A 230,686-nucleotide genomic window follows, 5' to 3' on the forward strand; every position below is an offset into this window, starting at 1 on the left:
TCCATTTTGGTAAATCGCTTCAATCCCATCAACATCACTTTTTGTTCGTCCCCTTTGGTAAAGGAAGCAATTGCTTCTTTGGCTGCAGAGCTGATTTTTTCAACTGCTTCAAACAAATAAACCTGTGCCATAGAAATCTGATGCTTGGTCGCCTCCTCACCTTTCAAACTTACCAGTTTCTCAGATCTCAAAATCGCAGATTCAGCTGCATAGATTTCAATCATGATATCAGCCAAATTCATCATGATTTCTTGCTCGTCTTCGATCCTATCTTGTAAAGCCATGGCAGCTTTACCCCCAACCATCAGGAATACTTTTTTCAATTTTTTCAATACTTCCTTCTCAGCTGCAAAAAGCTCAGAGGTATCGATTGTTTCAAAAGAAGGTACAGCCGTCAATTCATTGGAAACTGCCATCGCTGGTTCAAAAAGATTGATTTCTCCTTTCATGGCTCTTTTCAAAACCATTCCAACCATCAGCATGCGGTTGATTTCATTGGTTCCTTCATAAATTCTGGAAATCCTAGCATCCCGATAGGCTCTTTCCATTGGTGCCTCTGCAGAATAGCCCATTCCTCCATAGACTTGAACCCCTTCATCTACCACATAATCCAAAACTTCTGAACAATGAACTTTTGCCAGGGCTGCTTCAATGGCAAATTGCTCCAAGGCTTTCAATTTTGCCTCTGCATCAGACATTCCCTCTGCAGCAAGGCTGCTCATTTTATCTTCAATATCCTGACCAGCTCGATAGCAAAGGGATTCTGCAACATAAGATTGGATTGCCATTTCAGCTAGCTTATGTTTGATGGCTCCAAAAGTATTGATCGCCACTCCAAATTGCTTTCGCTCAGTAGAATATTTAATTGCATGAGATGTAACTGTTCTTACTCCTCCCAAAACTCCAGCTCCCAGTTTTACACGGCCAATATTTAAGATGTTAACCGCGATTTTGAATCCATTTCCACGATCAGAAAGCATGTTTTCAACCGGCACTTTACAATCATTGAAAAAGACTTGACGAGTTGAAGATCCTTTGATCCCCATCTTCTTTTCTTCTTCATTCATAGTGATACCACCAAAAGTCTTTTCGACAATAAATGCTGTCAGATTCTTATCATCTTCAATTTTAGCGAAGACGATAAATAGATCTGCAAAGCCTGCATTGGAAATCCACATCTTCTGTCCATTGATCAGATAGTGCTTCCCATCTTCAGTCAAAGACGCTTTGGTTTTACCGCTATTGGCATCCGATCCTGCATCTGGTTCAGTCAAGCAATAGCAAGCTGCCCATTCTCCAGTGGCTAATTTTGGAAGGTATTTTTGTTTTTGTTCCTCAGTACCGTAATAAAGAATTGGCAAGGTTCCAATACCAGTATGTGCACCATAAGTAGTCGAGAACGAGCCTGCAGCACCGATTATATCAGCGATCAACATGGATGTGTTAAAGCTCATTCCCATTCCTCCGTATTCTTCAGGAACTGAAATGCCCAAAAGACCTAATTCTCCTGCTTTTTTGAAAATGGAAGGGACCAAATCAGGATTTTTCATGCTGTCGATTTCTTCGATATTGGGAGTGATCTCCGTATCGATAAAATCCTGACAAGCTTGAGCCATCATTTTCTGTTCTTCGGTAAATTGTTCAGGAATAAAGATCTCTTGAGCATCTGTTTCCCTGATAAGGAATTCTCCTCCTTTTATAGTTTTGGATGTTATTGTTGACATGGTTTTTTGTTAAGACTTTAGACAATAGACTTTTCGGTTTAATTTCGAATGATGAATTCTAAATAATGAAGATTTATTTCAATAATTCGAAAACTCCAGCGACTCCCTGGCCACCCCCTACACAAGCGGTTACCATTCCATACTTTTCATTTCTTCTTCTCATTTCATTGAAAAGCTGAACAGAAAGCTTGGCTCCCGTACAACCAAGCGGGTGGCCCAATGCTACTGCTCCACCATTGACATTGACGATTTCCTCATCCATGTCCAAAGACTTGATAACTGCCAAAGCCTGTGCTGCAAATGCTTCATTCAATTCGATCAGACCGATATCACTTAAATTAAGCCCTGCTTGTTTCAATGCTTTTGGAACTGCTTCTTTTGGACCTATCCCCATGATTCTTGGATCAACTCCGGCTACTGAATAAGCCATCATCCGAGCAACTGGGTCCAAATTGAGTGACTTCATCAAGCGCTCAGACATCACCACCACGAAAGAAGCTCCATCTGAAGTTTGTGAAGAATTTCCAGCAGTAACCTGACCACCATTTTTAAATGCGGGTCTCAATCCTGCCAACACGTCCATCGTAGTCCCTGCTCGAGGTCCTTCATCCGTATCAACTACAAATTTTCGGGTTTTCTTTTTCCCCTTATCATCTACATAGGTTTCTTCAACTTCTACAGGGACTATTTCCTCTTTGAATTTTCCACTGGCAATTGCAGCCAAAGCCCTTTCGTGAGACCTCACTGAAAATGCATCGGATTGCTCTCTGGTGATATCATAATCTTTGGCCAGCTCCTCTGCAGTCAATCCCATACTTAGATAATAGGAAGGATGTTCCGTTGCAATTTTGTAGTTAAGCACGGTCTTGTATCCCATCATCGGAACCAAAGACATAGATTCAGTACCTCCGGCAATAATACAATCCGCCATTCCAGCTTTGATTTTTCCCACTGCTAAAGCGATGGCTTCTAAGCCAGATCCGCAATAGCGGTTGATAATGAAACCTGGGTTATCTATTCCTAAGGCCATGAGGGAAATCATTCTTCCCATTTGCATACCCTGTTCTGCTTCTGGTACGGCATTTCCAACGATCAAATCGTCTACCATACTTGCTTCCAAACCAGGCGTATTTGCAATCAGGTGGGTAATCACATCTGTTGCCAAATCATCAGGTCGATAAAATCGAAATCCTCCTTTTTTGGCTTTTCCAACAGCCGATCTATATCCATTTATTATATATGCGTCCATGTTATTTTGAGATTTGTAATTGAGTTATTGGATTTAAAGTGCTTCCTACTTAGAATCTAGTTTCTCAATGGTTTTCCTTTGAACAAAATGCTGTGAATTCGTTCCAAAGTTTTCTTTTCACCGGTAAGGCTCAAGAAAGCTTCTCTTTCCAAGTCCAATAAGTACTGTTCTGAAACCATTGTCGGTGAGGACAGATCACCACCAGACATCACCCAAGCCAATTTTCTGGCAATTTTTGCATCATGCTCAGAGATATAGGCACCATAACTCATTCCTGTAATTCCCGCATCAAACAATGCCAAGGATTGCTTACCCAAAACCTGAATATTGGTTTGCTGAATCGGTTGGGTATACCCTTCATTTGCCAATTCTAGAACCTTCTCTTTAGCTTCGGAAATCTGTCGCTTCTTGTTCATTGTGATTCCATCCTTTGCTTGGAGATAGCCCAGACCTTTAGCCTCCATCGCAGATGTAGAAACCTTCGCCATAGCGATATTCAAGAAAGACTCCTGAAGACGGTTTAATTCCACATCACCGGCAACCACCGAATTGGCAAATCTTCTAGTCATTTCTTTGGTACCACCACCAGCCGGAATCAAGCCAACTCCAACTTCCACCAATCCCATATAAAGTTCAGCGTGGGCTTGAATATGATCGGCATGAAGAGAAAGCTCACAACCGCCACCCAATGCCATATTGTGCGGTGCAACCACTACTGGAATGGAAGAATACCTTGCTCTCATCATGGTATTTTGGAATTGAGCGATCATCAGATTGATTTCATCAAAATCTTGATCACCGGCAAACATAAATAGCATGGCCAAATTGGCTCCAGCTGAGAAGTTTCCTCCTTCGTTTCCAATGACCAATCCTTTAAAGGATTTCTCTGCCATGGTAATAGCAGTATTAATTCCTTCGACGACTTCCTGACCCATCGTGTTCATTTTGGAATGGAATTCCAATCCGATCACATCATCTCCTAAATCATAAACTGAGGCTCCAGGATTTCCCCAAATTTTCTTGCCCGCCGCTTTCAGGGTATCCAGAATGATAAATTCTTCGATTCCCGGAATTTCTTTATAGGATTTAGAAGGAATATCGTAGTAAAGTCTTTTTCCTCCTTCTACTTTATAGAAAGTATCATTTCCATTGTCGAGCATTTCCTGAACCCAATCAGCTGGCTTCATCCCCATGGAATTCATTTCCATGATTGTTTCCCTCAAGCCTAAAATGTCCCAATTTTCGAATGGACCATATTCCCATCCAAATCCAGCACAAACAGCTTGATCGATTCTATACAATTCATCTGAGATTTCAGGAATTCTGAATGAGCAGTACCTGAAGAGATCATAAAAAGTGGTCTTATAAAACTCACCTGCCTTATCCTCAAAATTGACCAAGAATTTGATTCTTTTTTTCAAGTCCTCAATCTCTTTAGAAGCCTCTAAAGCTTTAAATTTTGGTTTTTCTACATCCTTATATTCGAATGTTTCAAAGTCAATCTCTTTCAGTTCTTTTCTACCATCCTTATGACGGATCATTTTGAAATAACCCTGTCCAGTTTTATCTCCAAACCATTTATTGTTGTAAAGTACCTCTACAATTTTTGGAAGCTTGAAAACATCTCGGGATTCATCATGTGGTAGAGCTTTGTAAAGGTTGTTGGCCACGTTTACCGTAGTATCCAATCCAACCACATCCATGGTTCGGAAAGTCGCTGACTTCGCGCGACCAATCACAGTTCCAGTCAGTTTGTCCACTTCAGAAACGCCCATTCCCATTTTTTCAATGGTATGCATCGCTGAAATAATGGCATAAACCCCAATTCTATTGGCAATGAATGCAGGTGTATCTTTACAGAGAACAGTTTCTTTACCTAGATACAAATCGCCATACTTCATCAAGAAATCGATGATTTCAGGTTTTGTCTTTGGACCAGGAATAATTTCCAAGAGTCTCAAATATCTCGGTGGATTGAAAAAGTGGGTTCCGGCAAAGTTTTCCTGAAAATCTTCACTTCTACCTTCACACATCATGTGCATAGGAATCCCAGAAGTATTGGATGTGATTAAAGTACCCGGTTTTCTATATTTTTCAACCTTTTCATACAATTGCTGCTTGATATCCAATCTCTCAACGATCACCTCTATGATCCAATCATAATCTTTGATTTTAGGAAGATCATCGTCAAAATTTCCGGTTGTTATTCTGGAAGCCAACCCAATCTCATAGATGGGAGAAGGCTTAGATTTTAAAGTACTTTGAAGAGAACTATTTACAATTCTATTTCTCACAAGAGGACTTTCTTTCGTCAGCCCTTTTTTCTGTTCCTCCTCAGAAAGTTCAAAAGGCACAATGTCCAGTAAAAGCACCTGCACACCAATATTGGCAAAATGGCAGGCAATTCTGGATCCCATTACTCCTGAGCCTAGGACGGCTACTTTTTTAATGGTTTTGTTCATTTTTTTGGGTTTTTGGTAGTCTCTGATTTATTCAATCAGGTTTAAAGTTCATAAATGGGTTTATTCACATCATTGCCACTTACCTGGTCAATGACCATTTGCAATTTTTCAAATACTGAGAAAAATGTTTCCAAATCAGATGCAGGAATCACCTCTCTGACTTGCTCATTGAAATCCATAATAGTTCTTACGGAGATTTCTTTTTTCTTTTTACCTTCTTCGGTTAAGAATATCCTAACGGATCTCTTATCCACCAGATCTGGCTTTTTGTAAATAAGTCCCTTCTCCTCCATGGTTTTGAGCATTCGAGTCAAACTACGAGTCTCCAAACCAATCATGGGGGCAATTTTTGTAGCTGGCGTTCCTTCCTTGGAGTTGATGTTGATCAATACAAATCCGATGGCTGTGGTAAAGCCTTCTTCAGCTGCTTGTTGATTGTACATCCTTGATATGGCATGCCAGGCACTTTTAATATGGTAATCGACAGTTTCTTCTCTCTTCATAGGTAATCCCTTCAATTGAGCTCACCTAATTTAAAAAAATTATGTATGCATGCATACTAATTAAAGTTAAAAGTGATGCATGCATCACAAATTTTCCTTGGAAAAAACGAAGAATATGAAATTAACTTCCAAAAAATATTACAATCAGGAATCTAAATAAAATTTTATTTAAATATTTACCATTTTTCGGAATTTAATTCTGAATAATTGGAACATGAAGAAATGATTACTTTTTGATATGAATCAAACTAGTCTTAATTCTCATAAATAGCCTCAATTTCTTGAGCATACTTTTGATGGATTACCTTTCTTTTTAATTTCATGGTAGGTGTCAATTCACCTGAATCAATTCCCCAAGCGCTTGGTAAAAGTTTAAACCGCTTGATTTGCTCCCACTTTCCAAAGTATTTATTCAATTGATCGATTTCAGATTGGAATTTCTCAATAATATCATCCCTTAGAATCATTTCCTCATCGGTAGTGTAAGGGATTCCCTTTCGTCCGCAATATTCCCGGAGAGCTTCAAAATTTGGAACAATTAGCGCAGAAGGATAATTTTTACCTTCACCGATTACCATGACCTGTTCAATCAGTACAGACTCTTTAAATTTATTCTCCATGACTTGAGGTGCAATGTATTTTCCCCCCGATGTCTTGAACATCTCTTTTTTCCGATCGGTAATCCTTAGGTAATCTCCATCTAGCTCACCTATGTCTCCAGTATGAAACCAACCATCTTTCAAAACATCAGCGGTCAAATCTGGCTGTTTATAGTATCCCATCATCACATTCGGACCTTTTACCAAAATTTCTCCATCCTGAGCGATTTTAACTATTACATCATCCATCAATCTTCCTACCCAACCAATTCGTATTCCTTCATGATTTGGTACCGATGCAGTGATTACCGGTGAAGTTTCTGTAAGACCATAACCTTCGCAAACCTTAATTTGTGCAGCCCAAAAGATTCTGGCCAATCTTGGTTGAAGAGCAGAAGCTCCAGAAGTAATCTGAACGATATTTCCACCCAATGCTTCTCTCCATTTTGAGAAAATCAGTTTGTTGGCGAGTTTGAGCTGAAAATCATACCAAGCACCCATTTCTTGATTGGGTTCGTATTTCATCCCAAGGTTCAAAGCCCAAAAGAATAGCTGCTTTTTAATACCTTTTAGCCCATATCCCTTAGCAACTACCTTATCATATATTTTTTCAAGAAGACGCGGTACGCAATTGAACATTTGAGGTTGAATCTCACGGATATTATCTCCGATCATTTCTAGACTCTCAGCATAATAGATTGAAAATCCCTTTTGCATAAAACAAAATGCTCCGGTCCTCTCATAAATATGACAAAGGGGAAGAAAACTCAAGGCTTTAGAAACACCTTCTTCTGGAACAAAATACTTAGATACAGCTTTTACATTGGAAAGAACATTTCTATGGGAAAGCATGACGCCTTTAGGTCTGCCTGTTGTTCCAGATGTGTAAATGATAGTAAAAAGATCTTCTTCTTTGACATTATCCTTTAGAGATTCCAAAACTGAAATATCTCCTGATTCTCCTAGAGTACTTACTGAAGTCCAATGCTCAACTTCATCAAGTTGATTAAAGGAATATATTTTTCTTTCGCCAGCTACCTCAGCAGCTTTTTCATAGATGGTTTGATCTCCTACAAAAATCATCTCAACCTCAGCATGATCAAAAATATAGGCATAATCATCGCTTGAAATCGTTGGATACATCGGGACTGATATAGCTCCAATCTGTTGGACTGCTAAATCAACAAAATTCCATTCTGGTCTATTTTCAGAAATTATCGCAACCTTCTTTCCAGGAGAAATTCCTAAAGAGATCAGACCCAAACTTAAATTGTCTACAATCTCTTTGACCTTTCTAGATGAATAAGTAATCCATTCTCCATTTTCTTTATTAGCGAGTGAAATTTCTTTATCAAAAGTTGCGATCTGATAAGGAATCAAATCAAAGAGTCTTGTTAAGTTCATTTTGGGTTTCGGTGGGCTTCCATCTAATATAACCAAAATCTTCTTGCCTAAACAGTCTTATCCACAGTATCCACTCGCTTATAATCCTATTAGATTAATTTTTAAAAAGTTTCTTATTAAGGTTATTAAGGCTGTGGAAATGTGGGTAAGTAGGTTTTTTATTTTTCTTAACGGATGTACTGTATTTATACATGGCTTATCTACTACTTATCCCCAGCTTATCCACTTCTATTATTTTGAAATTTAAATACTTATGGTTTTTGATACTTTTTTGTGGATTTCTGTCCTTTTTTTATCCGTGGTTAAATCTCCTGTGGAAATCTTGATTTTGTAATGTTGAAAATTCTTGGTTTATCCCCGAAATGTTTTTGTTCTCGTCTGTTAATGAACTCCACTGTGTATAAATGTGAATTGGCCACTAGTTTCGGTTCTTTTATCAACAGGTTTATTCAGGGTTTTCCACAGGTTTATTTGATTCCAATCCAGTGGTTTTTGAAGGGGTAATATCCAATCCTTCATTGGTCCATCCTCCTCTTATGACTATACTTTTGCTATTGGTTTCCGGAGCCAAATAGTAATAAACTTTTTCTGCCTGCCTGTTTTCAAAGAAATTTCCTGGATCCCATCTTCTGTTGGAATTTTTATCTTCAATAACTCTTATTTGATAGGATCCTGCTTCTACTTTATCAAATTGATAGGTATTTCCTTCTTCTATAAATAGTTCTCGATATAGGTTTCCTTTAGAATCTAAAAGCTGTACTATAAAAGGACCTGTTGCATCCGAAATGGTCCCCTGAATTAGATCAGCCAATGTCTCTGGCCTTATCTTTTTATAATTGGCCGTGATAGCTTTTTCGTTGTATTGACCCTGAATATCCTTAAAAGTCGAATCTGCAGCTGTAAGGACAAATGATTCTATTTTGGTGCTGTCTGTTAACGGAATCTTGAATTCAAGGATATTCCTCATTAAAGAATCTTTTAAAAAGAACATGTCCTCTTTAATAGCGATTCTGGTAGTTGAATCAATGGGAATGAATAATGAATCCGTATTGATCTCAATAATTGGTCTGCTAAAAGTAAATGTGGCTCTTAAAGTGTCGATGAAATTCTTTCCAGCATTGGTTGATGTAGTTAGCTCATCTGGTTTTCTGTTATTCTCTGGAAATTTTGCCCATATCAGCGTGTCTACTTTGTTACCAACAGAATCTATCAAATTGATTTTGTAAGAAAGACTGTCCTCCCTTACTTTATCTGAGAATAATTTGATTCGTTTATCTTCTTTGGTATAAAAAATAGATTGACCCAATTCTTCATTCTCCAGTTTGATTTCAATTGGATTTTTATTGAGTATGAAATCATAGCTTCCATTTGAATAAGATGATCTTAATAGCCTTAAAGGAGTTAAATCAGATAATGATAAATTGAAGTTTAAGCCTGAAATGTTTTCATTGATATCTAAAGTATCTAAGATGAAATCATTCTGTTCTGATTTGTATTCAGCTTTTAAACTGTTGTTTTCATCATTCCAAGCGTAAGCTCTATATCTTCCATTTTTGATGTTTGTGATCTTATAATTTCCTGCTGTATCTACTTGTGATATGTAATAAGGTGAAGCAGTAAATAAGTCTGTGGTGTCATTCTCTGGATAGAGACCAACAATTACATTTTTATATTCAGTTCTTCTTTCTGGGAAGTAATAATTGATAGAACCTGTAACTTCTAAACTATCTATGGTTGGACCTGTAGAGAAAACGAGCTTTAGATTTTCTGCTGGATTTCCCTCAGAAAAGTCTTGGACTGATTTCTGGAAGTTGAATACATAGGTTGTGTTTTCTTCCAGATCCTGATTTAATTTAATGTTGAGTGTATTCTTTAAAGCAGTTGTAACAATCTCATCTTTATTCAATCTTGGTGTGATGATGATATTTTTACTTGGATTGTCCAGCTTGATATATTCATCAAAAATCAGATTGATCTCTTCAGGTTTCGTATTGAGACTTTGATCTACTGGATCTGCTTCCAAAAGTTGCGGGGGATCTTCATCCCTTGGACCGCCTTGTGGAGCACTTTGCTTTGCACAATTAGAAAGGGTTAAGAGAAGAGATAGGAAGAATATGGACTGAAAAGATTTCACTTCTTTCTTAAGATGTAAAGGTTACTTGAATAATTGCCACTTTTAGATGCGGCTCTGTTTGACTTGAATCCTGCTATCACGGATTTTGAATAATTCGATATAACGGATGCTTCTGGATTTTGATACTTTTCTGAAAGTAGTGAAACATAGTAACTGTCGAATACCATAGGTTTCTTATCAATTATCTCTAGATCATACTTTTCAGCTAGGAATTCTATAGAAGAATCATTGAAATGGTAGAGGTGTCTTGGTACATCCCAACCTGCCCAATATTTACCATATTTTTCAGCATCCTTACTTTCATGATTTGGTACGGCTATAATGATATAACCATCTGATAATAAGGAGTTTATAATTGATTTTAGTCCTTTTTTTAGCTCATGAATATGTTCTAATACATGGAAAAGAGTAATAACTCCAAACTTCTCTTTTGAATCTAATTTTTCTAGGCTTTTCAGGACTTTTATACCTAGTTTTTCTGATGCTTGTTGTCTTGCTTTTTTATTTGGCTCCAGTCCTTTTACTGACCAGCCTTTGTCTTGGACATACTTAAGGAAGTCTCCTGTTCCGCATCCGATATCCAATATTGATTTCTCTGTATTTAGAGATTCTACCAGTTTATATTTCTTACTAATGGCAAGATTCCTAACCTGTCCATAGATTACAGATGTTAATGATTTCCCTTCATTATTGTGGGAGTAATATTCCGGAAAATCATAATAAGGTTGGACGGCTGTTTCTGTTGGACGTGGATTGGTGAATACCAATTGGCACTTGGTACACTTACATAAAATAAATGATTCCTTACTTACGGCAAAATCTGTTATTTCCGTATGATTAAGAAAAAGCCCACTCTTGCAAAGTGGGCATTTAGTAAGTCTTTCTATCTTTTTATTTTCCAAGGTATACTGTAAGTATAGATAGGTCAGCTGGTGATACACCGCTTATTCTTGATGCTTGACCTAGTGTTTCGGGTCTAATTTTATTCAATTTCTGCTTTCCTTCGGCAGATAGTGCTGGTATAGCTAAATAGTCGAATTTAATTGGAATTCGATAGTTTTCCATGTTTGAAAGCTTTTCAACCATTTGCTGTTCTTTCTCTATATAGCTATCGTATTTGATTTGGATCTCAGCTTGCTCCAATATTTCTTTTGAATACTTATTGAGATAAATTTCTAAATCCTTATCCAAAGTCTTCAAATCATTAATTCCTACTTGAGGTCTTTTCAATAATTTTTCAACACTGATTTTCTCTTTGATTTCTGCAGTATTGATTGCATTCAAAGCTTCATTTACTTCGTCTGGAACAACTTTCTTTTGTTTCAAATCATTGATCAATTTGGCCGTTTCATCTCTTTTGGAATGCATTTTTTCCAATCTCTCCTCACTTGCCAAACCAATTTGATAACCAATATCAGTCAATCTTAAATCAGCGTTATCCTGTCTTAAGAGCAATCTAAACTCAGCCCTTGATGTAAACATTCGATAGGGTTCTTCTGTACCTTTATTGATTAAGTCATCAATCAATACTCCGATATATGCATCAGATCTTTTCAGGATTAATGGATCTTTTTCTTGGGTTTTTAAGGATGCATTGATACCTGCCACTAATCCTTGAGAAGCTGCTTCCTCATATCCTGTGGTGCCATTGATCTGTCCAGCAAAATATAGATTCTCTACTAATTGAGTTTCTAATGTCAATTTCAATTGGGTAGGTGGGAAAAAATCATACTCAATAGCATATCCAGGTCTGAACATCTTTGCATTCTCAAAACCTGCTATTTTTCGCATTGCTTTATATTGAACATCTTCTGGTAGAGATGTTGAGAAACCATTTACATAGATTTCTACTGTATCCCAACCTTCTGGTTCTACAAAGATTTGATGTCTTTCTCGTTCAGCGAATCGATTGATTTTATCTTCAATAGATGGACAATATCTTGGTCCTAAACCTTGAATTCGGCCATTAAACATAGGAGATCTATCAAAACCAGTCTCCAGTGTTTCATGAACTTCTTTATTGGTATAAGTAATCCAACAGCTTCTTTGATCTTTTAAAGGTGTTGTTGAGTCAGAATAGCTGAATTTTTCTGGATTTTCATCACCATATTGGATTTCCATTTTGGAGTAGTCTAAGCTTCTGCCATCTACCCTAGGAGGTGTACCAGTCTTCATTCTACCGGACTCAAAGCCTAGGGATACCAATTGTTCAGTAATTCCTTTAGCGGCTGACTCTCCTGTTCTTCCTCCTCCAAATTGTTTCTCTCCTATATGGATGATTCCGTTTAGGAATGTTCCATTGGTAAGGACTACAGAATTTGCTTCTATTTCGATTCCTATTCCCGTTCTAACTCCAGTAACCCTACCATCCTTTACTGTGATTCCTGTGACCATTTCTTGCCAGAAATCTACATTTGGTGTCGCTTCAAGTGCCAATCTCCATTCTTCGGCGAATCTCATTCTATCGTTCTGAGATCTTGGAGACCACATTGCTGGTCCTTTTGATCGATTGAGCATACGGAACTGTATCATGGATTTATCAGAGATAATCCCAGACATTCCTCCTAGAGCATCAATTTCTCTTACTATTTGACCTTTTGCCACTCCACCCATTGCTGGATTACATGACATTTGGGCAATAGTATTCATGTTCATAGTACATAATAATACACTTGAACCCATCTTTGCTGCAGCATGTGCAGCTTCACAGCCTGCATGTCCTGCGCCTACAACTATGACATCATATTTTGGAAACATGATCTTATGTTTTACTGTTCCACGTGAAACACTTCACTTTTCACGAACCTGTTATTGTAAGGTGTTCCACGTGGAACGTTTAATATTTCTTATATAAGTTGATAGCAAATTCCTCTTTGCTTCTCATTAATTTTGCTTCAGTTTTTTTCTTGTCCTTGTATCCTATCAGGTGATATAATCCATGACTGATTACTCTACTGAGTTCGTCTTCGATTGATACTTCGTGTTTAGAAGCGTTGTCTTTTACTCTTTCTATACTAATGAAAATATCACCCTCAATCTCATCTTCTATTTCTGAATTGTCGAAAGTGATAATATCTGTATAGGTATCGTGATTTAAATATTCTACATTGATTTCATAGAGATATTCATCCGTGCAGAAAATGTAATTCAATTCGTTAATTGAATAATTCTCACCTTCTGCGATTTCTTTTAACCACCTCTTTCGATTAAGTTTTTGTTTCAATTGAAAGGGAGTTTCCTCTGAAAAGAAATGAATAGCCATCTTAATCCATGTAAAAGGATAGAACTGTTCTTTTTCCACCTTCTTCGAATTTGACTTCGTCTGTAAGGTTTTTGATCAAAAAGATTCCTCTACCTCCTGGTTTTTCGATGTTTTCTGGAGCAGTTGGATCTGGTAAAGTTTCTATTTCAAAACCCTTTCCTTCATCTTCTATGATAAATTGAAGTTGATCTTCTTCGGCTTTCAATTCCAAATGAACCAATTTTTGCTTATTTCCTTGATTACCGTGAATGATTGCATTACTGATGCATTCAGTCACAGAAATCATAATATTCCCATAGATATCGTCATTGATCTCGAATTTTTCTCGGGCATTATCAATAAAACTCTCTATGATTTTAATGTTCTCAATTAGAGATGGTATTGAAATTTTTATTGAATTCATTCTTTTTATATGCTATGGGTAATATTTTTTTGTATTTAATCTTCAATTTCCATTACAATTGGGCAATGATCCGAATGGACTACATTTGGCAAAATTACGGCACTTTTCAATTTGTTTTGCAAAGGTTCGGTTGCCATATGGTAATCAATTCGCCAACCCAAATTCTTGGCCCTCGCTCCAGCTCTATAACTCCACCAGGAATAATTGTGTGGTTCTTTATTGAAATGTCTGAAAGTGTCTATAAAACCAGATTCGGTGAACTTGTCCATCCAAGCTCTCTCATCAGGTAAAAAACCAGATGAATTTTTATTTGAAACTGGATTATGAATATCTATGGCCTTGTGACAGATATTGTAGTCTCCACTTAAGATCAAATTTGGATGTTCCCTTCTCAAGTCTTGCATGTAACCATAAATATCATCTAGGAATTCATATTTGAAGTCCTGTCTGATATCTCCTGTAGTTCCAGAAGGAAAATAGGCTGATAGAAATGAAAAGTTATCAAACTCCGCTTGGATCAATCTTCCCTCATCATCATACTTCCCTAAATCCATTCCTATTTTGACAGATTTAGGTTTGATTTTAGTGAAAATGGCAACTCCAGAATATCCTTTTTTGACAGCTGGAAACCAATATAATTCATAGCCCAAGTCTGTAAAAACACTAGGGTCTATTTGAGAAATATCTGCTTTAAGTTCCTGAATACCAATGATATCTGGGTTTTCTTGCTTTAGCCATTCTACAAAACCTTTTTTCATGGCTGCCCTAATTCCATTGACATTATAAGATATAATCTTCATGCTTTATTTAATCTCTATTTGGTATTCCTTCTCAAAATATTCAAGAATTTGAATCTTTAGGAGCTTTTCCTGATCTAAAAGATCAAAATGCGGTAATTCTTTCATTAGTTTCCAATGTGGCCATCCTTCCTGATCCACAAAATCCAATTCATAGTAGCCTGCATAACTCAATACTTTGCAGACTGCAATATGCATCAGATCTTGCTTCTGTTCTTTTGAAAAAACCTTGGTTCCCTGACCCAACTCTTGTACTCCAATAAGAAAGAGTACGCCATTTAAGTCTTTGGGTTTTTTCCCAATGCTTTCTTCCAGTCCAGTTAATAATTTGGACCACTTTTTTTCTAAATCAAGATCTCTTTTAAACACTTTATATTATTGGTTTTCAAGTTCTTCCCAATATTCGACAGCTCTTCTAAGATGTGGAATCACAATGGATCCTCCAATAAGAGTTGCAATGGAAAATACTTCGAATATTTCTTTTTTGGTGAGGCCCACCTCATAGCATTTGCCCAAATGGTATTTGATACAATCATCACATCTCAATACCATGGAGCATGAAAGCCCAATCATTTCTTTGGATTTAATATCCAAAGCACCTTCGGCATAGGCATTGGTGTCCAAATTGAAAAACCTCTTGATTACCTTATTATCCTCCGCCATGATTTTATCATTCATGCGGGCTCTGTAATCATTGAATTCCTCTATCAAATTCATTAAATTAATAGTTAAGGATGAATTAACTGCAAATATACAGCATATAAGTCAGCAGTTTGAATAACAGAGCAAAGCGTCTATGCGTTTACTTTTACTCAAAGTTTTTTTAGATCTAATTTTTCCACGGAACTGTGAGCTTTGTGGTCGTAATTTGATCGATGCAGAAATTTGTCTTTGCACTCATCGCCAAGGAAAATTACCCATTACTAATTACCATTTGAGATCCTAGGACAATGATTTAAAGTCTAAAATTGAGGGTTTGACCAAGGTAGGTCATGTGATGGCTTTTTTAAACTTTTCTAAATCAGGTAAAAGCCAAATGATACTCCATTAAACTCAAATACAGAAATAAACCTGAAATAGGGCTCTATTTGGGTAATATGTATGCTAAATTATTGATAAACAGTAATTTTAACTCTAATTGAGATGCGATAGTTCCTATGCCTTTGCATGAAATGAAGAGACACAGAAGAGGCTACAATCAAAGTGAAGAGTTTGCGAAAGGACTCAGTGAATTATTGCATATTCCAATGGAGCTCAATTTGAAAAGGGTAGTTTTAACAGAGACCCAAACTAAAAAATCAAGATTGGAGCGACTGGAGAATGTTGATCATGTTTTTGAGCTAATTAATCCTGCCAGAATTGTAAGAAAAAATAGTTTACTCGTAGATGATGTGATGACTACCGGTGCTACCTTATGTTCTTGTGCCAATGTCCTTTTGGCTAATCATGCAAAAAATGTAGATTTAGCATGTATCGCTGCAGGCGGAAAAATCTAAGAAAAATGACTGATATAGAATTCCTAAAATACCCCATTGGAAAATTCCAATTTGATCCAAATTCTGATGAACATAGCCTTAAAAAGGCAATAGAGACCATAAAATCCTTGCCTGAACACCTGATGGAGACGGTAAAGCATTTGTCTGAACCACAATTGGATACCCCCTATAGACCCGGAGGATGGACTGTAAGGCAAGTGATTCATCATGTTGGTGATAGTCATATGAATGCTCTGATACGTTTCAAATTGGCTTTGACAGAAGATACTCCAACTATCAAACCTTACGATGAGGCTGCATGGGCCAAACTTTCAGATTATTCTTTTGAAATTGAATTATCTCTCGCTTTGATCCGATTGATTCATGCAAAGTGGGTGGCAATCCTAGAACATATGACTGAAGCAGATTTTCAGAGAACATACTTTCATCCCGAAAGCCAAAAAGAACAGACCTTGCTTGAGGTGGCACACATGTATGCTTGGCATTCCCAGCATCACCTTTCCCATATCCAGCAATTGATGATTCGTGAAAATTGGACGAGTCCTACGCCATGAATGTATCCTTAAAAAATCAACGAATTCTGGTAACTGGTGCCTCTCGAGGAATTGGGAGAGCTATTGCAAAACAATTATCTGATTCTGGTGCTGAAGTGATCATTCATTTCAATTCCAATCAAATAGAAGCTGAAAAATTGCTTCAAGAACTAAAGAACTCAGCTTTTATAGAAAAATGTGATCTGTCTGATTCCTCTCAGGTTTCAGGATTTATTCCTTCTTTGGTTGAGAAATATGGTCCATTGTCAGGAATAGTAAATAATGCGGGGATTGCTATATCGGCTCCTGATACTTTGGCAACTGATGATTGGTTGGCTATTTGGGAAAAAACAATGGCTGTGAATTCAACAGCCGTTGGGATTTTGTGTAAAGAGTTTGTGGATCAGGCAAAGCCGCAAAAAGAAGGAAGAATAGTCAATATCTCTTCAAGAGCAGCATTTAGAGGTGATACCACAGATTATTTGGCTTATGGGGCCTCGAAAGGGGCTTTGGTAAGTTTAACCAGATCCATGGCAAGGCATTATGGAAAGCAAGGAATAAAAGCCTTTTTGATTGCACCAGGCTTTACAAGAACGGATATGGCTGAAGAAATTCTGTCTGAATATGGAGAGGAGTTTGCTTTAAATGATATAGCACTTAATGAATTGACGCGTCCAGAAGATATTGCTCCAATGGTAACTTTGCTTTGTTCAGGATTGGCAGATCATGCTACTGGTACCTCCATAGATATTAATGCGGGCTCTTACGTTCGATAAAACCTCAAGGGCTTTGAATAGTTTATTGAATTGAAAGCAACTAACCAGACTTGATTTCCAATTCATGGCTTCCAATGACCCAATTTTCACTCCCGAATTAGTCAAAATCATCAAAATCTTTGGTCTAGCCTCGATTTTGATGGTTTTGGCTCTTTCTTTTTTCAATTCCAAACGAGCGAACAATACTGGAGAGGATCATACTTTTCGGATGAGCGATTCGGCGAGATTGTATTTTTTGAATTTGAAAGCAATAGAATATAATCGAGAAGTTCGATCAGATGCAGGAATGACGCTTTTTAGACATCAGGATCTCAAAGCATTTGATAATTCCCCCTTCGTCAATATGATTTTGATTCTAAATCCTGTTCAGGATGAGGCCTATTTATATCTTGAACCTATAAATCTGGAATGGCCCATAGAAATTGAAGTTCAAAATGAATCTGTATCTCAGAAATTCATATTGGATGATGGAAACAAATTTCAGCATTGGGAAAATATCCAAAAGCTCATCCCTTTTGTTGAGTCTGGTTCTCAATTTTTCATTTTTGATCAAGGACAAAAAATACCTCTTTGGGAGAAAGAAGTGGAAAAAGAAGGACTGAAACGGATTTTGGAAGATTATTTTAGGATTCTTGAATCCTAATGATAAAAAATGACAGCTCTCGAACTCTTTCAATCTCAAATCGGAAAAACTTTAGATAAAACTCCTTCTCCAGCAGGAAATTGGTTGGCTGGTACTCTTTTGGAAATAGAAGTGGGTAAAATCAAAGTATCCTATACCGTTCAATCTTACATGTGCAACCCCGCCAAAATTCTTCATGGAGGAGTCGCTTCTTTGATGATGGATGACGTGATCGGAATGGCTAATTACGTTGCCGAATCTGAATTCTTGATGACCACAGTTAATCTGCACGTGGACTTCCTTTCCTCTGCTCAAATCGGTGAGACTTTGGAAGTGACTGCAAAGTTGGTGAGAAGTGGCTCCAACCTAAATCACTGGGATGTCGTTATCAAAAAAGAATCTGGAAAGATTGTAGCCAAAGCAAGCTCCAATATGATTAAAACTCACGTGAAAATTTCAGATCTAGGCTTTTAGTTAGTATCTTACTTTTTGATATACCACAATTTAATTTTACACAATGAAAAAAATCCTATTTTTATTTGCTTTTTGTACTATTTCCACTCTTTCCTTTGCACAATGGGGTGTTTCCTTCCACCAAAGTAATCTGCCTTTTTTAGGAGTAAATCATCAAATTGGTGAAAGATGGCTTCCTGAATTTCGTATCGGAACTGATAATTATGTGGAAAACTTGGGATTTGAACTCCTTGGAAATTATTTGATCAAGTCTGAGGAAAGTACTCAAATTTATGCTGGCGCAGGTCTGAGAGTGAATTTATTTGATGGTGTAGTACTAGCTTCAGGAATTAATTATTATCCTTTCAATAAAAAGGATTTCGGTTTTCATATGGAAGCTGCACCAATTATTGGATTTGAGGAAGGTGTTTTATTTCGAGGGTCCTTTGGAATTCGATATAGATTCTTGAAGGAATAGAATTTTGATTTGTCAGACTGAGCGGAGTCGAAGTCCTTTTAACAAATACATTTCGACGTCGCTCAATTTGACAATTCGACAAGTTAAATTCTTTAAAACTGCTCCAACTTTACCATCAAATCCCAAACGGCGATTCCAAGGGATACAGAAATATTCAAAGAGTGTTTGGTCCCCAATTGTGGGATTTCCAATACTTGATCGCAAGCTTTTAATACGCTCTCTTCGACGCCAAAAACTTCATTTCCGAAGATGAGGGCATATTTTTTATCCTTTTCAGGTTTGAATTCATTGAGCATTACAGATTGATCCACTTGCTCCAAAGCACAAAGTTGATATCCATCGGATTTCAATTTATCGATAGCAATTCCAGTATTCAAGCAATATTCCCACTCGACTGATTCGGTGGCTCCCAAAGCCGTTTTTTGGATATCTCGATGAGGGGGAGTACCAGTGATTCCGCAGAGATAGATTTTCTCTACACGAAAAGCATCACCCGTTCGGAAAGCAGAACCCACATTGTTCAAGCTTCTCACATTATCCAAAACGATAACGATCGGCGATTTTTCTGTCTCTTTAAATTCTTCAACGGAGAGTCTTTCGAGCTCTTCCATACTTAATTTCTTCATCTTTTTTGATCTGCCTTGCTTATACTCTATTTTCAAACTTTATTCGTTCCCCCAAATTTAAGAGAATTAAACTGTACTCATGAGTAAAGCCAAAGACGGAAAAGAAACTCCCTTGATGAAGCAATACAATGCCATCAAAGCAAAACATCCTGGAGCATTATTGCTATTTCGGGTGGGTGACTTTTATGAGACATTTGGGGAGGATGCTGTCAAAGCAAGCAAGGTGTTGGATATTGTATTGACAAAAAGAGCCAATGGATCTGCTTCCCATATCGAATTGGCAGGTTTTCCTCATCATTCCTTGGATAATTACTTGCCAAAGCTCGTTCGGGCAGGAAACCGAGTGGCGATTTGTGATCAATTGGAAGATCCAAAATCCGTCAAAGGAATTGTAAAGCGAGGTGTGACCGAATTGGTGACTCCAGGACTTTCTTACAATGATCAAGTATTAGATACTCGAAAAAATAATTACTTGGCATCTATCCATTTTGGGAAAGAGAAACACGGAATTTCCTTTTTGGATGTTTCCACAGGTGAATTCATGTGTGCCGAAGGCAATTCATCTTATTTGGAAAAATTGCTCCAGAGTTTTTCTCCTTCCGAAATCATTTTTTCAAAAGCTTCCAAAAAAATAGCTGCTGATTTATTCAAGACTGATTATATCACATTCCATTGTGAAGATTGGGTTTTCCAATACGATTATACCTACGAGCGACTAAAAACACATTTCGGAACTTCCAATTTGAAAGGCTTTGGGATCGAAGATTTGGAGCTGGGAATCGTAGCTGCTGGAGCTATTCTTTATTATTTGGAAGAAACCGAGCATAAGGAGATTCAGCATATTTCAGCTATTTCTCGAATTGCAGAGGAGAAATATGTTTGGTTGGACAAATTCACCATTCGAAACCTTGAATTGGTTTTCCCCCAGCATGAAGGAGGCGTTCCTTTGATTCAGATTTTGGATCAGACGGTGACTCCGATGGGTTCGAGAATGATGAAAAAATGGATGGTTTTGCCACTAAAGGAAAAAGCCCCTATTGAAGAGCGATTAAATGTAGTTGATTTCTTCTATCAAAACCCTGGAACGATTGATGAGATTGTCGATCAATTGAAGCATATCGGTGATTTGGAGCGATTGATTTCCAAAGTGGTGGTAGGACGTGCCAATCCTCGGGAAATGAATCAGATCAAAAGAGCATTGAAAGCAATTTTGCCGATCAAGGATCTGTTGAAAAATCAGGAGAACCCGACTCTAAAAAGACTTTCTGACCAGATTCACCCTTGTGAATTTATTCTTGAAAAGATTGAAAGAGAATTACAGGAAGATGCTCCGATGCTAGTTCATCAAGGCGGAGTGATCAAAGATGGAGTTGATACGGATTTGGATGAGTATCGCAACTTGGCCAACAAGGGCAAGGACTATTTGGTACAAATTCAGCAGCGTGAAATCCAGAATACGGGAATTACTTCTTTGAAGATCGCTTACAATAAGGTTTTCGGATATTATCTCGAAGTAACACACGCTCATAAGGACAAGGTGCCCGAAGAGTGGATTCGTAAGCAGACTTTGGTGAATGCTGAGCGATATATCACCCAAGAGCTGAAAGAATACGAGGAAAAAATCTTGAATGCAGAGGAGCGAATGATCGCTTTGGAGCAAAAGTATTTTCTGGAATTGGTGACCGAAACAGCTCAGTTCGTTACCCAAATCCAGCAAAATGCCAGAGTTATTGGGACTTTGGATGCATTGCTGTCATTTGCAAAAGTAGCCTTGACAAATAATTATTGCAGACCTAAAGTATCTGATACAGAAACCCTGGAAATCAAAGATGGTCGTCATCCGGTAATCGAAAAGCAACTTCCTCCTGGAGAAGATTACATCCCCAATGATATTTATCTGGATCATGATAGTCAGCAGATCATCATCATCACTGGTCCAAACATGGCCGGTAAGTCCGCTCTTTTGAGACAGACGGCCCTGATTGTTTTGATGGCTCAAATGGGATCTTTTGTCCCTGCTTCTTTTGCAAGAGTGGGAATCATTGATAAAGTATTTACCCGTGTGGGTGCCTCCGATAATTTGTCTCGTGGAGAATCCACTTTTATGGTGGAAATGACAGAGACTGCCAGCATTTTGAATAACCTATCTGATCGAAGCTTGGTCTTGATGGATGAAATTGGTCGTGGTACTTCTACCTATGATGGGATTTCGATTGCATGGTCCATCGTAGAATACTTGCATAATCATGAAAGTTTCAAGGCAAAGACTCTTTTTGCCACCCATTACCATGAGTTGAATCAATTGACGGAAGATTTTCCAAGAATCAAGAACTTCAATGTTTCTGTGAAGGAAGTGGGAAACAAGGTCATATTTATGCGAAAGCTAAAGGAAGGAGGGAGTGAACATAGTTTTGGTATCCATGTGGCTCAAATGGCAGGAATGCCAAATCCAGTAGTATTAAGAGCTGCAGAGATCATGGGACATTTGGAAAAAGACAAAGCAGTAGCTCAAGACCGTGATAATTTGAAGTCTATTCCTAAGAATAATTATCAAATGAGCCTCTTTGAAATCGATCCAAAATTCAAGGATGCGAAGGAGTTATTGGACCAAATTGATATAAATTCTATCTCTCCAATAGAAGCTTTGTTAAAATTGCATGAGATAAAGAAAAAATTAGACTAGGATTGAATTTTTAGTATCTTATGCCTAATTATTAGTTGACAAAGGCTGTATGGATAAGGTATTTTTAGAAGACCTTAAAAGGCAGGAGAAGTATTTAAAGTATTTTAAAAAGTGGTCGGATCAAGAATTCAAGAGCCATCCGAATGAAGAAGAGTTAATTAAAAACCTCAAATCCCTTAGTGAAAATCTAGGGATGAGGGATGGTTTAATGCTTTGTAGTTTTGACTATAGAAATTTGGACCTAGCCTTTTTTGCAGGAAGAATTGAAAAGTATACTGGAGTTCATCCTTCAGTTTTTGAGAAGATGGGCTTTGAGGCGACCATGTTTATCTTTCATCCGGAGGATAGAATGGAAATGTTGAAATTCTGGAATCTTGTTTTGGAGTCATTTCAACTGATCAGTATCAAAGAGCGCCATACATTTGAGTATTCCTATACTACAAGAATTGTTCATCGCAAAACGAAGAAGGAAACTTGGATTGTGGGAAAAGTAAGACCTTATTTGATTGATGGTGATGGGAATTTTGTGATGGATTTACACATCATATTACCATTGATGAATACTCCCAAAATCAAACAATATGATTGGAATTACTCTTTCACCAAAGAAGGGGGTAATCGTGTAATCGTATCCAAAACTTCTCCTAGCAAAAGAGAGGTCAAGCTTACCAAAAAAGAAAAAGTGATTGTTGATTTGATGCTAAGTGGAGCTGTATCCAAAGAGATCAGCCAGCAATTGAATATTTCAGTAAACACCGTAGGGACTCATCGGAAAAATATACTTCGGAAGCTTGGAGCCAGAAATATCGGGGAGATTGCAAATATTTTAGCATCTTATGATTTTTGAAAAATGGCTGATAATCAGTCAGAATGGACTTTTTGGAAAAAATCTTTAAAAAATTTCTCATCCTAACTGTTGTAAAAACCAATCAGGGTCTTACCTTTGCATCCACAATTCGCTCGGATCACGTTCCGAGTTAGTCCAAATAAGCGAGAGTAGCTCAGTTGGTAGAGCACGACCTTGCCAAGGTCGGGGTCGCGAGTTCGAATCTCGTCTCTCGCTCAAACAGCCCTTGATTCAAGGGCTTTGTTGTTTTAGGACAATAATAAAGCCTCTCTATTTTCGAATAGAGCAAGCCGGGATGGTGGAATAGGTAGACACGCAAGACTTAAAATCTTGTGGCCTTTAGGCCGTGCGGGTTCGATTCCCGCTCCTGGTACTTTAAGCCTCGCAGAAATGCGGGGCTTTTTGTATTTATAAGCCTTACTGATTTCAAATTTTTTCAAAAACAATCCCATGTTCCTTGGGTCTGGTTACTGAGACCTATAAATTTGAATGACCATTCAACTTTTGCCCTTTTTCTATTTTATTCAATTTCCAAAAGGCTTAAAAAAATCCCAAGAAATGCAGATCATCCCTTTATTTATCGATAACAATTCTGTTGAAGGAAAAGGTAAATCCTTTGATAACTTCAACCCTGCCACTGGAGAAAAGACTCATCAAGTGACTAGTGCTTCACAAGAGGATTTTGAAAAGGCAATACGCTCAGCTAAAAAAGGGTTTAAAGTATGGTCTGCTATGTCCCCAACCGAAAGAGGAAGGATTTTGCATCGAGCTTCTATGCTATTGAGAGAAAAGAATGAAGAACTGGCAAACCTGGAATGTCAAGATACCGGTAAACCAATCCGCGAGGCAATTGCAGTGGATGTGATCTCAGGAGCGGACTGTCTAGAATATTATGCCGGCCTTGCCCCCGCTCTTCATGGAGAGCATGTCAATCTAGGAGGAGACTTTGCTTATACCAAAAGAGAGCCTTTAGGCATCTGTGCAGGAATTGGAGCATGGAATTACCCAATTCAAATCGCCTGTTGGAAAGCTGCGCCGGCATTGGCTTGTGGAAATGTCATGATTTTCAAACCAGCAGAATTGACACCTTTGACTGCATACAAATTAGCAGAGGTTTTCAAAGCAGCAGGAATGCCTGATGGCGTTTTCAACGTCATTCAAGGGGATGCCGAAGTAGGTAAAATGATGACGGCTCATCCGGCGATAGCCAAAGTCTCTATAACAGGAGAGGTTGGAACTGGCAAAAAAGTTATGGCTGCTTCAGCCAATACATTGAAGCATGTTACTTTGGAACTGGGAGGTAAATCTCCAATTATCATTTTTGAAGATGCGGATTTGGATGAAGCTGTCAATGGAGCATTGCTTGGAAATTTTTATACCCAAGGAGAAATCTGTAGCAATGGAACCAGAGTTTTTGTCCATGAAAAAATACGTGAGGAATTCTTAAATAAATTGGTAGATCGCACCAAAGAGCTAAAAGTTGGAGATCCTACAGATCCTAAAACTCAATTAGGCGCACTGATTAATCAAAATCATTTTGATAAAGTGATGCACTATATCTCTGAGGGAAAGAAAGAAGCTGGATTGGTGCTAGGAGGAAATCAAATAAAAGTGCCAGGATGTGAGGGAGGATTCTTCGTGGAGCCTACCATTTTCCTTTGTGATTCGGATGATTTGAAGATCGTGAAGGAGGAAATTTTTGGACCGGTGATGTCTGTTTTGACTTTCCAATCAGAAGAAGAAGTAGTCGAAAGAGCCAATGATACTCCATTTGGGCTAGCAGCAGGTGTCTATACTCAAAATATCCGCAAAGCGCATCGAGTGGTTGGAAACTTACAGGCGGGAATGTGTTGGATCAATACTTACAATATCAATCCAGTAGAAATACCTTTCGGAGGAAACAAACAATCAGGAATTGGTAGAGAAAATGGTTTGGCAGCAATTGAGCATTATTCTCAACTCAAAACGGTTTATGTCGCCATGAACGATTTGGGAGATCCGTTTTCTTGATCCTTGAATATTCTGAAAGCCTCACTCCGATAATTATTGCAGGTGGGGCTTTTTGTTTTATATCTACTTGCTGACACCAATGCTTTTAGTTACATTTCTTTATGGAATTTTTCGATATCAATTGGGATGAGACCTACGGGACCCTCAAGATTCTGGGAATCTCTTTAGGGATTCTAATTCTATTTTATTTCCTAGCTAATTTTCTTCAGAAAGCTCTTAAAAGAAGATTGCTATCCAAGATGGATGATCCCCTTTTGGCAAATTTCTTATCTGTGATTTTCCGTCTGATCATAATCCTAGCTGGATTTATGGTGGTTTTTCGCTTTGTAGGTTTAACGGGTGTGGTTTCCGGATTGCTTGCTGGGGCAGGGATTTCTGCTTTTGTAATTGGGTTTGCACTTAAGGATATCGGAGAAAACTTCCTGGCCGGGATCCTATTGGCATTCAAAAGACCTTTTAGAGTAGGCGATATAGTCAATATAGATGGAGTGAGTGGAACTGTCCTGACGCTCAATCTTAGAGATACGCAAATCAAAACAGGAGATGGAAAGGATGTTTTTATCCCCAATGCTCAAATCATTAAAAACCCCCTTATTAATTATACCATTGACGGATTTCTTCGCTATGATTTTATCATTGGGCTGGATTATGGGTCCGATTACAAAGGTGCCATGAAAGTGATTTTAGAAGCAATCAGCAAAGTAAAAGGTGTTTTGAATAATCAGAAAAAGCCGAACGTCTGGATTTCAGACCTGGCAGAAAGTACCCTTAACCTTCAGGTAACTTTTTGGGTGGATACCTTCGATCGAGAAATTGGAGACATGGAGGTAAAAACAAATGCAATTGTCCAGGTCTTGGAGGAATTAGAAAAGGCAGGTTATAATTTACCTGCCCGTGTACTTGAAATCAAGAATTATAGAGATGAAGGCTTTAAAGAAGCCTAATTATTATTTTTCCAATATCCCTTTCAAATCCGCTGGAGAATAATTGACGGATTTCAATGTCTTGTGATCGCCTTCTCTGAAAACAAGGAATAAGTCTCCTTCTTTTTCATAGAAACTAGGAGTGCCTTTAGCTTCATAATGAGCAACCGTAGCTTTTGCCTCCTCTTCAGTCTTACAAGCCTTGCTCATATTGGATCGCTGCACTTCATCAAAAAGAGTCTTGAACTTCTCTCCCAGTCCAAATTCCAAAATGGCTCCTGAAAGAACGTATTGCAAATCGCAAAGAGCATCGGCAATCTCCACCAAATCTTTGTTTTCAATCGCTTCTTCTAATTCTTTCAATTCCTCGGAAAGCAATGAAACTCTCAGATTGCATCTGGTTTCAGATGGAATGGTTGGCTCCGGCAATACAGGGTGTTTGAAAGTTTCGTGAAATAAAGCGACGGAAGTAAGTGACTTGGGATCTTGCATGATGTTTTAAATTATTGCTCGAAATAAATGAAAAAGGCCGGAATTTCCGGCCTTTTTTTGATTCAATTTATATTACATAGATGCTGCAGCAAATCTATCTGATACCATATTCCAATCGATGATATCCCAGAAAGCTGAAACGTAATCAGGTCTCCTGTTTTGATAGTTTAAATAATAGGCATGCTCCCACACATCCAGTCCCAAAAGTGGTGTTCCTTTGAATTCAGAAATATCCATCAATGGATTGTCCTGATTTGCGGTGGATCCTACAGCCAGTTTTTTATCTGCACCGACTACCAACCATGCCCATCCTGAACCAAATCTGGTTTTTGCGGCATTGTTGAATTCTTCAGAGAAGGCATCAAAACTTCCAAATGAAGAATTGATCGCTTCAGCAAGATCACCTTGTGGCATTCCGCCTCCTTCTGGAGACATGATTTTCCAGAACAATTCGTGGTTATAATGACCACCCCCGTTGTTTCTCATTTTGGTGGAGTACTTGGAAATATTCGCCAAGACGTCTTCCAATGGCTTATTAGTATCCACACTTTCTTCTTCGATCGCTGCACCTAAATTTTTGGCATAACCTGCCGCGTGTTTGGTGTAGTGTATTTCCATGGTCATCGCATCGATATTCGGTGCCAAAGCAGAATAATCGTAAGCTAATGGAGTTTGGGTGAAAGAAGTTGCCAAAATGGCTTTATCTGCTCCGGAGGCAGAATTGCTGCAAGCGGTCAAAATTCCCGAACCTACTAATCCTACTGCCAAACCGGCTTTTGAGCTATTTGAAAGAAATTTTCTTCTGGATATTGCGCTTTCTAATGGTTTCATAACAAGTTAAATTGATTTCGTTGGCTACAATTTTTGATTAAATTAAAGTATGAAGCTAACCAATATCGGGTAGAATTGAAATTGGTTATCAGACATTAAGTCCGATTTTGTGACAAGTTGGTTATGTTTGCATCCGAACTAAGGCTTGGTTGGGTTTTTGACCAAGCATTTTATCGAAATATGCAGACAACCTTCTATAAATATCAAGGTACTGGAAATGACTTTGTCATGATTGATGACCGAAGTGAGAGTTTTGATGTTCAAGACTTGGCTTTGGTAACAAAACTTTGTGACCGAAAGTTTGGTGTGGGTGCCGATGGCTTGATTTTAATTAGGAATCATCCTGATTATGACTTTGAAATGATTTATTTCAATGCCGATGGATCCCAGAGTATGTGTGGAAATGGTGCAAGATGTGCCGTTGCATTTTCAGGATTTTTGGGAATCATTCAGGACAAAACTAGCTTTTTGGCTGTTGACGGACCACATGAGGCAATTTTGAAAGACGGAATTGTAGAGCTTTTGATGATCAATGTCCCAGGAATCGAAGCAAAAGGGGATGATTGTTTTGTGAATACCGGAACTCAGCATCATGTACGCGTAGTAGAGGATATCCAGAATTACCCGGTATTTTCTGAAGGTAAAAAAATGAGGTACCACGAAATGTATGCTCCAGGAGGCACCAATGTTAATTTTATGGAGCCAATCTCGGAGGATGAGATTTTCGTAAGAACCTATGAAAGAGGTGTCGAAGATGAGACTCTTTCTTGTGGTACCGGTGTTACAGCTGCAGCCATTGTTTTTGCTCAGGATAAGACTGATGCAGAAGTGAAAATCAAGACTTTAGGAGGAAACCTTTCTGTCCGTTTTCATAAAAATCAAGACGGAAGTATGGACAATGTCTGGTTAATCGGGCCGGCAACTCAGGTTTTCAAAGGAGAAATAGAAATATAATCACCAAAAGATCATCGGAGAGATCGAGGATCGAATTATCAATTGTAATAAAAAGGGCTTAATTTTAGAGCCCGATTTTAGAATCACATAGAGCAAACATGTTAGATTTTATAGCAAAAGGATTAGCCAAAGTTTTTGGAACCAAATCCGACAGAGATATCAAAGAATTACTTCCCAAAGTTCAGGAGATCAACCAGATTTTTGCTGAATTCAAAAGCTTGTCTGATGACGAGCTTAGAGCCCAGACTTCTGAGATCAAAGCCGAAATCAATGAGCATTTGAAATCCTTGGATGATCAAATTGCTAGCTTGAGAACAGAAATCGAAGGCTTGCCAGCGGAAGCAATTCATCAAAAAGACCAACTTTTCACCCAGATCGAGCAAATCGAGAAGGATAGAGATACTTCCTTGGAAGAGGTGTTGGAAAGAGTGATGCCAAGAGCTTTTGCCGTAGTCAAAGAAACCGCTCGACGATTTAAGGAAAATGGAAAGTTGGTGGTTACCGCCACCATTCGCGATCAAGAATTGGCTGCAGTAAAGCAGAATGTAGAGATTGATGGAGACAAAGCTATCTGGCACAACAAGTGGCTGGCTGCTGGAAACGAAGTGGTCTGGGATATGGTCCACTACGATGTTCAGTTGATCGGTGGTATGGTTTTGCACAAAGGTAAAATCGCCGAGATGGCTACTGGTGAAGGTAAAACTTTGGTTTCTACCCTTCCATCTTATCTGAATGCATTGGCAGGTAGAGGAGTTCATGTGGTAACAGTGAACGATTACTTGGCAAAGCGGGACTCCGAATGGAATGCCCCTTTATTCGAATTCCACGGACTATCAGTAGACTGTGTTGATAAATATCAGCCGAATTCTCCAGGTAGAAGAAAAGCATACAACTGCGATATCGTCTATGGTACCAACAATGAATTTGGTTTCGATTACCTAAGAGACAACATGGCTCGTGATCAGGGTGATTTGGTGCAAGGAAAGCATCATTTTGCTATGATTGATGAGGTCGACTCCGTATTGATTGATGATGCGAGAACGCCATTGATTATTTCAGGACCTGTTCCTCGTGGGGATGTTCATGAATTTGATCAGATGAAGCCTCGTGTTTCCACATTGGTGGAAGAGCAGCGTAAGTTGATTCAAGGATATTTGGCATCTGCGAAAAAGCTGATTGCTGATGGAAATGAAAAAGAAGGTGGTTTGGCACTTTTCAGAGCATACAGAGGGATGCCGAAGTATAAGCCATTGATTAAGTACCTTTCCGAACCGGGAATCAGAGTGGTTTTGCAAAAAACTGAGAACTACTATCTCCAGGATAATAAAAGAAATATGCCAGAGGCGGATGAACCGCTTTTGTTTACTATCGATGAGAAAAGTAATGTAGTCGACTTGACCGATAGAGGTATCGAGACCATGACTACCAAAAATGAAGATCCTTCTTTCTTCATCATGCCGGATATCGGAGTGGTTATTGCCGAATTGGAAAAAGACGAATCTCTTGACGATAAAGAAAAATTGATCAAGAAAGAGGAAGTCATCAAAGATTATGGCGTAAAAGCTCAGCGAATTCATACTGTAAACCAGCTTTTGAAAGCGTACTGTATGTTTGAGCGTGACACAGAGTACATCATTGTGGATGGAAAAGTGAAAATCGTAGATGAGCAAACTGGTCGTGTGATGGAAGGACGTCGTTATTCTGACGGATTGCACCAAGCGATCGAAGCCAAAGAAAATGTAAAAGTGGAAGACGCTACTCAGACTTATGCGACGATCACTTTGCAGAACTACTTCAGAATGTACCACAAACTGTCTGGTATGACAGGTACAGCGGAGACTGAAGCTGGCGAATTCTGGGAAATCTACAAATTGGATGTGGTGGTAATTCCTACCAATAGACCAATCCAACGAGACGATAGAGAAGATAAAGTTTACAAAACTGTCCGTGAGAAATTCAATGCAGTAGTAGACGAAATCAATGAATTGGTAGCAGCTGGTAGACCTGTCTTGGTGGGTACTACTTCAGTAGAGATTTCTGAGGTATTGAGTAGAATGCTCACTTTGAAAAAGATTCCTCACCAAGTATTGAACGCGAAGCAACACGCCCGTGAAGCGGATGTAGTAGCAGAAGCAGGAAAGGCTGGAACTGTAACTATCGCAACCAACATGGCGGGTCGTGGTACGGATATCAAATTGTCTGCTGAATCTAGAAAAGCAGGTGGTCTGGCGATTATTGGTACAGAAAGACATGAATCTCGTCGTGTAGATAGACAGTTGAGAGGTCGTGCTGGTCGTCAAGGGGATGTGGGTTCTTCCCAGTTCTTTGTTTCCTTGGAAGATTCCTTGATGCGTTTGTTCGGTTCTGATCGTATTGCGAAGTTGATGGATAGAATGGGCTTGGAAGAAGGAGAAGTGATCCAGCATTCCATGATTACCAAATCCATCGAACGTGCTCAGCGTAAAGTAGAGGAAAACAACTTTGGTACTCGTAAGAGACTATTGGAATACGATGATGTAATGAACTCTCAACGTGAGGTGGTTTACAAGCGTCGTAAAAATGCCTTGAAAGGTGAGCGTCTGGAGCTAGACATCTTGAATGTGATGTATGATGTCTGCGAAAGCTTAGTCGAGATGGGTAAATCCACCGAGGATTTCGAGAATCTTCGAATGAACATCTTTACTTCTTTGGGATTGGATTATCAGATTTCAGAAAATGATCTGAAAACCAAACCAGCACAGGTGCTTACCGAAGAGCTTTACAAAGCTGCTTTTGAAAACTATCAAAAGAAAAATAATCAGATTACTACCACTGCTCTTCCAATTTTGAGAAGAGTTCAGGAAGAAAGAGGTGCCACCGTGAAAGATATCATGGTGCCTATTTCTGATGGAATCAAGCAAATGGGTGTTGTGGTGAATCTAGAGAAAATGTTGGAATCCGAAGGTCAGGAATTGATCAGGTCTGTGGAGAAAAACGTAACTCTTGCCATTATCGATCAAAACTGGAAAGAGCATTTGAGAGATATGGATGACTTGAAGCAGTCTGTACAGAATGCTGTTTATGAACAAAAAGATCCATTGTTGATCTATAAGTTTGAAGCATTTGAGATGTTCAAGAGATTCATCGGAAAGTTGAATGAGGATATGGTTTCCTTCTTGTCAAGAGCTGATTTGCCTAAGCAAGACCCAACCCAAGTTCAGCAAGCACAACCTCAAAGAGCACCTGAACCGCAAGTTCAGGCATCTAAAGAAGAAGCCGGAAGTACCTTGAATCCAGGAGCAAATCGTGCGGCTGCTGCAGCTGCGAGTGCAGGAAGACCAGCACCACAAGTTGTTGCTCCTCGTAAGTCAGACAAGTCCTATGGCAGAAACGATAAAGTTTCTGTTCAATATACCAATGGAACTACCAAAACGGACGTTAAGTATAAGAGTGTTGAGCAAGACGTTCAGGACGGAAAGTGTGTAATCATTGAAAATTAATAGTATGAAAAAGGGTCTTTGGATATTGGTTGCTATGGGATTGATGACTGCGTGTAAGACAAGTAGCTCTTCCGTGAAAAGTTCTTCCACATACGATTCTTATTCCGAAGATCTCAGTGGGTCTTTGCCCACCTATCCAAGTTTTGAGGAAAAAATAAAGGCTCAGCAACCCGCTGAGCCTGCTACCTCTCCTCAAGCGATGGATACCAGATTGAATAATTTAGCCCAAGCGCAATACGATAAGAATAAATCAGAGCCTTATTTCAATGGATATAAAGTTTTGATCTATTCTGGTTTGAACCGCGAGGAAGCATTTGAAACTCAGGAAAAGATCAATGAACTTTTCCCTGACTTGAAGGCAGATTTGCAATACCAGCAGCCGAGATATTTGGTGAAAGTTGGTCGATTTGCCTATAAGGTGGAGGCTTTAAAAAGCTTTAACCAAGTAAAAACAGAATTTCCATCAGCACGGATCATCCCGGATAGAATTCAAAGACAAGAATTCTCCGTGCCATCTCAAACCAATGATGCTGAAAGACAAAATTAAATCTTTGGCGAAAGCCTATAAAGAAGAAGTCATTGCCAACAGAAGACATCTTCACTCCCATCCCGAACTTTCTTACCAGGAATTTGAAACAGCCAAATATGTGGCTTCGAAGCTGGAGGAAATCGGGATTTCTGATTTAGAGCAAAAAGCAAATACAGGTTGGACTGCTTTGATTAAAGGAAAAAACCCTGAAAAGAAAGTTGTAGCCCTAAGAGCAGATATGGATGCATTGCCGATCATCGAGGCAAATGATGTTTCCTATAAATCGCAAAATCCAGGTGTGATGCATGCCTGTGGGCATGATGCGCATACGGCTTCACTTTTGGGAGCTGCCAAGATCCTCAATGAAGTCAAAGATCAGTTTGAAGGAACAATTAAATTGATTTTCCAACCTGGAGAGGAAGTTGCTCCAGGAGGAGCTTCCTATATGATCAAAGATGGTGCTTTGGAAAACCCTAAACCAGCTGGTATCATCGGGCAGCACGTAATGCCTTTTATTCCTGCAGGAAAAGTGGGGTTCAGACAAGGAATCTACATGGCTTCGGCAGATGAAATCTATATTACTGTCAAAGGAAAAGGAGGACATGGAGCCATGCCAGAAACCTTGATCGATCCTGTTTTGATTGCTTCTCATATGATTGTTGCTTTGCAGCAGGTGGTAAGCCGTGCCGCAAGTCCAAAAATTCCTTCGGTTCTTTCTTTTGGAAAGGTGGAGGCTTTGGGAGCAACTAATGTGATTCCAAATGAAGTTAAGATTCAGGGGACTTTTAGAACACTCAATGAAGATTGGAGAGCCAAAGCTCATGAAAAAATGCTTTCTATCGCCAAAGGTTTGGTCGAAGGTATGGGAGGAGAAGTTGACTTTGAGATCAGAAAAGGATATCCATTTTTGAAAAATGATCCGGAATTGACTGCTCGAGCCACAGATGCTGCAAAAGCTTATTTGGGTGAAGAAAATGTTGTAGATCTTGATATTTGGATGGCAGCGGAGGATTTCGCTTACTATTCTCAGGAAATTGATGGGTGTTTCTATCGATTAGGAACTAGAAATGAAGCCAAAGGAATCATTTCAGGAGTTCACACACCTACTTTCGATATCGAAGAAGATGCCCTTGAAATTGGAGCTGGTTTGATGGCTTGGTTGGCAGTAGCTGAGTTAGAGAATAGCTAATGGGAGCTTCTATTTTCCTTTCATAAGAATTTACGATCAATTCATTTTCAGATAATTTCTCTCACTTACATTTGGGTAGAATTTTCCATTTATGAAGAAGTTAAAAACTGCCGGGATATTTATCCTTTTGCTATTTGTCCACAGCCAGACTTTCGCTTGGGGACAATTGGGTCATTATCTCATTGGCTTGATGGCTGAGATGCAGATGAAAAAATCCACTATTCGCAAGGTGGACAAAGTCATTTATCCTATGTCCATAGGAAGAAGTGGTACTTGGATGGATGAAATCAAATCCGATAGCACTTATAATTATGCTTACTCTTGGCATTACCTGACTTCCAAGAATGGAGAATATGATCCTGCTCATCAAGAAAATACAGGAGATGCTTATGAGGCCATTCAACGAATCAAGAAAGAATTGATAACAGGTGGTTTGACTCCTGAAGTTGAGGCTGAAAAGTTGAAAATGCTCATACATATAGTGGAAGATATCCATCAACCCTTGCATGTGGGGACTGGTGAAGATAGAGGTGGAAATGACGTAAGATTGGAATTTTTTGGAAACCCTACCAATCTTCATGCATTATGGGACAGCGGGATGATTGATAGACAAGGAATGAGCTATTCGGAAATTGCCGAGGAGCTTTACAGAAGAATCACTCCGGAAATGCAGGAGAACTATCGTGCGAAATCTATGCAGGATTGGCTCGCTGAAGCTGTCAGTGTGAGAGACAGAGTATATGACCTTCCAGAGAATAAGAGAATTTCCTATCAATACATGTATTTCAAGTATCCGATAGCTGAGGAAAGAATGGTTGCGGCCAGCGTAAGACTTGTTCAGATACTAGAAGAGATTTACGGTTAATTCCCTATAAATCCATTGATAAACAGCCCTTCAGATTTTTTTCTAAGGGCTGTTTTTTTATTTTTAAAATTGGTTTTGCCGACACATGAAATATTTTTTTTCAAACTTCTTCTTTTTAATTGTTGGGATTTCTTTTGCTCAAAATGCAGAGCTGAAGAAAGAGCTAGGTCGTATTTATTCCAATCCTGATTCTTCCCGATTTTATCTGAAAGAGGCTGAATCCAAGCTTTTTTCAAAATCGGATTCCGGATTGTATTATTATTTCAAAGCTGAATCATTCAATTTGAAATTAGAAAATCAAGCTGCCAAAGAAGCCTTTATTTATAGCCTTGATTACATCGACCCAAAGCTAAATCCTGAATTAGTGTCTCTGGCATATATCAGATTGACCAGACTTGATAAAGCTTCAGGACAATTTGAAAAAGCGCTCCAATTTTCCCAGGATGGGCTTAAGCATACAGAGAGTTCTTTGGATTCAAATTTCATGGGCTATCATTTGCTGGATATCGCTGTGATTTACCATGATATGGAAAGCTATGAGCAAGGTGTGGATTATGGGAAACGAGCATTGAAGGTTTTGGATTCTTATTCTAAATCAATTCCCGCCTACAAAGCTTTTGCTTTAAACAGCATTGCAATCAATTTTGACGATTGGAATAAGCCAGATAGTGCACTTTTTTACCATTACAAAGTCTTAGAGGATATAGAGAATCTGGACAGCATGCGAGTGATTTTTACCTTCAACAATATAGGGAATACACTTTTGAAGCAGGAAAAATATGCAGAGGCCAGAAAGTGGGTGGAAATTGCTTTGGGGCTCAATCGAAAAGACAGCTATCCTGCCTACGGACTAGCTACTAATTTCACGAACCTCGCAAACATTGCTTTTAATATGGGTGAATTCGCCAATGCCCGACAATTGATGGATAGTGCAGCCTATTATGTTCAGGAAAGTGGTTCAACAGAGAAGAAAAGAGATTATTTATACGAGGAGTATCGCTTTCATAAAAAGAAGGGTGAATTGACAAGTGCCATGGAATTTTTGGAAAAATATTCGGCCTTGAAGGATACCATTTTCCAGGAAGAAAGACTTCGAACCATGAGCGAAATGGAAGCTTTATATGATGTAGAGCAAAAAGAACGTGAATTGGCGGAATCCAGAGCGGAAGTTGCTGAGCATGAACTGACAGTAAAAAGCAGAAATAATTTACTGCTGTTACTTCTCATATTTCTTTTGGTTTTATTGGGTTTGGGATTTTTTATCTATTACAGGCAGAAAAACAAAACCCGCCACTTACAACAAGAAGCAAAACTTCAGGCTATTTATTTGGAGCAGCAAACACAAAAGCGTCTTCAGGATCAACGGGATTCCATCGCTTCGGATCTTCATGATAATATCGGTTCACAATTGACCTTTATCGTTTCTTCTTTGGGTAATCTAAAGTTTGGGAACCTGAGTAAGGAAGTTTTATCTACTAAAATCGACCAGATTTCAGGATTTACTGTGGAAACCGTGAATGAGCTCCGAGATACTATTTGGGCAATGAATAAGGAAAGTATCTCTATTGAAGAATTACATTCCCGAATTCAAAATTTGTTTGCGAAAGCCCGGCAATCCTGTCCAACTATTGAGTTTGAATTTAATCTGGATCCCCATATCGATACAGAATTGAAATTGAATTCCATCGAAGGTGTTAACTTTTATAGGATAGTCCAAGAGGCTGTGAATAATTCCATCAAATATGCCAAGGCTTCAAAAATCGAAGTGGATTTGTTTTTGGAGGATGAAAAGATCAAATTAAAGGTTACCGATGATGGCGTGGGTATTTCTGGAGAAAACCCGTTTGGAAATGGGATGAATACGATGAAAACTCGCGCTCAAAGAATCGGGAAAGAATTTGAGATTAAGAGCTCTGAAGGCCAGGGCACTGAAATATTGGTGAGTTAATTAATCTTTTTATGTCCATCAAAATTGCTATCGCAGAGGACAATTCATTTTTATTAAAAGCAGTTTTGGAAAAACTGTCATTTTATCCAGACCTGGAGGTGAAGTTTTCTGGTTCGAACGGGCAGGAATTTCTTGAAAAGCTTGAAAAAGATCCCAATGTTCAAGTCGTTTTGATGGATATCGAAATGCCTAAAATGACAGGAATTGAAGCAGTTTCCAGAATTTCTCAGCTTTATCCTCAGATCAAAACGATCATGTTGACAGTCTTTGATGACGATGAGAATATTTTCAGATCGATTCAAGCTGGAGCAAATGGCTATTTTTTGAAAGAAGTTGATCCGCCGACTTTGTATCAGGGAATTCTGGATACTTTGGATGGAGGAGCCGCCATGACTCCTTCCATTGCTTTGAAGACTCTCAAATTATTGAGAAACCCACCCACGTTTGACGAACCGAAAGAAGAAATTTCTTTAACCAAAAGAGAGGTAGAAATCTTGGAGCAGATAGCCAAGGGATTGAACTACAATCAGATTGGCGAGAATCTATTTATTTCTCCTAAAACGGTCCGGAAGCATATTGAAAATATTTACCAAAAACTTCAGGTTCATAGCAAATTGGAGGCAGTGCAGAAAGCAGTTAAAAATCGGATTATTGATGGATAATCAATCTTGAATCCGAATTCTCCACTCTTTGGGATAGTAGTTGTTGATTCGATTCCCTAGATTTTTGATCCAACCCAAGGGAAGTGAGTTATATGTTACCATGATCCAACCCGTAGGCATATCTTCAATTACAGGATCATTTTTTCGAAGGAATTCCAATGCTTGATCTTTCTCAATGTTTACTATCTGAAATCCATTTTTTGGAAGAGTAGAAAGTGCCCATTCATGAGAAGGGATCCAGTCATTTTTCTGCTTTTTCCCAATTTCTACTCCAAAATATCGAATGCTCAAGTGCTGAGTAAGCTTTTCAAAATAGGCTTTCCAATCGGATTCAATTCGGAAATATGAATCATTCAATTGGTAGTATTGTCCGGAAAGAGGGAATCCCAACTCCTTATCAATTGCATTGGAATCTTTTGGACTTACTTCTTTCAAAAAGGGGTGTTTGTAATCTTTGATCTTTCCCGGAGGCAAAATATAGGCATCATCTGGTCGCTGCATGACTGTCACAAAAAAGCCTTCCCCATCCACCAAATGCGGATAAAAGCGATAGCCATAGAAGGTGCCGTCCTCAGTTTCTACTTGGGTTTCCCGGATATTCCAATTGGGATCCAATGGAATTCTTACGGGTTTGTAGGAAAACTCTGAAGTCAGAAACTCAATCATTTCTTCATTTTCCTTTTCGTTGAAAGTGCAAGTGCTGTAAATCAGATATCCGCTGGCGGCAACCAAGCTTCCTGCACGATCCATTATCCTTTTTTGTCTGGAAGCACACAGTGTCACATGATCCATAGACCATTCATTTCTCGCCTGCGGATCTTTGCGAAACATTCCTTCTCCTGAGCATGGTGCATCCACCAAAACCAAATCAAAGAATCCTTCCAATGGTTCGAAATGCTCAGGATCATTATTGCTTACCAAGGTATTCCCCAACCCCCATTTGATCACATTTTCTTTTAAAATCTGAGCCCGTGATTGGATCACCTCATTGGCCACCAGAAATCCATCTTTTCCCAAATAACTACTTAAAAGAGTTGACTTTCCTCCCGGTGCTGCTGAAAGATCCAGAAACAATTCTTTGGGAACCTGAAGAGAGCGCAGAATATGATCTATAAACATAGAAGAGGCCTCTTGCACATAATAAGCTCCAGCATGAAAACTTGGGTCCAGCGTGAAAGAAGGCCTTTCTTTCAAAAAGTAACCATTCTCAGTCCAGGAAATCTGTTCAGAAACTTCCGGAGCCTGGCTTGACTTATCAGCGTTGATCCGAATGGATGTTTTGGAGTCCTGATTGATGGCTTTTTCAAAGAGTTCATATTCCACTTCTCCCAATTGGGATTTCATTCTGCTTTGAAAATCTGAAGGAAGAGAAATGGACATGAGATTGAATTTTTGCCAAAGATAAAAAATTGATCCAAAGCAGTCTTTATCTAGGATTAACAAGTAAGATAAGTAGCTAATAATCTTTAAATTCAGAAAAAATCAACTCTATGGAATACGTTCTGAAGGCTATTGTTCTGCTGGTTGCCATCCAGCATTTGTTTTTTCTTTGGTTTGAAATGTTTGCTTGGGAGACTTTTGGAGCGAGACTATTTCGGGGTAATCCAAAAGAGTACTACTCCAAAACCAAAAGTATGGCCGCCAATCAAGGTTTGTATAATGGTTTTTTGGCTGCCGGTTTGATCTGGTCTCTCCTTCACGCTGATCCTTATTTTTCTCAACAAGTAGCACTGTTCTTTCTTTCCTGTGTTTTGATCGCAGGAATTTTTGGAGCCTATTCTGTCAGTAAAAAAATATTCATTGTTCAGGGCATTCCTGCGCTGATCGGAATTCTCTTGATCGTAATTTCTAATCTATAAATCCATAAACCTATTATTTATGAAATTGTATAAACTGCCCAACCAAACACTTTTAGAAATTGAGTCCGAATTTCTACTTGGACCGGAATTGGATTGGGATGATTTATTGGGACGAGAAAATCTGAAATCTCTCCTCACCAAAGAAAGTCAGACTTGGGAAAAAATTTCTAGTGCTAATGCTGAGTCCCTAATCAAAGAAGAATTATTGGCTCCAATGGGCACGCAAGAGATCTGGGCAGCAGGTGTGACTTATTATCGAAGCCGAACTGCCCGGATGGAAGAATCTCAAGATGCGGGCGGAGCAGATTTTTATGACAAAGTCTATGCGGCTGATCGACCGGAATTATTTTTCAAAGCCACTCCTTCTCGCGTTTCTTCCCCTGGAGGAAAAGTGAATATCCGGAAAGACTCTACTTGGGATGTGCCCGAACCGGAGTTGACTTTGTTGATTTCTCCATCAGGAAAAGTCCAGGGATTTACTGTTGGTAATGATATGAGCAGCCGAAGTATCGAAGGTGAAAATCCATTATATCTACCGCAAGCTAAAGTCTATCAGGGCTGTGCATCCATCGGTCCTTGTATTTTGATTCAAGATTCTATTTCTGAAAGCACTGAAATTTCCTTAGAAATCTATAGAAATGGAGAGTTAGCAGCTTCTGGAAAAACCAATTTGACACAATTAAAACGAAAACCACAGGAATTAGCCGGTTGGTTATTTAGAGGAAACACATTCCCAGTGGGTTGCTTTCTGATGACAGGTACGGGGATTGTGCCAGATGATTTTACTTTAGCAAAGGGGGATGAAGTGAAAATTTCCATCGAAGGAATTGGAACACTAGAAAATACAGTAGGTTTGATTTGAATAATATTGTAGCATTTCCTCAATTATTTACGTGTGGATAAATGAATCCTAAATTTTCAAAAATGAGAAGATTTTTATTGCTTTCACTGTTAATTACTATTCTATTTTCTTGTCATGAGAACGAAAACCCGTCACTGGCTGAATTTCCTCAGAAGTGGGTTTTAGCTGGATATTTTTCCGTTTGGATGCCTGAAAATGGAATCGTTCCAATAACGGATTCCCTCTATTATTATGAATTGAGAAAAGATGGGACTTTCACCAAATTCATCGGTGAGTTTGAATTGGATGGTACTTATGAAAAAGGAAAAGATGAGTTATATAACCGTGATAATATTATTTTCCAATATGATCAGGAAACTTATTTAGAAGATAGGGAGCGCGGTGCATTTGGATTGATTCATAACTGTGGAATGGATAGTGAGTATTTTTCATTTGTGGATTCTAATACGATCAGGGGTTCTTGGGGAGCATGTGATGGACCCAACTTGTATTTCGAAAGACAATAGACTTCTTGAGAAATATCTAATTGAAAATTGAAGGCTGATTTCTGAAAAGAGTCAGCCTTTCTTTATTTTGTGGAATGAGTCAATTCTTCCAAAAACCGCTACAACTTCCTCGCTATTCTCAAGGCTATCATTTGATCACCGATTTGGTTGAAGAAGCCATTCCTGAAATTCGTCATATAAAAGTGGGATTTTTACAAGTTTTTATCCAGCACACTTCTGCGGCTTTGACAATCAATGAAAATGCGGACCCAACGGTAAGAAAAGACTTCCAAACCTTTGTAAATGAGTTGATTCCTGAAACTTATCCACGGTTTATCCACACTTATGAAGGTCCAGATGATATGCCTGCGCACATTAAAGCCAGTTTTTTTGATTCTTCGCTTCAAATCCCCATTTCTGGTGGAAAACTCGCGCTTGGAATTTGGCAAGGAGTTTATCTCTGCGAATTCAGGAAATTTGCCTCAGGAAGAAGGCTTTTGTTAACCGCCTGTGGAAGTTCTTAAACCTTAGCTAAAATCCATTCCCACCACTTATAAAATTTTGTTCTGCTGGCCTAGAAACAATTTTATTTTTGTGGAATCAGCTATACTATGAGAATTCTATTACCCACCTGTCTTTTGGCGGTTCTACTGATTAGTGGATCGGCTTTTGGACAAGAGCATACTTCGAATGCTTTTGCCTATAAAGTAAATGACCCCATTGTTTTGGATGGAAATTTGGATGAAGAAATCTGGGGACCAGAAGGTTGGAATGGTGAATTCATGCAGTATTTTCCCTCAGATACTTCACTGGCAATTGCTCAATCCCGTGTTAAGATCGCTTTTGACGATAACAATTTGTACATCGCTGCAGTGATGGAAAATTTGGGACCCAGAGAATATGTGTCCACTTCCTTGCGTAGAGATTATCGTGGTGCTCAAAATGACGGGATCACTTTTGTTTTCGATACATTCAATGATAAAACCAATGCTTTTCAGTTTGGTGTAAATCCTTATGGAGTTCAAAGGGAGGGTTTGATTTCCAATGGTGGAAATAAATCTGAAGATTTGAGTTTAGCTTGGGATAATAAATGGTATGCGGAGGCAAAAATTTTTGAAAATCATTGGCAGGTGGAGGCAATTATTCCATTATCGACAGTACGATTTAAAGATGGAGCCCAAAACTGGAATATTAATTTTTACAGAATAGACAGTGATGCGGGAGAAAGAAGCTCCTGGTCTCCTCTCCCACGTAATTTCAATATGTCTTCTATTGCCTTCAATAGGAAGTTGATTTTTGAGGAGCCTTTGAAAAAGAATTCTGCTAATATTTCCCTGATTCCCTATGTGGCTGGGAAGACCTCTAAAAATTTCCTGGAAAATACCAGTGAACCTTTCAAACCTGCTGTTGGTGGGGATGCCAAGGTTGGAATAGGCCCAGCGATGAATTTGGATTTGACATTTAATCCTGATTTTTCTCAAGTGGAGGTGGATCAGCAGGTGACTAATCTGGATAGATTCGAAATATTTTTTCCAGAAAGAAGACAATTTTTTCTCGAGAATGGAGATTTATTTGACAGCTTTGGTCAGCAAAGATCCAAAGCTTTTTTCTCAAGAAGAATTGGTGTTGATATTGATTCTGCAACTGGGCAAAATGTGCAAAGTAAAATTATCTATGGAGCAAGGCTGAGTGGAAAAATAAATGAAGACTGGCGAATTGGAGCCATGAACATGCAGACTGCAACAGATACCGAAGCAGGAATTTCAGGGAAAAATTTCTCTGTCTTAGCAATTCAAAAAAAGGTTTTTGAACGATCCAATATCGGTTTGATCTATGTGGATAAGGAGTCTTTGGGTTTAGATGAATATAAGTCGCTTTTTAACCCTGATGAATATAACCGACTCATTGGAATGGATTTTAATCTCAATTCTGCCAATGGTAAATGGACAGGTAAGGCCTTTTATCATAGAACTTTCGAGTCACGTGAAACAGTAAAACCTTATTCCTTCAATGCATATATGCTTTTCAGTGATATCCATTGGGGAGGAAGTGTGAGTATTCAGGATATTGGAAAGGATTTCAATCCTGAAGTTGGCTTTTTACCCAGATCTGATTTTAAAAGGTTCAATCCTGATATTTCTTATATGTTTTACCCCAATTCTAGCTTAATTAATCGACATGGGCCTAAGTTGGAGTTTGAAGGATATTGGAATGAAACTATTGGAACAACAGATCGAGATTATAACATCAGTTATACAGTCCGGTTTAATTCTTTTGCTGAGTTGACATTGACACAAAAGAACAGATACCTGTATTTGTTTCAGGATTTTGATCCTACTCGTACTGGAGGTGAGAAATTGCCTGCAGGAACAGATTATTATACTCAAACTCTTGGTTTTGAATTCAGAAGTAATCCGAGGAATGTCTTTAATGTTAGAATGACGGGAGATGGAGGGGAGTATTTTACTGGAAACTATTTTAGCTTAGTCAGTGAACTAGGCTTACGATTGGGCTATATGGCTAACATTTCCATGAATTTCAATTATGCCAGAATTCGTCTTCCAGCTCCACAAAGTGATGCAGACTTGGTTTTGGTTGGGCCCCGAATCGATTTAACTTTTACCAAAAAGCTATTTTGGACAACATTTATCCAGTACAATAATCAGATTGATAACCTGAATATCAATACCCGATTGCAATGGAGATTTGCTCCTGTTTCAGATTTCTTCCTGGTGTATACAGATAATTATTACCCAAGTGATTTCACTCCAAAGCAACGCTCCTTGGTATTTAAGCTGAATTATTGGTTAAATCTTTAATAGAAAAGGAAACGCCGAGGGTTTCATTCCTGATCCATTTCCTTTTGTTTCTTTTTTCTCTCCAATTCTCGCGATTGGGAAGCCAGAAGAAATAGTATGAAACTAGAGACCAAGTAATCAAGTTGAAAATCAAATGAAAGAATGTTTCTGGCTCATTCAGGCATTCCAATTAAGAGGAAGCCCCAGGCGGTCAAATACTCTTGAGAAAAACACAGTACCAAATCCAAATGGTAGGGTTGGAATGTAATTGATTTTATAAAGCAAAAATTCCTTGAGATTTTGCAAGAAGGACATTTTTATGATGTTTAAAAAAATAAATTCAGGTCAATTAGCGGAGATTTTTTAAGTTTTCAAAATTCGGTCTAATCAGCTTTTTCCGTTTCAATTCTAGTTGATAAAGGTATTCTCCCAATTCACTGAAAAAAGGAAGACCTATTTCCTCATATTCATAATTGTCATCATTCAGGATCTCGTCCTCATTTGAATAGACAACTGCAGAAACGAAAAACTCCACCTCGTTTTCAAAATCTACGAAGTAAGTTCCGTCGATCAGGTAGCCATAAGACCAGCCTGTTTTATTGAAAATCCGGTATTGGGAAGGAATTGAGTCTTTTGAAGTTCCAAACTTGAAGAATTTGGAATAGGAGTCGTAGAATTCCGGGAGCTCATATTTCGGAAAATCACTTTCTCTGGGAAGCATGCTCATATACTTCATCACAAATTCCCGCTGTTCTTCCGTGATATTGAATCGCTCTGCCTCAGGAAATGCCATCGGATAAATGATTCTTTGAATAACTCCATGTAAGTCCGTTAGTGGAAATTTATTCTTGTAGGTAAAATCCATGGGATCCTGAATCAGGGAGTCATTTTTGTAATGAGCTTTTCCGATTTGTGGCTTGGTTGGGACATGGAAATCCGTCTCAGTGTGTCTTTCAGGTAACTCAAGCAACATGGAACCATTGACATCGACAAACTTCACTGGATTGAAATATCGGTTTTCCTCCGGGCTGATAGGAAAACTAAGACGCTGACTGATTACAGTGTTATTTAGTCCTTTTTCTTTCAGTTTTTGATTGATATAATCTAATCCAAGAACTTCATAGAGTCGATTATAGGCATCATTATCTGAGACAATCAGGATTTTTTTGATGTAGTGACCGATACTTGGAAGAGAATCTTTTGACGAAAAGTCTACATAAGCAGGAACTTGTGAAGGACGAACTGAATCAATCAAAAGTGTTGTATTCCTATCCAACCCCTCAATTCCTTGTTCATTGAGCCATTCCAAAGCAAGTAATGCCACCGGAAGTTTTACTGTAGAAGCGGGGTAAAAGTACTTTTGATCATCCAGATTGAAAGAATGGTCTTCATATATCGGGAGACCATGTTCATTTTGATCTATACTAGAAAATAGAATCTGCACTTCGTATTTATCCTTTTCAGAAAGTACTTTTTGAAGCGTGGGATAGTCTTCTATTCCATCTACAAAAGGAACTTCTTTCTTTTGGGTACAAGAAAACAGGATCGTAAAAGAGATGAAGGATAGGAATAGAAGATTATGCTTCATTAGATTTCAATTCTTTGAGAGTTTGAACCAGATGCGATATATCATCGGGTTGGTGGAATGCCGATATAATAATTCGGTTGATCAATGGAGAATCGACAGTGGGATATCTAAAGGAGGAAATGATGATTCCTTCCTCTTCCAATTTTGGAATCCAAGAATCCTTTGTCAATTTGAAAACAGGATAGTTTGACAAGCCCTCGATCTCTTGAATTTCTGAAATGGCCTTGTAAAACTCTAGGCAATTTTTAAAAAGTCCAGTTTGTTGACTTTCAAATACGCTCTGACATTCTAAAAATGCAGCTAAATGTGCCGGCGAACCAGGTGAAGCTCCTCCATAGAGAGCCGTTCCTCTTAACTTTTGGATTGTTTCGCGATTTCCCAAGACTATCCCGGCTGGAATTGCCAGCCCTTTTCCGAGCGAACCACATACTACTAAATTGTAGGTGGGGGCATTCCATTGAATGTATGTGCCGAAGATTCTTTTTCCTAAAACCCCAAAGGCATGGCTATCATCCACCAAAAAAGTTACTTCATGGGAATCCGAAATTTCCTTTATCCAAGAGTAATCATGGATTTGTGCTGTAAAGGCATCAACTGCATTCCCCAGAATCAATATTCTTTGTGATTTTAGGCTTTTTGAAGTCCCTAAACACTCGTTTTTCCATTGTGTAAAACTTAATTGAGTATTTGGAAACAGGCCTTCTGGAAGAATTGCAGGATGAGCATCGGGAGCAATCCAAATTTTATCAGCATCTTTTGCCAAAAGTTGGGTTGAGACGATTCCGGCTATAAAACCAGAGCTTAGGGCCGCGGCATCCTCTGCTCCGGAATTTTCTGAGAAATACGATTCAAATTCATCAAAAACAGGAATTCGAATGTTATTAAGTCTACTTTGTCCATGATTGGACCCCCATTTTTGAAGATGATGAGAAATGCTTTTCAAAAACTCTGGATTTTGAGTCATTCCGAGGTAAGATGTGCCGCTGAAATAGAGAAATTCTCTCCCTTCCAATTGGATTGTTCTACCAATTCCTTCTTCTAAAAAATGGATTTTTCCAGCCATAGCTTACTTGGCAAAGATTTGACTTTCGTCCTGAAAAGATTTGAATTCAAGGGCATTTCCACAAGGATCTAAGAAAAACATGGTTGCTTGCTCTCCTACTTCTCCTTTGAAACGAATGTAAGGTTCGATAACAAACTCAATCCCATGATTTTTCAATTTATCCGCGAGTTCATGCCATTCGTCCCAAGGGAGGATTGCTCCAAAATGACGCACAGGGACATTTTTTCCGTCTACTTCATTGGTTTTGGCATTGGCAAGCTCCTCAAGTTTGATATGTGCGGAAAGTTGATGGCCGAAGAAGTTGAAATCGATCCATTTGTCAGTACTTCTTCCTATATCGCATCCCAGAAGGTCTCCATAAAAGGCTCTGGTTTCCTCAATATCCCGAATCGGGAATGCTAAGTGAAAGGGTTTAAATTGGCCCATAATGTGTACTTTCGTTAAGTGATTTTTATTCCTTAAAGATATGTCAAAAAAGAAAAAAGTCTCATTGGTTTTGAGCAGCGGTGGAGCGAGAGGATTGGCACATGTTGGGGTGATTGAGGAGTTGGAAAAGCGGGGGTATGAAATTTCCGAAATTGCGGGTTGTTCTGCAGGAGCCTTGGTAGGCGGTATGTATGCCTGCGGAAAAATGAATGAGTTCAAAAACTGGATCTGCAATCTTGATCGGATCGACGTTTTTTCTTTAATGGATTTTACTTTCTCCAGTCGCGGATTTATCAAAGGGGAAAAAGTTTATGGTGAGCTTAAGAAAGTAGTTGCGGATTGTCAGATTGAGGAGTTTTCCATTCCTTTTTCTTGTAATGCAGTGAATGTCATCACTGGAGAAGAAGTAATTTTTAGAAAAGGGAGCTTATTTAAAGCAATTCGGGCTTCAGGAAGTATTCCTTCTGTGTTCATTCCAGCGTCTCATTCCAAATCCTCTTTGATTGATGGAGGAGTGTTAAACCCAGTCCCGATTTCTTTATTGCAAAATCATTCTGAAGAGAACATGATATTGGTAGTGGATGTGAATGGTTTGGATCATGATTACATTACTCCACCCAAGAAAGATGAGGAAGGAAATGGATTCATCTCAATCCCGAATTGGTTGAAGGAATACCGGAATAAAATGGGACAATTTTTCCCAGATGAAAAGGAAGTAGAAAAGGAAATTTCTTATTCCTCTTTGAATTTGGTGAAGCGCTCATTCGATTTATTGCAGGATAGATTTTGTGAATTGTTGCTTCAACAATACCCCGTAGATATTCAAATTAAAATTTCCAGAAAGCAAGCAGGAACCTTGGAGTTTCACCGATCTGGTGAATTGATTGAAATAGGGAGAATCAAAGCAAAACAGGCATTGGATAATTGGGAAAATGAAAATAGCTGAACTAAACCGTCTATTGGGCAACATCGATATCTATCTCTTGGATCAGATTCTAAAGGGTAGATTTACGAAGGAAATGAAGATCCTGGATGCCGGTTGTGGGGAGGGAAGAAATACCGTTTATTTCATTCGTGAAGGCTATCAGATTTTTGGAATTGATCCCAATGAGACAGCAATTCAATATTGCCGATATCAGGCAAAAAGTTTGGATCCAAATTATGATATCCACAGGTTTCAAGAAGGAAAATTGGAGGATGTTCCCTTTCACAAAGAATCTTTCGATGCAGTAATCTGTTCAGCTGTTCTGCACTTTGCTCAGAGTGTGGATAACTTCTGGCAAATGATTCATGAAATCCACAGAATCTTAAAACCGGGAGGAATTTTTTGGTTCCGGATGTGTACTGGATTTGGAGATACTTTATCCAAATCTAAGCCTATTGGCCAAGGAAGGTATCATTTGCCAGATAATTCGGACCGATTTGTCTTTACGGAAGAGTATGTGGATAAATTACTTTCGAAAGGTTTTAAATATATAGAAAACCCCAAATCCGTTTTGGTTTTAGGCCAAAGAGAGATGGGGGTTTTTGTTTTGGAGAAGGTTTTACCCTATTGAATTATCGCGACAGAAATGTTTTTATCGTTGGCGATTAAATTTTCTGCAACACTTCCTATCAACAGGTCTGAATCATCAGATTTTCCTTTTTTGGAGATGATTATTAAGTCAACTTTTAGCTCTTTTGCTTTCTTGAAAATGGCAACTCCAATTGGTTCTTCTTCTGCTATGATGCTTAGCAATTTTCCCTGGATTTTGACTTTCTTTTTGAGCTTTTCAAATTTGGAATCAGCTTCTTTTTGAAGGCTCTTTTGTATTTTCTTTTCATTTCCAAAGAATGGAAAATAGCGAATCCCAATTTTCAGGACGTGAAGGGGAATAAATTCAGATTTTGTGTTTTTCGCTATCAACTCTGACACTTCGAGTACTCGCTGAGTATAGGAAGAAAAATCTATCGGAGTTAAAATTTTACTGATAAGCGGTTTTGCAGTTTCAGGTACCAGAATCAAATTGCAAGAAAGAAGCCTGACCATTTTGCTGCTGAAGATCCCAGTGCCTTCAAGGCTTTTCTTTTTTCCCAGGAAGAATAGGTCAAATTGGCTGTTGTTGATCCATGTAACCAATTCACTGAAATCTGGCTTGGGTTGGATGTAAATGTGAATTGAAGGTTTGAGAGATCCGAAGACTTCAATGACGGTTGATTCGATTTCTTCGCGTATTAATTCCTCTAGCGTTTTGTTTTTCTTTTGGAGTAATTGTTCCAAATCTTCTGAAAGCTCCTCAATTTCGATCTGATGGATGATGTGGAGTTCCTCAAAATCAAACAATGAATCATATCCTTTGATGAAATGAAGCATCTTTTCATCCATTTCTGTCAAATCCGCTGCGAGGGCTATTTTATTCAAGTTTTTCATCTCGTTGCTTTTCTAAAGGTTATTAATCGTTGGATTTTTTGGACTTTTCCTCTCGTTTGATCAAGGATTTCTCCAGCTTTTTCTCATATCGCTTTTTATCAGGAACTTGTTCCAATTCTTTCATTTGAAGGTATTCAGATCTGAGACCTTTATACAGGGAATAAACCATAAATATCAAAATAAATAGAAACGGAAGTCCAGTAGTGATGGCTGCAGTCTGTAAGGCTCCCAAACCACCTCCTACTAATAAAACTGCTGCAACAGCCCCTTCAGCTGATGCCCAGAATATCCGTTGAGGGACTGGAGAGTCTAATTTTCCTCCAGAAGTAATATTGTCAATCACCAAAGATCCTGAGTCCGATGAGGTAACAAAGAATGATGTCACCAAAAACAAACTGATGATTGATCCGACTATACTAAATGGGAACTGCTGGATAAAGACGAATAGTGCTGTGGTAGAATCCGATACTATTTCATTGGCTAATTCGTGGGTTCCTGATTGCAAATCCAAATAAATGGCTGAACCACCCATAGCTGTCATCCACAGAAAAGTCAATAAGGCAGGTATCAGCAATACTCCAAAAACAAACTCTCGAATCGTTCTTCCTTTGGATACCCGAGCGATAAACATTCCGACAAATGGGGACCAAGAAATCCACCAAGCCCAATAGAATACTGTCCAATCACCTTGCCAACCTGCATCTCGAAATGCTTCTGTCCAAGTTGAAACCTGAATAAAGTCTCCCATGTACGTTCCGACATTTTGGATAAAGCCTCTCATGATATACAAGGTTGGGCCGACGATTAGGATGAAAATCAGAAAGATCGCTGCAATTCGAATATTCCATTCACTCAGGAATTTTACTCCTTTATCAATCCCAGACACTACAGAAACGGTGGCAATGGCAGTAATGGAAGCAATGAGGATCACCTGAGTCGTGGAGGTATTTGGAATATCAAAAAGGAAAGATAAACCACCGCTGAGCTGCTGGACTCCAAGTCCTAAGGAAGTGGCTAATCCAAATAAGGTCGCCAATACTGCAAAAACATCTATGACATCCCCAATCCATCCTTTGATTCTGTCTCCCAAAATGGGGTAAAAAACTGAGCGGATGGTTAAAGGCATTTTTTTATTGTAGGCAAAAAAGGCAAGGGCAAGAGCCACCACGGCATAAATCCCCCATGCATGCAGCCCCCAATGGAGAAAAACCAAATTCATGGCGCCCTGTGCTGCTTCGGGACTGAAATTTTCATGGTTCGGAGAATTTGCATAGTGATTAACAGGTTCGGCTACACCCCAAAAAAGTAAACCGATTCCCATCCCGGCACTGAAAAGCATAGCAAACCAAGCAGAGGTAGAAAATTCCGGTTTGGCATCTTTTCCACCCAATCTGATCGATCCGTACTTACTAAAACCAACATAGATGCAGAATAAAATAAACAAATTGACTACGAGGATGAATAGCCAACCGGTCTGGTCGGTGATGAAATCCTTCATGCTAACAAAGACCTGCTCCATCGGTTCACCCACTAATAAGGTGATGGTGATAAAGACGACAATCAAAATTGTCGCTGGCCAAAAAACAGGAGGATGAATATCTAGGTATTTATTTTTCATAATCTTTTGTATTAGAAGTAATAACCGAGGTTAATATTTAAGCGGGTGTTCCAATTGGGTTTTTGATCGATCGGATTAGTGGCACTGATGGGTTCCAAATAATTGATTCCTCTACCTGACCCGATCGAGTTTCCACCAAAAGAATCAGTAAGCCACGGCTGATTGATTCCTCTGGCAATGTCGAAATAGCAATAGATCTTGCCGGCACTGATTAGTGCTCCTGGAACATGCATGTGAGTTGGTGCAAATTTTTGAGATTGACCATTGATCTGGATTTCTCCCATTTTTTGCATGTAGGTATAGTCGTTATAAAGCTGAATATTTCGAATAGGGCCCCATTGAACGGGAATGTCATAGGCAATTCCGATGGTATACATGGCTGCCTCTGACGCTACGTCGTAGGTACCAAATCCATAAGCTCCCATTTGCACAAAATCCAAAATGCTCCCATTATCGTCTTGAACATCCGTGAAGTTGTAATAAAGTGCCTGGGTCTTAAGATTTAATCGGCCCCAATTGTTTTCAAAGTGAATGGCAGTAGCAAATTGTCTTCCGGTGTGGGATGTTTGCTGATTGTAAACCTCATGGGTTTGAAGGGATAGGCCTATTTCTCCAAATTTGAGTTTTCTGGCTGCCCTTAAATTGACTTGACGCCTTTCGATATTGCTGTTTCCGGGAATAGGAACCACATCGTAGGAGTAACGTGCCGAACTGGCTACCCCATAACTCAACTCGTTGGTCCCTCGAGGTTCAGATAGTAAGAAATAAGCAATATTGAATCTCCAATGTTCTAAATCACTGGTGAAATTGAACCCAATCTGATGATCATCCTCCAAGCCAACATAATAGGGAGTCATAAACCACCAGCTATGGGAGGCATAAGTCAATAGCCCAAAAGGAACTTGGGTAATGCCAAATTGGAGATTTGTACTGGGATTGAATCGATATCCAATCCAGCCGTATTTGATAAAATGGGTATTAAAAGTAGGGTAAAAACGGTATTCGAATGATAGTTGAAGTCCGTCGCTATAGGAGTCTACATTAATTCTCCAGGTATCCCAAGTCCAGTCATTGCGACCTTCGGTTCCCAACGGGAAGGTTTTACCCTCATACTTGGCGTAAATGGTATTCAGTCGAAGAGCTCCTCCGATTTTTAGCCAAGAGGTATCTTTTTTTGTTTCTTGAGCAGCAAAGTTGACATATTCCAAACTTGCCTTTGAGTGTCCAAAATCTTTTTCGAATATGGTTTGTAAGTTTGCTCCTCTTTTGACAGAGTCCTCAGGAATATCCCTCGCTAAAATGGAAGTAGAAACGAGGATGAGGTGAAAAAGTAAGTAGAAACTATAACGGGTCATTGGCTGGGAATTTTCCTACTTCGATTTTGAAGTAAAGCTAAACCTGTCCATTCAAGGTAAAGCATCTAATGAATAAATGAAATTCATCTAAGATATTTTTAGGAGAAATCTCACTCTTCAGATGTGGATTGGATTCTCTTTTTAATTGTAATTCTTGGTCTAATAGAAAAATTAAAACTCCAATAATGGCCCGATTGTTTGTCATAATTGGAGTTTCGAGATCCTGAATTGAATATTGAAAAAGTCTCAAAAGGATCAATTTTATAGTAATTTTGGCCCTGAAAAGAATTTTGAACTTGAAAGTGAATTTTCTAAATACAAAGGGTCAAATTCAAATTTTTATACTGGATAAGATTTAATTGTAAACAATAAAAAAATGACACTCCAATATGCTCTCGAGTTAATCGGTACCTTTGTTTTTGCTATATCGGGAGCATTGGCAGTCCGTGAAAGAGAGCATGATTTATTCGGTGCTGGATTCACGGGTTTTATTACTGCGATTGGTGGAGGAACCTTGAGAGACATATTGTTAGATGCTTATCCATTAGTTTGGATTGCAGATATCAATGTGCTTTATGCTATTTTGGTTGGGATCTTAGCCGCTTTTATTTTTCCCAATTTCCTAAGTAAGCTGAGAAAGACTCTGTTTTTATTTGATACGTTGGGAATTGCATTTTTTACGGTTTTGGGTGTGGAAAAAGCGTTAAGTCTGGGAGTCAGACCTGAAATTGCTGCAATTATGGGAATGTTTTCCGCTGTGATGGGAGGTGTGATCCGAGATACATTGACGAATGAAATCCCGATTCTATTCAGGAAAGAGATTTATGCCTCTGCCTGCCTAGCTGGAGCTATTTTGTATTTGATTCTAAATTATTTCGGATTGGAAAGAGATTGGAATCTGTTGATTTCTGTGGCAGCGATTATTGCTATTCGATTGGTAGCCATGAAATATAAGTTGAGCTTGCCGAGATTGGATTGAGAAGGATGAAATTTGAAGTTTGAAATCTGAATTCTGAATTCTCAAAAGCTAATATCTTATTCATAAGAGATGCTCGGTTTGAGTCGGACAAAGGCAATCTGATCCCTATAATTCAAAAATGTATACAACATGCCTTTGTGCACAAAGGTCTTATTTGCAAAATATTCCCCTGGTATAAAAACCGATAAATCCAGCTTTTCTTCATGTATCACGTCTAAATCTGCATCAAAAACAGACAGGACAAACCTAAAATATCTCTCCTCTTTCTCTGGTTCCAGCTGCACCTCCCTGCTATAGCGATAGAAGAGCCGCTTTTCAGGATCCCTGATGATCGGTCCAAAGACTACTTCCTGAAATTTCCTTTTTTTGGCGGAATTCAGGTCCTGCATGGACCCGACCTTTTTCCGAAAATTTCCTCGCTTGACATTAGAGATCAAATTGCTTTTGTAAGCTCGGTGAAACAAAGAATCTTTCTTTGCATCATAGTACCACAATTCATTTTTGTAGGAGTTGGTTGCAATTATGTTGGGGCCATCCAAAGTCAGGAATTTGTATTCCGGGACCAACATGTTTTTACCTTCCCGATATTCCCATCGGATTAAATACTTCTCTGATTGATCTTTGAAATTCACAGGAATCAATTTCAGGGATTTGGAAACTAAATCTACTGTTGCTAAACCGAGTATACGTCCATTTGAAGGAAAATAACCGTAATAACTAGCGAAAAAAGAGCCATCTTCTGAGATTTCGCCCATGCCACTTATTTCTTGGCTTTCACCCAGATCATCCCCTAAAAGTTTGTGGTTTTGAAGGCTATAGGAATCCAACAATTTGGTGTTGGCCCCCATTCTGAGTATTTCAAAATAATCCCTGATGATCAGATCTCCACTTTTGGTTTTCTTGATTCCAGTTGGGAAATACTTCTTGATTCCATTTGGGCCTGTCACTTCAAACTGAATGTGTTTTTTAAGCTTTTGGGCTTCTATATCATATACATCCACTCGTCCAGTCCCGGGATTTAAATTATAAAGTAAGCCCTCGGAGGATACATAATCCGAAGAAACCAAATCCATATCGAGGTAAGGTAGGGAATCTCCCGAATCAATAAATACCGTGTCTAGCGTGTATTCAAAAGTATGGTTGTCAAATGCTTTGGGAATTTCTTTGACCTTTTCCTTTTTGGGTGAGCAAGAAAAATTTCTGACATAAATAGGAAAAGGAGAAATCGCTTCATTTTATTAAAGTTGGTTTTAATCTAATGAATGCCAGTTCGTCCTCCAAATTGATATAGATATAAAGCACTGTATCTTTTATGAATTTGAAATATGGTTTAGGTTTCTATTGAAATCTAATTTTTCTTCCAGGATTTGGGTGGAGGAGTTATTTGTACTTTTTCCGCCTTGAGAGCATGAATAAACTAAGATGAAGAAAAAAAAATAAATAGATTTTACTCATAAGAAATGGTTGGTTTCAGTCTGACAAAAGCCAGCTCATCTTGTACATTTAAAAAGGTCCAGTAATACCCATCTTTAATAAATGATTTTGAAATGCTAGGGAAAAACCCTGGCTTTGGTATGATTGACTCATTTAGGGCTTTCAGGTTTTGATCAAATACAGTTAAGTAAGAATTTAAACTGGGTTCTCCATTTAAGTCATATCCTTCAAATTGGGTGGTAATCCTTAAAAAAATCTGATTTTCAGAGTCATATTTGAGAGGTCTAAAATTTACCTCCAAGTTCTTTTTTTTTGCAGCTTCTAGAAACTCATCCATAGATTCTACCATTTTTGGAAAATTCCCCTCCTTTTGATTTTTGGTTAGCTGACTTTCAAAGCTTATTTCTTCTGAACTGTTTGAATCAAAATGATAAACCCAAATTTTATTGACGGAACCTGTTGAGAGAATTATCGAATCACCTTTGAATGTGGCTCCTATCATTTCGGGATATTCCCCTTTATTGATCTTTTTTCCAGGCTCACGATAAAAAATGTCAAAGTCATTTGCCCACTTTAGAAAATCCAATTCCTTGAATTCGATTTCTTTGCTTTTGAAGTCAAATCGAATTAATCCTTTTCTTTTTCGATCAGGTAATGTATCCGTATAATATGAATAATAATATTTTCCATCCTCTGTAGTAAGGCCTTGAAGGTTAACTAGATTTTCTGGATTAAATCTGATATCACTTAAGCTATCATTTAGAAAGCTATAATTTGATTTTACTTTTCCATTGATATCAGCATTATAAATATGACTTGTGGTTTGAAAAAACAATTCGTTAATATCCTCTGCCAAACTCATTCGATATAAAAAGTGATTTGGAACTGCCTGGGGACCTTCTTTTTCGATTTTATATTTTTGTACAAGTACTGCTTTATCAAGATCTATTACCTCAATCTCATAGTTAATTGGGTTGAAATTGTACAGATACCTCAAATCTGAAGACAAATCAGACAAACTCAGTTGTCGACCTAAATAAATAAAGTCCTCCCCTGAATCAATGAATATTGTATCAATTGTCAATGAAACATCTATACCATCCATTGGGATAAGAATGCTGCTTTTAGTACTTTCTTTACACCCAATGAAGATTATTGCAATGAATAAAAAGTAAGAAGTACATTTCATTTTAAAGTCGGTTTCAACCTTACAAAAGCAACCTCATCATCCATGTTGAGAAAAGTCCAGATCAAGCCCTCTTTAATGAATACTTTGTATGGTAAAACAAAATCATCCTGTAATAGTACCTCGCCAATCTGTTCAAATTGAGGATTGAATGCAGTAAGTACAATGTCAAAAATTGTTGTGTCTCCTTTCATTCGGTCAAACTCACTCGTAAATCTCCAGTATACTTCATTTTTACGGTCAAAATACAATGGGCCATAGCGTACTTCCTTTTCTGAATCTTTTATTAGTGCTCGATATTCCTCTTCACTCTCCACTCGGCCAGGAAAGCTTTTGGTAATTTCATAAGACGTATACTGACTATTGTAGCTTTTGAAACTTAATGAATCTGTCTCTAAATCATAAAAATATAGTTGGTTGATTCCTCCGTTTGAAAAGATTAAGCTGTCATTTTTAGCGAGTAGATGAAAGGAAGAAAACATCGCACCGGATGGATAACCATTAAAATACAAGTTGATTCTGTATTTTTCCAGTTCCTTTAAAATATCAAGTGGTTTATAATAGAATGATTCATTTTCTAAATCAAACACAGTGAATCCCAAGGGAGCATTTTCCAATTTTTCATCTGAATAGAAGGTGACAATGGATTTTTCATCTTCAGACAGCGTTTGGTTCAGATCTATTCTAGTCCCATCCGGGAGTTTGTCACCGGTAAATTCATGATTACTAAAAGTCAAAGTGGAATGCTTGTTTCCTTCCGTATCAAATCGAAAAAAATCATAACTATTTGATAAAAAATAGCTTCCGTCAGACAATAAATAAACATTAGAAATATAAGGGTGTCTGATGCCATTGGGACCTTCCAAAGACATGGGGATCACCTGATCGAGCTTTAGTTTTTCTAGATCTATTATTTCCAGACCGGGGTTTTCTGAGCCTGTTTTAAAATTGAATAAATACTTTTCATCCTTTGATAGATCTGAGGACATCATTTGCCATTGCACATGGATAAAATCATCCCCGGCATCCACCATAACTGTGTCCAGTTCGTAGCTGATTTCTATGGAGCGGGTATTTTTTTGTTCTGAATTATTGCTACTACATCCAACTACAGCCAGCGCAAAATTGAAAGCAAAAAGTGAGTTCTATTCATAGCTTGGTTTGATTCTAGTAAAGCCCATTTCATCATCAAGATTGATGTAACTATAAAGGGTACCTTCTTTGAAAAAAGAAAGCATCGAGGTGATATTAAAATCAATTTTCTCCTCATGAAGCTGATTCAGTTCTTTGTCAAAAATGGTCAATATGTTTTTGGTTACTACTGAGTCAGCGATCATTCTGTCCATATCAGAACTGACTCTCCAAAACTTTTCATTCATGTCGTCATATATTAACTCATTGAAATTGACCTCTTTATTTTTTTCTTTCATCGCTTTGCTCATTTCCTCATCACTATTGGTTTCTTTGGTATAGAGGCCTTTTTTGGCATTATCTGTTATTGATGATTGAAACTCTTTTTTGAATAAGGAATCCAATTTCGGGTCATAGATAAATGCCTCATTTCGAGTGGAGTTCGTCAGATAGAGTTTGCCATTTACCTCATTTAGCCAAATCCTTTCAATGGTACTCATCATGGGTCTACCGTCTTGATACTGGTTGATATTGAAGTCAACCAGGTTTTCGAGTTCTGGAATCGGAATTTTTTTCAAAGACATCTCATTCAAGTCAACTACAGCTAGTCCTCCAATTTTTCCTTGAAACATCTGAACTGAATAAGTTCCGAAAAAGTAATTGCCATCTTTGGAAGGAATAGCCCCAAAATCTATCCCTTCGTTTTCATCCAACTTGTCACCTGATAATTTATCAGCCTGAAAACTAAATCTTTTAAATTGATCCAAGCCTGGATTTGACTTGACCAAGGATTCATATCCTATAAAGAAAAAGTCACCTAGATCAGTGACAACTAAATCTGAAACATAATTTCCAATTCCTTCTGGGCCTTCTTTTTCCAAAGGGATGGATTCTTGAAAGGCCAAGGCGTCCAAATCTATGATTTCAAGTTCAGGAGATTTGGGATTCAGGTTGTAAAGAACCTTTTTGTCCAAAGAAGGAGTTGCCGTATTCATATATCCTGTGACATAAACAAGATGATCTCCCGGATCGACTTGAACGGTATCTATGGTATAGGAAAGGGCAAATTCTGAGTTTCCCGAAGCTTTTTCATCTTTCTCTCCACAGGAGAAAAAGACAAGGAGCGAAAATAGTGGTGCTAGTTTTTTCATTTTTAAAAGCTGAAGTCAAAAATCGCGAACCCAAGTTCGTCTTCTACATTAACGAAGGACCAAAGCTTTCCGTCTTTGAAGAAAGGGAATTCAGGAGCTGAATCCATTTCTTCGATCTCGGTTTCTCCGATTAGATTTAGCTCATTATCAAAGGCTAGGAGAAATATTTTACTTTTTGAAGGAGCATCTTCCACTAGGCTCGGTACCAGAATACTGCCGATTCTGAAAAAGTAATTTCTGCTATCATCCCAGATCAAATCTCCATACGTGATTTGAGATCTCATTTTCTCTACCTCATTTCGCCATGCCTCTCTATCGGTAAATTCTGAGTGAGAAGGAGGATCTGATTTGTATTTGGGAGCATATTTTAGATCATAACTATGGAGGGCCAATGAGTCAGTTTCTGGATCAATGGTATAGATATCACTTGTGACTGAAGAGGTGATATAGAAGTTCCCACTTTGTTCGGAGAGAAAGTAGTCTTCCGCATAGATTTGCATCATGGTTCCTTCCTTGAAGGCGATTTTGTAAAGTGCGGTTTTGTCCATTGCAGGAATCGGAAGAATTTTCCCCTCATTAGTTTCACTATTGATTAGGGCCAGTTCTACCGATGGTTCTCCATCGTTGAAATCTGAGCCTGGTACTGTATAGTACCATTTTAGATCTTCGCTTACTTTTAGACGATTGTTTTGAAGGGTCTTTCCTTTGATACCTATGATTTCTTCCTCATCCAGATTGACGGATTCATGCTTGATTCCTTGGAAATCAAATATTCCAGCAGTATTGAAGGTCTTTAAAAAGAACTGATCATTTGAAACGAGATCCAAGCTCCAAAGGAAACTCCCCACTCCATTGGGACCCTCTTTTTCATATGGAATCTTTCGCTCTAGAGTTAACTTGTCAAGGTCTATGACTGATAGTTTATTTTCCCCCTCAACAAATAAATACAACTTTTTATGGTCATTGCTGAGGTCAGCGAGTCGCAAATAATTGGACAAGTCTATGATTTCATCTCCTGGATCTACCACTACAGTGTCTACTGTAAATGTCAGATTCTCAAGAATATTATTGCTAGATGCACTTTTTTCTTCATCTTTTCCAGAGCAGGAAAACAAGAGAATAATCAGGGAAAGGGGGATAAGGTTTTTCATAGTATTAGAAATCAAAAGTGAATACTGCAAATCCCAATTCATCGTCAATATTGACATAAGACCAGAGCTGGCCATTTTTGAAGAATGGATCGGAGGGGGCCGAATTTAGATTTGGAAGTTTTAATTCTCCCAGTAAATTTAAGTCTGAATCAAAGGCGGTAAGGAAGATGTCCTTTTTGATTACTTCCCCAGACTCACTTGGGAAAGTGAAAGATGCAAATCTGAAATACATATTTCGACTTGGGTTCCAAATGGGATTCTCAAAATTGACACCTTTGAAATAATTAGTTACCTCAGTACTAAACTCATCAGGGCTATCATATTCCTTTTTTAGGGTGTTTTCCTTTCTTAATGGCGTCAGCTTTAAGTCAAATTCTTTGTAGAAAATCGAGTCTTTTTCCAAATCATAATAATAGATCGAACTTGACGCTTTACTGGAAATGAGGATTTTATTTCCAGATTCTGAGAGATAAAACGATTCAAAAAAATAGCCTCCGGTTCCACTCGTTTCTTTTGCTGATATTTCTGTAATCCAATCAAATTTTGGTAATTCCCAGGTTAGAATTTGATCCGATTTGGGATCTATTCTAGCCAACTTTTTGGGACCTTCCATCCTTTTTCCAGGAAGGGAAAACAGGGCTAATTGATCTTGGGTAAGCAAAAGAGAAAAATTGATAGACTCAAGATTTTGTGCCAATACTTCCTCTTCATTGATTTCCAAATCTTTCAGTTTGTTGCCATTTCGATCAAAAACGGCAAAATTTAGGTAGTTATTAAACCCGAAAGTACCATTCTGGTGGGCTACCAATTTTACGACGGTATTCCCAACCCCATTAGGACCTTCAGGTTCAAAAGGAAGTGATTCTTTAAGCTCTAAGCTTTCAAGGCTAATTACCTGAAGGACATTTTTATGAATATCCCACTTATATAGTGTTTGATGGTCTGGGGAAAGATCATAAGTGCCCAAATCGCGAGAAAGGTCGATAATCTCATTTCCAGAATTTACCAAAACCGTATCCACGGAATACCTCAGGTCTTCCAGAATATTATCCGATTCAGGCTTATCTGATTTCTCCTTTTCCGAACATGAAAACAAAAAGATTATCAGTGATATGATTGCCAGGTTTCTCATATTAAAAATCAAAAGTGAATACTGCAAAGCCCAGCTCATCCTCCACATTGACATAAGACCAGAGCTTGCCGTCTTTGAAAAAACAGTCATCATTTAGTTTTTGATCAATTCCTTCCAATTTTGATTCCCCGATCAGCTCAAACTCCTGATTGTATACATGTATAAAATTCTCATACTTTTTTTTGCTATCTGGATCAGGTTTGGGCAGTCCTATATGCGATAGTCTGAAATAATGTTTGGTGGAATTATCCCAATGAAATTTTCCAAAATTCACCTGATTAGTTATATCCTCCATTATTTGCAAGAACTCCTCCCTACTGGTAGAATTTGGATTGTAAGTCCCTGTTTTGGCTAATGGTACCAGTTTGTGTGAAAAAGCGATATGCTGTAAACTGTCTTGAGTACTATTCAGGATATAGATTTCATTTGTTGAGGGACTGCTAACCAGAACCTGATTATTTACCCATTCCAGTCTTGGACTGATGGAATAAAATATGGATGGTCCATTTGAGGTTAGCATGGTTTGAAAATCACGCGTCCCATTCAATGCATTTAACGGGAGTTGTCTTCCTGATTTTTCTATTAAATTGACCTCTACCAACTGGTAATCTTTTTCCATAGGATTAATTCCAAATAGAAAAGACCCATCCCCAAAAATTCTCGCCTTACTTGTGATTGGAAAATCATCTTTTAGATCAATACCCTCTATTTCGGATGATTTGAGAAAATATTGATTCTGATTTTTACCATCTAAAGTAAAGACTCCAGTTCCTTTGAAATTTGAAAAAACAAGGCTTCCATTGTTCAATTGGTTAAAAGCCTGAATGTATTCACCTACTCCATTTGGTCCTTCTTTTTCAAATTCCTTTTTGCCAATGAGTTTAAGCTTATCCAAGTCTACTTCCTGAAGGATATAAGCCTTTTCACTGAAAATGTACATCCTATCTCGGTTGGCTGACAGGGCGTAATTTCCAATGTAATCTCCTTCTAAAAGCATCAATTCATCTCCTGAATCAACAAGGATTGTGTCCACAGAAAAAGTCAGGTTTTCCAGAATATTACTGGAGGCTTGATTCTCTTTTTCCCCACAAGAAAATAGAGCTGAAATCAAAAATAGGATAGTTAGTTTTTTCATTTGTAAGGGTTTAAAAATCAAAAGTGAATACTGCGAACCCTAGCTCATCATCTACATTGACATAGGACCAGAGCTTGCCGTCTTTGAAGAATGGTGATTCGAATCTGTATTGGACATTTTCTAGTCGAGTCTCACCAATTAGGTTTAGGTTTTTATCATAGGCAAAAAGGAAAACCTCTGACTTTTTTTCCTTTTCCAGATCCTCATGAGGGATCAGTTGATAGCCAAATCTTAAGTATTGCTGTCTTTGCTCATCCCAGAGAAATTCATCAAAGCTGATTTGATATTTGAATTTGGCAGTTTCAGCAAAAAACTCTTTTTTAACTTCAACCTTATTTTTTACTTCTGCAGTTTTTTTGGAGGGAACAAGCTGATGAGGAAATTCTATAAAGTGAAGAGAATCTACTTGATAATCATAGATATAGATGTTGGAATTGGCGCTGCTGGTTATAAATAGTTTATTATTTATTGTTTTCATAAAAACTGCTTCACCTCTTCCCATGAATTCTCCATCTTTTTGGAATGAAACCCTAAACTTTAAGGTTGGGATCATATTGGGAAGTGGAATGTTTTTTCCTGTTTTGGATTCTGGATCTATGATCATCAATCTTACATCAGAGGTAGTTTTATAAGGATTAGTCAATACAAAAAGTGATTTCTCATCTGGAGAGAATTGAGCTTTGTAAGAGATAATTCCACCCTCATCAATATCTAGTCCTTCTATTTCTTTGAAATTGAACTTTAGACTTTTTTCTTTCTCTCCCGCGTTAGAATAGGTCCCTACATTTGCAGAGGAGGCAAAGAAAAATCTCTCATTGCTTAAAGGCTGAACTCTGGGAGGAGTGAACCCTATAGAGTTGGGGCCTTCTTTAGAAAATTGGAAAGTATTTGTCAGTGCAAGAGTTTGTAAATCAACCTCATTGATGGCGGCATTTTTCATGTCATAATAATAGAAACTCTTGGCATCAGGTGAAATCGAAGCGTACCTAGCTCCTTGTCCTAGGTCTATGATTTCATCTCCAAGATCAACCAAAACCGTGTCCACAGAAAAAGTCAGGTTTTCCAGAATATTACTGGAGGCTTGATTCTCTTTTTCCCCACAAGAAAATAGAACTGAAATCAAGAATAGAAGAGTTAGTTTTTTCATTTGTAGGGGTTTAAAAATCAAAAGTGAATACTGCGAAGCCTAGCTCATCCTCCACATTGACATAGGACCAGAGCTTGCCGTCTTTGAAGAAGTAATTTCTAGGTTCATTCTCCAGATCTTTAAGCTTTGTCTCTCCCAGCACATTAAAATCTTGATCATAGGCGAACAAGTAAAATTCATAAGTATTGGGATCACCTTTTTCGGCTCCCTGGAATGTTTTCTTGCCAAATCGCCAAAACATATCTCTACTTTCATCCCAAAGGATGGATTGATAGTTTAGCTGCTCCCCAAGTTTTCTGCGATTTTCTTTTACAGCATCTTCACTGGTTGGATTATTGTCTATATCCACTTGCATGACATTGGGAACGCTTTGATGCTGGATATCCTTGAATTCCATCTGATTTGTTTCTTTATCGAAAAGATAAATACCGCTCATCGGAGCACATGAAATAATCAATTTACCTGGAAGAGAGGTGGTATACTTGGGTGTGCTATAGTAATAGAAGTTGGTATATTCTCCCGATTTGGTTTGGAATGTGCCGCTTAGGTCATCCACAATTTTCATCTTCGGAATAGGATACGACACTGTAGTCTTCGCATTGGGGTCTGTTACATAAAGTCCGTATTCACCTGATTTTTCAAACGAAGGCTGGGTAAAAATTTTATTCACTTGAAAGTCATAAATAGCATTGCCAAAAAGTGCAACGTAATCTCCTGCCAAATCTGGGTCAATTCCTTCGGGAACGATTTTTAGGTCTTTTATCAATTTTCCCTGCATATCAAAAAGAGCCATTGTAGTATAGCTTTGGATAAACAATTGATTTGGGCCTAACTCGAATCCAGTAAGGTATGGACCAATTCCATTAGGTCCTTCTTCCTCAAATTCAGTTTTGCTTTTGAGCTTCAACTGATCAAGGTCCACTCTTACCAGTTTGTGAGGGCTATTTTCGAAAAACATCAATTCACTTTTATCCTCATTCACATCACTGGATCCGATGCCGTAGTTTAGATTAAAGAAATCTTCGCCTGCATCTACTAGGACTGTGTCCACAGAAAATGTCAGGTTTTCGAAAATATTACTTGAGGAATGGTCCTCATTTTCTCCACAAGAAAATAGAGCTGAAAGCAAAAATAGGATAGTTATTTTTTTCATTAGTAAGGGTTTAAAAGTTAAAAGAGAATACTGCGAAGCCTAGTTCATCCTCCACATTGACATAGGACCAGAGTTTGCCGTCTTTGAAGAAAGAACCAAAGGGTGTGTTATATAGGCCATCAAGTTTTGTCTCACCTAATAATTCCAAATCTTTCGAATGTGCCATTAGGAAAACTTCATACTTTTTAGGCCAGCCATTTTCATCAAAGGAAACAGCCCTACTTGCAAATCGATAATAGCGTTGAGATTTTTCATCCCATAAGAAGTTCCAGTAGCTTATTTGGTGATTAAGTTTTTTGAGTTTATCTTCAAACTCCCTGGTACTTCCCACTTTATTTCTGATTTCACCTGTTTTTTTCAAAGGGACAATTTCAAGGGGGAACTCTTTATAACTAAGGCTACCAGATAGAGCTTTATAAAAGTAAATTCCGTTCCCATTAGAATTGGATACGATCACCTGATTATTGGAGGTGTGTAGAAATGGGAATGGACTTTTATTTTCGTGATCACTTTTCACTGTGTAAGCCTTCATTTCCTGAAATAGGCTAAGCTCTTTGATCGTGATTCGTTTTCCAATAGAATCTAATGCCAATAAAAAATAATCACTTGTCTGATAGTCGAGTGGAAGAGAATACAACTGACCCAATTCAGGGTTATATTGAATTCTATTGATAATCGAAAATGGTTCAGCAGAGGTCCCTTTTACAATTTCTTCATGAGTTAATTTCCAGTCCTTAAATTTTATCCCTTGGGAATTGATTATACTTGGAGAAATCATATGTGGGAAAAAAAAATGGTCTTCATTTAGTGATTGAATTGAAAAAAAAGAACCACCGGGACTATTAGGCCCGTCTTTTTCCAAATAAAAAGTATCAATTAAACTGAGTTGGTCTAAGTCAATCTTTTGAATCTTTAGCCCCTTTATTATATAATACCATCTTGAATCTGGTGAAGGAGTTTTAATCATACCCAAACTAAAATCGACCATATCCTCTCCCATGTCGATCATGAAGGTATCAATCTCAAAAGTCAAATTCTCCAAGATATTCCTTTGTTCCGATTCTTCCACTTGATCTTCTGTCGGAGATTGCTTGTGACAGGCAAGAGCTAAAAAAGGGAAAATGAAAAAATAACGTTTGCGCATATTTCAAAAATCAAAAGTGAATACTGCAAAGCCCAGCTCATCCTCCACATTGACATAAGACCAGAGCTTTCCGTCTTTGAAGAATTTTTTGGAAAAAGGATCAGCCAAAACTATTGTTTCACCCAGTTGATTCAAATCTTTGTCGTAGACTGTCAAAATAGTTTTGTAGATCAAGGAATCTCCTTTTTCCCGATCCAGTTTGCGTGAAAACCTTACAAATTGATTGTTCGAACTATCATAAATAAAAGGGCCAAACTTTACATTTTTTTCTCTTTCCTTCATGATCCTTTCCATTTCATCAATCGATTCAGCCCTAGTTTGAACCGGTACTTTTGTAAAGTCCTCGGTTAGGGTGGAATGAAAGGGTTTGATAAGGGTTGTTTTAGTATCTAAATCCAGAATTAGGACTTCATTGGAATAGGCAGTTGAAATTATAAGCCGTCGGTTTGCCAATGCTAAATAAATGGGGTCATATACCCGGTTGCTCAATCTTCCTTGAACAAAAAGTGAATGGGTATAGGATGCGATTTTTTCGATGGATTCAAGTGGAATCTTTTCCACATTTCCATCTTCCAGGGAAACAATTGCTAGTCCTTTAGGCTCAGTTTCATAAGTTTCATAAATCCCGAACAATTCATTACCAACTGTGATTTTTGGGTTGAATGGAGCCAATATTTCAGGTTTTAGTCCTTTCAGAGCATCCTCAGTGAGAGAATACCTTTTCATTGTACTTAGATTAGGATCAAAAATTCTCAACTCATTAAAACTATAAAAAACGAAATTTTCAGATTGATCAAATTGAATTGCATAAGGCCATCCTGTTCCTAAATTTCCTTCCTTTTCTGTGGAGATTTTTGATTGGAGTTTCAGATCATCCAGATCAATAACCTCCAACTTACTTTCCGGAGTAAAATTGAAAAGTTTCTTTTGATCACTTGAAAGAGCAGAATGGCTTAGGCCAGATTGTAAGAAAATCAATTCATCATTTGCATCCACCATTACAGTGTCTATAATAACCAGCAAGTCGCCATTTTCTGTTTTTTGTTCGGAACAGGAAATGGAAACTAACAGTATTAAAAGAATGGGGAAGTATCTCATGATTTAGATGTCAAAAGTGAATACAGCGAAGCCTAGCTCATCTTCCACATTGACATAGGACCAGAGCTTACCTTCTTTGAAAAACATATTTTTAAGATTTGATTCCAGGCCTTCTAGCTTAGTCTCTCCGATTACCTGAAAATCTTTGTCATAAGCAAAAAGGTAATATTCGTAGGTAATGGGGTCCTCTCGAGAATTGCCCCTAAAAGTTTTTTCACCTAATCGAAAATACAGTTGTCGAGTATCATCCCAAAGCATTTCCAGAAAGTTTACATTTTGAAAGATCTCATTTTGAATTTGCCTTATTTGTTCAGGATCAGAAGGGTTTTCTGGAATTTCTACCTTCATTTCATTGGGTACCGTTTGATGTTGAATATCTATGAATTCCAACTCTTCGGTTTGGATGTCCAATCTATAAACTCCGCTGAAAGCAGCGGTGGAAATGATAACTTCCTCGGGAAAAAGTGTAATAAAGCTACCGACAAAATGAAAAGCGATCATCGTACCTTTTTCGGATTCAAAAGTATATGTCCCGCTATAATCATCTACGATTTTCATTTTTGGGACAGGCAAGGAATGAGCTTCTTTTGTTTCTGTATTGATAATGATTAGGATATTGTCTCTAGCATCTTGGAAACTAGGCTGTGAGTAGATTTTTTGTGTACAAAAATCATAAACCGACTTTGAATAAAGAGCACTGAAGTTTTTTGCCAAAATGGAGTCTATTCCTGTAGGAACTATCCGAAGGTTTTTGAGTTTTCTGGCATTTTGGTCAAATAGACCTATTATTGAATTGCTCTTGAGAAAATGCTTGCCTGTAGGACCAACCTCCAATTGGGAGAGATAGCTCCCTAAGCCATCTGGCCCTTCTGCTTCGAATTCTGTTTTTTTCAAAACCTCCAAGTCATCTAAATCAACCTCAACCAATTTGTAGGGATTACTTTCGAAGAAATAAAGCTTAGACAAATCCTCAGATTGCCCATTGGGGAAAATTCCGCTAGATAGGTTCAAAAAATCTTCCCCAGAATCAACTACCACAGTGTCTACTGCATAGGTCAAATTCTCAAGGATATTTTCTGATTGAGCTCTATCGGATTTCTCCTTCCCTGAACAGGAAAACAATAGAATAATCAGTGGAAGAGAAAAGAGAGATTTCATTTCGATTGAAAGTTTAAAGTATAGACTACAAATGCCGGGTTCTCTTCCACTACCCATTGCAAATAGAGTTTGTTGTCTTTAGCAAATCCTCCGGTTGGCATTAAATCCAAGCCCTCTACTATAGTTTCTCCAATAAGAGTAAACTCTTCATCATAAACGAATAGGTAAATATCTGCTGTGTACTGTCTCGTTACTTCATTAAATTCTCGGTTCATTTGGCCCATTCTGAAATAAATCTGGTTGCCTTCATCCCAATAAAATTGTGAGAAACTAATTTGTTTATCGATTTCCCTAGTTATCTCTCTTCTTCTTTCATTGGAATCAACTTCATTTGGAAACTCCCCGGTTTTTGCTTTTGGTACCAACTGATGAGGAAAGGTCATTAGCCGCAAAGAATCACTCTGTAAGTCTAAAATATAGGTATCGGAAGTCGCTCCACTGTCTATAATCAATTTCCCATTGACCAATTTTATCCGTTGATTTTCACCAGAGGAAATTGCTCCATTTCCTTGTCTGAAAACTACCCGGAAGTTCTTGGTCATTTCTAATGCTGGAAGATGGAGGAGTTTTCCGCTCATATCCTCTAAATTCAAAATTGCCAGACCTTCGGCGGTTCCCAAGCCCTCATTTGGAAGTGACAACAATTTGGTATTGTCAGGACTAATAACCGGGTCATTACCTAGCGAGTATGAAAAATCAGGACCTAATCCAGTGTAATCCTCCGGTTGAAGAGAAATTGATTTTGCTTTTTCCCCGTTTTTTTTGAAGATCCCTGCCTGCACTGAGCTTGCGAAGAACAGTTCCGTTTCGCTTAGATTCTGCATGTAATTCAGATACATGGGAATCATGTTGGGGCCGTCTTTTTCGAATTTGTGACGAGTCAATAGTTTGAGTGAATTGAGGTCTATTTCATGGACTTCCAAGTCAGGCTCAAAGTAAGTATAGACTCTATTCTTGTCCTCGCTTATTTCAAAGTTGGAATACGCACCCGGCATAAAAATTTCCTCTCCTACATCCACTACCAGAGTGTCAACAGAAAAGGTGAAATTCTCCAGGATATTTTCTGAAACCTGGTTTTCAGATTTTTGACCACTACAGGATGCAAGTATTATCCAAGGAAAAATTAAAAGGACTTTTTTCATAATTCTTAAAAATCGAAAGCAAATACTGCAAAGCCCAGCTCATCCTCCACATTGACATAGGACCAGAGCTTGCCGTCTTTGAAGAAAACATTGTAGTCGATTCTTCCCTCTAGATCCAGTTTGGTTTCACCTAGAAGCTTGAAATCTTGATCATAGGCCAATAGAAAATATTCATAGCTATATCCCTCATCGGGAGTTTTCGGCGCAAATACTTTGGTCGCAAGTCTTAGAAATATCTCTCTATTGGGGTTCCATTGTAGCTTTCTAAAGTGGATCTGCTCATTCACTTTTGCCATTTCATCCATAAAGCCTTCTTTGGATTTAGGCCTATTGTTTATTTCTCCTGTCAGCCGATTAGGCACTAAATGATGATCGATTTGGATAAACTTTAATTCTTCGGTAAGGGGATCATATTCATAAAAATCCCCCATAGCTGAACATGAAATCAGAATTTTACCTTTATGTTGAGTCAGATATACTTGCTGAGGAGAGACATTGAATGAACCATTTTGTTCGAAGACAATGCTGTATTGCTCGACAATCTCCATTTCAGGAGCTTCAATAAGTTTAGCTGAATTGGAAGCTAGATTTATTGAAACCAATCCCGGCTTTTGTCCTGAAGATTCGACTTCCGTTTCAACAGGCCAAGAATAGATTTTTTCATCTTCCCAATCGTAAATGCTATTCCCATATAAGCTGAAGAAATTTTCAGCCAAAGTTGGATCTAAGCCATCTGGCTTTGTTTTAAGGTCCTTGATTTTGGTGCCATTTCCATCAAAAACTCCGAACGCACCATTATTACCTAATAAAACTAGTTTTTCATCAGGTCCCACTTGGATGGAGCCTACAAAAACTCCTACTCCATCCGGTCCTTCAGATTCAAAATCCTTCTTGCTGATCAATGCCTTATTGTCCAAGTCGACTTTCAAGAGCTTGGGAGGCATATTTTCAAAATAGTACAGGAATTTCTGGTTTGGAGAAAGGTCCAAGGATCGAATTCCCATTCCCAAATTGAAAATGTCTTCCCCTGGATCCATTACCAGTGTATCTACTGTAAATGTCAGATCTTCAAGGATATTGGAAGATGAGGATTCTTTATTTTCTTCATTTCCAGAACATGAGAAAAGTAAAGCAATCAAAAATATAACTGATAGATTTTTCATAAGAAAGGGATTAAAAATCAAAAGTGAATACTGCGAAACCCAACTCATCTTCGACATTAACATAGGACCAGAGCTTTCCGTCTTTGAAGAATGAAAAATTCGGAACTTGATCCAATTCAGGGATTTCGGTTTCTCCAATTAGTTTCAACTGATCATCGAATGCAAAAAGGGAAACCTGGGATCGGGTATATCGGTCTTCTCCTTCCTTTTTGGGCTCATAGATTCTTCCAAAGCGATAAAAATGATTAGTTGACTCATCAAAAATTAGCTTCTCAAAGGAAATTTGAGTCAAAGCTTTTTCCATTTGATTATCAAATTCTTCTTGTGAAGAGACGGTGTTTAGAATGGGTATTTCCTTCTCATTTGGAACGATGGTAAAATCAAATTCCAGAAGTGAAAGAGAGTCTGATGGGTAGTCGTATTTGTAAATTTTATTGGTAGTCTGTCCTGAAATATACATCGCATTACCAAACTCTTGCATGTTGATTGATTCAGCATAAATGGAAACCGCCTCCTCGGATTGAAGGATTATATTGTATTTCCCAATGATTTCTAATGCAGGAATGGGGAGAACTTCACCGGAGGAATTCGCCAAGTCAAGTTTGACCAGACTTCTAGTCCCTTTCATAAAATTGCTTGGAAGTGAAAATGCTGAGTTTTGATTTTTGGATAAGGTGAGCTGATTGTTCAAGTTCATTTTTTGGCTTTCGTCCAATCCTTCTATTTCAATTTCGTCAGGATTGAGCCTTAGGTCCTTAAGTTTTTCTCCATCCTTGGAAAAAATTCCTGAATTTCTAAAACTTGTGAATAAAAACTCCTCTCCTGGAAGAACGTTGGCGCTGGAATGAAAACTGGTTCCGATTCCATTTGGGCCTTCTTTTTCAAAAGGAATCATTTCTACCAGTTTCAATTCATCTAAATTGACCTTGTTGACTATTCCGGCATTTCCATCCAATAAATAATAAAAGGTCTTGCTTTCATCGATGGAGGCCAACCTTGCACCTTGCGCTAGATTGATTATCTCTTCTCCGGGATCAACCACAACTGTGTCTACTGAAAAAGAAAAGTTCTCTAGGATATTGGAAGTGCCAGATTCGGAACTTTCATTTTCTCCACAGGAAAAAAGGCAAAATGAAAAAATGAATATGGGTAGTCTTTTCATAGGGTAGGGTTTCGTTTAATATTTAAAATCAAAAATGACAAAGCCCGGATTTTCCTCTACTACAAAATAGGAATAGAGCTTTCCGTCATGAAAAAATGCTCTATAAGGAGCCCAAGGAAGGTCCACTTTGGTTTCCCCCAATAGGTTTAAATCCTCATCATAGGCAAATAAGAAAACATCAATTTTTTTTCTGTCACCATTTTCATTGAATCCATTTGTCTTAGTGGCAAAACGGAAATATTGTTTTCCAATGTCATCCCAGAAAAAGCGTTGGTAAGTGGGCTGCTGATTGATTTGTTCTCCCACTTCTTCTACTCGCTTGTCAGAATCTACCTCAGAAGGAAATGTGCCTGATTTGTTTATTGGGACTAGTTTATGAGGGAATGTTTTCAGTGTCAGTGAGTCATTTTCCAAGTCGTAGATATAGGTATCGGAAGTAGCTCCAGAGGTGATGAAAAACAAATTATCCAATTTCTTAAGTGTGATAAAGTCGCCATAGGTCACACTTCCACTTCCTTGGGTAAAAGTCGATTGGAAGTTTTTGGTCATTTCAAGAGCTGGAAGATCGATGATCTTCGCGGACTTGTTTTCCAAATCAAAGACAGCAATCTGGGACGAAAAGGTCTTTATTTTATCGGCTTTGGAAATCGCCTTTTTCTGATCTGGACTTATGTGAAGGGTATAATTGATTTGTGACAAATCATCTTCTATTCCATCAAACTCCGAGGGATCAATCTTTATTACTCTGATTTTCTCTGCATCCTGTGAAAAAAGCCCAGCCATAGAAAAATCAGCAATTAAAAACTCTCCAGAAGGCAGCATATCAAACTGCTGGAAATATCTTGGAGCTTGATTAGGACCATCATTTTCAAATTTGATTCTTCGAACAAGAGATGGTTTTGTCAGCTCGATTTCATGAACTTCTTGGCCATTATTTAATGGAAAATATACGATGGGCTGGTTGGGGATTTTTACAAATGTCGAATAGGCTCCAGCATTGAAAATTTCCTCTCCAACATCTACAATTACGGTGTCAGTGGTGATCTGAAGGTTTTCTAGGAAATTTGTCTGAAGTTGTTCTTCATTGGGTTTTGAGCAGGAAAAAAAAACAACCAAACTCAAGAGGAAAAAGTAGTTTCTCATACAATAGATTTTAAACTATAAAGCTAAAATATTTAGGCTAAAAACCTAGTGAAACTATGTTAAAATCGTATGACTCTGGGTATTGAATAAGTTGAAAATTAGCTTGTATTAACTGCTCAGGATTAGTTGAGCCACCAAATGGAAAAATTCAAAATGGACGCAAAAGTGACCCATGCCAGATATGGAACCATTAATCCCGAGGCAATTTTTGAGACTTTTTTAAACTGAATTACACAGGTCAGAATCAATAGCCAAAGAGGGAGAATGATGAACAAACCTATCAATGGAGACTCTGCTCCAAAAAAGGCTGGCGACCAAATAGCATTCAATGCCAATTGGAAAAAGTAGAGGTTGAGTAATTTCCTTTTCTCAGGATGTTCGCTTTTCCAAATCAGATAGCAGGCTATTCCCATCAGGACATATAAAAAGGTCCACATCGGTCCAAAAATCCAATTGGGAGGGTTGAAACTCGGTTTATTCAAAGTGGTGTACCAGCCTTGAACGGCTGGAATAGTGAAATACGCTCCCAATCCTCCTGCTAATTGAGGAAGGGCAAGACTGATGACGAGTTTGAGCCAGTTGGGCATTTGAAAAATCAATTAAACCTTCACTCTTTAAAACTAAGGATGCCCTACTTTGTTTTGAGGAATTTCTAAAAAAATAAAAAGCACAAACGAAAGGCTTGTGCTTAAGGATTAATCGGCTGAAAATGACTGAATTCTTAAATCGATTCAAGAAGCGTTCTAAATGCCAAAGCTTTCTCTCCGTAGCGCTGAAGAGTCTGATTTCTAAGTGCATTGGCAAATCTATTTTCGTATTCAATTAACTTATTTGTGCTTTCTGCAAAGAACTGCACACTGTAATTGGTACTGCTATCATCCGGGCTATTGAGCAGTCTGAAGAACTTATGCTCCACAAATAAACCTGTAGCAAAAATCTCAGGAATATGGGTTTCTTTCATCCAGGCAACGAAGTCTTCGTCTATTTCATTTGCTACGCTAAAGGTGATGTTGTAGAGAATCATAGCTTAGTAAGGGATTATTTTCTTTTTTTGTTAACAAATTCTGAACAGCAAAGTTAGGAATCCCAAGCCGAAAAACTCAATCCCAATCATATTAGCAACAACCCATGCACAAAGTAGTACCAGAAAGAGCTGCTAATTACAGTCAGAGAATCATTATTGCCAAAGTGATCATTGTCGTCTTGTACGCTGTGGGCTTGGTGGGCCTGAGTATTCCCGAATACCAAGATTGGTTTTTGAGTCTCACTCCAGTTCAACTATTAATTAGTTTGGTGCTAATTCTTTTGTTTCACAGAGGTTGGACAGATGCTTTTCCGATCTTTGCTGCGGCTGCGTTTTGGATTGGATTTGGGGCAGAGTTGATAGGAATCCATACGGGATATCTCTTTGGAGACTATGTCTATGGACCGACTTTGGGCCCGATGCTTTGGGAGGTTCCCATAATTATTGGGGTAAATTGGTTTATTCTGGCCTATCTGACTGGATCTGTTTTCAGAACTATCGAGAATGATTATTACGCAGCATTTCTTGGAGCGATAGCGATGACATGCCTGGATTATATCATGGAGCCTGTGGCGGTGGCTTTGGATTTTTGGTATTGGAAATTTCATGTGATCCCGGCTGGTAATTATGTGGGTTGGTTTGGAGTGGCTTTTTTGATCCATTTGATCTTCCGAAAGGCCAATTTTGAGAAATACAATCCACTATCATTACTCATGTTACTGTGTATGATTCTCTTCTTTGCGATCCTCAATTTTACGGTTCTTTAACCGTTTGCCTGTTTTCTTGAAAAAAAATTTCATAGTTTGAAAACAATTTTCTCTGTATTGGATTTAAGAGAAAAGGAAATAAATAGCTTGTTTATAGATGCTTAAAGCGATTGGGTTTATTCTTTTAGGTTTTTTACTGATGGAATTGTCCGGATGGTTCATACACAAGTATTTAATGCATGGACCACTTTGGAAGATTCACAAAACTCATCATCAGCCATCGAAGTCATTCTTTGAGCTAAATGATCTGTTTTCATTGTTTTTTGGCGGGATCGCTATTGTTTTAATTTTTTTGGGAGTAGAGGCTTTGGATTTTAGATTTTGGATGGGAGTAGGAATCAGTACCTATGGGATGCTGTATTTCTTCCTTCACGACGTCTTAGTTCACAGGAGGTTAAAATGGTTTGATAGGCCAAAAAACTCCTGGTTGATGGGGATATTCAAAGCTCATCAAGCCCATCATAAAACCAATCAAAAAGAAGGAGCAGTATCTTTCGGGCTGTTTTTGGTTCCTAAGGAATATTTTAAAAAGGAGGAGCAGTGAGTACTTATTCGATTAAAGACCTAGAATTGTTGTCCGGCATCAAGGCGCATACCTTGCGGATTTGGGAGCAGAGGTATAGCCTTTTGAATCCGAAAAGGACAGAAACAAATATTCGATATTATGATGATTCGGACCTCAAACTGATCCTGAATGTAGCTTTGCTCAATGACAGTGGTCTGAAAATCAGTAAGATTGCCAATATGTCTTTGGAAGAAATCAGAGCTGAAGTCATCAAACTAACCGATAGATCGCTGGCCCATGATGATCAGATTCATGCCTTGACTATCTCAATGGTGGAAATGAATGAGGATCGATTTGACAAGATCTTGACTTCTAATATCCTCAAGATCGGATTTGAGCAAACGATGCTGCATATTATCTATCCATTTCTCAATAAAATTGGCGTGCTCTGGCAAACGGCCGCTATCAACCCTGCTCAGGAGCATTTTATTTCCAATTTGATTAGACAGAAATTGATCGTGGCTATAGATGGCCAAGTGGTGGACGGAGATGGAAAGAAATTTATGCTGTTCTTACCTGAGGGTGAGCTTCATGAGATTTCATTGCTTTTTGCCACCTATGTAATCAAAAGTAAAGGACATAAAGTAATCTACCTTGGACAAAGCACACCCATGGAGGATTTGGTTTCCGTCTATGGCATTATCAAACCTGATTATTTGTTGACGGTATTCACCACTACTCCGGGGATGGAATGTGTGGAGACCTACGTTCGGGATTTGGGAAACAATTTCAAAGAGGCTCAAGTCCTAGTCTCAGGTTTCCAAATCATAGGTCAGGATATCGTGCTACCAGAGAATGTCCAGCAATTGAATTATTTGGGTGAGATCAAGCAGGTTTTGGAGCAAATGGATGAATTTGTTTAGCTATTAGTTTAACAAAAAAAAAAAAAAATTAAACAAAAGGTGTTCTTCAGAGAATGCCTTTTTTTATGCTCAGGAGGCTGTTATGGTGCTTTTTGAGTGTAATTGGTTCTGGATCAAGAATAAATTGTTTAATCAAATAAAAAAAACTTTAAACAATTTCTTTGATTTTTGTTTAATTAAATCTAGATTTGGTTAAACAAAGAATTCAAACACCATGACGACTCTAGAATTCAGTTATTCGCTCAATAAGATGAGCTCCTCTTTAAAGCCATTCGCCTTGAAGCTTACTCGAGACAGAGACGATGCCAATGATTTGTTGCAGGACACAATGGTAAAAGCTTTTACCAATCGTGACAAGTTCACCGATGGGACCAATCTCAAAGCCTGGTTGTACACGATTATGAAAAACACCTTTATCACCAATTATCAGAGAATGGTGAGACGGGCGACTTTCGTGGATACGACTGACAACCTTCATTTCATCAACTCCACTGATTCAAAAATCGAAAATGGTGCCTATGGAAGATTTGCCATGGATGACATCACTGCCGCAATCGAGGGATTGGAGGAAGTATATAAAGTTCCATTTATGATGCATTTCCGTGGATTCAAATATCACGAGATTGCCGAGGAGCTTCAAATTCCAATAGGAACTGTAAAGAATAGAATCCATATTGCTAGAAAGCTCTTGAAGGAGAACTTGCTAGTTTACAGAAATATGAATTAAGAAATGAATCAAAAACATGTGGTGGTAATCGGATCCGGATTTGCCGGACTTTCCTCAGCCACCCATTTAGCAGAGCAAAGTTGTAAAGTCACCTTACTGGAGAAGAACGAAACCCCAGGTGGTCGAGCGAGGAAGTTTGAATATCAGGGGTTTGTTTTTGATATGGGTCCGAGCTGGTATTGGATGCCCGATGTATTTGAAGACTACTTCGCTCATTTTGGAAAAAAAGTCTCTGATTATTACGATCTGATTAGACTAGACCCTTCCTACGCGGTGATTTATGGAGAGAATGATCAATTGGATATTCCTGCAGATCTGGAAGAATTCAAAAAGATGCTGGAAGAAATTGAGACGGGAGCTGGCGGTCAATTGGATAAATTTCTAGAACAAGCCAAGTACAAATACCAAGTCGGGATTCATGATTTGGTCAAAAAACCAAGTCGATCACTGATGGAATTTGCTTCGCCGGGTCTTTTGTTGGATGTGATCAAAATGGATGTCTTTCAGTCCATGTCCAAACATGTCAGGAAGTTTTTCAAATCGGAGAAAATCATCCGTTTAATGGAATTTCCAGTTTTGTTTCTCGGTGAAACAGCTGAGAACATCCCTGCCTTGTATTCCTTGATGAACTATGCAGATATTGCTTTGGGTACCTGGTATCCCAAAAAAGGAATGCATGAAATCATTCGTGGAATGGTCGAATTGGCTGAGGACAAAGGAGTGTCTATTCGATACAATGCTGAAGTGGAGGAGATAGAAATCGAAAATGGAGTGGCGAAAAGAGTTCGATTGCTTTCAGGTGAAAAGATTGAAGCAGATGTGATCGTAGCAGGAGCAGATTACCACCATGTAGATAAGCATTTGGTCAATCCTCAATACAGTAACTATTCCGAAGAATATTGGGATAAGAGAGTCTTGGCTCCGTCTAGTTTACTCTTTTATCTGGGGATTGATAAAAAGCTTCAGAATCTTCGTCACCATAATTTGTTCTTTGATGAAGATTTAGGGCCACATGCTGATGCAATTTATAGGAATCCGGAATGGCCAGAAAAACCACTTTTCTATGCTTCAGTTCCTTCACAAACTGATCCAACAGTGGCTCCTGAAGGAATGGAGAATATGTTTTTGCTGATTCCTTTAGCTCCGGATTTAGAAGATTCGGAAGAAATGCGGGAAAAGTACTTCCATATTATCATGGATAGATTGGAGAAAATTACGGGTCAGGAGATCCGTTCTCATATAGTTTTCAAGAGGTCTTATGCGCATGCTGACTTCAAAAAAGATTACCATGCCTACAAGGGAAATGCCTATGGTTTGGCGAATACTTTGACTCAAACGGCCATTTTAAAGCCCTCTTTGAAAAACAAAAAGGTGAATAATTTGTATTACACTGGACAGCTGACTGTTCCGGGCCCTGGAGTTCCCCCCTCTTTAATTTCAGGGTATGTGGTTGCTAAAGAGGTGATTAAAGATCACAATTTGTCACAAAAAATGTAATTTAAACTATGGATGCTAAGGCCTTATACAACCAAACGAGTTTGGAATGTAGTAGACTGATTACTCAGCGGTATAGCACGAGTTTTACGCTGGGGATCAAAACATTGGACAAAAAATATCACATGCCCATCTATGCGATATATGGATTTGTTCGGTTTGCAGATGAGATTGTTGACACTTTTCATGATCAGGATAAAGAGGGACTTCTAGAGAAATTCACAGCTGATACTTTTGAAGCTATCGAAAAGGGATTTTCATACAACCCGGTTCTTCAGGCTTTCCAGATGATTGTCAATGAATATTCCATTGATTTTGAATTGATCAAGGCATTTCTTCACAGCATGGAGATGGATCTGGATTTTAAAAAATACAATGACAGTCGATACAACGAGTACATTTATGGCTCTGCTGAAGTAGTTGGTTTGATGTGTCTGAAAGTCTTTTGCAAAGGCGATTCAGGGATGTACAATAAGCTCAAAGAACCTGCTAGGAAGTTGGGAGCTGCCTTCCAAAAGGTCAATTTCTTGAGAGATATCAAAAGTGATTATGAAGAAAGAGGACGCGTTTACTTTCCGGGAGTTGACTATCGATTGTTTGATTTGACGATTAAAAAGCAAATCGAGGAAGATATACAAAGAGACTTTGATGATGCGCAAATTGGAATCGAGCAATTGCCCGAAGGCGCAAAATTGGGTGTGCGTGTGGCTTACTTGTATTACCAAAAACTCTTTGATAAGATCAAATCTTTGTCTGCTGATGTGATTACCAAACAGCGAATTCGAATTCCAAATTCACAGAAATTATCACTTTTGGTCGGAACCTTTTTCGAAACAAAACTGGGAATAAGTTAATGGAAAAATATCTCTATTTGATATTGAATATTCTGACTATTTCCTTTCCATTGATCAGGTCTTTTGAACCTAAAATCAACTATTCATCAAAATGGCCAGCCTTGTTTCCTGCCATTTTGTTTACAGGGGCGTTTTTTTTGGTTTGGGATCATTGGTTTACTGTTATTGGAGTCTGGGAATTCAATCCCAGGTATCTTGTAGGGGTTTATTTTTTCCAATTACCACTGGAAGAATGGCTCTTTTTCCTCACTGTACCCTTTGCCTGCGTATTTATTTATGAGGTTTTGATTTATTTCTTTCCAAAGGATTACTTCTTGCCTTTTGCCAAACCCTTTGTGTATGTGATGGTTCCATTTCTACTTGGATTGGCACTGTTACACCTGGATAAATGGTATACCGCTGTGAATTTCATTGTTGGTGCGCTAGTATTAATCATTCACTTTTTGATATTCAATGATCGCTATTTGGGACGCTTTATTTTCGCTTATCTGGTGACACTGATTCCTTTTATGCTTTGCAATGGAATCCTGACAGGAGCTTTCACAGAGGAGCCTGTAGTGATCTACAATAATGCTGAAAATTTGGGAATACGGATATGGACTATACCAGTCGAGGACACGATTTATAGCATGACCTTACTGCTGATGAATCTCAGTATTTTCGAAAGCATTCGAAGTCGAAAACAATTATCTCTTATATAAGTTAATAGATCGAAATGAAGAACTTACAGGTAGATATAGATCAACATTCCGGTTTTTGTTTCGGGGTTGTTTATGCCATTGAGATGGCAGAGGAAATCTTGGATCAGGAAGGATATCTGTATTGCCTGGGTGATATTGTTCATAATGATGAGGAGGTCAAACGTTTGACACAAAAAGGGCTGAAAATTATTGATCACGGAGATCTTTATGGCTTGAAAGATGAAAAAGTTTTGATTCGGGCACATGGAGAACCACCTTCTACCTACCAGTTGGCGATTCAAAACAATCTGACCTTGATAGATGCCTCTTGCCCGGTGGTATTGAAGCTTCAAAACAGAATCAAGAACTCTTTTGACAAGGAAGAGCCAATTTATATTTATGGAAAGCACGGACATGCCGAAGTCATTGGATTATTAGGTCAAACCAACAATGAGGCGGTTGTTTTTCAGGATATCAATGAGTTGGATTTACCCAGTCTTCCTAAGAATTTGACTCTGTATAGTCAGACGACGAAGTCAACGGACAAATTCTACGAAATCAATCAAACTCTTCGTGAAAATGGGATATCAGTCAATACGAATGATACGATTTGTCGTCAGGTTTCCAATAGAGATAAAGAACTCAGGGAGTTTGTCAGTAGATTTGACAAGGTGATTTTTGTAAGTGGAACCAAATCATCCAATGGAAAAGTACTCTTCAATGTCTGCAAAGAAAGAAATTCCAATACCTATTTTGTTTCCAACCCTAATGAATTGGAAGAAGCTTGGTTTAATTTTGGTGATCGAGTAGGAATTTGTGGAGCTACATCTACTCCAATGTGGTTGATGGAGCAGGTCAGAGAAAGAATTCTTACCTTTTAAGAATTCCATCCAATTTATGTCTTCTAAACCTTATCAAATATCGAGAAATGTCGATCCAAAAGGCCTATTGATAGGTTGGGGAATTATCGGTGTTTGGTTCATTTCACTTTTTTTTCTTTTACAGCTTGAAATAAATTGGACAAGTCCTTTGACTTATTTAGCTGTCATGGTTCAGATGCATTTGTATACTGGACTTTTTATCACTGCACATGATGCCATGCATGGAGTCGTCTCTTCCAATAAAACTTTGAATAAGTTGACAGGCTGGATAGCAGCTACCTTGTTTTCATTTAACAATTATGGGAAGCTTTTTCCCAAGCATCACGAGCACCACAGACATGTGGCGACTGATGATGATCCTGATTATCATCCATCTGGTAATTTCTGGATTTGGTACCTTTCCTTTATCCGCCAGTATGTGACGATCTGGCAAATTTTATTGATGGCCATTACTTTCAATATCTTGAAATTGTGGATAAGTACTGAGAATTTGATTCTTTTCTGGATGCTTCCAGCGGTTTTATCCACATTTCAATTGTTTTATTTCGGCACATTTTTGCCACATCGAGGTGAAAACCAAAATATACATCACTCTTCTACCCAATCTAAAAACCATTTATGGGCATTTTTGAGCTGTTATTTCTTTGGATATCACTACGAACATCATGATTCACCTGGGACTCCTTGGTGGAGACTTTGGAAGGTCAAGGAAAACCAAGTTTCTTGATCAAAATCAAAAATTAGTTCATCTCTAAACCTTTTTCTCCAAAATTGATTTTGAAAGAAATCAGTCCATTAAAAATGAAGAAAAGTCTACTCGTATTCATTCTATTTTTAGGCAGTATTTCTGTCTTTGCTCAAGGTGTTTTGAAAGGGAAAATCACCAATCCAGTCAATAATGAGCCAGTTTCCTTTGCCAATGTTTTGATTCTCGAGACTGATTTGGGTGCCATCACAGATGAGGATGGAAATTATGAAATCAGCAATATCCCCGCTGGCTTATATAATGTCCGAGCCAGTTTTGTGGGTTTCAAACCTGTGACCAAATATGAGGTACGAGTTACTTTGGCCAAAGCAGTTCAGCTGGATTTTGAATTGGTGGAAGATGCTGCAGAATTAAATGAAGTGGTGGTGAGCTCTGAATTTTCACGTTCCGAAGAGACTCCGTTATCTGTCAGAAAGCTCAATTCGAATGAGATCGAGCGCTATCCTGGCGGTAATCGTGATATTTCACGAGTGATTCAGGCACTGCCTGGAGTGGCTAGCACGCCAAGTTTTAGAAATGATATTTTGATCCGTGGAGGAGCTCCCAATGAGAACAAGTTCTTTGTGGATGAAATTGAAGTTCCTGTGATCAATCACTTTTCCACACAGGGTTCTTCAGGAGGTCCCGTTGGGATTTTAAATGTGAATCTGATCAAAAACGTGGATTTGATTGCCGGAGGTTTTCCTGCAAATCGTATGAATGCGCTTTCCTCCTTTTTTGAAGTATCACTCAAAGAAGGAAGAAGAGACCAAATGTTTACTCAATTGACTTTAGGAGCATCTGAACTAACACTTTCTAACGAAGGTCCAATAGGAGAAAAAACTACGTATTTGCTTTCTGCCAGAAGATCTTATCTGCAGGGACTATTCAAATTACTTCAGCTGCCTTTTTTGCCGACATTTAATGATTTTCAGCTGAAGACCACCACTAAGCTAAATGATAAGACAGAGTTGACATTTTTGGGAATTGGGGCTGTGGATAAGTTTGTCCTGAATGAAGAATTACCAGATGGTGAAAGTCAGGAAGAGCGTGAAAATAGGCAGTATTTGTTGGGAGTGCTGCCAGTTCAGGAGCAATGGAACTATGCCACAGGTTTTAAATTGAAGCGTTTTCGGGAAAATGGCTATTGGACTTTTGTCTTGAGTCGAAACATGCTGAATAACCGTTCTTACAAGTTTGCCAACAACGATGAAAGTTCCTCTGAGAACTTGCTTTTTGACTATTTATCTCAAGAATCGGAGAATAAATTCAGAGCTGAAAATTCAATTTTTGGATCAGGATATACCTTGAAATATGGTGTGAATTATGAATACGCTCGCTATTTTATTGACAATTTTGATAGATCCTCTTTGGCATCTACAGGACAAACTATCGATGTGAATTCTACTTCTCACTTCAATTCCTATGGAGCTTTTGTCTCCGGTAGTAAATATTTTGACGGAGAAAGATTGTTGTTGACTGGGGGAATTCGAATGGATGGTTCTGATTTTGGAAAAACTTCCCAAAACCCTCTGAACCAGATCGCCCCAAGACTATCCCTTTCCTACCAATTAGGGTCAAATCTTTATGCCACTGCCAATGCCGGAATTTATTATCAAAAGCCTCCTTATACGGTTTTGGGTTATAAAAACAATGAAGGAGAACTGGTCAATCAAGAAAATGATGTTCGCTTCATCAGAAGTTCTCAGTTAATTGGAGGTATTGAATTGCTTCAGCCTGAAAAGAACAGGAGATTTACTGCGGAGGCTTTTTATAAGCACTATAGCAACTACCCATCTTCGGTAAGGAATGGGATTGCTTTGGCAAATTTGGGGGCCGATTTTGGAGTGATCGGAAACGAGCCAGTTGAGTCCAATGCCAAAGGGCGAGCTTATGGTTTGGAGTTGTTGGCTCAGCAGAGATTATTCAATGATTTTTATGGAATAGCCGCTGTAACATTGGTGAGAAGTGAATTTACCAATCCCAATACGGATGGTTATGCGCCGTCTTCTTGGGACAATCGATTTATCATCAGTTTGACAGCAGGGAAGAGATTTGGGAAAAACTGGGAATTGGGAGCTCGATGGAGATTCTTGGGAGGTACGCCGTATACTCCATATGATTTGGAGGAATCAGCCTTGATTTCCAATTGGGATTTGAGAAATACAGGAATCCTAGATTATGATCAGATTAATGCAGTAAGGTTGCCCGCCTTCCATCAACTGGACCTGAGATTGGATAAGAAGTATTATTACAAAAATTGGAATCTTAACTGGTATGTGGATATCCAAAACGCCTACAATTTTGAGGCTCAGCAAGCGCCGATTTTGATACCTGTCCGAGATGATGCAGGATCTATTTTGGTGAATCCAAATGACCCGTCTAGATATCAATTAAAATTGATAGAAAACACTGCCGGGAGTTTGCTCCCTTCGGTTGGGATCATTGTGGAATTCTAATTAAGCTTGTTGAGCAGTTGAATGATTCGGTCGGCTTTGGCTTCGTCATCTTTGGATTGGTAGATATACTCAATCCACTTCTTTTTTCCTTTAATATCTAAGGCATCAAAAAGTTGTAATTTCCCAGGATCATCGCGAAGGCAGTCCAATAATTCATGCGGTGTGTCCTGGGGAAGAGGCTTTTTTTCTACACGGAGGTAAACTTTTTCCCCAACTTCTTTTTTGATCAGGTTTCTGATTTCCTTGGAGATAGGGATAAAAACAGTCCCATCTCCGGTTGGCATGAGGTGTTTTTTGTCAAAAGTGAAGTCGTCAATTTTACCAGAAACTTGGGACATGCCGAAGTATTTTCCAGAAGGTGTATACTCCTTGGGAATTCTTGCAAAGGTCCATCCTCCTTTCCCTTGGAACCTTTCCAGATATATTTCGCCTTCGAAAATTACTTCCATAAAAAAAGCAGGGAGATCAGTCCCTGCTTCATAAATTTTTAGTCATTTATTCTCCAACGGATATTCAAACCGAAGCCGTCACCATTAAATCCAGTATTCTCAAGTATCACTACTGTCGGCCTATAATCGGCGCCAATTGTGATAGGAACGTCGGCAAATGCGTATTCAATCCCAATTTCACCTGCTACTCCAAGTTGAAATGGATCTCCTAAAAATAGAGAAGGTCCAAAACCTGCATACCAGTTGAAGTCAGAACTACCAACTGGTCTGAATAATGGGTGCCAAAGGGCAGCTACCCCAACACCATTATTTCCGAAACTTACGTCGGCATGAACTCGGCTAAATTCTCCAAGGGAGAATATACCATCAATGGCTACATTGTTGCCTAGGTCATTTCCGAACCTAAGACCTACTTCCTGAGCATTGGCGTTTAAGCTTGCTACAAGGCCTAGGAAGAAAACGAGTGAGAAAATTTTTAAAAACTTCATGTGATAATTAATTAAATGGAAAATTAGTCCTTGTCAGGAGCTAAAAACTTATAAACAATTCCCGCCAAAATTGCGCCAATTATTGGTGCAATCCAAAAAAGCCAAAGCTGTTCTAAATGAATTCCTCCTGCAAATATGGCTTGGGATGTACTCCTTGCAGGATTGACCGAAGTGTTGGTAACAGGGATGCTAATTAGGTGAATAAGTGTCAATGCCAGTCCTATTGCCAGTCCTGCAAATCCAGAGGGAGCGTTTTTGTGAGTTGTTCCCAAAATGACAAAAAGGAAAAAGAAGGTCATGACAATTTCGCATATCAAAGCTGCCAACATAGAGTATCCTCCCGGAGAGGCTTCGCCAAAACCATTGGCGGCGAAGCTACCCAGTTCGAAACCTGGCTTTCCTGAGGCAATCAGGTATAAAATACCTGCACCGACTATTCCTCCCAAAACTTGGGAAACTATATAGCCAGGAACCACCTTACTGTCTATTCTACCACCAACCCACATACCCATCGTTACAGCGGGGTTAAGGTGACATCCCGAAATATGGCCAATTGCATAGGCCATTGTTAAAACCGTCAATCCAAATGCAAAAGCAACTCCTACGAAACCAATTCCCAGTTCTGGAAAACCTGCTGCCAATACAGCACTACCGCAACCCCCTAGAACAAGCCAAAGAGTGCCAATAAATTCTGCTAGTAGTTTTTTCATTTTCGAAACATTAATTAAAAATCTAGATAATTTAAAAATTTAATATCTAAAAAATGAAGGAATCAAATTTTTATTTTGGGTTCTTAGCCTGTTGGTTTGTAGTAAGTTAGATGATTCTTGGGTAATTGATTAATCGTTTTATTCAACTTTTTGCCAAATTTCATTTCCGATTTCAGCATTCATGGTCATTTCCAAAATCCAGATTATAAATTCATTTTCGCCTTTTCCACTGGATTCTTGAACATTTTTTAAGGCTTCCTCGCTAGTAGGAAAAATAGATGTCAGGTCGATTTTCCATGTTCCATTTTCCTTTTGAAAACCAAATGAAATAGGGATAGTTTGCCCATTGGTGATCACTTGTACAGATGCTTTATTTTCGCTGATTTTGGGAGTATCAATATCCAAATTTTGAACGCTGCTTTTACCAACCATTCCTTCGTTGATGGAATACTCCAAGAGTTTCTTGGCATCAAAGCTTAAAATATCCTGACGAGATGTTCGCGCTCTAATGGTGAAAACCATCATTTTATCCAAAATCCCTAGATTATTGACCTCTAACGAATCTGCGTGCTTGGTGACTTCAAGCATTTCGCTGTAATAATTCAGGGTATTTGAATCTACCCAATTGACGGCTTCATTTCCCTTGTCAGTAAGAATGGAGTTTTTATAATTTTCGAAAGCCTCCCTGACTTTTGCCTGTTCGGCCTCTTGGGCAATGGAAATAGATATGATGGCAAATGAGAAAAATAAGAATAGTCCGTATTTCATATGAATGTGATTAAGTGGCCGAAGATAAGCCAAGGTTTTCAAACTACTTTTAAGGGAGTCTCCTAAAACCATCCATCAACGGATAATTTGATCTTTCAAGCTCTTGACAAAACTTATGAAAGTTTCAAGGTCTTTTTGTGTGGTAGCAATTCCTACCGAGACTCTCGTCGCACCTCGCATTTTTTTCAAAGAAGCAATCATATCCCAATAATCCCCGGTTTGTCTGCTGGTAAAATATTGGACTAGCTCTTCGTTGGAAATACAATTATTGGTCTCGTCCAGCCCTGGGTTGCAGAAGCATCCTGAACGAATGGAAATGTTGCGTGTATTTGTAATTTTTTCGATCACCTCAAACCCAATTTTTGAATTATCGGGTTTTCTAAATGTCATGATCATATTTCCTCCACAGTTTTCTCTGTTCTTGGGCCCAAAAATTTCTAACTGTTTCACATTGTTACTATGCCTTAATTGATCAAGCTTTTGATACAAGTAGGAAGAAAGTGAGTCGATTCTAGATTTTATCCGTTGTACTCCTATGGATTCCATGTGATGTAGTCCCAAATTGATAGCTGGGATTTCAAGGTAATTGATAGTTCCGTTTTCGAACCTCTCATGATCTCTAGCCAAAAAATGAAAGGGCGTTGCTGCAGAGGCTAAGCTGACCGTACCACCCGCAAACCATTTTTTTTTGAGTTTTTCAAAAGCAGATTTTTTGACCAATAGACAACCGATGCCCGTTGGAAATCCGAAAATCTTATAAAATGATATGGATACAAATTCCGGTTTAAATAGGGATAAGTCGAGAACATTGGTAGGAACAAAGGCTGCGGCATCCAAAAGCACATCCCAACCTTTTTTCTGAGCTTTTTCTATCCATTCCAGATCATGTTTTACCCCAGATACATTGGATTGGGCAGGAAATGCAAATAGTTTGTTGGATTTTTCGGAACCGTTAAGTGATTGCTCCAAAAGCTCTCGAGGAATGGTCAGATCTTCCAGGTTGATCGGGACATAATCGACAGTTCCTCCTTTATTTTTACAATATTCTCTGATTCCATTGACCGAATTATGATTGTCTGCGAGCAATAGGAAATGTCCATTTTGGTCAAAGGGATAACATTCGCCAACGATTTTAAGGGCCATGGATGCATTCTGCGTAAAAATGCAATGATATTCATCCGCTCTAAAGAACCTTAGAATATTATCACGGGTTTGTTGAACCAATTTGGTAGAGTGGAGGGAAGTGGGATTGGTGGAGTGTGGATTTCCAAACGTGTTTTGTTTCAAGGATTCAAAATGCTGGTCTAATTGAGATTGTGCATAAAGTCCTCCTCCCGTATAGTCTAGATAAATATGGTTTTGCTTGTCCAATCTTGAATAATCTGACTTTCTTAAGCTTTCAAAAAAGTCATTATGTAAGAGTGGGCTGGCTGTTTGTTTGGGGATTATATTCTTGAAAATGGTATTAAACATGGTACTCTAATTTTTTGCCTAAAAACTGTCAAAAGGAAACAGGGCCACCTCATATTGGGAGGGTTTATCCTTCAAAATAAAGAATAGGTAAATTAATAAATTCGTTAAACATCACAAGGTTTAATAACTCATTTGTCTCAAAATCAGGGTTTAATTTCCGGCTCTTCGGAACCCCAATCTTACTTGGGAACTTCAATAATTAGGAGCTGCTCCTCATTAGAATTTAATCGGGAAATTAATTTTCCATCCTGATTCCATACCGCACTTTGTCCAGTGCTCAAAAAATTATCGCAATAGCCAACACTATTGACCATCAACACATGGATTCCTAGTTCCAGAGCGATTTTAGGAAAATGTTCATTTGCCTTTTCTATTCCCTTTTGGGGTTTGGCTACTGAAGCCAGATAAATATCCGCATTCAATTCCTTCGCTCTTAGCGCATGACTCTTTTGAAGGGATTCGTAGCAAATTGCAGGAGCTATTTGAATTCCATTTTGACTGAGGATGAATTGAAAGTCTCCTTCTATGAAATAAGGTTTTTCATCGGAATGAAGCAGTTGTTTGGAATAGATTGCCATGGGTTTATCGGCTTGGAAAATCAACATGCTGATCAAAATTCCATTTTCAACCCTAGTTGGGGCTCCCAAAGCGATATTTATTCCTTCATGATCACTGACTTGTTGGAAAGTATTTAATCTGGGATCATTAGCCCCCATTGCCAATTCATGGGCCAATTCCGGCTCGTACCCTGTCAGAGAAAGTTCCGGGAATACTATCAGATCGACTTTTTCTTCAACAGCCTTTCGGATCCAATTTAGGTGGAGATCAATGTTTTGGGGGATATCTCCTTTGTAAGGCTTGATTTGAGCGAGACCAATTTTCATTGAAAGGGATTTATTGAAGGTTTCTATAAATGATTAGTTGAGTTTTTTAGAAAAAAAATGAATGGAACATTGGGTTTTAAATTCATTCTTGAAAAAAATCAAAAAAAATTTCACCAGTTAAAGGTTGCTTCTTTTTCATTTTTTCCTTTCCCATTACCTTTTCAAACTAAAGATAAAATTGTTGAGTCTAAACTATCCATGATTAGAAAAAAAACCTTCGAAATAGGCCTTAAGGACTATTTTGAGTCAAAATTGTATTTTTAATTTTGGTGAAATTTTTAGAGTTGTTGAGGATAAGGAAAGAAGAATTTTTGCAAAGTTTCAATTCAAAATTCAGTTTAATTAAGCTGTGAACGAGAAAAATTTGATTTAAATGGTAATAATTGTTTTTTGATTCCAAAGAAAAATACTTGTAATTGGAAGGTGACTTTTAGAAAACTTGGCCATTAAAAGTAAGATTTGCTTACTCAAAAATGATGTTTTCTGAAGTTTGAATAGATTAAAAGAGGAGGTTTTAATTGCTCTTTTAGAACCTTCCAAATTATAGTATCGAATTGAAGGATTATTCTAAATATCCAGACCAGAAATTGATTAAATCCCTGAAGAGAGGGAAAATGCATGCTTTTGATGAGTTGTATCGGAGGTATGCCGGTAAGGTTTTGGGTTTTGCTAGTTCTTATTTTTGGAATGAAATTGAAGCAGAGGATCTAGTGCAAGAGGTGTTTATTCAGATTTGGGAGAGAAGAAAAGAGCTTAAAACAGACTGCAGTTTTCAGAGTTTTATCTTCACCTGCGTTAAAAATCGGGTGCTAAATAGAATCAGAAAAAGAAAAGCTGCAATTCAATATCAAGATCTTGATTTGGATCTTTTAATAGATGATTCTGTAGAAGAACCTGAATCATTTTTTGGAATCAAAGAAAAAACTGCTGCCCAAATTTTGGGATCTCTCTCTCCTACACAAAAACAGATTTTTTCCATGAGCAAATTGGAAGGGTACTCACATCAGGAGATAGCCAATATGCTAAATATCTCCATCCGAACAGTAGAGCACCATATTTATCTGGCTAAAAAGCAATTGAAGAATGACCTAATTGGCCAATCCTCAAGCTTAGTGCTGATTTCGTTAGTTTTTCTTTCCTAAGAAATTTATTGGGTTAAATCTCTGATAATCATAATGATGTACTGGATTTCTTAATTTTTTCAAAGAATTTTTCTAAATCTCATAAGTAGTTGCAGGCACTTTGGTGTATAAGGTACAAAAAGGCCCCTGTAGCAATTGGAAAAGGAAAAACTCATCAAATTTTTAAATGGTGCTTGCACTCCGCAAGAAGAAGAACAAATCAGAAATTGGCTTGATCAGCAAGATTCTCAGGAAGAATTAAGCAAGATGTTCCAAAATTCATGGGATAGTATTGAGCAGACTTCTCAAGGTCCACAATTAGATAAAATTCTTCATAAAGTTCATCAACAAATCGGCTCCGAAAAAGGAAAAAAGGTAAGAAGCATCAATAGCAATTTCATAGGCATTGCAGCTTCTTTAATCTTATTTGCAGCTTTGGCTTTTATGTTTTTTGATTTTGGGAAATCTACTCCTGAACAGGCCCTTGAAATAGCAACTGTTTACAAAAGAGAAACAAAATCTGGTGAAAAACTCAAATTAAGACTTCCAGATCAGACTTATGTCATTCTCAATTCCAATTCAAGTATCGAGTTTGATTCGGATTATGGAAAGGAAAAGAGATATATCAAAATTCAAGGAGAGGCATATTTTGATGTCGCCTCTAATAAAGAAAAACCATTTATAGTTGATTCAGGCGAATTGCACACCACTGCGCTTGGAACCGAATTCAATGTTTTATCCAGAAATGGAATTGAGGAAATCGCTCTAACGGAGGGAAGGGTAAAAGTTGAAATTGAAGATACAGGAGCAATAGCAGGCTTATTTGAAACTTTGGACCCTGGACAAAAGGCAACTTTCAAGGAAAATGATTCCAAAATCATCAATTCCAATTTTGATCCATCCATTGTGACTGCTTGGAAGGAAGGTCGCATTCAGTTTAAAAGGAAAAGGCTAAAGGATATTTTTTCAGACCTGCAGAATTGGTATGGGGTCGAGTTTCAGGTGCCACTTAGCCTAAATATGAATCGGAAAGTTTCTGGAGAATTCAACAATGAAAGCCTTAAAAATATTTTGGAAGGACTCTCATTCTCTATGGGCTTCAACTATTCAATTCAGGACAATAGTGTCATTATAAGCATGTAAGCAGTTTGATTAAAAAGAGAATAAAAAATATAACCACCTAAAATAACCCAATATGAAACAAAAATTACTGGATGCCTTTAAGACGCTCTCTAAGAGTTTCTTCTATGGGCTCTTAATTCAATGTTTTTTCCTGTCCACATTAATGGCCAGTGAAAGTAATGCACAGATTAAATCTATTGACAAGGCGAAAATTCGGGTTGAAAACAAGCTTTGGACAACGACCGAACTCTTCGATTTTATTGAGTCAAAAACAGGGTATGTGTTTGTTTACCCTGAGGATGCAATTGATGGTAACTCAAGCATTGAGATTAATGAAGAAGCAAAAACTGTTGAGGATGTGTTGAAGATTTTCGCCCAACAGATGGGATTGAAATTTAAACAGGTCAATAACAGTATCTATGTTGGTAAAACAAAGGTGCTGGAGGTTTTAATTGAGAACGTTCAAGCCGACATAGAAGTAAGAGGAGTGGTTAAAGATGAAGCGGATAGCCCGATACCGGGAGTGACTGTTATCGAAAAAGGTACAACCAATGGTACGGTAACTGATCTTGATGGGACTTATAGTTTGGTGGTCGACGAAGGCGCCGAGCTTGTCTATTCATTTGTTGGCTTTCTTACTCAGACAGTTCAGGTAAACAACAGAAGCACCATCGATATATTTCTTCAGGAGGATTTTGGAGATCTGGATGAAGTAGTAGTTGTAGGATATGGTACCCAAAAGAAAAGTAACCTAACGGGCTCTGTGACGGATTTGAAGGCCGATAAATTAGTTCAGACGCCTGTGACCAATGTCAAAGGCCTTTTAATCGGACAGATTCCAGGGTTGATTTCCAATCAAAATCCAGGGTTACCGGGTGAAGACAACGCGTCCTTGAGTATTCGTGGGTTTGGAAATCCGCTGGTGATAGTGGATGGAGTGGAATCTTACCTAGATAGAATTGATCCCAATGACATTGAAACTGTAACTGTTTTAAAGGATGCCTCTGCAGCAATCTATGGTGCAAGAGCAGGGAATGGGGTGATTTTGGTTACTACCAAAAGAGGTAAGGCAGGTTCTATGACAGTGAATTATCATGGGTACGTTGCTACTCAAAAGAGGTTGACTTTTGCGGACCAAGTAGACGCTGCAGGTTTCATTAGAATTGGTAGGGATGCAGTTTTCAATGGACAATATGATCCATTAAACCCAGAGGCCGAAATTGGATATGGTACGCTTTTCACTGAGGAAAATTTATCTCTTTATGAATCTGGTCAATTGCCAAGCTATAATTGGGTAGATGCAGTTTTGAAAAAAACCGGATCTCCGTTAATGAATCACAATTTGAGTTTTAGAGGAGGGAGTGACAATATCCGATATTACTCCTCAATCGGCTATAGCCGCCAATCTGGTATTTTCGAGGGCGACTACGATTATAATAAGCTGACCCTCACCAATAACATCGATATCGATTTGTCCAAAAATTTGGTTTTGACTATCAACGGACAATATATCAAAGAAGAGAAAGACTATTCATTTGTCTCTCCTTCGACTATTTGGAATGATTTGCAGACAGCGCAGCCTATTTTTAACCCTAGCCTTCCAGACCCAGAAAAAGCACCCTATTCAGGATTTAATGAAAGATCACCGGTTGCAAGAATTCAACAGAAATTTGCCGGCTATAGCAAAACTGACATGCATACACTAGCCGGGGCAGCTGAATTAAAATATTCAATTCCTTTTGTAAAAGGATTGGCAATAGGAGGAAAAGTGAATGTAAGAGCTAGAAACCTGCAAAATGCTTCACTTAGAAAACCGTATGATGTTTGGTCCTATGATCCTAATTCCGTGACCAACGATTTTGATGGATATACTTTGAGGGCTTCAATTTTGGGCAATTCTTTCTCCAGATCTTACTACTTCGGAGGTTCAAATGATCCAAATAGTAGAGTTTTGTCTCGTGTATATGCTACCTATAACAAAGAGGTAGACAAGCATTCTTTTGGGGTTTTGGTCTTCGGAGAAAATGAAAACAATATCTACAGGTCATTAACCGTAAATCGTACAGACCTACTATCGACAGAAGTTCCTCAGGTAGGTGGTACAAATGAGTTGACCTCAACAAACGGTACTGGAAGAGACATTCAATATACGCGTGTCAGTTTTGCAGGTAGATTGAATTATGCATATGATCAAAAATATCTGATCGAGGCAACCTTAAGAGCCGATGCAAGTTCAAAATTTGGAAATAATGCCTGGGGTTATTTCCCATCTGTTTCCGTAGGTTGGAATATTGCCAATGAGGATTTTTTGAAGAGTTCAAGTCTATTGGACCAGCTAAAACTGAGAATGTCATACAGTCAAACAGGGGTAGATAGCAACATTGGAAACACTTCCTTTGAATATTTATCAGGTTTTGAAGAAATAACAGGAAGTGTTTATTACCTAGATGGATCACCGCTTCCAATGATTACTACCACAGGTCTGGTCAATCCAAATATCACTTGGGAAGAAACAACTCTTTACAATGTGGGTGTTGATATGACCATGTTTAGTGGTAGACTATATGCGACTCTAGATGCATTTTATAGATATAGAGATGGGTTATTGAGAATCCCGCTTGAGTCATTGCCTTCTACATTTGGGGCTACTCTTCCTCAGGTTAACTTGGATTCCAGAAGCAATAGAGGTTTTGAACTTTCTATAGGGAATCAAGGAACCATTGGTGATTTCAAATATGATATAAGTGCTGGGATTGCCTATGCGAGAGAGCGATATGAAAACTACCAAGAGGATATCAATTTTGACGATCCGATTCAAGTGCAATTTGATCAGTTAAGTGGCCGATGGGTAAATATTACCTATGGTTATAAAACGGACGGTTTATTCAATACTCAGGCTGAAGTCGATGAATACCTTGAAAAATATACAATCGAAGATATCAATGGAGCACCAAAGCCTGGAGATATTCGATATGTGGATTTAACGGGAGATGGAATAATAAATAGAGCTGATAGATATCAAATTGGATATGGTTCCAATCCAGATATTACCTATTCCCTTTCGCCAAGATTGTCTTATAAGAATTTCTCATTTGCCATGCTTTGGCAAGGAGGAACACGTTTCAACGTGAATATTTCAGGATTATTCCGAGGAGCATTCAATAATGAACAGATTCCATTGACACTTCATGATCAATATACTTGGAGACAAGATCCTAACAACCCGGGAGTTGGAGCAAATCCAGATGCGCAACTTCCAGCTTTTGAAAGAAACGGAACTAGACCATGGAATAATATTCAATCAGACTTCTGGATGTATAATGGTACCTATATCAGGCTTAAGACGGCAACATTAACTTATTCTCTACCAACTAGTTTCCTATCGAAAATTGGGTTGAGCAATGCAAATGTCTATATGTCCGGAGACAACCTCTTGTCATTTAATAATATGGGAATTTTCAAAAATGCGGTGGATCCTGAAGAAGCAACAAGTGCCAATGCCTTCAAGTTGCCATTGCTAAGAACTATGTCATTTGGTGTACAAGTAGGATTTTAAAATGTATAAACGAAAAAACATGAATATCATGAAATCAAAAATATTATTAATGATGCTACTGTTGACCGTTTTTGCATCATGTGAAAGTCAATTAACTAAAACCCCAGACTTTATCTCAGAGGAAGTGGTGTTTGAAGATAAAAGCCTTACTGAGGCATACATTGCAAATATTTATAATGATATGCTTTTCATCAATTTGGGAGGCCAAGCCCAGCTGAATATGGGAATGATCCCGGCAGCAGGAGCTGAGCATATTAATTTTGCAAATTGGCAGACGCCGAACGAAACATACAGAAGGTCTTATACGGCGGCTTCAGGTCCTGGGCCTTTGAATTATTGGGGATATAACTCGATTAGGGATATTAATTATTTGTTAGAAAATATTGGAGAGAGCACTTCTTTCGATGAAGAATATATTTTAGAAAAAACGAATGAAGTTAGATTCTTAAGAGCATTCACCTATTTCCAAATGGTTATCAGATTCGGAGGAGTTCCATTGATCACAAGTGTTCAAAATGTGGATGATCCTGAGGATATTTTATACCCTTCTCGCGCAACAGAGCAGGAAATTTATGAATTCATCCAAGCGGAACTAGAGGAAATTCTAGTAACCATGTCGGATGGAAAAACCGGTGCATCTGGTCGTGTGGATAAATATACTGCATTGGCTCTATTATCAAGGTCTTCATTGTATGCCGCCAGTATTGGCAATTTTGGAGAAATAGGATCTGATGGCGTAGTCGGGATTGAGCCGGGTTCTGTGGATGCTTTCTACCAAAAGTCTTATGATACATCCAAGGAATTGATTGAGTCGGGATTATTCTCACTTTATAATAAGCATGAAGATAAAATGGTCAACTTCACTCAATTGTTTTTGGATGAAGGAAATGATGAAGTGATTTTTGCCGAAGTCTTTGAGCCGATTGTAAGAGGTCATTCGTTAGATAATTTGGCAACTCCTGCAGGATTTTTATCCACGTGGAATTCTAATTTTCCTGTGCTATACGATATCGTAGAACAATTTGATTTTGTAGACGGTAGAAAAGGAACTGATATTTCTAGAGATGACTTAACTGCTGATAATTCTTGGGATATTCATGACTTCTTTGGCAATAGAGATCCTAGGTTTAGAGCTTCTGTTTTTTATCCGGAATCTACCTGGCAAGGCGGTTTGGTTTATTTTCATTCAAGTACTTTTTACACCAATGAAGCTGGTGAAAGAGTTCAAGCTACAAGCGGAACATTTGATAGAAATGGAGAAGCATGGCCTGCTGCATGTCATCCAAGAAACGCTAGAAATACTGCTTTGCTTTTGAGAAAAAAATTGGATGAATCTAACCTGGAACCAATTTCTGGTAGATCAGGTCAAGATTTCTATGTGTTTAGATTTGGTGAGACATTATTGAACTTTGCAGAGGCTGCCTTTTATTTAGGAAAAACTGGAGAGGCTCTAGATGCAATCAATCAGTTGAGGGATAGAGCAGGAATGCCCTTGTTGACAGAAATATCTGAAGATGCCATCCGTCAGGAGAGACAAGTGGAATTGGCCTTCGAAAGTCATAGATTTTGGGATTTGATCAGATGGAGAATTGCTCCTCAGTATTTGGACGGAGTTAGAACCAAAGGTTTGGTGTTCAACTATGATCTGGATACCGATAAGTATATCATTACCCTAAAGAATGCTGAAGGTGAAGAAAGAACATTCGGCCCAGAAAGATATTACCTACCTATCTCACTTTCTTTGATTGCTGATAATCCTAACCTCGTTCAAAATCCGGGTTATTAATCTGATTTCTTATAATTTTACTTGAGGCCAGAAATTACTGGCCTCTTGCTTTTATTTAATCTTACTCGTTATCCAATGATAAAAAGAAGCTTCTTATTTGCAATACTGGGGGTCATAACCCTATTTTCTTGCAATAAGCCCTCAGAAAAAATTGAGGTAGAATCAAAACCGAATGTCATCCTGATTTATACAGACGATGTTGGATATGGAGATATTTCGGCCTATGGTGGAAAAATTCCCACTCCAAATATCGATGAATTGGTCTCAGGTGGGCTGAAATTCAATAATGCCTATGCAACTGCAGCCACATGTACTCCATCTAGATATGCGATGCTTACAGGGGAATATGCCTGGAGAGCAAAAGGTCGTGGAGTAGCTCCAGGAGATGCTTCAGCCTTGATTCGTCCCGGTGTGGAAACCTTGCCTTCAGTATTTCAAAGATCCGGTTATAGAACGGCAGCCATTGGAAAATGGCATTTGGGTTTAGGAGGTGATGAAGGCCCTGATTGGAATGGGGAAATCAGCCCAGGGCCTTTGGAAATCGGCTTTGATTATTCCTTTATTATTCCAGCCACCGGAGATCGGGTTCCTACAGTTTTTGTGGAGGATCATCATGTGGTGGGACTGGATCCGAATGATCCCATTGAAGTAAATTATCGAGAGAAAGTCGGAGATAGACCTACCGGAAAAGACAATCCAGAATTGTTAAAAATGATGTGGTCTCATGGACATAACCATTCCATCGTCAATGGAGTAAGTAGAATTGGCTTCATGGGTGGTGGTGAAGCAGCGCTTTGGAGAGATGAAGATTTTGCTCAGACATTTGTGGAAAAAGCCTCAGGCTTTGTAAATGAAAAGTCTGAAAAGCCATTTTTCCTGTATTTCTCTACCCATGATATCCATGTTCCTAGAATCGCCCATGAAAGATTTCAGGGGGCTACTGAATTTGGACCTAGAGGAGATGTGATCGTGCAGTTGGATTGGACTGTAGGAGAAATAATGAAACTCCTAAAAGAACAGGGCTTGGAGGAAAATACGATCGTGATATTCACCAGTGACAATGGACCTGTTTTGGATGATGGATATGTAGATCAGGCCAGAGAATTCTTTAACTATGATGAAGTAGGTGGAGGATTAAGCGGTGGGAAATACAGTGCTTTGGAAGCTGGTACAAGAGTTCCTTTTATCGTGAAGTGGCCAAAATCCATTCAAGGAAGTCAAGAATCCAAGGCCTTATTCAGTCAAGTGGATTTATTAGCTTCGTTTGCAGCTGTCAATCAGGTTTCATTTGACTCTACGCAAGCTTTGGATTCAGAAAACCATTGGGATGCCTTGATTGGGAAAGATTCCAAAGGTAGAATTGGTCTGGTTCAGGAGTCCCTACAGACAAATTTATCCTATGTTAGAAATGATGGCTATAAGTTTATCCCTGGAAATGATGGACCGGATATGGTTCCTTGGGGACCACTAATTCCAACCGGTTTCAAGGCTGAAGATCAATTGTTTGATTTGAACTCTGACCCAAGTGAAAAAACCAATTTGGCAGTTGAAAAGCCTGAGATTGTCAAAGAAATGAAGGATGAATTGACCAAAATCATGATCAAATAGATTCATTCACCAGATAGCCCGGTATTCATACTAGGCTATCTGGTCTTTGATTTTTTGAAATGGACTTACCTGAACCGACCCTTTTGTAGGGCTTAGGTTCGCCCACACCCAATTGTAATGTTTGATTAGATTTTCGGCATCCAAATTCGGCCGATCTCCAGTGGTATGCCCATCTTCCACGACTGTGATCTCAAATTCTTTGACGAGCGCAGATTGAATGGTTGATTCTACACAGAAATCTGTAGCGCAACCAGTAATGTTCAATTTCGATACTTCCAATTCGGCTAATTTTTTCTCCAAATCAGTCCTATAAAAAGCATCATTTGCGGTTTTGGAAATGATTAAATCAGATTCCTCTTTTTCAAGTTCATCCAACATCTCCCATTCCCAGGTGTCTTTTACAAATTCACCGATACCTTGATGTTGAATGAAAATAACAGGAAAATGACTGGCTCTGAATAACCTTGCCAAATCATTGATACGCTGGATCACGCCATCGGAATCAAATCGAGGAGTATCAGGAGTAAATGACCCCTTTTGCATATCGATGATCAGAAGAGCCTCTTTTTTACTCATTTAAGGTGGAATTTTTCTGGAATTTAAGTGTATTTCTAATTAAGCCATCGAATGGATTCCAATCATATTTCCTTCGGTATCAGTTGCCAAAACCATGAATCCAAACTCACCTAAGGATGTTTTGGGCTGGAAAATTTCTCCGCCGGCTTTTTTCACCCGGGAGGCCTCAATGCTGCAGTCTTCACTCATAAAATAAACGATGGTACTACTCCCCCCTGCTTTGAAGCCTTCCATTTGAACAATAGCTCCCGAGGCTGTGTTTTTTGACTCCATATCGCTTGGGAAAAACAACATTTTCATATCATCATCAACAGATTCAGGCATGGGCATTTCTACTAATTTTAGATCAAAAACCGTTTCATAAAATTTTTGAGCCCTTTCGAGATCATCTACATAGATTTCAAACCAAACAACTGGATTTCCTTTTTTCATTGCATTCTTGATTTATAAGTGTGTTTCTAAAAAATTAGACCTACTATAAACCTAAGAAAATTTATAATATTTTGATAGCTAAGAGATTGAAATAAATGGTTTGTGGCGGAGACTGTTTTAAACTCCCCAAAGTTCTAATTTTGAAGTAACCATTTCATTAAATCTTTAGGGTCAACGATTGACCAGCTATGCGGGTGTCTTTGTCCGTTGGAGCGATAGCCTTTAGTAACAGTAGGAATATATTCAACATGTTTATAGCCCTCTTCTGTTAATCTTTCCGCAAGTTTTTTGATATAGAATGCATTCATTTCATCATAATTCACCCTTCTATTTTCTTTCCACCAAAGGGTATCAGGCTCTGTATACAATCTGATTTTGGTGTTTTTCAAATTTTTCAAATTTCCATAATAACCGCTTTGGGAAGTGAAGAGGGATAGCTTTTCATATCCTGAAATATCCGTATGAGGATTACCGATTTTATCTCCAAGCAACTCAAGTAACCATGAACTTTCTTCGACCGATGGTTCAGAAAAATTTCTCTGGACATTTTTTTCTGAAACCTCATAAAGAACAGCTAAATCCACAGGCGAATCCACCAAAAAAACACCCTTGGGAGCAATTTCAAAATTCTTGTGAGCTATCAAATAATCTCCGATTAACATCGCCAGAGTTCCACCACTCGAAAATCCACCGATGATTATATTATCTTTTGGAAGGTTGTTTTCCTCAAAAATCCCTTGAATGTGAGAGGCCATTAACTCTTTTACATTTTCTTCCAGCCAAAGTTTTCCATTGATATTGGAATAGACAATTGCAACATTATTTTCATTGGCTGCAGAAAAGACTTCGAATTCTCTTTCAATATCCGCAGCCAATTGTGGGTATCCACCGAAAAGAATCAATACTGCATTTATAATTTTTGTTGGCTTTTCAAGAATGTAATGGTCATGTTCAATCCGTTGAAAACCATGAGTAAGATTATCATTGGAGTTTTGAGCGAAACTAGTGCTTTTGCAAATGAAAACCAGAAGCGAAATAGTAATCGTAATTGAAAGCTGTTTCATGATTAAAAAGTTGGTGAAAAAAGCCTTGAGACCAAACCCTTAAAAAATCAAAGAATACATTTCTTCTAACTTACTGACTTGGAGAATCTGAATTTTATACTTTTTGAGGTCAAGTCCCTTAACAGCATATTTGGAAACCATAATTTTTTGAAAACCTAATTTTTCGGCTTCTGCAATTCGGTTCTCTATTCTTGAAACCGCCCGGATCTCACCTCCCAGACCAACTTCACCGGCAAAACAAATTTGCTCTGAAACTGGACTGTCTTCATAGCTGGAAATCAAACTGGCACAGACTGCCAAATCCAAAGCAGGATCATCAACTCTCAATCCTCCAGCCACATTCAAAAAGACATCCTGATTTCCTACTCTCATTCCTCCCCGTTTCTCCAAAACAGCCAAAAGCATGTTTAATCGTTTGGCATCATGTCCTGTGCTACTTCTCTGAGGAGTCCCATAGGTGGCAGGACTTACCAAAGACTGGATTTCGATCAACAGAGGTCGATTTCCTTCCATCATAGCCCCGATTGCAACTCCATTGAGGACCTCTTCTCGCTGAGTCAGCAGTATTTCTGATGGATTCGCAACTGATCGAAGTCCCTCCGCCCGCATTTCATAGATCCCGAGTTCGTGGGTTGAGCCAAATCGGTTTTTGGAAGTCCGAAGGATTCTATAAGTCAGATGACGATCTCCTTCAAACTGTAAAACAGTATCCACCATGTGCTCCAAAACTTTCGGCCCGGCAATCGAACCATCTTTGGTAATATGTCCAATCAGAAATACAGGTATCCCGGTTTCCTTGGCAAACTTCATCAGCTCGGCGGTACATTCCCTGACTTGGGAAACTGATCCGGCAGCTGATTCTACGTATTGACTATTCAAAGTCTGAATAGAATCTATAATCAGAAAGTCGGGCTTTAATGCGTCTACCTGCTGAAAAATCTGCTGAGTATTGGTTTCAGAAAGAACGAAGCAGCCCGGATTTTTAGCTTCCATCCGATCCGCCCGCATTTTGATTTGAGCTTCACTTTCCTCTCCAGAAACATATAGAATGGTCTTTTCTGTTAATGTCAAGGCGATTTGAAGCATCAAAGTAGACTTTCCGATTCCTGGTTCCCCACCGATCAATACCAAAGATCCGGGAACGATGCCTCCTCCCAAAACCCGGTCTAATTCCGGGTCCCCAGTAATCCAGCGTGCTTGTTCTTCGTATTTGACTTCTCCTATTTTCTGAGGTTTGCTGGCCTTTTTTGTGGCATTTCCTGCCGGTTTCCAACTCCCTTTTCCACTTTCCTCCTTTTGGATTACTTCTTCCACATAGGTGTTCCATTCCCCACAAGCAGGACACTTACCCAACCACTTGGGACTCTGGGCACCACAGTTTTGACAGAAATAGGAGGTTTTTACTTTAGCCATTTTCGAATTGGGAATAACGAAATACGATTTAGGATTTAAATAAATTCTTGGTTCTTAATTCCAAAATCTTGAGTCTCTTTAGTGCGCTTCCAACCAATCATTTCCTATTCCTACCTCCACTTCCACTGGCACAGCCATTTTGATAGCGTTGGACATTAAGCCAGGTACATTTTTCTTGAGAATATCGACCTCGTCTTTATGTGCATCAAAAACCAATTCATCATGTACTTGAAGAATCATTTTAGATTTGAGCTTTTCCTTTTTCATCCAGTCATGCACGTGAATCATGGCAACTTTGATCAGATCGGCTGCAGAACCTTGAATAGGCGCATTGATAGCGTTTCGTTCTGCAAATCCACGCATGGTCATATTGCGACTGTTGATATCTCTCAAGTATCTTCTTCTGCCCAAAATAGTTTCTACATATTCGTCTTTTCTGGCCTTTTCAATTGCTCCGTCCATGTATTCCTTCACGGCTGGAAATTCTTTGAAATATGCATCTATGATTTCCTTTGCTTCCGTTCTGGAAATAGAAAGTCTTTGGGAAAGGCCAAAGGCTGAAATCCCATAAATGATCCCAAAATTGGCAGTTTTGGCTTTTCTTCTCATATCAGAAGTGACTTCATCAAGAGGTACTTGGAAAATCTTCGCCGCAGTCGTGGCGTGAATATCACGTCCATTTTTGAACGCTTCGATCATGGATTCATCCCCTGAGAATGCTGCCATGATTCGGAGTTCAATCTGGGAATAATCCGCTGCCAAAAGCACGTGATTTTCATCCCTTGGGACAAAAGCTTTTCTAATTTCACGCCCCCTTTCTGTTCTGATCGGAATATTTTGAAGATTTGGATTGATGGAAGAAAGTCGACCTGTGGCAGCCACAAATTGGTTGTAGGTTGTATGGATTCTTCCTGTTTTGGAATTGATCATAGTCGGCAGGGCATCCACATAAGTTGATTTCAACTTGACCATTTGTCTATAATCCAAAATAGCTCGAGCAATCTCGTGCTCATTGGCTAATTTGCTCAAAATCTCTTCTCCTGTAGCGTATTGACCCGTTTTGGTCTTTTTGGCTTTCGGATCTAGTTTTAGTTTTTCGAACAATACATCTCCAAGCTGTTTGGGAGAAGCCAGATTGAATTTGACTCCTGCTATTTCATAGACCCGCTTTTCAATTTCAAGACTCTCGGATTCCAAAGCTTTGGAGAGCTCGGCCAAACTCGCCGTATCGATTTTCACTCCTTCAAACTCCATTTCAGTCAATACAGGAATCAACGGATTTTCGACCTCATTGAAGAGTTTCTCCAGTTCGTTTTCTTTTAGAATTGGATCGAATTTCTCCTTCAGTTGTAAAGTAATATCGGCATCTTCAGAGGCATAGGCTGTTACTTCATCCTCATCGACATCGCGCATATTGCCTTGATTTTTGCCTTTCTTTCCTATCAATTCTGTGATGGAAACAGGCTTGTAATTGAGGTAATGCTCTGCCAGCCAGTCCATACCATGCTTTCCCTCGGGCTCGATAAGATAATGAGCCAACATGGTATCGTATAGTCCACCTTTGACATTGATATCATAATTTTTCAACACCAGAAGATCGTATTTGATGTTTTGGCCGATTTTCAAAATCGATTCATCTTCAAAAAATGGTCGCAGTAACCCCAATATTTCCTGGGTTTCCTGCGAATCCGCCGGGCAAGGAATGTAATAGGCCTCACCGGTCAGATAGGCAAAAGACAATCCCACCAATTCAGCTTCCATTGCATTGACAGAGGTAGTTTCAGTATCAAAGCAAACAGCCTTTTGGATCATCAAATATTCCATCAATTCTTTGATGGCTTCCGAACCTTTGACTTTATGATAATTGTGGAGATTGCTGTCAATGGTTTGCGGAATAATTGGGGCTGAAGTATTTACTGTTTCTTCTTCAAATTCAATTTCAGGAGCTGAAGTAGCACTTGGAGCTTCTCCAAAAAGACCCAATTGCTCGTTCTTTTGTATGACAGCTTTTTTTCCTTCTGTTTTGAAAATTCTGTTGGAAAGGGTTCTGAATTCCAGCTCCGTAAATATTGCTTTGAGCTTCTCTTCATCAAACCCATCATAGCGGAGTTCATCATCCACAAAGTCGATTGGGACATCAATTTTGATTGTGGCCAATTCTTTTGAAAGCAATCCTTGTTCTGCAAAGTTTTCCACATTTTCCTTTTGCTTTCCTTTGAGTTGGTCTGTGTTTTTGACCAGTTCCTCAATTGTTCCGAACTGTTTCAATAGCTTGGTTGCTGTTTTTGCTCCAATTCCTGGGATTCCAGGGATGTTATCCACAGCATCCCCCATCAGTCCCAAAATATCACGGACCTGATCTACATGCTCAATATCCCACTTGGCACAAACTTCTTTGGGCCCCATGATGTCTACGCCATTTCCCATAAAAGCGGGCTTGTAAAGGAAAATATGATCATCCACAATCTGACCATAATCCTTATCTGGTGTCATCATGTAGACAGTATAGGATTCCTTTTCGGCTTTTTTGGCAATTGTACCGATAATGTCATCAGCTTCAAATCCCTGCATTTCCAATAGAGGGATATTAAAAGCTTTGACTATTTCTTTTACCCAGGGAATGGAAACTGTAATATCCTCGGGCTGCTCTTGACGATTGGCTTTGTAGGCCTCAAACTGCTCATGTCTGAAAGTTGGTCCAGGTAAGTCGAATGCTACTGCAATATGACTTGGCTTTTCCTTGGTCAAAACCTCCATAAGGGTATTGGTAAACCCGAGCATGACGCCTGTGTTCAGTCCTTTGGAGTTTATTCTGGGGTTTTTACTAAATGCAAAATGAGCCCGGTAAATCAGGGCCATGGCGTCTAGAAGAAATAATTTATGAGGTTGACTTTGAGACATGTTCTTTTTTTTCGGATGAAAAAAGGCCTGTTATTTAGCCAACCAAGGTACAAAAATACCCTTGGAAAGAGGATATTGCCCTGTCTGAATGTTTAGGTTATCCTTAGATAAATTGACAATTAGTTTCAATAAATAATTGGAGCATGATATTGCAATAATCATTATTAGACTGAAAACGTATTTTTTATGGTATTTTATTGATCAAAAGGAAAAAGTTGAGCATTTTAAAGGAACATTCACATAACCATTAACTTCTATGAAAAAACTTTTAATGATTTTCGCCCTGATGATGTCTGTTCAGATGTTACAAGCAGAGCCTTTGAACAAAGATTCAAAGAACAATGATAAGAAAGAGGCAAAGCTGACGGAAGAAGAGCAAGCCCAAGTAGATGAGATGAAAGCAAGATTGGATGAAATCAAAGCAATGGATTTCGCCAATATGACAAAAGATGAAAGAAAGGAAATTCGAGAAGAGTTGAAAGAAATGAAAGCAGTTGCTCGTGAAGGCGGAAAAGGTATTTACCTATCTGTTGGTGCGATTATTATCATTCTTTTGATATTGATCTTGATCCTTTAATAAATTAAGGAGGGGCTTCGGCCCCTTAATTTTTTACTTTTCTAAATTTCCTGATTGCATCGGTTGGTAAATGATAGGTTGGCTGGGACAAGACCTAAGTCACAATCCATGTTGTATTTATCAAATAGATTTTTGTTAAAGGTGGAAATCTCCATTCCGAAGTTGAATTAGAAAAGCTATCAGTTTTCATCGATTTCATTTTTTTCCAAGTAAGATTTTACTTGAAGGGCTCTTAGAAAAACAATTGTCAATGGAATCAACCAGAAAATTTCATTGAAAATCAAATGGAAGGCCGTCCTTTTGTTCCAAGTAAGGTCGGGTAAAAAGCCCAATGCAAACCAACTCGCAAGAATGATTTTTCCCCCTATTCCAGCAATAATCAAATACACCCAACTCACAGGATAAAATGCTGAAATAAAAATTAAAAATCCGAAAATCAATCCTATAGAGCCATACCAATTGGTTGGAAGCCCATCTATATTTCCTGTACCCATTGCAAACCATTCCATCAAAGCCGGACCAAACCACTTAAAAAAAGCCGACCAAGCAATAGTATACATGCCTGCAAGTAAAAGCATGCCTCTAAAATGCATGTGGAAAATGGGAAAGGGTGATTTTTGATCCATGGGTGGTTTGATTTTAAACTGCTAATTAAACACCTTAGTCAGGTGTTTGTTAATACATAATACAAAACTAAACTATGGAAAGAAAAAACCGCCTACGTTCAGCCTCCTTTATCGCACTTGGAGTTGCATCTTGTTTGGCTTTGGGCTTCACATTTGGAAAAATCGCGGGAGAAATTACTCCTCAATCCATTGATGGTGCCTCCGATTTGATTGGACTGACTTTTTCTCCAGCTGAAAAAGACAGCATGATCAATACCCTGAAAAATCAACTCAATAATATTGAGAATTCCAGAGAGGTTGAACTAGATAATTCTATCGCCCCTTCTTTAGTTTTTAACCCTCTTCCAAAAGGTTTTAATCCTAACACAGAGCAAGAACCTTTGAATTGGGGATTTGATGAGGTTGTTCAGCTGCCTTCTTCAGATGTGGATATAGCTTATACCCCTATCCATCAACTGGCAGTATTGATAAAGAGTAAAAGACTCAGCAGTGAACGATTGACAAAGATTTATTTGGACCGGATCAAGGCTCATTCTGATACGCTCCAGTGTTTGATCACATTGATGGAAGGTTCAGCATTGGAAAAAGCCCGAGAAATGGATGCAGAATTGGCTGCTGGAAAATACCGAGGACCCTTGCATGGAATTCCTTATGGCATCAAGGATTTGCTAGCTGTAAAAGGGACAAAAACTACTTGGGGAGCAGAACCATATAAAAATCAACAAATCAATGAAACAGCAGAAATTGTAAACAAATTAAATGATGCCGGTGCTGTTTTGGTTGGAAAATTCACTTTGGGAGCTTTGGCAATGGGAGATGTGTGGTATGGTGGTGTGACTAAGAATCCTTGGAATCTAAAACAAGGTTCTAGTGGCTCTTCTGCAGGATCCGCTTCTGCGGTGAGTGCCGGATTGGTGCCTTTTGCCATCGGAACAGAGACTTTGGGGTCTATTGTCTCTCCTTCTACTCGAAATGGAGTGACGGGACTTAGACCTACATACGGTCGTGTAAGTAAGCATGGAGCCATGGCTTTGAGTTGGTCCATGGATAAAATTGGTCCAATTTCCAGATCTGCCTTGGATAATGGAATCGTCCTATCTGTGATCAATGGTAAAGATGAAAAAGATGCAAGTTCCATTGCAGCGGCATTTAATTATGACGCTAACCTGGATCCCAAAAAATTGAAAGTAGGCTATTTCAAACCATTTTTTGAGACAGAACGAACTTCTGAAAATGATAAAAGAGTTTTGGATGAATTACGAAACCTTGGAATAGAATTGCATCCTTTGGAGTTGAAGACATCTGTTCAGCCTGGTCCAATTGTGATGATGTTGATGGTAGAAGGAGCAGCAGCTTTTGATGATCTAACTCGCTTGGGCTGGGATGATCAGCTGGTAGCACAGCACAAAAATGCATGGCCAAATTTGTTTAGAGCTGCTCGATTTATTCCTGCTGTAGAATATGTAAACCTTAGTCGGCAAAGGACTCTTTTGATTCAAGAGATGCACGAGTTGATGAAAGAGTATGATGTAGTAGTAACTCCTTCTTTTGGTGGGCCGCAGCTTCAGATTACTAATTTGACTGGACACCCAGCTTTGTGTATGCCAAATGGATTTAATGATAATGGAAGCCCTACCTCAATAACTTTATTGGGTAATCTATTTGAAGAAGACAAACTGGTTTTGTTGGGTAATTATCTTCAAAAAAATACAGATTGGCAGGCAAAAAGGCCTCCTCTTTTCAATCGATAAATTGGAATAAAAATGGCCTCAGAAATTAATCTGAGGCCTTTTTTTATCTTACAGCACCTTGAATTTTCATATTATTTGGCTTGAGAAACCAGATCTTTTGTGTGCTTTCAATTTCATAATGGTCAATTCTATCTTCTCTGTTGTTCATGTAGATTCCTCCATTTATAAATGAAGTATAAAACATACTTTCGCTTGACCCTTTGAAGGTGATCCAGATCGGTTTGTCATCCACAATTCTCACCATAATTTCTTTGATAGTTGTCTTAGCACCAGGTTTTGCACGATGAATCAAAATATCTTTTTGTAATTCTGTGGTGTAAGAATCAATCATTGAGGGCTTGTTGATGTCAGCTTCAAAGAAAGCTCCAAATTCATCCTTCCATTGATCAGCTGTGAATGTTTTCTCAGAGAATTCTTGGACTCCATTGACTCTGGAGGTTAATGTAACTGTTTTGCCATCCAATTTTGGGATTTCCTTTTCTACAAATCCTTTCAGATCATAGTAAGGAAGTACATCCATTTTTCCAGATGATTCTCCAGAAATGTTCGTACAGGAACTTAGGACTCCAATGAGAAGAAATAAAACTGCTACTAATTTTATCTTCATTCTTTGATCAAGATATCACCTGTCATTTCAGCAGGCTTTTCAATTCCCATTAGTTTCAAAATCGTCGGTGCCAAATCTCCTAATTTTCCATCATTTACTTGAATCTGATCTTTATTATCGACCATAATGAATGGAACCAAATTCGTTGTATGAGCCGTGTTTGGAGTACCATCTTCATTGATCATCATGTCACTGTTTCCGTGATCAGCTATTACAATGATGGTATACTCATTATCCAAAGCAGTAGTGATTACGCTGTTGGCACATTCGTCCACAGCTTCACAAGCTTTTACAGCGGCATCAAAATCTCCCGTATGACCTACCATGTCGGCATTTGCAAAGTTTAGACAAATGAAATCTGCACTTTTCTTCTTCAATTCTGAATTGATTTTAGAAGCGATTTCATAAGCACTCATCTCTGGCTTCAGATCATAAGTTGCCACTTTTGGAGAAGGGCACAAGATTCTACTTTCACCTTCGAATTCTTTTTCACGTCCACCGGAGAAGAAAAAGGTAACGTGTGGATATTTCTCGGTTTCGGCAATTCTAATTTGTTTTTTGCCTGCACTTTCCAAGACCTGACCAAGGGTATTGTTCAAGTTGTCTTTTTCAAAAAGCACTTTGACATTCTGGAAAGTCTCATCATAGTTAGTGAAAGTGATGTAGTCCAAATCCAGTTTTTTCATATGGTAATCCTCAAAATCACGCTGAGTCAATACCTGAGTGATTTCTCTTCCCCGATCTGTTCTAAAGTTGAAACAGATTACTAAGTCACCTTCCTCGATTTTAGCCAAAGGCTGATTATCCGCGCCCACATGGATGATTGGGCGGATAAATTCGTCAGTAACATTGTTATCGTAGGATTTCTTGATTGAAGCTAGAATATCTTTCGACTTTTCTCCTTCTCCTTTGACCATGGCATCATAAGCCAACTTCACTCTTTCCCATCTATTATCACGGTCCATGGCATAATATCTACCTACAACAGAGGCGATTTGGCCTGTGGAGTTTTCAAGATAGGATTGAAGATCCTCCAAATATTTAATACCGCCTTTAGGGTCAGTATCACGACCATCGGTGAATGCATGAATAAAGGCTTGATCCAATCCATTGAATTTGGCTGCATCACAAAGACCTTTCAAATGATTAATGTGAGCATGAACCCCACCATCAGAAACCAACCCGATAAAGTGAGCCTTTTTTCCGTTGGCTTTCACTTTTGCAAAAGCTTCCTTTAAAACCGGATGCTCATTCAGTTCTCCGTTGGCAACTGCTTGATTGATTTTCACTAAATCCTGATAAACAATTCGTCCGGCACCAATATTCATGTGCCCCACTTCAGAATTTCCCATTTGACCGGCCGGTAGACCTACCGCCAAACCAGATGCCTCCAGTTTTGCATGAGGGTACTTGGTATATAGGCTATCTACAAATGGAGTCTTGGCTTTGTCGATGGCAGAAACTGCAGGGTTGGTTGCAATCCCCCAACCATCGAGAATCATTAAAAGTACTTTCTTTTCCATGTGGCAAATATATTATTTTTCTATCCATTCTAACCCCAAAATTCATATGGGTAGTTCATTTGGTTGAGCAAGAATAATTCCTAAAAATGAATTTCCGATCATTGATTTTGGCTTAGTATTTGCCAAATGAGGGTTAATGCTTCTAAACCAACTCATATTATCCTTTCTACTTTGGATTGCAGTACCTGTGGAAATTCCTACAATGGAAAAGTCCATCGATCCTGTTGTCTTGGCCATTGATAGTGGTTCTAGCTCTGAGTTGGCTCGATATTTTGATTCTAGTATTTCTCTGAATATCAGTGGACAACAAGGGGATTATTCCAGAAGTCAGGCTGAGTTGGTGCTGAAAGATTTTTTCAAAAAGAATCCTCCTATGGGCTTTTCTTTGGTTTTCAAAAGTGAAAATAATCCAAGTACAAGTTCCTATATTGGGGAATACGCAAGTGGTGGCGGAAGTTATAAAGTCTTTATTAAAGCCAATCAACAGGGCTCCCAAATGAAGGTTTACAGCTTGGAATTCGTAAAAGCGTAATCAATTTTCGGAAATAAGGCACCCATCCAAGTCAATATGCCTATTTTTGCGGCATGAAGCCCTCCTATTTAACAGATCAAGCTATCCAAAATTTTATTCAGTCAGCATTTGCCGAAGATATTGGTCCTGGGGACTATTCTTCCCTAGCTGCGATTCCAGAAGATAAGACTGGAAAAGCGAGACTTTTGATCAAGGGAGATGGTATTTTGGCTGGTGTGGAGATGGCGGAAAAGATTTTCAAAGCTTATGATCCAAGATTGGAAGTGGAACTCTTGAAGAAAGATGGTGACGAAGTAAAATTCGGTGACATTGGATTGATAGTTAAAGGACCTTCCGCTTCCATACTTTCTGCAGAGCGTTTGGTTTTGAATTGCATGCAGCGAATGAGCGGGATCGCAACCTTGACTCATCGCCTGACTCAAAAAATCCTGCATACTAAAGCTAGATTGATGGATACCCGAAAGACAACTCCAAATTTCCGAATTATGGAAAAATGGGCTGTACATATCGGTGGAGGTGTTAATCACCGCTTTGCTTTGTATGATATGGTAATGCTCAAAGACAACCATGTGGATTTTGCAGGTGGAATTCGTCAAGCGATCGAGAGGACTCATGAATATCTTAAATCTCATCATCTTGAATTGAAAATCGAAGTGGAGACAAGAAATCTTGCTGAGGTAAGAGAAGTCTTGGAAGTGGGAGGTGTTGATTATATCATGCTGGATAATATGGATTATCAAACCATGCGTGAAGCAGTAGCAATGATTGATGGAAGAATCCAAACGGAAGCATCTGGAGGGATTACTGAGGAAACCTTATCAGACGTAGCTGAGTGTGGCGTAGATTTTATTTCCATGGGAGCCTTGACACACTCTGTTAACAGCGTGGATATCAGTTTGAAAGCTTTTTAATAGGGGCTTCTGGAGATAAAAAGTGTGACTTTTGGCTTGATTTCTGTCTAAATAAGGCAAAGAAACTAAACCAAACATGAAAAATTTACTTTATCTATCAGCCCTTCTTTTTGTATTTTCCTGTAGTTCCAAATCTTTTCCCGATGCTAAATGGGAAGGAAAGCAATGGACTTTAGTAGAAATTTCTGGTATCCCTGTTCAAACTTCCGGATCTGAGAAAGATGCCCATTTGGTTTTTGACTCCAGAGATAAAGAAGTAACAGGAAGCGGTGGCTGTAACAGGATTTTTGGTCCCTATGAGATCGACAAAAAGAATGTCCTTCGATTCGGAGAAATGGGTGCTACCAGAATGGCTTGTCAAGATTCTCCTTTTGAAAATAAATTTTTGGAGACCTTGAAGTCAGTTCGATATTATGAATATTCTGAAGGGGAGCTTTTGTTGAAAAATGGAGACAAAAAAGTGATTCTCAAGTTTCAATAAATCATATTAGAAAGGCTTTAGATCTTCTAAAGCTTTTCATTTTTCCTCAATCTTGTCAGTATAATTTATAAATGTCCAAATTGAAGCATTGGAAACCAAACCTTGCAAAATTCGATTATCGGTTATCTAGCTATTATAAAAACAAGAGAAATTAAGGTAGTGAGTAAATCGGATATAACTAATATTTAAAGCCACTTCTTAAACCTGAAGAAAATCAACATCCCCACAACGGATATACCCATTCCTCCTAACACATAAAAATATCCAAATTTCCAGTGGAGTTCGGGCATATTGTCAAAGTTCATCCCATAGACTCCAGCCACAAAGCTCAAAGGAATGAAGATGGTTGAAATGATGGTAAGGACCTTCATTACATTGTTCATTCGATTGGATATGATATTCATGTAAAGATCCAAGACTCCTGAGGCCATATCTCTGAAAATTTCCATTGTTTCCACAACCTGAATGGTATTTTCATATAAATCACGAATAAAGGGCTTCACTTCATCCGAGATTTGGTGTTCGGCATATTTAGTAAAAGAACCGACCACCTCACGAAGTGGATAAATTGACCTTCTTAAGTCCATTATTTCTCTTCTTTGAGCATAAAGGGAATTTAGAACATCATTTCCCGGGTTAATCATTGCTTGAGACTCGAGATCTTCTATCCGCTCTCCGACATTTTCCAAAACAATAAAATAATTGTCAATGACCGCATCGAGCAATGCATACAGCAAATAATCAGCGCCCCGCTGGCGGATCGGTCTTTTGGGGTCTGATAACCTTACTCTAACAAACTGAAAAACGTCCCCTTTTTTCTCCTGGAAAGTAAACAGAATATTCTTTTTCAGGATAAAACTTATTTGTTCCTCATCTATGGGAGATTCTGGACTAGGACATTGGATCATCTTCAGAGTGGCAAACAAGTAGTCCTCAAAAACCTCCAATTTTGGTCTTTGGTCTGTGCTGACTATGTCCTCCAAGGTCAATTTATGAATACCGAAAAATTTCCCAAGCTCCTCTAATAAATTGGCATCGTGCAATCCTACGATATCCACCCAAATCACATTCCTTAGTAACATTGGATGGTCTTTGAGATTTGAAAATTCTACAATTTCCTCGTGTAGGTTTTGATTATCATAGGAAATCAAGGTGATGGTGACCTTCTCCTGTTTTTTGTCTCCTGTATAAATTAAAGAGCCTGGAGGAAGTCCTATTTTATGTGCTGGTTTCTTTTTTTTCTTGATCCCAAAGAGTTTTTGGAATTGCTTGATGCTTGAATTCTTTTTTGCACACATAGGAAAAACTAATCGTTTGAATGAAGAAATTCGATATTTCTCCGCAATCCGGCAAATTTTGTTCGCTTAACAGGGGATTTTTTGAAAACTTTCCTGAAAGTCTCCTCAGTCATTTCAATCCAATCAGCCTTTGAAAAACCTTTTAATTCCGGATGAGGTAGAAATCGGGTTTCAATGTGGGGTTTTGAAAAGCGGTTCCAAGGACAAACGTCCTGACAAATATCACAGCCAAAAGCCCAATTTTCCATTTTGCCTTGGAATTCACTGGGGATGGCATCTTTCAGCTCAATAGTCAGGTAGGAAATACAACGGGATCCATCCACTACTCCCGCCTGGGCAATCGCATCGGTCGGACAGGCATCCACACAGGCTGTGCATGTACCACAATAGTCTTTGGAAAGTGGAGTATCTGGTTGAGCTTCTAGGTCAATAATCAGTTCCGCCAAAAAGAAAAAACTCCCCATCTTTCGATTGAGTAGCAAACTGTTTTTCCCAAGCCATCCTAATCCGGATTTTTGGGCCCATTGCCGCTCCATGACTGGAGCCGAATCTACAAAAGCTCGTCCGTCTACCTCTCCGATCTCTTCTTGGATGATTTCTAGAAAGGTTTTGAGCTTGTCTTTGATGACAAAATGATAATCCTCCCCATAGGCATATTTTGCCAATTTGATGGAGTCGGGATCTTCCGGAAGTTTGTTTTCCGGGTAATAGTTATAAATCAGAGAAACCACTGTTTTTGCCCCAGGAACTAGCTTAGTTGGGTCGAGCCGTTTGTCAAAATGTTTGGCCAAGTAGCCCATTTCCCCCTGATAGTTCTGGTTCAACCAGTTTTCCAAGCGAGGAGCTTCCTCCTCCAAAAAACCAGCCTTTGCAATGCCGCAAGCCTGAAAGCCCAATCGCTCAGCGATGGATTTAAGGATGTGGGCATTTTTTTCGGGGGAGATCATGAGGTAAAGATAAGCTCTTGCATTTTCTTAAAGGAATCTAAAAAAAGCCAAATGGTTTAGTGAAACGCATGAAAAAGCTTAATTTAACTAAAGGGTTAAACCCTAATTATTTGTTTCTGAAGAAATTTTATCTGGACTATGATTCAATTTTCAGCCTTTATTTATCTCCTTTTTTATGGTTTGGTAATCTCTCTTCCGGGAAAGCTTGAATACATCATAACAAATTTCTTAAAGTCCATTTCAATTAAAAAAGCCGCCCGATTATTATCGAGCAGCTTTTAAATTAAAAGTCAGGAGGGTATTTCCTACATTTTGACAAGTCGCTTGGTCATGACAAAGATGCCAACCTTGACTTGTACATAGAAAATTCCTGGTGCCAGTCCATCTAAGTTGATCCTCTGCTCAAAGGTCTTTTCATGAACAGCTGTTTCAGTCAAAATTAATTTGCCCGACGCATCAAATAGTAAAATGCTAACAGTTGCACTTCCTTCAAGCTGGACCACTACCGTCGTCTCAGATTTTGCTGGATTAGGATAGATGAAAAAGTCGTTTGGTAAGAGTTCTCTATAAAGAGTGATGGATTTACTAATAGTTTGACCTGCCCTATCCGTACTAGAGATAGCAATCTCCATCTGTGCAGGAGGTGTACCAGATCCCATCCAGATAAGTTGGTCCCCTTGGATTGTCAAGTTTGGATTGGAATCTATGTTATAAGTATGGATATCATCCACTGGATCAATCGTAGAGAGAGAGGCGAGAGTTTCACCTGTCTTCGGTTGATTAGGTATGGATGAATTGCTTACTTCAATAGCAATTGGAGCAGTTTTTTGAGATACCTGAACTGGTATTTTGATTATTTCTTCCAAAGAGAATCCTTCGGTTCCGTCAAGATTCACTTCAAATTCATAAATACCTGATTTGATAGGATCAAAACCTGATGCTGAAATGGTGAACTTCAGTCTTTTCTGGGCAAACCAATTGGCTGCTTGTTCATTGATTTTTCTTTCAATCTCTTGAATTGAAGAATTCCAAGGAACGACCACCAACTCAGGTTCATTTTCCAATCTGTAGGTAACACTGCAGCTTCCCAAGAATGATCCTGGGCTGTTTGCGAGTAGAGCATCCACAGCATTTGCATTCACGCAGATGGTTTTTCGCTTATTCCAATCTCCTCCAATGACATGACAAACCTGAACTTTATCTTCACCCCCTTTGTCACAGGATGCTTCTACAGAGACTACCTTGACCAAGTCCTCAGCGATACAGCCAGAATCACTTGTTACAACCACTTTGTAAATAGCCACAAAGTCACCTGAAGAAATCACCTCCAACATTGGATTTGTTTCACCATCCATTAATTCAAAGGCACCAGATTCATTCAAATCAACATACCATTTGAAAGAAAGACCAGTATAAGTACCAGGTATGCTTCCGGCTGTAAGAGTTGTTTGGCTTGGGAGTCCCAAAGAAGCGGGTGCATTTGAGAAAACCACCACATTCTCATTAGTATTTTTTGGGATAGAAGATTGAATCTCAGTATCCAAAGGATTGAGAGGCTCCAAAATGGTAACAATTACATGCATAGGATCGCTGGTGTTACCTTCCAAGTCAGTTGCTTTGACTTCAATTGTCACTTCACCTAGGTCAGAACAATTGAATTCCGTCTGAGATATTTCAAAAACCAAGTCTTCAAAGGAGGAACAATTGTCTTCTGTTCCATTGTTAACATCGTCAATGGTTATGTTGGCATTACCCGTATCATCGAGGCGTACTTCTATTGGTTTAAGTGACAACATAGGAGGAGTTACATCCTTGATGATTACTTTTTGATATTGAGTAGAAACGTTTCCGTTTCCATCATCGAAGGACCATGTGACAGTAAATTCACCTTGCTTACTAAAGATCATTGAATCGGCATATCCCTCTATTCGACCCTCACAGTTATCAGTAGCAGTTGGTTTGGTTGTGATTTCTACAGAACATTCCCCGGTCAAATCAGGTAGCGTTTCCAAATCTGGAACCGGAGCCGTTGTATCCTTGATAATTACTTTTTGATCTTGGTAAGTTTTGTTGCCGTTCCCATCATCAAATACCCAGGTGATCCAGTGTTCTCCCTGTTCCGTATAATAAAGGTAATCAGTTGTTTCACCTGTGATGCTTCCTACACAAGTATCTGTTGCTGTTGGCGTATCGGCTATTTGTACTTCACATTCACCAACTAAATCCGGAAGACTTTGGCTATCTGGTACAGGTGGAGTGGTATCATCAATTATTACTTTTTGCTCCTGTGTTGTTTTATTTCCCCTTCCATCCGTATACTTCCAAGTCAAGGTATAAATTCCCTGTTCGGTAAATTCAGTTTGTCCAGATGCTAAAACACCATCAATTTGATTACCGCAATCAAAAGCTCGTGGAGGGTTTCCTGAAAGAATCAGGCTGCATTGTGCCTTCAGATCTGGAAGTGTTTCTAAAGCTGGAATGGGTCCTGTATTATCAACTATTGAAATTATCAACTTCAATTCGGTATTGGGTTCTCCTCTTCCATAATATCTATTTCGAACACTAAAAGTTCTATGGACATCAGAAGATCCACTGGAGTTGGGAATCAACTCGTCTTTATATCCCACAGAACTTATACAACCATCAACCCCATCGAAAGAACCTACCAACTCTTCAAAATCGGAAATGCTAATGGATTTCGGAACATAACCCGTGTAATAAGCTAAGCCTGTTACATAGCCTAGATCACTTGTGCCACAACCTTCAATAGTCCAAAATGCTTGACCATCTATTAATTCAATTTCAGTATTATTGTAAGTAATGTTTTCAATCGGAGGACAGCATTCTGTGGTGATAGTATTTGTACTATCATCACAATCAATCCCCAAAATTTCTCCTTCGGAAATAAATCCTGGTGGTTTTGTACAGCCAAAGATTGGGTCACTTTCCAAAATGTATCCATCTTCATCATTGTCTTCCCAATAATATTGTCCCTGGGATGGATCGAATTCGGCTGAAACATCGCAATTGTAAACAAAAATCAAAGTCCCTGTCCATGGAACAACGACCAATTTAAATTCACCGTAGATACGGCTAATTACGCCTGTTTGAGTTGCTCCATCAAGGATATATTGTATAGAGACTTGGTCTATGTCATTTGGGTCATTGGTTACCAAAACCTTTCTGGAAGTACCATCCGAAGAAATAACTGAAACTTCATGGGATACTCCCTCTACACCATTAAGTGTTAAATCCACAGAAGTAACGCTAGTATTCGTAAGCGCAATTTGTGCTAATTGAGCTATGGCTTCCTGTAAATCGGCTAGTGATTCTAAAGCAGATTGTGCCTGTACTTTATTCCCTCCCAGAAGGAAAAATGATAGTATGAAAAATAAGTAAACTTTTCTCATAGAGATGGGCTTTGGTTGAAGCCTAAATTTGAGAAAAGAGAAGGTATAACAATTAGTTTGGGACCGGACAAAAAGTGGACAAACCTATGCCCACTTTGTTATAAAGGCCTGTGAAGTGCTGGAATGAGAGGTTTTTTAAAAATTTGAAATAAATTCTTCGAGGTTAATGTCTGAAGAAAGCTCCAATCTTTGACGGAGCCTTTGGCGGGTTTTATGGGCACTGTCAACTGAGACTCCAAGGATATCTGCCATTTCTTTTGCCGAAAATTGTAATCGGATAAGTGCTGCAATTCGCATCTCTGCAGGAGTGATTGAATGGTATTTTTCTTTGATAGAAGTAAAGAACCCTGGATATACTTTTTCAAACAACAATTTGAATTCGCTCCAGTCTTTATCTGTGAGGATTCGGGATGAATTGAGTTTTGCCAGGTATTCAGAGTGTAACTCTGCCTCATTTTTAGAATCCAATTCATTTTCTAACTCTTCCAAAAGTTTGGCCTTTTCTAACAATTGATTGGTGAAGCTTTTCAGTTGATTTTTGACAGTTTTGATCTCCGTTTCTTTGGCTTTATTTTCCAAAATAGCGATCTTATTTTTGTATTGAAGCCTCTTTTTTTGCCAATTGAAATAGGTGAATCCTATAGCTGAAAAAACTAAAATGGCGGCAATTATTGCATTCCTACGTTGCTCAGCTTCTTTTTTTTCAATCTGCAGTATCCCTAAATTATAAGTCTTCTCTGCATGGTCGATTCGCATCTGCACAACAGACAAATCAGCTAATGATGCCAAATGAACAAGGGAATCATGAAGGGATAAGTACTTTCGGAAGTAATAGGAGGAACTATCCACAATTCCTAGTTTTTCAAATGCTTCTAATTTGGTGAAATAGCAATCTTCCAAAAAATATTCGATTTGAAGCCTTCTGTAATCGAAACTTAAAAGCATAGATTGGGAGATATTCAGATAGTTCAATGCATTTTCGAAGTCATTTTCTAACAAACTGATTTTTGCTTGCCAAATCATGGATTTTGCTGCAATCTCAGGGGTACTTTCGAGACCATTGTCAAAAACTGAATGAAAAGTATTTTTTGCTTCCTCCAAGTTATTTTGATGAAATTCCATTTCACCAATATTTTGAAGGTTAATTGTTTTCCAAATCTTTTGATCAATTAAATCGGAGAATTGATCACTGAGAGTATAATAATATTTGGCGGAGTCAAATTGATTTAACCTTTCAAAACTTTGACCTATTGTATTGTAAATAATCTGATCTTTTGGCTCCTGAACATTAGGACCAATTAGCCCTTTTTTAGAATAGGAAATAGCATCAAGATAGTTTCTTGACTCATAAAGAAGTCCCCCAAGCATCAAGAAATCAAAAGGCTCAAGGCTTTGGGGTTGAGCCTTTTCTATAATTTGAACCCCTCTTAGTGAAAATGGTGACGCTAAATCATATCTCTGAAAGTGGACCATTACCCAGCCGAATTTTCTATAAGTGTTACCTATTAAAAGTTCGTCTTGAGATTCATAAGCCTCCAAAACCATTTCGTTCAGAATGTTTACAATCTGATCAAATTTTTGATAAGGAAATTTTGACATTAAAGCCTGAATTTCAAAAAAGAGAAAGTTGATTTTCGCTTTATGTTTTTTCGCGTCAATTAATTTTTTTACTTCAAAAATTAATTCATCGAATTGAGCGGAGTCCAATACTTGAACATGAGCATAATAATCTTTGAACCCCAATGAATCAAATGATTCTGATTTTTCAAACTCATTTGCCCATATCCCAAAATCTATCTCGGAATTAGAGCTTTTGGTTTGAGCCTCAAGTTTAAAGGGCTGAAAAATTCCCAATAGAAAAAATAATAGAACACCGACAATCATGGAATCCCTGGCTATATTTTCCCCCATTTTTTTAGTGGAATAAAGATGTTTTTAATTGGAAAATTTGAACAGTTGATTCCTGAAAAATATATTTTTCTTAGAACAGTTGGAGAAAAATTATTTGTTAAATGAGGAATTTTTTAGGTCTTGATACCACTGCTCTTCAAATGTCTCTTCAATTGAAACCGGAGCTTTCAAAACTGTATAAACCATCCAAATCATCAGTACCGGGCAGGAAATGGAAATCATCCAAATCAGAGGCATGGCTACCTCAAATTGAATCAAAGTGACAAAAACAATCAAAATACCAGTCACTATCCCTACAACTTGGAGATAATTCTTCATCTTTTTGGAGATTTTCCTTACTTAGTTAAACTCCAAAAGCCTTCTGATTGTTATCCAAGTCGTAAATAGAATAAAATTGGATTTCAATTGATTCCAGCCTATTTTAAAATAACAATGACCAAATTCTTGTGTCTTTAATCTTGATTCAAAAATCTCATTATGAAGGGTTTCCGCTTTACTCAATTTGTTCCACCTCAAGATCCTGAGAAAAATACCTTTGAGAACCTTCTCAATATCTTTCTTCAGCTGGTCACAATGACCGGAGGAGATGCTGCTGAGGCTTTGAGCTGGCTGAGTAATCTGGATAAGCGCTACAATTTGACTAACCCCAACTATGGAATCGGAGATTTCATAGAAGATCTTAAGTCAAAAGGCTATCTGACGGAGGAAAATCAAAAAGGAGAATTTAAAATCACTGGAAAAGCAGAGCAGTCTATTCGGAAATCCGCTCTGGAGGAAATTTTTGGAAAACTAAAAAGAGGGAAATCAGGCCAACATAAAACCACACATTCTGGGCAAGGAGAAGAGCGTGGAACTGATCGTCGATCCTATCAATTTGGTGACAATTTGGATCAAATTGCCTTGACAGACTCTTTGAGAAATGCCCAGGTGAACCATGGTTTTGGAGGAGATTATTTGCTGACAGAGGACGATTTGGAGATTGTGGAAAATGAATACAAATCCCAGACTTCCACCGTTTTGATGATTGATATTTCCCATTCCATGATATTGTATGGAGAGGATAGAATCACTCCAGCTAAGAAGGTAGCGATGGCTTTGGCTGAACTCATAAAGACTCGTTATCCGAAAGACACCTTGGATATCATTGTTTTTGGTAATGATGCCTGGCAAATTGAAATCAAAGATTTACCCTATCTCCAAGTTGGGCCTTATCACACGAATACTGTTGCCGGATTGGAACTGGCGATGGATTTGTTGAGAAGAAGGAAAAATCCCAATAAGCAGATCTTTATGATTACAGATGGCAAGCCTACTTGCCTAAAAGTTGGAATCAAATATTATAAGAATGCATTCGGGATCGATAGCAAGATCTTAAATCGGACATTAAAGCTGGCGGCTCAGTGCCGTAAGTTGAAAATTCCGGTAACCACCTTTATGATTGCTTCAGACCCTTACTTGAAGGAATTTGTCAAAGAATTCACCAAAGTAAACAATGGAAACGCTTATTACAGTAGCCTAAAAGGATTAGGCGACCTTATTTTTGAAGATTTTAGAAGAAACAGAACCAAACGCTTTTAATCAGCATGGACTACCAAAAACTAACTGGAAAAGAACTCAGCCAAATCAAAACGCTCGGCCAATTAAAGGCTTCAGGATATCAACCCAAATCAATCAAAGAAGAACTTCGCGATAATTTGATCCTAAAGATCAAGCGAAAAGAAAATGTCTTTGAAGGAATTTGGGGCTATGAAGACACAGTAATTCCGGATATCGAAAGAGCCATATTATCTCGCCATAATATCAATTTGCTAGGATTAAGAGGTCAGGCAAAAACCAGGATTGCAAGGATGATGACTCATCTTTTGGATGAGTATGTTCCGGTTGTATTTGGGTCGGAATTGAATGATGATCCACTCGCACCTTTATCTTCATTTGCCAAAAGTCTGATTGAAGAGAGAGGTGATGACACTCCTATTATCTGGTGGCATCGCGAAGATCGCTATACTGAGAAGTTGGCGACTCCTGATGTGTCGGTTGCTGATTTGATTGGAGATGTGGACCCGATTAAGGCCGCTACATTGAAACTGAGTTACAATGATGAGCGGGTAATTCATTATGGTCTCGTTCCCCGATCCAATAGATCTATTTTTGTGATCAATGAATTGCCGGATTTACAGGCAAGAATCCAGGTGGCCCTTTTCAATATTTTGCAGGAAGGAGATATTCAGATTCGTGGATTCAAATTGAGACTTCCTCTAGATATCCAGTTCGTGTTTACAGCCAATCCTGAAGATTATACTAACCGAGGAAGTATCGTAACTCCCCTAAAAGACCGTATCGAAAGCCAGATCATTACCCATTATCCAAAGTCTATTGAGATAGGTAAAAGGATTACAGCTCAGGAAGCCAATTTGAAAGGAAAACCTGTGGATAAGATTTTTATCCCCGAATTGATGAAAGATTTGATTGAGCAAATTGCTATCGAAGCAAGGCATTCCGAATATGTGGATGAAAAGAGTGGTGTTTCGGCAAGATTGACAATTTCTGCTTATGAAAATCTAGTTTCAGCTGCTGAAAGAAGACTTTATTCGAATGGTGAAGAAAATACAATTGTTCGGATTGCTGATCTGATTGGCGTGATTCCAGCTATCACCGGAAAAGTAGAATTGGTTTACGAAGGTGAACAAGAAGGCGCAGGTCTCGTTGCATACAATTTAATTGGAAAAGCAATTAGATCTCAATTTGTAAACTACTTTCCTTCACCTGAAGAAAAGAAAAAAGCGAAGGAAGGAAATCCCTATGTAATTCCTTTATCTTGGTTTGGGGAGGGAAATGTTTTAGATCTGGTAGCTTCTCTTTCAGATAAAGAATACAAGACTCTTTTACATTCCGTTCCTGGATTGGAAGAGGTTGTCACTCAGCTGGTAGGTATGATTCCCGAGAATGAAAAAGAGTTTTTTATGGAGTTTGCGCTTCACGGGTTGGCCGAATATTCTCAATTGAGTAAAAGAATGCTGGATACGGGATTGCAATTTAAAGACCTATTCAGCTCCATGTTTGATATGGGGCAGGGAGATGATGAAGAGTTTGATGATGATGATTATTAAAATCATCTGTTTTTTTGATTAATAAGGCCATTCCTTAAGGATTGGCCTTTGTTTTTTCTGATAAAATTTTGGAATAGATAAAATCCCACTTGATGGCTTGCAATCAAACTTTTCACTCCTACCTTTGTCATTAGATCATAAGGGGTGCCCTAAAATCACGGGCTGAGATCATACCCATATTACCTGATCCGGGTAGTGCCGGCGAAGGGAGATGAACAAACAGAGTAAAATAGATAGTGAAGCTTTTGGTACCGTTTGCCACTATGTTTTTTGCTTTGGAACCGGGTAAACAATCACGGAAGACTTCCCCTAAGTTTTCCAATGTTTAACTCAAAACCCGAAAGGGATTTTACACATGAAAAATTTTGTATTGGCTTTAGCTGCATTGTTGCTAAGCCTATCTGCTTGGGCTCAATCCAGTCTTGTCGGTAAAGTAATTGATTCCCAGACTGGTGAACCATTGGAAGGAGCATCTATTTGGGCTGAAAATGTCGGTAGAGGGGCAATTTCGGACCGGGATGGTGATTTTACCTTGAGTAAATTGCCTAATGGTTTCGTCGATTTGAGAATTTCATTTCTTGGATTTGAAACTCATAGACAACCTGTTTCCATACCTTTTTCAGGTTCTTTGGAAATCAAATTGAATAGTAAGGATTTCCTTAGTGAGGAATTTATTGTTTCTGCCACTAGGGCTTCAGAAAGTACTCCTACCACTTTCAAAACCATTGGAAAAGAGGATATCGCGGAGCGGAATTTGGGACAGGATATTCCGATATTATTGAATTTTACACCATCAGTCGTAACTCATTCAGACGCTGGAGCCGGTGTAGGTTATACCGGGATGAGAATTAGAGGTACGGATCAAACTCGTATCAATGCTACTGTCAATGGTATTCCATTAAATGACGCAGAATCTCACGGGATTTTCTTCGTGAATATGCCAGATTTTGCCAGCTCCGTAGATAACGTTCAAATTCAAAGAGGCGTTGGAACTTCCACAAATGGTGCGGCTACTTTTGGAGCTAGTTTGAATTTCCAGACCGATACCCACAAGGAAGAGGCTTATGCACAAGTCGATAATAGTTTTGGATCATTCAATACTTGGAAACACACTGTAAAAGCAGGAACAGGATTGTTGAATAATCGATTTGCTTTTGATGCTAGATTGTCCAAAATCAATTCAGATGGCTACGTGGACAGAGCCTATTCCGACTTGAAATCTTATTTTCTTTCAGGAGGTTATTTTGGTGAAAATCACGTGATCAAAGTGAATGTTTTCTCTGGGAAAGAACAGACCTATCAGTCCTGGTGGGGTTTGCCGGAATCCAAATTGGAAGATGATAGAACCTGGAACTATTATACCTATGATAATGAAACCGATAATTACCAACAGGATCATTACCAAATGATTTATACCGGAAAAATCGGTTCCAATTGGAAAACCAATTTGGCACTGCATTATACTTATGGACGTGGTTATTATGAACAATACCGTGAAGATGATGATTTCGCCAGTTATGGATTACCTCCTGTGACTATCAATGGAGAAACGATAGAAAGTACAGACATTATTCGTAGAAGATGGTTGGATAATGATTTTTACGGTTTTGTTGGGTCTGTGAATTATGTCTCTGACAATGGGGCTTGGGATGTAGTCTTAGGTGGAGGAGCCAATCGATATGATGGTGACCACTTTGGAGAAATTATCTGGGCAAGAATAGCTGGAGGAACTCAAATCCGTGATCGCTATTACGACAACAATGCCGTAAAAGATGATAGAAATATCTATGCAAAAGCGACTTACGAATTGAAAGATGGCTTGAATCTTTTTGGGGACTTGCAGGTGAGAGGGATTAATTACAGTTTCTATGGCGTAAATGATGACCAAAGAGTAGTAGATGGTCAGCAGAATTATACCTTCTTCAATCCCAAGTTTGGACTGTCTTATGAAAAAGGAAGTCGAACCTATTATGCAAGTTATGCGGTAGCCAATCGTGAGCCAACCAGATCTGACTTTACGGATAACCCGATTACTGAAGTGCCGAGACCGGAAAGGTTGAATAACATTGAAGCCGGTGTACGAGCGCGATCCGGGAATTTTAGCTACAATGCTAATTTCTATTACATGGATTACAAGGACCAGTTGATCCTAACCGGCCAAATCAATGATGTAGGTGCTTATATCCGCGAAAATGTCGCTTCTTCTTATCGAGCTGGAATCGAATTGGATGGTGCATATCAGCTATCTCCTTCTTGGACTTTCGGTGGAAATATTGCCTTCAGCCAGAATAAAATTGCTGAGTTCACTGAGTATATAGATGACTACAGCACAGATGAATTTAAGCAAGAGGCGATTACTTATAAAGACTCGGATATAGCTTTTTCACCAAATGTGGTAGGATCTGCCATGATTGAGTTTAAGCCAATTAAAAGTCTTTCTGTCAATTGGATGAGTAAATATGTTGGACAGCAGTTTTTGGACAATACTTCCAATGATGGAAGAGCGCTGGATGCTTTCTTCACCAATGATCTTCGAATCAGCTATACCGCTCAACCGAGGTATTTCAAAAATCTAGAGATCAATTTGTTGGTCAATAATATTTTCAATGAAATGTACGAGCCTAATGGGTACACATTCAGCTATTTCGTTCCTGGAAATGCTGGCAAAGACTTGATTACCGAAAACTATTATTATCCTCAGGCAGGAACCAATTTCCTGTTGGGAGTAAGTATGAGGTTTTAAAACAATAAACTCTGTTATAGACAAAAGCCCTGAATTATTTTCAGGGCTTTTTCCATTTATGATAATTCTTTGAATACTTTATCAGCTGCTTAGAAGTTTATAAAGTCCTTCATTTACATAATAGTTTCCTGTTCCTAGATGCTCTTTTCTTAGGATACCATCAGCTGCCAGTTGATTGAGGTAATTTGCAGCAGTTATTCGGGATACTCCTAGATCTTTAACAAGGAATTCAATTTTTGTATAGGGATGTGTAAATAGATTGTTTAGTAGTTCCTGAGAATAGAATTTATATTTGTCTCTGAGCCTGTTTTTCATTTCAGTCATTAGAATTTTTAGCTCTTCGATAAGTTCAATGGTTTCTCGGGCCGTATTTTCCACACCTTTGATCATAAAACTTATCCACCCTTCCCAATCTCCTATCTCCCGAACATCTTGAAGAAGTCTGTAATATTCCTGTTTGTTTCGGATTACATGACTACTTAAATATAGAATTGGTAGTTTTTGCAGTCCCTGTGTGATCAAGTAGAGGATATTTAGGATTCGGCCAGTTCTCCCATTTCCATCATAAAAAGGGTGAATGCTTTCAAACTGAAAATGGATGATTGCCATTTTGACAAGTGGATCATAATCACTCATTTTAGGATCATTGATAAATTGCTCCAAATTGTCCATCAAGCCTATTATTTCATTTGGGTCTTGTGGTGGAGTGTAAATTGTTTCTCCTTTTTGCGCATTTTTCAATGCTGTGCCGGGAAGTTTTCGGAACCCGGCATTATTCCCCTCAAGAGTTTCTTGAATCTTTAAAATCGTCTGATTTGTTAGCAATTCTTGTTCTTGAATAAGTTCATAGCCCTTTTTCATGGCGATGACATAGTTTTGAACTTCCTTGATATCTGGGGAAATGTTTACTTCAAATTCAAGATTGGCTTTGTACAGCGCGTCATGTGTAGTAATTATGTTTTCTACGGAGGAGCTGTCTTTGGCTTCTTGGATTCCTAGGGTATTCAATAAAATAATCTGATTCGGAATAGATTGTACGATTACCTTTAGCTCTGCCAATGCTGCATGAGCTGATGGCAATTGTTTTAGGATGTACTTGGTTTCTACATCACTTGAATACGGCAATGGTGATAATTTCCAGGACAATGCTTTGTAATGAAAATTGATTATTCTTTACAAACATAAAAGACTATGTAAAGAAATCAAGGTTTTCTTTACATAGTATAATCAATGTGCATAAAATTGACTATTTTCTTTGCCATCTATTCTGAAACATTTGCCAAGTCAGAATTCGAAACTTGAGTGTCCATGATTCTCTTGACATCAGAGTGAATCATCCAAAGTCCAATAGGCCAAAAAAAGATTAAACTAGCCATTCCTATACTTTCTCCAAATGAAGCTTTTCTTTTGGATTGTACAGTTTTTAAAACCCTCATCGCAAAGAGGAATACATAAACAACCGCAAAAAATAAATAGAATACCGGGATGGCCAGGGGTCCATTGAATGTAACTTCCTTACCATCGAAAAGGATGGTCACTAATGAAAAAAGAGCGATCCAATAGAACCAATTGAAGACAAAAAAGCCTGTTTTGATTTCTAATTTTTTTGGAAGATAATCTGTTAAAACATATCCAATACTTAAAGGATATATTCCATACATCACTATTCCTAAGACTTTTATTAGTGAGTTAAAAAAAAGATCATCGGTAAGATTAAAAGTCTAAAGGATAAATGATGAAAAAAGGTAGATGAAAATAGCTGCTGTTGGGGCCTTAAGGAGTTTTTCCATTTAGATTTTATTTGAAAATGAATTTTGGACTGAAAATAAATAAAACTCACAGATGTGGAATAGTTAATTATAAAAAAGCCCTGAATTTAAATTTTCAGGGCTTTTTCGTATAGTATAAAACTAAATTGTTTAAAATCTATTCTTCTTCTTTTTCTTCGAAAACGAAAGTTTCATCATGTAGATAATGTGGATAAATCTTCAAATGTTGCTTTTTAACCTCCTGAACTAGCCTTTCTCTAAACTCCTCTACATTGACTCCTGATCCCGCAGCCATGAATACCGGCTTGATTCCGGTTTTCTTTTCATAGGCTTCTGAAAGCGCATCAAAATCTTTGAAGTCAGCCTCTTCCAATTCCATTTCAGTCATTTCCATGATCTTCTCCTCTGAAGGCATTGTTTCCACCAAGTCAATCTTGTTGAAAACTAACAAAACGGGCTTATCTCCAGCTTTAATTTCTCTCAGTGTTTGGTCTACAACAGCAAAGTGATCTTCAAAACTTGGATGGGAGATATCTACTACATGAACCAACAAATCAGCTTCACGAATTTCATCCAATGTGGATTTAAAAGACTCTATTAAGTGAGTAGGTAGCTTTCTGATAAAACCAACGGTGTCTGAAAGAAGGAATGGAATGTTTTCCAAAACCACTTTTCGAACTGTCGAATCTACGGTTGCAAACAATTTGTTCTCCGCAAGAATATCCGTTTTGGTGATCAAGTTCATCAAAGTACTCTTGCCTACGTTGGTATAACCAACCAACGCAACTCTGACAATTCCCTTTCTGCCTTTCCGCTGGGTTTCACCCTGTTTTTCGATTTCTCTCAGCTTTTGCTTTAGTAGAGTGATCTTATTTCGGATGTCTCGCTTATCCGTTTCGATTTCCTTTTCACCGGCACCACCCCTTGTGGAGGTTCCCCCTCGCTGTCTTTCCAAGTGAGTCCACATTCTAGTCAATCGAGGCAATAAATATTGGAAGCGAGCCAATTCTACCTGGGTTTTGGCTTGTGCTGTTTGTGCTCGATTGAGGAATATATCCAAAATGAGCAAGGATCGATCGTAAACCTTGACTTTCAGCTCATTTTCCAGATTTTTCATTTGAGATGGAGATAGATCATCATCGAAAATGACCATGTCCACTCCAAAGTGCTCTACATAAGACTGGATTTCCTCCAGCTTCCCTTTCCCTACAAAAGTCCTGATATCAGGCTTCTCCATTTTCTGGGTGAATCGGTAGACTGCTTTGACACCTAGTGTTTCTGTCAAAAAAGCCAATTCATCCAAATGCTCCTCTACAACAATATCGGTGTCAGTTTGGCGAATTACCGAAACTAAAACAGCGGTTTCTTGTACTGGTGCTGTATCGTATAATTTTTGAAGTTTTCTTGAAAATTTACCCATTGCTACGTCCTTTCAGAATTTTAAGCCTTCTCTCTGTTAAATAGTTTCCTTTTAAGGGCTTTACTAATAAAATTGAGGCTTGAAAGGACAAAGTTCGACATATTTCCTCAATTTAGATTAGGATTGTCTTTGGGCTAGTAGTTATTTTGTCGGATTGACAAATTTTAGCTCTTATGGCCCTGATTTCGGAAACAGATATTTCCGGCGTATTAGAAATTCACCCAAAAGTCTTTGATGATTCCAGAGGCTATTTCTTTGAGTCTTATCGTGAAGATTGGTTTAATTCAAAAGGGATCTCCCATGGTTGGATCCAAGATAATCAATCCTTTTCTCAAAAAGGGACTGTCAGAGGGCTTCACTTCCAAAGAGTTCCCTTTGCGCAGGCAAAATTAGTCCGTGTGATTCAGGGAATTGTGAAAGATGTTGTGGTGGATTTAAGGAAAGATTCTTCCACTTTTGGGAAATCATTTTCCGTGATTCTAGATTCCAAAAAGCATAATTTGCTGTATATCCCAGTCGGGTTCGCTCATGGATTTTCGGTTTTGGAGGATGCTGTTTTTGCTTACAAATGTTCGAATTATTACAACCGTGAAAGTGAAGGAGGCATTCTCTGGAATGATCCGGCATTAAATATTGACTGGGAAGTTGAAAATCCCATTCTTTCAGAGAAAGACCAGCTTTGGCCGACTTTGGAGGAATTTAAAAATCAAAGTGGAGGAGGATTGTAAATGGGCCTATTTGATCTTTTTAAGAAAAAACCCGAAATCATAGAAGATTTGGACCTGAGTTGGTTGGAAGTGGACATGCATTCACACCTGATACCAGGTATCGACGATGGTTCCAAGTCAATGGAAGAATCTCTGGAATTGATTCAAAGGCTAAGTTCCTATGGGTTGAAGAAAATCATCACCACTCCTCATATCATGTCTGAGTATTATCGAAATACTCCGGAGATCATCCGCATGGGTTTGGAAGACTTGAGAAAAGCGGTTCAAAGAGAAGGAATTCCTGTGGAGATTGACGCAGCGGCTGAGTATTACATGGATGAGATCTTTTTGGATAAAGTCAAAAATGGTGGGGAGCTTCTGACATTTGGGGACAATTATATATTGGTTGAGACTGGTTTTATTAACCGTCCACAGATGCTGTTGGAGACTTTTTTCCAACTAGAAATGGCAGGTTTTAAACCCGTATTTGCACATCCAGAGCGATATCAATATCTCTTGGCGGATAAAAAATTGCAGGAAGACCTGATCGAGAGAAATACCATTTTTCAGATAAACCTTCTGTCTTTAACTGGGTTTTACTCCAAACAAGTGAAGGATTTTGCTGAGGTTTTACTTGAAAAAGGGAACGTGCAGTTCTTTGGAACGGATTGCCATAATCCTCGATACCTAGATATGCTTGAGACTTTACCCAAATCCAGAAATTATAATCGTATCAGAGAAAAAATCTGGAAAAACTCTTCCCTCTAAGGATCTATGAAAATCTTGATAACCGGCATCACTGGCTTATTTGGCAGTTATTTGGCGAAGGAATTTTCTTCTTTGGGAGAAATCCATGGTCTGAAAAGAGCAGGTTCATCAACTCGGCTTTTAGATCAAGCTGATTTTCCGATTCAATGGCATGATGGAGATTTGAGTGATTTCGATTCTTTAGAAACTGCCTTACAAGGAATGGATTTGGTGATCCATGCTGCCGGAATGGTTTCTTTTTCTCCCAATGATTCCAATGAATTGTATCAAGTGAATGTCAAAGGGACTGCAAACCTGATAGATGCTATGCTAGCTGCAGGTATCAAAAAGCTTATTCATATTTCCTCTGTAGCAGCTATAGGGAGAAGTTCCGAAGCAAAAAACATTGATGAAAAATTCAAATGGGTAGAATCGTCCCTCAATACTGAATATGCGGTATCAAAATATTGTGGAGAGCTGGAAGCTTGGCGCGGCGAGCAAGAAGGAATTGAGTTGATCGTTGTCAATCCATCTATTCTCTTGGGAAAAATAGAAGATGAAAGAAGCAGCACCACAATTTATGATTATGTGCTTGAGGAGCATAAATATTTTCCCGTCGGCAATGTAAACTTTCTGGATGTCCGAGATGCAGTGGAACTGACCCGAAAGCTCTATGAAAAAGGAGTATGGGGAGATCGCTTTATTCTGAATGCCGGCAGTATTCCCTATTTCGACTTTTTTCAGCAAATGGCAAAGGTTTTTGGGAAAAAGGCACCTTCAAAAAAAGCAACCGGCTTCCTTTTAAATTTGGCAGTTTGGTTTGCCGGTATAAGTCGCTTTTTGGGTTTGAGCAAAAATCCTTTGAATAAAAAAACTGCTATTATTTCCTCCCAAAAGATCTCATACGATAATACGAAAGTGACTGAGCTCTTGAACTTTCAATATCGTCCCCTTCAAGAAACCTTTCTTTGGGCTAAGTAAACTTATTTTAAACCGAAATCGTTATCCATTTTCGCTGGAATTACCCGTTGATTATTTATTGAAAAAATTAACAAATCAGCGTTTTGAGAGACCATAATATTTGGTATCTTAAGTAAACCTTAACCTATTCGAATGACCGGAGATCACGATCACGACTGGGAAGAAGACAAAAAGCTCGTTGAGCGTTTTGAAAATTCCCTTAAATCCAATCTGGATTTATTCTTCGATGAAGAGGAACTGGAAGACATCATCCGATTCTACTTTGATCAGCAAAAGTTTCTGAAAGCTTTAAGAGCGTCCGAATTTGCCTTGGAAAAATTCCCTTTTTCAGTGGAAATTAAGTTGCTGATGGCTCAGTGTCTTATTTTCAATGACGAACTGGATGAAGGATTGACGATTCTTGAAAACCTGAATAATATTTCTCCAAATAATGAGGAGATTATTCTGGCTTTGGCCAATGCTTATATTTTGGCAGGAAGTCCTCAGGAAGGGATTGAATTGTTGGAGAGATTTCTTCCATTAGCGGAAGATCAGGCTGAGGTATTTTATTCTTTGGGAAATCTTTTCAGAGCCAAAGGAGACAATGACAAAGCCAGCCACTATTTCAAAGAGGCAGTGAAAATCAGAATCAATCACGAAGATGCCCTTTTTCAGTTGGCGATGATCACTGAAGAAGAGGGGTCTTTTGATGAAATTCTGCATTTCTACCAGGAGTTTATTGACCAGGATCCTTATAGTGCCGGAGCATGGTATAATTTGGGAGTTGTCTACAATCGCCTCGGGAGATATGAAGATGCTATAAAAGCCTATGATTATGCTATTATCATAGACGAGTCATTTGCTTCTGCTTATTTCAATTTGGGGAATGCCCTGATGAATACCAAGCAATATGATTTGGCTTTGGAAGCCTATCAAAATACAATCAATTGCGAAGGCGCCAACGCAGAAAACTGCTGCTATATGGGAGCGGCCTATGAAAAATTGGGCAAAATTGATGATGCTTTCAAATATTTCAAAAAGTCCGCAAAACTGGATGAAGAGTATGACGATGCCTGGTTTGGACTGGGTATGTGTATGCTCAAAAAGGAAAAATATTTTGAGGCGATACATTATTTCAAAAAAGCGATTAATCTGAGCAAAGAAAATCCGAATTATTGGGTTGGATTGGCAGATGCTGAATTTAATTTGGGAAATCTGCAGTCGAGTTCTGAAGCCTATGAAGAGGCTATCAACCTAGAACCAGGCATCATGGAGACCTATGTGAATCTATCTGTGATTTATTTTGATCAGAACAGATTTGAGGAGGCTGTGGATGTAATCGGTGAAGGAATTGAGGAGCTTCCGGAGGAGGCCGAGCTCTATTATCGCATGGTTGTTTACCAGATCAAGCTGGGCAAATACAAAGAAGCGTTTTCTTATTTGGAAAATGCTTTAACTTTGGATTTCGATAGGCATACAGTTTTGTATGATTTGATGCCGGAGCTCAAGCAGCAAAAGGCTATTTACAAACTGATTGCTCAGTATCGGGACGATAAATTATTGCCCTAAATTTTAAAATCAATCGAATGAATTATGTGCTAAAGAATATCCCAGTGCGTACTGAGAAGCCACGTACCTCGGGATTTACTATGGCGATGGACAAAGGTCTCAGCCTCAGAGGAGTAGAGGATTTTGTAGAAAGCTGCGCGGATTACGTAGATATTGTTAAACTTGGCTGGGCAACGTCCTATGTGACCAAAAATCTCAAGGAAAAAATTGCCATCTATAAAGACGCAGGAATCCCTGTTTACTTTGGGGGAACTTTGTTTGAAGCTTTTATCGTAAGAGGTCAGTTTGATGACTACCGAAAAGTTCTTGATAAGTTCAAATTGGAGTTTGCAGAGGTTTCTGATGGCTCTATTTCACTTAATCATGATAAAAAATGTGAATTTATTTCCACTCTTTCTGAGCAGGTGACTGTTCTTTCGGAAGTGGGTTCCAAAGATGCAGCGAAAATCATCCCTCCTTATAAATGGATCGAGCAAATGCAGACTGAATTGGCTGCAGGTGCTTGGAAAGTAATCGGTGAAGCCCGTGAAGGTGGAAATGTAGGTCTTTTCAGAGATTCAGGTGAGGTAAGACAAGGATTGGTAGAAGAGATTTTGACTCAAGTTCCTGAAGAAAGAATCATTTGGGAAGCTCCAATCAAATCACAGCAGGTTTGGTTTATTAAATTGCTAGGAGCCAATGTGAACTTGGGAAATATTTCTCCATCGGAAGTAATTCCTTTGGAAACCATCCGTTTGGGCTTGAGGGGAGATACTTTTGATCACTTCTTGGGAGAAATTAAATTATAAGAAATACCACACACTTTTAGGCTGATCGATTGATTCTCGGTCAGCCTTTATTTTTGTCTTATGGATAGGATTAAGAACTATTTGCTCACTTATCTGAAGGGAATGGCAATGGGAGCTGCCGATATTGTTCCTGGGGTTTCCGGTGGTTCCATCGCGCTGATCACAGGAATTTATCAGCGCCTACTGGATAGTATCAACTCTATCAATGGGGAGAACCTTTCCCTTCTTCTAAAGCTTGAATTCAAAAAGTTTTTTAAAGCTGTCAATGGCTCTTTCCTTCTAAGTCTTCTTTTGGGGATTATGACTTCGGTTTTTACCCTATCGAAGCTGATAACCTATTTGATGGATGAGCATCCGATTCCACTTTGGTCCTTTTTCTGTGGGCTGATTTTGGTCAGTGCCTTTATTATTCTTAAAGAAATCAAAAGATGGCATTTGGGAGTTGTAGTTGCGCTGATTTTGGGAATAATTATCGCTTGGTGGGTAACTAGTTTACCCCCAACCAGTTCTCCAGATGCTATTTGGTTCACTTTTGTGGCTGGTGCGATTGCCATTTGCGCCATGATCCTGCCCGGTATCAGTGGGAGTTTTCTCTTATTGATTTTAGGAAAATATGAGATGATTCTGGAAGCAGTTTCTGAAAAAGACATTGTGACTTTGGGAGTCTTTGCTTCGGGATGTATCGTCGGAATCTTGTCATTCAGCAGATTGATTTCTTTCTTGTTGAAGAAGTTTTATGCCACAACTATTGGTTTGCTTTCAGGCTTTATGCTTGGATCCATCAATAAACTTTGGCCTTGGAAAATTGTCACTCAGTATAGAACCTCCTCTTCTGGAGAGCAGAAGCCATTTTTGACTGAAAATCTTTGGCCATCCGATTATCTCCAAAAAGTTGGTGAAGAACCGAACTTAGGATTAGCGATTGCTGGGTTTTTAGGAGGTATTTTGCTAGTGGTTGGAATAGATTTGTTGGCGGATTATTTTAAGAAGAAATGAGAAAGTTCGGATTGATCGGTTTTCCTTTGGGGCATTCTTTTTCCAAGAAGTATTTCACTGAGAAGTTTGAAAAAGAAGGAATCTCTGGCTGTCAATACGATTTGTATGAAATCCCTTCAGCCGATAAATTGAAATCCATTTTGGATGAAAATCCTGATTTGGAAGGAATCAATGTGACGATCCCCTACAAACAGGATGTAATCCCTATGATGTCCGAATTGGACCCAGCTTGTGAAACCATTGGTGCTGTTAATTGCATCAAAGTCCAAGATGGCAAGTTGAAGGGCTATAATACTGATTATATAGGCTTTAAAGAGTCTCTGACGGCTTGGCTGGGAAATTCCAAAGTGAAAGCTTTGGTTTTGGGTACTGGTGGTGCTTCCAAAGCTGTGGTTCAGGCATTGAGAGATTTGAAAATTGATTTTTTGTACGTTTCCAGAACTCCAGGAAACCATCAAATCTCCTATCAACAAATTCAAGAAGATTCTGCCATACTAGAAAATTATAAATTGATCATCAACTGTACTCCTTTGGGGACTTATCCGAAGGTGGAAGGAATTCCCGATCTTCCAGTTGATCAATTTACTGCTGAGCATTGGGTTTATGATTTGGTGTATAATCCACCTACAACTGCTTTGATGCAAGCTTGTTTGGATCGTGGTGGAAAAGCCAAGAATGGACTGGAAATGTTAATCTTACAAGCTGAAGCTGCGTGGAAAATTTGGAACGAATAAAAAATTTCATGCCCCTCATAAAATGAAATAACATGAAAAAGGCAATCCTTATCATTCAGTGTCCCGATCAAAAGGGTATAGTTGCTGCTGTTTCTCAATTTTTATTTAAGTATGATGGAAACATCCTAGAAGTCGATCAACATGTGGATGAGGAGATGGGGATGTTCTTTATGCGGGCAGCCTGGGAGGTTGAAAGTTTGTCTTTGCCAAAAGATGAAATTGCTTCCAGATTTGAGGAGGAAGTTGGGGCTTCGTTTGGAATGGAATTTAAGCTTCATTTCAATTTTCCTAGGCCGAGAATGGCTTTGTTCGTCAGCAAATTATCCCATTGTCTATTTGATATTTTGGCGAGGCATCATGCCGGCCAATTGGATATGGAGATTCCATTGGTGATTTCAAATCATCCTGACTTAAAACAAGTCGTTGAGTCATTTGGGATACCATATATTCATTTGCCAGTTAGCAAAGAAAACAAGGCCGAAGTGGAAGCTCGGCAACAGGAGCTTTTGGAAGAAAATAAAATCGATTTTATAGTTCTTGCCCGCTATATGCAGATTCTTTCGGGTAAATTGATTGAGCAGTTTCCGAATCGTATCATCAATATTCATCACTCTTTTCTACCGGCATTTGTTGGCGCAAAACCCTATCATGCAGCCTATGAAAGAGGTGTGAAAATCATAGGTGCTACAGCTCACTATGTGACGGAAGAATTGGATGCGGGACCAATTATTGAGCAGGATGTGGCGAGAGTAAGGCATCACAATACCATCCCGGAATTGGTTCAAATAGGTCAGGATGTAGAAAAGGTCGTGCTTTCAAAGGCAATCAAATACCATTTGGATCGAAAGGTCCTCGTCGTAAATAACAAGACAGTAATTTTTTATTGAATGATCCTTCTCGGAATATCCTGAGGAAGACGTGTTAAGAGCTCGTAGTTCACTTGTTGGGTCGATTCTGAGAATGATGCTACGGTAATTTCTTTATTCTTTTGGCTTCCGATCATCACCACCTCATCTCCAACCTGAATATTTTTAACCTTGGTGATATCCACAGCAATGGCATTCATGGTGACTGTGCCTACGACTTGACAATATTGACCTCCAATTAGTACCTGACCAGAATTGGAAAGTAACCTGCTATAGCCATGTCCATATCCGACGGGAACGATAGCCAGGTTCATGTTATGTAAAGCCATAAAGCTGTTCCCATAACCTACAAACTCGCCCATTTTCACTTTCTTGAGACTCATCACTTGGCTTTTCCAAGTGATCAGACGTTTGAGAGGGTTTTTATTGGTTTTGGGTAAGTCTTTGAGCTTTGCAAAGTAAGTTTCTTTAGTAGGCCAAAACCCATAGCCAGCGATCCCGATTCGAACCATATCCATGATAGTTTCAGGGAAAATCAAGGTTGCTGCTGAACAAGCTGTATGATACTTTCGAAAGAAAAGATTGTGTTCAGAAAGATAGTTTTTGAAATCGTAATAGACAGAAATCTGATTTTTTACTCTGACGAAATTGCTGACGCTTTCTGCTCCTGCATAATGCGTGCAAAGTCCTTCTAAAATGACATGGTTTTTCCCATTTTGAAGAGTTTCCACCAATTTTTCTCTTTGCTCCCAATCAAATCCTGTCCGATGAAATCCCGTTTCCACTTCCACATGGATTTTAGCAGAAACTCCAATCCTTTCTGAGATTTCTATCGCTTTTTCCAATCTCCCAAAATCGAAAACATAAAAGCTGATACCTGCATTAATCAGATCTTCTAGTTCTTCCTCGTAAAGCATCCCCAGAATCATAATTTCAGATTGTTTGGTTGAATTTTTCTTTACCATCCAAGCTTCATCCGAACTAAACGTACTAAAATGTCGAATGCCAGCTTTTTCTGCTATCTCAACCATTTGGGCAATTCCATGTCCATAGGCATTTCCTTTGACTACGGCCGAAATGGTGGGTTTGGGCCCAATTTCTTTTCGAATATATCGTATGTTTTGACGGTAAGCGTTGGAGCTGATCTCAAGGAAAGAGGTTGCAATCATATTTTTGGGACACTTTGAGACGCAAAAAATAATTGGACCAAATTCCAATTCCCAATTTTCCCTACATTTAATTCCAAAAGCTTTTTAAATGGAAATGAAAGAAGAGAAAAGATGTGGATGGTGTCTGGGCTTTGACGAATATATCCAGTACCACGATGAAGAATGGGGAGTGCCAGTTCATGACGACAGAGTGCATTTCGAATTTTTGATTTTAGAGTCTGCCCAAGCGGGTTTAAGTTGGTCGACAATCCTAAGAAAGAGAGATGGTTATCGAAAGGCTTTTGCCGATTTTGACTATGAAAAAGTGGCCCGATTTTCTGAAGAAAAAGCGGAAGAGTTGCTGCAGGATCCAGGGATTGTAAGGAACAAATTGAAGATTAATGCAGCCATCAATAATGCCAAGCGTTTTATGGAAGTGCAAAAAGAGTTCGGCTCCTTTTCAAACTATATCTGGTCTTTTGTTGGTGGAAAGCCTATCCAAAATGAATGGGAAAATTACAAAACTGCTCCTGCTACCACTCCGGAGTCAGATAAATTGGCAAAGGACTTAAAGAAAAGAGGATTTAAATTTTTGGGCTCTACTACGGTTTATGCTCATATGCAGGCAACCGGTCTAGTGAATGATCACCAGATCGATTGTCCTCAATATGAAATTGTGAAAGCTTTAGGCGAAAGCAAAGAATACTAGCCACACCAAGAATAGAAGTGGAAGTAAGATCGGAAGTGAGAATCGGATGATGTATCCAAAGAAAGATGGCATCTTGATTCCACTTTGCTCTGCAATGGATTTAACCATGAAGTTTGGACCATTTCCGATGTAGGTCATAGCACCAAAGAATACGGATGCCACAGCAATAGCCATCAATTCAAAGGCTGAATCATGGAAGCCGTCAGCTGCAAACTGTCTAACTTCTTCAATATTATTGATAGAAGCACCTTTAGAAGCCATCGCTGCAGCTAAGAAGTTTAGATAAGTTGGTGCATTGTCCAAGAACCCTGATAAAGTACCAGTTCCCCAATACAAGGTATTATGTGTGATCATAGCAGCCCCTTCTGGAGATTTGGCAAAATTTCCAACTAGTTCCAACGCTGGCATCATCGTACCGAAAATACCGATGAAAATAAAAGCAACCTCGCGGATTGGCTCAAAGTTGAATTCATTTCCTTTAATAGCTCTTTGATCTGCAAACTTGTAAGAGAAGAAGGCCACAGAAAGCATTATTACCTCTCGCAGGAAAGAGAACTTCTGTCCATCATAATGGATGGCTGGAACCCATTCTATCACATTTGGATCCAAGAATACGGAGCAAATTACAATGAATAACCAACCAAAATTCTTGATGCCAATCATGGAGAATTTATTGGTATAAGTCACCGGTTCCAACTCAGCATCATCGGCAGCTTTTCCGAATTTTTTGTCAATAAAGTAGAATACAATTGCCAAAACTCCCAAAGCAAAAATCCATGCTGGCCAGTTGTGTTCTAATGTCCAGAAGAATGGTATCCCCTTCAAAAAACCAAGGAATAGCGGAGGATCGCCAATAGGCGTCAAAGAGCCGCCGACATTACTCACCATAAAGATGAAGAAAATGATATGGTAAGCTTGAATGTTTCCTTTGTTCAATCGGATGAATGGGCGGATCAATAGCATGGAAGCCCCTGTTGTACCGATCAAGTTGGAGATCAAAGCACCAATTAATAACAAAGTCACATTTGCCATTGGGGTGGCTTTCTTGTCAATTTCAATCAAAATACCACCTGAGGCGATGTAAAGTGATGCGAGAAGGGCTATAAATTGGACATACTCTGCCAGGGCATGGACTGGAGCATGTACGTTTCCTAAGACAAATAAATAATATAGGACCACCATAATGGCCAAACCAACCGCGATTTTAGGGTAATTGTGATGCCAGAAATGTTCATAGAATAATGGCCCTGTTGCGATCATCAATAGTAGTGCAACGAATGGAATAACCAACCATGCCGGAGGAGTATGATGCTCTTCCTCTCCATGATCCGCATCAGCATGCATCTCTGGAGAGTCATGGCTTTCCTCTTGATCATGATCAGCCTGGGCAATTAGGGTACTCGAATTTGCGGTTTCCATAGCCATACTTTCGGTAGCTTGGATTCCGGTAAAAAATAAAATTCCGAAAAGTATTGAAATGCCAAATATATAGTTCTTCATATTCTGTTATTGGGTATGCCGGGTAATCTTTTCGGTTGAATTATACAAATTTTTGTTGGTAGTTGGCTCGACAATTGTGTTTTGCTAAACTACAGATTTTGTTCGAAATGGCACAACTAGAAAAAGCTGCCCGGATGAATTAATCAAAAATTAATATCTACCGGGCAAAGCTTTAGAATGGTTTTACACGAGTTGATCCAAAGCTATTTTAAAGGAGCTTTCAGCTATGTTTGTCTTGGACGGATTTTCTGAATGGGTCTTTTTCAGGGCTTTCTCAATGGTCTTGCTCACATCTTTGAAAATCGCTTGATCAGTGACTTCCGCCTTGGAGCTCATGAGGTAGGCGAAAACTCTTGCCATTCCGCAGTTCGCAACAAAGTCAGGAATTACAGAAACTTGCTGATCAGTCCAGGTGCCGATAGGTCCAAAGAAAATCTCAGGATCTGCAAAAGGCACATTCGCACCGCAAGAAATCACTTCAAGTCCTGCTTTGATCATTCTTTCTGATTGCTCACGGGTGATAAGCCTAGAAGCCGCAGCAGGGATGAAAATTTCACTTTCCAAATCCCAGATTTTTTGATTGATTTCATCAAAAGGAATCAAATCTGGGGAAACTAATTTATTGCCATTCCTGGTGACAAACAATTCCCTGACTTCATCTAGGGTGAAGCCATTTTGATTGATTAGTCCACCATCTCGGTCTATGATTCCGACAATTTTGACACCTTCCACTGCTAAGAAACAGGCTGCAGCAGCTCCAACATTTCCCCAACCTTGGATGACAGCTCTTTTTCCTTTTAGCTCACCGCCCCAGATTTTGTAATAATGTCTTACTGCCTCAGCTACACCAAAGCCAGTGATCATGTCGGCTACAGTGTATTTTTTAGGACCATTCGGGGTATAGTGAGGATCTTCCAAAACTTTGGCAACTCCTTGTCTTAACTGGCCGAGTTTTTTGATTTTTTCAGGTTCAGTGGCATGGAAATGTCCATTCACGATTCCTTCTTGGGGATGCCAGATTCCAAATGATTCTGTTATCGGAATTACCTCATGGATTTCATCCACATTGAGATCTCCTCCCGTACCATAGTAATTTTTTAATAGAGGGGTGACTGCCTTGTACCACCTTCTTAGAACCTCATCTTTTCTAGGATCATTAGGGTCGAAATTGATCCCGGATTTTGCTCCTCCGATCGCTGGTCCAGAAACAGTGAATTTGACTTCCATGGTCTTAGCCAAAGATTCTACCTCTCTCTTGTCCAGTCCCTTACGCATTCTGGTTCCGCCTCCTGCTGCTCCCCCTCTGAGTGAGTTGATGACCACCCATCCTTCTGCCTCAGACTCTGAATCTGACCATTCAAATGTGATTTCAGGTTTTCGGTTTTCAAACTTTTTTAGTAATTCCTGCATGTAGATTTTGGGTTTATATGCAGGCAAAAATAGAAAAATATCCAGCCTCTCCTAGTTTGAAGCTTGAACGTATTTATTCGTAAATCACACCCCCACTGGAATTTCTGCTGGCTCCTGTAACAGATGCTAGACAATTGTCTTGCTCTAAGATTCTCAACAAACCCAAAAACGCAAAAATCAAAGCCTCCTTAAATTCGATCAGCTTTTTATTTGCGGGAGAAAAATTCCATTTGCCTTGAAGATGGTAGTCCAATCTTTCTATAAAGTATGAGTTATAAGCTCCCCCGCCAGTGATAAGGACGGAAGGCTTTTCTATTTCAGTTTTTTCTTGAATAGTCTTGGCTATTTGAAATGCATAATGCTCAACTAATGTCGATAGCTTATCTTTTTCTGAAGCTTCATAACTCTCAATCAATGGGATGAAATCATTTTCCATGTCCTCTCTTCCCAATGATTTGGCTCCTGACTTTCGATAAAATGGCAATTCGTTCAGTAGATCAAATAGTTGGCTTTGAATTAGACCTTCTGAAGCCCAAATTCCCTGATCATCATAGGGAGCACCTAATTTTTGGGCAATCGGATTTAGAAGAATATTAAATGGACTGATATCGAAAGCAATCCTTTTGCCTTGATACGCCATGCTGATATTGGAAATCCCTCCAAGATTGATGCAGAAATCTTTATCAGAAAAGAGTTCTTGGTCGCCAATTGGGACCAAAGGTGCTCCTTGCCCTCCTAGTTGTACATCTTTCATTCGAAAATCATTGATGACTTTCAATCCACATGCAGCTTGCAATGCCCATCCATTCCCGATTTGAAGACTAAGTCCCTTTTGAGGCTGATGAAATACGGTATGACCATGGGAACAGACAGCTAGGGGTGAATACTGATGTCTATTGCAAAATTCTTTTACCTGCTCACCCATCCATTTTCCAAATTCCACATCCAGGAGACTTAAGTCTAAAGCTGGAAGCAAATGTGAATTCATCAGGTTTTTGACCAAATCCTCCGGAAAAGGAATAGTCTCAGCCTGAATAATCTGAAATGACCAAGCGTCTTCTTTTTGGAATTCGCAAAATGCAATGTCCAATCCATCGCCTGAAGTGCCAGACATCAAACCTATCACCTGGTATTTTTGTGGACTCATGGGTTAATATTTGTTAAGTAAGGGAGGATATAAAGATAATTTTAGAATTGGGAAAAAGCCCTGTTTTTTTAAATAGCTAATTTGCAAACAGAATTCGAGTCATGCCCAATCTTATCATTGACATAGGAAATACCCGCATCAAATCCGCCCTTTTTACAGAGGGAGAAGTGGTTTGGGAAGAATCTTTTTCCAGTTTGGAAAAGGCAAAACCTATATGGGGAATGCATGATTTTTCGAATTGTCTAATATCATCTGTAAGATGGAATGAAGATGAATTGCGAAGAGAATTAGATTTTGACTTTCATTTTTTGACAAAATCCACACCTTTGCCGATCCAAAATGGCTATGCCACTCCCGAAACGTTGGGTTTGGATCGTCTTGCAGCTGCAATTGGCGGCTGGCAACTCTCCAAAGGAGAAGCAACTTTGGTTGTAGATTTGGGAAGTTGTATGACTTTCGAAATAGTCAATGATCGAAATACCTATCTAGGCGGTGCGATAAGCCCGGGCTTAGAGATGAGAGCCAAGGCCATGAACCAATTTACGGCTAGGCTTCCTTTGATTGAAGTTGGAAAAAAACCAGAATCACATTTAGGAGATTCTACCAAATCTTGCATGCAGTCAGGAATATGGTACGGAATAGCCTTTGAAATAATGGGTCAAATTCAGGCTTACAGGGCCGAATTTCCTGAAATTAAGGTCTTTGTTTGCGGAGGAGATGCACAATCTTTTGAATCATTGGCAAAAGACCACATATTTGTAGTCCCAAATTTGGTCCTTCATGGACTGAATTGTATTCTAAACCACAATGTTGAGTAAGATCAAATTGCACTTGTTGGGTGTCTGTTGCACCCTTTTGTTATTTTCTGAAGCACAGGCCCAGTCCAGTGCCTCTACCTATTCCGCTTTGGGAATCGGTGAATTTAATTATTCTGGATTGACACAAAACCAAGGAATGGGAGGTCTTGGAATCAGTTTTGGGACTGGTTGGAACCCTAATGTGGTCAATCCCGCATTACAAACCAGAAATACCATTTTTAATTTTCAAGCGGCATTGAATTATAAGAAAATCAATGCAAGCAATGGATCTGAATCATCTGATGTAGATGGTGGAGGTCTTTCCTATGTCGCAATGTCTCTTCCTTTCAAGCCTGGCAAATTCGCAATGGGTCTAGGCTTGAACCAAATCACTTCGGTAAATTATAGTTTGCAGGTGTCAAGTACCATTTCAGGCACTTCTTTCGAATCTTTTAATAGCATCGAAGGAGATGGTGGTATCAGTGAAGCATATTTAAGTGCAGGCTATTTATTAGCTAAGAATTTGAGCATCGGTATCCACGGTTCTTATTTATTTGGGTCCACTATTCGAACTAATCAATTGTCACTTTATGATCAAGATGGGGTGTCTGTCGGAAACTCTTCTGAATATTATGAAAGATTAACAGTTTCAGATGTTGGGGTAAAGTTAGGAGCTCACTACTACTTCAAAGTAGGAGATAAAAGCAATCTTCACCTAGGTGCCATTTATCAGGGGCTTGGGGACGTTAGTGGAAAAGCTTTTGCCAAACTGGCCGCATTTGGTGAAGCTAGCGATCCCGATTCAGAGGGAGACCTTGTTTTCAATGATGAAAAGGGAAGTATCTATATTCCAAGTCGTTATGGATTTGGGGTGAGTTATGAAAAGGTCAATAAATATGTTATTGGTCTTGAAGGGCAATACCAGGATTTCAAAGATTTCAGGAATTTCCTAGGCAATGAATTGGAGTTGAGAGAGACTGTGAAATTAGGTTTAGGAATGCAAATTGTACCCGATTATCAAGAAGTTGACAACCTTTTAAAAAGAGCAACTTACCGGGTTGGATTGGAGTTTCAGCAGACTCCTTACTACCTAAATCAGACAAATATCAATGACTATGGCATTAACTTTGGAGCTTCAATTCCAGTTAATCAATTGTCTTTATTAAATTTCGCAGTGAAAGTGGGACAAAGAGGAACGACCTCTGCAGGATTGATTCGGGAGAACTATGTGAACTTCACCCTTGGCTTCTCTTTGAACGACAACTCCTGGTTCTATAAAAGAGTATTTGATTAAAAAATTAACCTGTTTGGGAAACCAAACAGAAATAGAAGAGCGTAATTAACCGAATTAAACAAGTCAAACCATGAAAATTAAATCAACCCTTCTGGGGCTTTCTGCCTTGCTTTTCGCCGGAATGGTGCAAGCACAGGATGGATGGAATTTTCCAACTGATCCAGCTGAGGAAGCCAAAGCCAAAGAATTGAATGCTGCTTACACAGATTATATGAAGTCTGAGCAGTTTGTAGAAGCTACCAAACCATTGCACTGGCTACTAGTAAATGTACCTGAGCTAAATGAGTCCATCTATATTAATGGTGTGACCGTATACAAAGGTGCTGCAGATGCAACCACCGATGAAGCTCAAAAAAGAGTTTATGAAGACTCCGTAATTTGGGTTTATAATAAACGTGATGAGATTTATGACAATGCACCTAAGTGGATTGAAAATAAAGCTTACTACGGATATGGGTTCTATAAAGGAGCAAAAGAAAAATTAGCAGATGTAGTAGCAGATTTCGAAAGAGCTATTGAATTGAATGGTGAACTTTCTTTAACTGCTCTTTATCCTGCATATTTTGATGCGGTTAGAAGACATGATGCTTACAACGATGCTTATACCGATGAGCAAATCTTGGATATTTATGCAAGTATCCAAGAAGACTTGGATAAAGCAGCAGCGGCTGGTAAAGATGTAACTTCTCCAAGAAGTCAGATGGAGCAGTTGTTAGTGGCAATGGAATTGATCGATTGTGACTTTATCGAAAATACTATGGGGCCTAAATTGGCTGCTGATCCAACCAATGAAAAATTAGCTCAGCAAATCTTCCAATACTCTGTTCAGTACAAGTGTTTGTCATCTAATGCATTCTTGTCTGCTTTGGAATTGATTGATTCGAACAACCCTACCTATGCGACTTCTCAGGTAAGAGCGATGAGATATATCCAGGAGAAAGACTATGAAAAAGCTCAACCTGTTTTGGAGAAGGCTTTGACATTGGCTGAAAATGATGTGCAAAAAGCTGAAATCCAAATGGACTTAGCCAAAGTACACGCTAACTTGGGAAGAAAATCTGCTGCAAGAAATGCTGCGAAAGAAGCTGCGGCTTTGGATCCAGAAAGAACTAAAGATGCTTATTCTATGATCGGTGGATTGTACATGAACTCTTTCAATGATTGTAAAGGTGGTGTGTCTCGCGTGAAAGACCGTGCGATCTACATGGCTGCTTACAACGCTTACCAAAGAGCAGGTGATTCACAAGGAATGGCACAAGCAAGAGCTCAGTTCCCTTCTAAAGAAGAGGTATTTACTGAAGGTCTTCAGGTAGGTGGATCTATCAGCACAGGTTGCTGGATTGGTGAAACTGTGTCAATTTCCACTAGAGATTAATTTAACTTCATTTATATAGGAAAAGGCGGCCTTTGGCTGCCTTTTTTCGTTGGGTTCACTCAAAGGAAAAATATAGTTTATCTTTGTGCCATGAAGAATTTCTACCTTCTAGTTTTAAGTATTTTCATTTTTGCAGCCTGCGATCCGGAAATAGATTCTTCCGCTTTAGAGGTGTACGATGGTCCTGTAAGGATGGGAACCAACATTCATTTGATCCGATCTGATTCAGCAGTGGTCAGATCTGAAATCCGGGCCCCGAAGCAAATGCAATTTTTAAATGGAAATATGGAGTTTCCTGAAGGGATTTTAATTGAACATTTTGATGTGGATGGCACGAAAAGCACAATTTTGAAGGCAGATAGAGGATATTTTGATAAGGAAAAAAATCTTTATCGTGGGGAAGGTAATGTCCAAGTAGATAATCTTTTAGAAGATCAGCATCTTCAAAGTGAGGAATTATATTGGGATCCTAAAAAGCAAAAAATCTATACAGATAAATTCGTGACCATCAGAGATAAGGAAACTCTGTTCAATGGGACCGGTATGGAAGCTGATCAAAATTTTAAAAATTATACATTAAAAAAACTGAGGGATAGCCGGACTATTCTACCGGGAGAAGACCTATGAAATTAGCAGATGTTTTGATATTGTCTCTTTCTTTGGCTTTGATTATCATTGGAATCCATCAGAGCATGACTGTAGGAATTGAATATTCTTACTCTATATTTATGTTTGCGGTGGCTCTTTTGTTTTGGTTTCAATACAGAAGGATGAAAAACCCACCGCCTACAGATATCCCCGAAAAAATGAAAAAGAAAAAGCGGAAGCATTAATTATGGATACAAGCTACTTGATCTATGTGATTATCACTTTGCTGTTTTCGGCTTTTTTCTCAGGAATAGAAATCGCCTTTATCTCTTCCAACAAATTACAGATTGAGCTCCAGAATAAACAAGGAGCATTTAGTGGTAAAATACTAAGTAATTTCATTCAGCATCCAGGCCAATTTATTGGAACTACCTTAATGGGAAATACCATTGCGTTAGTTCTTTATGGAATTTTCATGGCCTATTTGCTGGAAGATCCATTGAGAATGCTGTTGGGTCCAAATTTGGCAAATGAAGGCTTTATTTTGGTTTTGCAGACGCTGATTTCCACCATTATTGTTTTGATCACTGCAGAGTTTTTGCCGAAAAGTCTGTTTATGCTCAATCCGAATAATATGCTGAATATTTTCGCATTACCGATGTTGGTAATTTATTACCTGATGTACCCGGTAGTTTGGGCGGTAGTTGGGCTTTCTCGATTTTTTATAACCAAAGTCCTCCGATTAGAATATAGTGAGGATAAACCTGTGTTTACAGTTACTGATCTTAATAGCTTTATTCAAACCCATATGAATCAGGCGAAGATTGAAGGAAAAGCAGAAATAGATACCAAGATTTTTGACAATGCTGTAGAATTCAAAACTGTACGGGTGCGTGAATGTATGGTTCCTCGGACAGATATTGTTGCTGTGGAGGTGGAAGATACTATAGAAGAGCTCAAGGAGATTTTTGCGGAAAGTGGTCATTCTAAAATCATCGTTTACCGCGAGACGATCGACGATGTCATTGGGTATTGCCACCAACTGGAGCTTTTCAAAAAGCCAAAAACTATTGAAGAAATCCTGACTCCCATCATTATTGCACCGGAATCAGCTCTGGCAAATGAATTATTAATCGAATTTATTCAGGAAAGGAAAAGCTTGGCTTTGGTCGTAGATGAATTCGGGGGAACAAGTGGAATTGTCTCCATGGAGGACATCATAGAAGAAATTTTTGGAGAAATCGAAGACGAGTATGACAGCGATGATTTGATTGAGCAAAAGATCGGTGATCAGGAATATTTACTCAGTGCACGTCATGAAATTGATTATTTGAATGATAAATATGAATGGGATTTGCCAGTTGGAGATTTTGAAACCCTTTCTGGACTTATTCTTTCCTATACTGAGAATCTTCCCAAAAAAGGCGAGTCAGTGGCTATAGGGCCATATACGTTCACAGTTGTGTCCAAACAAGACCATAGAATTGACTCCGTTCGGCTCAAAATTGGCACCCCGGGTATTTTTTAGGTAATGGTTTGATTCAGAATATATTTTGAATTTCGTTACTAATGCTATTATTTTGCGACACTTCTAAAAAAGCGTAGTAACAATAATGGCGTTAATTAAACAAATTAGACAGCGGACAGGTCTCGCTATCGGTGTAATTGCCGGCGGGTTGATTTTATTCCTATTGGGGGGTGATCTATTGAGTCCAAATTCCACCTTGCTAAACTCTAGCCAAAACATCGTTGGTGAGATAGCAGGAGAGGACATCACATACGAGGAGTATGTGGCCAAAGTAGAAGAATTCAGAATCGCATATCAGCAAAGGACTGGTCGTGCTCCATCTGAGGTGGAAATGTTCACTGTAAGAGAGCAGGCTTGGCAAGCAATGATTGTTGAGAGAGTATTCAAAGAAGAGTATGAAAAGTTAGGCCTAACTATTTCTCCAGCTGAATTGGTAGATATGGTTCAAGGAAAAAATATCGTACCTGAATTACGTCAACAACTGGTAAATCCTCAAACTGGACAGTTCGATAAGTCACAGTTGATCACTTTCCTTCAGTCTTTGGAAACTGCAGATCCCGCTCAGCAAGCATTCTGGGCTCAGCAAGAGCAAATCTTTGCAGACTCTAGATTGAGAATAAAGTATGACAACATGTTGGCTACTTCTGAGTATGTAACTACTGCAGAAGCCAAAATGGAATACAATGCAGCAAACTCTATTGCTGATGCATCTATCCTATTTGTTCCTTACTATGCTGTGGAAGATGATGCAGTAACTATTTCTGATTCTGAGCTTCAGTCTTATTTGAATAGCCATCAGGATATGTTCAAAACTGGCAATACTGCCAATGTTGAATATGTAAGTTTCAGCATCCTTCCAAGTGGCGAAGATTCTGCAGAGGTGATTTCCAATATCCGTCAATTGACGGACGAATTGAGAACTTCTGAGAATGATTCAGTTTTTGTAAACAGAAATTCTGACCTAAGACCTGCATTCTATACATTCCGTCCAGGTGATCAGCTTCCTGCTGATTTGACCAATAACGTAGATGCAATCGAAGCAGGAGAGACTTATGGTCCATTCGTGACTGCTAACGGTACTTACGTTTCTTTTAAAGTGACTGACCAATATTCTGGAACTCCAAGAATGAGGGCTTCTCATATTTTGTTCGGTACTGAAGGAATGGATGATGCAGCTAAAGCTCAAGTGAAAACTCAGGCTGAAGAAGTATTAGCCGACCTTAAAAATGGTGGCGACTTTGCTTTGGCTGCTAGACAATATGGTCAGGATGGAACATCTCAAACTGGCGGTGATCTAGGATGGTTTGCAAAAGCTGATTTTGTAGACGCATTTGCAGAAGCTACTTATGCTAGAAATACTACAGGTCTTCTTCCTAATTTGGTTGAAACAGAATATGGATATCATATCATTGAGGTAACTGAGCTTCCTCAAACTGAATACACCAAGTTGGCAGTACTTCAACTTGAATTGGTTGCTTCTGATGCTACAAGAAATGAGGCGTTCAGAAATGCTGACTCTTTTGCTGCTGAATCTGGCAACAGAAATGAATTCTCTGAAAATGCAGTAGATAAAGGATACAGAGTTCTTCAGGCTAATAACATTGATGCAAGTGCTAGAAACTTGAACAACCTACAAAATGCTAGAGAAGTAATCCGTTGGGCTTTTGCTGAAGCTTCTACCGGTGAGGTTTCTCCAGTATTTGAATTGGACAATGCATACATCGTAGCTTCTTTGGTAAGTAGAAAAGAAGAGGGTGATGCAAAGCTTGAGGATGTTCGTGCTCAAGTAGAAGGACAAGTTAGAAATGAGAAGAAAGCAGAAGTAATCAAGCAGGCCTTGGCTGGAAAGTCTTCTTTGGAAGATATGAAAGCTGTTTACCCTGAAGCTGCTTCTTTGAATGAAATTCCTGATTTGAAACTGAGCTCTTCAGTAATTCCAGGAATCGGTTTTGCACCAAAAGCCGTTGGAGCTATTTTCGGAATTTCTCAAGGTGAAACTACTCAGCCACTTACCGAGGATATCGGAGTGATTGTTGCGAAATTGAATACTTTAACTCCAGCTGCTGAAATCGGAGACTACTCCGGGTATCAAGCGCAACTGGCGCAGAATGCTGCACAGAGGTCCTCTTACCAAGTAATGATGGCCTTGCAAGATTTGGCAGATGTGAAAGATTTTAGATACAAATTCTTCTAAGTATCAAAAATTGGAACCCATGCCGCACAGCATGGGTTCTTTTTTTGTAATCCATTTTAATAAATTAGTAGGATGCAAAAGCAATTTAATATCCAAGCCTTCAAGGAGAAGTTGGAAGCCAATGGTGAGTTTCCACAATTGTATATGTTCAAATTCATCGTTCCTAATGGGAAAGAGGATGAAGTAAAGGCTATATTTCCCAATCATGAAGTGGTGTTAAAGCCAAGTTCGGGAGGAAAGTATATCAGCACAACTATCCAGGTGATGGTTGATACCGCTGATGATGTAATTGCATACTACGAGCAAGCTTCCTCAATCGAGGGATTGTTGTCACTTTAATACTAGGAATATGTGGAAAGAGGAAAACAATAGGCTCAAAAAGACATTTAAATTCCAGGATTTCCAAGAGGCTTTTGCCTTCATGACTCGGGTGGCTTTTTTAGCGGAAGCTCAGCAGCATCACCCTAACTGGTCCAATGTCTACAATACTGTAGAAATTGAATTGACTACACATGATGCTGGAAATACTGTGACCGATAAAGATCGCCAGTTGGCAAAAGCAATAGACGCAATAATTGCATGAGTGAAAGTGTTATCAATTTGTTTTTGGTTCCAACACCGATCGGGAACCTGAAAGACATTACACTTCGAGCTTTGGAAGTCCTGAAATCTGTGGATGTGATCCTAGCAGAGGATACTCGTACCACGGGTATGCTTTTGAAGCATCTTGAGATTTCTAATAATCTTCAATCTTATCATATTTTCAACGAACACAAAGCTGTAGAAAAGCTTGTGGAACGGATGAAGAAGGGGGAAGTTTTTGCCTTGGTTAGTGACGCAGGTACTCCAGGGATATCTGATCCGGGATTTTTGTTAGTTCGGGAGGTCTTGGCTGCTGACTTGGAAGTTCAATGCTTGCCTGGTCCCACCGCTTTCGTTCCTGCCTTGGTTAATTCTGGTCTTCCCAATGATCGCTTTGTATTCGAAGGTTTTCTTCCCCACAAGAAGGGTCGAAAAACCAGAATTGACGCTTTGATAGAAGAATCCAGAACAATGATCTTTTACGAATCCCCTCACAGGCTTATCAAGACCTTAGAGCAGCTTACTGAAGCCTTTGGCTCAGAAAGACAAGCTTGCGTCTCTAGAGAGCTTACAAAGCTTCATGAGGAGAATGTTCGTGGAAGCCTTGAAGAATTGATTGAATATTATGAAACCAATCCTTTGAAAGGTGAAATCGTCCTGACCGTAGAAGGAGTTTCGGTGAAAAAAGAAACTAGAGAAGAAAAGCAAGCTCGTTATCTGAAGTCCGGGAAAAGCGGTAAATGAATTTTTGAAAGAGAATAAGAGCTGATTTTTTACTTATAACTAATACCTATTAATTAAATAAAAACCGCCAGTCACCAAATGCTTACCCAAGAAAAGCTACAGCAAATCCTAGAAAAGACGAAAGTAATTGCCAAAAAAGCGGGAGCTTTTATACGACAGGAAAGACAGCACTTCGATATGGATGCTGTGGAGCATAAAGGCTTCAATGACTTGGTGTCTTATGTTGACAAAGAGGCGGAAAAGTTGATTGTAGATGGCTTAAGTGAAGTGCTACCTGAAGCAGGCTTTATTACCGAGGAGGGAACTAGTACGACTCAATCGGATGATTTGAATTGGATTATCGATCCATTGGATGGGACAACCAACTTTATCCATGGGATTCCGGTATTTTCTGTAAGTATTGCTTTGATCCAAAAGGATGAATTGATCTTGGGTGTTGTTTACGAAGTGAATTTGGATGAGTGCTTTTATGCGACCAAAGGTGGAGGAGCATTTTGTAATGAAAAGCCTATCCATGTAAGTAAAGCGCCTGATTTATCAGCTTCCTTGATCGCAACGGGATTTCCTTACTACAATTTTGATCTGATAGATCGCTATTTGGCTACATTGAAATCTTTGATGCAAACGACCCATGGGTTGAGAAGATTCGGATCTGCGGCAGTGGACTTGGTGTACGTGGCCTGTGGAAGAGCTGAAGGTTTTTTTGAGTACAATTTGAACTCCTATGATGTGGCTGGAGGAGCCATCATTGTTCAGGAAGCCGGAGGAAAAGTGACTGATTTTTCCGGAGGAAAAGATTTTGTTTTTGGCAGACAAATATTGGCCACCAATGGTAATATCCACAACGAAATATTGGATGAGCTGAGCAAGGATTGGTCATCCTAAGAAAAAATACCAAAGCAGAATACTTCCAATAGAAATTACCATCCCCAGTCCTGAAAGAAGGGCAGCAAGTCTTGGAGCCAAATGATAATTGATGGCTACGATTGATCCTGTAATCATTGGAGCCATGGCTGATTCCAAAACAGTCACTTTAAAGGTGAGTTCTTCTGGGTTGAGAAAATTCCTATAAATCAAGAAGACCAGAGCTGGAGCCAAGATTAGTCGATATCCCAATCCATACCAAAAAAATTTCGAAGTCAGATCTGCTTTTTCCACTTTGAAACGGAGCCCAATGGCGAGAAGGGCTATGGGTGCCATGGTTTTTCCAATGATTTGAAGAACGGGAATCAAAAATTCGGGGGTTTTCCATCCAATCAAACTCATGATCAACGTTGCAATCAGGAATCCAAAAGGAGGGAATTTGAGAATTTTCCAGGGGATTTCTGAAAGATTCCCACGTTCATGACTGTAGATTGAGCCAATTACAATTGCTATTGAAGATACCAATAGAAACGATCCTCCTTGATCCATCAGGAGAGCGACGGGAAGACCTGCCTTGCCATAAAGTGCTTCCACTACCGGAAATCCTAAAAAGGAGGTGTTTGCTAAACCTGCAACGATGGAAAGGCAACCTATCACTTGTGGGCTCCAATTGAAAATTCTTCCAAGGCTCCCGAAGATTAGCCAAGAAAGAAAGAAAGTAAACCAAGCGGCTGAAATAGGAATTAAAAGATCCCAACCGGGATTGATTTGAGGAATATAGAGTAAGGCCAATGCAGGCAATACAATGTTGAAAAGATAGGTGTTTACCCAACGGATAGCTTTCTCGACCGGAAAATCAGGGCGTCGCTGAAAATAAAGGCCTGCTGCTAAAAATAGAAATGAGACTATGGCTCCAATCATCTCGGAAAGATATGAAACTCAGCTTTTTTTAACATAAAATTAATTTGGCATAATTGTAGTGATCTGAAAATCAGTATACTTTTGAATCAAAAGAGCCCTTAACCTATGACTAAACTTATACCGATTTTTATCAATGGGAGTAAATGGATTCAATTATCGCAGCTTTCCAAGGATCAGGAAAGAAAATTGAAATCTTGGCTTCCTGTCAATTGTCTGAAGAAAGTTCTTTACAACGGCATTGAGTTGAAGGATTGCATTGACTTTGAAACATACGAGTATTGGTTTCAAAGTAATCAGGTGACTTACCAAAGGCAAGGAGCACTGGACATCTAGTCTAGCCCAAAACTTTTTCGCTTCTCCTCAAAGTATTTTTCCAGGTCTGGATAGTAGCTACTGGTGGCTTCAGGGATTCCATCTAAAACCAATTCCATATTACCTTCCATCTCATCCTGATTGACTTGCATGCCTTCGATCAGATAGATCAGATCTTCCAAATTCAGAGGTTCTTCTACTTTTGAAGGGTACAGCATGTATTCATTTCCATAAAAATCCACTGCTTCCAAATGAATTTTGAAATCCATTTGATGGGCATAAATGCTGATTTGCTCTCCCCAAGTTGACTCAGGAAAGTTCAATTTTACGAGCAAAACCGAGGTTATCTCCTCAGAAAAGTATGAATCAGGCTGAAATTTGAAATCGACCATAGGCCGAATTTACGAAGGAGTAGGAAGCTTTTCATAGAAAGAAAAGGAACTTCCTATTTTTCAATCCTATTCTACATTGGATAATAAGGACTTTCAGGCTATTTTTGGACCTGATTTGAACCAGGCATGCGCCTGATTTCTCCCATTATCGGCTTTCAAAATCAAAATTATGAAAAGAGATTCGGTTGTATTTGACCTCATCGCCCAAGAAGAAGACAGACAGAAGCGCGGCATCGAGCTAATTGCTTCGGAAAATTTCACCAGCAAGCAGGTCATGGAGGCCGCTGGAAGTGTTTTGACCAACAAATACGCGGAAGGATTGCCTAAGAAGCGGTACTACGGTGGATGCGAAGTGGTCGATGAGATCGAGCAAATTGCAATCGATCGTGCTAAGAAGCTTTTTGGTGCTACTTGGGCTAACGTACAGCCGCACTCTGGTGCTCAGGCGAATGCGGCAGTGATGTTGGCTTGTTTGAAAGCAGGAGATCCAATTTTGGGTTTTGACCTTTCTCATGGAGGTCACTTGACTCACGGATCGCCTGTAAACTTCTCCGGAAAACTTTATGAGCCTCATTTCTATGGTGTAGAAGAAGAGACTGGAGTGATCGATTACGGTAAGGTAGAAGCGAAAGCTTTGGAAGTGAAGCCAAAGATGATCATCTGCGGAGCTTCTGCTTACTCTAGAGATTGGGATTATGAAAGATTGAGAGAAATCGCAGATCAGGTTGAAGCTATTTTGTTGGCTGATATTTCTCATCCATCTGGTTTGATCGCTAGAGGATTGTTGAACGATCCATTGGAGCATTGTCATATCGTAACAACAACTACTCACAAAACTTTGAGAGGTCCAAGAGGTGGTTTGATTGTGATGAGAGAAGATTTTGACAATCCTTGGGGGTTGACTACTCCAAAAGGAGAAATCAGAAAGATGTCTTCTTTGTTGGATATGGGAGTATTCCCTGGTACTCAAGGAGGTCCTTTGGAGCACATCATCGCTGCGAAAGCTGTTGCTTTTGAAGAAGCTTTGTCTGACGAATACATGGCATATATCCTTCAGGTGAAAAAGAATGCATCCGTAATGGCGGAAGAATTCGTAAGTCTAGGATATCAATTGATTTCCGGTGGAACTGACAACCATTTGATGCTGATTGATCTTCGTAACAAGGAATTGACTGGAAAGATTGCTGAAGAAACTTTGGGAAAAGTAGATATTACTATCAATAAAAATATGGTGCCTTTTGACACCAAATCACCTTTTGTCACTTCTGGAATGCGAGTGGGTACAGCGGCTGTCACCACTAGAGGATTGAAAGAAGAAGACATGAAAAAGATAGTTCATTTGATTGACAGAGCTTTGCAAAACCATGCTGATGAAGCAGTTTTAGAAAGCATTCGTAAAGAAGTCAACGATTGGATGGTTCAGTTTCCATTATACTAAAAGCGTAAATTACCACAGTGGCATTAGACCAATATCAAGAGGAGGAAGAGGAAGGAATGTCCTTTTTGGACCATCTGGAAGCTCTTCGCTGGCATTTGCTTCGCTCAGTAGCAGCAATTCTTATACTTTCCATCATTGCCTTTCTTTCTAAAAGCATTGTCTTTGGAATGGTGATCTTGGGTCCATCGAAAGTGGACTTTATCACCTATAGGCTTTTGTGTGATTTAGGGGATTACTTGGGCATTACAGCCTTATGTATCGATGAATTGCCTTTTACTATTCAGAGTAGGCAGATGACTGGCCAGTTTTCCATGCACATGACTTCTAGTTTTGTGGTGGGATTTGTGGTTGCTTTCCCTTATGTGTTCTGGGAGTTTTGGAGATTTATCAGTCCAGGACTTTATGATCAAGAGAAAAGCGCTGCAAGAGGAGCTGTATTCTTTGTGAGTTTGTTGTTCTTCATGGGAGCATCATTTGGATATTTTATCCTATCTCCCCTTTCGATCAACTTCCTGTCCAACTATCAGTTGGATCCGACTATTCTCAATGAATTTGATATTGGTTCTTATGTGACTACTTTGATCATGCTGGTATTGGCTTCTGCGATCATGTTCCAGTTGCCTGTGGTGATTTATTTCCTTTCCATGTCTGGATTGGTTACATCATCCATGTTGAGAGCTTATAGAAGACATGCGATTGTGGTTATTTTGGTGGTAGCAGCGATTATTACTCCTCCAGATGTAGTCAGCCAGCTATTGATAGGTATGCCTATTTTAGTCTTGTATGAGGCTGGAATTACCATTGCAAAGCGATTGGAAAAAAAGCGTGCTATTAAAGAGGCTGAAGAGCAAAAGAAAGATGCTGAATTTGAGAGACAAGAAAGAGAATCCGAGCAAAATTTGACTAAAGAACAGTCTAAGCCATCCGAAGAAGAAAAAAAGGATGAGGACGATAAAAACGAGCGATTCGAGGATTGATCAATAAATAAAGGAAATCATGGCTAAGAAAATTGCGATAGGCGGAGATCATGCCGGCTTTGAATACAAAGGGAAATTGATCCAAAAACTGGAAAGCCAAGGCTACGAAGTGAAGGATTTTGGACCTTTTTCAACCGCTTCAGTGGATTATCCTGATTATGTTCACCCATTGAGTACGGCTGTAGAGAATGGCGAATATGATCTAGGAATCGTGATTTGTGGTTCTGGAAATGGTGTGGCTATTACAGCCAATAAGCATCAGGGAATCCGAGCTGCCTTGGTTTGGAATACAGAGCTGGCAGCTTTGGCAAGACAGCATAACAATGCTAATGTGGTAGCCCTTCCTGCTCGTTTTATAGCTTATGAATTAGCTGAAGAGATTACAGAAGTATTCTTGACTACTGAATTCGAAGGTGGCCGTCATGCCAATAGAGTTAATAAAATAGCTTGTAGTTAATTAAGTGATTTTAAAATATCAAAGCCCATCTTATGAAAATAGGATGGGCTTTTTTGTTAAATCAGGATTTTATTTCCTTGATTTGAAGCCTACTGGAATTTTTAAATCTCCTTCGTCATATAAGTTCAGATATAAATTGACAGTGTCTTTGGATCCTCAATAGACTCTATAGATGTCTAGCAGGCCTGAGTCACCCATTAGTCCATTTGGCGTTTTGAAATGGCAGCAACTTCCTAATCTATAATATTCTACCTCTTCACCATTTGGACCTAAGAGTGCATTTAAAAATCTCTGCTGATTTTTAGCACCATTGTCTATTACACCTCCTACTTTAATTGGATTGGCTTCTGAATATCCATAAGATTTATCAACACTCGACTCAGTTAGAAGGAAAGTGTTTTCATTAAGATACTCCACAGGGATCTGTCGAGTATCGCCGAGCGACTTTTTACCAAAAGAAGTGCTAACATTTTTAGACTTGTTTGAGGCACAGGCAAATAGAAAAGTCAAGCAAATAATTAGAAGAAAGGGCTTTTTCATTTTAGTTGAATTTGGTTAACTAAAATTTACCATTTTACAAACTATGTAAAAAGTTAAAAAATATTGAATAAGTCCAGTCTCTGTTAATTTTAATTAATCCCTCTCAACCTTAAACTCAGCCAAAACGGGAAAGTGATCTGAAAGTGTTTCTGGTGTTCCATGATTGAATATCTCAACTTTGATACATTTTTGTGCCAATTTAGGGCTCGCGAGAATGTAATCTATTCGGACCCGGTTTTGGATAATCGTTTCTGGCGTATTATCATATCTTCCTATTAAAACTGGAGATGGGAAAGTAAAGCTTTTTTCGAAGTCAACTTTATTTAGGCATACATCTACAGCAGGAATAGATAAGAACTCTGAAATCGGTGCATAATCAAATTGTCCTAATCTCAAATCATCGTATTTATCCCCTTCCTTTCTTTGGCTTTTTTCTCTGAGTTCATCCTTTTTCTCAAGCCAATAAGCATCCATTGGGGAATGAGAATTGAAATCTCCCAAGACGATGAAAAAATCACTTTGAAGCTCCTGAATTCGGGATTTGATTTGTTGAGCTTCTCTCAATCTAAAATTAGCATCTGAAGGCGAAAGATGGACTACAAAAAAATCAATCCCAGAAGTTTTGACATGCAATAGCCCATGCCAGAAGTTATCCACATTCTTTTCGATGAGTTCAATTGGCTCTTTGGATGTTAATGCTGTAGGATATCCACGTTCTTTTAGGATTTTCACATAAGGATGTCCCCATTGTTCGGCATCTTTTCTGAGCTTTTCTTCATCATATCCACAAAGTTCCTCCAAAGCTAAAACATCAGGATTTTGCTCTTTTACCCACTGAATCAAGTTTTTCTGTCTCAGAGTATCCTTTCCCCAATCAAATCCATTCCAGATATTGTAGGTCATAACTTTGAGCGTTTCTTCATTTTTTTGAGCAAAAATAAATTGACTCAATCCAATTGTAAACAATGTTAAAAATAGAAATTTGATTTTCATCGAGTAAAGATTTTTTGGTTTGACGGCCTAAAAATGGAAATTCATTTTTGAATCTCTAAGATGTTAATAAAAAAATAACCCCGACTTTTAAGCCGGGGTTGAGATTAGAGAAGCGGTTTAAATTGCCGCAAGAATCTGACATCATTTTCTGTAAAGAGTCTTAGATCCTTGATTTGATATTTCAGCATCGCAATTCTTTCGATACCCATACCGAAAGCAAAACCTGTATATTTTTTGGAGTCAATTCCGCAGTTTTCCAACACATTCGGGTCTACCATCCCTGATCCGCCAATTTCTACCCAACCTGTTCCTTTGCAGACATTACATCCTTTACCACCACAAATCAAACAGGTGATATCAATCTCAGCACTCGGCTCAGTAAATGGGAAATAGGAAGGTCTAAAGCGAACTTTGGTTCCTTTTCCAAACATCTCTTTGGCGAAGTGATAAAGAGTATTCTTCAAATCAGCAAAGCCTACATTTTCATCCACATACAATCCTTCCACTTGGTGGAATATACAATGGGCTCTCGCTGAAATTGCCTCATTTCTATAAACTCGTCCTGGTGAAAGAGTCCGGATCGGAGGTTTTTGATTTTCCATTACTCGAACCTGCACCGATGAAGTATGCGTTCTCAATGCGATATCCGGATTCTTTTCAATGAAGAACGTATCCTGCATTTCCCTAGCCGGATGGTTTTCCGGGAAATTCAATGCGGTAAAGTTATGCCAGTCATCTTCGATTTCCGGTCCTTCTGAAAGGTTGAAACCAATTCTTTCAAAAATTTCGATGATTCTCTGACGAGTAGCTGTCAAAGGGTGAATTCCTCCAATTTCTTGATTGGAAGGAGGTAAAGTCAAATCTATATCAGCCGATTTAGCTTTTTTGCTAGCGGAATTTACCTTTTCAATCAATTCCTGGAATTTAGCTTCAGCGAGCTGCTTGACGCTATTTACCAATTGACCATAGGCCTTTTTTTCCTCATTAGGGATTTTACCCATTTCTGCAAAAAGCCCCCCAACCACACTTTTCTTGGAGATATACTCCATTCTATAGGCTTCGAGTTCGTCTGGATTGTTGGCATCCGCTGCCGCAATTGCTGCCTTAATGGCTTCGATTTTTTCCTGATACATGTGATTCAGATTAATCAAGCCACAAAGCTAAGATTTTTGAGGGTTTTCGGGGAAAATCAGGATTGATTATTTGAAAGGTAGAGCTCATTTCATATTCGGGTAAATCCAATCTTAATGAATAGATCGTATTTCAATTCAAATCAACAAACAAATGAAACCATGAACAATTTCTTAAAAGTAGCCCTTCTAGCCTTTGTTTTTTTATCCGCAAACATGGCTTATGCACAATTGGTAAAGACCGTCGAGGTAGGCGGAGCACCGATGTATCCTTCCAAAAATATTGTTGAAAATGCTGTGAACTCAGCAGACCATACTACGTTGGTGGAAGCGGTAAAAGCGGCGGGTTTAGTAGAAACATTGCAGGGAAAGGGCCCATTCACAGTGTTTGCTCCAGAGAATTCAGCTTTTGAAAAATTACCTGATGGAACGGTTGAAACACTTTTGAAGCCGGAAAATAAATCCCAATTAACAGCTGTGTTGACTTATCATGTTGTTGCTGGCAAAATGGGGTCAAAGGATATTGCTGAAGCAATTAAAGCTGGTGGTGGAAAAGCAACATTGAAAACAGTACAGGGAGGAGAATTGACAGCATGGATGAAAGGAAAGAAACTTTATATCACTGACGAGAATGGTAATTCTGCTCAAGTCACTATCGCTGATGTATGGCAATCCAATGGAGTAATCCATTCTATTGATACTGTCGTTTTGCCAAAAATGTAAGTGCCTAATCTATCTCATTGCTTTAAAAAGCTCCTGGATTTCTAGGAGCTTTTTTTATTTTATGAGGAAAAATAAGGCAAATGGCCTATTTTTAGAATATTGATTATTAACAACCGAAATTAAATGCATACCAAGCCCAGAATAATTCTTTCGCTTTTTCTTTTCTGTTTTTCCATTTCTCTTTTTGCTCAAAGCCAAAAGGAGTTTTTTGTTTCCCAAAATGGAAGTGACTCAAACTTTGGGACTTCAGAAATGCCATTTCTGACTATTGATAAAGCAAAAGCAACTATTAAATCGCTGAAGGAAGAGGGGGCAAAAGATGCTTTCTCCATCATTTTAAAAGAAGGGACTTTTTACCTGGAAAAACCTTTGGTCTTTGGTCCTGAAGAATCAGGAACAATTGATTCCCCTTACTTAATAAAAGCTGAAAAATCTGGGAAAGTCAGGATTTCTGGAGGTAAAGAAATTGTAGTCAATTGGAAAAAGTATAGAGGTTCAATTTGGGTAGCCAAAGTGCCCAAAGGAATGGAATTCTCAACATTAAGTATTGAAGGAAATCCTCAAATCCGAGCTAGATATCCTAATTTTCAAGAGGGTGTTTTTCCCTATGGAGGATATGCTGAAGATGCACTTTCTCCAGAAAGAATTGAATCCTGGAAAAATCCTGAAGGTGGATTTATTCATGCTTTACACCGAGGAAGATGGGGTGGAATGCACTATAAAATCACTGGTAAAAATTCCGATGGAACCCTGAAGTATGAAGGGGGCTTGCAAAATAATCGCGAAAGTGAAATGCATGCGAGCATGCGCTTTGTTGAGAACATTTTTGAGGAATTGGACAGTCCAGGAGAATGGTATTTGGATGAGAAAAAGTCCCAACTCTTTTTTTATCCAAAGGAAGGAATGGATATTTCTTCCATTTCGAAAGTAGAAGTTTCCGTTTTGGAGAACTTGATTACTCTAAAAGGCTCGGTTGAAAATCCAGTTCGGCATATTCAAATTGACGGGATAGTTTTTTCTGGAACAGTTCCAACTTTTATGAAGACAGAGGAGCGATTGATGAGAAGTGATTGGACGATTTACCGTCAAGGAGCGATTCTTATGGATGGAACAGAAGACTGTTCTGTATCCAATTCAGAGTTTAGGCATTTGGGAGGTAATGGCATTTTTGTCAGTAACTATAATAGAAAGGCCAAAATCTCAGGGAATTTGATAGAATACATAGGAGGAAGTGCGATTAGTTTTGTTGGAAATCCCAATGCTGTAAGATCTCCAAGTTTTAATTATCATGAATTTGTGGAGGCATCAGAAATGGATACCATTCCTGGTCCAAAGTCGCTTGATTATACTTCAGAATCTCTGGTTTTTGACAATTTGATTCATGATATCGGATTGATTGAGAAGCAGGTAGCTGGAGTTCAAATCCAAATGGCCATGGACTTGCGAATTGCTCATAATTCCATCTATAATGTACCTCGAGCTGGAATCAATATTGGTGATGGAGCCTGGGGAGGACATATCATTGAGTACAATGATGTCTTCAATTCCGTGATGGAAACCGGTGATCATGGTGCTTTCAACTCTTGGGGAAGAGACCGCTTTTGGCATCCCAACCGTGGAATTATGGATTCCTTAGCTGCGGTTCACCCTGATTGGATACGCTTAGATGCCATCAAAACTACTATCATTAGAAATAATCGCTTCCAGTGTGATCACGGCTGGGATATTGATTTGGATGATGGTTCCAGCAATTATGAAATCTACAACAATCTTTGCCTGAGTGGTGGGTTGAAATTACGTGAAGGTTTTTATAGAACAGTTTACAATAATGTGTTGATCAATAATGGCTTTCATCCCCATGTTTGGTTCAAAGACAGCCATGATGTCTTTACCAGAAATATTTCAATGAGCCCACATAAAGCGATTCGTGTAAATTTTTGGGGAGATAAAGTGGATCAGAATTTTTTCACTTCAGAATCTGATTTGGAAAAGTCTCGGACTTTTGGAATTGAGGCCAGTGGATTGAGCGGTGATCCACAGTTTTTGGATGCCGGAAATGGAGATTTTCGAGTAAAACCTAGCTCTCCTGCTATGCAATTAGGTTTTGAGAATTTCGATATGGATGAATTTGGTGTGGAAAGCTCAAAACTAAAAAAATTGGCATCTGAGCCATCTATTCCCCTTCTTTTATTGGATAATCAAGATCAAAATGATCAAGTTTTCAATTGGAGAGGCTATCAAATTAAGAATGTTGCGACTCTTGGAGAGCAATCTGCAGCGGGTTTGAATGAAATGACCGGTGTTTTGATTTTAAATATTCCCGAAGGAAGTTTCAATCAAGGTATTCAGGTAGGTGATGTGATTTTGGAATGCTGGGGAGAAAAGGTAAAAAATGTAATTGATCTTCAGAAGATAGAAAAGGCAAATATCTGGAAAGGAAGAGTTGAACTGAAAGTGTGGAGAAATCAAGGTTTGGTGGAGGTTGCATTTTGAAAAATGTGTTCAAAAAATCTTCATTAAATTTAATTAGCCGACCTCCTTATTTAAGAAATATCCCTAAAACTTAAATAAGGAGACCTCTTATTAAAGAAAATGGAGAAAAACTTAAATAAGATGTATCTTTATGAAAGAAATCTTGAAAACATGAAGAAGTTTATTTCAGGGAAATACATCAATCAAGGAACTTATAAAAGTTTTCAACCTGAAAAGATAGATCGTGAATGGAAAGTTGATAACATGGAACTGCTTCAACTTTTAAGTCAGGCTGACAGGCAATTGGGCAGATTGGATATGTATTCGGAATATATCCCAAACATTGATCTGTTTATAAGTATGCATGTACTGAAAGAAGCTACCCAATCTAGTAAAATTGAAGGAACCAAAACCAATATTGAAGAAGCACTATTGGACAAAGAGGATGTTTCCGAAGAAAAAAGAGACGATTGGGAGGAGGTTCAAAATTATATTAAGGCCTTGAATCAGGCTATTTTGAAACTAAATGAACTTCCTTTTTCATCAAGATTGATCAAACAAACCCATGAAATTTTGCTTTCTGGTGTCAGAGGAAAACATAAACTGCCTGGAGAGTTTCGAACCAGTCAAAATTGGATAGGAGGAGCTGGGATATCTGATGCTATTTTTGTTCCTCCAATCCATTCTAGTATTGGAGAATTTATGGGGGATCTAGAAAATTTCGTTCATAACGATGCGTATTTTTTTCCAGAACTCCTTAAGATAGCCTTGGTCCATTATCAATTTGAAACCATTCACCCATTTCTTGATGGTAATGGAAGAGTGGGAAGATTAATGATTACACTTTATTTGGTTGAGAAAGGGATATTAAAAAAACCGATTCTTTATCTCTCTGATTTTTTTGAAAAAAACAGAACACTCTATTATGATAATTTGATGAGAGTCAGGGATAAGAATGATATTATACAGTGGTTTAAGTTTTTTTTGGTAGGCGTAGTTGAAACAGCGAAAAGTAGTATTCAGACCTTTGATAGGATTCTTAAGCTTCAAAGGCAAGTTGAGGCTAAAATTCAGACTTTAGGAAGTAGGTCTTCCAATGCTAATATATTGATACAGTATTTGTATCAACACCCAATTCTTGATTCTCAAAAAGCCAAAGAGCTTACTGGATTGTCTTTCCCTTCAGTCTATAAGTTGTTGGAAGAATTAGAAGCGCAAGAAATCCTCAAAGAAATGACTGGAAGTAAGCGAGGGAAAATTTATTTGTTCAAAGATTATATTAATCTTTTTAATTCAAGAGAGTAAAAGTTCAAGATTGAATTTCAAAATTCTTTAAGGCAAACGCCCTAATTATTCCTTGTTAGGAAGTAGATTCCCATTTACCTTTAGGACTTGAGATTACTCTCAATCCATTTCAATTATTTAAAAATGTCCATTATGAACCGTAAATCGATTGGCCTTGTGGTTTTGGCCTTGATGATTTCCTTCGGAATTCAAGCACAAAATACCATTCACCCAACCTCCTCCGAATACGAATACCCAACTGATCCTAAGGTTCAGGAAAAGCTGGAACAATGGAGAGATCAAAAATTTGGAATCCTAATTCACTGGGGAATTTATGCTGTTCCCGGGATTGTCGAGTCCTGGAGTATAGTCAATGAAGATTGGATCAATAGAAAAGATACCACTCAGAGCTATGAAGATTACAAAAAGTGGTATTGGGGATTGAAAGATGATTTTAACCCTACTGGATTTAATCCTGAGCAATGGGCTGATGCAGCAGAAAAAGCTGGGATGAAATACGTGGTTTTCACCACCAAACATCACGATGGCTTTAATATGTTCGACACTCAGTTTACTGATTATAAAATCACGGAAGGGCCTTTCAAAAACAATCCAAAAGCAGATGTAGCCAAGTATGTTTTTCAGGCATTCCGGGACAAGGATATGATGATCGGGGCTTATTACTCCAAGCCGGATTGGCATTCCCAGTATTTCTGGTGGGATTACAGAGCCACTCCTGACCGAAATGTCAACTATGATATTAGAAAGCATCCATGGAGATGGAATCAGTTTGTGAATTTCACCCATAACCAATTGAATGAAATCACCAGTAATTATGGATCTATTGATATTCTTTGGTTAGATGGTGGATGGGTGCGTCCACTGGAAACTGTAAATGAGGAAGTCTTAAGCTGGGGAGCTCCAATTCCTGAATTTTCTCAAGAAATCAATATGCCGAAAGTGGCAGAAATGGCAAGGAAAAATCAAGAGGGAATCCTGATTGTGGATAGAACGGTTCATGGACCTTTTGAAAATTATAGAACTCCAGAACAAGGCATTCCTTCAACCATGTCTCCAGATCCTTGGGAGAGCTGCATCACACTCGGTGGTGCTTGGGGATATGTTCCGAATGATAAATTCAAACCTTCTCGCAAAGTAATTCATTTGTTGGTGGAGATCGTGGCAAAAGGCGGAAATCTATTGTTGGGAGTGGGTCCAACAGCAGATGGTATTTTCCTTCCTGAGCAAGTTTCCAGATTGGAAGAAATCGGGAAATGGCTTGAGGTAAATGGCCAAGGGATTTATGGAACCAGAGCCATTGAAACTTTCCAAGATGGTGATGTCTATTTCACTCAAGGAAAAGAAAAAGAGCTTTATGCGATTTTACCGATTCAAGAAGGAGAAAAGCTAGGAGAAAGCATCACATGGACTTTAAACCCACCTAAGAAAGGTGCCAAAATCCACATGCTGGGTCAAAAAGGAAACCTTAAGTGGAAAACAGAAGGTGGAAAAACTGTAGTTTATATTCCTAGAAGTCTACAAAGCAAGCTAGCTGATTCGCCAGCTGTTGTGTTGACTTATTCAGGAGAGTAAAAAGAGAAACCCCGGATAAATTCTATTATCCGGGGTTTCTCTTTTTCAAATCTCAAATCTTCTCTATTACCAAGTTCTTCCTCCTCTTGGAGGTCCTCTAAATGGCCCTTGAGGACGATCTCCTTCATCTTGTTCTTTAAAGTTACCGATGATATAGGTGAATGTCAGCAAACCATATCTAGTCAAAACATTGGTATACACGTCGGTTACTGCAACGTCGGAAACGGTTCTTGAGATACTATTATTTTGATTGAGTAAGTCAAATATCACCAGCTTCAATTCTGCCTTGTTGTTTTTGGCAAAGCGATATCCAGCCTCGATATTCCACAACCATACAGACTGGTCAAAGCCTTCTGAAAGACCGCTGTAAAGCGTGTTATTCACATTATTTCCAACGAATAACTTTCCATCATTTGGTGAATAATACAATCTCAAATTGGATTCTTGGATGTAGTAATTTTGATCCAGATTGGCTTGAAGACTGGAATTAACAATTGTATACGTTCCAGTTGAGCTCAATGTAAAATCAAAGTTTTTACTGATGTTGGAAGTAAATGTAACTCCTTGTCCCAAGCTGATATTATCGTTTTTATTCAACTCGCCATTAATCAAGCCAGGAGTACGTCCATAGCCTAATCTTGTATTGAAATTCACATTGGTTTTGATGCCTTTAAAAGGAGTGCCATAATTCATGAAAAGCCTTGAATTAAAGTTCCCATCCAAGTTTACAGGCATGGAAATTTGACCACCTGGTCGAAGTAAAATTTCTCCGTTAATCAGAGTATCACTCGCAGCCACGTAGGTGCTGCTTCCGATATAATTGCTCGTTGTGGAAAAGTTTGCAAACATGAAGAAAGTCTTATTTTTCTCCATGTTGAACTTACCAATATTAGCGAAAATGTTATGTTCAAAACTTTGTGCTAAAGTAGGGTTGCCCACACTTAGATTCAATGGATTTTGATTGTTGACAACATTTTGAAGTTGGCTGACAGATGGTTCATCCGTATCGGTTCTATAGCGAACTCTAAAGTTCAATCCTGACTCTCGATTTCTATAGCTTACATGAGCACTTGGCAAAATGTTGTTAAAGCTTCTGTTGAAAACTCCTTCCGATGGGAAGAAAGCTTCATTGTCCAATTTGGCATTTTGATAGTCCAAATTGAAGTTCAAATTCCAACCATTGCTATTGTATGCATAGCCAGTTCTTAACCTTTGAGTGATGAATTTGTTGATAAATACATTACTCAAAGCTGTATCCAACACTGGTAAGTTTTCAGAATCTAAAACTCGTGTTTTTTGATCAGAATCAGTCTTGTTATTACCGATTTGATAGCCTAATGTCCCTTGCGATTTTTCTCCAAATTTCTCTGTAAATGTTAAGTTGACTCTGTAGTTAAATCCGTTGTAAAGCAAGTTTGTTTCTTGTGTTGTAGTATCAAGTAAGCTTTTACTGTAATCATTACTTGCTGCCAATAATTCCGAGTTTTGATCTCTATTATTCCAGTTGGTATAGATATCTGTGGATAAAGTACGTCCAGGCTTATCGAATTTGTATCGGTAGGTCAGGTTGTTTGAGATATTATAGGAGTTGGTCTTTGCGTCAGTAATAGACCTCAAAGCTGAAAGCGAATCTCCAGCACTGTTCATCGTCAATGCATCTCTGTCACTGTAGGTGTTGTTGGTTTGGAAAGAGATGTTTGGTGTGATTATCAAAGAGTTCTTTTCATTCAAATCTGCTTCTATTCTCGCGTTGGCTCTGTGGTTGTAGTTATCCACAGTATTAATCAGATTTTCCTGATACAATTGGGAAAGACTTTCGTTAATGACAGTCTCTCTATTTGTGATTTGGCGAAGGGTATTCTGTGTATTGTTAAAGAAATAACTTCCTGTAAAATTGACTTTCGATCCCCACTTATCACTATAGTTCAACCCTAATGCATTTGTGGTAATTGTACCTATATCATTTCCTCCGTAAAAGCTGCCTCCGCCGCCTCCCCAGCCGCCTCGGCCTCGTCCCCGACCGCCTCCAGAAGCATTAGCATTTACTCCAGCAAGGTCCTGACTTGAGAAATTTTGTTGGTTGATATTATTAAATAATCCTAAAATTGAGAATCTTCTGTCCCCAGAGAAAAGGTTGACGCTTCCTCCTGCCGAGTATCGATCATCCGTACCATAACCTCCATATACACGTCCGAATTTTCCACTTTTATGATCTTCCCGAAGTATGATGTTGATAGTTTTGGTATAAGTACCATCATCAAATCCCGTAAGACGAGTTTGATCCGATTTTTGATCCAAAACTTCCACTCTGTCAATGGCATCAGCAGGTAGGTTTCTTAAAGCAATATTGGGGTCAGAACCAAAGAATTCACGACCATCCACCAAGATTTTTTGAACGGCCTCACCTTGTGCCTGAACTTCTCCATTAGCTATAGTGACGCCTGGAAGCTTACGGACGAGATCTTCAGCCATTCCATTTTCTTTGGTTTTGAATGCAGAAGCGTTAAATGAGGTGGTATCACCTCTCATTTCCCCAACAGGAGTTTGTCCTTCGATCAATACCTCACCCAATACTTGAGTGTCTTCCACCAAAACTATTTCACCCAAGTCCAAAGGCTCACGCATACTGTGCACTCTAGATATAGTCTTGTATCCAATAAATGTGATTTCTACTTTTACTTGTGGGATATTAGGTCTGACAATTTCGAATTTCCCTTGTGCATTGGTCACAGTACCTCTCAAAAGAGAATCTGTTACAGTCTTTATTTGCACATTGGCGCCTATCATTGGTTTATTGATCGATCCATCGATCACAGTCCCTATAATTTTTCGTTCGGGAGGGTTCTGACCTTCAGGTCGTTGGGCATAGACTGACCCAATCAGTAAAAGGCTAAAAATCAGGGTCAATAAAGAGTAGTTCTTTTTCATAATTTGCAAAGTTCACTACTTTGACTGAATGAAAAAGGCAAAGGTTTAGTCTCCTATTTCCAAAAAATAAGAATGGATGAATGTTAGGATAAATGGCTTGAAATCCGTTTAAAAATCACATTAAATTTTATCCATGATATCTGGATAGGAGATTCCAAAGTGGGAATTATCATAAATGGCCACACCGTCTCGGATGATAAGTATTTGTGGGGATTCATGGGGAACATGGAAAACGTCTTCCACCAAATTGGAAATTTGTCGATAGGCAACTAAATCCAAATAGTAAGGCACTATCTTTTCTTCGTCCTCAGATTTCCAATTTCTAAGCAATCTATCGAGAGACATACTACTTACAGAGCAGCGGGTACTATGTTTGAAAATCAAAATCGGTCTTTCTTGACTCAAGGTTTTGATCTCTTCTATTTGCTCAGCCGATGTCAATTTTTTCCAATTCATAAGATATTCTCTTTTTTGGGACAATACTTGCAGGGGAAATAAAGTTCCTTTATTGTCATTCAATTTATATATGAAACTTCAATTCCGCTATAGTCTCCAAAAATATTCATTTTGTGTCCTAATACTTATTTTTTCGTTGGCTTCTTGTAAGAGTCTCAACATATCCAATCCGGGACCTTTGGCAGAATTGCCTCCGTCAAATTCCAATGTGAATGTGCCTTTGGAAATCCCAAAATCAACTTTGGATCGAATTTTCAATTCACAAATCCCGGTGAATTTGATTGATGAGGAAAATATGGAATTTGGAAGTGGAATTGAAGGAAGTCTTTTGCTGAAGAGAAAGGGAACCATAACCTATACTTCATTGGATAGCCAAGTTATAGAGATGAAAATGCCTCTTGAAGTCAAAGGTGAAGTGGGGTTGAAAAGAGGAGGCCTTGGAAACCTTTTTAAAGGAAAAGTACCAATTGATGAGACTTTTGCGCCAGTGGTTAGACTCAATCCACAAATCAATCCTGATTGGACTTTGAGTGTGGATAACTTTGAACTAGTGGAGCTTGGAGGAAATCTGACCCTTGATGTATTGGGAATGGAAGTGGATTTGAGTCAGATGATGGAGCGTCAAATTAAAAACTGGGCTGAAGAAAATCTCAATGGAGATCGCAAACTGGTAAATTTGAAACCCATGATTGATTTGGCTTGGCAACAAGCAGGGAAGGCATTTACTGTGGATTGGGATGGAAATTCGAAGGTCTTTTCAATTCAACCGGAAGCTGTGAAGCTGAAAGAGTTTTTTGGGAAAAATGATTCATATAATGTCTGGTTGGGAATGGATGGTAAAATCAATACGCATCCCGTTGGTGCAGCTCCAAGTCGAGCTTATCCTTTGCCAAATTTGACTCCAAACTCTCAATCAGAGAATGAATTGGAAATCGAACTCCCTTTTGAAATCAGCTATGAAGGGCTTGATCAATTGTTGGGAGAAAACCTGAATGGCAGAAGTTTCAGGGCAGATAAAAATACGATCATGACTTTGGATCAGCTAAAGTCACAACCATTTGGAGAGCTTCTGGCAATCACCTGTGATTTTGTTGCTGAAAGAGAAAACGGAGAGGATCTGGAAGGAAGCTTTTTTGTGGTTGGAAAGCCAGCTTATGATTCTGAGACGCATAGTTTGTATTTCGATGATATCAATTTCAAGGTCCTCAGCGATGATTCCAAAGCTAAACTGGGAGTGGCCATGAAAAAGAGAAAAATCATCCGCCAGATAGAAAAAAGAGCCGTTTTTCCGGTTGGAGGTTTATTAGAAGATAGCCTCGGAGGTATTCAGGAAAGATTGGGACTAAGTACTCCGATTGCCGATCTGAAAGTGGATGATTTAGAAATAGAACCGGCAGGATTTTATCCTACTAAAAATGGGCTTTCGGTGTATATGAAAGCGAAAGGGGAAATTGCTGTAGATTGGAAATAATAAAAGCCGGATTTGAATTCCGGCTTTTTCTTGTTATTTCATCTTTTTCAAGATACCCTTTGCTTCTTCAAGTATATCCTTCTCGTGAAAGGATTTTGAGATTTTGTCAATTTTGGGTTTGAGCTTTTTCTCCAGTTTCAAGGAGGAAGCAGACCTTAGGGCGAATTTTACCACTGAAGGGTCCATATCATCCAATGATTTGTTTAAAATAGCCTCAGCGATTTCCGGTTTTTTCATTCTCGCACCATATGCAGCCGCAATTCTCACTGGGGCAGAACCTTTGTCTGCTGCTTTTTCCAATATTTCAGTAGATCCGTCTTCATCGATATAGCCTGCTAAATAGGCAGCTTTGATCGCCAGATTTTCATCTGATCCATTGACTAGATCTCCCAAAAGAGGAAGCGCGTCTTTTCCGAATTTCTGAGCTCCAGCCGGATAATCCAATTCATCCAATCTCAGAAATTCCAATAATTCCTGCGGGTCAAACTGCCCAGCGGGTTTGCTTGTTCTTTTTGCCATGATTTCTAAGTGTTTGGTTAGATATTGGTACTTAAACTACTGTTTCTCATTGTAGAGGATTCTGAGCTAGTCAAGTTCGGTGGAGGATTGGTGATGTTAAATGTTCCATTTCCAGTCATCAAACGATCATTGTTATTCACATGATTCAAACCTAACACATGCCCAAATTCATGTCCTAAAGTCCATCTACTAGCAGATCTAACTACTACACAACCCGGTTTGCCAGACGGATGCGCGGCACAACCGTTATACCCAGGCACAGTACTTCGGACATAATAAACCACCAGATCTTTAGACCCTACAAAATCCCTATTGTTGAACAAAGAATTTTGCTCTGAGGTGGTTTGTCCCATCATACAACTTCCGACATCGACGTCATTGAGGCTTGGAAGACTTAAGTTTTGAGTTGAAGCACAGTCTACCCGAATCCCTGCAATTGCAAAGACTTCCTGCATTGCTGCAAATTGCTCATCGAGAGTAAAGGAGGTTGGAGCTGTTAAGATTTTCACGTGTACTCTGACTTTTTCTTTCAAGACTCTAATTCCAGCTGTTGGGGACCAGTAGATACTTCCTCCTTGGAAATGGCTGATTCTTCCTGCTCCTCCAAAAACTACCAATTCATCTGAAATAGGGTATTTTAAGAAACTTTTCTCCCAGCCTAAAGAGGCCCAATGTGCTCGGATTGCTCCATGAACTTCATGAGCTCCTGTACTTGGTGTCCAGTAAATGCTTCCGCCCTGGAAATGATTAAATCTCCCTACTCCATCTGGAGTGGTGGTTTCATTGGTCAGTGGATATTTTAGAAAACTTCTTTCCCATCCCAGACTGGCATATTTGGATCGGATTGCTCCATGCACTTCCCAAGCGCCAGTACTTGGAGACCAATAGATACTTCCTCCCTGAAAATGATTGAATCGCCCGATATTATCAGGAGTTTTGGTCTCATCGGTTTTTGGATAACCCAAAAAACTTCTTTCCCAACCCAATGACTTCCACCTGGCTTTTATTAATCCATGAACTTCATGCGCCCCTTCGGAAGGGTGATAGTAAATGGAACCGTTGACATAATGCTGAAACTGACCAACACCATCAGGGCAAGTAATGATGGATGTTGTGTTGGTTCCTAGCCAGCCACTTGCCCCTCCAAGTTGCCAATATTTGACAGTAATTGGATGAAGTGGTGTGAAATTGAGATCCTTAATTAGCTTTTCATGCAGGGTAGCATCCAAGACTAATTGTGGATCAATTCGAAATTTTGACATAGGCCTAAAAATTTTAATTTGATTGAAAAATTATCTACAAAAAGGTAAAGAAAATCTAGAAAAAAATCAAATAAATATTTGGTTTTCAGTGGATTACGATTTTATTAGTTCTCCATAAGTTTGGATGCCTTTAGACTGAGCTATTTTTAAAAGTTTGAGGAAAAGCTGGGCTGTCAAAAAAGCATCACCGGACGCTGTATGCCTGTCTTCAGTTTGAATTCCATATCTCTCACAAAGTTGATCCAAGCTATAATCTTTACTGTTTACATGATTCCAATTTGCTTGAGGCCCCTTTTCCAATCGTAAGGCAAAATTCGCAGTATCGATAATTGAATTAGGGAAAGAAGGAATCCCCGTAATTTTTTCCAGCATAGATTTATCAAAATGTATATGCTGGCCAACGAGGATGGAGTTTCCCATATATGGCAGTAGAGTTCTGGAAAAATCTTCTTGGCTAATGGTTCCGAGTCTTTGGGTAATCCCATGGATTTCTGCTGATTTACCTATTTCTCGATCGGATTCAGGATATAGTTCAAGGCTTGAATTGATTTTAATTTTTCCTTCTTCGATTTTTACGGCGCCAAAAGAGAGGATATGATCTTTTGAAGGATCGAGGCCGGTGGTTTCTGTATCCAGAACTACAAAGCTTAATTGTTGGATAGATCGTATGCCAGGGGTTTTAGCTTTCGATTGTTCCAAAAATTGTTGAACATAAGCTCTGGAATCTTCTTTTTTCTTGGAAAATGGCCACCAACTCATGATCTGAGCAAGTCTAGTTGAAATCGGATTCTGACGATTTCTTGCAATTCTGAAATAGGCGCAAAAGTACTTTTAAGCAATTGGCGCTGGAGTTTACCCATATTTTCAGGACGGATGTATCGTCCGTTATTTTGATTTTGAAGTCCTTCTAAAGCTCTCATTCTCATCAAAATTTCATAAGCCTTTCCTGCTTGAGTGAATAGTTGGGCATTTTGAGGTTCCATTTCACCTAGCTTTTCAAACCTTTTGAAGGTATTGTTGATGCCTACCACTCCATAGCTTAAAATGAGTAGTCTAGCCAAGTCAGTCAAAGGCATCATAGCTCTCGCCTTGATATCAAATTGATCTCGATGTTCTTGGCTTTTTTCCACAATAAAATCCTTGAAGAATCCCAGTGGAGGTGGAGATAAAAAGGCATTTTGGCCTAAATAGGATAGAAATCCCTTCTTCTTTTGAATGTTTTCATACACATGATGGGAAAGTTCTTCGGAAAGTCCGGTAAACCCAGCCACAGGCCTGAAATCATAGAAAATGGATGCTCTCAATAGTGCTTCGGGTGTGGGAGTGAGAATCCAGTCGGAGAAATATTTTTTCCATTGGCTCAATGGTTGATTCCATTTTGGATTGGAAGCCATAATTTCGCCGGGACATGGAGAAAACCCACAAGCCAATAGGATTTCTGCCACTTCTGCTCCTAATTGTAAGAAATAATCTGCTGCGATTTTCTCGAGTTCTTTAGGCACATCTTCATATAGAATTGCATTATCTAAATCAGTCCGAAGTAATTGCTCTTCTCTACCCTCGGATCCCAAACATAGAAATACGAAGCGAATAGATTTCATCTGAGGAAACTCTTCAGATAGCTTGTTTTGAGCAATTTTTACGGCTTGTTGTATAATCACATCGTTGATTTCTGTCAGGACAGACGCCACAAAGTCCATTGAAACCTCATTTTCCAAGTAATATTTCAGCATTGTTTCTGCCCTATCCCGAATGGATTTCATTTCTGAAACCACCTTGGTATTGAGCAAAGCATGAATCAATACCGCTGGACTGTTTCCCATAGAAAGCAAGACATCGTGGTCTGAAAGAATCCCACAAATAGGACTATTTGGACTTCCGTCTTCCGTCAATATCAAATGATGGAGTCTGTTTTTGATCATGGAAAGATAAAGGTCAGAGAAGCCGGCATCTTTCTTTTTGGTAATGACCGGACTGCTCATGACATGATCTACTTTCGTATCCAAAGGCAGGGCCTTGGCCAAAACTTTATTTCGGAGATCCTTGTCCGTGATGATTCCCAAAGGGATTTGGTTCTCCCCGCAAACGACGATCGAGCTTACGGATTCGGAAGCCATTTTTTGTGCTGCGGCCTGAACAGTGGCAGAGGGGTCAATGTGGATAACTCTTTCTGAAAATTGGATCTGACTAGGATCTGAGAAAATCAAAAGTGAGTGGTCTTGATTATCTTTTTTTAGAACTCCTCGTGCCTTTTGGCCTGTGGATAAGTCCTGTCTTACTACCACTTGACCAGATGCGAATCCTGCTGCAAAGTAAAGGGCGACTTTCGAGTTTTTTTCTAAAATCTCTTCAAATACAGATACTGGAATACTATAGACTAATGAATCAACTTCGACTTTTGCCTCATAGATATAGGGTCTTTTTCCTAGGAGTGCTAAAACACCAAACACATCCCCTTCATCGCAATAATCCTTGATTTCATTTTGATCATAGAGTCCGATCTGACCTTCTTTTAAGATGTAAAAGTGTGGTCTAGCGGCTTCATTTTTCTTAAAAAGAATCTCTTCTTTTGCCAAAAACTGGACTTCCACTTGGCTGGCTACTAATTCAAGATCAGAGGGGTTCAAAAAAGAAAAAGGAGGAAACCTTTTCAAAAACTCCTGAACTCGCTTGACAATTACATTGGCCATGTGTTGAAAATACTGATTTCAATTTAGAAAATTGCTGACAGAATGTCCTAGACTAAAATTGGTTCTAAATTTGATTTGTAAAATCCTTTAAATCAGATAAATGATGTCAGGAAGAGCCGTTTTTAGAAGTGTTAAAAATCTCCTTTGGGCCTTAATTGTAGCCTTTATGGTTGGGGTCCATAATTTTTACAAGCAAGAAATGGATTCCCCGGATTCTATTGTTTCCTCTATTGAAATAGATGCGGAAGAGGAAGATGATACTCCCAAACTCTAAGGCTTTAAAAAACAATAGACACCAGAAACTCTAGTGTCTATTGTCTTGCATCTGATGTCTAATTTATTTCCTTCCCTCAATAATCTGCTTCACTACTTCTGGATCAAGGAGAGTACTTGTATCTCCCATGTTGTCCAAGCTGTTTTCAGCAACTTTTCTAAGGATACGTCTCATGATTTTACCTGATCTAGTTTTTGGCAAACCAGGTACCAATTGAATTTTATCTGGTTTCGCAATTGGACCAATGATTTTAGAAACCGAATCCTTGATTTCTTGAATCAAGTTTTCTTCGGTTCTATTAGTCAAATCACAAATCACATAAGCATAAATGCCTTGTCCTTTGACCTCATGTGGATAACCTACTACTGCAGATTCAATCACTTTAGGATGCTCATTGATCGCGTTTTCAACTTCTGCAGTTCCCATTCTATGGCCAGAAACGTTGATAACATCATCTACACGTCCTAGGATTCTGTAGTATCCATCATGATCTCTTTTGACTCCATCTCCTGTAAAGTACATATTTGGATATGTAGAGAAATACGTTTGCTTGCATCGGTCATGATCACCGTATGTTGTTCGGATCATCGATGGCCATGGGAATTTGATACAAAGGTTTCCTTCCACTCCATTTCCTGTTAGTTCATTTCCATCTGCATCGACAATACAAAGTTGGATACCAGGAAGAGGTAGAGTTGCATATGCTGGTTTGGTTGGAGTAATTCCCGCCAATGGTGAAACCATGATTCCACCAGTTTCAGTCTGCCACCAAGTATCCACGATTGGACATTTGTCTTTTCCGATATGGGTATGATACCAATGCCAAGCCTCTTCGTTTATTGGCTCGCCTACAGATCCCAAGACTTTCAATGAACTCAAATCATAACCTTGAATAGGTTCAGTACCGTAGGCCTGCAAAGCTCTAATAGCTGTTGGGGCTGTGTAGAATTGGTTGACTTTATGCTTTTCCACTACGGCCCAGAAGCGACCTGCATCAGGATAGGTTGGAACGCCTTCAAACATCAGGGTTGTAGCTCCACACAAAAGAGGACCATAAACAATATATGAGTGACCAGTGATCCAGCCGATATCGGCAGTACACCAGTATACATCTCCCGGAGAATATTGGAAGACATTTTCGAAGGAATACTTGGTATAGACCATGTATCCACCAGTCGTATGGACTACCCCTTTTGGTTTACCAGTGGAACCTGAGGTATATAGGATAAATAGCATATCCTCTGAATCCATTTCTTCTGCGACGTTTGTGTCTGCTTGATCAGCTACTGCATCATGCCACCAGAAGTCACGCCCTTCTTTCATGGTGATTTCCTGATGAGTTCTTTGATAGACAATCACTGTGTCTACAGGAGATTTTTCCAAAGCTTCATCTACCAAGCCTTTGACTGCGATTTTTTTGCTTCCACGGAAGTTTCCATCTGATGTAAGTACAGCTTTTGCTCCACAATCCTTGATTCTATCTGCCAATGCTGAGGCAGAAAATCCTGCAAAAACTACTGAGTGAATAGCTCCAATACGTGCACAAGCAAGCATAGCAACTGCCGCTTCAGGCACCATCGGCATATAGATGATAACACGGTCACCTTTTTCGATTCCTTTAGCCTTAAGAGCATTGGCAAAGCGGCAAACCTCGTGGAAAAGTTCCTTGTAGGTAAGTGTTCTGCTGGCTTCATTTGGATCATTAGGTTCCCAGATAATAGCGGGACGATCCGCCATGGTGAACATGTTTCTTTCGAAGATATTCTCAGTGATATTCAGCTTTCCATTGACAAACCACTTGACATCCGGATCTTTAAAATTCCATTTTAAGGTCTTAGACCATCTTTTTCTCCAGTAAAAGGAATCTGCGATTCTAGCCCAAAACTCTTCAGGCTGAGTCACACTTTTTTGATATTCGTACAAATAACCGCTTAGGGTATGTAATCTATCACTCATGATGAAACTTAGGTTTATTGTAAGAGGAGTAAACTCCCGTATATTCTTTTAATGATCGCTGGCTTGTCCAGCACCTCTAGGAATTCGGATATCTTGTACCATTTCCTGAACTTCTTGTGGAGGTGCAGGGGTAAAGCTGGAAACTAAGATACAAACAAGAAAGTTGAGGATCATGCCTATGGAGCCTATCCCTTCCGGAGAAACTCCAAACCACCAATTCTCGGCGGTATTCAGTTCTGGACTGATAAATTTGAAGTAAATAATATACGCCAAAGTGAACACCAAACCTGTCAACATTCCAGCAATGGCTCCTTCTTTATTGATGCGGTCGGAGAATATTCCCATGATGATGACAGGGAAAAAAGAAGCTGCTGCCAAGCCAAATGCAAAGGCTACCACCTGTGCTACAAATCCCGGAGGATTGACACCAAAATACCCTGCCAAAATCACTGCTCCTGCAGCTGCAATCCGAGCAATTCGAAGTTCTTTTTTCTCGGAAATTTCTGGTTTAAAAGTCTTGAATAAATCTCTCGAAACTGAAGTTGAAATGACAAGCAAAAGTCCTGCTGCTGTGGATAATGCCGCAGCCATCGCTCCTGCGGCCACCAATCCCACAACCCAGTTTGGTAATTCTGCAATTTCCGGTGAGGCCAAGACCATAATGTCCCGGTCAATGCTCAATTCATTCTTCTCTTGATCAGGTAGGTACTGGACGATTCCATCTCCATTTTTATCATCTACTTTGATCAGATCAGTCTTTTGCCAAGTACTGATCCAAGCTGGCAAATCGCTCACTTTTTTCTCTGAGGTAGAATTGATTGCATTGTAAATTCCGAATGCAGCAATGGCTGGTGCTGTTGTGTATAGAATAGCAATGAAAACTAAAGCATATCCTGCTGATAGCCTCGCATCTTTTACTTTTGGAACGGTGAAGAACCTAACAATCACATGAGGAAGTCCGGCTGTTCCCACCATCAATGCTAAAGTGATCATAAACATGTCCATCATTCCTTTCCTTCCTGAGGTATATTCAGCAAATCCCAAATCCGCCAATACGCCGTCTAGTTTATCTAAAAGGTAAGTTCCATCTGAAACTTCGCCCCCTAATCCGAGTTGAGGGATTGGGTTTCCTGTCAATTGCATGGAAATGAATATGGCTGGAACCATGTAGGCAAAGATCAAAACGCAATATTGGGCGACTTGAGTATAGGTGATCCCTTTCATTCCTCCCAAAACAGCGTAGAAGAAAACGATACACATTCCAATAACCACTCCCCATTCGATAGGGACTTCGAGATAGCGGGAAAAGACAATTCCTACTCCTCTCATTTGTCCTGCGACATAGGTAAATGAGATGAATAGCGCGCAAATGACAGCAACAATCTTTGCAGTTTTTGAATAATATCTGTCCCCCACAAAATCAGGGACAGTGAATTTCCCAAATTTCCGGAGATAGGGAGCTAATAGTAAAGCCAATAGGACATAGCCTCCAGTCCAGCCCATCAGGTAAACTGATCCATCATATCCAGCAAAGGCAATGATTCCGGCCATGGATATAAAGGAGGCTGCAGACATCCAGTCAGCGGCTGTCGCCATTCCATTGGCGAGAGGGGATACGCCTCCTCCGGCAACATAAAATTCTTTGGTTGAGCCTGCTCGACTCCAGATGGCGATGCCTATGTATATGGCAAATGATATTCCGACTAATAAATAGGTCCAGGTAAGGATTTCCATGTGTTTTTGGGATTAATCTTCGTGAACATCAAATTCCTTGTCTAGCTTGTTCATTCGATACACATAGACAAAAATCAATAAGACAAAAACATAAATGGATCCTTGCTGGGCAAACCAGAATCCCAGTTTAAATCCTCCCAGCCGGATTTGATTGAGTTCTTCAACCCAAAGGACTCCAAAGCCAAATGAGACTAAAAACCAGATGAAAAGTAGGATAAATAAGGTTTGGAGATTTTTCCTCCAGTATCCTTTTGTATTTATTTTGGGTTCGGAAGGCATAGATTGTTTTGCTTATGCTGTGGTTGAGCATATAAAGTAGCAGGTCAAAGTATGCAAAAGCAACCCTTTTGGAGAAAATTTAAAAATTTTAATTAAGTCTTAAGATCTTAATGAATTTTTAGAGCAAAAACTCTGAAATAATTGCCAATCCAGCAGCCAAGAAACTTACCATAAGCTTGCTGATTTGGAGCTTGTGGTGTGGACTACTTTCGAAGAAAATGGTCGTAGAAATATGAAGAAAACCACCTGCTACCAAGCCATACAAAATTCCGATTCCTTCTTTTCCTATTAGATCATTTTGGAAAAGGAAAGAGCTTGAAAACATACCCAACGGAGAAGAAAGAGCGAATAATGTCAAAAGGAAAAGCGTCCATTTTTTACTCATCACTGAGGATAAGACTGCTGCTAAAGCAAAAGCAGCTGGGCCTTTATGCATGATAATTCCCAAAAGAACCGACTTTCCGCTGTGTACGTGGCCAACTGATGAAGATACATCCTCAATCAAAGTGCCATGCGAAAGGAGAGTCCCTTCCAAAAAGGAGTGTATGAATAGCCCCAACATTACAGTCAAAACACCACTTTTTCCATGACCATGGTGGTGCAAGTGAATATGTCCGTGCTCGATTCCGCTGGAAAGAAATTCCAAGATTTGTTGGAAAAGGAAACCAATCAGAATGTAAAGCCCCATTTTGGAGGCATCGGTTGCACTTGAAAAAAGCTCAGGAATAATGTGGATGATGGTAATCGAGAAAAGATAAGAACCCGCAAATACCAAGACCAGTTTAAAGTATTTATCCTTGAAGTTTGGGGCAAAAAACACCAAAGAGCCCGCAATCATGGCTGTCAGAAAAAGAAGAATGAAGTTTAGTCCCATGCAATTTTAGGCTTTTCCGTTTGGTTTTGGGGAAAAGCTTGATTGATAACCTCCGCAAAGGTAATAAAATTCAATAATGTTGCATTTATTTCAAGATTCTTGAAAAATCTACTCCGTGATAAAAGAAAGGTAAGGTTTTAGGCTTTCACTTGTATAGCTACCGTAAGTGCCATCTGATTTGCTGAAAATTAAAAATACTTCCAGTTCAGTATGGGAATCGGCCAATTTGATGGCTTCGTCAGTTCCCATAACCATCATAGCTGTGGCAAAGGCATCTGCAGTCATGCAGTTTTTAGCCAAAACTGTTGCACTCAATAAATTATGTCTTACAGGGTAGCCGGTTTTAGGATCGATGGTATGGGAGATTTTCACTGAGTCTTTGACATAGAAGTTTCTATAGTTTCCTGAGGTCGCCATACCCTTGTTATTCAAAGCAATGATACTAAAAAGCTCCGACGCATTGGATTCTTCTTCTGGTCTGTTTACACCAACTTTCCAAAGTTCCCCCTTATCATTGGTGCCTCTAGCTACTAGCTCTCCTCCGATTTCTACCAGAAAGTTAGAAATTCCTTTGCTGGTCAAAAACTTACCCACTACATCCACTCCCTGACCTTTAGCAATTGCTGAAAAGTCAAGATAGATTTCGTGATTATTTTTGATGACTTTCTGATTGTCAAATTCAATTTTATCAAAACCGACACTTCTCACCATGGTTTGGATGTCCACAGAATCTTTTAATTCAGGACCTGTTGGTCCAAATCCCCAGATATTTACCAAAGGACCTACAGTCGGATCAAATGCTCCGTTTGTTTGGGTGTAGATAGCTTTGGAAGCATTTAGAATTTCTGGAAAATAAGGCAAATTGAACTCCAGCGTATCTTTTTGGTTGAATTGGCTAAGTTCAGAATCTGGGATATAAGTAGATAAACTTTGGTTGAAAACCACCAAAAGAGAATCAATCGAGGTTTGAAAATCTCTGTTTTCCTGATCCAAATAAGTGATGTTGTATGTGGTCCCCATCGTCTTACCGGCAAGTGTGATTTTTCCTGCTTCAGATGGCTCATCCAAAGTTACTTCTGGGGTTTGTTCTCGGTTTCTCCAGGTATAAACCAGAGCTACCATTAAAAGCAGAACCAAGGAATAGACGATATTTTTACGGGTATTAGATCGCATGGATTTTCAAATTTGCTGCAAAGTTAAGGCTTATTTTTGCTTACAAAACCCGTTAGATGAGGCAAAAAGTAAAAGTTCCACTATCTTAAATTTCTATATTTGTAGGCTAAGAAGAATCCATGAGAGAAGACTATTTGCAGGGAGATGAAGACCATTTGAGCCCGAAAGACCGGGAGTTCGAAAGAGCACTTCGTCCATTGAGTTTTGAAGATTTTACAGGTCAGGCAAAAATCGTCGAGAATTTGCGTGTATTTGTATTGGCCGCCAAAAGGAGAAATGAACCTTTGGATCATGTCCTGCTGCATGGCCCTCCGGGATTGGGCAAAACTACCTTGAGTCATATCATCGCCAATGAGCTTCAGGCAGGAATCAAGATTACCTCTGGGCCTGTTCTGGATAAGCCCTCAGATTTAGCAGGTTTGTTGACTAATTTGGAGGAAGGTGATGTACTTTTTATTGATGAGATCCACCGATTGAACCCTATTGTGGAGGAGTATTTGTATTCTGCGATGGAGGATTTCAGAATCGATATCATGTTGGATTCCGGGCCAAATGCCCGCTCAGTTCAGATTTCTTTGAGTCCATTTACTTTGATTGGAGCGACTACCCGATCAGGATTACTGACATCTCCTTTGAGAGCAAGATTTGGGATCAATTCCAGATTGGAATATTACGATGCTAAGCTTTTGACAGATATCGTTTCTCGCTCTTCAGGGATTTTGGAAACTCCAATTGAAGAAGTTGCTGCTTATGAAATCGCCAGAAGGAGCCGTGGAACTCCTCGTATCGCAAATATGCTTTTGAGAAGAACCAGAGATTTTGCAGAAGTCAAAGGAGACGGAACTATCACTTTGGATATCGCCAAAATAGCTTTGAATGCACTTGATGTGGATGAAAATGGGCTGGATGATATGGATAACCGAATCCTGACGACCATCATTGAGAAATTCAAAGGTGGGCCAGTTGGTTTGGGAACAATAGCCACTGCATGTGGTGAAGAAGCTGAAACTATCGAGGAAGTTTATGAACCCTTTTTGATTCAAGAAGGCTATATGAAAAGAACTGCCAGAGGTCGAGTTGCCACGGAGTTGGCATATAAACATTTGAATATCAAGCCTAACTCTGGAACTGGCACTTTGTTTGATACTTAATTTGTCTTAACTTTTAGTTAGAATTCTGAAAACAGGTATAGTATGAGTGTTTCAAGTTTAAAATCCGAGATAATAGAAAGGGTTTCTTCTTTGAATGATAAAAAATTGTTGGAAGAAATTAAGTAGTATATTGATTTTGAAATTGAGACAAAATCAATATATAAGCTTTCTCAAGAAGAAAAAGGCTTCAATTCAAAAAGGTCTTGAGAATATTAAAAACGGGAATGTTTTTACCAATGATCATGCTGAAAAGATGCTTAATCAATGGTTAGAAAAATAGAATGGACCTATTCATCAATTCAAGATAGGTTTCAAATTTTTATTTTTTGGAAGAATCATAATAAGTCGATTCCTATAGTAAGAAGCTTGATAGACTATTTTTAAAATCCGCTGAACTCCTTTCAAAATATCCAGAAATTGGGATAAAAACTGATTTTGCAGGAGTAAGAGTGGTTAAAGTATTTAAAATTTTTTATTCATTTACAGATAAAAAAATCCAGATAATAAAAGTTTGGGATCTTGTCTAGGATCCCAAACTATTCAATGTCAAATAATTATCAAATTAATTCAGCCGCATCTTTATCCATAAACCAGATCAGTTTTCCACTGGCTGGATTAACCATGCTTGCAGGATAAGAATTGAATTCTCCCTCTCTTTTGATGACTTCTCGAACTTTGTCCTTTTTGCTCGCTCCTGTCACCAAAAATGCTACTTCCTCGGCTTGATTAATAATACGTCCGGTGATTGTCACTCTTTTTTGTCCTGAATCAGGATGAGTCGCAACTTTGCAGTTTCTGGAAGAGTCCCATAGATAAATGGAATTTGGGAAAATAGATGCGGTATGTCCGTCATCACCCATTCCCAATATCACCAAATCGAATTGAGGGATTCCTTTTTCGAGTGGAAGGGTGTTTTCTAGGACTTCTCCATATCGAACAGCCTCCTCCTCAGGATCGTTTTCTCCTAAAACTCTGAAAACATTCTCCTCAGGGATGGAAATCTTAGAAAGCAGATGATCCACAGTCATTTTGAAGTTACTCTCTGGATCTGTAGGAGCAACGCATCTTTCATCTCCCCAATAGAAATAGATTTTACTCCAATCGATTTCCGATCCGAAATTTTCCGCCAAATAGTCGAAAACTATTTTCGGGGTGCTTCCACCAGACAATGCCACGTGAAGTTTCTCCTTGGTTTTAGCCAATTGGGCAAAGTATTCCGAAAAAGTTTTAGCTACTTCCTGCTTGTTTTCCAAGACTTGGATTTCCATGATAAGGTGTTTTTATTTTTTAATCGATTAACACAAAACGCAGAATCCGGACTCATCTGTCAAAAGATCTCCTGGATTTCTCCATCCAAAGCTATCTTCGATCAAATCATCTGAATTTCTAGGCCCCCAAGTTCCTACAGCATAGCCATAGGTGTTGACAGCCGGATGATTTTCCCAACAGTTCAGAATAGGATCTACAAATCTCCAAGCAGCTTCCACTTCATCTGCACGGGCATAAAGCGTGGTATCGCCTTGCATTGCATCCAAAAGCAATCTTTCGTAGGCATCCATTACTTGAGCAGAATCCAAATCAGAATAGTAGAAATCCATATTTGCCTGCTCCACATGGAAGCCCAGACCTGGCACTTTCACACCGAATTTCAGCAAGATCCCTTCGTCCGGTTGGATTCTGATGATCAATTTATTGTCTTTTCTATAGACATCCTGACTCTTGAAAACCTCGTGATGTGGAGTTTTAAAGTGAATGACGATTTCAGTCACTTTGGTAGGCATCGCTTTTCCAGTTCTCACATAGAAAGGCACATCCTTCCATCTCCAGTTGTCTACAAAGAACTTGATTGCAGCAAAAGTCTCAGTTGTAGATTCTGGATTTACACCTGATTCTTCTCGGTAGCCTTTTACTTTTTTCCCATTGATGGTTGAGCTTACATATTGGCCTCGAAGCGTATTTTTGATGATGGTCTCTTCATCCTTCATGATTCTAATTGACTTCAAAGCTTTCACTTTTTCATCGCGAATCTCTTCAGGGTCAGCGCTAATTGGCGGCTCCATTACGATCAAGGATACTATCTGAAGGAGGTGACTTTGGAACATGTCACGGAAAGCACCTGATTTATCATAATAACCACCACGTTGCTCCACTCCTACGGTTTCAGCATTCGTGATTTCGATATGATGGATGTATCGGCGATTCCAAAGTGGTTCAAAAATCGAGTTGGAGAATCGGGTTACTAATAGGTTTTGGACTGTTTCCTTACCTAGGTAGTGATCAATTCTATAAACTTGCTCTTCGTGAAAATAAGTGTGAAGACCTTGATTCAATTCCTTTGCAGACTTCAAATCATACCCGAACGGTTTCTCCACGATAATTCTTTTCCACCCTCCATTTTCCTGAGTCAATCCCTGATCATGAAGATTTTTGGCGATGGTTTCATATAAGCTAGGCGGTGTAGAAAGGTAAAAAATTAGATTACCCCCAGTTCCGTGACCCTTATCTAGCTCATTAATTCTTTTAGCAAGTTTTTCGTAGCTAGTATCGTAAGCAGTTCCTAAATCTTCATAGAAAAGCTTATCGGCAAATTTCTGAATGAATTCAGGATCTTCTTTAGCTATTTTATCTTTTAAAAATTCACTTTCTAAAACGACTTTAGATCTGAATTCTTCGCTGTCCATATTGCTACGGCTTACCCCTAAAACCACAAAATTTTCAGGTAAATGGTTTCCTTTATAGAGGTTGTAGATTGCAGGAATCAGTTTTCTGGCCGTCAAATCACCCGAAGCTCCAAAAATGATTAGCATTTGGTTTTGGGTCTTTTTCATGAAGTCAGTAGAGTTAATAGGGAGTAGTCCAGAAAATCATTTTTGGACTGGTTATGAATACTTTTTTGGAAAAAAGCGCGCATGCTCCGCAGGATGAGTTAATTTTGAATTTGAAGCCGTAAAAATAGGGCTTATTTATTTTAAACTCGCGCAACAAAAAAAGAATGCTACAGGAAATTGTAGCTAGAATAAGATCATGGAGCAAAAAGATTTCGATTTTGGATTGGTTGGTCTGGGAGTCATGGGCCGAAATTTCATTTTAAACGTCGCTGACAATAAGTTTAAGGCATTCGGATATGATTTAGACCCTGAAAAAGTTTCAGCATTGATTGAAGAAGGAGGAAATCCTGATCAAGTAAATGCGACCTCAGATTTGAGCACTTTTGTAGGAGCTTTGTCTACTCCAAGAAAAATTATGCTTTTGGTGCCTGCAGGTAAAATCGTAGACCAAGTGATCGAAAGTTTGTTACCGCATTTGGACCAAGGAGATATTATCATCGACGGTGGAAACTCATTCTACACGGATACGGATCGCAGAGAAGCCTATTTGAAAGACAAAGGCTTGCACTTTTTTGGATCAGGTGTTTCCGGTGGTGCAAAAGGAGCTAGAAGAGGTCCGAGTATCATGCCAGGCGGAGACAAAGAAGCATATGAGCATGTAAGACCAATTTTTGAAGCTGTTGCTGCAAAATATAAAGGGGAGCCTTGTGTAGCTTATTTGGGGCCTAAGTCTGCCGGTAACTATGTGAAGATGGTTCACAATGGAATCGAATATGCCATGATGCAATTGACATCTGAGATTTATGATTTGTTGAAAAAATCAGCTGATTTAAGCAATGATGAATTGCATGAAGTTTTTTCTACTTGGAATCAGGGGCGTCTTCAGTCGTTTTTGGTGGAAATCACCTCTGAGATTTTCCTTCAAAAAGATGATTTGACAGATGCACGCTTAGTCGATATGATTTTGGACAAGGCAAAGCAAAAAGGAACTGGGAAATGGACATCTCAAAACGCAATGGATTTAGGTATTCCTGTACCGACCATCGATATGGCGGTCAGTATGCGTGAGATCTCCGCCTTGAAAGATGAGCGAGTAAAGGCTGACGAATTGTACGATAGACCTGCTGTTCAGCATATTGAAAAGGCAGAATTGATTGAATTGGCTGAAAAGGCATTGTATTTCTCTTTTATCCTTTCTTATGCTCAAGGCTTGAATCAATTGGCAGAGGCATCTAAAGAATATGGCTATGAATTGAATATGTCTCAAATCGCTAAAATTTGGAGAGCTGGTTGTATTATAAGAGCTGGTCTGTTGGCAGATATCGCTGATGCCTTTGAAGCAAATCCAGGTTTGACAAATCTTTTATTGGCACCATCATTTGTAAACCAAGTACAGAAAACTCTTCCAGCTGTACGTGAAACAGTGGCTTTTGCAGCGAAAAGTGGTGTTCCTGTTCCGGGATTATTCTCAGCTTTGAGTTATTTCGATGCCTTTACTTCAAGTAAGTTGCCATTGAATCTGATCCAGGCACAAAGAGATCATTTTGGTTCACACACTTACGAAAGAATTGACAGAGAAGGTATTTTCCACACTGAGTGGGGAGCTTGAGAAGTTTGCAGGGATCAGTCTCAGTAAGCAGAAAAAAAGGAAGTCAAAAATTTGGCTTCCTTTTTTTATCCGACTTTCAGTTTGAGTTCTCCTTGTCTTTTGACAACCTTGAGATCAAAGTACTGATTGATAAATGCTTTGCAGTGATTTTCGGACCATTCAGCCCTAGATTCGGTATCGAATAAAATGGTCATTCTAAGCATGGTCTTTACGTATTGCTCATGCTGACCCAAATCCTGAATATATCTAATGAAGTTTTTTTCCCACTCTTCTTTGAATTTATCAAAGTGAGATCTTCCATCAAATAATAATTCCAATTGATTGTCTCCATGTTTGTAGCGATACACACCACAAAGTTGGCGATAGATCATTCGGATTCTTTCAACCGGGTATTCATTGGTGTCCAAGATCTTAGCGTAAGTTTCATCCATCAATTGCAATGGGTTGTACAAAAAAGTATAAGATCGCTTCAGCTCATAAACCATTTGTTCCAAAAGCTCTTCTTCCATAACAAACTGAGCTTGTCTTAGAATGTAGTTTTTGTCTAATGGAAAGAGTTTTTCGATCATCTTGGATTTTTCTAATCCACAAAAATAGGGAATTCTTTTATAAGAGAATGGATCTTTAGGGATTTTAAGAATTGAATTGAAATATTCAAAATTGGAAGATTATTGTACCCTTTTCGTATTTCTCAATTCAAAATTCAGATTTCACCAATCCGCCGGCCTCTTTGCTTGATAGGCTGCCATTTGATCCAATAATTCCACCGGATCATCCGAAACAATCAGCAACTCCTCTTGCTCCGGGTAAAGAAATCCTTCCTCCATAGCATGATTCAGAAAGTCAATCAATTTGTCATAATAGCCATTGACATTATAAAGTGCCAAAGGCTTTTGGATATAGTGAAGTTGATTGAGAGTCATGATTTCAAAAAGCTCCTCCAAAGTACCGATCCCTCCAGGCATAGCGATAAATCCATCTCCTCTTTCAGCCATCAGCCATTTTCTGTCTCTCATGGTCTCTACCACAATCAATTCAGTGCAACCCGTATGAGCCACTTCTCGGTCTACCAGCTTTTGAGGAATGATACCCAACACCTCTTTTCCTGCTGATAATAATTCATCCGCAATGATGCCCATTAGCCCAACTCTTCCTGCGCCATAGACCAAAGAATGATCCCGTTTGATCATTTCTTGAGCCAATGCTCTCACTCCTGATTCATACACCGATGAATTTCCCGTTCTAGAGCCACAATAGACAGTGATTTTTTTCATGAGGATTGTTTTTTTTTCCTTTACTCGAAATTAGTGGTTTGATGCTATTCCCCAAAATTTGAAAATTACCAAGGCTTTAAATTTTAACTATTTTTGAATCATGAAAATTTGCTTTGCTACCAACAACAAGAAGAAAATAGAAGAGGTGAAGGCTGCTTTGGGTACAGAGTTCCAAATCGTTTCTCTTGAGGAAATCGGTTGCCATGAAGAACTGCCTGAGACTGGTGATACTTTGGAATTCAATGCATTTCAAAAGGCCCGACATGTCAAAGATCATTATGGTGTGGATTGTTTTGCCGATGATACCGGGCTTGAAGTCGAGGCTTTGGATGGAGCACCTGGAGTTTATTCTGGTAGATATGCTGGGGAGCCAAGATCGGATGAAAGAAATATTGACAAATTACTCGAAAGCTTGACAGGCAAGGAAAATCGTCAAGCGAGATTTCGTACAGTGATAGCTCTCATTTTGGAAGGAAAGGAATACCAGTTTGATGGAATAGCTAAAGGTGAGATTTTAAGTCAAAGAGTTGGTGAAAAAGGGTTTGGTTATGATCCTGTTTTCAGACCAGAAGGCTATGAATTGACTTTTGCCGAAATCAGTTTAGAGGACAAAAACAAAATTTCCCATCGTGGAAAGGCCGTTAAGGCACTGGTAGAATTTCTTCGCCAAAGAAAATTCTGAAAAACGCCAAAAAAAGATTTTAACTTTGTGCCCATGCAAAAACCTTTCATCGTCGGTATTACAGGCGGGTCCGCCTCTGGGAAAACTTTATTTTTGGAGCGACTTCTGAGCACCTTTGAGCCTGGTGAGGTTTGCTTGATCTCTCAGGACAACTATTATAAGCCTAGACATATGCAGCCTGTCGATGCTCAAGGTGTCCATAATTTTGACACTCCGCATAGCATTGATTTTGAAGCCTATGCGGCAGATATTCGAAAAATTCAAGCAGGGGAAACTGTTGAGCGAGAGGAATATACATTTAATAATGCCTCCAAAAAGCCAAAAATGCTAACTTTCAACTCTGCTCCAGTGGTGGTTGTGGAGGGTATTTTTGTTTTATACTATCCAGAGTTGGCGGATCTATTGGATTTGAAAATTTTTATTGACGCGAAAGACCATATCAAGCTTAAAAGAAGAATCATTAGAGACAAAGTAGAAAGAGGGTATGATCTGGATGATGTTCTTTATCGATATGAGATGCATGTGATGCCAACCTATGAAAAGTACATTGAGCCATTCAAAAGTGATGCGGACCTGATCGTTCCAAACAATCATGATTTTGATAAGGCACTTGATGTTGTACGATCTTATTTGCGCTCAAAATCAGGTAAATAGGAAAAAATACATCTAAAACAGCTTGAGTTTCAAATATTGGCTATATTTGCGGCGCATGAGTTCCAAGAAATCAAATAGCAAATTAATCCAACAGCGCATTGCGGTGATGCTGGCGTTATTGCTATGCTTCTTTATTTCTTCGGTAGAATACTCATCATTTGAAGAGACTGTTCAAACTGAGCAACACAGCGATTCTGATCAAAATCAGACATTCCTAAATGTAGCTGTAGATGCAGTAGTGCCATTTGCAGTGCATGTTTCTCATTCAGTTTTCTACTTAATTTATGAAATCATCAGTTTCGAGCCTACTTCATTTGTAGCCGAAATGATTTCTTTTCCCCAGCCCAATCAACTGGGGGAAATACTTTTTGAGCGGATTATATCCACCAAAGGACCCTAATATCACTTTTTTTCCTGCCTATTAATATAGCAAGCTGCGCTGCAGTTATGCCTTCACGTGTATTCTCAATAATAATTTAATATCTAATTCCTATGCAAAACAAAGGAGTCATTGTGTTTTTGACGGTGGTAATCACGGCCTTGTGTCTGTATTACTTGTCATTCACATTTGTATCTAATGGCATTCAGCAAAAAGCGACAACTTATGCGACGGATGCTTCTGGCAATGTTGATTTTGGCCAGAGAAGAGCTTATCTAGATTCCATCTGGAGAGAGCCAGTTTACAATTTCCTAGGTGCTGATTTTACCTATCAGGAAATCAAAGAAACCGAATTGGGCCTTGGTCTTGACCTTCAAGGTGGTATGCATGTGACGTTGGAAGTTTCCCCAGTGGAAATCGTCAAAGGACTTGCTGGTAACCCAAAAGATGCCGGTTTCAATAAAGCTGTTGATGAAGCTAAAGAAGCTTCCAAAACCTCAACTGATAAGTTTGTAAATCTATTCTATTCTGCTTGGCAGGCGAATAACTCTGGTAAAAACCTAAGTAGCATCTTCGCTACCGCGGCTAACAGAGGTAGAATCTCTTTGGAATCCTCTGATTCTGAAATTTTAGATATTATCGATACAGAAGTTGAAAATGCGATAGATCGTTCTTTCAACATTTTGAGAACTCGTATTGACCGATTTGGTACTTCTCAGCCAAATATTCAGAGAATTCAAGGTTCTGGTAGAATTCAGATCGAGTTGCCAGGTGTGGATAACCAAGAGCGTGTAAGAAACTTGCTTCAAGGTGTTGCAAAACTTCAATTCTGGGAGGTTGCTGAAGTAAATGAATTGGGTGGTGGTCTTGAGGCAATCAACTCAGCTTGGGTTTCTTCAAATAAGAATACTTCTGCTTCTACTGAAGAAACAGAAGCTACAGAAGAACTTTCTACTGAAGATTCTTTAAGAAATGCTTTGGAAGAGCAATTGGCGGAAATTGATCCGTTGAATCCAAGCAATGACGTTTCTCCTATTTTCAGCCTTTTGTATCCAAACTACGGATTGGCTTATGAGGTGAGAGACACAATGATCATCAACAGAATCCTTAAGAATCCTGATTACAGTGCACTTTTGCCTCGTGATATCAAATTGCTTTGGGGGGTAAAACCATTCACTCCTGAAGGTACTTCTGATGAAGTGTTGGAATTGTATGCTATCAAAGCTCCAAGAGGAACGAATGAAGCACCTTTGGAAGGTGATGTAGTAACAGATGCTCGACAAACTTTGGATCAGACTTCAAGACCTGCAGTATCTATGCAAATGAATGCTGAAGGTGCTAGAAAATGGAGAACTTTGACCGCAGCGAACATCGGACGTAGAATCGCTGTCGTATTGGATGACTACGTTTATACTGCTCCAGTTGTAAATGGTGAAATTCCTTCAGGTCAGTCTGAGATTGCTGGTAACTTCACACTTCAGGAAGCTCAAGATTTGGCTAATATCTTGAAGTCTGGTTCTCTTCCAGCCCCAACTCAAATCGTAGAAGAAAGCATCATTGGTCCAACTTTGGGTAAAGAAGCACAAAGCCAGGGTATCATTTCTATGGTGGCTGGTTTGGTAATCGTAGTTGTATTTATGGTTGCTTATTATGCTAAAGGCGGATTGGTTGCTATCTCTGCATTGGTATTCAACATCTTCTTCATCTTGGGTATTTTGGCCCAGTTGGGAGCTGCATTGACCTTGCCTGGTATCGCTGGTATTGTACTGACGATTGGTATGTCGATTGATGCGAACGTATTGATCTTTGAGCGTATTAAAGAAGAACTTCGAAATGGTGCCGGCCTAATGGCTGCAATCAACGCAGGTTACAACAAGGCATTCTCAGCAATTCTTGACTCCAACGTAACTACCTTCTTGACTGGTGCGATTCTTTATGCATTAGGTCAAGGTCCTGTAAAGGGATTTGCGATCGTATTGATGATCGGTATTGCATCCTCTTTCTTCTCCGCAGTATTCATCACGAGAGTGATTGTTTCTTGGATGAGCAAGAAAGGTGACAATAGCTCAATCAGTTTTGCTACTCCATTTGCGAAAAATGCACTTACTGGAATCAACTTTGATTTCTTGAGCAAGCGTAAAGTTGCTTATTTGATTTCTACAGGTATCATCGTAGTTGGTTTGGCTATCGCAGCTATCAATGGATTGAAATTCGGTGTTGACTTCACTGGTGGTAGATCTTACATCGTAGCATTCGAGCAACCTGTTGTTCCTTCTGACTTGAAAGTAGGTTTGGATTCTGAATTTGACGGATCTGTGGAGGTGAAAACTTACGGTGCAAACAATGTATTGAAAGTGACTACCTCTTACCTAATCAATGAAGATGACGATGCTTCCAATAAAGAAGTAGAAGAGAAAGTAAAAGAAGGTATCACCAACGTGACAGGAATGACTTTCACGGAGGATGCTGAAAATTTGGGTGCAAATCAATTTGCGATCACTGGTTCTTCTAAAGTAGGAGCGACTGTTGCAGATGATATCAAAGCTTCTTCTGCTGAGGCAATGATCGCTGCATTGATCGCTATCTTCCTTTACATCTTGGTAAGATTCCGTAAGTGGCAGTTCTCTCTTGCTTCTATCATTGCATTGATTCACGATACTTTGTTCGTAATTGCTGCATTTGCAATTGCTAGTGCATTTGGAGCTACTTTCGAAATCGATCAGGTATTTATCGCGGCGGTATTGACGGTGATTGGTTACTCAATCAACGATACTGTGATTGTATTTGACCGTATTCGTGAAAACATTGAAAATAGAGGTACAGGTAAATTGGTGAAGGTATTCAACGATGCGATCAACCAAACTTTGGGACGTACCTTGATTACTTCATTTACTACCTTGATCGTAATCATCGTATTGCTCTTGTTTGGTGGTGAAGTATTGAGAGGTTTCTCTTTCGCCCTATTTATCGGTGTGGTTGTAGGTACTTATTCATCAGTGTACATTGCTACTCCTATTGTAGTGGATTTGATGAAGAAAGAGCTTGACAACGAGAAAGAAAAGCAAAAAGCTTAAGACAAACTTGATAATAAAAAAGAAGGCCAATCCATTACGGGTTGGCCTTCTTTTTTGGTATTTATCTTAGAAAAACTCTTAAATCAGGGAGTTTTAATTTTATAAACTTTCCCATCAAACTTGGTCATCAAATATAGCTGACCTGTTTTGTCTTGACCGAATTTCAGATCAACCCTTTTACAATCGCAAAGCTCTTTGGTAGTCATTTCTTTGCCATTATAGATGACTTTCCACGATTCTACTTTTGGCTGATCTCCTTTCAAATCACTGATATACAATTTCCCGCCCGGTACATCTCCAAATAGGAAGTTGCCCTTTAATTCTCCTGAAGGGATAAAGTATCCTGCAATAATTGCGTTAAGCTCATCATGATCCAGTTGGATCAAAGGATAAGTGGCTCCTAAATCAGCATCATTACCTGGCAATGGGAAAAGATCACTCATATTGCCATATGGGTTAATCAAAAATGTACCTTCACGCTGCGGCCAGCCATAGAATTTTCCTGGCTCAATTTTATTCAATTCTTCGATGTTGTGATGGCCGATTTCCGATGCTAAAAGCTGTCCATCAGGACTCCAAAAGACTCTGTTTGGGTTTCTGAAACCATAGGCAAAAACTTCACCTGCTTTGTTCGGATCACTTGCAAAAGGATTCGATGTTGGAATACCATACTTGCCATTTTTACTGTTTGTTCCACTTGGATCTATTCTTAAAATGCTGCTCCAAGGAAGTCTTCCTTGATGATCTGGAATAAATGCATAACCATTTTCCGCACTTCCGCCATCTCCGATTCCCACATACAAAAGCCCATAATCTTCATCTCCTTCCTTAGAATGTGGATTGAAAGCCAATTCTTGTACTCCATGAATTTGGGTCGGAACGTCTATTCTGAAAAATTCTCTTCCTTCTCCGATATAGGGAGTTCCTTTTGGATTATCTGTTTTCCATTCTGTCAACACCCATTGCATCTTGACAGGGATACTGTCTGCATAAGCAAAATCTGCAGGAGCCGTTCCTCCAGGTACAGTATGAGAAGTATAAAGTATTCCGTTATTCACGAAATCAGGGTGAAAGGCCCAACTTCCAAAGCCTGTGGCAAGTCCGGGCTTAGATACCATTTCTGGTCTAAGTTTTTTGAGATTGAGGTATTCAACTGGCTTTCCATTGATGATTTCATACATCACTCCATGTTGATCTTGAAGAAAAGTTCTTCTTGAAACTGGTTCGGATTCTAGTTTGGTGATTTTCGCAAGAGGGGTGATAGAGTCGGTAGGGGGTACTTGAAAGAAAAACTCCAATTCCATCCGAATTCCAGAATCGGCTACAGAATCCGGGATGGGATTTTCAATTTTATCAGCACTTTGCTCTACGACTATTTTCTCATAGGTATGTAGGTAGCTGAGAATTTGATCCAAATGTTCATCTCCTAAATTTGGGAAGGCGGGCATATAGGTTTTGTATGCAGCAAATGTGGATTTTGCTCTTTCATCGCCAGATTCTATGACCTGTGTCGGGTTTTTGATGAACGTTTTGACCCATTCGGAAGTCATTTCATGAGTGACTCCACTTAGATTAGGTCCGATAGCATTTTGGGTAAAATTGTGGCAGGCTGCGCAATTTTGCTCAAAAAGAGACTTGCCTGCTGTGATTTGTTCCTGGTCTGTGGAAATGTCCCAGCCTGGATTTTTTTCTCCGGAACAGGCCGCAAAAAGGGCTAAGGCAGGAAGAAAAAATTTGACAGAATTTTTCATACTAGCTAATTAATCGATTTTCTGAATCGATCAAAATCAAATGCTATTGGAATTCAATGAAAATGCGGAATTGATTTCGGTTGAAAATACAAACCAACTATGACCTCAATCTTGCCATAGGCTCATCTCGTAACTTCTCAACTGTTGTGGTTCCAATTCCAGGTGCAGCTTCTAATTCTGAATAACTATTGATTCGTTTAGAGGCCTTATTTTCTCTATAATTGACTATGGCTTCTGCTCTAGTTTGACCAATTCCTTTAATGCGCTGAATTGCTCTTACATCTGAGGTATTCAGGTTTACCATATAATTCAATCTTCCAGTACCAAATCCAGGGATCGAAGATTTTGCATGAGAAATTGATGGCGGGATGTCCCAATTTGTTGGTTGTGAGGTGGCTGGAGTCCAATTGTTATTTTTGTATTCTAATTCTGTCAGTGAAAAATTTAGGCTTTGTGCTACATATTGATCTGGATCCGAATAAATGCTGTTATCCAAGTTTTTCGAATATTCTACCTCAACTTCATATTTGACCACTTTTCCTTCATCTAGAATATGTTGTTTAGCAAACCTTTCGAATTTACTGTTCATTTCAGAATTGGTTTGTTTTGCTATTGGTGTCAAATTCCAAGAGACATTTCCCGGACCATGCAATTTGTGATTTAGTAAATGTCCTTCAACTATGTAGTTAGGATAGTTTTGTTTCAGAAGAGCTCCTAGGCCTGTAGTATAGGTAGGCTGGCTACCGGCAAGTCCTCCAGGATCCAAACTCAAAGGAGAAACAACTACATGCTTACCCATTTCCATTCCTGCCCCAGTGACTTTTTGATTTGTTACAAGAACAGTTCTAGGGATCGGAGGACCTCCAATATTATTTAGTATAGCTACAATTTTTTCAAATTCTCTCATGATAATTTGACCTTTTTCCACTCCTTGACCTTCTCGGTTTTGATCGATGGTGCTGGCTGAAGTTTGTAGTTCCGCTACTTTGTCATCTGGAATTGTTTTCCCATTCCATGATTTTGAAGCAATAATTTGTTGGATTGTTTTTGGATCTGCACTAGCAATAATAAGCCTAGCTTGTGGGTCAGGGCTTTCGAAATAAGCCTCGTGTTTTTCTCCATTTGGAAGGGTGAATTCTTTCTTCATTCCAAGCCAACCCATTACAGTGTCAACTGCATTCCTTCCTGCCTGAAGAATCGCTCCCCCTACGGATAAAGCTCGGTCGATAAGCCAATCAATCGCCTCATTTACTTTATCACGAAGACCACCAATCATTTCGGCTATTCGAGTTCCTAAGCCTCGTAGCCCAACTTGATTTGCTAAAAAGCCAATAGCAACAGGTACAGCTCTAGCCAGTGCTCCTTCCAAGAAGTTGGCTGCCTCGGCTATCGTTCCCCTCGCAATGTTTGCTACCCCCGCCACAAAGGAATTGACGATTTCAAGCATCTCACGAAGCTTCTCGATAAAGGACTGAACTGCTCGGTAGAAGGCAATGAAACTGTTGACTACGGCCATGATACCTGTCGGGTCGAGCATAGAAAGTAAACGAACTGTAATCTGCTCTATAATTCGGGTCATGATCCAACTTTGAACTTGTTCCAGAACCATATTCCAGAGATTGCTCATTTGCTCTTGGATGTATTCCCAAATCGCAATCGGTCCACGTTCCCAAACGTCTTTGATAAAGGTCCAGATACCTGTTAAAGTATCTATAGCTCCACGGATTTGCTCCACTCGTTCCGGTCCTATTTTCAAAGCAAGTCTCTCCCAGACATTGTCCATGGAGATTCCTAAAACATCTAAGACAAATCCCAAAATGGACTGGAAGCTTAAATCTGCAGGTGGATTGATTCCCGCTGAAGCCAGTTCCCCAAATAGCCAATCTCTCAATCCTCCTAACAAATGGGTGACGATATTATCAAAGAACTGAACGAACCCTTGTTTAACTGCTCTAAGAAGATTTTTCAAGAATCCGATTGGGTCGCGCTTGATATCCTCAAATGCTGATCGGGCATTGGCAATGATTTGCTGAACAGTCTCTATTGGGAAATTCATCACCACCAAGAGGACTTCTACAATGATCTTGACGATAGTGACTATAAAGGCAAAAAGTCTCTGTATCGGATCTGCTAGAGTTTGGACAATCCTTACAAAAGCATCTATTGGATGGAAAACATCCTCAATGGTGAAGCTGTTCCAAAGGTCTAGGAAGAGTCCAGTGATATAAGCCCAAGAGAAATTCAGAGTTGCAACTGCCGCATCGATCCTACTTACCGTTTGTTCAATCGCTCCGGTTTCTTTCATTTGCTGGAATTGCTCCTCACCACCAGGCATCAAACCCATAAACCCACGGATAATATTTTCAGTGTTACGAGGTACTTCTTCTTCAGTAAATGGATCTTTTCCTAATAAAACCGTGACTAAATGATAGCCTTGTTGCTCCCTTGCATAGGCTGAAATCTGTGCCAAAAGAGCGTTTTTGATAAACTCTAAAACCTTGGTAGCTACATTTTCAGCGAATGTGAAAACTCGTTGGGTAAATGGAGCAAATATGGCAACAGTTCTGGTAAATGCTGCTGGAGGATCCCGTAAGTCATCTAGAGAAAATGCATTCCAAGCTTGATCAAACAATGATTTTACTTCCTCGAAACTGAAATTAAGAGCAGCTAATTCGGCATCAATCCAATCAGCCGTTTCTTGGATTGTTCCCTCTGCTTGCATTCTTTCCAGCTCCTGTTCTTTGCCAATTAGAAGAAGGAATGCTTCTATTTTTTCTGCTGTGGTAGAGTTGACTTCCTCGCCTGTCAGAGGATCATGACCGAGCAATTGGACCAGTAATGGATAGCCTGGGAAAGAATCTGCCAAAGCCTTGAGGGCTGTCATCAACGCTTCCTTAATCAACTCAAAGACCTTGTCTTTGACTCGCGCTGCAAAAGTTTCTATGTCTCGATAAAGCTGGCCAAAAGTTCTGTCCAGAACCTCCATATTCGCATCCCAGCCAGATAATAGACTGACTTCATCCCAAGCCTGTTCAAGAACTCTTTCAATCCTTCCGGTACTTAGATCCAAGGAATCCATTTGATCCTGAACCCAAGTGAGAGCATCCTGAATAATTCCCAATTCTTGGAGTTTGTTGAAAAGGAGAGTTCCAAAAATTGGAATCAATCCCATCAACCCACCGATGAGATTTACTGCATTTCGCTCTACACTTCTTCCAGCTAATGGATCATATCCAACGACTACACAGAGTAAGCTGTAACCTGGGATATAAGATGCAAATTCTGATAGACCCTCTCGAACCGCCCAAGGTAGTCTTTGGACTCCTTCTGCTCCGTCTGAAATGTTTTCAGAAGGAGACCTTCGAACTGCACTGTCTTGTTGGACGACATGCGTCAACTCATGTGCTAACAAATGCTTTCCTTTGGAGGATTCAGGACTATATTTCCCTTCATTGAAATAGACATCAGATCCATGGGTAAAAGCTTGGGCTCCCAATACATTACTCATGGATGTGGCTTGTGGTCCTGTATGGATTTTCACCCCGGAGAAATCTGCTCCGATTTTCTTACCCATCTCGGATTGGACTGCAGGAGACATGGGGCTTCCTCCTCCCGTACCACCTTGAATTTGTGTGGAAACAGAGGCAGGGACCTCGCCATTTCCTCCCATCATTTGAAGAGATTCTTCTTCTTCTACACCTTTGAGTTGAACAGTTTCCTCCTCCTCTTCTTTCAATTGAAGTTCCTCTTCCTCTTCCAGACTCAGGGAAATCATGGAGATACCAGCTGAAAGCGGCATCATTTGTACCGATTCCTCTTCTTCAGATTTAGGTTGGACGGCTTCTTCTTCCTCCTCTAATTGGACTCCACCGGCACTCCCAGTCATTATCGGAGTTTGTGGAGTGCTTGGCATCATCATTACCTGGTCAGCAATTGAATCCGCCTCTTTTTCATATTTATCGCCTGTTTTCCCGACTTTGAGGGAAGGTTGGATTACAGCAGCTCCAGCCCCGAACAGGCGGGATTTGGGTGGGTCTATTTTTTTTGCTGCTGCTCCCATGGATATTATTTTTTAAGAGGAGTCATTGCTTCTCCTGGCTCTTCAGTTTTCATCCCTTGGCGTTCTTTTTCCACAGGACTCATTTTTTCCTTTTCATTTTCTACTGCCTTTTCTTTGTCAACCATGATGACAACTGGTTCTTTTTCAGGTTCCTGCTCAGGTTTTTTTCGGACTTTTCGTTTCATTTCTCCCTCCTTAAATTGTTCTTCCTACTTTTTGAAATTCCTTTCTCACACCTTCTGTGATATCTTCCATCCGGATGATTTTATCATCGTGTTCCAGAGCCATCAAAAGGCTATGTTGAATCACATTGATAATGCTGCCGCCACTCAGATCATAAGAGGATGCCAATGACATCAGATTTACTTTCGGTTCAAGCTGAGCTCTTTCAGGGAATCCATTTTTCCAAAGTTGAAGTCGTTCTTCGGCTTGGGGCATGGGGAAAAATATGCTTGATTGGAAGCGGCGCATAAATGCTTCATCAAGGTTCCCTTTTAAATTGGTAGCCAAAATGACTAAGCCGTCATACTCTTCTATCCTTTGCAAAAGATAGGAGACCTCTTGGTTGGCATATTTGTCATGAGCATCATTGACAGAGGTCCGTTTTCCGAAAATGGCATCTGCCTCATCGAAAAATAGAATCCAGTTTTGTTTTTCTGCCCTGTCAAATATTTTCCCAAGGTTTTTTTCTGTTTCACCAATGTACTTTGAAACCAATCTTGAAAGATCTATTCGATACACGTCCAAGCCCATTTTTTTGCCTAAAAGGGCTGCAGTTAAAGTTTTTCCAGTACCTGGGGGACCAAAAAACAAAGCTTTGTATCCGGGACTTAGCACTTTGCCCATTCCCCATTCATTCAGCAAAAAGTCCTTATGCTTGAGCCAAATTTCTAATTCTTTCAACTCAATTCTAGTGTCTTCGGGCAATACCAAGTCTTCCCAATCCAAAGCCGTATGAAGTCGCTGTGCCGGAAAATCATTGTTGAAGCTTGGCTTCTGAATCCGCCCCGTGGTGATGAGATCCAAAATTTCTCTAGATATGGCTAAAGTGCCGGATAAGTATGATTCATCCGTTTCCACATCGCTCAATTTGAGTATTCCTTCTTTAAATAAGGTACCCGTTCCATCAAGAAGATTTTGGTATTGAAAGCGTTTTTTGAGATCATTTCCTGCCAAAATGAAAAGGATAGTCTCTCCAGTTGGAATAAATCCATTGTGAGATTTTGCTTTTTTGCCACCAAATTCCGTGTAGATCTGCTGAGTCAATTGATTCCTACTCATAAACATGTCCAGTAATTGTGGACGAATATGAGGGACAGCAGCCAGGATTAGCAGAAAACGATCCTCTGGTCCCAGGTGATGTTTTTTGATCAGGTCACAGTAAGGGGATTCTATGTTGTCCAGATCCGGTGGAGGGATTTGAAGAAGATCTTGGTTGGCAGTATCAGGTTTTGCATTGATGGCTGACCGAGCCTTCAAGATCTGCTGAAGCCAGTCCATTTCCAATTGGACGGAGTGGGCGTTATCGTGAGCTTTACTTACCATTCTGTAAAAAGTGTTTCTTCCATCCAAGGATGTTTGATGATACTTATCCCCCAAGGGAGCTGGTTCAAAAGAATGTCAATAGATGTTCTTGGAATGATCAGTTGATAGCCTTTATCAACTTTCCGTAGACTTCCTTCACGTCGGAAAAATCCTTTGGAAATGGATTTTCCAGAGGAGGTTTTCAATGCTTTCCATCTCTGAGCCAGTGTGTCCAAAAGGTTTTTCATTTCTTCTTTTTCCAAATCATTGGGTTCAAATTTTACCTCAATCACTTTTGAGCAAGGAATTCCGCATAATATTTTGTTTAGAAGTAAATCACTTTCTTCATATTCATTCCTTTCATCCACCAAATATTGCAAAAGCAAAGCAGCCCTTTCTTGAGCTTTTTCAGATACAAATTCCCTCTCTTTAGTCAGTTCCAGTCCTTCGAAAAAGTAGGGAAGGAAAGGTGCGGTCAATACCAAACCTGCATTTGAAATCGGGAAAGTTTCATCTTCTTCCAATTGATCTTTGGATCGAAAAAGATCTTTTTTCCTTGATCTCAAAGGTTCCTCAATGGAACTGGTCTTTTTTAAAAGCCTTTTGGCTTGTTCAAAAAATAGATCTGATTCAGAATTTTCCGAAAGCTTAGCTTTCTCTTTCCTGGAAGTTTCTGATTTCCTATAAATGGGAGTTTGAGGCCATTCTAGCCAGACTTTTTCTATAGCTTTTTGATCAATTTTTATGGATTTGAACTCATCCAAAAATGTTAAGATCAGGTCATTTAATTCACTAGAATTCGGTGTGCTTGGATTAGATAAAATCAGAGAATCCAGCTTTTTTGAAAAAGAGTTGAGATGGTTTTTTTCAAGGATAATAGCTTCTAAAACAGCCTTGATAAAGATTGAATCCAATTCTTTTGATGATGAAAAACTGGGAACCAAAGTGGTTTTGAAGCTTTTGAAAAGGGATTCTATGAGCTCAACTTTTTGCGGTTTAAACCAACTCAGAAAATGGATTAAGTCTTGAGTTGATATATGCCTAGAAAGTCTAAAAACAGCATTTATACTTAGTTTATTCTTTTCTATCCATGATTTGAAAGCCTGATTTTTTTCTTGAATTAACTTTCTGAAAATCGATTTTATAGTGCTTTGAGAAGATTGATTTGACCACCATGGCTTTCTCCCAAATTCCAAGAGATAAATGAGAAGCTCAACTTCTTTATTCTGATCAAAACTGTCTTTTGGAATATATTGAGGCCCTTCTTTTTTGATTTTCGGGTTTGATAATTCAGGGTACTTACGAAGGATCAGGGTTTTTAACTCCTCCCGGAGTCGAATTCTCAATAAATCAGGATCAAGGTTTGCCTTGACTCTCCCGAGATCAATTTCAAGTTTATCAATGCGAATTGTTCGATTAGGAATATCCACTTCTTCCAAAACTTCTTCAATGATTGGTTGCAGTTGAGATTGAAATTTTTCTCCCCATTGAGCCAAATCAGTTCTAGCCTGAATTGCATTGCTGTAATTCAGGTCTAAAATCTGCCTATGGATCAAGTGCCGACTCATTTTTTGGTGGAGATTATTTCAACCAAATGGGCCTTGGTAGAATTACTTCTGTATTGAAGGTCATTTTCATCTGCAATTACCTTGAGGGTATCGTTTTTCAACAGACTCAATTCTTCATTTGCCAATGAAATTTCCTGCTTATCATCCTGTAACAATACGATCAATTCATTCTTGTCAAGTGATGCCGTTGAGTCTGTAATCAATCCTCTTGAAGAGGCAACCTTGAACATATCTGCCTCATCAAGAGTGGCTACCGAAGTTGAAACACCTGTAACTGCTGGTTGGGAAACCCTAACGGATGTCATAACATGAATGATTTGAGTTTCATCGCATATATCTCTCGTGTTTGATACAAAACCTATCGCGGCAAATTGGAGAGTTACCCCTGGATTTGGGAATTGCAGAGTAAATTTTCCATCGAGATCAGTTGCAGTTCCTATTTGGGTACCTTCAATAGTGACCTGAACTCCTACAATTGGTTTGCCGGTTGCATCTAGGACTTGGCCTATGACTCCTGTAGAGGTACAAGTTGGTTCAGGCTGGGCGCCGCAATTGGATGCTTGATAATCTAGGATTGCTTGGCCCATTGCATTGAATGACATACCATCCACATAGAGGTTAAGACATCTTACCAATTGTTCTCTTGTTACCTCATTATCCAGGAAGTCATTTTCAATTTCATCTTGGGTAAATCCTCTGGTTTCTCGAAGGCTTGAAAGCAAAGAATTGATGGCAAATTCAAAACTATTTCCTGAATCCAATCCTCTTGCGGCATTTGCTTCGAACACATTTTTATCTCCCCAACAAGTCAATGTGTCTTCAGTATAGCAAACTGTAGGATTTGCTTCTTTTACCCAAATAGTGACTCTGCCGACATCCGTCAATTCACTTGCTTTATCGATCAATTTGTAATTGAAAGAGTCATTGCCGGAGAATCCTTCAGGCGGTTCATAAAGGAAAGTTGAGCTGGTACCTATTTGAGATACTTTTCCTCCCTTTTCGGTAGTATTTGAAATTAGGTCTACCGCATAATCTCTTTCTATTGGCAGGCGATCATTGATGACAACCGGGATTTCAACAGCCGTATTTTCCATTGTCACAGCATAATCTGGTCGGGCAAAAGGTGGCAAAAGACTCCAATCATCACCTTCACAGGCATCGATGCATTGGCAATCACAAGCAGCTCCTGGAAGACTAAAGTCCCCAATTACCCTTTCTGAACTTGCCATGTATAGAAGGATAAATGTGCCTCCTTTGTAAACTCCGGCTTCGTGATTAATGCCTGGGTTTTGTTGAATGTATTCCGAAAACCGCTTCGAATTATGAAGTTTGTCTTTTCTATGTAGGAAACTCAGGAAAAGACGCTGGATCTTGGTAAAATAAAATAGATCCAAAACCCTGTAAATTAAGGGTGAAACTCTCGCAATCAATCCACTATATACATCTTGAAGAGGAGTTTCATTATCATTTTCCAGATCAATGTTGTCCAACACTTTCATTTGGATAAGGATAAAATCCAATAGAGTTTGGAGAATCTTTTTATAGGATTCCTGGAATTGATCCCAATCAAGGTCTTCTAGGCATTCTGCTAAGGAATCGACCAAAGATTCGAATAAACCAAAGGCATCCATTACCTGTTTTTCTTGATCTTCATCGTATATTGGATCGTCTTCACCGTACTTTTCATTCATTTCGCGGAGATAATCTATAATCAAGCGGATATCCCGAATCAGTCCAAGCAAAAGCAATCGGTGATGCATATATTCTTCCTGAAGATCATTCCACCCACAATTGCTATCTGTCAAAGTTCCACCTGCATCTAAATGCAATGCATCTAAATGAATAGGAAGGTTGAATTGATTAATTAGGTTTTGGATTGCTGTTTTTGCATCCTCGATATGATGTCCCAGATGTCCCTCAATTCTCAAAAATGGATAGGAATCCCAGTTGAAATTCAATGGGGATTCTAAAAAATCTGGATTCGCAACTGGAGTATCCGGTTGATTGTCATAGGCTAAAACTTCTGGCCGATCGCTGCTCCTGAGTTGTAAGGTTCCTATTGCTTTCCAATTCTTTTCCAATGAAAACCAGCTCCCGAAGCTTCCCTTACTTTTGATATCATAATAATAGGGGATGGATCTGCTTCCCAAAGCATCATATTTCTCAATGCTTGGAGTAATTTTTACAGGGAAATTTTCAGGATCGGGATCACGGATTATTCCCAATTCCAAATTCTCTATCATCAATACCAATCGGCGATATTGCTGATTCAATTTTTCCTGAAGTAGCTTTTGCCCATTGAAAATTGGAGGCTGAACCAAGCCGTGTCGGTATTTGTAGAATTCCTCTGCGGTTTGGCTAGCCGGAATAGCTCTCCCAAGCATCAAGTGGAAAGGGAATAAAGAGGGATCTGTCGGACAGGAATACCATAATGATAGTCCCGTTTCCAAAAACTCATCCCAAGCCAAATTCAATTCTTTGAAGAAATCATAGAGGTATTGAACACCTCGCACTGTTGCTGGAGCATCAGTCAGACATTGGTTGATTTGGTCAATTTTGTCTGTGACACTTGCCAATTCAAAAGGATTTGAAAATCCAAAACTCTTCGCCAAAAGTGGCTCAAATACTATAAATCCCTGTTCCAGATTTTTCCAAAATTCCGAAGTAGCCGTTTCCAAAATAATGTTTTGATAGTTGCTGACAAAGGGTCCTATTTGTTGGGATTCAGGTGCAGATGGATCAAATAGTGGTTTTTTAAAGTAGAATTTCTTCAAGTCAGGATCTGCTGAAAATTCTCCAGAAACATTGGAGGATCTCGTCAAAATAATATCCAAATCAGCCTTGGAGACAACCAGTCTTCGTATGGTTAATAGTCGATCTTGTCCTTTGTCATCACAGGCATTTCCCAAACAGGATTTGAGGTCTTTGTCAAAGATTTCAAGGTAGAGGAGGACAAATTTATTATTGAGGAAGGTGGCAGGATTATTTAGTTTTTTGACATCTGTCTCATCTTCTGGCTCCTCAGATAGTAGCTCCCAAAGTGTTACATCTTGCTCTGGGAAACCAAATGGCTTATAACTTACTCCTTCTGGCAGAGTATAAGGTCGGTAGTGAGTGGCATCAAACCTTTTTCCGTTTTGAATTAAGAAACCCTCGGAGGTAATCCCTAAACCTTTTGAAATGCTGAGTCCATTTGGAAAGGGTTGGATTTGAAGCCCGCATACGATTCCCATTCCAATCAATTTGGAACGGGTGAGCCTATTTTGCTGATCAAGGTATGCGCTGAGCTGGTTAAGCTGATCGCTAGTCAGGACCTGACTACCTTCAAAAATTGGATAAGTGGAAATGATCTGGCTCATAATAATATTGTTTAAAATTCTCCCAGTGATGAAAAATTGAGGATAATGGCATCGGCAAGGCTGTCACTTTCGGCACAGTCATGAAGACTTCCTGAAGGATAGACATTGCGTACTTTTTCCAGTTCCTCTATCAATTGGGATAGTGCAGTGGAAAGATTTTTGGGATGTATTGTGGGCTTCAAAGACTCAAGCTGCCATATTTTCCAGGCTCGCTCCAGTCCATCCAAATGCTCTGGGCTGATCCAGCATATCGTCAAAAAGACATGGGATGGAGCCTCAGTTTTAAATTTATTTTCTAAGAATCTTCGGAAATCCAGATTGGTAAATCGCCCTGGCCAAAATGGTAAAATCACATGGGCTATGCAGGTATAAGCATCGTCCAAAGTACAATGGCATTCCTCTTGGAAATGTGGATCCAAAAGCCTGTCTTCGATGGTTTCAGTAACCATCACTCCTCCTTCATCCAGGAATTTAAACTTGCCTTTTAGCTTAGGGCGGAGTAAAATATGTTCAAATAAATGTGTTCCTTCATGGCTGAAAAACTGGTTGGAGATGAATGCTTGAAGTGCCAAAATTGCCAACTGCTCTTCACCTCCAGCAACCAAGAATGTATCTCCATCATTTGAAAGAACATCAAAAGTCTTCATGACCATTAATTGCCCATCCATTAGATCGATCCGTGGCTCTTCTTTGGTAATGAGTTCTGTTTTGCCATCTGCCAATGCAATGTCGAAAAGGCCATAATTCACCAAATAATCGCCTTCTTCCAAAGCGAGGCTGATGGTGATTTCTTCCAATGAGGAAAATAAATCCAAATGATCACCATCAATCACCAGTTTGTGGGAGGCAAGATCAAGGCTTTCAATTTCAAAACTTCTTGAAAAGACAACTTGGTCTTCGGGATTAGGGATGAGATCTGCTTTTAGTCGAATTTTGGATCCAAATGATTCTGAAGTATCCAAAACCATGGAGGCAGGAGGAAATCCTTCTTGAATCAGCCATAAATCTCCCCAAGTGCCATCGAGAAGTTGGGCTGCCAGATCAACATTGAAATCAGACTCAACTGTCTGGGCCAAAACTCCGCCCCGAACTGGGTCGATAATGGATATTTTGTATGGAACTTCATCATCTGGAGGAAGTTGGTAGCCTGAGGTTTTGGCAGCCGCCGCTACAATCCTCCAAATATGGTCTTGGATATGCGCTTTTGCGAGGTTTTCCAGTTCGGTTTTATCTACCGCATCAGAAACTTCTTGCTCTATTTTTCCACTCAAAATGGCATCTCCAGTTCCAAATGGGGCATCAAAGATTTCAAATTCCAACTCATATTTTGGTGGAGCAGGAGCCATGGATGTTGTGATGGTATATTCATACCAATGCTGTAGTCCAAGACTCAAATTTTTCCGATTAGCTCGAGAATTTTCTAAAAACTCATCCTTGAATAGAGTAATCAATCCCTCAATGGCCAATGCCGCTTCCGATTCTAAAGCAAAATCTTTTTTGATGCTTTCGCCGATGATTTCCTCCTCGAAAACCAACTCAGCCAAAAAGCTTCCTGGCTCTCCAGATATACTCCAATGAGAATCTTCAGATGCAATCAGCAGGATTTTTTCTAAAGCCAATGCGGCCTCTTCTTTGGATTCAAACTCTTCGAAGATTTCAAAGTCTGGTTGATCAGTAAGGTCATTTACCGAAATGGTCCAGATTCCAGAGTTTTCTGTGAAAATAAAGTGAGGTCTAAAAATCAACCAATCGGCTTTTTTGGCTTTGATCCCATAAAGTCCGCCGATTCTATTTTCCAGTCCTGAATGATTTTCACGATGGTAAAAGCCATCTTTCAAACCATAATTATAGCCTAAGCCTCTTCCGGCGCTGGTCTGTGGATACTTGTTCAAAAACTCCAGTTTATCCTCAATTAATTGCTCTTTTCCCGCGATACCCTTGAGTCTGATAGAAAGGAGAGAATAGTCTGTCAGAGATTCCGCAAACCTTCCTAACAGGTGATTCAAAAATTGATTTCTGCGATCCAAATAGGCTTCATGGGACTCAGTCATGTCCGAGAGCAATGTCTTTAGCCCAGCAAGGTCTTTCCATAAATCTTCACAATCTGGAACGATAGTTTCTAGAGACTGTTGAAAATAAGTGTTGGATATCAGTGGGTTACCAAATGGGTCTTTGTCAACAGAAATGGAAAAAAGGTCTTTGACATGAGCCAATTGAGCAAGATAATTTGCCAAGAACTGCTCAAAGACAATCAAATAGGCTTTCAGTTGCTTGACCTGGAAGGCTTGAGGTCTTCCTTGGCTTTTTGGAAGCATTCCTTCTTCTCCGATGCCATAGACCAGAGGGAAATCATTTTGGATCGAATAATAATCTGCCGAATCGGTGAATTCACCCATGATCACTTCAAAATCCAGATTTGGATAGTGGATTTTTTGAGGCCTTTTATCATCCTCAATCTCTTTCAACAGGTCTTCCACCAATTCTCGGTCTGCTTTAAAAGGAAGTCCCTCCTTGTAGTACATGAGTTTGCTTAGCTCTGTATTCAATCGAGGAACATAGTTCTCTTCCATTGCCAGATTTAGACACCATCGAACGCTTTTCGAAGGAATTTTACCTTCAGGATCATCTTGAGGCATGTTGGCGATTTGGATGCTTTTTACAGCTTTAACCCCATCGATATCCATGATGATATGGATCAAGTCGGAGACATGAATGCTGGATTTGCGATCCGCCAACTTCAATTCTTCTTCGTCAATGAATCCATGTTTTAAAAGGGGGCCTTCGAAAATTTCTTCTGTAGGATTGCATTGTTCTTCCTCCCAATTTCCAAAATAAATACTATCATCATCTCGGATCAGAGGACTTGAAAAATTGGGGCTGAGGCTTATTTCAGCAAGTTTTCGGTTTTTTGGAGCAGTTTTGATCTCCAAAATCTCGTAGGTTCCAGCATTGTTGCCAGATCCTAGGATACTTACCTGAGTACCTGCTTTTGGATAATTATCTTCCTCCAATTCCAACCAAAGTTTGGCCGGGTTCTGCTGGATTTTAGTGATTGGCAAAGAGTCAGCTTTACAACCGTGAAGTCTTTCTTCCAGGGTGTAGAAATTGACCTGAGGAGATAGAAAGTCCGCAATAGCTGAAAATATCAAAGCCTCTGTCAGCTCAACATCTGCCTCCTGCTCCAATTCTATATCTGAGCAGACCAAAATCTCCTCTACTCGAAGCGCATGAAATTCCACAAAATCCTCACACAAGTTGCGGTTTGCCATCAAAGTAGCTTTGACCTGTTGCAGGATTTCTTTGATTTTCTCGATTTTGAGAAGATAGAAACTCATGACTCCGTCTTCATCTTGGAATACAAAGTCATTGACTAGATTGGTTACTGCTGCCAAATCCTCGATTTCTTCCAATCCAGAAGGAGTCAATTCTGTGCCTTCAAGCTCTATATAATTGGTAGGACTGAGTGAAAAATCCATTTCAAAACCACTTGGGAGATTTTGGAATTGAATCGAAATACTTTGAATCGCTTTTCGAATTTCAGTTCGGTTTTCCCAATCTATTTTTGCATCCCAACGAGGAAATTCCACTTGAATATCTATGACAACACCACTCAGGCTGATGTGCTCATCGATGCTGATTTCCATACTGAGCTTGTTTTCATTGAGATCCCCGAGACCTTCTGTGGTATCAAACTCAAGTAGCACATCGTAGATAATTCCCATTTGAAGGGCTTTCTCTGTTGCTGGAAATGGCTTATAGGCTAGTTTTTTCTCTTTTCGATCTGGGTAAACCGGGATTTCGTTGGATTCTCTCAATTCTATCCAGGCATTTTTTACTCCTGCAAAGGGAGCAGGTTCATCTTCCTCTCCGACTACTTCCACATCCATGAGAAGTTTGCGATAATCATTCAATGTGAGCGGTCTGGAGGGTAGAATTTCTGAAGCTTTGAAAAATTGTTCTGCTAATGAACCATCTGGATCAGCCAATAAATCTTGAATCGGTTTATTGGTTCGGAAGCTTAGATCTGTAATGGCATAGCAAAGCACCTCCAAAATCGTCACCCCTGGGTCATGGGTATTGTAATCTGTCCAAAACTGACCAGAAAGCTTTTGGATATAGGCCAAAGCTTCCGTTCTCAGAAGTTCGAAGTCTGACGCCGGACTGGTAGGAGCTGCTTGCGATATGGTGATTGGTTTGGTCATAAATTAAGTTGGAAAAGCTTCGTCCATATCTGAATCTTCACTGCTTACAATGTTTGCAGTTGCTGCTATTTCATTATCCTCACATTCACAGTCATCTGTCTCCAAAATCTCTATGATATGATCTCCATAGGTATCGATATTTCCTGTGGAACCTAAAAGTGATACCCCTGTACTTCCTTGTGCTTCTTCTACCTTTTCTTTGGAAATAATTGATCCGTCGATGGGGTTTTTGACGATGTGATAGAGTTCAAAACAGGTCAAATAGTCTACATAGGATAGTTTTTCTATAAAATGTAGAATGACCGAACCGTGGATATTTCCTGTGAAATTGAAACTTTCAACACCTTCAAAAGCCCATGGAGAAAGAAATGCCTTTAACTCATCTTCCAGCTTTTTGGCAAATAGACTTCGGTCCACTCCTGCTAGGAATTTGACTTTGGTTTTTACCTGAAGCTCTTCATAGACAGGGTTAACTACATGTAGAAAAACCCCTGCCGAATTGATTTTGGAAAGTGACTCTTGGACATTTGAAATCAGGGAAACACTCGCTTTGGGGCGAAGTGGATCTAAGGCATTTTTATTTTGAACATTGGCCACTAAAACCACCGTCGCATGACGAGGAGCCAAGGCTCGGTATTCTTCCAAATTTCCTGTATACTCGGTGTGGTTTTGGACCTTAACCTGATAGATTTCCGGAAATTCTTCCAAGACCAAATGCTCATAATCCCATAAAGTGATTGCCCGTTGCTTGTGTCGCAATCTTTCGGTGACTCTTTGATAAAAATCCTCAGAAGCTTCGGGAGTTTTTCCTCCAAATGATGCAAAAGGTTGAGCAATCTTGCTGACTTGAGGTTGAGATAATTTGAGCTTGGCTATGGTTTCTGCTGGGAGGGAAACTGTCAATCTATTGGGGTCATTTCCCTTGTCTTCGAATGTTACCTTAATCGCTTGAGCCAAAATCTGGGTGAAATCAGGAATTGCATCAGAGTTTTCACTCACACTTGCCCGAATCCAAGTCAATCCATCATCCAGAATTGTGTGTGAGGTGTTGGCAGCTCGAGGCATGGTGAAGCCGACTAAACCTGTTTGGATCAATCCATTGGTTTCATCCAAGACCAAGTCAAGCTTTTCAAAATTGATCCACTCATTATCTGCTAAATAGTCCCATTTTACTTCAGGAACAGCTTTTTCTGGATTTCCACTTCCATCCAATACATGAACTAGCATTTGGATCGACTGAGCAATTTGATGGTTTTTCAATCCAATATGTAAAAAGCCTTCTCCTTGATAATCTGGAACTAGAAGAGAAGGAGATTGCTCTTGAATTGCCTCTCCAAATACTCCTATGTTGAAAAATGAATCCCAGTCATGATTTCCTGGAACAAAAGTGTCCTCGGCAGTATAGTCTAGTTTTACACTGCTAAGCTCTGGGGTATAGGGTTCATTTGGAATAGGAATATCATCTTCTGTTGCTTCAGTAGTTTGTGAGACAACAGCCTTAGCGAATATTTTTGGATATTCCTTATGCCCAAATCCATGGGTAAGGCTGAGTTTTAAAAATCCTCTTTTTGTTGCTGGAGTCCATTGCAAAACTTCTTCCAATTCGGGTTCCGCTTCCAATCCAGTAAAATGAGAACTGCTTAATTCATATTCCTGAGAACTGCTTAATGCTCCATTTTCTTTGAATAATCTAAAGGTACTTTTTACATCACCAAACGATCTGTCATCCAGAAAATAGCTTTTCACTTGGAAGGATGAATTTTCAAAATCGTCGTATTCTGCATAATAATCCTCAAACCCATCTTCATCCCCAGGGAGTCCATGCCAGTTGAAATGAAGGTTCATGCTTTGGAGCTTTTTTGAAAAAGCTTCATGACTTCCAATGTAAAAACTGGATCCTGAAAGTGGTCGAGGACCAAATGGTTTGATGTTTTTCCCTACTGGAAGAGTACTGAGGTCATTTTGGAGAATTAGGTTTTCTACTCCACGGACATCTACATTTATTTTTACCTCTTGAACTTTTGCTCCTTGAAGGAGCGGATAAGCATAGCTTTGAAGTGTATTGGCAAGTTCAATTTTTAGTACAGGTTGGGAAGTTTTAAACTTTTGAAGTAGAGTTTCCTCATCGTATCCCACTACTGCATCCTGGTCAGAGATCAAGTGACATTTCAAAATCAACTCAATGGTATCACCCAAATCTTTGATTTCATGCTTTTGACTTCGGAAGGAATATTTCAGATCCTCAATTTTATCCTCACCAACGCCTCGGATTGCTCTCACTTGAATCAGAGAGGTGAATTTTTGTCCAGAAAGAGTGGATCTTCGAGCTAAAATATTTTTGGCAGTTACTTCCCCGATGTCATAGCCATTGAAAGGCTTATGCTTTCCAAATTCCGGATTGTCGAAAACAGGTCCCGCTTGTGGTTCAATGGCCGCGATATCTTGCCATTTTTTGGCATTGTTCAAGAATTTCAAGGCATCTTCTTCAATTTCTTCTTCGCTTTGAAGGTCAAATCCAGGTGTGGCTTCAATCCATTCTTTTTCTCCACTTAAGAAAAACCTGAAAGTTGAATTGAGATGTAGTTCTTTTAATTTTTCTAGCAGACCTTCCTCTTTGGGAAGTACGAGGGTCAAAGTGATTTTTCTTAGCCCTTCCTCTAGAGCCAATGTGGGAGAGGAGACAGCAAATCCTAAAACGGCAAGGCTCATGTCAGAATCAGGGAAAAGTGTTTTTGGCCTTCCAAAAGGATTCCATTGACCTTCTGTGGTGGTGATTTCAGCTCCTAATCCATCAGCTGAATTTGCTACTGGCGAGGAATAGATTCTTCCATTTTCATCCTTGAAAAAGGATTTGATGGAGCTGATTTCTGATTTGTTTAAGGATTCATCTTTGAGGTTTTTGAACAAAACCTCTACCCCAGTGTCATCTTTGCCTGCCTTGAATTCAGAGTTTTTGGGTAAAAGGTAAGCCGCAGTAGCTTTTGCCAATTGGATAATCAAATAAGCCTGATCTGCTTCAGCAGGCTTCTCTTTCAAATGAAGAACATCTCGATAGAAAAAGTCCAGATGCTTTTTAGTCAGTCCATTGATGTCATTTTGAGCCAATTTGAAGTTTTGCAAAAAGGCCAAAAACAAAGCAAAATGAGGGTCAGTTCTTTGTTCTTGTTTGATGGAGTTTTCAAAAAATCCCTTCCAATCACCATCCCAACCCGCTTGAGTTTTGAATTTTAATTCTGTAGCCAGATTGACAGCAAAAGACTTTAATTCATCAATTTTTCGGGCATCGACAGCCACATACTCAGGAAGCAGAGATTTGAGTAGCCGATTGACCCGATTGGTTCCGCTGGTGGGTACTTGGACGCTATGACAATTGTCAAAACTCATAGATTGGTGTCAGTTGCTTCGATGATGAAATATGGGTAAACCAAATTTTTTCGATTGTTGGTGGCGATGATCGTATACTTGACGAGTACTTCTACTCTGCCTTCCTGATAGTCTGGTCGTAGGTCTATATCATCCGCTTTGATTCTAGGTTCATGGAAAAGAATCGCCTTTTTGATTCGATTGATAATGATGGTAGCTGTGGTGACATTGAGCGTTTCGAATAGAAGGTCTTCCATATTTGCTCCGTATTTAGGTCTTAGCACACGTTCTCCCAATGTGGTGTTCAGTAATATGATCAGGCTCTGACGAATGTCTTCCTCATCCTCCGCCAATTTGGCCTGCTTAGAACCAGAGCTAAATTCTACTGGAAATGCCCAGCCTCTACCTAAAAATGAATTTTTCTCACTCATATCATCCTATCATTACTGTTGGTTCTCCTACTGCTACTGATGCCCCACAACCGCAAACATCCCCCGCTCTCAAAGCAGGTTTTCCTCCAATCAAAACTGTGGCACTTCCCATTGCAAATGGACTTGCCGTCGGTTGATGTGCATTTGGTGGCAAAGAGCAAACATGATTATCTCCCAAAACTGCAGCTGGCATTCCTCCAATCAATACTGTTGATTCTCCCGGTCCCATGACCGTTCCTCCATGATTTGTGGTATCCAATACTCTCGCTGCTGCTGGCATATTTTTAATTGATTTGAACTATTGAACCACTGATTACTGTGGAACCGGATGATGAAATCTCTGCACCGGCGCTTCCCTCTCCTTTGAGTTGAGCATTGGCAGTGAGATTCACATTCGTTCCTTCTATTGTGACATCTCCAGAAGCTTTGATGATGACATCCTTGACTGATTCCATTTGGATTCCATCAGAGCTCATGGTGACTTTATTTCCATTTTCATCTTCCAAAAGAATACCGCCTTCATCATCACTTATTATGACTTTGTTTCCATTGGGTGTTTCAAAAGTGATGGACTTCATATCATCGTCAAAAACCAGTTTCAATTGGCTTTTGGTGACGATTCCTTTTTGGAAATTATCCTCATTTTGTTCGAAAGGAGCTGGTTTTGCTGAGCTATACAGCTGTCCCAAAATCACTGGATCTCTAGGGTCTTCATTGACAAAGCCTACTATCACCTCATCTCCAATTTCTGGCACAAAAAAGATTCCTCTGGCATCATCTCCTTCACCAGCATCCGGAGTGGATACTCTGGCCCAAATCCCCTCAGAATTTGGGTCAATCACAGGGATTAATACCCTAACCCTGAACTCCCCGTCAGGATCAGTCAATTCTGTGACTTTCCCGATATGAAGGCCTTTGATGGCTGGTATAATTCCACTAGCCGGGACCTCTAAAATATCATCATATAGACGGGAAATGAACCTTGAATCCAGACCCAAACCTAAATGTGTAAACCATTTTTGGTTGGGTGAAATCTCATGATAGACTGAAGAAACAAAGGCTTTCCCATTGAATCGGCTTCCAAAACCATCCAGATTCACCATGTCACCAGCTTTAATGGTATTGTGGCCCTTTATTTTGACTTGGCCTTGGATTTTAGAAAGTCGACTGCGTAATAATTTGGAGTCAGCCCATGCCTGAAGTTCCTGATCATCCAAATTGCCAGAATGTTGTAGTCTGAAGTCACTCAGTCCGATCACGTCAGACAAGTCAGCTCCGCTTAGGTCACTTTGTAAGTCAATTCCCGGATCAGCTCCTTCTATTTCTTTGATCTCTTGATTTGCTTGGTCCCAGGAGAAGCTCTTACTAGCCGCATATTGGGTTCTTGCATCCATCTCCGCCTGGAATTCAACGACATTCATGGCGTACTGGAGGTCGATTATCGGATCAGCGCTTACTTCCGGTTTGATGATTTTGATAGTTTCATCTTCGATCAATGCAATTTTTCCATTGATCTCGGCTCGAGTAAGAATGAAATCCCAATCTGTCACATAGTACTGCACCATTTCAGGATGGGAACCGGTTGTGCTTTCCACATCAGCACTCAGACCAGAATAGGATCCAATGATTTCCTCAATGATTTCATTGTCAGCAGAGTCAAAAAAGTACTTGTTTTTCCTGCCGACAGTCATTTTTACTGCCTCACTTTTCAATTCCAAAATCAATTTGGAAGAGCTATCAGTCACTTCAAGTCCATGTCGGATAATGATGCCTTTGAATATAGTTTCCTCAATCCCATGATACCCCGCCTTAATTTCAAGTGGTTTCCCTGGGACAAAAAGATCTCCAGCGCTCAATTTAAAATCAGATTCAGCTACACTTCCATCAAACAATACCAGTCTTGCTGATGGGATTTTATTGACTGCCTTCTGGACAATTATAGTCGCTATACCCACCTCTGGAGGAAGTGCGTTGCCATCCGAAAGGATAGTATAAGAGACGATGTCTTCTTTATTTTCAGTATTTACAGGCACTAATGGCATTGATTAAGCTTTGGCTAATGGTGGAAAGAAGAGTTCTTGACCTACTTCCAGTTTTCTAAAATTTTTAAGCTTGTTCGCTTTGGCTACTTCTAAGTAGAATTCTTGAGTTCCATAAACTCTGAGACACATAATTGGAAGGGTATCTCCAGATTTGACAGTCCGGATGTGTGTGAGATCCGGGGAGGTTCTACCTGCTTCTGCAGCTTGCTCTTCTCGAGGTATGCTCTGGATAAAACTAGCTGAGACTGTTGCTCGGATTGGGAGGCCTGAAGAATTGAAAAGCTTATAATTGATGGTTGCTTTTTCCAGTACACCTCTGAATTGAAAAGCTCCCCAATTGATCTGTAAGAAGTTCGGGCTATGGGATGCAGATTGGACTTTTTGCGTCAGTTCCAGAAACTTCTGGATAGCTCGATCCACATGTCGATCTTCCTGAATAATATCCACCGCATTGATTTTCTCGCCACTGATTTTATCCAAATTAGGTTTACTGTCACCTAGGTAAGAAAGATCAACATCTCCTGGCACGTCTTTTCCTGGAGGTGAAGTTAAAGTAGCATCGAACAGAAACTCAAAAGAAACAGATTCAGATTGGTTGGATTTAAACTGGTTTTGAGCTCCATCAGCTAGACCTTCTTCAGGAATCCACTTGTTCGTCACTTCCTGAGAATAGGTAGTTGGGTTGTACATCACCACATAAGTCCCGGTCGATTGATCGTATGAATCATCCGAGAATGCTGTGATTTTGAGCTTTTCCAAACCACCCAGAGGAGAGAAAATGTCTACAAGAGCCATGTTTTATCGTTCGTTTTTTTCCTTAACCAGTCGGGTCAATTCCTTGATTCCTTCAAGTACAGCCTCAGTTTTTGGACTGGATTTGCTTCTACCAGATGGACGTTCTTCGGCAGTATCCACTGTTGTTCTGATGATCAATTCTTTGATTTCGATAGGCATAGTCTAAAAAGGCAAAAGGTCTGTCGGAGAGATTCTCCTGAAGTATTGATAGGCAAATTCGATGGACTCAATCATCAGGGTGTTTTCCATGGCGTTGAGGCCTTCGATATTCCATTTGACTGGCCAGGCATTGATAAAATTCCAGGCTTGAATCGGAATATGTTCTTCATTGAGGAGAATGACTGTGATATCATTTGCCTCAAATTGAAATGCTTCCACTGAATCCTTAAACCATTTGGCTGCCTGAGAATCAATAAGCATCCCTCTTTTCAAAGTCAAATTGGGATAGGCTACTGATCCCGGCATTCGATGTTTGAATCTATTTTCACCTCCCTCAGCATATTCTTCAATTCCAATTTCCACGCTCAGTCCACCAACCTCCTGAAATCCTATATCTGGGATACTAGGGTATTTCAACAGAAGCCCTTCAAAGCGGACCAAAAAATGAAAGCCGGTAGGGGGGTAAAAAAATGCCATGAGAATTAAGGAGTTTCGATAGCCAATCCTTCGTGACAGATTTCGATCGTTTCGACGGCGACCTCATTTCCTGTAGAGTTTAAGGTTGGACCCTCAACTTTGCATGGGAATGCGTCTTTCACCTTCCAAACCATTACTGGTTCATGTTCTTCATTCAAAAGAGAGATTGTCAAATCCCGTCTTTCAATGTTGTTTTTCTTGACGGTATTGAGCCATTGGAAAAACTCATTGTCTGCTCGGAAAACCCCTCTTTTCAGTGTGATATTACTGTATTGAGGAATGCCTGGCATTTTGGAAACGTGATATTCCAATGAGCTACCTTCCCGGTAATCGATAGTTTGTAATTCGATGGAAAGTCCGGAGACTTCTGTAAATCCTATTCTGGTGCCGCCCCATTCTACCTGAAAATGAAAGACGGAAACTGGATATGCTACTGCCATGATATTTGGTATTTAGATTTCTGAAAAAGATTATGATTCTTGGAGTTTATGAGAGAATTTGAGAATGATAAATTCAGCTGGACGAACAGCTGCCATTCCTATTTCTACGTTCATTCTGCCTTCTAAAATGTCTTGGGCGGTCATGGTGACTCCCAATCCAACTTTTACAAAAAAGGCTTGCTCTGGCTTGGCACCAGCCAATGCGCCATCTCTCCAAAGTTTTGAGAGGAAGTTCTCAATCATTGTTTTTACCCTAAGCCAGGTGTTGGCATCATTGGGTTCAAACACGACAAATTCTGTTGCTTTTTTGACGGACTCTTCGACGAAAATGAAAAGTCTTCTCACCGGCACATATCTCCATTCATTGTCATTTCCGGCTAGGGTTCTCGCTCCCCAAATCAGGGTTCCTTTTCCTGTAAAGGACCGGATTGCATTGATAGATTTTCCTGAAGAAGCGTCAATGTTTAAGCTCGCTTGTTGCTCATGGGTTACTTTGACTGCTGGACCAATGATTGATCGGATATCTACATTTGCAGGAGCTTTCCAAACGCCACGCTGGCTGTCTACCCTTGCATAAACTCCTGCTACCGCTCCTGATGGAGACGCTTTGGCGTATTGTTTTGCGAGTTCAGCAGTGAGAGATCTGAAAAGACTTGGATCAGCTGTTTCTAGAGCATCCAGATTGGAGCCGTCTGCTGCATTTACTATAGCTGGAGCTGGTGTTCCAGTTCCGATATAATTGTCAGATTGATTGATAGTTACAGAGCTGGAAGCATACCCTAAAGGAATTGCTGTTTTTAGGTCTGGATAGTAGGCTGCTCCATATTTTAGGTTTCCATTTCCAATTCCACTATTTCTAAAATTGCTAGCGTCAGCAAAGGGATCAGTGGTATTTTCTTTGACATCCATGACCGTAAATCGGTCCTGAAGCTTTGCGCATTGAGCAAGTGCTTGGGTATACACTGAGTTCCCTTGAGCTAAAGAGAGTGTGTCTGGAAATAATAGCATGGTGGGTTCATCCACTTTTTCCACAGCAGCCAATCCCCATAATAAGGAGTTTAGCGTGGTGCTGTCACCAACATTTGGTGGAGCAGTGAAATCATTGACTGAAACGATATAACAAGGCCCTCCCCCGTTATCAAAAAACAACCTTAAAGCATAGTACATTTTATATGCACTTTGAGTTGGTGGAGTTACTGAGATTGTTCTAGATGCTAGTGTAGCAGGCTGACCGTCTGATCCAGTATATGTATCGGCAATGGCTACAGTAATCGATTCAGGATTAGCAATCCCGAAAATTGATTCATATTCCAACATGGAAGTTATCCGAGTTGGAACTCCGCGAACGTCTTCGCCATTTTTGGTGGCAAGGTCAGTATGACCTATAAATGCCGGGATGGCAGTCTCTACCGCTGCTATGGATGCTGGGAGAGTGGAGATTTCTTCTATATAAACTCCAGGAGTTGAGTAATTGGCCATTATTAAAAGTTTTTTGGTTGTCGAAACTGATTAGGATTCCTGAAGCTTGTGAGAGAATTTCAGGATGATAAATTCCGCCGGTCTTACTGCCGCCAGTCCGATTTCTACATTCATTCTTCCTTCCAAAATGTCAAGGGCTGTCATGGTTTGACCCAATCCCACTTTGACAAAAAATGCCTGTTCCGGTTTTGCCCCAGCGAGGGCTCCATCCCTCCAAAGGTTGGAAAGGAAGTTTTCAATCATAGTTTTTACCCTCAGCCAAGTATTGGCATCATTGGGTTCGAAGACTACAAACTCAGTCGCTTTTTTGACTGATTCTTCGACAAAGATGTAAAGCCTTCTAACAGGTACATATCTCCATTCATTGTCATTGCCAGCTAATGTCCTTGCTCCCCAAACTAGATTGCCCTTTCCAGAGAAAAAGCGAACCACATTGATGGATTTTCCTGAAGTAGCATCGATGTTCAGTCCTCCTTGTTCTTCTTTGCTAACCGGTATGGAAGGTCGAAGTATGGATCTGACATCCACATTGGCAGGGGCTTTCCAAACTCCCCTTTGAGAGTCAACTCTTGCATAAATGCCTGCCACTGAAGCAGAAGGATAGAGTTCCAAAAGTTTGGCTTGTAATAAAGCAAGGATGTCATAGTATAGGGTTTTGTCTGGTGCTACCCAAGAAAATGTCCCCGAACCGGATATTACGGCGCCACCATCACCATTGTCATTGTAAGTCAACGGAATTGTGGCTCCTCCATCAGCTGGAGCGGTAGCGGTCAAAGTAATGGTGTCTCCATTTCTAATGGCAGAATATAGTGGATCTGCAGCGGTAGTAATGGCAACTAATAGTGCTTCGGCAGTTGTAGCTGGACCTCCTGCCAATGCAAATTCAGCTCCTTCAGTAAAAGTATTCGCCCCAATTGTAAATGAATCTCCAGCGACATTCGCATTGGTGGTTATCCTTATAGTCCCAAAGGCAAAATCTTGTCCTGAATTGATTTGAGAAAGTGGGATTCCCTGAAGAGGACCTGCTCCAACTCCACCTCGGTCATCTTGGATAATAAGAGTACTTTCATCAAAATTCCTGAAAAGAATGGATTTCATTCCTGGATAATAAGATGCCCCATATTTCAAGTTGGAGCTACCTACTTCGGCTCTGAATTCATCTCCATCCTCTGCTACAGTATTCCCGTCGTAATGAAGTGCGTCAAAAATGGCAAAGCGATCCTGAAGTTTTGCACATTGGGCAAGCATCTGATCGTGGAGACTTTTTCTGTTGGTGTCAGATAAATGAACAGCCTCCGGTACTACCAACAAAGTGGGCTCATCCTCTTCCTCCAAAACGCCCAGTCCTGCCAATAAATCTGCAACGTCTATATCATCTCCAGTAGGAGTTGCTACAAAATCACCAACTGAAACAATCCAACATGGACCTCCGCCATTTGCGAAATAGAGGTAAACCTGATAAGTCATCAAGTACTGTGAAAATTCTGTAGGGTCAGTAATTGTAATGACTGGGCCATCAATAATAGTAACAGTATATAGTTCATGAAAAGATTCTCCAAAAATCTGGAGGTATTCCAAGTATGATGTGACTCTAGTAGGAATATTAACTCCAAATGTGGCTCCATTTCGGATTCTACTGCGAGTATAGCCGACAAAAGCCGGGATGGCAGTAGCTACCGGTACGATGGATGCTGGAAGGGTGGATATCTCCTGAATGTACACCCCAGGGGTTTTATATTCTGCCATGGTTTATTGGATTAGATGTATACATAGATTTCTGAAATTTCTTCACCTAGATCTACCTTTTGAATATTGCTGGATGAAGGATTGGGCATGTTGGAAATGAGAACTTTGTTTCCCGGCTTCCGGCTGAGTTCCAATTTTATCTTTGGTACTTCAAAAAATGGAATAGGGTCTTGTGATTTGAATAAGATTGTATCCGAATCGTTTATTTTAATGTCTGTATTGGGAGCAGCACCTATTTGATCAAAAGCATAAAGAGCATAGGGTGGAGTTACAGGGGCGCTCTTGTCCGAAATTGCAAGCTGAGCAGATGATACGTCTACCTTGTTAGACTGATTGACGATATAATAAAGCCATTTGGTGGATTTTCTTTTGAAGTCTAAAGCATAGAATTCTTTGGCGCCATATAGGTGGTTTGGTGCCGAAGCATAGCTGATTTTGACAACTCCCAAAGCCTGAGGCCCAAATACTTTTTCAGTTAAAAAGTACTCTTTCTTCCAAAGGTCAGTCGTATCACCTTCATCCCTTAATAGGAAATTGTAATTACCCTCTGATTTTCCGGAGAGGTTTATTTCGAAAGAAAAATCACCCTGATCATCGGGAGTTAACTCCATATCTACAGGCAAGGGGTTTCCATTTGTATCCAATCCAGATGGAATAGAATTCCCTACCGGATCCAAAACCCTTAAAATCACATTGCTTGGAGTTGGATTTAAAGTGACCCTTTGGTTTGTATGTTTTGCTATAATCCCGTCCCAAATTGATAATGATATATTTTCAGGACTTGCTGGGTCAGTGGATGAAGAAGAAGGATCATTGCTAAACGATACAATTTCTTGATTTTTTAATTTTCTGGACCCTTCTGACAAATCTGTTATTCCAAAGAAATTAGGACCGCTTTGGAGATGGATGAAAAAATAGAAATCAATGGGAGTAGTCAAGGGTACCAAAGGAGTGGTGAGATCATCTTCAGCCTTATATAGAACAATCAGACCAGTTGGCGTTTCCTTCGAAATCATTCTTCCTTTGGATAAAAGCCATTGGGTTTCTTCAGTTGGGGCTAAATGAACCCCTTTTGCAAATCCATCTTGGAAATAATCATGCAAAATGTTCAATTCAAATAATCGGGAATAAATGATATTCATGACTTATGGAGTGAATTGAGAAAAATTTGTTCGATTGGATCTCCACTTTCCTGAATGGCATTTTCCTGGATCTGGATTGTTTTGATTTTGTAGAGAACACTCGGTAGGTATTTAGCTCCGACCACCGACCAGAAGTTGTAAAGCTGCTCGAATGAGTAACTGTAAAGCTCTACCACGATCTTTTTTAAGTTAGGATCAAATCCAGCCATTGCTGGACTATTTTCGGGAGTAAAGACATTTTTGCTTTGAAAAAATGCAATGGCATAGCTCAATTGCTTAAGCCCCTCGACATAATCATCTGTATCACTCAGCTGAGTTTTGTTTTGGAAATTGGCAGTGATCAATACATAGAGATTCAAGAGAATTTCCGGATTCCTTTTCTCCACTTTTCCAACCGAATTGATGAATTTGCTTTGCTGCTCTTTGGCAGTTCTTTCCTCTTCTATATTGATTAGAGAAAGCCCAAGCGATTGATCAGGAATGGCAATTCCAGTCTCATTGGTTACCCCGGAAATGTAAATACGGTCTTGAGATGGATCACCTACTTTTAATTTGATAAACCCGTTGATCTCTTGGGTCAAAAATTCTAAAACTGAATGAAGCATATATTCTAAAAGTCAAAATCAAAAAGCTTAATAGTTGGACTTAAGTTAGATAGATAAATAGTTGATTGTTAGGAAAAAAAATCAAATAATAACTCCAAAAATCAATCTTGATAATTGATAAATTATTGATAATAAGAGTATTAAATTGAAATCTGACAATAAAAATAACCTCTCAAAACCTTAGGGTTTAGACCTCTCAAAATTTTGGGTTTTTTCGGAAAAATAGAATTATACCATGATTCATAAGATTCATGAAAATTGCCTAGAAATAATCCAATTGTCCAATCTGATTAGTTCAAAACCAAACGGATCCCATGAAAAAGATTTTTCCCAGGCATAAATATTTTCTAAATCAGAATCGGATTGTTTCCTGGATTTACTACCAGAACCATATAGTTTGTAAATGGCCTGAAATGCTAATATGATTCTTTGACTTGCAACATTTTTCCACCTGGAGAGAAGTTTCCGGTAATTTTCAATTTTATATTCTAACCAATCTTGATCTCCTTGTTCGATTAAAATAATGATTTCAAAAAGTTTGGATGCCAGGTAATATTGAGTTGATTTTTTTAATTCAGACTGACTTGCATGAAGGAGTTTTAATGAATGGGAATATTCCTTTTGTTTCAACTTGATCAATGCTAACCAATATTGCCACTTCCAGTTTAAATCAGGGAAAAAGGGTAGAAAATGGTTCTTAATAATGCGTTGGGCTTGGTCCCAATGGGCTTGGTAAAAATGAGCAAGGAAATAAAACTGGAAAAACTCCGCAGGTGCCTCTAAATTATGTTTTGAACCACTATTGTGTTCCTGACAAATCAGACAAACCTCCTTATAGTTTTTTTGAAGAATAAGAAGTTCCATTTTTGCAAAGAGAAATTGCCAGTAAACAGTGGAGTCTTCTTCTTGAAATATTTTCTGCGGTTCGACCCCATTTATTATTGAAAGTCCTTCCTCCAAATTATCGTCAATGATTGAGCTCCTGATAGAATTTACTAGTCTCCAGTGTTCATTATTTGAATTGATTTGATGAACTAGCTTTGACAAAAGCTCATTTTTTGACTCTGATTTTCCTACCGTGGTTTCATTTTGAAATTGGCTGACCAAGTTTTGTAAATGACTTTTGATGGCAATCTCAATTTTGGGGAAATCTTTTATGGAAAGAACCTCAGGGATATCGTTGTCCTGGGCAATTGAAAAAATAGTTAAGACTAGGTCATGGAATTGATAGTCAACAGCCGATTTTAAACATTTTTCCAAAAGTTTTGCACCCTCATTTTTCAATCCTCTTGATAAGATTAATTGGCTTTGAAGAATCAATTCAAGACATTGGGTCCTATGACTGCATTTGTCAGAAACTTTGCTGGGCTTCACCAGAACCATGATTTCCTCGATTTCATCCTTGAGCCTTTTTTTCAATTGAGGGAAAGCCTTTTTTTCTCCGATTCCATAGATTTTTTGAGAATAAAATGAATCTGAGCTTTGTGGCTTTTCAAGGATCAGCTGAAATAGCTTTAATTTTTTTGAGTTGCGGCTATTCCGGCTAGAAGCTATCTTAAATAATTGTTCTTTTTCAGTAGGGGAAAATTGATTTAAAATCGATTGAACAGTATCCATAAAAATTCAGGTAAAAAATTGAAACAATTCCTGAATTTACTATTTAAGATGCTGTTTTACAAATGATTGGGGCTTACCTGATTTGGTACTTCCCTGGAGAAATCTTTTGATATTCTCTTTCCAATTCTGGATAGTCTATAAGGAGTTTGGCAAACTCCCCTTCCTGATCCAAAATGATTTCGGGACTTTGTCCTTTGATCATTTGGAAAAGTTTAGCTCGTTGAGGTAGACTTCTCTCTTTTTCTAGGAATAGTTTACTGAGATGAAAGTTTAGAAAAGGCCCTTCAAAAATTCCATATCTGTATGGACTCAAATCATCTCCGAGAACCATTATTCCTTTTCCTGTGTATTCGGTAGAATTGGTTTCCTTGACGAAATAAGTTGATTCTTTTTGGATTTCCTGATTCATATACCACCAGCTCAATACAGGCACCCCAATGACTAGTAAATAAAATGCTGGACTGATAATTTTCCGATTTTTAATGTTGAGGAAAAACTGGGTAATCAAGTAACTCAAACCTGGCAAAAGAATCACCCATTGGAAAGAAGCCTGACGCTTTGAAAAGAGCACTCCTATGCAAGAAATGATGACCCAAACCACCATGAGCTGCCTTTGTTTTTGCTGGTTGATGGTGGCTCCTCGCAGTACCGAACTGATGAAAAAGCCGATGATAGCCAGTAGAACTGGAAATGCAGCCAAGACCCCCCATGAAACCAAAGATTGATAATAATATTTCTCAGAGAAGAAAATCAAAGGCCATATTTCAAAGGCTTCATCCAGTCCATTATTCCAATAGTAAAACACTGAAATCAAAAGAATTGGAAGGAAATATCCTGTTAATGAAAGGAGTAGCTGCCTAAATGTAAATCCACTAATAGCGATGCCTCCAAAAATCAAAAATGGTAGAAATAGAATGTAAATCGGATGAAATCCTGTCGCGATTCCGCCATAAATTCCGATCAATAAGGTGGATTCGCTACTATCTTTTTGAAGGAGAGTTTGTGAAAATAGCTGTGACAAAGCCAACATCAAAAAGGTACTCCCCAACAATGCAGGGGAAATACTCAGCATGTCGAAGTTTAGGTGAAACAATGCGAGCATGATGATCCCTGGCAAATAGGTGTTTTCATCAAAAACCCGATATTTAATGAGAGTTCTATTCCAATAAATTACTTGAAAAAACACCAATGCCCTACCTAATAGCTCTAATGCTAATGGGCTCCTTCCAAAAAGGAAGTCCATTATAAAAAAGAAACCTCCGGAAAGCGGTCCGGTATCATCAAGAATATGTTGATATAGAAAGTATCCATCGCCCAAACGCTCACCTAATAGCATCCAATTGAGTTGGGTGGAGGTCAGAGGGAAATCCGAAAACACTAAATAGACGACAGTCCAAATAATCAGAAATAGAAATAATCCGATTATTCTAAATGGGTCGTTTACTTTGAAAAATTGAAACAAGATATAGGGTATTTTTGAAGCTAAGGCCCGAAATTAAAGCTTGCCCAAGTATTTCGCTAAATTTGTACCACAAATACTTTATATGGAAAGTAAAAGACAACAAAAACACGCAAAATTAATCCAAAAGGAACTGGGAGAGATCTTCCAAAAGGAAGCCAGACAATTGATTGGAAAAGCAATGGTCACAGTGACCCGAGTAATGGTCAGCCCAGACTTAAGTGTCGCTAAGACTTATTTAAGTTTCTTGCTTGCAGATCCTGCTGCTACTTTGGAGTTGATCAATGATCATAAAAAGGAAGTAAGACTTTATTTGAGCAAAAGAATCGGGAAATCGGTAAGAATTATTCCTGAGTTGGCGTTCTTTCCTGATGAATCAGCCTCTTATGCCCAGCATATGGACAAGGTCATTTCTGGATTAAATATTCCTGCCGCTCCAGAAGAGGAAGACGAAGAAGAAGATTAAATTCGAAACTTGAATCTAAGTTACTTCATAGCGGCTCGGTATTTCCGAAGTAAGAAAAAGCGGAATTTCATTACTGTTTTATCCACCATTTCTATGGTGGGTGTTGCAGTGGGAACCATGGCATTGGTCATAGTCATGTCTGTTTTTAATGGTTTGGAAGACCTTATTCGGGAGATTTTCTCAAGTTTTGATGCTGAGTTGAAAGTAGAGGCGACTTTGGGAAAAAGCTTTGAAGTATCTGAAGATTGGCTAGGTGGTATTCGAGATATCGAAGGGGTTGCAATCTTGACTGAAGTTATCGAGGATAATGCACTTTTAGATTATAACGGAAACCAGCTGGTCGGAACCATTAAAGGTGTTTCAGACAATTTCTTAGATCAAAACCGCTTTTCTCAAGGCTATTTCTGGGGAGATACTACTTTGGGAACGGATAAAAGACCAGCCGCCATATTGGGTCGAGGAGTTGGGTTTTTTCTTTCGGTCAATCTGAAAGACATTAATATCCCACTGAAGGTGTTTTATCCAAAAGCACCAAGAAGTGCAGCCTCTTTAGATCCAAGTCAATTGTATTCCTCAGATTTCTTAGACCCAGTAGCTTTCTTTTCTGTGGAGAGACAATTCGATGATGAATACATCATCGCTCCCCTACATTTTACCAGGGATTTGTTGAATTATGGAGACCGAAGAACCTCTTTGGAAATAAAAGTAGCCGATGGGTATTCAATATCTGATGTACAGGATCGATTAAAGGAACATTTAGGAGAGGAATTCTCAGTGAAAAATACTGATCAACAACATGCAGGGCTTTTGAGAACTGTTAAGCTTGAAAAGCTTTTTGTCTTTTTAACTCTAACATTTATCCTTGCGATCGCTTCTTTTAATATCTTCTTTTCCCTGAGCATGTTGGCTATCGAAAAGAAAAAAGATATAGCTGTACTTAAGGCCATGGGAGCGCCCGACCGATTAATTCAAAAAATTTTCCTGAAACAAGGAGCTTTGATTGCTTTTTCAGGAGCTTTGGTCGGATTGGTTTTGGGATATTTAATTTGTTTGGCCCAACAATATTTTGGTTTGGTTTCATTGGGAATTTCGTCTGCGGTGGTAGATTCCTATCCTGTCAAGGTGGTTTGGTCAGACTTTATCTGGATCAGCATCTCAGTAATTGCTATTACCATGTTGGCCTCCTGGAGACCTGCCCATATTGCTTCCAAAGTCAATACAATTACTGAGCTTTAGTTTCCTTCACAGATTTTCTTCTGAATTTCTTCTATCCCAGCCATTCCAAGTTCTATGGCTTTATTGAGATCATCGCATGCCTCTTGACTCTTGTCTAATCGATGAAGAGTGATTCCACGATGGTAATATGCAGACGGATTAGAGGGGTCTGTGGCAATTAATTGGATAAAATCAGCAAGAGCTTCCTCCGGCCTGTTGAGATAATAGCGAGATTGACCTCTACCCAAAAGAGCTTCAGGATCTTGCTCATTTATAAAAAGAACCTCTTCAAAATCAGCTTCCGCAGCCTCCCAATTTTTAAGTTTCGCGTAGGCCTTGGCTCGATAAAACCAGCCTTCTGAATCTTCCGGTAAGATCTGAATGGCTTCAGTATAGTCTTCAATAGCTCCTTCCCAGTCATTTTGAGAGAATTTATAGAACCCGCGAATTTTCCAGCCTTGTGGATCTTCTGGATCTTTTGCGATAGCTAAGGTAAGCTCCTCTAGTTGATCGACATTTTCTCCCTTTTCCAGAATATTGATACGCTGTCTAGCCAGAAAGTGATCTGGGTTGATTTCAACAGCTTGATGAAGTGACTTAAGCGCAACTTCTTTCTGGTTTTGCTTCATTTCGACATGGCCTTTTTCAGCCCAGAAATCGGATTCATTAGGTTTATAATAAATTGCGGAGTCTAAAAGTGTTTTTGCGGCAGAATAATCCTTCATCCCTATTTTGGCAAGGGCCAGATGATAGAGGATTTGAGATGGGTTGGGACTTTGAGCAGTGAAAATTCCAGAAACACCTTTATCTGTTGAGCTTTTACGATAAATGATTTGGGTTGTCTCACCTTTTGGGATTTGTCTGTAGGATAAGAAATCATTTTCGGCATCTTGGAATCTTTTAAATCTGAGATAAAGCCTGCCTCTAGCCAGATAGGCTTCAGCCAATTCGGGGTCTAAACTCAAGGCTTTTTGAAAATTTTCCAATGCTAGATTTAAACTTGCGCCGTCAAATTGTTCGTAAATCTGTCCCAAATAATAATACCCCAGAGGATCCCGATCATATACCCTGAGCCAATCATCCATCATCAGATACGCACTTTCATAATCTCCTTGATTATAGGTGGCAACTGCTTTTTCGAAGTCGGAACGGTCTTGGGCAAAAGAATAGCCTGCTATCAAAAAGATAATACCAAGAAAAATTACTTTCATGAATTGGATGCGTTTTTCCCGAATTTCAAACTGCCTAACCCTCGATCCAAAAGTGCGTACAGACTGCCCAATAAGCCCAAAGAACCTGTCAAATAAGTGTAAGCCTCGGAAAAGAAATTTTTGTCGAAAATACCGATTAAGGCAAAGCATATCAATACAAAACTGACCAAAGAAATTTGAATTGAGGAAGAATTGCCATTCTTTTTCTCATAGCGTTTGAAGGCTTCTTTTTCCTCCTCTGTACTATGTTCAAGAACGTATTTTCTGAAAACAGGACTAAACAATCTCCATTCCTTCCAAATCGAATCTGATTTGCTGTATTTCTCGGAGGTGCTTTCAGAATTTTTTTGAATCAATATTCCTTTTTGAGCTAATCCTATCATCACTTCTTTTCGGTTGATATTGAAGAACCCTTCTTTGGCATAGGAATAAGCTACCATTTTTTCTTCAAAAGACATTTCGGTCCACATATTTGTATAAAAAGCCTTTTTATGTCTTAAGCTTTTTAACAAGATTTCCGCCTTTTCTTCGCTGGAGTCCTTTAGGATTGGTTCATTTTTGATTGCCAAAGATTTGAAGGAAAAATCAGAAAAAGTTTCTGAGAATCGAACCTTGTCCAAAGGGTCTTTAATTTTTGAAAAAATATCTTTCCACTGTTTGCCTGAGCAAATCCAGATTTTTTTCCCCAAATCATGTAGTCGTTCTAATAGAGGGATACTTTCTAAAGGGTCTGCCAGACAATGGTAGTTTTTGAGGATATAGACATCTTTGGATTCATCCAATTTGAATTGCCAGTCAAGTGATTCCACCAAAAAATCTAGGGTTTCTAAGTTTTCATCAACTTGTGAAAATACCTTTTCTACGATTTCTTCCAGATGGGAGGAATCAATGCTGCAGATGTATAAAAGCTGTTCGGTACTTTCAAAGTCGTCTTCATACTTCTCCTCAAAAGAAAAGAATATTATCTTCTGCAAATAATACATTAATGAACTTAGAAGTCCCAGAATAAGAATCAGGTAGAGTAGATTCCAGTCAAAGCTCAAGTTACCTGAACTACCCGCCCAAGCCGCTTTAAAAGTTTTCTGATCGGGGGCAATGAATTCTCTAATTTTTGAGTCAAAAGGATCTGTTAAAGCCACCATAAGTGATCTTCTGGCCTCTTCATATTCCTTGAATCGGGTGGCCGAATTATCCAATTGATGATTACTTTTCCAAATTTGACTTTCGAATAGCTGGGTTTTGGATTGAATCAAATAGCCCGGAATGAAGCCAATAACCAAAAACCAAGCGATCAAAAAAGTTGGGAGAACTCGAGAGGGAGAAATCAATTTATTTGCAAAATCTTTCCCCCTGACTTTCAAATTCCAAAAAAGGATAATTAAAGCCGAGGCCAACTGTAAAACGAGGGCGATTAGCGAACTTACGAGTTCATATTTTACTAAAATCAAGCCTAATAATACCGAGAATAATAGTGTAGGAATAGCATAGTTCGGAATTAAAGGTTGATTCAGTTCAGTTTCTTTTTTGGACAATTTGGATGTAGCCAGATTGATAAATGAGATCAATGAAGAAGAAAAAATTAGCATTGCGACTAATTGAATATGATTGAGTCTTGCACAATAATAAATTGCTATTAAAAGTCCTGCAAAGAAGAAATAAGCAAGCGATAGGTATTGAAGTTTGTGCAAATTGTTTTTGGTGGGTTTTAGCCAGTCAAAAAAGAAAATTTTGAAACCAAAGTCGGTGGTAAGATCCTTTGAGAACTTTTGAAGAATTAAATTGAAAATCAGGGAAAGAAAGTATATAGCAAGGAGGATAATGGCTTCCAAAGAAGTCAAGGAGGAAAACACATGAGAGACATTGTGATTGACCAAAAAGAAAAGCCAAATAGGTTGATCAAACCTTTGATCAGAAATTTTGGATAATATACCAGTATATTGATTTCCAATTAGATACAATGGGACTTCAATTGTTTTGTCTTGATCATCGTCTCTATTTTTTTCCATCAAAGTTTTGATTTCAAACCAAGAGTCTGAATTGACACCCTCTTTTAAATTGGAAATTGGAGAAACTATTTTGTCACTTTTGTGAAGGATTGTGCCGTCTTCTTTGATTAAGAGGTAGCGGTATTTGTCTGTTAAGGTAGGAGTTGATTTCAATTTGAAGGTAATCGCAGAAATTTCCTTTTCAGGATTGAGTTTCGATATGACAGATTCTAATTCGCCATCACCTCTACTATAATGAGAGTTGAAAAAATGATTGACTGATTCTGGGTTAGTTTTGAAATAAGTAAAGTAGGCTCTGGTTCTTAAATCTACTGGAGACTTTGAGCTAAAATTAAAATCACGAGTTTCGTTATTAAAAATTATTCTCTTGGCTAATCCTTTTGATTCAAAAAGGATCAATTCATTAAAAGGATAAGTGTCGATCAAGCCTTTTTCCCACTTTGAAAGTGCTGAGTCATAATTTGAAATTGTGATGCCTAGGTCTTGTTTAATCCGATTTTGATGTGCACTGGAAATCAGAACCGGGTCAGGTTGATTTTTAAAAAATGAAATAGCAAAGCCCAAAATCATTGAAAGTCCCATCAAAGAAATGCCCAATTGGAGAACTTTGGTTTGAGTCAGATTATCTCCTTTACTCAAATTGAGAATCCCTAGGATCGGAACAGATGCAATCAATAAAATGAGGAAGAAAATCAAGGTGCTTAATAGCTTAAAATTAAGCCTAAGACCAACTTTTAAAAAATGATTCTGGTTAAATGTTCCCACTGCGAACAATTGGAGATTTTCCAATGGGATGGGTGCAACGTAGAATCGGTTTTGATTTCCTGAATATTCCACTTCTTCAAAATATACTCCTGAGTGAATTTTTCCGACACTATCTTGACGGATAATGTGCGGTTTAAATATTTCCTGTCCAAAATCTGTATTTGGATAAATGACTTTCCCCATTTGGTCAGTCAAAAAGAATTTTTCGAAGACTTTATTGTTCTCTTGTTTCCTAAGAAGGAGGTCAATATCAAAGGAAATAGTGACTACTAAGGTTTCTGGAAAACTTGTGGGATTAACCCCAAATCTTTCATAGAAAGCCAAAGTGTTTATTTGTCGGATGATAGATTTAGGAATTCCAAGTGTCAAATTGCTGACGGTGATCCTGTTTCCTTCTAAACTTATTTTTTCGATTGTGGGATTGTCCAATGTCCCAAATTGAATTGACTTAATATCAGGTTGAAATCCAGACAAAAGGTCTCTAATTCCAGCTGAATTAATTCGAACATCAGGGTCTTCATCCAGAGCCAAAGCCTCCCTAAGAATGTAGCCCTCTACTCTGCTGTAATAATCTGGAAGAGCTAGTAGGATGTCATTTCGAATAGCTTCTACACTTCTCAAATGCTGTTCTTCAAGCTCAGAAATGTTTTTGTTGGATTGGACAAATAGAAATACCCCTATGATGCCTATGATAGGCAGCAAAAAAAGCCAGACTTTCAGGGTCTTTAATCTCATCGAAAAAAATGTCAGGTAAACATTTTAATTTACTCAGTAAATTACTGAAAATCAATTCATAAGAATTTATTCAATTCCATATAAGTGCCGGAGTTTAAAAAAACAGCCTATTTTTGTGTCTTAAGGCACGTTTATTGAATTTCTGCTGCCTAACCCAATAAGTAACATAATTCCCCAATCATGAAAAAAATTGCCCTAGGCTTATTGTTCGGTATCTTCCTAATCAGTACTGCTAACATTCAGGCTCAGGAGTCCGCGGAATCCAAAAGTTCTCTCAATTCTGGAACTATAGATTCTCAATTTGACTACATCTACAGCGTTTCAAACAATTTCCAAGAATACAAAGTCGTAAAAAGGAGTAATCTGGATAAGCTCCAGTCCAATATTTTGGATTCGATGAAAACAATGAGATCTGAAGTACTTCAGCTGAAAACCCAAATCGGAAGTAAAAATGACTCAATTTCTTCATTAAATCAGGTTTTGGGTCAGACTGAGACCGCGAAGCAAGAAGCGATTGCCGCCAAAGATAATTTTACCATTTTTGGAATTGGTATCCATAAGGCAGTATACTCTTCCTTCATGTGGTTGTTGGTGGGAGCTTTGGCTGTGGCTTTAGGGTTTTTCTCTTTTCAGTATTTCAGAAGTTTCAAAAAAATCAGAAAGGCTCAAAAAGATTTGGAAGAAGTGCAAGAGGAATTTGATCAGCACAGAAAGAATACCTTAGATCGTGAGCGAAAACTGAAAAGAGAGCTCATCGATGCCCAAATGGGCAAAGCGTAGAAATTTGCCCTGAATTTCCTCAGGAAGCTGAGATGGGATTATTTTATCACCAATCCCAACAAAAAATATTTGTGGCAATATGGATATGGGATCTCCCAATTTTCCATGTTGGCATTTATTTTTTAAATATTCAGTGAAATGGTTTGGTATCCAATCCCTATTTTAGAAAAAACAGCCTTATGAAAAAGGTAGACATTGCAGTTATTGGTCTCGGAGCTGTCGGTTCGGCTGCTTTATTTTTTTTATCAAAATCTGGGAAAAAAGTTCTTGGTTTGGATCGGTTTGATCCACCTCATTTTATGGGTTCTTCTCATGGAGAAACGAGAATCACCAGATTGGCTGTTGGGGAAGGGAAAGAGTATGTGAGCTATGCCAAAAGGTCTCAAGAAATATGGAAAGGGTTGGAATCTGAAACTCAAAATCGGCTATTCAACCCATGTGGTGGCATTTTGATGGATTCTGGGATCACTCCTTGGGGTAAGCATGGGGGAGATGGTTTTTTTGAAAAAACAGTTGGGATCGCAAAATCCTGTAGTATTCCACATTCAACTTGGAAATCAGGTGAATTGAAAGAAAAGTATCCACAGTTTCAGCTAGAAGATTCAGGTAAAGCTTATTTCGAGCCTTCGGCAGGACTCGTCTACCCTGATAGAATTATTCGAATTCAACTAGAATTGGCTCAGCAAAATGGTGCTGAAATCAAAGTATATGCTCCAGTTAAATCTATTTACGCCAAACAGGATTCTATTATTCTTGAATTGAAAGAATCCCAAATTGAAGCAAAACGTGTTTTGATTTCGGCAGGGGGGTGGATCAAGGACTTTTTAGCGAAAGAAGAAAGGCCTGATTATAAGATTTGTCGGCAAGTTCTACATTGGATCGAAATAGAAGATGGATATTCACATTATAATGAATCACCGGTATTCATGTGGGGGTTTGGGAGAAAGCCTGAGGATTTCATTTATGGGTTTCCTACTCAAGATGGGAAGTCCGTGAAAATGGCTTCAGAATCATTTTTAGAAACTACTCACCCAAATAACATGGACAGATCAATATCAAAAAAGGAACAAGAGATATTCTGGAATGAAAAAGTTGAAGGAAGGATTTGCGGACTTAAAAATCAATTTCTGAAATCTGAAGTCTGTTTATACACGGTTCGGAATGATTCAAAGTTTGTGGTAAAGCAGCTTCCAACTGTGCCTGGTGCAATGATGGTTTCAGCCTGTTCGGGCCATGGGTTTAAGCATTCGGCGGCATTGGGAGAGGAGTTGGCAGGTAGGATTCTTTTTTCTTGTTGACACTTATTGGGTATTTCCTCTTTTTTCTCCTCAAAAGACCTATTTTTGCAGATTGAAGTGCAAGCAACATGGCGAAAAAAAGAGGATCTGGTCTAGAAGAACATGAAAAGCGAAAACTCAACAAACAGAGTTTTCAAAAGTTAAGTGGGGTTTTCAGGTTTCTTCTACCATACAGATGGACCTTTATTCTAGGTCTTGTATTTCTGTTATTATCTT

General features: G+C 39.1%; 199 protein-coding genes, 2 tRNA genes and 1 riboswitch (2 of these 202 cut by a window edge). Of the genes, 91 read left to right on the plus strand and 110 right to left on the minus strand.

Annotation, left to right across the window (positions count from 1 at the left end; all coding sequences use genetic code 11):
• From O0V13_RS02180 to O0V13_RS02240, 13 genes are all read right to left on the minus strand, one after another.
• A protein-coding gene (locus O0V13_RS02180) for an acyl-CoA dehydrogenase family protein (protein WP_268033353.1) crosses the window boundary here: on the minus strand, positions 1-1,724 show its 5' portion. 73 nt of this gene lie to the left of the window's left edge; 1,724 of the gene's 1,797 nt are visible here — the first part of the coding sequence; it begins with the start codon at positions 1,722-1,724; the stop codon falls past the left edge of the window.
• 73 nt (positions 1,725-1,797) lie between these two features.
• Positions 1,798-2,973, minus strand: coding sequence for a thiolase family protein (locus O0V13_RS02185; protein WP_268033354.1), 1,176 nt, complete (start codon positions 2,971-2,973; stop codon positions 1,798-1,800).
• 56 nt (positions 2,974-3,029) lie between these two features.
• Entirely contained in the window at positions 3,030-5,435 is a 2,406-nt protein-coding gene (locus O0V13_RS02190) for a 3-hydroxyacyl-CoA dehydrogenase/enoyl-CoA hydratase family protein (protein ID WP_268033355.1), read from the minus strand.
• 41 nt (positions 5,436-5,476) lie between these two features.
• On the minus strand, positions 5,477-5,938 hold the full coding sequence (locus O0V13_RS02195) for a MarR family winged helix-turn-helix transcriptional regulator (RefSeq protein ID WP_268033356.1): 462 nt from the start codon (positions 5,936-5,938) through the stop codon (positions 5,477-5,479).
• Positions 5,939-6,192: 254 nt separating this feature from the next.
• Positions 6,193-7,941 carry an AMP-dependent synthetase/ligase gene (locus O0V13_RS02200; RefSeq protein ID WP_268033357.1) on the minus strand — a complete coding sequence of 583 codons (1,749 nt, stop codon included), beginning with the start codon at positions 7,939-7,941 and terminating at the stop codon, positions 6,193-6,195.
• Positions 7,942-8,386: 445 nt separating this feature from the next.
• Positions 8,387-10,075, minus strand: a complete 1,689-nt coding sequence (locus O0V13_RS02205; protein ID WP_268033358.1) for an Ig-like domain-containing domain — start codon at positions 10,073-10,075, stop codon at positions 8,387-8,389.
• Complete coding sequence (locus tag O0V13_RS02210) at positions 10,072-10,977, minus strand: methyltransferase domain-containing protein (protein ID WP_268033359.1); 906 nt, start codon at positions 10,975-10,977, stop codon at positions 10,072-10,074. Before O0V13_RS02210 ends, O0V13_RS02205 begins: the two co-directional genes overlap by 4 nt.
• Complete coding sequence (mnmG, locus tag O0V13_RS02215; protein WP_268033360.1) at positions 10,967-12,832, minus strand: tRNA uridine-5-carboxymethylaminomethyl(34) synthesis enzyme MnmG; 1,866 nt, start codon at positions 12,830-12,832, stop codon at positions 10,967-10,969. The genes O0V13_RS02210 and mnmG overlap by 11 nt, the downstream gene beginning before the upstream one ends.
• A gap of 79 nt (positions 12,833-12,911) precedes the next feature.
• Positions 12,912-13,337 carry an rRNA maturation RNase YbeY gene (gene ybeY / locus O0V13_RS02220; protein WP_268033586.1) on the minus strand — a complete coding sequence of 142 codons (426 nt, stop codon included), beginning with the start codon at positions 13,335-13,337 and terminating at the stop codon, positions 12,912-12,914.
• 1 nt (position 13,338) lies between these two features.
• A complete protein-coding gene (locus O0V13_RS02225) occupies positions 13,339-13,740 on the minus strand; it encodes an ATP-binding protein (protein WP_268033361.1) in 402 nt (133 codons plus the stop codon).
• Between the two features lie 35 nt (positions 13,741-13,775).
• Complete coding sequence (locus O0V13_RS02230) at positions 13,776-14,540, minus strand: exodeoxyribonuclease III (RefSeq protein WP_268033362.1); 765 nt, start codon at positions 14,538-14,540, stop codon at positions 13,776-13,778.
• 3 nt (positions 14,541-14,543) lie between these two features.
• On the minus strand, positions 14,544-14,906 hold the full coding sequence (locus O0V13_RS02235) for a hypothetical protein (protein WP_073571475.1): 363 nt from the start codon (positions 14,904-14,906) through the stop codon (positions 14,544-14,546).
• 6 nt (positions 14,907-14,912) lie between these two features.
• Positions 14,913-15,254 carry a carboxymuconolactone decarboxylase family protein gene (locus O0V13_RS02240; RefSeq protein ID WP_073571476.1) on the minus strand — a complete coding sequence of 114 codons (342 nt, stop codon included), beginning with the start codon at positions 15,252-15,254 and terminating at the stop codon, positions 14,913-14,915.
• 455 nt (positions 15,255-15,709) lie between these two features.
• Here O0V13_RS02240 and O0V13_RS21650 point away from each other — a divergent pair, with 455 nt between their 5' ends.
• The 6 genes from O0V13_RS21650 to O0V13_RS02270 all read left to right on the plus strand — a co-directional run bounded on the left by O0V13_RS21650 (position 15,710) and on the right by O0V13_RS02270 (position 18,895).
• A complete protein-coding gene (locus O0V13_RS21650; protein WP_326492699.1) occupies positions 15,710-16,033 on the plus strand; it encodes a ComF family protein in 324 nt (107 codons plus the stop codon).
• A gap of 5 nt (positions 16,034-16,038) precedes the next feature.
• Complete coding sequence (locus O0V13_RS02250) at positions 16,039-16,587, plus strand: YfiT family bacillithiol transferase (RefSeq protein ID WP_268033363.1); 549 nt, start codon at positions 16,039-16,041, stop codon at positions 16,585-16,587.
• Complete coding sequence (locus tag O0V13_RS02255; protein ID WP_268033364.1) at positions 16,584-17,342, plus strand: SDR family NAD(P)-dependent oxidoreductase; 759 nt, start codon at positions 16,584-16,586, stop codon at positions 17,340-17,342. Before O0V13_RS02250 ends, O0V13_RS02255 begins: the two co-directional genes overlap by 4 nt.
• A 64-nt stretch (positions 17,343-17,406) precedes the next feature.
• Entirely contained in the window at positions 17,407-17,985 is a 579-nt protein-coding gene (locus O0V13_RS02260; protein WP_268033365.1) for a hypothetical protein, read from the plus strand.
• Positions 17,986-17,994: 9 nt separating this feature from the next.
• Positions 17,995-18,438, plus strand: a complete 444-nt coding sequence (locus tag O0V13_RS02265; RefSeq protein WP_268033366.1) for a PaaI family thioesterase — start codon at positions 17,995-17,997, stop codon at positions 18,436-18,438.
• A gap of 43 nt (positions 18,439-18,481) precedes the next feature.
• Positions 18,482-18,895, plus strand: coding sequence for a hypothetical protein (locus tag O0V13_RS02270; protein WP_268033367.1), 414 nt, complete (start codon positions 18,482-18,484; stop codon positions 18,893-18,895).
• Between the two features lie 92 nt (positions 18,896-18,987).
• Here O0V13_RS02270 and O0V13_RS02275 read toward each other — a convergent pair whose 3' ends face one another.
• Positions 18,988-19,521: an RNA methyltransferase gene (locus O0V13_RS02275; RefSeq protein ID WP_268033368.1), complete on the minus strand. Its 534-nt coding sequence runs from the start codon at positions 19,519-19,521 to the stop codon at positions 18,988-18,990.
• Between the two features lie 79 nt (positions 19,522-19,600).
• Between O0V13_RS02275 and mutS the strand changes: the two genes are divergently transcribed.
• The 6 genes from mutS (at position 19,601) to O0V13_RS02305 (ending at position 26,005) form a co-directional block, all read left to right on the plus strand.
• Entirely contained in the window at positions 19,601-22,204 is a 2,604-nt protein-coding gene (mutS, locus tag O0V13_RS02280; protein ID WP_268033369.1) for a DNA mismatch repair protein MutS, read from the plus strand.
• Between the two features lie 49 nt (positions 22,205-22,253).
• A complete protein-coding gene (locus tag O0V13_RS02285) occupies positions 22,254-23,051 on the plus strand; it encodes a helix-turn-helix transcriptional regulator (RefSeq protein WP_268033370.1) in 798 nt (265 codons plus the stop codon).
• 143 nt (positions 23,052-23,194) lie between these two features.
• A tRNA-Gly gene (locus tag O0V13_RS02290) sits at positions 23,195-23,267 on the plus strand.
• 73 nt (positions 23,268-23,340) lie between these two features.
• A tRNA-Leu gene (locus tag O0V13_RS02295) sits at positions 23,341-23,424 on the plus strand.
• A 185-nt stretch (positions 23,425-23,609) separates the two neighbouring features.
• Positions 23,610-25,061 (plus strand): betaine-aldehyde dehydrogenase, encoded by a 1,452-nt coding sequence (betB, locus tag O0V13_RS02300; protein WP_268033371.1) that lies wholly within the window; start codon positions 23,610-23,612, stop codon positions 25,059-25,061.
• Between the two features lie 101 nt (positions 25,062-25,162).
• Entirely contained in the window at positions 25,163-26,005 is an 843-nt protein-coding gene (locus tag O0V13_RS02305) for a mechanosensitive ion channel family protein (protein ID WP_268033372.1), read from the plus strand.
• Between the two features lie 3 nt (positions 26,006-26,008).
• On the opposite strand, the gene O0V13_RS02310 is transcribed toward O0V13_RS02305, so the two are convergent.
• Positions 26,009-26,476, minus strand: coding sequence for a nucleoside triphosphate pyrophosphohydrolase family protein (locus O0V13_RS02310; RefSeq protein WP_073571485.1), 468 nt, complete (start codon positions 26,474-26,476; stop codon positions 26,009-26,011).
• Between the two features lie 72 nt (positions 26,477-26,548).
• Entirely contained in the window at positions 26,549-27,307 is a 759-nt protein-coding gene (locus O0V13_RS02315; RefSeq protein WP_268033373.1) for a superoxide dismutase, read from the minus strand.
• A gap of 180 nt (positions 27,308-27,487) precedes the next feature.
• On the opposite strand from O0V13_RS02315, the gene dapF reads away from it, so the two are divergent.
• The 7 genes from dapF to O0V13_RS02350 all read left to right on the plus strand — a co-directional run bounded on the left by dapF (position 27,488) and on the right by O0V13_RS02350 (position 36,933).
• Positions 27,488-28,261: a diaminopimelate epimerase gene (dapF, locus tag O0V13_RS02320; RefSeq protein ID WP_268033374.1), complete on the plus strand. Its 774-nt coding sequence runs from the start codon at positions 27,488-27,490 to the stop codon at positions 28,259-28,261.
• 98 nt (positions 28,262-28,359) lie between these two features.
• Complete coding sequence (secA, locus tag O0V13_RS02325) at positions 28,360-31,740, plus strand: preprotein translocase subunit SecA (protein WP_268033375.1); 3,381 nt, start codon at positions 28,360-28,362, stop codon at positions 31,738-31,740.
• 4 nt (positions 31,741-31,744) lie between these two features.
• Complete coding sequence (locus O0V13_RS02330) at positions 31,745-32,287, plus strand: hypothetical protein (RefSeq protein WP_268033376.1); 543 nt, start codon at positions 31,745-31,747, stop codon at positions 32,285-32,287.
• Complete coding sequence (locus tag O0V13_RS02335) at positions 32,268-33,458, plus strand: M20 metallopeptidase family protein (protein WP_268033587.1); 1,191 nt, start codon at positions 32,268-32,270, stop codon at positions 33,456-33,458. The genes O0V13_RS02330 and O0V13_RS02335 overlap by 20 nt, the downstream gene beginning before the upstream one ends.
• A gap of 91 nt (positions 33,459-33,549) precedes the next feature.
• Positions 33,550-34,323: a S1/P1 nuclease gene (locus O0V13_RS02340; protein WP_268033377.1), complete on the plus strand. Its 774-nt coding sequence runs from the start codon at positions 33,550-33,552 to the stop codon at positions 34,321-34,323.
• 85 nt (positions 34,324-34,408) lie between these two features.
• Entirely contained in the window at positions 34,409-36,271 is a 1,863-nt protein-coding gene (locus O0V13_RS02345; protein ID WP_268033378.1) for a tetratricopeptide repeat-containing sensor histidine kinase, read from the plus strand.
• An 11-nt stretch (positions 36,272-36,282) separates the two neighbouring features.
• Positions 36,283-36,933 carry a response regulator transcription factor gene (locus O0V13_RS02350; RefSeq protein WP_268033379.1) on the plus strand — a complete coding sequence of 217 codons (651 nt, stop codon included), beginning with the start codon at positions 36,283-36,285 and terminating at the stop codon, positions 36,931-36,933.
• On the opposite strand, the gene O0V13_RS02355 is transcribed toward O0V13_RS02350, so the two are convergent.
• On the minus strand, positions 36,934-38,313 hold the full coding sequence (locus O0V13_RS02355; RefSeq protein WP_268033380.1) for a methyltransferase RsmF C-terminal domain-like protein: 1,380 nt from the start codon (positions 38,311-38,313) through the stop codon (positions 36,934-36,936).
• Positions 38,314-38,423: 110 nt separating this feature from the next.
• On the opposite strand from O0V13_RS02355, the gene O0V13_RS02360 reads away from it, so the two are divergent.
• The 5 genes from O0V13_RS02360 to O0V13_RS02380 all read left to right on the plus strand — a co-directional run bounded on the left by O0V13_RS02360 (position 38,424) and on the right by O0V13_RS02380 (position 42,958).
• Positions 38,424-38,792 (plus strand): DUF1304 domain-containing protein, encoded by a 369-nt coding sequence (locus tag O0V13_RS02360; protein ID WP_268033381.1) that lies wholly within the window; start codon positions 38,424-38,426, stop codon positions 38,790-38,792.
• Positions 38,793-38,811: 19 nt separating this feature from the next.
• Positions 38,812-39,654: a fumarylacetoacetate hydrolase family protein gene (locus O0V13_RS02365; RefSeq protein ID WP_268033382.1), complete on the plus strand. Its 843-nt coding sequence runs from the start codon at positions 38,812-38,814 to the stop codon at positions 39,652-39,654.
• A 62-nt stretch (positions 39,655-39,716) separates the two neighbouring features.
• Positions 39,717-40,160: a hypothetical protein gene (locus O0V13_RS02370; RefSeq protein ID WP_268033383.1), complete on the plus strand. Its 444-nt coding sequence runs from the start codon at positions 39,717-39,719 to the stop codon at positions 40,158-40,160.
• 74 nt (positions 40,161-40,234) lie between these two features.
• Complete coding sequence (locus O0V13_RS02375) at positions 40,235-40,663, plus strand: secondary thiamine-phosphate synthase enzyme YjbQ (RefSeq protein ID WP_268033384.1); 429 nt, start codon at positions 40,235-40,237, stop codon at positions 40,661-40,663.
• Between the two features lie 87 nt (positions 40,664-40,750).
• Positions 40,751-42,958: a DUF5916 domain-containing protein gene (locus O0V13_RS02380; RefSeq protein ID WP_268033385.1), complete on the plus strand. Its 2,208-nt coding sequence runs from the start codon at positions 40,751-40,753 to the stop codon at positions 42,956-42,958.
• 328 nt (positions 42,959-43,286) lie between these two features.
• Here O0V13_RS02380 and O0V13_RS02385 read toward each other — a convergent pair whose 3' ends face one another.
• From O0V13_RS02385 to O0V13_RS02395, 3 genes are read right to left on the minus strand one after another with little or no spacing between them, the layout of a single operon-like run.
• Positions 43,287-44,525 (minus strand): serine hydrolase, encoded by a 1,239-nt coding sequence (locus tag O0V13_RS02385; RefSeq protein WP_268033386.1) that lies wholly within the window; start codon positions 44,523-44,525, stop codon positions 43,287-43,289.
• Positions 44,515-45,588 (minus strand): aminotransferase class I/II-fold pyridoxal phosphate-dependent enzyme, encoded by a 1,074-nt coding sequence (locus O0V13_RS02390; protein WP_268033387.1) that lies wholly within the window; start codon positions 45,586-45,588, stop codon positions 44,515-44,517. The genes O0V13_RS02385 and O0V13_RS02390 overlap by 11 nt, the downstream gene beginning before the upstream one ends.
• A 3-nt stretch (positions 45,589-45,591) precedes the next feature.
• Positions 45,592-46,014 carry a VOC family protein gene (locus O0V13_RS02395; protein ID WP_268033388.1) on the minus strand — a complete coding sequence of 141 codons (423 nt, stop codon included), beginning with the start codon at positions 46,012-46,014 and terminating at the stop codon, positions 45,592-45,594.
• A 40-nt stretch (positions 46,015-46,054) separates the two neighbouring features.
• Between O0V13_RS02395 and O0V13_RS02400 the strand changes: the two genes are divergently transcribed.
• Together O0V13_RS02400 and O0V13_RS02405 are read left to right on the plus strand one after the other, a co-directional pair.
• The gene (locus O0V13_RS02400; protein ID WP_268033389.1) at positions 46,055-46,960 is read left to right on the plus strand and encodes a patatin-like phospholipase family protein; all 906 of its coding nucleotides are present in this window, start codon (positions 46,055-46,057) and stop codon (positions 46,958-46,960) included.
• The gene (locus tag O0V13_RS02405) at positions 46,947-47,570 is read left to right on the plus strand and encodes a class I SAM-dependent methyltransferase (protein WP_268033390.1); all 624 of its coding nucleotides are present in this window, start codon (positions 46,947-46,949) and stop codon (positions 47,568-47,570) included. The genes O0V13_RS02400 and O0V13_RS02405 overlap by 14 nt, the downstream gene beginning before the upstream one ends.
• On the opposite strand, the gene O0V13_RS02410 is transcribed toward O0V13_RS02405, so the two are convergent.
• The 3 genes from O0V13_RS02410 to O0V13_RS02420 are packed head-to-tail and all read right to left on the minus strand — an operon-like array spanning position 47,564 to position 51,397.
• The gene (locus O0V13_RS02410) at positions 47,564-48,424 is read right to left on the minus strand and encodes a universal stress protein (RefSeq protein ID WP_268033391.1); all 861 of its coding nucleotides are present in this window, start codon (positions 48,422-48,424) and stop codon (positions 47,564-47,566) included. The genes O0V13_RS02405 and O0V13_RS02410 overlap by 7 nt on opposite strands.
• A gap of 22 nt (positions 48,425-48,446) precedes the next feature.
• On the minus strand, positions 48,447-50,042 hold the full coding sequence (locus tag O0V13_RS02415) for a BCCT family transporter (protein ID WP_268033392.1): 1,596 nt from the start codon (positions 50,040-50,042) through the stop codon (positions 48,447-48,449).
• An 11-nt stretch (positions 50,043-50,053) separates the two neighbouring features.
• A complete protein-coding gene (locus tag O0V13_RS02420) occupies positions 50,054-51,397 on the minus strand; it encodes a porin (protein ID WP_268033393.1) in 1,344 nt (447 codons plus the stop codon).
• Positions 51,398-51,773: 376 nt separating this feature from the next.
• Here O0V13_RS02420 and O0V13_RS02425 point away from each other — a divergent pair, with 376 nt between their 5' ends.
• The gene (locus tag O0V13_RS02425) at positions 51,774-52,376 is read left to right on the plus strand and encodes a trimeric intracellular cation channel family protein (protein ID WP_268033394.1); all 603 of its coding nucleotides are present in this window, start codon (positions 51,774-51,776) and stop codon (positions 52,374-52,376) included.
• Positions 52,377-52,432: 56 nt separating this feature from the next.
• On the opposite strand, the gene O0V13_RS02430 is transcribed toward O0V13_RS02425, so the two are convergent.
• The 18 genes from O0V13_RS02430 to O0V13_RS02515 all read right to left on the minus strand — a co-directional run bounded on the left by O0V13_RS02430 (position 52,433) and on the right by O0V13_RS02515 (position 72,030).
• Complete coding sequence (locus O0V13_RS02430; protein ID WP_326492702.1) at positions 52,433-53,602, minus strand: DUF4221 family protein; 1,170 nt, start codon at positions 53,600-53,602, stop codon at positions 52,433-52,435.
• Positions 53,603-53,823: 221 nt separating this feature from the next.
• Positions 53,824-54,915, minus strand: a complete 1,092-nt coding sequence (locus O0V13_RS02435) for a DUF4221 family protein (RefSeq protein WP_268033395.1) — start codon at positions 54,913-54,915, stop codon at positions 53,824-53,826.
• Positions 54,916-54,995: 80 nt separating this feature from the next.
• Entirely contained in the window at positions 54,996-56,114 is a 1,119-nt protein-coding gene (locus O0V13_RS02440) for a DUF4221 family protein (protein ID WP_326492703.1), read from the minus strand.
• 27 nt (positions 56,115-56,141) lie between these two features.
• Positions 56,142-57,278, minus strand: coding sequence for a DUF4221 family protein (locus tag O0V13_RS02445; RefSeq protein WP_268033396.1), 1,137 nt, complete (start codon positions 57,276-57,278; stop codon positions 56,142-56,144).
• A 2-nt stretch (positions 57,279-57,280) separates the two neighbouring features.
• Complete coding sequence (locus tag O0V13_RS02450) at positions 57,281-58,429, minus strand: DUF4221 family protein (protein ID WP_268033397.1); 1,149 nt, start codon at positions 58,427-58,429, stop codon at positions 57,281-57,283.
• Positions 58,430-58,433: 4 nt separating this feature from the next.
• Positions 58,434-59,561 (minus strand): DUF4221 family protein, encoded by a 1,128-nt coding sequence (locus O0V13_RS02455; protein ID WP_268033399.1) that lies wholly within the window; start codon positions 59,559-59,561, stop codon positions 58,434-58,436.
• Between the two features lies 1 nt (position 59,562).
• A complete protein-coding gene (locus O0V13_RS02460; RefSeq protein WP_268033400.1) occupies positions 59,563-60,696 on the minus strand; it encodes a DUF4221 family protein in 1,134 nt (377 codons plus the stop codon).
• 10 nt (positions 60,697-60,706) lie between these two features.
• Positions 60,707-61,843 carry a DUF4221 family protein gene (locus tag O0V13_RS02465; protein WP_268033401.1) on the minus strand — a complete coding sequence of 379 codons (1,137 nt, stop codon included), beginning with the start codon at positions 61,841-61,843 and terminating at the stop codon, positions 60,707-60,709.
• 10 nt (positions 61,844-61,853) lie between these two features.
• Positions 61,854-62,996, minus strand: coding sequence for a DUF4221 family protein (locus O0V13_RS02470; protein ID WP_268033402.1), 1,143 nt, complete (start codon positions 62,994-62,996; stop codon positions 61,854-61,856).
• Positions 62,997-63,006: 10 nt separating this feature from the next.
• Complete coding sequence (locus O0V13_RS02475) at positions 63,007-64,140, minus strand: DUF4221 family protein (protein ID WP_268033403.1); 1,134 nt, start codon at positions 64,138-64,140, stop codon at positions 63,007-63,009.
• A gap of 3 nt (positions 64,141-64,143) precedes the next feature.
• On the minus strand, positions 64,144-65,238 hold the full coding sequence (locus O0V13_RS02480) for a DUF4221 family protein (protein ID WP_268033404.1): 1,095 nt from the start codon (positions 65,236-65,238) through the stop codon (positions 64,144-64,146).
• 3 nt (positions 65,239-65,241) lie between these two features.
• Positions 65,242-66,396, minus strand: coding sequence for a DUF4221 family protein (locus O0V13_RS02485; protein ID WP_268033405.1), 1,155 nt, complete (start codon positions 66,394-66,396; stop codon positions 65,242-65,244).
• Positions 66,393-67,538 carry a DUF4221 family protein gene (locus tag O0V13_RS02490; protein WP_268033406.1) on the minus strand — a complete coding sequence of 382 codons (1,146 nt, stop codon included), beginning with the start codon at positions 67,536-67,538 and terminating at the stop codon, positions 66,393-66,395. The genes O0V13_RS02485 and O0V13_RS02490 overlap by 4 nt, the downstream gene beginning before the upstream one ends.
• Positions 67,539-67,543: 5 nt before the next feature.
• On the minus strand, positions 67,544-68,701 hold the full coding sequence (locus O0V13_RS02495) for a DUF4221 family protein (RefSeq protein ID WP_268033407.1): 1,158 nt from the start codon (positions 68,699-68,701) through the stop codon (positions 67,544-67,546).
• Positions 68,702-68,711: 10 nt separating this feature from the next.
• Positions 68,712-69,863, minus strand: coding sequence for a DUF4221 family protein (locus O0V13_RS02500; RefSeq protein WP_268033408.1), 1,152 nt, complete (start codon positions 69,861-69,863; stop codon positions 68,712-68,714).
• A 15-nt stretch (positions 69,864-69,878) separates the two neighbouring features.
• Positions 69,879-71,006, minus strand: a complete 1,128-nt coding sequence (locus tag O0V13_RS02505; RefSeq protein ID WP_268033409.1) for a DUF4221 family protein — start codon at positions 71,004-71,006, stop codon at positions 69,879-69,881.
• Between the two features lie 122 nt (positions 71,007-71,128).
• Positions 71,129-71,593, minus strand: coding sequence for a TspO/MBR family protein (locus tag O0V13_RS02510; RefSeq protein ID WP_268033410.1), 465 nt, complete (start codon positions 71,591-71,593; stop codon positions 71,129-71,131).
• Positions 71,594-71,727: 134 nt separating this feature from the next.
• The gene (locus tag O0V13_RS02515; RefSeq protein WP_268033411.1) at positions 71,728-72,030 is read right to left on the minus strand and encodes a DUF4286 family protein; all 303 of its coding nucleotides are present in this window, start codon (positions 72,028-72,030) and stop codon (positions 71,728-71,730) included.
• 104 nt (positions 72,031-72,134) lie between these two features.
• Between O0V13_RS02515 and O0V13_RS02520 the strand changes: the two genes are divergently transcribed.
• The 10 genes from O0V13_RS02520 (at position 72,135) to O0V13_RS02565 (ending at position 82,065) form a co-directional block, all read left to right on the plus strand.
• Positions 72,135-72,797 carry a carotenoid biosynthesis protein gene (locus O0V13_RS02520; RefSeq protein WP_268033412.1) on the plus strand — a complete coding sequence of 221 codons (663 nt, stop codon included), beginning with the start codon at positions 72,135-72,137 and terminating at the stop codon, positions 72,795-72,797.
• Between the two features lie 97 nt (positions 72,798-72,894).
• Positions 72,895-73,341, plus strand: coding sequence for a sterol desaturase family protein (locus tag O0V13_RS02525; RefSeq protein ID WP_268033413.1), 447 nt, complete (start codon positions 72,895-72,897; stop codon positions 73,339-73,341).
• Positions 73,338-74,225, plus strand: a complete 888-nt coding sequence (locus O0V13_RS02530; RefSeq protein ID WP_268033414.1) for a MerR family transcriptional regulator — start codon at positions 73,338-73,340, stop codon at positions 74,223-74,225. Before O0V13_RS02525 ends, O0V13_RS02530 begins: the two co-directional genes overlap by 4 nt.
• 214 nt (positions 74,226-74,439) lie before the next feature.
• Complete coding sequence (locus tag O0V13_RS02535) at positions 74,440-74,952, plus strand: RNA polymerase sigma factor (RefSeq protein WP_268033415.1); 513 nt, start codon at positions 74,440-74,442, stop codon at positions 74,950-74,952.
• 3 nt (positions 74,953-74,955) lie between these two features.
• Positions 74,956-76,449: a phytoene desaturase family protein gene (locus O0V13_RS02540; protein ID WP_268033416.1), complete on the plus strand. Its 1,494-nt coding sequence runs from the start codon at positions 74,956-74,958 to the stop codon at positions 76,447-76,449.
• Between the two features lie 8 nt (positions 76,450-76,457).
• A complete protein-coding gene (locus O0V13_RS02545; protein ID WP_268033417.1) occupies positions 76,458-77,300 on the plus strand; it encodes a phytoene/squalene synthase family protein in 843 nt (280 codons plus the stop codon).
• Positions 77,300-78,001, plus strand: coding sequence for a lycopene cyclase domain-containing protein (locus O0V13_RS02550; protein ID WP_268033418.1), 702 nt, complete (start codon positions 77,300-77,302; stop codon positions 77,999-78,001). Before O0V13_RS02545 ends, O0V13_RS02550 begins: the two co-directional genes overlap by 1 nt.
• Before the next feature lie 14 nt (positions 78,002-78,015).
• Entirely contained in the window at positions 78,016-78,861 is an 846-nt protein-coding gene (locus tag O0V13_RS02555; RefSeq protein WP_268033419.1) for a 4-hydroxy-3-methylbut-2-enyl diphosphate reductase, read from the plus strand.
• A gap of 16 nt (positions 78,862-78,877) precedes the next feature.
• A complete protein-coding gene (locus tag O0V13_RS02560; RefSeq protein ID WP_268033420.1) occupies positions 78,878-79,588 on the plus strand; it encodes a fatty acid desaturase in 711 nt (236 codons plus the stop codon).
• 74 nt (positions 79,589-79,662) lie between these two features.
• Positions 79,663-82,065, plus strand: coding sequence for a TonB-dependent receptor (locus tag O0V13_RS02565; protein WP_268033421.1), 2,403 nt, complete (start codon positions 79,663-79,665; stop codon positions 82,063-82,065).
• On the opposite strand, the gene O0V13_RS02570 is transcribed toward O0V13_RS02565, so the two are convergent.
• The 6 genes from O0V13_RS02570 to O0V13_RS02595 form a co-directional block, all read right to left on the minus strand.
• Positions 82,062-82,514 (minus strand): DUF1905 domain-containing protein, encoded by a 453-nt coding sequence (locus tag O0V13_RS02570; RefSeq protein WP_268033422.1) that lies wholly within the window; start codon positions 82,512-82,514, stop codon positions 82,062-82,064. The genes O0V13_RS02565 and O0V13_RS02570 overlap by 4 nt on opposite strands.
• Positions 82,515-82,552: 38 nt before the next feature.
• Positions 82,553-83,002 carry an outer membrane insertion C- signal gene (locus O0V13_RS02575; RefSeq protein ID WP_268033423.1) on the minus strand — a complete coding sequence of 150 codons (450 nt, stop codon included), beginning with the start codon at positions 83,000-83,002 and terminating at the stop codon, positions 82,553-82,555.
• 23 nt (positions 83,003-83,025) lie between these two features.
• The gene (gene aqpZ, locus O0V13_RS02580) at positions 83,026-83,712 is read right to left on the minus strand and encodes an aquaporin Z (protein ID WP_268033424.1); all 687 of its coding nucleotides are present in this window, start codon (positions 83,710-83,712) and stop codon (positions 83,026-83,028) included.
• 138 nt (positions 83,713-83,850) lie between these two features.
• Positions 83,851-84,480, minus strand: a complete 630-nt coding sequence (locus tag O0V13_RS02585; RefSeq protein WP_268033425.1) for a hypothetical protein — start codon at positions 84,478-84,480, stop codon at positions 83,851-83,853.
• A gap of 75 nt (positions 84,481-84,555) precedes the next feature.
• Positions 84,556-85,953 carry an aminotransferase class V-fold PLP-dependent enzyme gene (locus tag O0V13_RS02590; RefSeq protein ID WP_268033426.1) on the minus strand — a complete coding sequence of 466 codons (1,398 nt, stop codon included), beginning with the start codon at positions 85,951-85,953 and terminating at the stop codon, positions 84,556-84,558.
• Between the two features lie 179 nt (positions 85,954-86,132).
• A complete protein-coding gene (locus O0V13_RS02595; protein ID WP_268033427.1) occupies positions 86,133-86,837 on the minus strand; it encodes a carbon-nitrogen hydrolase family protein in 705 nt (234 codons plus the stop codon).
• 554 nt (positions 86,838-87,391) lie between these two features.
• Between O0V13_RS02595 and O0V13_RS02600 the strand changes: the two genes are divergently transcribed.
• From O0V13_RS02600 to O0V13_RS02620, 5 genes are all read left to right on the plus strand, one after another.
• On the plus strand, positions 87,392-87,979 hold the full coding sequence (locus O0V13_RS02600) for an RNA polymerase sigma factor (RefSeq protein ID WP_268033428.1): 588 nt from the start codon (positions 87,392-87,394) through the stop codon (positions 87,977-87,979).
• A 135-nt stretch (positions 87,980-88,114) separates the two neighbouring features.
• Entirely contained in the window at positions 88,115-89,101 is a 987-nt protein-coding gene (locus O0V13_RS02605) for a FecR family protein (RefSeq protein WP_268033429.1), read from the plus strand.
• Positions 89,102-89,153: 52 nt separating this feature from the next.
• Positions 89,154-92,636: a TonB-dependent receptor gene (locus tag O0V13_RS02610; protein ID WP_268033430.1), complete on the plus strand. Its 3,483-nt coding sequence runs from the start codon at positions 89,154-89,156 to the stop codon at positions 92,634-92,636.
• 28 nt (positions 92,637-92,664) lie between these two features.
• Positions 92,665-94,422 (plus strand): RagB/SusD family nutrient uptake outer membrane protein, encoded by a 1,758-nt coding sequence (locus O0V13_RS02615; RefSeq protein WP_268033431.1) that lies wholly within the window; start codon positions 92,665-92,667, stop codon positions 94,420-94,422.
• Positions 94,423-94,497: 75 nt separating this feature from the next.
• Positions 94,498-96,030 (plus strand): sulfatase family protein, encoded by a 1,533-nt coding sequence (locus O0V13_RS02620; protein ID WP_268033432.1) that lies wholly within the window; start codon positions 94,498-94,500, stop codon positions 96,028-96,030.
• A gap of 30 nt (positions 96,031-96,060) precedes the next feature.
• Here O0V13_RS02620 and O0V13_RS02625 read toward each other — a convergent pair whose 3' ends face one another.
• From O0V13_RS02625 to polA, 5 genes are all read right to left on the minus strand, one after another.
• Positions 96,061-96,606: a cysteine hydrolase family protein gene (locus tag O0V13_RS02625; RefSeq protein ID WP_268033433.1), complete on the minus strand. Its 546-nt coding sequence runs from the start codon at positions 96,604-96,606 to the stop codon at positions 96,061-96,063.
• Positions 96,607-96,645: 39 nt separating this feature from the next.
• Positions 96,646-97,038, minus strand: a complete 393-nt coding sequence (locus O0V13_RS02630; protein WP_268033434.1) for a VOC family protein — start codon at positions 97,036-97,038, stop codon at positions 96,646-96,648.
• Between the two features lie 134 nt (positions 97,039-97,172).
• Positions 97,173-98,102 (minus strand): hypothetical protein, encoded by a 930-nt coding sequence (locus tag O0V13_RS02635; protein ID WP_268033435.1) that lies wholly within the window; start codon positions 98,100-98,102, stop codon positions 97,173-97,175.
• Between the two features lie 39 nt (positions 98,103-98,141).
• Complete coding sequence (gene radA, locus O0V13_RS02640; RefSeq protein ID WP_268033436.1) at positions 98,142-99,515, minus strand: DNA repair protein RadA; 1,374 nt, start codon at positions 99,513-99,515, stop codon at positions 98,142-98,144.
• A gap of 78 nt (positions 99,516-99,593) precedes the next feature.
• Positions 99,594-102,416 (minus strand): DNA polymerase I, encoded by a 2,823-nt coding sequence (gene polA, locus O0V13_RS02645; protein ID WP_268033437.1) that lies wholly within the window; start codon positions 102,414-102,416, stop codon positions 99,594-99,596.
• Between the two features lie 256 nt (positions 102,417-102,672).
• On the opposite strand from polA, the gene O0V13_RS02650 reads away from it, so the two are divergent.
• Positions 102,673-102,993: a hypothetical protein gene (locus O0V13_RS02650; protein WP_268033438.1), complete on the plus strand. Its 321-nt coding sequence runs from the start codon at positions 102,673-102,675 to the stop codon at positions 102,991-102,993.
• 179 nt (positions 102,994-103,172) lie between these two features.
• On the opposite strand, the gene O0V13_RS02655 is transcribed toward O0V13_RS02650, so the two are convergent.
• Entirely contained in the window at positions 103,173-103,619 is a 447-nt protein-coding gene (locus O0V13_RS02655; RefSeq protein ID WP_268033439.1) for a hypothetical protein, read from the minus strand.
• A 74-nt stretch (positions 103,620-103,693) separates the two neighbouring features.
• Here O0V13_RS02655 and O0V13_RS02660 point away from each other — a divergent pair, with 74 nt between their 5' ends.
• Positions 103,694-105,370, plus strand: a complete 1,677-nt coding sequence (locus O0V13_RS02660; RefSeq protein WP_268033440.1) for an amidase — start codon at positions 103,694-103,696, stop codon at positions 105,368-105,370.
• Between the two features lie 43 nt (positions 105,371-105,413).
• Here the strand turns inward: O0V13_RS02660 and O0V13_RS02665 are convergent, their stop codons facing one another.
• Both O0V13_RS02665 and gpmI read right to left on the minus strand, forming a co-directional pair.
• Positions 105,414-105,977, minus strand: a complete 564-nt coding sequence (locus tag O0V13_RS02665; RefSeq protein WP_268033441.1) for a hypothetical protein — start codon at positions 105,975-105,977, stop codon at positions 105,414-105,416.
• Positions 105,974-107,500 (minus strand): 2,3-bisphosphoglycerate-independent phosphoglycerate mutase, encoded by a 1,527-nt coding sequence (gene gpmI, locus O0V13_RS02670; protein ID WP_268033442.1) that lies wholly within the window; start codon positions 107,498-107,500, stop codon positions 105,974-105,976. Before gpmI ends, O0V13_RS02665 begins: the two co-directional genes overlap by 4 nt.
• Positions 107,501-107,702: 202 nt before the next feature.
• Here gpmI and O0V13_RS02675 point away from each other — a divergent pair, with 202 nt between their 5' ends.
• From O0V13_RS02675 to O0V13_RS02685, 3 genes are all read left to right on the plus strand, one after another.
• Entirely contained in the window at positions 107,703-108,032 is a 330-nt protein-coding gene (locus O0V13_RS02675) for a DUF4783 domain-containing protein (protein ID WP_268033443.1), read from the plus strand.
• Between the two features lie 53 nt (positions 108,033-108,085).
• Positions 108,086-108,943 (plus strand): carboxylating nicotinate-nucleotide diphosphorylase, encoded by an 858-nt coding sequence (gene nadC, locus O0V13_RS02680; protein WP_268033444.1) that lies wholly within the window; start codon positions 108,086-108,088, stop codon positions 108,941-108,943.
• 76 nt (positions 108,944-109,019) lie between these two features.
• Positions 109,020-109,424: an META domain-containing protein gene (locus tag O0V13_RS02685; RefSeq protein ID WP_268033445.1), complete on the plus strand. Its 405-nt coding sequence runs from the start codon at positions 109,020-109,022 to the stop codon at positions 109,422-109,424.
• A 185-nt stretch (positions 109,425-109,609) separates the two neighbouring features.
• Here the strand turns inward: O0V13_RS02685 and corA are convergent, their stop codons facing one another.
• The 5 genes from corA to O0V13_RS02710 all read right to left on the minus strand — a co-directional run bounded on the left by corA (position 109,610) and on the right by O0V13_RS02710 (position 117,308).
• Complete coding sequence (corA, locus tag O0V13_RS02690) at positions 109,610-110,722, minus strand: magnesium/cobalt transporter CorA (RefSeq protein WP_268033446.1); 1,113 nt, start codon at positions 110,720-110,722, stop codon at positions 109,610-109,612.
• An 8-nt stretch (positions 110,723-110,730) separates the two neighbouring features.
• Positions 110,731-111,669, minus strand: coding sequence for a tRNA epoxyqueuosine(34) reductase QueG (queG, locus tag O0V13_RS02695; protein WP_268033447.1), 939 nt, complete (start codon positions 111,667-111,669; stop codon positions 110,731-110,733).
• Between the two features lie 305 nt (positions 111,670-111,974).
• A complete protein-coding gene (locus O0V13_RS02700) occupies positions 111,975-115,079 on the minus strand; it encodes a T9SS type A sorting domain-containing protein (protein ID WP_268033448.1) in 3,105 nt (1,034 codons plus the stop codon).
• A 135-nt stretch (positions 115,080-115,214) separates the two neighbouring features.
• Positions 115,215-116,990, minus strand: coding sequence for a tetratricopeptide repeat protein (locus tag O0V13_RS02705; RefSeq protein WP_268033449.1), 1,776 nt, complete (start codon positions 116,988-116,990; stop codon positions 115,215-115,217).
• A 90-nt stretch (positions 116,991-117,080) separates the two neighbouring features.
• Positions 117,081-117,308, minus strand: coding sequence for a hypothetical protein (locus O0V13_RS02710; RefSeq protein WP_268033450.1), 228 nt, complete (start codon positions 117,306-117,308; stop codon positions 117,081-117,083).
• A 159-nt stretch (positions 117,309-117,467) separates the two neighbouring features.
• Between O0V13_RS02710 and O0V13_RS02715 the strand changes: the two genes are divergently transcribed.
• The 3 genes from O0V13_RS02715 (at position 117,468) to O0V13_RS02725 (ending at position 122,840) form a co-directional block, all read left to right on the plus strand.
• Positions 117,468-118,568 carry a vWA domain-containing protein gene (locus O0V13_RS02715; protein ID WP_268033451.1) on the plus strand — a complete coding sequence of 367 codons (1,101 nt, stop codon included), beginning with the start codon at positions 117,468-117,470 and terminating at the stop codon, positions 118,566-118,568.
• Between the two features lie 5 nt (positions 118,569-118,573).
• A complete protein-coding gene (locus O0V13_RS02720) occupies positions 118,574-120,097 on the plus strand; it encodes a magnesium chelatase (RefSeq protein ID WP_268033452.1) in 1,524 nt (507 codons plus the stop codon).
• Between the two features lie 130 nt (positions 120,098-120,227).
• A riboswitch (TPP riboswitch) is annotated at positions 120,228-120,324 on the plus strand.
• A gap of 128 nt (positions 120,325-120,452) precedes the next feature.
• Positions 120,453-122,840 (plus strand): TonB-dependent receptor, encoded by a 2,388-nt coding sequence (locus O0V13_RS02725; protein WP_268033453.1) that lies wholly within the window; start codon positions 120,453-120,455, stop codon positions 122,838-122,840.
• Between the two features lie 81 nt (positions 122,841-122,921).
• Here O0V13_RS02725 and O0V13_RS02730 read toward each other — a convergent pair whose 3' ends face one another.
• The 3 genes from O0V13_RS02730 to hflX form a co-directional block, all read right to left on the minus strand.
• Positions 122,922-123,986: a Fic family protein gene (locus O0V13_RS02730; protein WP_268033454.1), complete on the minus strand. Its 1,065-nt coding sequence runs from the start codon at positions 123,984-123,986 to the stop codon at positions 122,922-122,924.
• 116 nt (positions 123,987-124,102) lie between these two features.
• Positions 124,103-124,501 (minus strand): hypothetical protein, encoded by a 399-nt coding sequence (locus O0V13_RS02735; RefSeq protein WP_268033455.1) that lies wholly within the window; start codon positions 124,499-124,501, stop codon positions 124,103-124,105.
• Positions 124,502-124,766: 265 nt separating this feature from the next.
• The gene (gene hflX / locus O0V13_RS02740; RefSeq protein WP_268033456.1) at positions 124,767-126,029 is read right to left on the minus strand and encodes a GTPase HflX; all 1,263 of its coding nucleotides are present in this window, start codon (positions 126,027-126,029) and stop codon (positions 124,767-124,769) included.
• 173 nt (positions 126,030-126,202) lie between these two features.
• On the opposite strand from hflX, the gene rfbC reads away from it, so the two are divergent.
• The 8 genes from rfbC (at position 126,203) to purU (ending at position 133,417) form a co-directional block, all read left to right on the plus strand.
• Entirely contained in the window at positions 126,203-126,757 is a 555-nt protein-coding gene (gene rfbC / locus O0V13_RS02745; RefSeq protein WP_268033457.1) for a dTDP-4-dehydrorhamnose 3,5-epimerase, read from the plus strand.
• Complete coding sequence (locus O0V13_RS02750; protein WP_268033458.1) at positions 126,758-127,504, plus strand: tyrosine-protein phosphatase; 747 nt, start codon at positions 126,758-126,760, stop codon at positions 127,502-127,504.
• Between the two features lie 6 nt (positions 127,505-127,510).
• Positions 127,511-128,464 carry an NAD-dependent epimerase/dehydratase family protein gene (locus O0V13_RS02755; RefSeq protein WP_268033459.1) on the plus strand — a complete coding sequence of 318 codons (954 nt, stop codon included), beginning with the start codon at positions 127,511-127,513 and terminating at the stop codon, positions 128,462-128,464.
• A gap of 132 nt (positions 128,465-128,596) precedes the next feature.
• Complete coding sequence (locus O0V13_RS02760) at positions 128,597-130,012, plus strand: tetratricopeptide repeat protein (protein WP_268033460.1); 1,416 nt, start codon at positions 128,597-128,599, stop codon at positions 130,010-130,012.
• A 17-nt stretch (positions 130,013-130,029) separates the two neighbouring features.
• Positions 130,030-130,800, plus strand: a complete 771-nt coding sequence (locus tag O0V13_RS02765) for a phosphosulfolactate synthase (protein WP_268033461.1) — start codon at positions 130,030-130,032, stop codon at positions 130,798-130,800.
• Positions 130,801-130,860: 60 nt separating this feature from the next.
• A complete protein-coding gene (locus tag O0V13_RS02770; protein WP_268033462.1) occupies positions 130,861-131,796 on the plus strand; it encodes a DUF368 domain-containing protein in 936 nt (311 codons plus the stop codon).
• The gene (locus tag O0V13_RS02775) at positions 131,793-132,530 is read left to right on the plus strand and encodes a shikimate dehydrogenase family protein (RefSeq protein ID WP_268033463.1); all 738 of its coding nucleotides are present in this window, start codon (positions 131,793-131,795) and stop codon (positions 132,528-132,530) included. Before O0V13_RS02770 ends, O0V13_RS02775 begins: the two co-directional genes overlap by 4 nt.
• Before the next feature lie 32 nt (positions 132,531-132,562).
• Positions 132,563-133,417, plus strand: a complete 855-nt coding sequence (purU, locus tag O0V13_RS02780; RefSeq protein WP_268033464.1) for a formyltetrahydrofolate deformylase — start codon at positions 132,563-132,565, stop codon at positions 133,415-133,417.
• Here purU and alr read toward each other — a convergent pair.
• On the minus strand, positions 133,411-134,565 hold the full coding sequence (alr, locus tag O0V13_RS02785) for an alanine racemase (protein WP_268033465.1): 1,155 nt from the start codon (positions 134,563-134,565) through the stop codon (positions 133,411-133,413). The two genes, purU and alr, sit on opposite strands and share 7 nt — an antisense overlap.
• An 88-nt stretch (positions 134,566-134,653) precedes the next feature.
• On the opposite strand from alr, the gene O0V13_RS02790 reads away from it, so the two are divergent.
• Positions 134,654-135,253, plus strand: coding sequence for a DNA-3-methyladenine glycosylase I (locus O0V13_RS02790; protein WP_442780906.1), 600 nt, complete (start codon positions 134,654-134,656; stop codon positions 135,251-135,253).
• Here the strand turns inward: O0V13_RS02790 and O0V13_RS02795 are convergent.
• From O0V13_RS02795 to O0V13_RS02805, 3 genes are all read right to left on the minus strand, one after another.
• Positions 135,230-136,672 carry a sodium:proton antiporter gene (locus O0V13_RS02795; protein WP_442780907.1) on the minus strand — a complete coding sequence of 481 codons (1,443 nt, stop codon included), beginning with the start codon at positions 136,670-136,672 and terminating at the stop codon, positions 135,230-135,232. The genes O0V13_RS02790 and O0V13_RS02795 overlap by 24 nt on opposite strands.
• A gap of 264 nt (positions 136,673-136,936) precedes the next feature.
• Positions 136,937-138,163, minus strand: coding sequence for a Glu/Leu/Phe/Val dehydrogenase dimerization domain-containing protein (locus tag O0V13_RS02800; protein WP_268033467.1), 1,227 nt, complete (start codon positions 138,161-138,163; stop codon positions 136,937-136,939).
• Between the two features lie 73 nt (positions 138,164-138,236).
• Positions 138,237-139,310 carry an anhydro-N-acetylmuramic acid kinase gene (locus tag O0V13_RS02805; RefSeq protein ID WP_268033468.1) on the minus strand — a complete coding sequence of 358 codons (1,074 nt, stop codon included), beginning with the start codon at positions 139,308-139,310 and terminating at the stop codon, positions 138,237-138,239.
• Positions 139,311-139,411: 101 nt separating this feature from the next.
• On the opposite strand from O0V13_RS02805, the gene O0V13_RS02810 reads away from it, so the two are divergent.
• The 11 genes from O0V13_RS02810 (at position 139,412) to O0V13_RS02860 (ending at position 149,297) form a co-directional block, all read left to right on the plus strand.
• Positions 139,412-140,128, plus strand: coding sequence for a type III pantothenate kinase (locus O0V13_RS02810; protein WP_268033469.1), 717 nt, complete (start codon positions 139,412-139,414; stop codon positions 140,126-140,128).
• Entirely contained in the window at positions 140,118-141,401 is a 1,284-nt protein-coding gene (locus O0V13_RS02815) for a hypothetical protein (protein ID WP_268033470.1), read from the plus strand. The genes O0V13_RS02810 and O0V13_RS02815 overlap by 11 nt, the downstream gene beginning before the upstream one ends.
• 70 nt (positions 141,402-141,471) lie before the next feature.
• Positions 141,472-142,776 (plus strand): hypothetical protein, encoded by a 1,305-nt coding sequence (locus tag O0V13_RS02820; protein ID WP_268033471.1) that lies wholly within the window; start codon positions 141,472-141,474, stop codon positions 142,774-142,776.
• A 90-nt stretch (positions 142,777-142,866) separates the two neighbouring features.
• Positions 142,867-143,403: an LPS export ABC transporter periplasmic protein LptC gene (gene lptC, locus O0V13_RS02825; protein ID WP_268033472.1), complete on the plus strand. Its 537-nt coding sequence runs from the start codon at positions 142,867-142,869 to the stop codon at positions 143,401-143,403.
• Positions 143,400-143,609: a hypothetical protein gene (locus tag O0V13_RS02830; protein WP_268033473.1), complete on the plus strand. Its 210-nt coding sequence runs from the start codon at positions 143,400-143,402 to the stop codon at positions 143,607-143,609. Before lptC ends, O0V13_RS02830 begins: the two co-directional genes overlap by 4 nt.
• A gap of 2 nt (positions 143,610-143,611) precedes the next feature.
• The gene (locus O0V13_RS02835; RefSeq protein WP_268033474.1) at positions 143,612-144,892 is read left to right on the plus strand and encodes a hemolysin family protein; all 1,281 of its coding nucleotides are present in this window, start codon (positions 143,612-143,614) and stop codon (positions 144,890-144,892) included.
• Positions 144,893-144,977: 85 nt separating this feature from the next.
• Positions 144,978-147,086 carry a peptidylprolyl isomerase gene (locus tag O0V13_RS02840; RefSeq protein WP_268033475.1) on the plus strand — a complete coding sequence of 703 codons (2,109 nt, stop codon included), beginning with the start codon at positions 144,978-144,980 and terminating at the stop codon, positions 147,084-147,086.
• A 72-nt stretch (positions 147,087-147,158) separates the two neighbouring features.
• Positions 147,159-147,425, plus strand: a complete 267-nt coding sequence (locus tag O0V13_RS02845) for a DUF493 family protein (RefSeq protein WP_268033476.1) — start codon at positions 147,159-147,161, stop codon at positions 147,423-147,425.
• Positions 147,426-147,435: 10 nt separating this feature from the next.
• Positions 147,436-147,669 carry a 4a-hydroxytetrahydrobiopterin dehydratase gene (locus tag O0V13_RS02850; protein ID WP_268033477.1) on the plus strand — a complete coding sequence of 78 codons (234 nt, stop codon included), beginning with the start codon at positions 147,436-147,438 and terminating at the stop codon, positions 147,667-147,669.
• Positions 147,666-148,412 (plus strand): 16S rRNA (cytidine(1402)-2'-O)-methyltransferase, encoded by a 747-nt coding sequence (rsmI, locus tag O0V13_RS02855; protein ID WP_268033478.1) that lies wholly within the window; start codon positions 147,666-147,668, stop codon positions 148,410-148,412. The genes O0V13_RS02850 and rsmI overlap by 4 nt, the downstream gene beginning before the upstream one ends.
• A 78-nt stretch (positions 148,413-148,490) precedes the next feature.
• Positions 148,491-149,297: an inositol monophosphatase family protein gene (locus tag O0V13_RS02860; protein WP_268033479.1), complete on the plus strand. Its 807-nt coding sequence runs from the start codon at positions 148,491-148,493 to the stop codon at positions 149,295-149,297.
• Here O0V13_RS02860 and O0V13_RS02865 read toward each other — a convergent pair.
• Positions 149,289-150,197, minus strand: coding sequence for an AEC family transporter (locus O0V13_RS02865; protein ID WP_268033480.1), 909 nt, complete (start codon positions 150,195-150,197; stop codon positions 149,289-149,291). The two genes, O0V13_RS02860 and O0V13_RS02865, sit on opposite strands and share 9 nt — an antisense overlap.
• Positions 150,198-150,302: 105 nt before the next feature.
• On the opposite strand from O0V13_RS02865, the gene O0V13_RS02870 reads away from it, so the two are divergent.
• On the plus strand, positions 150,303-150,530 hold the full coding sequence (locus O0V13_RS02870) for a hypothetical protein (RefSeq protein WP_073571588.1): 228 nt from the start codon (positions 150,303-150,305) through the stop codon (positions 150,528-150,530).
• Here the strand turns inward: O0V13_RS02870 and O0V13_RS02875 are convergent.
• Positions 150,527-150,901: a UDP-glucuronosyltransferase gene (locus tag O0V13_RS02875; protein ID WP_268033481.1), complete on the minus strand. Its 375-nt coding sequence runs from the start codon at positions 150,899-150,901 to the stop codon at positions 150,527-150,529. The genes O0V13_RS02870 and O0V13_RS02875 overlap by 4 nt on opposite strands.
• A 169-nt stretch (positions 150,902-151,070) precedes the next feature.
• On the opposite strand from O0V13_RS02875, the gene glyA reads away from it, so the two are divergent.
• The 3 genes from glyA to rpiB are packed head-to-tail and all read left to right on the plus strand — an operon-like array spanning position 151,071 to position 153,773.
• A complete protein-coding gene (gene glyA, locus O0V13_RS02880) occupies positions 151,071-152,339 on the plus strand; it encodes a serine hydroxymethyltransferase (protein ID WP_268033482.1) in 1,269 nt (422 codons plus the stop codon).
• 17 nt (positions 152,340-152,356) lie between these two features.
• A complete protein-coding gene (tatC, locus tag O0V13_RS02885) occupies positions 152,357-153,316 on the plus strand; it encodes a twin-arginine translocase subunit TatC (RefSeq protein WP_268033483.1) in 960 nt (319 codons plus the stop codon).
• Positions 153,317-153,335: 19 nt separating this feature from the next.
• Positions 153,336-153,773 (plus strand): ribose 5-phosphate isomerase B, encoded by a 438-nt coding sequence (gene rpiB / locus O0V13_RS02890; RefSeq protein ID WP_268033484.1) that lies wholly within the window; start codon positions 153,336-153,338, stop codon positions 153,771-153,773.
• 156 nt (positions 153,774-153,929) lie between these two features.
• On the opposite strand, the gene O0V13_RS02895 is transcribed toward rpiB, so the two are convergent.
• From O0V13_RS02895 to O0V13_RS02905, 3 genes are all read right to left on the minus strand, one after another.
• Positions 153,930-154,313, minus strand: a complete 384-nt coding sequence (locus O0V13_RS02895) for a hypothetical protein (RefSeq protein WP_268033485.1) — start codon at positions 154,311-154,313, stop codon at positions 153,930-153,932.
• A gap of 93 nt (positions 154,314-154,406) precedes the next feature.
• Positions 154,407-155,306, minus strand: a complete 900-nt coding sequence (locus O0V13_RS02900; protein ID WP_268033486.1) for an endonuclease/exonuclease/phosphatase family protein — start codon at positions 155,304-155,306, stop codon at positions 154,407-154,409.
• 104 nt (positions 155,307-155,410) lie between these two features.
• A complete protein-coding gene (locus O0V13_RS02905; RefSeq protein ID WP_268033487.1) occupies positions 155,411-156,439 on the minus strand; it encodes a phenylalanine--tRNA ligase subunit alpha in 1,029 nt (342 codons plus the stop codon).
• A gap of 159 nt (positions 156,440-156,598) precedes the next feature.
• Between O0V13_RS02905 and O0V13_RS02910 the strand changes: the two genes are divergently transcribed.
• From O0V13_RS02910 to O0V13_RS02925, 4 genes are all read left to right on the plus strand, one after another.
• Complete coding sequence (locus O0V13_RS02910; RefSeq protein WP_268033488.1) at positions 156,599-157,159, plus strand: fasciclin domain-containing protein; 561 nt, start codon at positions 156,599-156,601, stop codon at positions 157,157-157,159.
• 123 nt (positions 157,160-157,282) lie between these two features.
• On the plus strand, positions 157,283-159,652 hold the full coding sequence (locus O0V13_RS02915; protein WP_268033489.1) for a right-handed parallel beta-helix repeat-containing protein: 2,370 nt from the start codon (positions 157,283-157,285) through the stop codon (positions 159,650-159,652).
• A 150-nt stretch (positions 159,653-159,802) separates the two neighbouring features.
• Positions 159,803-160,936 (plus strand): Fic family protein, encoded by a 1,134-nt coding sequence (locus tag O0V13_RS02920; RefSeq protein ID WP_268033490.1) that lies wholly within the window; start codon positions 159,803-159,805, stop codon positions 160,934-160,936.
• Between the two features lie 132 nt (positions 160,937-161,068).
• Positions 161,069-162,508, plus strand: a complete 1,440-nt coding sequence (locus O0V13_RS02925; RefSeq protein WP_268033491.1) for an alpha-L-fucosidase — start codon at positions 161,069-161,071, stop codon at positions 162,506-162,508.
• Positions 162,509-162,574: 66 nt separating this feature from the next.
• On the opposite strand, the gene O0V13_RS02930 is transcribed toward O0V13_RS02925, so the two are convergent.
• Both O0V13_RS02930 and ytxJ read right to left on the minus strand, forming a co-directional pair.
• Complete coding sequence (locus O0V13_RS02930; protein ID WP_268033492.1) at positions 162,575-165,436, minus strand: outer membrane beta-barrel protein; 2,862 nt, start codon at positions 165,434-165,436, stop codon at positions 162,575-162,577.
• 120 nt (positions 165,437-165,556) lie between these two features.
• Complete coding sequence (gene ytxJ / locus O0V13_RS02935) at positions 165,557-165,892, minus strand: bacillithiol system redox-active protein YtxJ (RefSeq protein WP_268033493.1); 336 nt, start codon at positions 165,890-165,892, stop codon at positions 165,557-165,559.
• A 178-nt stretch (positions 165,893-166,070) separates the two neighbouring features.
• On the opposite strand from ytxJ, the gene O0V13_RS02940 reads away from it, so the two are divergent.
• Positions 166,071-167,363 (plus strand): DUF4403 family protein, encoded by a 1,293-nt coding sequence (locus O0V13_RS02940; protein WP_268033494.1) that lies wholly within the window; start codon positions 166,071-166,073, stop codon positions 167,361-167,363.
• A 33-nt stretch (positions 167,364-167,396) separates the two neighbouring features.
• Here O0V13_RS02940 and O0V13_RS02945 read toward each other — a convergent pair whose 3' ends face one another.
• The 4 genes from O0V13_RS02945 to O0V13_RS02960 all read right to left on the minus strand — a co-directional run bounded on the left by O0V13_RS02945 (position 167,397) and on the right by O0V13_RS02960 (position 171,834).
• On the minus strand, positions 167,397-167,882 hold the full coding sequence (locus tag O0V13_RS02945; protein WP_268033495.1) for a HEAT repeat domain-containing protein: 486 nt from the start codon (positions 167,880-167,882) through the stop codon (positions 167,397-167,399).
• Positions 167,883-167,899: 17 nt separating this feature from the next.
• Positions 167,900-169,144, minus strand: coding sequence for an LGFP repeat-containing protein (locus O0V13_RS02950; protein ID WP_268033496.1), 1,245 nt, complete (start codon positions 169,142-169,144; stop codon positions 167,900-167,902).
• Between the two features lie 93 nt (positions 169,145-169,237).
• Positions 169,238-169,903 (minus strand): 3'-5' exonuclease, encoded by a 666-nt coding sequence (locus tag O0V13_RS02955; RefSeq protein WP_268033497.1) that lies wholly within the window; start codon positions 169,901-169,903, stop codon positions 169,238-169,240.
• Positions 169,900-171,834, minus strand: coding sequence for a DUF294 nucleotidyltransferase-like domain-containing protein (locus tag O0V13_RS02960; protein ID WP_268033498.1), 1,935 nt, complete (start codon positions 171,832-171,834; stop codon positions 169,900-169,902). Before O0V13_RS02960 ends, O0V13_RS02955 begins: the two co-directional genes overlap by 4 nt.
• A gap of 103 nt (positions 171,835-171,937) precedes the next feature.
• On the opposite strand from O0V13_RS02960, the gene O0V13_RS02965 reads away from it, so the two are divergent.
• The gene (locus O0V13_RS02965; protein WP_268033499.1) at positions 171,938-172,108 is read left to right on the plus strand and encodes a hypothetical protein; all 171 of its coding nucleotides are present in this window, start codon (positions 171,938-171,940) and stop codon (positions 172,106-172,108) included.
• Positions 172,109-172,171: 63 nt separating this feature from the next.
• On the opposite strand, the gene acs is transcribed toward O0V13_RS02965, so the two are convergent.
• From acs to O0V13_RS02990, 5 genes are all read right to left on the minus strand, one after another.
• Positions 172,172-174,064 carry an acetate--CoA ligase gene (gene acs, locus O0V13_RS02970; RefSeq protein ID WP_268033500.1) on the minus strand — a complete coding sequence of 631 codons (1,893 nt, stop codon included), beginning with the start codon at positions 174,062-174,064 and terminating at the stop codon, positions 172,172-172,174.
• A 48-nt stretch (positions 174,065-174,112) separates the two neighbouring features.
• Positions 174,113-175,798 carry a sodium:solute symporter family protein gene (locus tag O0V13_RS02975; protein WP_268033501.1) on the minus strand — a complete coding sequence of 562 codons (1,686 nt, stop codon included), beginning with the start codon at positions 175,796-175,798 and terminating at the stop codon, positions 174,113-174,115.
• Positions 175,799-175,810: 12 nt separating this feature from the next.
• On the minus strand, positions 175,811-176,077 hold the full coding sequence (locus O0V13_RS02980; RefSeq protein ID WP_073571605.1) for a DUF4212 domain-containing protein: 267 nt from the start codon (positions 176,075-176,077) through the stop codon (positions 175,811-175,813).
• Positions 176,078-176,195: 118 nt separating this feature from the next.
• A complete protein-coding gene (locus O0V13_RS02985; RefSeq protein ID WP_268033502.1) occupies positions 176,196-176,951 on the minus strand; it encodes a ZIP family metal transporter in 756 nt (251 codons plus the stop codon).
• A 108-nt stretch (positions 176,952-177,059) separates the two neighbouring features.
• Positions 177,060-178,124, minus strand: a complete 1,065-nt coding sequence (locus O0V13_RS02990) for an FAD:protein FMN transferase (RefSeq protein WP_268033503.1) — start codon at positions 178,122-178,124, stop codon at positions 177,060-177,062.
• Positions 178,125-178,243: 119 nt separating this feature from the next.
• On the opposite strand from O0V13_RS02990, the gene ruvB reads away from it, so the two are divergent.
• Positions 178,244-179,275 carry a Holliday junction branch migration DNA helicase RuvB gene (gene ruvB, locus O0V13_RS02995; protein ID WP_268033504.1) on the plus strand — a complete coding sequence of 344 codons (1,032 nt, stop codon included), beginning with the start codon at positions 178,244-178,246 and terminating at the stop codon, positions 179,273-179,275.
• 557 nt (positions 179,276-179,832) lie between these two features.
• Here ruvB and pgl read toward each other — a convergent pair.
• Positions 179,833-180,543 (minus strand): 6-phosphogluconolactonase, encoded by a 711-nt coding sequence (gene pgl, locus O0V13_RS03000; protein ID WP_268033505.1) that lies wholly within the window; start codon positions 180,541-180,543, stop codon positions 179,833-179,835.
• Between the two features lie 27 nt (positions 180,544-180,570).
• Positions 180,571-182,103, minus strand: coding sequence for a glucose-6-phosphate dehydrogenase (zwf, locus tag O0V13_RS03005; protein ID WP_268033506.1), 1,533 nt, complete (start codon positions 182,101-182,103; stop codon positions 180,571-180,573).
• Between the two features lie 196 nt (positions 182,104-182,299).
• Here zwf and gndA point away from each other — a divergent pair, with 196 nt between their 5' ends.
• Positions 182,300-183,712, plus strand: coding sequence for an NADP-dependent phosphogluconate dehydrogenase (gene gndA / locus O0V13_RS03010; RefSeq protein ID WP_268033507.1), 1,413 nt, complete (start codon positions 182,300-182,302; stop codon positions 183,710-183,712).
• A 65-nt stretch (positions 183,713-183,777) separates the two neighbouring features.
• Here gndA and O0V13_RS03015 read toward each other — a convergent pair whose 3' ends face one another.
• Complete coding sequence (locus O0V13_RS03015; RefSeq protein ID WP_268033508.1) at positions 183,778-184,281, minus strand: hypothetical protein; 504 nt, start codon at positions 184,279-184,281, stop codon at positions 183,778-183,780.
• Positions 184,282-184,422: 141 nt separating this feature from the next.
• The gene (locus O0V13_RS03020) at positions 184,423-184,986 is read right to left on the minus strand and encodes a TIGR00730 family Rossman fold protein (RefSeq protein WP_268033509.1); all 564 of its coding nucleotides are present in this window, start codon (positions 184,984-184,986) and stop codon (positions 184,423-184,425) included.
• Between the two features lie 100 nt (positions 184,987-185,086).
• Between O0V13_RS03020 and O0V13_RS03025 the strand changes: the two genes are divergently transcribed.
• The 4 genes from O0V13_RS03025 (at position 185,087) to secDF (ending at position 189,775) form a co-directional block, all read left to right on the plus strand.
• Complete coding sequence (locus O0V13_RS03025) at positions 185,087-185,668, plus strand: non-canonical purine NTP diphosphatase (RefSeq protein WP_268033510.1); 582 nt, start codon at positions 185,087-185,089, stop codon at positions 185,666-185,668.
• A 33-nt stretch (positions 185,669-185,701) separates the two neighbouring features.
• Positions 185,702-186,322 (plus strand): uridine kinase, encoded by a 621-nt coding sequence (gene udk, locus O0V13_RS03030; RefSeq protein WP_073571616.1) that lies wholly within the window; start codon positions 185,702-185,704, stop codon positions 186,320-186,322.
• Between the two features lie 55 nt (positions 186,323-186,377).
• Positions 186,378-186,722, plus strand: a complete 345-nt coding sequence (locus O0V13_RS03035) for a hypothetical protein (RefSeq protein ID WP_268033511.1) — start codon at positions 186,378-186,380, stop codon at positions 186,720-186,722.
• A gap of 92 nt (positions 186,723-186,814) precedes the next feature.
• Positions 186,815-189,775 carry a protein translocase subunit SecDF gene (gene secDF, locus O0V13_RS03040; RefSeq protein WP_268033512.1) on the plus strand — a complete coding sequence of 987 codons (2,961 nt, stop codon included), beginning with the start codon at positions 186,815-186,817 and terminating at the stop codon, positions 189,773-189,775.
• A gap of 83 nt (positions 189,776-189,858) precedes the next feature.
• On the opposite strand, the gene O0V13_RS03045 is transcribed toward secDF, so the two are convergent.
• From O0V13_RS03045 to O0V13_RS03145, 21 genes are all read right to left on the minus strand, one after another.
• Complete coding sequence (locus tag O0V13_RS03045; protein ID WP_268033513.1) at positions 189,859-191,526, minus strand: PQQ-dependent sugar dehydrogenase; 1,668 nt, start codon at positions 191,524-191,526, stop codon at positions 189,859-189,861.
• Between the two features lie 97 nt (positions 191,527-191,623).
• On the minus strand, positions 191,624-195,586 hold the full coding sequence (locus O0V13_RS03050) for an eCIS core domain-containing protein (protein WP_268033514.1): 3,963 nt from the start codon (positions 195,584-195,586) through the stop codon (positions 191,624-191,626).
• 5 nt (positions 195,587-195,591) lie between these two features.
• On the minus strand, positions 195,592-195,771 hold the full coding sequence (locus O0V13_RS03055; protein ID WP_073571622.1) for a hypothetical protein: 180 nt from the start codon (positions 195,769-195,771) through the stop codon (positions 195,592-195,594).
• A gap of 10 nt (positions 195,772-195,781) precedes the next feature.
• Positions 195,782-197,131 (minus strand): ATP-binding protein, encoded by a 1,350-nt coding sequence (locus tag O0V13_RS03060; protein ID WP_268033515.1) that lies wholly within the window; start codon positions 197,129-197,131, stop codon positions 195,782-195,784.
• Positions 197,125-198,678 carry a contractile injection system tape measure protein gene (locus O0V13_RS03065; protein ID WP_268033516.1) on the minus strand — a complete coding sequence of 518 codons (1,554 nt, stop codon included), beginning with the start codon at positions 198,676-198,678 and terminating at the stop codon, positions 197,125-197,127. The genes O0V13_RS03060 and O0V13_RS03065 overlap by 7 nt, the downstream gene beginning before the upstream one ends.
• Positions 198,675-202,037 carry a carboxypeptidase-like regulatory domain-containing protein gene (locus O0V13_RS03070; RefSeq protein ID WP_268033517.1) on the minus strand — a complete coding sequence of 1,121 codons (3,363 nt, stop codon included), beginning with the start codon at positions 202,035-202,037 and terminating at the stop codon, positions 198,675-198,677. The genes O0V13_RS03065 and O0V13_RS03070 overlap by 4 nt, the downstream gene beginning before the upstream one ends.
• 11 nt (positions 202,038-202,048) lie before the next feature.
• A complete protein-coding gene (locus O0V13_RS03075) occupies positions 202,049-206,239 on the minus strand; it encodes a hypothetical protein (protein WP_268033518.1) in 4,191 nt (1,396 codons plus the stop codon).
• A gap of 3 nt (positions 206,240-206,242) precedes the next feature.
• Positions 206,243-209,623 (minus strand): baseplate J/gp47 family protein, encoded by a 3,381-nt coding sequence (locus tag O0V13_RS03080; protein ID WP_268033519.1) that lies wholly within the window; start codon positions 209,621-209,623, stop codon positions 206,243-206,245.
• Positions 209,620-210,033, minus strand: a complete 414-nt coding sequence (locus O0V13_RS03085; RefSeq protein ID WP_268033520.1) for a GPW/gp25 family protein — start codon at positions 210,031-210,033, stop codon at positions 209,620-209,622. The genes O0V13_RS03080 and O0V13_RS03085 overlap by 4 nt, the downstream gene beginning before the upstream one ends.
• Position 210,034: 1 nt before the next feature.
• Complete coding sequence (locus O0V13_RS03090; protein WP_268033521.1) at positions 210,035-210,313, minus strand: PAAR domain-containing protein; 279 nt, start codon at positions 210,311-210,313, stop codon at positions 210,035-210,037.
• Positions 210,314-210,317: 4 nt separating this feature from the next.
• Positions 210,318-212,075, minus strand: coding sequence for a type VI secretion system tip protein VgrG (gene vgrG / locus O0V13_RS03095; protein ID WP_268033522.1), 1,758 nt, complete (start codon positions 212,073-212,075; stop codon positions 210,318-210,320).
• Positions 212,076-212,078: 3 nt separating this feature from the next.
• Positions 212,079-212,870, minus strand: coding sequence for a CIS tube protein (locus O0V13_RS03100; protein ID WP_268033523.1), 792 nt, complete (start codon positions 212,868-212,870; stop codon positions 212,079-212,081).
• 3 nt (positions 212,871-212,873) lie between these two features.
• Positions 212,874-213,029 (minus strand): DUF5908 family protein, encoded by a 156-nt coding sequence (locus O0V13_RS03105; protein ID WP_268033524.1) that lies wholly within the window; start codon positions 213,027-213,029, stop codon positions 212,874-212,876.
• A 3-nt stretch (positions 213,030-213,032) separates the two neighbouring features.
• Complete coding sequence (locus O0V13_RS03110; protein WP_026956151.1) at positions 213,033-213,506, minus strand: phage tail protein; 474 nt, start codon at positions 213,504-213,506, stop codon at positions 213,033-213,035.
• A gap of 5 nt (positions 213,507-213,511) precedes the next feature.
• Complete coding sequence (locus O0V13_RS03115; RefSeq protein ID WP_026956152.1) at positions 213,512-213,946, minus strand: phage tail protein; 435 nt, start codon at positions 213,944-213,946, stop codon at positions 213,512-213,514.
• 30 nt (positions 213,947-213,976) lie between these two features.
• Complete coding sequence (locus tag O0V13_RS03120; RefSeq protein WP_268033525.1) at positions 213,977-215,425, minus strand: phage tail sheath family protein; 1,449 nt, start codon at positions 215,423-215,425, stop codon at positions 213,977-213,979.
• A gap of 30 nt (positions 215,426-215,455) precedes the next feature.
• Positions 215,456-217,171 carry a phage tail sheath family protein gene (locus O0V13_RS03125; protein WP_268033526.1) on the minus strand — a complete coding sequence of 572 codons (1,716 nt, stop codon included), beginning with the start codon at positions 217,169-217,171 and terminating at the stop codon, positions 215,456-215,458.
• A gap of 11 nt (positions 217,172-217,182) precedes the next feature.
• Entirely contained in the window at positions 217,183-218,313 is a 1,131-nt protein-coding gene (locus tag O0V13_RS03130; RefSeq protein WP_268033527.1) for a hypothetical protein, read from the minus strand.
• The gene (locus O0V13_RS03135) at positions 218,310-218,918 is read right to left on the minus strand and encodes a DUF4255 domain-containing protein (protein WP_268033528.1); all 609 of its coding nucleotides are present in this window, start codon (positions 218,916-218,918) and stop codon (positions 218,310-218,312) included. The genes O0V13_RS03130 and O0V13_RS03135 overlap by 4 nt, the downstream gene beginning before the upstream one ends.
• Positions 218,919-219,167: 249 nt before the next feature.
• Positions 219,168-220,535, minus strand: coding sequence for a hypothetical protein (locus tag O0V13_RS03140; protein ID WP_268033529.1), 1,368 nt, complete (start codon positions 220,533-220,535; stop codon positions 219,168-219,170).
• A gap of 73 nt (positions 220,536-220,608) precedes the next feature.
• Positions 220,609-221,997, minus strand: a complete 1,389-nt coding sequence (locus tag O0V13_RS03145; protein ID WP_268033530.1) for a hypothetical protein — start codon at positions 221,995-221,997, stop codon at positions 220,609-220,611.
• An 82-nt stretch (positions 221,998-222,079) separates the two neighbouring features.
• On the opposite strand from O0V13_RS03145, the gene rbfA reads away from it, so the two are divergent.
• Complete coding sequence (gene rbfA / locus O0V13_RS03150; protein ID WP_268033531.1) at positions 222,080-222,460, plus strand: 30S ribosome-binding factor RbfA; 381 nt, start codon at positions 222,080-222,082, stop codon at positions 222,458-222,460.
• Between the two features lie 9 nt (positions 222,461-222,469).
• On the plus strand, positions 222,470-223,696 hold the full coding sequence (locus tag O0V13_RS03155) for an FtsX-like permease family protein (RefSeq protein ID WP_268033532.1): 1,227 nt from the start codon (positions 222,470-222,472) through the stop codon (positions 223,694-223,696).
• Here the strand turns inward: O0V13_RS03155 and O0V13_RS03160 are convergent.
• Both O0V13_RS03160 and O0V13_RS03165 read right to left on the minus strand, forming a co-directional pair.
• Positions 223,693-224,886, minus strand: coding sequence for a tetratricopeptide repeat protein (locus O0V13_RS03160; protein ID WP_268033533.1), 1,194 nt, complete (start codon positions 224,884-224,886; stop codon positions 223,693-223,695). The genes O0V13_RS03155 and O0V13_RS03160 overlap by 4 nt on opposite strands.
• Complete coding sequence (locus O0V13_RS03165) at positions 224,883-228,392, minus strand: hypothetical protein (RefSeq protein ID WP_268033534.1); 3,510 nt, start codon at positions 228,390-228,392, stop codon at positions 224,883-224,885. Before O0V13_RS03165 ends, O0V13_RS03160 begins: the two co-directional genes overlap by 4 nt.
• Before the next feature lie 180 nt (positions 228,393-228,572).
• On the opposite strand from O0V13_RS03165, the gene O0V13_RS03170 reads away from it, so the two are divergent.
• The 3 genes from O0V13_RS03170 to O0V13_RS03180 form a co-directional block, all read left to right on the plus strand.
• A complete protein-coding gene (locus tag O0V13_RS03170) occupies positions 228,573-229,172 on the plus strand; it encodes a hypothetical protein (RefSeq protein ID WP_268033535.1) in 600 nt (199 codons plus the stop codon).
• Positions 229,173-229,351: 179 nt separating this feature from the next.
• Complete coding sequence (solA, locus tag O0V13_RS03175) at positions 229,352-230,470, plus strand: N-methyl-L-tryptophan oxidase (protein WP_268033536.1); 1,119 nt, start codon at positions 229,352-229,354, stop codon at positions 230,468-230,470.
• A 68-nt stretch (positions 230,471-230,538) separates the two neighbouring features.
• Positions 230,539-230,686 carry the 5' end (the start) of an ABC transporter ATP-binding protein gene (locus tag O0V13_RS03180; RefSeq protein WP_268033537.1) on the plus strand. Its footprint extends 1,643 nt past the window's final position, so the window shows 148 of its 1,791 coding nt (coding positions 1-148); the start codon lies at positions 230,539-230,541; the stop codon falls past the right edge of the window.

This window comes from Algoriphagus sp. PAP.12 (genome assembly GCF_026652115.1).
Lineage (GTDB): Bacteria > Bacteroidota > Bacteroidia > Cytophagales > Cyclobacteriaceae > Algoriphagus.

Excerpts from the sequence above, each read along its gene's own strand:
- O0V13_RS02185 (WP_268033354.1), bottom strand. The coding sequence starts at position 2,973 with ATGGACGCATATATAATAAATGGATATAGATCGGCTGTTGGAAAAGCC.
- O0V13_RS02190 (WP_268033355.1), bottom strand. The coding sequence starts at position 5,435 with ATGAACAAAACCATTAAAAAAGTAGCCGTCCTAGGCTCAGGAGTAATG.
- O0V13_RS02195 (WP_268033356.1), bottom strand. The coding sequence starts at position 5,938 with ATGAAGAGAGAAGAAACTGTCGATTACCATATTAAAAGTGCCTGGCAT.
- O0V13_RS02200 (WP_268033357.1), bottom strand. The coding sequence starts at position 7,941 with ATGAACTTAACAAGACTCTTTGATTTGATTCCTTATCAGATCGCAACT.
- mnmG (WP_268033360.1), bottom strand. The coding sequence starts at position 12,832 with ATGTTTCCAAAATATGATGTCATAGTTGTAGGCGCAGGACATGCAGGC.
- ybeY (WP_268033586.1), bottom strand. The coding sequence starts at position 13,337 with ATGGCTATTCATTTCTTTTCAGAGGAAACTCCCTTTCAATTGAAACAA.
- O0V13_RS02225 (WP_268033361.1), bottom strand. The coding sequence starts at position 13,740 with ATGAATTCAATAAAAATTTCAATACCATCTCTAATTGAGAACATTAAA.
- O0V13_RS02230 (WP_268033362.1), bottom strand. The coding sequence starts at position 14,540 with ATGAAGATTATATCTTATAATGTCAATGGAATTAGGGCAGCCATGAAA.
- O0V13_RS02240 (WP_073571476.1), bottom strand. The coding sequence starts at position 15,254 with ATGAATTTGATAGAGGAATTCAATGATTACAGAGCCCGCATGAATGAT.
- O0V13_RS21650 (WP_326492699.1), top strand. The coding sequence starts at position 15,710 with ATGAAGAGACACAGAAGAGGCTACAATCAAAGTGAAGAGTTTGCGAAA.
- O0V13_RS02250 (WP_268033363.1), top strand. The coding sequence starts at position 16,039 with ATGACTGATATAGAATTCCTAAAATACCCCATTGGAAAATTCCAATTT.
- O0V13_RS02255 (WP_268033364.1), top strand. The coding sequence starts at position 16,584 with ATGAATGTATCCTTAAAAAATCAACGAATTCTGGTAACTGGTGCCTCT.
- O0V13_RS02260 (WP_268033365.1), top strand. The coding sequence starts at position 17,407 with ATGGCTTCCAATGACCCAATTTTCACTCCCGAATTAGTCAAAATCATC.
- O0V13_RS02265 (WP_268033366.1), top strand. The coding sequence starts at position 17,995 with ATGACAGCTCTCGAACTCTTTCAATCTCAAATCGGAAAAACTTTAGAT.
- O0V13_RS02270 (WP_268033367.1), top strand. The coding sequence starts at position 18,482 with ATGAAAAAAATCCTATTTTTATTTGCTTTTTGTACTATTTCCACTCTT.
- O0V13_RS02275 (WP_268033368.1), bottom strand. The coding sequence starts at position 19,521 with ATGAAGAAATTAAGTATGGAAGAGCTCGAAAGACTCTCCGTTGAAGAA.
- mutS (WP_268033369.1), top strand. The coding sequence starts at position 19,601 with ATGAGTAAAGCCAAAGACGGAAAAGAAACTCCCTTGATGAAGCAATAC.
- O0V13_RS02285 (WP_268033370.1), top strand. The coding sequence starts at position 22,254 with ATGGATAAGGTATTTTTAGAAGACCTTAAAAGGCAGGAGAAGTATTTA.
- betB (WP_268033371.1), top strand. The coding sequence starts at position 23,610 with ATGCAGATCATCCCTTTATTTATCGATAACAATTCTGTTGAAGGAAAA.
- O0V13_RS02305 (WP_268033372.1), top strand. The coding sequence starts at position 25,163 with ATGGAATTTTTCGATATCAATTGGGATGAGACCTACGGGACCCTCAAG.
- O0V13_RS02310 (WP_073571485.1), bottom strand. The coding sequence starts at position 26,476 with ATGCAAGATCCCAAGTCACTTACTTCCGTCGCTTTATTTCACGAAACT.
- O0V13_RS02315 (WP_268033373.1), bottom strand. The coding sequence starts at position 27,307 with ATGAAACCATTAGAAAGCGCAATATCCAGAAGAAAATTTCTTTCAAAT.
- dapF (WP_268033374.1), top strand. The coding sequence starts at position 27,488 with ATGCAGACAACCTTCTATAAATATCAAGGTACTGGAAATGACTTTGTC.
- secA (WP_268033375.1), top strand. The coding sequence starts at position 28,360 with ATGTTAGATTTTATAGCAAAAGGATTAGCCAAAGTTTTTGGAACCAAA.
- O0V13_RS02330 (WP_268033376.1), top strand. The coding sequence starts at position 31,745 with ATGAAAAAGGGTCTTTGGATATTGGTTGCTATGGGATTGATGACTGCG.
- O0V13_RS02335 (WP_268033587.1), top strand. The coding sequence starts at position 32,268 with ATGCTGAAAGACAAAATTAAATCTTTGGCGAAAGCCTATAAAGAAGAA.
- O0V13_RS02340 (WP_268033377.1), top strand. The coding sequence starts at position 33,550 with ATGAAGAAGTTAAAAACTGCCGGGATATTTATCCTTTTGCTATTTGTC.
- O0V13_RS02345 (WP_268033378.1), top strand. The coding sequence starts at position 34,409 with ATGAAATATTTTTTTTCAAACTTCTTCTTTTTAATTGTTGGGATTTCT.
- O0V13_RS02350 (WP_268033379.1), top strand. The coding sequence starts at position 36,283 with ATGTCCATCAAAATTGCTATCGCAGAGGACAATTCATTTTTATTAAAA.
- O0V13_RS02355 (WP_268033380.1), bottom strand. The coding sequence starts at position 38,313 with ATGTCCATTTCTCTTCCTTCAGATTTTCAAAGCAGAATGAAATCCCAA.
- O0V13_RS02360 (WP_268033381.1), top strand. The coding sequence starts at position 38,424 with ATGGAATACGTTCTGAAGGCTATTGTTCTGCTGGTTGCCATCCAGCAT.
- O0V13_RS02365 (WP_268033382.1), top strand. The coding sequence starts at position 38,812 with ATGAAATTGTATAAACTGCCCAACCAAACACTTTTAGAAATTGAGTCC.
- O0V13_RS02370 (WP_268033383.1), top strand. The coding sequence starts at position 39,717 with ATGAGAAGATTTTTATTGCTTTCACTGTTAATTACTATTCTATTTTCT.
- O0V13_RS02375 (WP_268033384.1), top strand. The coding sequence starts at position 40,235 with ATGAGTCAATTCTTCCAAAAACCGCTACAACTTCCTCGCTATTCTCAA.
- O0V13_RS02380 (WP_268033385.1), top strand. The coding sequence starts at position 40,751 with ATGAGAATTCTATTACCCACCTGTCTTTTGGCGGTTCTACTGATTAGT.
- O0V13_RS02385 (WP_268033386.1), bottom strand. The coding sequence starts at position 44,525 with ATGAAGCATAATCTTCTATTCCTATCCTTCATCTCTTTTACGATCCTG.
- O0V13_RS02390 (WP_268033387.1), bottom strand. The coding sequence starts at position 45,588 with ATGGCTGGAAAAATCCATTTTTTAGAAGAAGGAATTGGTAGAACAATC.
- O0V13_RS02395 (WP_268033388.1), bottom strand. The coding sequence starts at position 46,014 with ATGGGCCAATTTAAACCCTTTCACTTAGCATTCCCGATTCGGGATATT.
- O0V13_RS02400 (WP_268033389.1), top strand. The coding sequence starts at position 46,055 with ATGTCAAAAAAGAAAAAAGTCTCATTGGTTTTGAGCAGCGGTGGAGCG.
- O0V13_RS02405 (WP_268033390.1), top strand. The coding sequence starts at position 46,947 with ATGAAAATAGCTGAACTAAACCGTCTATTGGGCAACATCGATATCTAT.
- O0V13_RS02410 (WP_268033391.1), bottom strand. The coding sequence starts at position 48,424 with ATGAAAAACTTGAATAAAATAGCCCTCGCAGCGGATTTGACAGAAATG.
- O0V13_RS02415 (WP_268033392.1), bottom strand. The coding sequence starts at position 50,042 with ATGAAAAATAAATACCTAGATATTCATCCTCCTGTTTTTTGGCCAGCG.
- O0V13_RS02420 (WP_268033393.1), bottom strand. The coding sequence starts at position 51,397 with ATGACCCGTTATAGTTTCTACTTACTTTTTCACCTCATCCTCGTTTCT.
- O0V13_RS02425 (WP_268033394.1), top strand. The coding sequence starts at position 51,774 with ATGACACTCCAATATGCTCTCGAGTTAATCGGTACCTTTGTTTTTGCT.
- O0V13_RS02435 (WP_268033395.1), bottom strand. The coding sequence starts at position 54,915 with ATGGATGGTATAGATGTTTCATTGACAATTGATACAATATTCATTGAT.
- O0V13_RS02445 (WP_268033396.1), bottom strand. The coding sequence starts at position 57,278 with ATGAAAAAACTAGCACCACTATTTTCGCTCCTTGTCTTTTTCTCCTGT.
- O0V13_RS02450 (WP_268033397.1), bottom strand. The coding sequence starts at position 58,429 with ATGAAAAACCTTATCCCCCTTTCCCTGATTATTCTCTTGTTTTCCTGC.
- O0V13_RS02455 (WP_268033399.1), bottom strand. The coding sequence starts at position 59,561 with ATGAGAAACCTGGCAATCATATCACTGATAATCTTTTTGTTTTCATGT.
- O0V13_RS02460 (WP_268033400.1), bottom strand. The coding sequence starts at position 60,696 with ATGAAAAAACTAACTATCCTATTTTTGATTTCAGCTCTATTTTCTTGT.
- O0V13_RS02465 (WP_268033401.1), bottom strand. The coding sequence starts at position 61,843 with ATGAAAAAACTAACTCTTCTATTCTTGATTTCAGTTCTATTTTCTTGT.
- O0V13_RS02470 (WP_268033402.1), bottom strand. The coding sequence starts at position 62,996 with ATGAAAAAAATAACTATCCTATTTTTGCTTTCAGCTCTATTTTCTTGT.
- O0V13_RS02475 (WP_268033403.1), bottom strand. The coding sequence starts at position 64,140 with ATGCGCAAACGTTATTTTTTCATTTTCCCTTTTTTAGCTCTTGCCTGT.
- O0V13_RS02480 (WP_268033404.1), bottom strand. The coding sequence starts at position 65,238 with ATGAGATACTTCCCCATTCTTTTAATACTGTTAGTTTCCATTTCCTGT.
- O0V13_RS02485 (WP_268033405.1), bottom strand. The coding sequence starts at position 66,396 with ATGAAATCTCTCTTTTCTCTTCCACTGATTATTCTATTGTTTTCCTGT.
- O0V13_RS02490 (WP_268033406.1), bottom strand. The coding sequence starts at position 67,538 with ATGAAAAAAGTCCTTTTAATTTTTCCTTGGATAATACTTGCATCCTGT.
- O0V13_RS02495 (WP_268033407.1), bottom strand. The coding sequence starts at position 68,701 with ATGAAAAATCTATCAGTTATATTTTTGATTGCTTTACTTTTCTCATGT.
- O0V13_RS02500 (WP_268033408.1), bottom strand. The coding sequence starts at position 69,863 with ATGAAAAGACTACCCATATTCATTTTTTCATTTTGCCTTTTTTCCTGT.
- O0V13_RS02505 (WP_268033409.1), bottom strand. The coding sequence starts at position 71,006 with ATGAGAAACTACTTTTTCCTCTTGAGTTTGGTTGTTTTTTTTTCCTGC.
- O0V13_RS02510 (WP_268033410.1), bottom strand. The coding sequence starts at position 71,593 with ATGCCCAACTGGCTCAAACTCGTCATCAGTCTTGCCCTTCCTCAATTA.
- O0V13_RS02515 (WP_268033411.1), bottom strand. The coding sequence starts at position 72,030 with ATGATTCTCTACAACATCACCTTTAGCGTAGCAAATGAAATAGACGAA.
- O0V13_RS02520 (WP_268033412.1), top strand. The coding sequence starts at position 72,135 with ATGCACAAAGTAGTACCAGAAAGAGCTGCTAATTACAGTCAGAGAATC.
- O0V13_RS02525 (WP_268033413.1), top strand. The coding sequence starts at position 72,895 with ATGCTTAAAGCGATTGGGTTTATTCTTTTAGGTTTTTTACTGATGGAA.
- O0V13_RS02535 (WP_268033415.1), top strand. The coding sequence starts at position 74,440 with ATGACGACTCTAGAATTCAGTTATTCGCTCAATAAGATGAGCTCCTCT.
- O0V13_RS02540 (WP_268033416.1), top strand. The coding sequence starts at position 74,956 with ATGAATCAAAAACATGTGGTGGTAATCGGATCCGGATTTGCCGGACTT.
- O0V13_RS02545 (WP_268033417.1), top strand. The coding sequence starts at position 76,458 with ATGGATGCTAAGGCCTTATACAACCAAACGAGTTTGGAATGTAGTAGA.
- O0V13_RS02550 (WP_268033418.1), top strand. The coding sequence starts at position 77,300 with ATGGAAAAATATCTCTATTTGATATTGAATATTCTGACTATTTCCTTT.
- O0V13_RS02555 (WP_268033419.1), top strand. The coding sequence starts at position 78,016 with ATGAAGAACTTACAGGTAGATATAGATCAACATTCCGGTTTTTGTTTC.
- O0V13_RS02560 (WP_268033420.1), top strand. The coding sequence starts at position 78,878 with ATGTCTTCTAAACCTTATCAAATATCGAGAAATGTCGATCCAAAAGGC.
- O0V13_RS02565 (WP_268033421.1), top strand. The coding sequence starts at position 79,663 with ATGAAGAAAAGTCTACTCGTATTCATTCTATTTTTAGGCAGTATTTCT.
- O0V13_RS02570 (WP_268033422.1), bottom strand. The coding sequence starts at position 82,514 with ATGGAAGTAATTTTCGAAGGCGAAATATATCTGGAAAGGTTCCAAGGG.
- O0V13_RS02575 (WP_268033423.1), bottom strand. The coding sequence starts at position 83,002 with ATGAAGTTTTTAAAAATTTTCTCACTCGTTTTCTTCCTAGGCCTTGTA.
- aqpZ (WP_268033424.1), bottom strand. The coding sequence starts at position 83,712 with ATGAAAAAACTACTAGCAGAATTTATTGGCACTCTTTGGCTTGTTCTA.
- O0V13_RS02585 (WP_268033425.1), bottom strand. The coding sequence starts at position 84,480 with ATGAAATACGGACTATTCTTATTTTTCTCATTTGCCATCATATCTATT.
- O0V13_RS02590 (WP_268033426.1), bottom strand. The coding sequence starts at position 85,953 with ATGTTTAATACCATTTTCAAGAATATAATCCCCAAACAAACAGCCAGC.
- O0V13_RS02595 (WP_268033427.1), bottom strand. The coding sequence starts at position 86,837 with ATGAAAATTGGTCTCGCTCAAATCAAGCCTTACAAAGGAGATATCCCC.
- O0V13_RS02610 (WP_268033430.1), top strand. The coding sequence starts at position 89,154 with ATGAAACAAAAATTACTGGATGCCTTTAAGACGCTCTCTAAGAGTTTC.
- O0V13_RS02615 (WP_268033431.1), top strand. The coding sequence starts at position 92,665 with ATGAAATCAAAAATATTATTAATGATGCTACTGTTGACCGTTTTTGCA.
- O0V13_RS02620 (WP_268033432.1), top strand. The coding sequence starts at position 94,498 with ATGATAAAAAGAAGCTTCTTATTTGCAATACTGGGGGTCATAACCCTA.
- O0V13_RS02625 (WP_268033433.1), bottom strand. The coding sequence starts at position 96,606 with ATGAGTAAAAAAGAGGCTCTTCTGATCATCGATATGCAAAAGGGGTCA.
- O0V13_RS02630 (WP_268033434.1), bottom strand. The coding sequence starts at position 97,038 with ATGAAAAAAGGAAATCCAGTTGTTTGGTTTGAAATCTATGTAGATGAT.
- O0V13_RS02635 (WP_268033435.1), bottom strand. The coding sequence starts at position 98,102 with ATGAAACAGCTTTCAATTACGATTACTATTTCGCTTCTGGTTTTCATT.
- radA (WP_268033436.1), bottom strand. The coding sequence starts at position 99,515 with ATGGCTAAAGTAAAAACCTCCTATTTCTGTCAAAACTGTGGTGCCCAG.
- polA (WP_268033437.1), bottom strand. The coding sequence starts at position 102,416 with ATGTCTCAAAGTCAACCTCATAAATTATTTCTTCTAGACGCCATGGCC.
- O0V13_RS02650 (WP_268033438.1), top strand. The coding sequence starts at position 102,673 with ATGAAAAAACTTTTAATGATTTTCGCCCTGATGATGTCTGTTCAGATG.
- O0V13_RS02655 (WP_268033439.1), bottom strand. The coding sequence starts at position 103,619 with ATGGATCAAAAATCACCCTTTCCCATTTTCCACATGCATTTTAGAGGC.
- O0V13_RS02660 (WP_268033440.1), top strand. The coding sequence starts at position 103,694 with ATGGAAAGAAAAAACCGCCTACGTTCAGCCTCCTTTATCGCACTTGGA.
- O0V13_RS02665 (WP_268033441.1), bottom strand. The coding sequence starts at position 105,977 with ATGAAGATAAAATTAGTAGCAGTTTTATTTCTTCTCATTGGAGTCCTA.
- gpmI (WP_268033442.1), bottom strand. The coding sequence starts at position 107,500 with ATGGAAAAGAAAGTACTTTTAATGATTCTCGATGGTTGGGGGATTGCA.
- O0V13_RS02675 (WP_268033443.1), top strand. The coding sequence starts at position 107,703 with ATGGAAAAGTCCATCGATCCTGTTGTCTTGGCCATTGATAGTGGTTCT.
- nadC (WP_268033444.1), top strand. The coding sequence starts at position 108,086 with ATGAAGCCCTCCTATTTAACAGATCAAGCTATCCAAAATTTTATTCAG.
- O0V13_RS02685 (WP_268033445.1), top strand. The coding sequence starts at position 109,020 with ATGAAAAATTTACTTTATCTATCAGCCCTTCTTTTTGTATTTTCCTGT.
- corA (WP_268033446.1), bottom strand. The coding sequence starts at position 110,722 with ATGTGTGCAAAAAAGAATTCAAGCATCAAGCAATTCCAAAAACTCTTT.
- queG (WP_268033447.1), bottom strand. The coding sequence starts at position 111,669 with ATGATCTCCCCCGAAAAAAATGCCCACATCCTTAAATCCATCGCTGAG.
- O0V13_RS02700 (WP_268033448.1), bottom strand. The coding sequence starts at position 115,079 with ATGAGAAAAGTTTACTTATTTTTCATACTATCATTTTTCCTTCTGGGA.
- O0V13_RS02705 (WP_268033449.1), bottom strand. The coding sequence starts at position 116,990 with ATGGGGGAAAATATAGCCAGGGATTCCATGATTGTCGGTGTTCTATTA.
- O0V13_RS02710 (WP_268033450.1), bottom strand. The coding sequence starts at position 117,308 with ATGAAGAATTATCTCCAAGTTGTAGGGATAGTGACTGGTATTTTGATT.
- O0V13_RS02715 (WP_268033451.1), top strand. The coding sequence starts at position 117,468 with ATGAAGGGTTTCCGCTTTACTCAATTTGTTCCACCTCAAGATCCTGAG.
- O0V13_RS02720 (WP_268033452.1), top strand. The coding sequence starts at position 118,574 with ATGGACTACCAAAAACTAACTGGAAAAGAACTCAGCCAAATCAAAACG.
- O0V13_RS02725 (WP_268033453.1), top strand. The coding sequence starts at position 120,453 with ATGAAAAATTTTGTATTGGCTTTAGCTGCATTGTTGCTAAGCCTATCT.
- O0V13_RS02735 (WP_268033455.1), bottom strand. The coding sequence starts at position 124,501 with ATGTATGGAATATATCCTTTAAGTATTGGATATGTTTTAACAGATTAT.
- hflX (WP_268033456.1), bottom strand. The coding sequence starts at position 126,029 with ATGGGTAAATTTTCAAGAAAACTTCAAAAATTATACGATACAGCACCA.
- rfbC (WP_268033457.1), top strand. The coding sequence starts at position 126,203 with ATGGCCCTGATTTCGGAAACAGATATTTCCGGCGTATTAGAAATTCAC.
- O0V13_RS02750 (WP_268033458.1), top strand. The coding sequence starts at position 126,758 with ATGGGCCTATTTGATCTTTTTAAGAAAAAACCCGAAATCATAGAAGAT.
- O0V13_RS02755 (WP_268033459.1), top strand. The coding sequence starts at position 127,511 with ATGAAAATCTTGATAACCGGCATCACTGGCTTATTTGGCAGTTATTTG.
- O0V13_RS02760 (WP_268033460.1), top strand. The coding sequence starts at position 128,597 with ATGACCGGAGATCACGATCACGACTGGGAAGAAGACAAAAAGCTCGTT.
- O0V13_RS02765 (WP_268033461.1), top strand. The coding sequence starts at position 130,030 with ATGAATTATGTGCTAAAGAATATCCCAGTGCGTACTGAGAAGCCACGT.
- O0V13_RS02770 (WP_268033462.1), top strand. The coding sequence starts at position 130,861 with ATGGATAGGATTAAGAACTATTTGCTCACTTATCTGAAGGGAATGGCA.
- O0V13_RS02775 (WP_268033463.1), top strand. The coding sequence starts at position 131,793 with ATGAGAAAGTTCGGATTGATCGGTTTTCCTTTGGGGCATTCTTTTTCC.
- purU (WP_268033464.1), top strand. The coding sequence starts at position 132,563 with ATGAAAAAGGCAATCCTTATCATTCAGTGTCCCGATCAAAAGGGTATA.
- alr (WP_268033465.1), bottom strand. The coding sequence starts at position 134,565 with ATGATTGCAACCTCTTTCCTTGAGATCAGCTCCAACGCTTACCGTCAA.
- O0V13_RS02790 (WP_442780906.1), top strand. The coding sequence starts at position 134,654 with ATGGAAATGAAAGAAGAGAAAAGATGTGGATGGTGTCTGGGCTTTGAC.
- O0V13_RS02795 (WP_442780907.1), bottom strand. The coding sequence starts at position 136,672 with ATGGAAACCGCAAATTCGAGTACCCTAATTGCCCAGGCTGATCATGAT.
- O0V13_RS02800 (WP_268033467.1), bottom strand. The coding sequence starts at position 138,163 with ATGCAGGAATTACTAAAAAAGTTTGAAAACCGAAAACCTGAAATCACA.
- O0V13_RS02805 (WP_268033468.1), bottom strand. The coding sequence starts at position 139,310 with ATGAGTCCACAAAAATACCAGGTGATAGGTTTGATGTCTGGCACTTCA.
- O0V13_RS02810 (WP_268033469.1), top strand. The coding sequence starts at position 139,412 with ATGCCCAATCTTATCATTGACATAGGAAATACCCGCATCAAATCCGCC.
- O0V13_RS02815 (WP_268033470.1), top strand. The coding sequence starts at position 140,118 with ATGTTGAGTAAGATCAAATTGCACTTGTTGGGTGTCTGTTGCACCCTT.
- O0V13_RS02820 (WP_268033471.1), top strand. The coding sequence starts at position 141,472 with ATGAAAATTAAATCAACCCTTCTGGGGCTTTCTGCCTTGCTTTTCGCC.
- lptC (WP_268033472.1), top strand. The coding sequence starts at position 142,867 with ATGAAGAATTTCTACCTTCTAGTTTTAAGTATTTTCATTTTTGCAGCC.
- O0V13_RS02830 (WP_268033473.1), top strand. The coding sequence starts at position 143,400 with ATGAAATTAGCAGATGTTTTGATATTGTCTCTTTCTTTGGCTTTGATT.
- O0V13_RS02835 (WP_268033474.1), top strand. The coding sequence starts at position 143,612 with ATGGATACAAGCTACTTGATCTATGTGATTATCACTTTGCTGTTTTCG.
- O0V13_RS02840 (WP_268033475.1), top strand. The coding sequence starts at position 144,978 with ATGGCGTTAATTAAACAAATTAGACAGCGGACAGGTCTCGCTATCGGT.
- O0V13_RS02845 (WP_268033476.1), top strand. The coding sequence starts at position 147,159 with ATGCAAAAGCAATTTAATATCCAAGCCTTCAAGGAGAAGTTGGAAGCC.
- O0V13_RS02850 (WP_268033477.1), top strand. The coding sequence starts at position 147,436 with ATGTGGAAAGAGGAAAACAATAGGCTCAAAAAGACATTTAAATTCCAG.
- rsmI (WP_268033478.1), top strand. The coding sequence starts at position 147,666 with ATGAGTGAAAGTGTTATCAATTTGTTTTTGGTTCCAACACCGATCGGG.
- O0V13_RS02860 (WP_268033479.1), top strand. The coding sequence starts at position 148,491 with ATGCTTACCCAAGAAAAGCTACAGCAAATCCTAGAAAAGACGAAAGTA.
- O0V13_RS02865 (WP_268033480.1), bottom strand. The coding sequence starts at position 150,197 with ATGATTGGAGCCATAGTCTCATTTCTATTTTTAGCAGCAGGCCTTTAT.
- O0V13_RS02870 (WP_073571588.1), top strand. The coding sequence starts at position 150,303 with ATGACTAAACTTATACCGATTTTTATCAATGGGAGTAAATGGATTCAA.
- O0V13_RS02875 (WP_268033481.1), bottom strand. The coding sequence starts at position 150,901 with ATGGTCGATTTCAAATTTCAGCCTGATTCATACTTTTCTGAGGAGATA.
- glyA (WP_268033482.1), top strand. The coding sequence starts at position 151,071 with ATGAAAAGAGATTCGGTTGTATTTGACCTCATCGCCCAAGAAGAAGAC.
- rpiB (WP_268033484.1), top strand. The coding sequence starts at position 153,336 with ATGGCTAAGAAAATTGCGATAGGCGGAGATCATGCCGGCTTTGAATAC.
- O0V13_RS02895 (WP_268033485.1), bottom strand. The coding sequence starts at position 154,313 with ATGAAAAAGCCCTTTCTTCTAATTATTTGCTTGACTTTTCTATTTGCC.
- O0V13_RS02900 (WP_268033486.1), bottom strand. The coding sequence starts at position 155,306 with ATGAAAATCAAATTTCTATTTTTAACATTGTTTACAATTGGATTGAGT.
- O0V13_RS02905 (WP_268033487.1), bottom strand. The coding sequence starts at position 156,439 with ATGTATCAGGAAAAAATCGAAGCCATTAAGGCAGCAATTGCGGCAGCG.
- O0V13_RS02910 (WP_268033488.1), top strand. The coding sequence starts at position 156,599 with ATGAACAATTTCTTAAAAGTAGCCCTTCTAGCCTTTGTTTTTTTATCC.
- O0V13_RS02915 (WP_268033489.1), top strand. The coding sequence starts at position 157,283 with ATGCATACCAAGCCCAGAATAATTCTTTCGCTTTTTCTTTTCTGTTTT.
- O0V13_RS02920 (WP_268033490.1), top strand. The coding sequence starts at position 159,803 with ATGAAGAAGTTTATTTCAGGGAAATACATCAATCAAGGAACTTATAAA.
- O0V13_RS02925 (WP_268033491.1), top strand. The coding sequence starts at position 161,069 with ATGAACCGTAAATCGATTGGCCTTGTGGTTTTGGCCTTGATGATTTCC.
- O0V13_RS02930 (WP_268033492.1), bottom strand. The coding sequence starts at position 165,436 with ATGAAAAAGAACTACTCTTTATTGACCCTGATTTTTAGCCTTTTACTG.
- ytxJ (WP_268033493.1), bottom strand. The coding sequence starts at position 165,892 with ATGAATTGGAAAAAATTGACATCGGCTGAGCAAATAGAAGAGATCAAA.
- O0V13_RS02945 (WP_268033495.1), bottom strand. The coding sequence starts at position 167,882 with ATGGCAAAAAGAACAAGCAAACCCGCTGGGCAGTTTGACCCGCAGGAA.
- O0V13_RS02950 (WP_268033496.1), bottom strand. The coding sequence starts at position 169,144 with ATGTCAAAATTTCGAATTGATCCACAATTAGTCTTGGATGCTACCCTG.
- O0V13_RS02955 (WP_268033497.1), bottom strand. The coding sequence starts at position 169,903 with ATGAGTTGGTGGCCATTTTCCAAGAAAAAAGAAGATTCCAGAGCTTAT.
- O0V13_RS02960 (WP_268033498.1), bottom strand. The coding sequence starts at position 171,834 with ATGGCCAATGTAATTGTCAAGCGAGTTCAGGAGTTTTTGAAAAGGTTT.
- O0V13_RS02965 (WP_268033499.1), top strand. The coding sequence starts at position 171,938 with ATGTCAGGAAGAGCCGTTTTTAGAAGTGTTAAAAATCTCCTTTGGGCC.
- acs (WP_268033500.1), bottom strand. The coding sequence starts at position 174,064 with ATGAGTGATAGATTACATACCCTAAGCGGTTATTTGTACGAATATCAA.
- O0V13_RS02975 (WP_268033501.1), bottom strand. The coding sequence starts at position 175,798 with ATGGAAATCCTTACCTGGACCTATTTATTAGTCGGAATATCATTTGCC.
- O0V13_RS02980 (WP_073571605.1), bottom strand. The coding sequence starts at position 176,077 with ATGCCTTCCGAACCCAAAATAAATACAAAAGGATACTGGAGGAAAAAT.
- O0V13_RS02985 (WP_268033502.1), bottom strand. The coding sequence starts at position 176,951 with ATGGGACTAAACTTCATTCTTCTTTTTCTGACAGCCATGATTGCGGGC.
- O0V13_RS02990 (WP_268033503.1), bottom strand. The coding sequence starts at position 178,124 with ATGCGATCTAATACCCGTAAAAATATCGTCTATTCCTTGGTTCTGCTT.
- ruvB (WP_268033504.1), top strand. The coding sequence starts at position 178,244 with ATGAGAGAAGACTATTTGCAGGGAGATGAAGACCATTTGAGCCCGAAA.
- pgl (WP_268033505.1), bottom strand. The coding sequence starts at position 180,543 with ATGGAAATCCAAGTCTTGGAAAACAAGCAGGAAGTAGCTAAAACTTTT.
- zwf (WP_268033506.1), bottom strand. The coding sequence starts at position 182,103 with ATGAAAAAGACCCAAAACCAAATGCTAATCATTTTTGGAGCTTCGGGT.
- gndA (WP_268033507.1), top strand. The coding sequence starts at position 182,300 with ATGGAGCAAAAAGATTTCGATTTTGGATTGGTTGGTCTGGGAGTCATG.
- O0V13_RS03015 (WP_268033508.1), bottom strand. The coding sequence starts at position 184,281 with ATGATCGAAAAACTCTTTCCATTAGACAAAAACTACATTCTAAGACAA.
- O0V13_RS03020 (WP_268033509.1), bottom strand. The coding sequence starts at position 184,986 with ATGAAAAAAATCACTGTCTATTGTGGCTCTAGAACGGGAAATTCATCG.
- O0V13_RS03025 (WP_268033510.1), top strand. The coding sequence starts at position 185,087 with ATGAAAATTTGCTTTGCTACCAACAACAAGAAGAAAATAGAAGAGGTG.
- udk (WP_073571616.1), top strand. The coding sequence starts at position 185,702 with ATGCAAAAACCTTTCATCGTCGGTATTACAGGCGGGTCCGCCTCTGGG.
- O0V13_RS03035 (WP_268033511.1), top strand. The coding sequence starts at position 186,378 with ATGAGTTCCAAGAAATCAAATAGCAAATTAATCCAACAGCGCATTGCG.
- secDF (WP_268033512.1), top strand. The coding sequence starts at position 186,815 with ATGCAAAACAAAGGAGTCATTGTGTTTTTGACGGTGGTAATCACGGCC.
- O0V13_RS03045 (WP_268033513.1), bottom strand. The coding sequence starts at position 191,526 with ATGAAAAATTCTGTCAAATTTTTTCTTCCTGCCTTAGCCCTTTTTGCG.
- O0V13_RS03050 (WP_268033514.1), bottom strand. The coding sequence starts at position 195,586 with ATGGGAGCAGCAGCAAAAAAAATAGACCCACCCAAATCCCGCCTGTTC.
- O0V13_RS03055 (WP_073571622.1), bottom strand. The coding sequence starts at position 195,771 with ATGAAACGAAAAGTCCGAAAAAAACCTGAGCAGGAACCTGAAAAAGAA.
- O0V13_RS03060 (WP_268033515.1), bottom strand. The coding sequence starts at position 197,131 with ATGGTAAGTAAAGCTCACGATAACGCCCACTCCGTCCAATTGGAAATG.
- O0V13_RS03065 (WP_268033516.1), bottom strand. The coding sequence starts at position 198,678 with ATGAGTCGGCACTTGATCCATAGGCAGATTTTAGACCTGAATTACAGC.
- O0V13_RS03070 (WP_268033517.1), bottom strand. The coding sequence starts at position 202,037 with ATGAGCCAGATCATTTCCACTTATCCAATTTTTGAAGGTAGTCAGGTC.
- O0V13_RS03075 (WP_268033518.1), bottom strand. The coding sequence starts at position 206,239 with ATGACCAAACCAATCACCATATCGCAAGCAGCTCCTACCAGTCCGGCG.
- O0V13_RS03080 (WP_268033519.1), bottom strand. The coding sequence starts at position 209,623 with ATGAGTTTTGACAATTGTCATAGCGTCCAAGTACCCACCAGCGGAACC.
- O0V13_RS03085 (WP_268033520.1), bottom strand. The coding sequence starts at position 210,033 with ATGAGTGAGAAAAATTCATTTTTAGGTAGAGGCTGGGCATTTCCAGTA.
- O0V13_RS03090 (WP_268033521.1), bottom strand. The coding sequence starts at position 210,313 with ATGCCAGCAGCAGCGAGAGTATTGGATACCACAAATCATGGAGGAACG.
- vgrG (WP_268033522.1), bottom strand. The coding sequence starts at position 212,075 with ATGCCATTAGTGCCTGTAAATACTGAAAATAAAGAAGACATCGTCTCT.
- O0V13_RS03100 (WP_268033523.1), bottom strand. The coding sequence starts at position 212,870 with ATGGCTCTTGTAGACATTTTCTCTCCTCTGGGTGGTTTGGAAAAGCTC.
- O0V13_RS03105 (WP_268033524.1), bottom strand. The coding sequence starts at position 213,029 with ATGCCTATCGAAATCAAAGAATTGATCATCAGAACAACAGTGGATACT.
- O0V13_RS03110 (WP_026956151.1), bottom strand. The coding sequence starts at position 213,506 with ATGGCATTTTTTTACCCCCCTACCGGCTTTCATTTTTTGGTCCGCTTT.
- O0V13_RS03115 (WP_026956152.1), bottom strand. The coding sequence starts at position 213,946 with ATGGCAGTAGCATATCCAGTTTCCGTCTTTCATTTTCAGGTAGAATGG.
- O0V13_RS03120 (WP_268033525.1), bottom strand. The coding sequence starts at position 215,425 with ATGGCCAATTACTCAACTCCTGGAGTTTATATAGAAGAAATCTCCACT.
- O0V13_RS03125 (WP_268033526.1), bottom strand. The coding sequence starts at position 217,171 with ATGGCAGAATATAAAACCCCTGGGGTGTACATTCAGGAGATATCCACC.
- O0V13_RS03130 (WP_268033527.1), bottom strand. The coding sequence starts at position 218,313 with ATGAATATCATTTATTCCCGATTATTTGAATTGAACATTTTGCATGAT.
- O0V13_RS03135 (WP_268033528.1), bottom strand. The coding sequence starts at position 218,918 with ATGCTTCATTCAGTTTTAGAATTTTTGACCCAAGAGATCAACGGGTTT.
- O0V13_RS03140 (WP_268033529.1), bottom strand. The coding sequence starts at position 220,535 with ATGGATACTGTTCAATCGATTTTAAATCAATTTTCCCCTACTGAAAAA.
- rbfA (WP_268033531.1), top strand. The coding sequence starts at position 222,080 with ATGGAAAGTAAAAGACAACAAAAACACGCAAAATTAATCCAAAAGGAA.
- O0V13_RS03160 (WP_268033533.1), bottom strand. The coding sequence starts at position 224,886 with ATGAAAGTAATTTTTCTTGGTATTATCTTTTTGATAGCAGGCTATTCT.
- O0V13_RS03165 (WP_268033534.1), bottom strand. The coding sequence starts at position 228,392 with ATGAGATTAAAGACCCTGAAAGTCTGGCTTTTTTTGCTGCCTATCATA.
- O0V13_RS03170 (WP_268033535.1), top strand. The coding sequence starts at position 228,573 with ATGAAAAAAATTGCCCTAGGCTTATTGTTCGGTATCTTCCTAATCAGT.
- solA (WP_268033536.1), top strand. The coding sequence starts at position 229,352 with ATGAAAAAGGTAGACATTGCAGTTATTGGTCTCGGAGCTGTCGGTTCG.